The 230,686-nt window shown below is 71.4% G+C and carries 207 protein-coding genes, 5 tRNA genes and 2 riboswitches (1 of these 214 cut by a window edge); of the genes, 146 read left to right on the forward strand and 66 right to left on the reverse strand.

Features of this window, described 5'->3' with window-relative positions:
* Positions 1–32 precede the first annotated feature (32 nt).
* The 7 genes from E3O41_RS05390 (at position 33) to E3O41_RS05420 (ending at position 3,660) form a co-directional block, all read left to right on the forward strand.
* Positions 33–218 carry a hypothetical protein gene (locus tag E3O41_RS05390; RefSeq protein ID WP_067022593.1) on the forward strand — a complete coding sequence of 62 codons (186 nt, stop codon included), beginning with the start codon at positions 33–35 and terminating at the stop codon, positions 216–218.
* 62 nt (positions 219–280) lie between these two features.
* Positions 281–622 (forward strand): DUF6357 family protein, encoded by a 342-nt coding sequence (locus E3O41_RS05395; RefSeq protein WP_135012132.1) that lies wholly within the window; start codon positions 281–283, stop codon positions 620–622.
* A gap of 52 nt (positions 623–674) precedes the next feature.
* Positions 675–947, forward strand: coding sequence for a hypothetical protein (locus E3O41_RS05400; protein ID WP_173849881.1), 273 nt, complete (start codon positions 675–677; stop codon positions 945–947).
* 18 nt (positions 948–965) lie between these two features.
* Positions 966–1,667, forward strand: coding sequence for a helix-turn-helix transcriptional regulator (locus E3O41_RS05405; RefSeq protein ID WP_067022599.1), 702 nt, complete (start codon positions 966–968; stop codon positions 1,665–1,667).
* Positions 1,668–1,753: 86 nt separating this feature from the next.
* Entirely contained in the window at positions 1,754–2,125 is a 372-nt protein-coding gene (locus E3O41_RS05410) for a VOC family protein (RefSeq protein WP_067022602.1), read from the forward strand.
* 165 nt (positions 2,126–2,290) lie between these two features.
* Positions 2,291–2,866 (forward strand): hypothetical protein, encoded by a 576-nt coding sequence (locus tag E3O41_RS05415; RefSeq protein WP_083990774.1) that lies wholly within the window; start codon positions 2,291–2,293, stop codon positions 2,864–2,866.
* A 248-nt stretch (positions 2,867–3,114) separates the two neighbouring features.
* Complete coding sequence (locus E3O41_RS05420; protein ID WP_067022608.1) at positions 3,115–3,660, forward strand: GNAT family N-acetyltransferase; 546 nt, start codon at positions 3,115–3,117, stop codon at positions 3,658–3,660.
* A gap of 138 nt (positions 3,661–3,798) precedes the next feature.
* Here E3O41_RS05420 and E3O41_RS05425 read toward each other — a convergent pair whose 3' ends face one another.
* Positions 3,799–4,566, reverse strand: a complete 768-nt coding sequence (locus E3O41_RS05425) for an MBL fold metallo-hydrolase (RefSeq protein ID WP_083990775.1) — start codon at positions 4,564–4,566, stop codon at positions 3,799–3,801.
* 292 nt (positions 4,567–4,858) lie between these two features.
* Here E3O41_RS05425 and E3O41_RS05430 point away from each other — a divergent pair, with 292 nt between their 5' ends.
* The 5 genes from E3O41_RS05430 to E3O41_RS05450 all read left to right on the forward strand — a co-directional run bounded on the left by E3O41_RS05430 (position 4,859) and on the right by E3O41_RS05450 (position 9,194).
* The gene (locus tag E3O41_RS05430; RefSeq protein WP_067022615.1) at positions 4,859–6,055 is read left to right on the forward strand and encodes an amidohydrolase; all 1,197 of its coding nucleotides are present in this window, start codon (positions 4,859–4,861) and stop codon (positions 6,053–6,055) included.
* 99 nt (positions 6,056–6,154) lie between these two features.
* Complete coding sequence (locus tag E3O41_RS05435; protein ID WP_135012134.1) at positions 6,155–7,057, forward strand: dihydrodipicolinate synthase family protein; 903 nt, start codon at positions 6,155–6,157, stop codon at positions 7,055–7,057.
* A gap of 105 nt (positions 7,058–7,162) precedes the next feature.
* Positions 7,163–8,146 carry a G5 domain-containing protein gene (locus E3O41_RS05440; protein ID WP_083990776.1) on the forward strand — a complete coding sequence of 328 codons (984 nt, stop codon included), beginning with the start codon at positions 7,163–7,165 and terminating at the stop codon, positions 8,144–8,146.
* A gap of 42 nt (positions 8,147–8,188) precedes the next feature.
* Positions 8,189–8,632 (forward strand): YdeI/OmpD-associated family protein, encoded by a 444-nt coding sequence (locus tag E3O41_RS05445; protein WP_067022621.1) that lies wholly within the window; start codon positions 8,189–8,191, stop codon positions 8,630–8,632.
* A 10-nt stretch (positions 8,633–8,642) separates the two neighbouring features.
* Positions 8,643–9,194 (forward strand): dihydrofolate reductase family protein, encoded by a 552-nt coding sequence (locus tag E3O41_RS05450; protein WP_067022624.1) that lies wholly within the window; start codon positions 8,643–8,645, stop codon positions 9,192–9,194.
* 55 nt (positions 9,195–9,249) lie between these two features.
* Here E3O41_RS05450 and E3O41_RS05455 read toward each other — a convergent pair whose 3' ends face one another.
* Positions 9,250–9,798 (reverse strand): type 1 glutamine amidotransferase domain-containing protein, encoded by a 549-nt coding sequence (locus E3O41_RS05455; RefSeq protein WP_067022626.1) that lies wholly within the window; start codon positions 9,796–9,798, stop codon positions 9,250–9,252.
* Positions 9,799–9,950: 152 nt separating this feature from the next.
* Between E3O41_RS05455 and E3O41_RS14120 the strand changes: the two genes are divergently transcribed.
* A complete protein-coding gene (locus tag E3O41_RS14120; RefSeq protein WP_158231507.1) occupies positions 9,951–10,097 on the forward strand; it encodes a hypothetical protein in 147 nt (48 codons plus the stop codon).
* Between the two features lie 81 nt (positions 10,098–10,178).
* On the opposite strand, the gene E3O41_RS05460 is transcribed toward E3O41_RS14120, so the two are convergent.
* Positions 10,179–11,678 (reverse strand): DHA2 family efflux MFS transporter permease subunit, encoded by a 1,500-nt coding sequence (locus E3O41_RS05460; protein WP_067022629.1) that lies wholly within the window; start codon positions 11,676–11,678, stop codon positions 10,179–10,181.
* A 197-nt stretch (positions 11,679–11,875) separates the two neighbouring features.
* Here E3O41_RS05460 and E3O41_RS05465 point away from each other — a divergent pair, with 197 nt between their 5' ends.
* Positions 11,876–13,918, forward strand: coding sequence for an ABC transporter ATP-binding protein (locus E3O41_RS05465; RefSeq protein WP_067024155.1), 2,043 nt, complete (start codon positions 11,876–11,878; stop codon positions 13,916–13,918).
* On the forward strand, positions 13,915–14,313 hold the full coding sequence (locus E3O41_RS05470) for a barstar family protein (RefSeq protein WP_067022631.1): 399 nt from the start codon (positions 13,915–13,917) through the stop codon (positions 14,311–14,313). The genes E3O41_RS05465 and E3O41_RS05470 overlap by 4 nt, the downstream gene beginning before the upstream one ends.
* On the opposite strand, the gene E3O41_RS05475 is transcribed toward E3O41_RS05470, so the two are convergent.
* Genes E3O41_RS05475 through E3O41_RS05490 form a run of 4 tightly spaced genes read right to left on the reverse strand, consistent with a single transcriptional unit; the run spans position 14,314 to position 17,826 of the window.
* Complete coding sequence (locus tag E3O41_RS05475) at positions 14,314–15,216, reverse strand: glycosyltransferase family 2 protein (protein WP_240482216.1); 903 nt, start codon at positions 15,214–15,216, stop codon at positions 14,314–14,316.
* 44 nt (positions 15,217–15,260) lie between these two features.
* A complete protein-coding gene (locus E3O41_RS05480) occupies positions 15,261–16,082 on the reverse strand; it encodes a MetQ/NlpA family ABC transporter substrate-binding protein (RefSeq protein ID WP_067022634.1) in 822 nt (273 codons plus the stop codon).
* A 26-nt stretch (positions 16,083–16,108) separates the two neighbouring features.
* The gene (locus tag E3O41_RS05485; RefSeq protein WP_067022636.1) at positions 16,109–16,858 is read right to left on the reverse strand and encodes a methionine ABC transporter permease; all 750 of its coding nucleotides are present in this window, start codon (positions 16,856–16,858) and stop codon (positions 16,109–16,111) included.
* Entirely contained in the window at positions 16,855–17,826 is a 972-nt protein-coding gene (locus E3O41_RS05490; protein WP_067022639.1) for a methionine ABC transporter ATP-binding protein, read from the reverse strand. Before E3O41_RS05490 ends, E3O41_RS05485 begins: the two co-directional genes overlap by 4 nt.
* A gap of 202 nt (positions 17,827–18,028) precedes the next feature.
* Positions 18,029–18,125, forward strand: a riboswitch (glycine riboswitch).
* A 1-nt stretch (position 18,126) separates the two neighbouring features.
* A riboswitch (glycine riboswitch) is annotated at positions 18,127–18,212 on the forward strand.
* A 46-nt stretch (positions 18,213–18,258) separates the two neighbouring features.
* Between E3O41_RS05490 and E3O41_RS05495 the strand changes: the two genes are divergently transcribed.
* The 3 genes from E3O41_RS05495 to gcvP are packed head-to-tail and all read left to right on the forward strand — an operon-like array spanning position 18,259 to position 22,813.
* Positions 18,259–19,530: a glycine cleavage system aminomethyltransferase GcvT gene (locus E3O41_RS05495; RefSeq protein WP_067022642.1), complete on the forward strand. Its 1,272-nt coding sequence runs from the start codon at positions 18,259–18,261 to the stop codon at positions 19,528–19,530.
* The gene (gene gcvH, locus E3O41_RS05500; protein WP_067022644.1) at positions 19,527–19,910 is read left to right on the forward strand and encodes a glycine cleavage system protein GcvH; all 384 of its coding nucleotides are present in this window, start codon (positions 19,527–19,529) and stop codon (positions 19,908–19,910) included. Before E3O41_RS05495 ends, gcvH begins: the two co-directional genes overlap by 4 nt.
* A 50-nt stretch (positions 19,911–19,960) precedes the next feature.
* Complete coding sequence (gcvP, locus tag E3O41_RS05505; RefSeq protein ID WP_067024161.1) at positions 19,961–22,813, forward strand: aminomethyl-transferring glycine dehydrogenase; 2,853 nt, start codon at positions 19,961–19,963, stop codon at positions 22,811–22,813.
* A gap of 22 nt (positions 22,814–22,835) precedes the next feature.
* On the opposite strand, the gene E3O41_RS05510 is transcribed toward gcvP, so the two are convergent.
* Both E3O41_RS05510 and E3O41_RS05515 read right to left on the reverse strand, forming a co-directional pair.
* The gene (locus E3O41_RS05510; protein WP_218939259.1) at positions 22,836–23,270 is read right to left on the reverse strand and encodes an NUDIX hydrolase; all 435 of its coding nucleotides are present in this window, start codon (positions 23,268–23,270) and stop codon (positions 22,836–22,838) included.
* A complete protein-coding gene (locus E3O41_RS05515; RefSeq protein WP_067022651.1) occupies positions 23,267–23,755 on the reverse strand; it encodes an NUDIX hydrolase in 489 nt (162 codons plus the stop codon). Before E3O41_RS05515 ends, E3O41_RS05510 begins: the two co-directional genes overlap by 4 nt.
* A 158-nt stretch (positions 23,756–23,913) precedes the next feature.
* Here E3O41_RS05515 and E3O41_RS05520 point away from each other — a divergent pair, with 158 nt between their 5' ends.
* Positions 23,914–24,510: a GNAT family N-acetyltransferase gene (locus tag E3O41_RS05520; RefSeq protein ID WP_067022653.1), complete on the forward strand. Its 597-nt coding sequence runs from the start codon at positions 23,914–23,916 to the stop codon at positions 24,508–24,510.
* Between the two features lie 88 nt (positions 24,511–24,598).
* Here E3O41_RS05520 and E3O41_RS05525 read toward each other — a convergent pair whose 3' ends face one another.
* Complete coding sequence (locus E3O41_RS05525) at positions 24,599–25,558, reverse strand: hypothetical protein (protein ID WP_067022656.1); 960 nt, start codon at positions 25,556–25,558, stop codon at positions 24,599–24,601.
* A gap of 171 nt (positions 25,559–25,729) precedes the next feature.
* Complete coding sequence (locus E3O41_RS05530) at positions 25,730–26,467, reverse strand: CPBP family intramembrane glutamic endopeptidase (RefSeq protein ID WP_240482218.1); 738 nt, start codon at positions 26,465–26,467, stop codon at positions 25,730–25,732.
* A 178-nt stretch (positions 26,468–26,645) separates the two neighbouring features.
* Here E3O41_RS05530 and E3O41_RS05535 point away from each other — a divergent pair, with 178 nt between their 5' ends.
* The 12 genes from E3O41_RS05535 to E3O41_RS05590 all read left to right on the forward strand — a co-directional run bounded on the left by E3O41_RS05535 (position 26,646) and on the right by E3O41_RS05590 (position 39,375).
* Positions 26,646–28,268, forward strand: a complete 1,623-nt coding sequence (locus E3O41_RS05535; RefSeq protein ID WP_067022662.1) for a peptide ABC transporter substrate-binding protein — start codon at positions 26,646–26,648, stop codon at positions 28,266–28,268.
* A 215-nt stretch (positions 28,269–28,483) separates the two neighbouring features.
* A complete protein-coding gene (locus tag E3O41_RS05540; protein ID WP_067022665.1) occupies positions 28,484–29,413 on the forward strand; it encodes an ABC transporter permease in 930 nt (309 codons plus the stop codon).
* Positions 29,403–30,341, forward strand: a complete 939-nt coding sequence (locus tag E3O41_RS05545) for an ABC transporter permease (RefSeq protein ID WP_135012136.1) — start codon at positions 29,403–29,405, stop codon at positions 30,339–30,341. Before E3O41_RS05540 ends, E3O41_RS05545 begins: the two co-directional genes overlap by 11 nt.
* 14 nt (positions 30,342–30,355) lie before the next feature.
* The gene (locus E3O41_RS05550; RefSeq protein ID WP_067022670.1) at positions 30,356–32,008 is read left to right on the forward strand and encodes an ABC transporter ATP-binding protein; all 1,653 of its coding nucleotides are present in this window, start codon (positions 30,356–30,358) and stop codon (positions 32,006–32,008) included.
* A 2-nt stretch (positions 32,009–32,010) separates the two neighbouring features.
* Positions 32,011–32,574 (forward strand): PH domain-containing protein, encoded by a 564-nt coding sequence (locus E3O41_RS05555; protein WP_067022673.1) that lies wholly within the window; start codon positions 32,011–32,013, stop codon positions 32,572–32,574.
* A 99-nt stretch (positions 32,575–32,673) separates the two neighbouring features.
* Complete coding sequence (gene typA, locus E3O41_RS05560) at positions 32,674–34,587, forward strand: translational GTPase TypA (RefSeq protein ID WP_067022676.1); 1,914 nt, start codon at positions 32,674–32,676, stop codon at positions 34,585–34,587.
* A 452-nt stretch (positions 34,588–35,039) separates the two neighbouring features.
* Positions 35,040–35,747 (forward strand): AzlC family ABC transporter permease, encoded by a 708-nt coding sequence (locus E3O41_RS05565; RefSeq protein ID WP_067022679.1) that lies wholly within the window; start codon positions 35,040–35,042, stop codon positions 35,745–35,747.
* Positions 35,744–36,058 (forward strand): AzlD domain-containing protein, encoded by a 315-nt coding sequence (locus tag E3O41_RS05570; protein ID WP_067022681.1) that lies wholly within the window; start codon positions 35,744–35,746, stop codon positions 36,056–36,058. The genes E3O41_RS05565 and E3O41_RS05570 overlap by 4 nt, the downstream gene beginning before the upstream one ends.
* A 26-nt stretch (positions 36,059–36,084) precedes the next feature.
* Complete coding sequence (locus E3O41_RS05575) at positions 36,085–36,516, forward strand: hypothetical protein (protein ID WP_067022684.1); 432 nt, start codon at positions 36,085–36,087, stop codon at positions 36,514–36,516.
* 9 nt (positions 36,517–36,525) lie between these two features.
* Positions 36,526–36,852, forward strand: coding sequence for a ferredoxin (fdxA, locus tag E3O41_RS05580; RefSeq protein ID WP_067022688.1), 327 nt, complete (start codon positions 36,526–36,528; stop codon positions 36,850–36,852).
* A 7-nt stretch (positions 36,853–36,859) separates the two neighbouring features.
* Positions 36,860–37,972, forward strand: a complete 1,113-nt coding sequence (dapC, locus tag E3O41_RS05585; protein ID WP_135012138.1) for a succinyldiaminopimelate transaminase — start codon at positions 36,860–36,862, stop codon at positions 37,970–37,972.
* 104 nt (positions 37,973–38,076) lie between these two features.
* On the forward strand, positions 38,077–39,375 hold the full coding sequence (locus E3O41_RS05590) for a citrate synthase (RefSeq protein ID WP_135012140.1): 1,299 nt from the start codon (positions 38,077–38,079) through the stop codon (positions 39,373–39,375).
* Positions 39,376–39,441: 66 nt separating this feature from the next.
* Here the strand turns inward: E3O41_RS05590 and dapD are convergent, their stop codons facing one another.
* Entirely contained in the window at positions 39,442–40,365 is a 924-nt protein-coding gene (gene dapD / locus E3O41_RS05595) for a 2,3,4,5-tetrahydropyridine-2,6-dicarboxylate N-succinyltransferase (protein ID WP_135012142.1), read from the reverse strand.
* A 72-nt stretch (positions 40,366–40,437) separates the two neighbouring features.
* On the opposite strand from dapD, the gene dapE reads away from it, so the two are divergent.
* From dapE to E3O41_RS05610, 3 genes are all read left to right on the forward strand, one after another.
* Complete coding sequence (gene dapE / locus E3O41_RS05600; RefSeq protein ID WP_067022697.1) at positions 40,438–41,511, forward strand: succinyl-diaminopimelate desuccinylase; 1,074 nt, start codon at positions 40,438–40,440, stop codon at positions 41,509–41,511.
* Between the two features lie 243 nt (positions 41,512–41,754).
* Positions 41,755–42,711 carry a DUF2079 domain-containing protein gene (locus E3O41_RS05605; protein WP_338060466.1) on the forward strand — a complete coding sequence of 319 codons (957 nt, stop codon included), beginning with the start codon at positions 41,755–41,757 and terminating at the stop codon, positions 42,709–42,711.
* A 112-nt stretch (positions 42,712–42,823) separates the two neighbouring features.
* A complete protein-coding gene (locus E3O41_RS05610; protein ID WP_067024165.1) occupies positions 42,824–42,997 on the forward strand; it encodes a DUF3117 domain-containing protein in 174 nt (57 codons plus the stop codon).
* A 55-nt stretch (positions 42,998–43,052) separates the two neighbouring features.
* Here E3O41_RS05610 and E3O41_RS05615 read toward each other — a convergent pair whose 3' ends face one another.
* On the reverse strand, positions 43,053–43,685 hold the full coding sequence (locus E3O41_RS05615; RefSeq protein WP_067022702.1) for an O-methyltransferase: 633 nt from the start codon (positions 43,683–43,685) through the stop codon (positions 43,053–43,055).
* A 63-nt stretch (positions 43,686–43,748) separates the two neighbouring features.
* Here E3O41_RS05615 and E3O41_RS05620 point away from each other — a divergent pair, with 63 nt between their 5' ends.
* Positions 43,749–44,138: a twin-arginine translocase TatA/TatE family subunit gene (locus tag E3O41_RS05620; protein WP_067022705.1), complete on the forward strand. Its 390-nt coding sequence runs from the start codon at positions 43,749–43,751 to the stop codon at positions 44,136–44,138.
* Between the two features lie 106 nt (positions 44,139–44,244).
* On the opposite strand, the gene E3O41_RS05625 is transcribed toward E3O41_RS05620, so the two are convergent.
* From E3O41_RS05625 to E3O41_RS05635, 3 genes are read right to left on the reverse strand one after another with little or no spacing between them, the layout of a single operon-like run.
* Positions 44,245–45,387 (reverse strand): Mrp/NBP35 family ATP-binding protein, encoded by a 1,143-nt coding sequence (locus E3O41_RS05625; protein WP_067022710.1) that lies wholly within the window; start codon positions 45,385–45,387, stop codon positions 44,245–44,247.
* Entirely contained in the window at positions 45,384–45,935 is a 552-nt protein-coding gene (locus E3O41_RS05630; protein WP_067022713.1) for a DUF1003 domain-containing protein, read from the reverse strand. Before E3O41_RS05630 ends, E3O41_RS05625 begins: the two co-directional genes overlap by 4 nt.
* Positions 45,935–47,236 carry a magnesium transporter MgtE N-terminal domain-containing protein gene (locus E3O41_RS05635; RefSeq protein ID WP_067022716.1) on the reverse strand — a complete coding sequence of 434 codons (1,302 nt, stop codon included), beginning with the start codon at positions 47,234–47,236 and terminating at the stop codon, positions 45,935–45,937. The genes E3O41_RS05630 and E3O41_RS05635 overlap by 1 nt, the downstream gene beginning before the upstream one ends.
* A 98-nt stretch (positions 47,237–47,334) precedes the next feature.
* On the opposite strand from E3O41_RS05635, the gene E3O41_RS14400 reads away from it, so the two are divergent.
* Both E3O41_RS14400 and E3O41_RS05640 read left to right on the forward strand, forming a co-directional pair.
* Complete coding sequence (locus E3O41_RS14400) at positions 47,335–48,057, forward strand: YflT domain-containing protein (RefSeq protein WP_067022719.1); 723 nt, start codon at positions 47,335–47,337, stop codon at positions 48,055–48,057.
* Positions 48,054–48,713, forward strand: a complete 660-nt coding sequence (locus E3O41_RS05640; protein WP_067022722.1) for an alpha/beta hydrolase family protein — start codon at positions 48,054–48,056, stop codon at positions 48,711–48,713. Before E3O41_RS14400 ends, E3O41_RS05640 begins: the two co-directional genes overlap by 4 nt.
* 6 nt (positions 48,714–48,719) lie before the next feature.
* Here the strand turns inward: E3O41_RS05640 and E3O41_RS05645 are convergent, their stop codons facing one another.
* The 3 genes from E3O41_RS05645 to E3O41_RS05655 are packed head-to-tail and all read right to left on the reverse strand — an operon-like array spanning position 48,720 to position 52,130.
* Positions 48,720–50,120 (reverse strand): aminopeptidase P family protein, encoded by a 1,401-nt coding sequence (locus E3O41_RS05645; RefSeq protein ID WP_067022725.1) that lies wholly within the window; start codon positions 50,118–50,120, stop codon positions 48,720–48,722.
* Complete coding sequence (locus E3O41_RS05650; RefSeq protein ID WP_067022728.1) at positions 50,117–51,055, reverse strand: hypothetical protein; 939 nt, start codon at positions 51,053–51,055, stop codon at positions 50,117–50,119. The genes E3O41_RS05645 and E3O41_RS05650 overlap by 4 nt, the downstream gene beginning before the upstream one ends.
* A gap of 46 nt (positions 51,056–51,101) precedes the next feature.
* Complete coding sequence (locus tag E3O41_RS05655; protein WP_067022733.1) at positions 51,102–52,130, reverse strand: endonuclease/exonuclease/phosphatase family protein; 1,029 nt, start codon at positions 52,128–52,130, stop codon at positions 51,102–51,104.
* Positions 52,131–52,257: 127 nt separating this feature from the next.
* Here E3O41_RS05655 and E3O41_RS05660 point away from each other — a divergent pair, with 127 nt between their 5' ends.
* Positions 52,258–53,115 (forward strand): PHP domain-containing protein, encoded by an 858-nt coding sequence (locus E3O41_RS05660; protein ID WP_067022736.1) that lies wholly within the window; start codon positions 52,258–52,260, stop codon positions 53,113–53,115.
* 13 nt (positions 53,116–53,128) lie between these two features.
* Here E3O41_RS05660 and E3O41_RS05665 read toward each other — a convergent pair whose 3' ends face one another.
* Positions 53,129–54,553 carry a DEAD/DEAH box helicase gene (locus tag E3O41_RS05665; protein ID WP_067022739.1) on the reverse strand — a complete coding sequence of 475 codons (1,425 nt, stop codon included), beginning with the start codon at positions 54,551–54,553 and terminating at the stop codon, positions 53,129–53,131.
* A gap of 183 nt (positions 54,554–54,736) precedes the next feature.
* Here E3O41_RS05665 and E3O41_RS05670 point away from each other — a divergent pair, with 183 nt between their 5' ends.
* Positions 54,737–55,450 (forward strand): ferritin-like fold-containing protein, encoded by a 714-nt coding sequence (locus E3O41_RS05670; protein WP_067024168.1) that lies wholly within the window; start codon positions 54,737–54,739, stop codon positions 55,448–55,450.
* Positions 55,451–55,704: 254 nt separating this feature from the next.
* Here the strand turns inward: E3O41_RS05670 and E3O41_RS05675 are convergent, their stop codons facing one another.
* Positions 55,705–55,995, reverse strand: coding sequence for a hypothetical protein (locus tag E3O41_RS05675; protein WP_067022741.1), 291 nt, complete (start codon positions 55,993–55,995; stop codon positions 55,705–55,707).
* Between the two features lies 1 nt (position 55,996).
* On the reverse strand, positions 55,997–56,221 hold the full coding sequence (locus tag E3O41_RS05680; RefSeq protein ID WP_067022744.1) for a DUF3107 domain-containing protein: 225 nt from the start codon (positions 56,219–56,221) through the stop codon (positions 55,997–55,999).
* 169 nt (positions 56,222–56,390) lie between these two features.
* On the opposite strand from E3O41_RS05680, the gene E3O41_RS05685 reads away from it, so the two are divergent.
* A complete protein-coding gene (locus E3O41_RS05685; protein ID WP_244927272.1) occupies positions 56,391–59,633 on the forward strand; it encodes an ATP-dependent helicase in 3,243 nt (1,080 codons plus the stop codon).
* Positions 59,630–63,073 carry an ATP-dependent helicase gene (locus E3O41_RS05690; protein WP_240482221.1) on the forward strand — a complete coding sequence of 1,148 codons (3,444 nt, stop codon included), beginning with the start codon at positions 59,630–59,632 and terminating at the stop codon, positions 63,071–63,073. The genes E3O41_RS05685 and E3O41_RS05690 overlap by 4 nt, the downstream gene beginning before the upstream one ends.
* On the opposite strand, the gene E3O41_RS05695 is transcribed toward E3O41_RS05690, so the two are convergent.
* Complete coding sequence (locus E3O41_RS05695) at positions 62,956–64,200, reverse strand: phosphotransferase (RefSeq protein WP_135012146.1); 1,245 nt, start codon at positions 64,198–64,200, stop codon at positions 62,956–62,958. The genes E3O41_RS05690 and E3O41_RS05695 overlap by 118 nt on opposite strands.
* Positions 64,201–64,296: 96 nt before the next feature.
* Between E3O41_RS05695 and nudC the strand changes: the two genes are divergently transcribed.
* Positions 64,297–65,211 (forward strand): NAD(+) diphosphatase, encoded by a 915-nt coding sequence (gene nudC, locus E3O41_RS05700; protein ID WP_067022750.1) that lies wholly within the window; start codon positions 64,297–64,299, stop codon positions 65,209–65,211.
* Complete coding sequence (locus tag E3O41_RS05705; protein WP_083990783.1) at positions 65,208–66,941, forward strand: ATP-dependent helicase; 1,734 nt, start codon at positions 65,208–65,210, stop codon at positions 66,939–66,941. Before nudC ends, E3O41_RS05705 begins: the two co-directional genes overlap by 4 nt.
* A 965-nt stretch (positions 66,942–67,906) precedes the next feature.
* Here E3O41_RS05705 and E3O41_RS05715 read toward each other — a convergent pair.
* Complete coding sequence (locus tag E3O41_RS05715; protein WP_244927273.1) at positions 67,907–69,376, reverse strand: zinc-dependent metalloprotease; 1,470 nt, start codon at positions 69,374–69,376, stop codon at positions 67,907–67,909.
* 149 nt (positions 69,377–69,525) lie between these two features.
* Between E3O41_RS05715 and E3O41_RS05720 the strand changes: the two genes are divergently transcribed.
* The 5 genes from E3O41_RS05720 (at position 69,526) to E3O41_RS05740 (ending at position 75,279) form a co-directional block, all read left to right on the forward strand.
* A complete protein-coding gene (locus E3O41_RS05720; RefSeq protein WP_342353800.1) occupies positions 69,526–70,662 on the forward strand; it encodes a YlbL family protein in 1,137 nt (378 codons plus the stop codon).
* 84 nt (positions 70,663–70,746) lie between these two features.
* Positions 70,747–73,692, forward strand: a complete 2,946-nt coding sequence (locus tag E3O41_RS05725; protein ID WP_067022756.1) for a UPF0182 family membrane protein — start codon at positions 70,747–70,749, stop codon at positions 73,690–73,692.
* 143 nt (positions 73,693–73,835) lie between these two features.
* Positions 73,836–73,909: transfer RNA gene (locus E3O41_RS05730), tRNA-Met, on the forward strand.
* Positions 73,910–73,987: 78 nt separating this feature from the next.
* Positions 73,988–74,485: a DUF6328 family protein gene (locus E3O41_RS05735; protein ID WP_067022760.1), complete on the forward strand. Its 498-nt coding sequence runs from the start codon at positions 73,988–73,990 to the stop codon at positions 74,483–74,485.
* The gene (locus tag E3O41_RS05740; RefSeq protein ID WP_420845461.1) at positions 74,479–75,279 is read left to right on the forward strand and encodes a carbon-nitrogen hydrolase family protein; all 801 of its coding nucleotides are present in this window, start codon (positions 74,479–74,481) and stop codon (positions 75,277–75,279) included. Before E3O41_RS05735 ends, E3O41_RS05740 begins: the two co-directional genes overlap by 7 nt.
* Before the next feature lie 122 nt (positions 75,280–75,401).
* Here E3O41_RS05740 and E3O41_RS05745 read toward each other — a convergent pair whose 3' ends face one another.
* The gene (locus E3O41_RS05745) at positions 75,402–76,616 is read right to left on the reverse strand and encodes an aminotransferase class I/II-fold pyridoxal phosphate-dependent enzyme (RefSeq protein WP_067022766.1); all 1,215 of its coding nucleotides are present in this window, start codon (positions 76,614–76,616) and stop codon (positions 75,402–75,404) included.
* A gap of 114 nt (positions 76,617–76,730) precedes the next feature.
* Here E3O41_RS05745 and E3O41_RS05750 point away from each other — a divergent pair, with 114 nt between their 5' ends.
* From E3O41_RS05750 to E3O41_RS05760, 3 genes are all read left to right on the forward strand, one after another.
* Positions 76,731–78,170: a S1C family serine protease gene (locus E3O41_RS05750; protein ID WP_067022769.1), complete on the forward strand. Its 1,440-nt coding sequence runs from the start codon at positions 76,731–76,733 to the stop codon at positions 78,168–78,170.
* Positions 78,171–78,266: 96 nt separating this feature from the next.
* Positions 78,267–79,529: a CDP-glycerol glycerophosphotransferase family protein gene (locus E3O41_RS05755; protein WP_067022772.1), complete on the forward strand. Its 1,263-nt coding sequence runs from the start codon at positions 78,267–78,269 to the stop codon at positions 79,527–79,529.
* The gene (locus tag E3O41_RS05760) at positions 79,526–80,956 is read left to right on the forward strand and encodes a CDP-glycerol glycerophosphotransferase family protein (protein ID WP_067022773.1); all 1,431 of its coding nucleotides are present in this window, start codon (positions 79,526–79,528) and stop codon (positions 80,954–80,956) included. Before E3O41_RS05755 ends, E3O41_RS05760 begins: the two co-directional genes overlap by 4 nt.
* Positions 80,957–80,959: 3 nt before the next feature.
* Here E3O41_RS05760 and E3O41_RS05765 read toward each other — a convergent pair whose 3' ends face one another.
* Positions 80,960–82,072, reverse strand: a complete 1,113-nt coding sequence (locus E3O41_RS05765; protein WP_135012150.1) for a glycosyltransferase family 2 protein — start codon at positions 82,070–82,072, stop codon at positions 80,960–80,962.
* Positions 82,073–82,159: 87 nt separating this feature from the next.
* On the opposite strand from E3O41_RS05765, the gene E3O41_RS05770 reads away from it, so the two are divergent.
* On the forward strand, positions 82,160–83,428 hold the full coding sequence (locus E3O41_RS05770) for a CDP-glycerol glycerophosphotransferase family protein (RefSeq protein WP_067022779.1): 1,269 nt from the start codon (positions 82,160–82,162) through the stop codon (positions 83,426–83,428).
* Between the two features lie 3 nt (positions 83,429–83,431).
* Here E3O41_RS05770 and murQ read toward each other — a convergent pair whose 3' ends face one another.
* Positions 83,432–84,316, reverse strand: a complete 885-nt coding sequence (gene murQ / locus E3O41_RS05775; RefSeq protein ID WP_067022782.1) for an N-acetylmuramic acid 6-phosphate etherase — start codon at positions 84,314–84,316, stop codon at positions 83,432–83,434.
* An 82-nt stretch (positions 84,317–84,398) separates the two neighbouring features.
* On the opposite strand from murQ, the gene E3O41_RS05780 reads away from it, so the two are divergent.
* From E3O41_RS05780 to E3O41_RS05800, 5 genes are all read left to right on the forward strand, one after another.
* Positions 84,399–85,316, forward strand: a complete 918-nt coding sequence (locus E3O41_RS05780) for a MurR/RpiR family transcriptional regulator (RefSeq protein ID WP_244927274.1) — start codon at positions 84,399–84,401, stop codon at positions 85,314–85,316.
* A 101-nt stretch (positions 85,317–85,417) separates the two neighbouring features.
* A complete protein-coding gene (locus tag E3O41_RS05785; protein WP_067022787.1) occupies positions 85,418–86,713 on the forward strand; it encodes a sugar ABC transporter substrate-binding protein in 1,296 nt (431 codons plus the stop codon).
* Between the two features lie 4 nt (positions 86,714–86,717).
* The gene (locus tag E3O41_RS05790; protein ID WP_067022792.1) at positions 86,718–87,686 is read left to right on the forward strand and encodes a carbohydrate ABC transporter permease; all 969 of its coding nucleotides are present in this window, start codon (positions 86,718–86,720) and stop codon (positions 87,684–87,686) included.
* Positions 87,683–88,516: a carbohydrate ABC transporter permease gene (locus E3O41_RS05795; RefSeq protein ID WP_067022795.1), complete on the forward strand. Its 834-nt coding sequence runs from the start codon at positions 87,683–87,685 to the stop codon at positions 88,514–88,516. Before E3O41_RS05790 ends, E3O41_RS05795 begins: the two co-directional genes overlap by 4 nt.
* Position 88,517: 1 nt before the next feature.
* Positions 88,518–90,059 carry a glycoside hydrolase family 3 N-terminal domain-containing protein gene (locus tag E3O41_RS05800; protein WP_067022798.1) on the forward strand — a complete coding sequence of 514 codons (1,542 nt, stop codon included), beginning with the start codon at positions 88,518–88,520 and terminating at the stop codon, positions 90,057–90,059.
* Between the two features lie 3 nt (positions 90,060–90,062).
* Here the strand turns inward: E3O41_RS05800 and E3O41_RS05805 are convergent, their stop codons facing one another.
* From E3O41_RS05805 to E3O41_RS05815, 3 genes are all read right to left on the reverse strand, one after another.
* Positions 90,063–90,803: a hypothetical protein gene (locus E3O41_RS05805; RefSeq protein ID WP_135012152.1), complete on the reverse strand. Its 741-nt coding sequence runs from the start codon at positions 90,801–90,803 to the stop codon at positions 90,063–90,065.
* A 131-nt stretch (positions 90,804–90,934) separates the two neighbouring features.
* Positions 90,935–91,465: a hypothetical protein gene (locus E3O41_RS05810; protein ID WP_067022803.1), complete on the reverse strand. Its 531-nt coding sequence runs from the start codon at positions 91,463–91,465 to the stop codon at positions 90,935–90,937.
* Positions 91,466–91,975: 510 nt separating this feature from the next.
* A complete protein-coding gene (locus tag E3O41_RS05815; protein ID WP_240482226.1) occupies positions 91,976–92,236 on the reverse strand; it encodes a hypothetical protein in 261 nt (86 codons plus the stop codon).
* A gap of 133 nt (positions 92,237–92,369) precedes the next feature.
* Here E3O41_RS05815 and E3O41_RS05820 point away from each other — a divergent pair, with 133 nt between their 5' ends.
* The 12 genes from E3O41_RS05820 (at position 92,370) to E3O41_RS05875 (ending at position 106,040) form a co-directional block, all read left to right on the forward strand.
* The gene (locus E3O41_RS05820; RefSeq protein ID WP_067022806.1) at positions 92,370–93,842 is read left to right on the forward strand and encodes an alpha,alpha-trehalose-phosphate synthase (UDP-forming); all 1,473 of its coding nucleotides are present in this window, start codon (positions 92,370–92,372) and stop codon (positions 93,840–93,842) included.
* Positions 93,839–94,630: a trehalose-phosphatase gene (gene otsB / locus E3O41_RS05825; protein ID WP_135012154.1), complete on the forward strand. Its 792-nt coding sequence runs from the start codon at positions 93,839–93,841 to the stop codon at positions 94,628–94,630. The genes E3O41_RS05820 and otsB overlap by 4 nt, the downstream gene beginning before the upstream one ends.
* 76 nt (positions 94,631–94,706) lie before the next feature.
* A complete protein-coding gene (ilvD, locus tag E3O41_RS05830) occupies positions 94,707–96,419 on the forward strand; it encodes a dihydroxy-acid dehydratase (RefSeq protein WP_067022812.1) in 1,713 nt (570 codons plus the stop codon).
* Positions 96,420–96,465: 46 nt separating this feature from the next.
* Positions 96,466–98,262, forward strand: coding sequence for an acetolactate synthase large subunit (locus E3O41_RS05835; protein ID WP_067022814.1), 1,797 nt, complete (start codon positions 96,466–96,468; stop codon positions 98,260–98,262).
* 1 nt (position 98,263) lies between these two features.
* On the forward strand, positions 98,264–98,773 hold the full coding sequence (gene ilvN / locus E3O41_RS05840; protein ID WP_067022816.1) for an acetolactate synthase small subunit: 510 nt from the start codon (positions 98,264–98,266) through the stop codon (positions 98,771–98,773).
* A 127-nt stretch (positions 98,774–98,900) separates the two neighbouring features.
* On the forward strand, positions 98,901–99,926 hold the full coding sequence (gene ilvC, locus E3O41_RS05845) for a ketol-acid reductoisomerase (protein ID WP_135012156.1): 1,026 nt from the start codon (positions 98,901–98,903) through the stop codon (positions 99,924–99,926).
* Positions 99,927–100,139: 213 nt separating this feature from the next.
* Positions 100,140–101,054, forward strand: coding sequence for an ABC transporter substrate-binding protein (locus tag E3O41_RS05850; RefSeq protein WP_067022822.1), 915 nt, complete (start codon positions 100,140–100,142; stop codon positions 101,052–101,054).
* A gap of 590 nt (positions 101,055–101,644) precedes the next feature.
* Positions 101,645–102,397: a hypothetical protein gene (locus E3O41_RS05855; RefSeq protein ID WP_067022825.1), complete on the forward strand. Its 753-nt coding sequence runs from the start codon at positions 101,645–101,647 to the stop codon at positions 102,395–102,397.
* Entirely contained in the window at positions 102,394–103,506 is a 1,113-nt protein-coding gene (gene menC, locus E3O41_RS05860) for an o-succinylbenzoate synthase (protein ID WP_067022828.1), read from the forward strand. The genes E3O41_RS05855 and menC overlap by 4 nt, the downstream gene beginning before the upstream one ends.
* 23 nt (positions 103,507–103,529) lie before the next feature.
* Entirely contained in the window at positions 103,530–104,423 is an 894-nt protein-coding gene (locus E3O41_RS05865) for an ABC transporter substrate-binding protein (protein WP_067022832.1), read from the forward strand.
* 1 nt (position 104,424) lies between these two features.
* Positions 104,425–105,279 (forward strand): amino acid ABC transporter permease, encoded by an 855-nt coding sequence (locus E3O41_RS05870; RefSeq protein WP_067022835.1) that lies wholly within the window; start codon positions 104,425–104,427, stop codon positions 105,277–105,279.
* Positions 105,276–106,040, forward strand: coding sequence for an amino acid ABC transporter ATP-binding protein (locus tag E3O41_RS05875; RefSeq protein ID WP_135012158.1), 765 nt, complete (start codon positions 105,276–105,278; stop codon positions 106,038–106,040). Before E3O41_RS05870 ends, E3O41_RS05875 begins: the two co-directional genes overlap by 4 nt.
* Before the next feature lies 1 nt (position 106,041).
* Here the strand turns inward: E3O41_RS05875 and E3O41_RS05880 are convergent, their stop codons facing one another.
* Both E3O41_RS05880 and E3O41_RS05885 read right to left on the reverse strand, forming a co-directional pair.
* A complete protein-coding gene (locus tag E3O41_RS05880) occupies positions 106,042–106,434 on the reverse strand; it encodes a type II toxin-antitoxin system VapC family toxin (protein ID WP_067022840.1) in 393 nt (130 codons plus the stop codon).
* Between the two features lie 4 nt (positions 106,435–106,438).
* The gene (locus tag E3O41_RS05885) at positions 106,439–106,702 is read right to left on the reverse strand and encodes a type II toxin-antitoxin system Phd/YefM family antitoxin (protein ID WP_067022843.1); all 264 of its coding nucleotides are present in this window, start codon (positions 106,700–106,702) and stop codon (positions 106,439–106,441) included.
* Between the two features lie 126 nt (positions 106,703–106,828).
* On the opposite strand from E3O41_RS05885, the gene E3O41_RS05890 reads away from it, so the two are divergent.
* Both E3O41_RS05890 and E3O41_RS05895 read left to right on the forward strand, forming a co-directional pair.
* Positions 106,829–107,272, forward strand: a complete 444-nt coding sequence (locus tag E3O41_RS05890; protein ID WP_067022846.1) for a hypothetical protein — start codon at positions 106,829–106,831, stop codon at positions 107,270–107,272.
* Between the two features lie 166 nt (positions 107,273–107,438).
* Positions 107,439–108,542, forward strand: coding sequence for an NAD(P)-dependent alcohol dehydrogenase (locus E3O41_RS05895; RefSeq protein ID WP_067022849.1), 1,104 nt, complete (start codon positions 107,439–107,441; stop codon positions 108,540–108,542).
* Between the two features lie 149 nt (positions 108,543–108,691).
* Here the strand turns inward: E3O41_RS05895 and E3O41_RS05900 are convergent, their stop codons facing one another.
* Positions 108,692–109,534, reverse strand: coding sequence for a DUF72 domain-containing protein (locus E3O41_RS05900; protein ID WP_067022852.1), 843 nt, complete (start codon positions 109,532–109,534; stop codon positions 108,692–108,694).
* A 53-nt stretch (positions 109,535–109,587) separates the two neighbouring features.
* Between E3O41_RS05900 and E3O41_RS05905 the strand changes: the two genes are divergently transcribed.
* Positions 109,588–109,923, forward strand: a complete 336-nt coding sequence (locus E3O41_RS05905) for a TraR/DksA family transcriptional regulator (RefSeq protein ID WP_067022855.1) — start codon at positions 109,588–109,590, stop codon at positions 109,921–109,923.
* Here E3O41_RS05905 and E3O41_RS05910 read toward each other — a convergent pair whose 3' ends face one another.
* Positions 109,924–110,310: a DoxX family protein gene (locus tag E3O41_RS05910; protein ID WP_240482228.1), complete on the reverse strand. Its 387-nt coding sequence runs from the start codon at positions 110,308–110,310 to the stop codon at positions 109,924–109,926.
* A gap of 640 nt (positions 110,311–110,950) precedes the next feature.
* Complete coding sequence (locus E3O41_RS05915) at positions 110,951–112,696, reverse strand: nuclease-related domain-containing DEAD/DEAH box helicase (protein WP_158231508.1); 1,746 nt, start codon at positions 112,694–112,696, stop codon at positions 110,951–110,953.
* 164 nt (positions 112,697–112,860) lie between these two features.
* Between E3O41_RS05915 and E3O41_RS05920 the strand changes: the two genes are divergently transcribed.
* From E3O41_RS05920 to rpsA, 6 genes are all read left to right on the forward strand, one after another.
* The gene (locus E3O41_RS05920) at positions 112,861–114,804 is read left to right on the forward strand and encodes a GmrSD restriction endonuclease domain-containing protein (RefSeq protein ID WP_218939260.1); all 1,944 of its coding nucleotides are present in this window, start codon (positions 112,861–112,863) and stop codon (positions 114,802–114,804) included.
* The gene (locus tag E3O41_RS05925; RefSeq protein ID WP_135012160.1) at positions 114,801–118,883 is read left to right on the forward strand and encodes an Eco57I restriction-modification methylase domain-containing protein; all 4,083 of its coding nucleotides are present in this window, start codon (positions 114,801–114,803) and stop codon (positions 118,881–118,883) included. The genes E3O41_RS05920 and E3O41_RS05925 overlap by 4 nt, the downstream gene beginning before the upstream one ends.
* Positions 118,880–122,341, forward strand: a complete 3,462-nt coding sequence (locus E3O41_RS05930; RefSeq protein WP_240482230.1) for an SNF2-related protein — start codon at positions 118,880–118,882, stop codon at positions 122,339–122,341. The genes E3O41_RS05925 and E3O41_RS05930 overlap by 4 nt, the downstream gene beginning before the upstream one ends.
* Positions 122,338–123,540, forward strand: a complete 1,203-nt coding sequence (locus tag E3O41_RS05935; RefSeq protein WP_067022876.1) for a DUF3320 domain-containing protein — start codon at positions 122,338–122,340, stop codon at positions 123,538–123,540. The genes E3O41_RS05930 and E3O41_RS05935 overlap by 4 nt, the downstream gene beginning before the upstream one ends.
* Positions 123,537–124,949: a hypothetical protein gene (locus E3O41_RS05940; RefSeq protein ID WP_135012162.1), complete on the forward strand. Its 1,413-nt coding sequence runs from the start codon at positions 123,537–123,539 to the stop codon at positions 124,947–124,949. Before E3O41_RS05935 ends, E3O41_RS05940 begins: the two co-directional genes overlap by 4 nt.
* 264 nt (positions 124,950–125,213) lie before the next feature.
* Entirely contained in the window at positions 125,214–126,671 is a 1,458-nt protein-coding gene (gene rpsA / locus E3O41_RS05945) for a 30S ribosomal protein S1 (protein WP_067022880.1), read from the forward strand.
* Positions 126,672–126,735: 64 nt separating this feature from the next.
* Here rpsA and E3O41_RS05950 read toward each other — a convergent pair whose 3' ends face one another.
* Positions 126,736–127,092, reverse strand: a complete 357-nt coding sequence (locus tag E3O41_RS05950) for a VOC family protein (RefSeq protein ID WP_067022883.1) — start codon at positions 127,090–127,092, stop codon at positions 126,736–126,738.
* A gap of 216 nt (positions 127,093–127,308) precedes the next feature.
* Between E3O41_RS05950 and E3O41_RS05955 the strand changes: the two genes are divergently transcribed.
* Genes E3O41_RS05955 through uvrB form a run of 10 tightly spaced genes read left to right on the forward strand, consistent with a single transcriptional unit; the run spans position 127,309 to position 138,236 of the window.
* Positions 127,309–128,973 carry a TIGR04028 family ABC transporter substrate-binding protein gene (locus E3O41_RS05955; protein ID WP_083990787.1) on the forward strand — a complete coding sequence of 555 codons (1,665 nt, stop codon included), beginning with the start codon at positions 127,309–127,311 and terminating at the stop codon, positions 128,971–128,973.
* Positions 128,974–129,023: 50 nt separating this feature from the next.
* Positions 129,024–130,052 (forward strand): ABC transporter permease, encoded by a 1,029-nt coding sequence (locus E3O41_RS05960; RefSeq protein ID WP_135012164.1) that lies wholly within the window; start codon positions 129,024–129,026, stop codon positions 130,050–130,052.
* Positions 130,049–130,906 carry an ABC transporter permease gene (locus E3O41_RS05965; RefSeq protein ID WP_067022889.1) on the forward strand — a complete coding sequence of 286 codons (858 nt, stop codon included), beginning with the start codon at positions 130,049–130,051 and terminating at the stop codon, positions 130,904–130,906. Before E3O41_RS05960 ends, E3O41_RS05965 begins: the two co-directional genes overlap by 4 nt.
* A complete protein-coding gene (locus E3O41_RS05970) occupies positions 130,903–132,549 on the forward strand; it encodes a dipeptide ABC transporter ATP-binding protein (protein WP_067022892.1) in 1,647 nt (548 codons plus the stop codon). Before E3O41_RS05965 ends, E3O41_RS05970 begins: the two co-directional genes overlap by 4 nt.
* Complete coding sequence (locus tag E3O41_RS05975) at positions 132,546–133,610, forward strand: putative FMN-dependent luciferase-like monooxygenase (protein WP_067022894.1); 1,065 nt, start codon at positions 132,546–132,548, stop codon at positions 133,608–133,610. The genes E3O41_RS05970 and E3O41_RS05975 overlap by 4 nt, the downstream gene beginning before the upstream one ends.
* On the forward strand, positions 133,607–134,224 hold the full coding sequence (locus tag E3O41_RS05980; RefSeq protein ID WP_067022897.1) for a CMD domain protein: 618 nt from the start codon (positions 133,607–133,609) through the stop codon (positions 134,222–134,224). Before E3O41_RS05975 ends, E3O41_RS05980 begins: the two co-directional genes overlap by 4 nt.
* On the forward strand, positions 134,221–134,853 hold the full coding sequence (locus tag E3O41_RS05985; RefSeq protein ID WP_067022900.1) for an alkylhydroperoxidase domain protein: 633 nt from the start codon (positions 134,221–134,223) through the stop codon (positions 134,851–134,853). The genes E3O41_RS05980 and E3O41_RS05985 overlap by 4 nt, the downstream gene beginning before the upstream one ends.
* A complete protein-coding gene (locus tag E3O41_RS05990; protein ID WP_135012166.1) occupies positions 134,850–135,497 on the forward strand; it encodes a VOC family protein in 648 nt (215 codons plus the stop codon). The genes E3O41_RS05985 and E3O41_RS05990 overlap by 4 nt, the downstream gene beginning before the upstream one ends.
* A 22-nt stretch (positions 135,498–135,519) precedes the next feature.
* A complete protein-coding gene (gene coaE, locus E3O41_RS05995) occupies positions 135,520–136,110 on the forward strand; it encodes a dephospho-CoA kinase (protein ID WP_067022906.1) in 591 nt (196 codons plus the stop codon).
* Between the two features lie 44 nt (positions 136,111–136,154).
* Complete coding sequence (gene uvrB / locus E3O41_RS06000) at positions 136,155–138,236, forward strand: excinuclease ABC subunit UvrB (RefSeq protein ID WP_067022909.1); 2,082 nt, start codon at positions 136,155–136,157, stop codon at positions 138,234–138,236.
* A gap of 562 nt (positions 138,237–138,798) precedes the next feature.
* Here uvrB and E3O41_RS06005 read toward each other — a convergent pair.
* Positions 138,799–140,943, reverse strand: a complete 2,145-nt coding sequence (locus E3O41_RS06005; protein WP_083990788.1) for a catalase — start codon at positions 140,941–140,943, stop codon at positions 138,799–138,801.
* A 135-nt stretch (positions 140,944–141,078) separates the two neighbouring features.
* Positions 141,079–141,270, reverse strand: coding sequence for a hypothetical protein (locus E3O41_RS06010; RefSeq protein WP_083990830.1), 192 nt, complete (start codon positions 141,268–141,270; stop codon positions 141,079–141,081).
* 39 nt (positions 141,271–141,309) lie between these two features.
* On the opposite strand from E3O41_RS06010, the gene E3O41_RS06015 reads away from it, so the two are divergent.
* The 11 genes from E3O41_RS06015 to E3O41_RS06065 all read left to right on the forward strand — a co-directional run bounded on the left by E3O41_RS06015 (position 141,310) and on the right by E3O41_RS06065 (position 153,394).
* Positions 141,310–141,753, forward strand: coding sequence for a MarR family winged helix-turn-helix transcriptional regulator (locus E3O41_RS06015; protein WP_067022917.1), 444 nt, complete (start codon positions 141,310–141,312; stop codon positions 141,751–141,753).
* Positions 141,754–141,819: 66 nt separating this feature from the next.
* Entirely contained in the window at positions 141,820–144,714 is a 2,895-nt protein-coding gene (gene uvrA, locus E3O41_RS06020) for an excinuclease ABC subunit UvrA (RefSeq protein ID WP_067022920.1), read from the forward strand.
* 4 nt (positions 144,715–144,718) lie between these two features.
* Positions 144,719–146,659, forward strand: coding sequence for an excinuclease ABC subunit UvrC (uvrC, locus tag E3O41_RS06025; protein ID WP_067022924.1), 1,941 nt, complete (start codon positions 144,719–144,721; stop codon positions 146,657–146,659).
* Between the two features lie 50 nt (positions 146,660–146,709).
* Positions 146,710–147,540, forward strand: a complete 831-nt coding sequence (gene rapZ / locus E3O41_RS06030; RefSeq protein WP_067024191.1) for an RNase adapter RapZ — start codon at positions 146,710–146,712, stop codon at positions 147,538–147,540.
* A 158-nt stretch (positions 147,541–147,698) separates the two neighbouring features.
* On the forward strand, positions 147,699–148,694 hold the full coding sequence (gene whiA, locus E3O41_RS06035; protein ID WP_135012168.1) for a DNA-binding protein WhiA: 996 nt from the start codon (positions 147,699–147,701) through the stop codon (positions 148,692–148,694).
* 130 nt (positions 148,695–148,824) lie between these two features.
* Entirely contained in the window at positions 148,825–149,451 is a 627-nt protein-coding gene (locus E3O41_RS06040) for a superoxide dismutase (RefSeq protein WP_067022936.1), read from the forward strand.
* 102 nt (positions 149,452–149,553) lie between these two features.
* Complete coding sequence (gap, locus tag E3O41_RS06045) at positions 149,554–150,558, forward strand: type I glyceraldehyde-3-phosphate dehydrogenase (RefSeq protein WP_067022938.1); 1,005 nt, start codon at positions 149,554–149,556, stop codon at positions 150,556–150,558.
* A 134-nt stretch (positions 150,559–150,692) separates the two neighbouring features.
* Positions 150,693–151,907, forward strand: a complete 1,215-nt coding sequence (locus tag E3O41_RS06050; RefSeq protein WP_067022941.1) for a phosphoglycerate kinase — start codon at positions 150,693–150,695, stop codon at positions 151,905–151,907.
* Positions 151,898–152,689 (forward strand): triose-phosphate isomerase, encoded by a 792-nt coding sequence (gene tpiA, locus E3O41_RS06055; protein ID WP_067022945.1) that lies wholly within the window; start codon positions 151,898–151,900, stop codon positions 152,687–152,689. Before E3O41_RS06050 ends, tpiA begins: the two co-directional genes overlap by 10 nt.
* A gap of 101 nt (positions 152,690–152,790) precedes the next feature.
* Positions 152,791–153,039 (forward strand): preprotein translocase subunit SecG, encoded by a 249-nt coding sequence (gene secG, locus E3O41_RS06060; protein ID WP_067022948.1) that lies wholly within the window; start codon positions 152,791–152,793, stop codon positions 153,037–153,039.
* A 1-nt stretch (position 153,040) separates the two neighbouring features.
* Positions 153,041–153,394 carry an RNA polymerase-binding protein RbpA gene (locus E3O41_RS06065; RefSeq protein WP_067022949.1) on the forward strand — a complete coding sequence of 118 codons (354 nt, stop codon included), beginning with the start codon at positions 153,041–153,043 and terminating at the stop codon, positions 153,392–153,394.
* 210 nt (positions 153,395–153,604) lie between these two features.
* On the opposite strand, the gene pgl is transcribed toward E3O41_RS06065, so the two are convergent.
* Genes pgl through tkt form a run of 6 tightly spaced genes read right to left on the reverse strand, consistent with a single transcriptional unit; the run spans position 153,605 to position 161,694 of the window.
* Entirely contained in the window at positions 153,605–154,384 is a 780-nt protein-coding gene (pgl, locus tag E3O41_RS06070) for a 6-phosphogluconolactonase (RefSeq protein WP_067022951.1), read from the reverse strand.
* 28 nt (positions 154,385–154,412) lie between these two features.
* Positions 154,413–155,357 (reverse strand): glucose-6-phosphate dehydrogenase assembly protein OpcA, encoded by a 945-nt coding sequence (locus E3O41_RS06075; RefSeq protein WP_067022954.1) that lies wholly within the window; start codon positions 155,355–155,357, stop codon positions 154,413–154,415.
* Positions 155,354–156,901 (reverse strand): glucose-6-phosphate dehydrogenase, encoded by a 1,548-nt coding sequence (zwf, locus tag E3O41_RS06080; RefSeq protein ID WP_067022956.1) that lies wholly within the window; start codon positions 156,899–156,901, stop codon positions 155,354–155,356. Before zwf ends, E3O41_RS06075 begins: the two co-directional genes overlap by 4 nt.
* A 13-nt stretch (positions 156,902–156,914) precedes the next feature.
* Positions 156,915–158,513: a glucose-6-phosphate isomerase gene (locus E3O41_RS06085; RefSeq protein ID WP_067022957.1), complete on the reverse strand. Its 1,599-nt coding sequence runs from the start codon at positions 158,511–158,513 to the stop codon at positions 156,915–156,917.
* A complete protein-coding gene (tal, locus tag E3O41_RS06090; RefSeq protein ID WP_067022958.1) occupies positions 158,510–159,622 on the reverse strand; it encodes a transaldolase in 1,113 nt (370 codons plus the stop codon). Before tal ends, E3O41_RS06085 begins: the two co-directional genes overlap by 4 nt.
* Positions 159,619–161,694 (reverse strand): transketolase, encoded by a 2,076-nt coding sequence (gene tkt, locus E3O41_RS06095; RefSeq protein ID WP_067022961.1) that lies wholly within the window; start codon positions 161,692–161,694, stop codon positions 159,619–159,621. Before tkt ends, tal begins: the two co-directional genes overlap by 4 nt.
* A gap of 322 nt (positions 161,695–162,016) precedes the next feature.
* On the opposite strand from tkt, the gene E3O41_RS06100 reads away from it, so the two are divergent.
* The 10 genes from E3O41_RS06100 (at position 162,017) to E3O41_RS06145 (ending at position 172,460) form a co-directional block, all read left to right on the forward strand.
* On the forward strand, positions 162,017–162,946 hold the full coding sequence (locus E3O41_RS06100) for a heme o synthase (RefSeq protein WP_067022965.1): 930 nt from the start codon (positions 162,017–162,019) through the stop codon (positions 162,944–162,946).
* Positions 162,943–164,385, forward strand: coding sequence for an MFS transporter (locus E3O41_RS06105; RefSeq protein WP_240482234.1), 1,443 nt, complete (start codon positions 162,943–162,945; stop codon positions 164,383–164,385). The genes E3O41_RS06100 and E3O41_RS06105 overlap by 4 nt, the downstream gene beginning before the upstream one ends.
* Positions 164,386–164,449: 64 nt before the next feature.
* On the forward strand, positions 164,450–166,144 hold the full coding sequence (locus E3O41_RS06110) for a long-chain-fatty-acid--CoA ligase (RefSeq protein WP_067022968.1): 1,695 nt from the start codon (positions 164,450–164,452) through the stop codon (positions 166,142–166,144).
* 53 nt (positions 166,145–166,197) lie between these two features.
* Complete coding sequence (locus tag E3O41_RS06115; RefSeq protein ID WP_135012170.1) at positions 166,198–166,839, forward strand: hypothetical protein; 642 nt, start codon at positions 166,198–166,200, stop codon at positions 166,837–166,839.
* Between the two features lie 9 nt (positions 166,840–166,848).
* Positions 166,849–167,148, forward strand: coding sequence for an Asp-tRNA(Asn)/Glu-tRNA(Gln) amidotransferase subunit GatC (gatC, locus tag E3O41_RS06120; RefSeq protein ID WP_067022973.1), 300 nt, complete (start codon positions 166,849–166,851; stop codon positions 167,146–167,148).
* A complete protein-coding gene (gatA, locus tag E3O41_RS06125; RefSeq protein WP_067022975.1) occupies positions 167,148–168,662 on the forward strand; it encodes an Asp-tRNA(Asn)/Glu-tRNA(Gln) amidotransferase subunit GatA in 1,515 nt (504 codons plus the stop codon). The genes gatC and gatA overlap by 1 nt, the downstream gene beginning before the upstream one ends.
* Positions 168,662–170,176: an Asp-tRNA(Asn)/Glu-tRNA(Gln) amidotransferase subunit GatB gene (gene gatB, locus E3O41_RS06130; protein WP_067022978.1), complete on the forward strand. Its 1,515-nt coding sequence runs from the start codon at positions 168,662–168,664 to the stop codon at positions 170,174–170,176. Before gatA ends, gatB begins: the two co-directional genes overlap by 1 nt.
* A gap of 100 nt (positions 170,177–170,276) precedes the next feature.
* Positions 170,277–171,536 carry a DNA polymerase IV gene (locus tag E3O41_RS06135; protein ID WP_067022981.1) on the forward strand — a complete coding sequence of 420 codons (1,260 nt, stop codon included), beginning with the start codon at positions 170,277–170,279 and terminating at the stop codon, positions 171,534–171,536.
* Between the two features lie 38 nt (positions 171,537–171,574).
* Entirely contained in the window at positions 171,575–171,895 is a 321-nt protein-coding gene (locus E3O41_RS06140; protein WP_067022984.1) for a hypothetical protein, read from the forward strand.
* Positions 171,879–172,460 carry a nucleoside/nucleotide kinase family protein gene (locus E3O41_RS06145; protein WP_067022987.1) on the forward strand — a complete coding sequence of 194 codons (582 nt, stop codon included), beginning with the start codon at positions 171,879–171,881 and terminating at the stop codon, positions 172,458–172,460. The genes E3O41_RS06140 and E3O41_RS06145 overlap by 17 nt, the downstream gene beginning before the upstream one ends.
* Here E3O41_RS06145 and E3O41_RS06150 read toward each other — a convergent pair.
* From E3O41_RS06150 to E3O41_RS06175, 6 genes are all read right to left on the reverse strand, one after another.
* Positions 172,457–172,942 (reverse strand): DUF2017 family protein, encoded by a 486-nt coding sequence (locus E3O41_RS06150; protein ID WP_067022990.1) that lies wholly within the window; start codon positions 172,940–172,942, stop codon positions 172,457–172,459. The genes E3O41_RS06145 and E3O41_RS06150 overlap by 4 nt on opposite strands.
* Positions 172,939–173,232 (reverse strand): ATP-dependent Clp protease adapter ClpS, encoded by a 294-nt coding sequence (clpS, locus tag E3O41_RS06155; RefSeq protein WP_067022993.1) that lies wholly within the window; start codon positions 173,230–173,232, stop codon positions 172,939–172,941. The genes E3O41_RS06150 and clpS overlap by 4 nt, the downstream gene beginning before the upstream one ends.
* Positions 173,229–173,576: a metallopeptidase family protein gene (locus E3O41_RS06160; protein ID WP_067024196.1), complete on the reverse strand. Its 348-nt coding sequence runs from the start codon at positions 173,574–173,576 to the stop codon at positions 173,229–173,231. The genes clpS and E3O41_RS06160 overlap by 4 nt, the downstream gene beginning before the upstream one ends.
* Positions 173,577–173,631: 55 nt before the next feature.
* Positions 173,632–173,704: transfer RNA gene (locus tag E3O41_RS06165), tRNA-His, on the reverse strand.
* A gap of 46 nt (positions 173,705–173,750) precedes the next feature.
* On the reverse strand, positions 173,751–174,377 hold the full coding sequence (orn, locus tag E3O41_RS06170; protein ID WP_067022996.1) for an oligoribonuclease: 627 nt from the start codon (positions 174,375–174,377) through the stop codon (positions 173,751–173,753).
* Positions 174,378–174,427: 50 nt separating this feature from the next.
* Positions 174,428–174,499, reverse strand: a tRNA-Arg gene (locus E3O41_RS06175).
* An 80-nt stretch (positions 174,500–174,579) separates the two neighbouring features.
* Here E3O41_RS06175 and msrA point away from each other — a divergent pair.
* The 4 genes from msrA to ettA all read left to right on the forward strand — a co-directional run bounded on the left by msrA (position 174,580) and on the right by ettA (position 177,982).
* The gene (gene msrA / locus E3O41_RS06180) at positions 174,580–175,122 is read left to right on the forward strand and encodes a peptide-methionine (S)-S-oxide reductase MsrA (RefSeq protein WP_067022999.1); all 543 of its coding nucleotides are present in this window, start codon (positions 174,580–174,582) and stop codon (positions 175,120–175,122) included.
* A 134-nt stretch (positions 175,123–175,256) separates the two neighbouring features.
* The gene (locus E3O41_RS06185) at positions 175,257–175,748 is read left to right on the forward strand and encodes a single-stranded DNA-binding protein (protein WP_067023002.1); all 492 of its coding nucleotides are present in this window, start codon (positions 175,257–175,259) and stop codon (positions 175,746–175,748) included.
* Between the two features lie 17 nt (positions 175,749–175,765).
* Positions 175,766–176,248: a DUF6993 domain-containing protein gene (locus tag E3O41_RS06190; RefSeq protein ID WP_099566252.1), complete on the forward strand. Its 483-nt coding sequence runs from the start codon at positions 175,766–175,768 to the stop codon at positions 176,246–176,248.
* A 51-nt stretch (positions 176,249–176,299) separates the two neighbouring features.
* Positions 176,300–177,982, forward strand: coding sequence for an energy-dependent translational throttle protein EttA (gene ettA, locus E3O41_RS06195; RefSeq protein WP_067023006.1), 1,683 nt, complete (start codon positions 176,300–176,302; stop codon positions 177,980–177,982).
* 91 nt (positions 177,983–178,073) lie between these two features.
* Here the strand turns inward: ettA and E3O41_RS06200 are convergent, their stop codons facing one another.
* The 3 genes from E3O41_RS06200 to E3O41_RS06210 form a co-directional block, all read right to left on the reverse strand.
* Positions 178,074–178,982, reverse strand: a complete 909-nt coding sequence (locus E3O41_RS06200) for a glycine betaine ABC transporter substrate-binding protein (RefSeq protein ID WP_135012172.1) — start codon at positions 178,980–178,982, stop codon at positions 178,074–178,076.
* 116 nt (positions 178,983–179,098) lie between these two features.
* Positions 179,099–180,052, reverse strand: a complete 954-nt coding sequence (locus E3O41_RS06205) for an ABC transporter permease (RefSeq protein WP_067023011.1) — start codon at positions 180,050–180,052, stop codon at positions 179,099–179,101.
* Positions 180,052–181,347, reverse strand: coding sequence for a quaternary amine ABC transporter ATP-binding protein (locus E3O41_RS06210; protein ID WP_083990791.1), 1,296 nt, complete (start codon positions 181,345–181,347; stop codon positions 180,052–180,054). Before E3O41_RS06210 ends, E3O41_RS06205 begins: the two co-directional genes overlap by 1 nt.
* A gap of 382 nt (positions 181,348–181,729) precedes the next feature.
* Between E3O41_RS06210 and E3O41_RS06215 the strand changes: the two genes are divergently transcribed.
* Genes E3O41_RS06215 through sufU form a run of 3 tightly spaced genes read left to right on the forward strand, consistent with a single transcriptional unit; the run spans position 181,730 to position 183,964 of the window.
* Complete coding sequence (locus E3O41_RS06215) at positions 181,730–182,209, forward strand: acyl-CoA thioesterase (protein ID WP_067023014.1); 480 nt, start codon at positions 181,730–181,732, stop codon at positions 182,207–182,209.
* Between the two features lie 49 nt (positions 182,210–182,258).
* The gene (locus E3O41_RS06220; RefSeq protein WP_067023017.1) at positions 182,259–183,527 is read left to right on the forward strand and encodes an aminotransferase class V-fold PLP-dependent enzyme; all 1,269 of its coding nucleotides are present in this window, start codon (positions 182,259–182,261) and stop codon (positions 183,525–183,527) included.
* Positions 183,524–183,964 (forward strand): Fe-S cluster assembly sulfur transfer protein SufU, encoded by a 441-nt coding sequence (sufU, locus tag E3O41_RS06225; protein ID WP_067023020.1) that lies wholly within the window; start codon positions 183,524–183,526, stop codon positions 183,962–183,964. The genes E3O41_RS06220 and sufU overlap by 4 nt, the downstream gene beginning before the upstream one ends.
* Before the next feature lie 14 nt (positions 183,965–183,978).
* Here sufU and E3O41_RS06230 read toward each other — a convergent pair whose 3' ends face one another.
* Positions 183,979–184,851, reverse strand: coding sequence for an acyl-CoA thioesterase (locus tag E3O41_RS06230; RefSeq protein ID WP_067023024.1), 873 nt, complete (start codon positions 184,849–184,851; stop codon positions 183,979–183,981).
* 20 nt (positions 184,852–184,871) lie between these two features.
* Here E3O41_RS06230 and E3O41_RS06235 point away from each other — a divergent pair, with 20 nt between their 5' ends.
* Positions 184,872–185,531: a DUF8185 domain-containing protein gene (locus E3O41_RS06235; RefSeq protein ID WP_067023028.1), complete on the forward strand. Its 660-nt coding sequence runs from the start codon at positions 184,872–184,874 to the stop codon at positions 185,529–185,531.
* Positions 185,532–185,539: 8 nt separating this feature from the next.
* On the opposite strand, the gene E3O41_RS06240 is transcribed toward E3O41_RS06235, so the two are convergent.
* From E3O41_RS06240 to pepN, 3 genes are read right to left on the reverse strand one after another with little or no spacing between them, the layout of a single operon-like run.
* A complete protein-coding gene (locus tag E3O41_RS06240) occupies positions 185,540–185,938 on the reverse strand; it encodes a globin (RefSeq protein WP_067023031.1) in 399 nt (132 codons plus the stop codon).
* Positions 185,935–187,008 carry a mechanosensitive ion channel family protein gene (locus tag E3O41_RS06245; protein ID WP_083990833.1) on the reverse strand — a complete coding sequence of 358 codons (1,074 nt, stop codon included), beginning with the start codon at positions 187,006–187,008 and terminating at the stop codon, positions 185,935–185,937. Before E3O41_RS06245 ends, E3O41_RS06240 begins: the two co-directional genes overlap by 4 nt.
* Before the next feature lie 31 nt (positions 187,009–187,039).
* Positions 187,040–189,589, reverse strand: coding sequence for an aminopeptidase N (gene pepN, locus E3O41_RS06250; protein ID WP_067023038.1), 2,550 nt, complete (start codon positions 189,587–189,589; stop codon positions 187,040–187,042).
* Between the two features lie 171 nt (positions 189,590–189,760).
* Here pepN and E3O41_RS06255 point away from each other — a divergent pair, with 171 nt between their 5' ends.
* The 4 genes from E3O41_RS06255 to E3O41_RS06270 are packed head-to-tail and all read left to right on the forward strand — an operon-like array spanning position 189,761 to position 193,994.
* Entirely contained in the window at positions 189,761–190,954 is a 1,194-nt protein-coding gene (locus tag E3O41_RS06255) for a ferrochelatase (RefSeq protein WP_067023042.1), read from the forward strand.
* 28 nt (positions 190,955–190,982) lie between these two features.
* Positions 190,983–191,468: a ribose-5-phosphate isomerase gene (locus E3O41_RS06260; RefSeq protein ID WP_067023045.1), complete on the forward strand. Its 486-nt coding sequence runs from the start codon at positions 190,983–190,985 to the stop codon at positions 191,466–191,468.
* On the forward strand, positions 191,461–192,477 hold the full coding sequence (locus tag E3O41_RS06265; RefSeq protein ID WP_067023048.1) for an Fpg/Nei family DNA glycosylase: 1,017 nt from the start codon (positions 191,461–191,463) through the stop codon (positions 192,475–192,477). The genes E3O41_RS06260 and E3O41_RS06265 overlap by 8 nt, the downstream gene beginning before the upstream one ends.
* Positions 192,478–192,485: 8 nt before the next feature.
* Positions 192,486–193,994 carry an amidohydrolase gene (locus tag E3O41_RS06270; RefSeq protein ID WP_099566253.1) on the forward strand — a complete coding sequence of 503 codons (1,509 nt, stop codon included), beginning with the start codon at positions 192,486–192,488 and terminating at the stop codon, positions 193,992–193,994.
* A 50-nt stretch (positions 193,995–194,044) separates the two neighbouring features.
* Here E3O41_RS06270 and E3O41_RS06275 read toward each other — a convergent pair whose 3' ends face one another.
* A complete protein-coding gene (locus E3O41_RS06275) occupies positions 194,045–194,527 on the reverse strand; it encodes a Dps family protein (RefSeq protein ID WP_067023054.1) in 483 nt (160 codons plus the stop codon).
* A gap of 163 nt (positions 194,528–194,690) precedes the next feature.
* Here E3O41_RS06275 and E3O41_RS06280 point away from each other — a divergent pair, with 163 nt between their 5' ends.
* The 4 genes from E3O41_RS06280 to tig all read left to right on the forward strand — a co-directional run bounded on the left by E3O41_RS06280 (position 194,691) and on the right by tig (position 196,959).
* A complete protein-coding gene (locus E3O41_RS06280; RefSeq protein ID WP_067023058.1) occupies positions 194,691–195,230 on the forward strand; it encodes a gamma carbonic anhydrase family protein in 540 nt (179 codons plus the stop codon).
* Positions 195,231–195,298: 68 nt separating this feature from the next.
* A tRNA-Gly gene (locus E3O41_RS06285) sits at positions 195,299–195,372 on the forward strand.
* Between the two features lie 102 nt (positions 195,373–195,474).
* Positions 195,475–195,548: transfer RNA gene (locus E3O41_RS06290), tRNA-Pro, on the forward strand.
* Positions 195,549–195,621: 73 nt separating this feature from the next.
* Positions 195,622–196,959: a trigger factor gene (tig, locus tag E3O41_RS06295; RefSeq protein ID WP_067023061.1), complete on the forward strand. Its 1,338-nt coding sequence runs from the start codon at positions 195,622–195,624 to the stop codon at positions 196,957–196,959.
* A 57-nt stretch (positions 196,960–197,016) separates the two neighbouring features.
* Here tig and E3O41_RS06300 read toward each other — a convergent pair whose 3' ends face one another.
* Positions 197,017–197,988, reverse strand: a complete 972-nt coding sequence (locus tag E3O41_RS06300) for a TIGR03557 family F420-dependent LLM class oxidoreductase (protein WP_067023065.1) — start codon at positions 197,986–197,988, stop codon at positions 197,017–197,019.
* Positions 197,989–198,202: 214 nt separating this feature from the next.
* Between E3O41_RS06300 and E3O41_RS06305 the strand changes: the two genes are divergently transcribed.
* The 3 genes from E3O41_RS06305 (at position 198,203) to clpX (ending at position 200,890) form a co-directional block, all read left to right on the forward strand.
* Positions 198,203–198,796: an ATP-dependent Clp protease proteolytic subunit gene (locus E3O41_RS06305; RefSeq protein WP_083990792.1), complete on the forward strand. Its 594-nt coding sequence runs from the start codon at positions 198,203–198,205 to the stop codon at positions 198,794–198,796.
* A gap of 28 nt (positions 198,797–198,824) precedes the next feature.
* Complete coding sequence (locus E3O41_RS06310; protein WP_067023071.1) at positions 198,825–199,484, forward strand: ATP-dependent Clp protease proteolytic subunit; 660 nt, start codon at positions 198,825–198,827, stop codon at positions 199,482–199,484.
* 134 nt (positions 199,485–199,618) lie between these two features.
* Complete coding sequence (gene clpX / locus E3O41_RS06315) at positions 199,619–200,890, forward strand: ATP-dependent Clp protease ATP-binding subunit ClpX (protein ID WP_067023074.1); 1,272 nt, start codon at positions 199,619–199,621, stop codon at positions 200,888–200,890.
* 529 nt (positions 200,891–201,419) lie between these two features.
* Here the strand turns inward: clpX and E3O41_RS06320 are convergent.
* The 4 genes from E3O41_RS06320 to E3O41_RS06335 all read right to left on the reverse strand — a co-directional run bounded on the left by E3O41_RS06320 (position 201,420) and on the right by E3O41_RS06335 (position 207,051).
* Positions 201,420–203,462 (reverse strand): M3 family metallopeptidase, encoded by a 2,043-nt coding sequence (locus tag E3O41_RS06320; RefSeq protein WP_067023077.1) that lies wholly within the window; start codon positions 203,460–203,462, stop codon positions 201,420–201,422.
* A 38-nt stretch (positions 203,463–203,500) separates the two neighbouring features.
* Positions 203,501–203,737, reverse strand: a complete 237-nt coding sequence (locus E3O41_RS06325) for a hypothetical protein (RefSeq protein WP_338060469.1) — start codon at positions 203,735–203,737, stop codon at positions 203,501–203,503.
* Positions 203,734–206,301 carry a valine--tRNA ligase gene (gene valS, locus E3O41_RS06330; protein WP_067023082.1) on the reverse strand — a complete coding sequence of 856 codons (2,568 nt, stop codon included), beginning with the start codon at positions 206,299–206,301 and terminating at the stop codon, positions 203,734–203,736. Before valS ends, E3O41_RS06325 begins: the two co-directional genes overlap by 4 nt.
* A 93-nt stretch (positions 206,302–206,394) precedes the next feature.
* Positions 206,395–207,051 (reverse strand): pentapeptide repeat-containing protein, encoded by a 657-nt coding sequence (locus E3O41_RS06335; RefSeq protein ID WP_067023085.1) that lies wholly within the window; start codon positions 207,049–207,051, stop codon positions 206,395–206,397.
* Positions 207,052–207,346: 295 nt separating this feature from the next.
* Between E3O41_RS06335 and ileS the strand changes: the two genes are divergently transcribed.
* From ileS to E3O41_RS06390, 11 genes are all read left to right on the forward strand, one after another.
* Positions 207,347–210,673: an isoleucine--tRNA ligase gene (gene ileS, locus E3O41_RS06340; RefSeq protein WP_135012174.1), complete on the forward strand. Its 3,327-nt coding sequence runs from the start codon at positions 207,347–207,349 to the stop codon at positions 210,671–210,673.
* Complete coding sequence (locus E3O41_RS06345) at positions 210,670–212,022, forward strand: bifunctional folylpolyglutamate synthase/dihydrofolate synthase (RefSeq protein WP_067023091.1); 1,353 nt, start codon at positions 210,670–210,672, stop codon at positions 212,020–212,022. Before ileS ends, E3O41_RS06345 begins: the two co-directional genes overlap by 4 nt.
* The gene (locus tag E3O41_RS06350) at positions 212,019–212,405 is read left to right on the forward strand and encodes a DUF4233 domain-containing protein (RefSeq protein ID WP_099566254.1); all 387 of its coding nucleotides are present in this window, start codon (positions 212,019–212,021) and stop codon (positions 212,403–212,405) included. Before E3O41_RS06345 ends, E3O41_RS06350 begins: the two co-directional genes overlap by 4 nt.
* Before the next feature lie 33 nt (positions 212,406–212,438).
* Positions 212,439–212,855 (forward strand): nucleoside-diphosphate kinase, encoded by a 417-nt coding sequence (gene ndk, locus E3O41_RS06355; protein ID WP_067023094.1) that lies wholly within the window; start codon positions 212,439–212,441, stop codon positions 212,853–212,855.
* A gap of 92 nt (positions 212,856–212,947) precedes the next feature.
* Positions 212,948–213,505, forward strand: coding sequence for a crossover junction endodeoxyribonuclease RuvC (ruvC, locus tag E3O41_RS06360; protein WP_067023099.1), 558 nt, complete (start codon positions 212,948–212,950; stop codon positions 213,503–213,505).
* A 204-nt stretch (positions 213,506–213,709) separates the two neighbouring features.
* Positions 213,710–214,330, forward strand: a complete 621-nt coding sequence (gene ruvA / locus E3O41_RS06365) for a Holliday junction branch migration protein RuvA (RefSeq protein WP_067023102.1) — start codon at positions 213,710–213,712, stop codon at positions 214,328–214,330.
* Positions 214,323–215,363 carry a Holliday junction branch migration DNA helicase RuvB gene (gene ruvB, locus E3O41_RS06370; RefSeq protein ID WP_169817953.1) on the forward strand — a complete coding sequence of 347 codons (1,041 nt, stop codon included), beginning with the start codon at positions 214,323–214,325 and terminating at the stop codon, positions 215,361–215,363. The genes ruvA and ruvB overlap by 8 nt, the downstream gene beginning before the upstream one ends.
* Before the next feature lie 96 nt (positions 215,364–215,459).
* Positions 215,460–215,849: a preprotein translocase subunit YajC gene (locus tag E3O41_RS06375; RefSeq protein ID WP_158231509.1), complete on the forward strand. Its 390-nt coding sequence runs from the start codon at positions 215,460–215,462 to the stop codon at positions 215,847–215,849.
* Between the two features lie 32 nt (positions 215,850–215,881).
* A complete protein-coding gene (gene secD / locus E3O41_RS06380; protein WP_067023108.1) occupies positions 215,882–217,597 on the forward strand; it encodes a protein translocase subunit SecD in 1,716 nt (571 codons plus the stop codon).
* A complete protein-coding gene (secF, locus tag E3O41_RS06385) occupies positions 217,597–218,586 on the forward strand; it encodes a protein translocase subunit SecF (protein ID WP_067023111.1) in 990 nt (329 codons plus the stop codon). Before secD ends, secF begins: the two co-directional genes overlap by 1 nt.
* 55 nt (positions 218,587–218,641) lie before the next feature.
* Positions 218,642–220,885, forward strand: a complete 2,244-nt coding sequence (locus E3O41_RS06390; protein ID WP_067023113.1) for a RelA/SpoT family protein — start codon at positions 218,642–218,644, stop codon at positions 220,883–220,885.
* Here E3O41_RS06390 and E3O41_RS06395 read toward each other — a convergent pair.
* The 3 genes from E3O41_RS06395 to E3O41_RS06405 form a co-directional block, all read right to left on the reverse strand.
* On the reverse strand, positions 220,855–221,430 hold the full coding sequence (locus tag E3O41_RS06395) for a hypothetical protein (protein ID WP_067023115.1): 576 nt from the start codon (positions 221,428–221,430) through the stop codon (positions 220,855–220,857). The genes E3O41_RS06390 and E3O41_RS06395 overlap by 31 nt on opposite strands.
* Positions 221,431–221,527: 97 nt before the next feature.
* Positions 221,528–223,153, reverse strand: coding sequence for a DUF349 domain-containing protein (locus tag E3O41_RS06400; protein ID WP_083990793.1), 1,626 nt, complete (start codon positions 223,151–223,153; stop codon positions 221,528–221,530).
* An 89-nt stretch (positions 223,154–223,242) separates the two neighbouring features.
* Complete coding sequence (locus E3O41_RS06405) at positions 223,243–223,524, reverse strand: hypothetical protein (protein ID WP_067023118.1); 282 nt, start codon at positions 223,522–223,524, stop codon at positions 223,243–223,245.
* Positions 223,525–223,660: 136 nt separating this feature from the next.
* On the opposite strand from E3O41_RS06405, the gene E3O41_RS06410 reads away from it, so the two are divergent.
* The 7 genes from E3O41_RS06410 to alaS form a co-directional block, all read left to right on the forward strand.
* Complete coding sequence (locus tag E3O41_RS06410; protein ID WP_067024213.1) at positions 223,661–224,941, forward strand: replication-associated recombination protein A; 1,281 nt, start codon at positions 223,661–223,663, stop codon at positions 224,939–224,941.
* Positions 224,942–225,062: 121 nt separating this feature from the next.
* Positions 225,063–226,013, forward strand: a complete 951-nt coding sequence (locus E3O41_RS06415; protein ID WP_067023122.1) for an HlyD family efflux transporter periplasmic adaptor subunit — start codon at positions 225,063–225,065, stop codon at positions 226,011–226,013.
* A 3-nt stretch (positions 226,014–226,016) separates the two neighbouring features.
* Positions 226,017–226,721 carry an ABC transporter ATP-binding protein gene (locus tag E3O41_RS06420; RefSeq protein WP_067023125.1) on the forward strand — a complete coding sequence of 235 codons (705 nt, stop codon included), beginning with the start codon at positions 226,017–226,019 and terminating at the stop codon, positions 226,719–226,721.
* Entirely contained in the window at positions 226,718–227,974 is a 1,257-nt protein-coding gene (locus tag E3O41_RS06425) for an ABC transporter permease (protein WP_135012176.1), read from the forward strand. The genes E3O41_RS06420 and E3O41_RS06425 overlap by 4 nt, the downstream gene beginning before the upstream one ends.
* Before the next feature lie 174 nt (positions 227,975–228,148).
* Positions 228,149–228,778 (forward strand): 30S ribosomal protein S4, encoded by a 630-nt coding sequence (gene rpsD / locus E3O41_RS06430; RefSeq protein ID WP_067023131.1) that lies wholly within the window; start codon positions 228,149–228,151, stop codon positions 228,776–228,778.
* 103 nt (positions 228,779–228,881) lie between these two features.
* Complete coding sequence (locus E3O41_RS06435; protein ID WP_067023134.1) at positions 228,882–229,070, forward strand: hypothetical protein; 189 nt, start codon at positions 228,882–228,884, stop codon at positions 229,068–229,070.
* A gap of 85 nt (positions 229,071–229,155) precedes the next feature.
* On the forward strand, positions 229,156–230,686 hold the 5' portion of the coding sequence (gene alaS, locus E3O41_RS06440) for an alanine--tRNA ligase (RefSeq protein WP_067023137.1). 1,130 nt of this gene lie beyond the right edge of the window; the window shows 1,531 of its 2,661 coding nt (coding positions 1–1,531); its start codon is at positions 229,156–229,158; its stop codon lies off the right edge, out of view.

Here is a 230,686-nt window from a genome sequence, read left to right on the forward strand (position 1 = left end):
GCGCAGGGCGGATCGGCCGCGAGAATCGATCGGTGACCTCGATCCAGACCCTCAGCGACCCGGACCGCCGCGTGATCGCTCGCTGGGCCGCCGCGTGCGCCGAGCGCGTGTTGCCGTTGTTCAACGGCGGCGCCGAGTGGCGGGAACTTCTCGCGGACGCGCTCGCTCGCCGGTCCCGACCCACCGGTCCCGACCGCCCGCAGGGAAGGTTGATGTGAGCGAGCGAGTGCTGTCCCGTCCCGGCGGGTGGGCGGAGGTCTTGCGCGAGGGCGATGCGCTCGTGCTGCGGATCGGCGCGGGTGCTGATCGTGATCATCTGCCGTTCACGTTTCGGTTCGTGATCACGCCGCAGCATCTCGATGTGCTCCGCGACGACGTCGGGCGGTACCTGTTGGCGGACTACGTGGTGAGGCGGCTGTGCGAGAGGACCCACGGCGAGCGAACGCCCAACAAGAAGAAGGTCCGGCGGCTCCTCGATCGCGTCCTGCTCGGCCCCGAGCCCGAGGTCGACGCGTGGTTCCGGTCGGATGAGACGGGCATGCGCGACCTCGCCGCGGCGGGTGCGGATCCCGCTCTGCTGCAGGAGGGACGAGTGCTCGCGGCGCTGCGGCACCAAGCGTGATCGGCGCTCGCGGATCGCCGGGGAGCCCGGGCGGTGTGATTCACTGGCCGACGTGGACGTCAACGCCCTGGCCCTGAACGTGGACATTCCGCCCGAGCTGCGGTGGCAGGACGAGCGCCGCGGCGAGGTGTTCGAGCTGCAGTCGATCACCGTGCGGTTGCTGCCGGACGGCTCGCTCGCCGCGAAGGCCTACGGGCGCCCCGTCGCGGGCGGGCGCGGCACGTATGTGTCGTTTCCCGTGCGCCGCAGCGCCGAGATCGATGCGCTCATCGCCGAGGCCGCCTCGGAGGCGTCGCGTCGCTGGGCGGCGCATCGCGGTCTCTGATCGGGGCATGATCGACGGGTGAACAGGACCGATCGGCTCTATGCGCTCGTCGAGGAGCTGCGCGCGGTGTCGCCGCGGCGCCGGAGCGCGCGATGGCTCGCGGAGCGCTTCGAGGTGTCGGTGCGCACGGTCGAGCGCGACCTGTCGGCGCTGCAGCAGTCCGGTGTGCCGATCTGGGCCGAGCCGGGGCGGGCGGGCGGATACGCGCTCGATGCGTCCGCGACCCTCGGCCCCATGGGGTTCACCGTCGACGAGGCGCTCGCGATCCTGATCGGGCTCGGCACGCTTCGGCGCGGGCCGTTCCGCCATGCGGCGGGCACGGCGCTGCGCAAGCTGCTGGCCGTCATGCCGGATGAGGACGCGCGCCGCGCCACGGCGCTTGCCTCGCGCGTGCACCTGCTCGAGCCCGACGACGAGGCCCCCATCCCCGCGGAGTTCGCGGCGGCGCTGCGCGCGAACCGGGTGGTGCGGCTGGAGTACCGGCGTCAGGACGGCACGGTGACCCGCCGGGAGGTCGAGCCGCTCGGCTCCATCGGCCGGGACGGCGCCTGGTATCTCATCGCGTGGTGCCGGCTGCGCGACGGCGTGCGGGCGTTCCGTGGCGACCGCATGATCTCCGTCGAGCTCACCGACGAGCGTCCGCCGCCCCGGGCGCTGCGCAGGGAGGATCTCCACATCCCGTTCGGGACGCTGCGATCGGTCGTGGACGACCTGCGCTGACCGCATCTGCCAAAACACCGACAGCACGGTGTCGCGGCTGCGGACGAGGCTGGTGTCAACGTACTCGATCAGCTCAGGAGACACCCATGACGTTCGCATCCGTCCGCATCATCACCGACGACGTCGATCGGCTCGCCGCGTTCTACGAGCGCGTGACCGGCCAGACCGCTGTGCGACCGGCCCCGGTGTTCGCGCAGTTCTCCGGCCCGGGCGCGACCCTCGCGATCGCCAGCCCGGCCACCGTGGCGATGCTGGGCGACGCCCTCGCCCCGGCCGCGAACCGGTCGGTGATCGTCGAGTTCGAGGTGGACGACGTCGAGGCCGAGTTTGCGCGGCTGGAGCCGGAGCTCACCGACATCGTGCTGCCGCCGTCGACGATGCCGTGGGGCAACCGGTCGGCGCTGTTCCGCGACCCCGACGGCAACCTCGTCAACCTGTTCAGCCGGCCCGCGGGCTGATCGTCACCGTCCCCGGCATGCTCGGTCGTGTCGGGGACGGGCGCTCTCGGTGGGGTGGCGTTCGGCGCGTCGGTGCGCGAATGTGGTGGGGTGACGAGGCGATAAGATCCCGCGCCGAGGCTGTTCCTCTTCGGGGACGGAGCGGGCGCGGAGCGGCGATGTTCGGTGGCGGACCCCCAGCAGGCGTATGACGCGTTCGCGCAGTTCCGCGGCGAACTCCGGGGTGATCCCGTCATGCTCTCGATCGAGGATCCGGTCGCCGAGGAGGCGCTCGCGATGATCGTCGGCAGCGGGACCGCCGTGCGCATCCGGGGCGGGCAGCGTCCGCGGCGCGAGTATCGGCGGATCGAGCACGCGAACTGGGTCGGGTCGTACGCGATGCGGTTCTTCGCGGACGGCTACGACGGGCTCGCGGGCGGCCCCTGGTACCCGGACGCGGCCGATCTGGACCTCCCGCCCGAGGAACGCGGGGCGCGGTGGGCGGCGGGGATCGCGGACGAGCCCGAGGCGGTGGATGAGGTGCTCCGCATCTGGGCGGACAACGGGATCGTCGACGCGGATCACTATGTCTTCTTCCACACCGACACCCTCGCCGAGTCCCGCGAGGATCGCGCCGCCCTGTCGGTGCTCATCGAGACCCTCGGCCTGCAGCGCCTCCCGTTGCCCGACGGGGCGGCGGAGGGTGAGGTGTGGGTGCGCACGGATCCGCGGATCGAGGCCGAGATCGAGAGCTGGGCGTGAGGGGAGCACTATGAGCGGGGAGAGCGCGACCGAGGTCGTCTTCGAGCGGGGCGGGTGGTGGCCGCGGGTCGTCCGGCACGGGAAGCGGCTGCGCCTGGAAGTCGTCGGCGGGGCGGACGCGCTTCACCAACCGCGGATAAGCGCTCGCCGTCGCGGACGCCGGCTGATGCGGCCGGGGGCCCGGGCCCTCGCCGCGGCGGGAGAGGCACGCGGCGATATCGTGGGGCGATGACGAGGTCGACTCGGGCATGACGACGGATGAGGGCGTGTGGCTGCGGCCGTTGCGCCGCGACGACGCCGGGGGAGTGCTGGCCGCGTTCCGCTCGAACGCCGACATGGCGCGGCAGGGAGACGTGACGACGCCCGCCGATGCCGAGCGGTACGTGGAGAATCTCCTGGCGCCCGCGTCCGCGCATCGCCCGTGGGCCGTCGCGACGGGCGACGGGCTCGCCGGACTCGTGTGCGTGAGCGTGGATGCGAAGAACCGCAATGGCTGGTTCTCGTACTGGATGGCGACCGCGGCGCGTGGGCACGGCTGGATGCGCCGGGCCGCGGCGACCGTCGCCGACTGGGCGCTGACCGATGGCGGACTCGAGCGTCTCGAGCTCGGGCACCGCGTCAACAATCCGGCGTCCGGGGCGGTGGCCCGCGCGGCGGGCTTTGTGAAGGAGGGAACCGAGCGCGCCAAATTCCTCGTGGATGGGCGACGGATCGACGTCGACACGTACGGTCGGCTCCGCACCGATCCGCCGCCGCGATACGAGCCGCTGCCCATGCGCGGTGGGGCCCGGTGAGCGGCGAGCGGCCGCGCCTGGTGCTGCGTTCCCCGCGCCCCGAAGACGAGCTGGAGGAGGTCTTCGCTCTCCCCGATGGGGCGCTGAAGCGCCGCTATGGGATCGAATCCGATCGCTGATCCGCCGCGCTCGCGCGGTTCACGCCGCGCGGACCGCCGCCGCGATGTCGGCGGGCGTGCCGCGCCAGGGCGCGCCGTGGCCGGGCAGCACCCACGACGCCGAGATCCCCGCGAGCCGGTCGAGGGAGTCGAGCGCCTGCTCGGGCTCGTCGGTGAACGGCGCCGGCTGCGGGCCCGTGCGGCCGGTGAGCACGTGGCGCGTGGTGAGGGCGTCACCCACGAACACCGCGTCCGCCGCCGGCACGTGCACCGCAACGCTGCCCGGCGAGTGCCCCGGCAGTCCGATGATGCGGGGGTTGCCGGGCAGATCCAGCACATCGCCGTCCGCGACCTCCACGACCTCCTGCACGTAGCGCGTGCGCAGCCCGTTCTTGCGCAGGGAGTACGCGAGGAACCCCAGCATCGGGCCGGGACGGGCCGGTCCCATCGGTGTCTTCGGCTTCTCACCGGTGCGGACGCGATGGGCGTCGGCGGTGTGGACATGCACGGGGACGCCCGCCTCGCGCCGCAGCTGCTCGGCGAAGCCGATGTGATCGCTGTCGCCGTGGGTGAGGACGACCCCGCGGATGTCGGAGAGCGGTCGCCCGATCGTCTCCAGCTCGGCCCGCAGGTCGGGTGAGCGCGACCGTGAACGCCTCCAGCGCCTCCGCGTAGCGTCCGGCGACGAAGTACGCCTTGCCGAGATGCTGGTGCATCGTGGCCTCGTGCCGCATCCCCGCGGCCTCGCGCACGAGCTCCAGATAGGCGCGGATCGAGGCGCCGTGGCGCCCCTGGTCGCGCCAGGCATCCGCGATCAGGGCTCGGATGCGCGCCGAGCCCGGCTGAGCCATCGCCCGCAGGAGCGCCTCGGCCTCGGCGGGACGGCCGCCCCACAAGGCCTCCAGTGCGTCACTCGCGTCGTCGTCACGGTGGGCTTGGCGGAACGCCTCGATGTCGTCGATGACGGGAAGGAGCGACTCGGGGTCGATGTGCCAGCCCGCGTCGATCACGCATGAATCCTAGGGGGAAGGGCCGAGTCGGGTGGCCCGTGGCCGGGTGACAGGATGGGAGGACACCCACCCACCGACGGAGGTTCCCCGATGACGCTCGCCCTGACCAACGCACACGTGATCCCGGTGGTGGGTGACGCCTTCGACGGCACGATCGTCGTCGGCGACGACGGACGGATCGCCGCCGCCGGCGCGGATGTGGTGGTCCCGGAAGGCGCGGAGACGATCGACCTGCAGGGCGCGACCGTCACCCCGGGCCTCATCGACGCGCACGTGCACCTCGGCGTGAACCCGGAGGGCGACGGTGCGGCGGCCAGCGACACCAACGAGATGACCGGCCCGAACCAGGCCGCCGTCCGCACCATCGACGCGATCGATCCGTTCGACGAGGGCTTCGACGTCGCGCTCGCCGGCGGCGTGACCACCGTGGGTGTGAACCCCGGATCGGGGAACCCGATCGGCGGTCAGGCCACCGTGCTGCGCACCCACGGCCGGATCGTCGACCGCATGGTGCTGCGCGCCCCCGCTGGCGTGAAGTCCGCGCTCGGCGAGAACCCCAAGCGCGTCTACGGCGAGAAGAAGCAGACGCCGTCGACGCGCCTGGGCAACGCGAAGATCATTCGCGAGGCGTTCGTCGCCGCGCGCAACTACATGCGCAGGCACGAGGCCGCCGAGCCGGGCAAGCCCGTCGACGTCGACCTCACGCACGAGGCGCTCGCCGCCGTGCTGCGCGGCGAGATCCCGTGGCGCCAGCACGCCCACCGCGCCGACGACATCGTCACCGCCGTGCGCCTGGCCGAGGAGTTCGGCTACCGGCTCGTCATCGACCACGGCACCGAGGCGCACGTCGTGGCCGACTACCTCGCCGAGCGCGGCGTGCCCGTGCTGATCGGCCCGCTGTTCACCACGAAGTCGAAGATGGAGCTGCGCGGCCGCTCCATCGCCAACCCGGGCAAGCTCGCCGCGGCGGGCGTGGAGATCTCGATCATCACCGATCACCCCGTCATCCCGATCAACTTCCTCGTGCACCAGGCCTCCCTCGCCGTGCGCGAGGGGCTGGACGAGCGCACGGCGCTCGAGGCGATCACGATCAACCCCGCCCGCGTGCTCGGCATCGACGGCGAGCTCGGATCCATCGAGGTCGGCAAGCGCGCCGACCTCGTCGTGTGGAATGGCGAGCCGCTCGACGTCATGGCGCGCCCGGCGCGCGTGCTGATCGACGGCCGCACGGTGTACGAGTACGACCGCGACGCGCGCACCGAGCGGGTCGCCCCGCGCGAGGGCTGAGCCGCGGCCGCGGGGCTCCCGAGTGCGTTCGTGCCGCCTGACGGGCCCCAGACGACCGGACGGCACGCGGGAGCGGGTGGGCATGCCAGGATCGATCGGGTGAGCAGTCCCTTCCGCGGCCTCAGCGCCTTTCCCCTGACCCCGCTGCGCGACGATCGTGTCGACGAGGCCGCGTTCGCGGGGCTCGTCGAGCGCGCGGCGGCGGCCGGCGTGGACTCGATCACGGCGCTGGGATCGACGGGCTCGTACGCCTACCTCGACGCGGACGAGCGGGCGCGCGTCGCGCGCATCGCGGTGGCGCACGCGGGGGAGACCCCGGTGCTCGTCGGCGTCGCCGCGCTGCGCACCTCACACGTGCTGCGCCACGTGGCCGCGGCCGAGGACGCCGGGGCGGCCGGCGTGCTGCTCGCGCCGATGACCTACCAGCCGCTGACCGACGACGACGTGTTCGAGCTGTTCCGGACGGTCGCCGAGCGCACCGAGCTGCCGATCATCGTGTACGACAACCCGGGCACGACGCGATTCCCGTTCACGCCCGAGCTGTACGCCAGGATCGCCGCGCTGCCGGGGATCGCATCGATCAAGATCCCGGGCGTCCCCACCGAGCCGTTCGCGGCGCGCGCGCACGTCGCGGCGATCCGGGGCGTGATCCCGCCGCACGTGACGATCGGCGTCTCGGGCGACGCGTTCGCGGCCGAGGGACTGCTCGCCGGCTGCGACGCCTGGTACTCGGTGATCGCGGGCACGCTGCCCGATCCGGCGCTGCGCATCACCCGCGCGGCCCAATCGGACGATGCCGATGCGGCGCGCGCCGAGTCCGTCCGCCTCGAGCCGCTGTGGTGCCTGTTCGCCGCGCATGGCGGCAGCATCCGCGTCGTCGCCGCGATCGCCGAGCAGCTCGGCCTCGTCCCGCCGAACTGTCTCCCGCTCCCGATCCGCGGCCTCACCGCCGAGGCCCGCGCCGAGGTCGCCCGCGTGGTGCAGGAGCTCGACCTGCGCTGACGCTGGTGCCGCGGAAGGCTGGCGGCCACGTGCTCGGGCGTATACCCTTTGTGCCCGGGGAGAAATGTGTAGGCGCGGTCGCGCGCCTCGACGTGGAAGTGGACGATGATGGCCGCGCAGCCCGGTTGGTATCCCGACCCCGACGATCCGTCGCAGATGCGGTGGTGGGACGGCGCCGCATGGGGCGCCTCCGCACCGCCTCCGGTCCCGGCCACCGACACCGCCGCGACGCCGTCGCCCCTGCGGCGCATTCCCCTGTGGGGCTGGGCGGTGATGGCCGCGGTGGCGATCGCGCTGACGATCCTCGTGCCGGGGCTGATCGCCGTCGTCGCGCTGGTCGTCCTCGTCGTCGCGATCGTCGCCCTCTGGCGGGGCACGCCCACATGGCTCCGCCTGCGGACTCGGAAGGCCGCGGCGGGAGTCGCGGCGGTCGCGGCCGTCGTGTGCTTCACCACGACGGGCATCGCCTCCGCGCAATCGGCCCCTCCGACGTCCTCGCTCACGGCGCCCGCGGTGCAGACCGAGCACGAGCCGTCGGACACGCGCGCGCCGTCGGACACGCGCGCGCCGGCGGAGTCGTCCACGCCGCGGCCCTTCGCGCCGGCCGCCGAGAAGCCGACCCCCACTCCGACGACGTCGGTGCGGGAAGAGGTGGTGAGCGAGGCGCTCCCATTCGCCGAAACCACCGTCGATGACCCCACCATGACGCGCGGGCAGACGGCGGTGCGCACCGAGGGCGCCAACGGGGAGCGCACCCTCACGTATCGCGTGACGCTGGTGGACGGCAAGGAGATCAGCCGCGAGCTCGTTTCGGATGTCGTCACCGTGCCGCCGACCGATCGGGTGGTCGCGGTCGGCACCTATGACCCGCCCCCGCCGCCGCCGGCTCCGGAACCGGCGCCCATCGCACAGGCCGGCGCGGGGTGCGACTCGAACTATGCCGACGCGTGCGTGCCCGTGTCGTCGGATGTCGACTGCGCCGGTGGCAGCGGCAACGGGCCGGCGTACTTCGATGGCGTGGCCCGCATCGTGGGCAGCGATGTCTACGATCTCGACCGCGACGGCGACGGATACGCCTGCGAGCCCTGACGCCCCTCCCGCGACGGGGCGCGGAGCGGTAGCGTCGTCGGCATGAGCGCGCTCACTTTCTCGACCGTCCTCGAGCCCTACGGTCCGGCGGCCGCGATCCTGCTCACCGAGGAGCAGGTCGGGCAGCTCGGCGGCGCCAAGAACGCGCCCGTGGTGGTCGCGATCGGCGGCCGCACGGCGCGGCTGCGGATTGCGCGCATGGGCGTTGACACGATGATCGGCCTCAGCAAGGCGGCGCGGGCCGAGCTCGGGGTCGAGAACGGCGACGCGGTGGAGGTGACGATCGAGCTCGACACCGCGGAGCGCACGGTCGAGGTGCCCGCCGCGCTGCAGGAAGCGCTCGGCGCCGACCCGGAGCTGCAGCGGCGCTTCGACGCGCTGGCGTACTCGCGGCGCAAGGAGATCGCGCGCTCAATCGCCGAGGCCAAGCAGGACGCCACCCGCGAGCGTCGGCTGCAGAAGGCGCTCGACGAGCTGCGCGGCTGAGGGAGGGAACATGCTGCTCGTCTCCATGGGGGTCTCGGTCGACGGGTTCATTGCCGATCGCACCGGCTCGTTCGACTGGGGCGCTCCCGACGACGAGCTCTTCGGATTCCATCTGGCGCGTGTGCGCGAGCTGGGAGCCGTCATCCTGGGGCGGCGCCTGTACGAGACGATGCGCGTGTGGGAGACCGACCCCGCGATGCGCGGGAACGCCGCCGAGTCGGAGTTCGCCGACGTCTGGACGGCGCTGCCGAAGGTCGTGTTCAGCCGCACCCTCGATCGGGTGGAGGGCAACGCGCGCCTGGCGACCGGATCGGTTTCCGACGAGGTCGCACGCACCCTCGCCGAGACCGACCGGGAGGTGGAGATCGGGGGAGCGATGCTCGCGGGGCAGGCGATCGAGGCGGGTCTCGTGGACGAGTTCCGGATCTTCCGCTACCCGGTGATCGTCGGCGGCGGCGCCCCACTGCTGCCGCACATCGCCGATCCGATCGCGCTCGATCTGATCGAGAGCCGCGTCTTCTCCGGGCGCGTGGTGTACGAGCGCTACCGCCGCGCGGCCTGACGGCCGCGCGCACGACGAGGCCGCCGACCTCGTGGCCGGCGGCCTCGTGCCCGAATCAGCCGTGCTGCTCGGTGTGCTTGCCCTCGGCGATCTCCTCGACCGTCTTGGCACAGAACGCGGGCAGGTCGTCGGGGGTGCGGCTCGAGACGAGTCCGGCGTCGACGACGACCTCCTCGTCCACCCAGTTGGCGCCCGCGTTGCGCAGGTCGGTCCGCAGGCTCGGGTAGCTCGTGATCGTGCGATCCCGCACCACGTCGGCCTCGATGAGGATCCAGGCGCCGTGGCAGATCACCGAGACGGGCTTGTGCTCGGCGAAGAACGCGCGCGCGAACTCGACCGACGGCACGTCCATGCGCAGGTGATCGGCGTTGACCACACCGCCCGGCAGCACGAGCGCGTCGTACGCGTCGCTGGTCGCCTCGGCGATCGGCACGTCCACCCGCTGGCGGTGGCCGTTCTTGCCGGTGATCTCGCCCTCTGCGGGAGAGACGAGCACCGCCTCCGCGCCGTGCTCGGTGACGGCCTGCCAGGGGCTCGTCAGCTCGCTGTCCTCGTATCCGTCCGTGAGCAGGAACGCCACGCGCTTGCCGGTGAGGTGAGTCATCGTGCCTCCTCGAATCGTCCTTCAGGGGTCGCGATCGACGCTACGGAGGGCGCGCCGTACTGTCACGGGGGTTGCGGGTGCCCGCGGGCATCGCTAACGGCGCGCGACCGTGGCGGCCCCCGGTGCCCCGTGGCGGGCGTAGCATGGCGCGAGTGAACGCTCACGATGACCACACCCCGCGCCGCGAGGACGCGGCCGTGCCGCTCGCCGAACTGCCGCTGCTGCCGTTGGACGCGGCGATGCCGGCCGGCATCTGCGTCGACGGCGTGTGCGAGTTCCCCGCGCCCCGCACGCACTGACCCGCGCCTGCAGGCGCCCCGCGCACGCAACAGGGCGCCGCCCCGGCAGAACCGGTGCGGCGCCCCTGTTGTTGCGTCGGATCAGTGGCCGCCGTGGAAGCCGGGCTCCTGGTCGGCGGGCTTGCGCACGAAGAGCGCCAGCACCACCGTCGCCGTCGCGATGATCGCGGCGATGAGGAACGCCGAGCGCGCGCCCGGCAGGCCCGCGACCGCGGCCGAGAGGCCCTGCTGCTCGCCGGCGTGCAGCGCCGAGGAGTAGATCGCGATGAGCAGCGCCGTGCCGGTGGCGCCGGCCACCTGCTGCAGCGTGTTCAGCGCCGCCGAGCCGTGCGAGTAGAAGCGGCGCTCGAGCGAGCCGAGCGACGCCGAGAACAGCGGCGTGAACGAGGCGGCCAGGCCCAGCGACATGCCCGTCTGCACGACGATCAGCAGCGGCAGCGGGGTGTGCTCGCCGAGCGAGGCGTACACGAACATCGCCACGGCGATGAGGATCGTGCCCGGCAGCAGTAGCGTCCGGGGCCCGCGCGCGTCGTAGATGCGACCCATCACGGGACCGAGGATGCCCATCAGCAGCGAGCCGGGCAGGAGCACGAGGCCGGCCTGCAGCGAATCGAGGCCGACGACATCCTGCAGGTACAGCGGCAGGAGCGAGAACGTGCCGAACATCGAGAACGCCACGACGGCCATGATCACGACCGAGATCACGAAGTTGCCCGAGCGGAACACGCGCATGTCCAGCAGTGCGTCGTCCTTCTTCTGCAGCACGAGCTGACGCCACACGAACAGCGCAAGCCCCACGACGCCGACGGCCATGATCGTCCAGCCCATCGCCGCCGAGCCGGCCGCGCCCTCGCCGTGACCGCCGAACTGGCTCAGGCCGAAGACGATGCCGCCGAAGGCCAGGGCCGACAGCACGATCGAGAGCACGTCGATGGGGGCGTGGGTGGTCTCGCCGAGGTTCAGCATCCACTTGGCGCCCACGGCCAGCGCGATGATCGCGATCGGCAGCACGATGCCGAACAGCCACCGCCAGCTGAGGGTCTCGAGCACGGCGCCCGAGAGCGTCGGGCCGATCGCCGGCGCGAGCGAGATGACCAGGCCGACGCGGCCCATCATGCGCCCGCGCGAGCGCGCCGGCACCACGTTCATGATCGTGGTCATCAGCAGCGGCATCATCACGCCGGTGCCGGCCGCCTGCACCACGCGGCCCACGAGCAGCATGGTGAAGCCGGGCGCCACGAGGCAGATGAGCGTGCCCAGGGTGAACGAGATCATCGCGGCCAGGAACACCTGGCGCGTGGTGAAGCGCACGAGCATGAAGCCGGTGGTCGGGATGACCACCGCCATGGTGAGCATGAAGGCGCTCGTCATCCACTGGCCGAGCTCCGGCGGCAGGCCGAGGTCGGTGTTGAGGTGCGGGATCGCGATGCCCATCGTCGTCTCGTTGAGGATCGCGACGAACGCGGCGACGAGCAGGAGCCAGATCACCCGCATCCCGCGCGGATCGATGCCGTCCGCCCGCTGCGGGGCCGCGTTCTCGGCAGCCACGGCGGGGATGGATCCGGTTTCGGTGGTCGACATATGACTCCTCGGAGCAGAAGGGGAGAGGGAGACCGCGTTATGCGGTGGCGGACGAGAGCCGTCCGCGGCACGCCGATGCGCGCGACGGTTCAGACTAACCGCGGCCTCCGACGACGCATTCCCGGATCCGCGATATTCAACCTGCTGTTCACCCGGCCGATCATGTCGGGCCCCGGCAATAGTCTGGCCTCATGAGCATGGGACGGGGAATGGGCGGTCGCCCGGGCGGCCTGCGCGGGGTGGACGAGGACGCCCTGCGTCGGCAGAACGCCGAGGCCCCCGCGGTGCCCGATCTCGGGCGGCGCGTCGCGGCGCTGTTCCGCCCGTACGTGGGAAAGATCGCCGTCACGGCGCTGTTGGTCGTCATCGGCGCCGCCCTCGGCGTCGTGCCCCCGCTCGTGATCGAGCGCGTCTTCGACGAGGCGCTGTTCCCGCCCGAGGGCGGCGTGCAGATGCGTCTGCTGGGCACGCTCGTAGCCGTCATCATCGGCCTGTACGTGCTGAGCGCGATCGTCGGGGTGATCCAGACGTGGTTCACCTCGAACGTCGGCAACCGCGTCACGGGCGACCTGCGCGTGAAGATGTTCGAGCACCTCCAGGCGATGGAGCTGGGCTTCTTCACCCGCACCAAGACGGGCGTCATCCAGTCGCGGCTGCAGAACGACGTCGGCGGCGTTTCCGGCGTGCTCACGAGCACCGTGACGAGCATCCTCGGCAACACGGTGACGGTGATCGCCTCGCTCGTGGCGATGATCCTCATCGACTGGCGCCTCACGCTCATCGCGATCGTGATCATGCCGCCCCTCGTCATCGTGCAGCGGCGCGTGGGGCAGGTGCGCGCGCGGATCGCGTCGGAGACGCAGCAGTCGCTGTCGGAGCTGACGGCGATCACGCAGGAGACGCTGAGCGTGTCGGGCATCCTGCTGTCGAAGTCGTTCAACCGGCAGCGGGCCGAGTCGCGCCGCTACGCCGACGAGAACGCCAACCAGATCCGGCTGCAGGTGCGCCAGGCCATGAGCGGCCAGGGCTTCTTCGCCGTCGTCCACGTGCTGATGGCGTCGGTGCCCGCCGTCATCTACCTCGTGGCCGGGTTCATCATGGTCGGCGACCCGGGCGCGATCACGGCCGGCGCGATCGTCGCGTTCACCACGGTGCAGGCGCGGTTGCTGCAGCCCCTGACGAGCCTCATGCGGGTGGCGCTGGAGGTGCAGACCTCGGCCGCGCTGTTCGCCCGCATCTTCGAGTACCTCGACCTCACGCCCGCGATCACCGACGCGCCCGACGCGATCGACGTCGAGGACGGCCCGGGGCCGCTCGGGCGGATCGAGTTCCGCGACGTCACCTTCCGCTACCCCGATGCCTCGCCCGACTCGCGCCCCACGCTGGACGGGGTCACGTTCGTGGCCGAACCCGGGCAGCAGGTCGCCTTCGTCGGCCCGAGCGGGGCCGGAAAGACCACCGTGCTGTACCTGACCCCGCGCCTGTACGAGGCCTCCTCCGGGCAGGTGCTGTTCGCCGGCGCCGACGTGCGCGCGCTGCGGCACGAGTCGATCATCGACCACGTGGGCATCGTGTCGCAGGAGACGTATCTGTTCCACGCGACCATCCGCGAGAACCTCCGCTACGCCAAGCCCGACGCGACGGACGCCGAGATCGAGGAGGCGTGCCGGCAGGCCAACATCCACCACATCATCGCGGGGTTCGAGCAGGGCTACGACACCGTCGTGGGCGAGCGCGGCTACCGGCTCTCCGGCGGCGAGAAGCAGCGCATCGCCATCGCGCGCGTGCTGCTCAAGGACCCGCCGGTGCTGCTGCTGGACGAGGCCACGAGCGCGCTCGACACCGTCTCGGAGCGCATCGTGCAGGAGGCGCTCGAGGCCGCGGCCCGAGGCCGCACCACGCTCTCGATCGCGCATCGACTCTCGACGGTGATCGACGCCGACGTGATCCACGTGGTCGAGGCGGGGCGGATCGTCGAGTCCGGCACCCACTCCGAGCTGATCGCGCGCGGCGGCCTGTACGCCGAGCTCGCCGCCGAGCAGCTCGCCTCGACGCGCGTGCTCGAGACCGAGGAGGCCGTCGCCGGGGAGCTGCCGCCGCCCGACCTCGCGCGGCGCCGCGCGGATCGCGCGCCGGAGGAGGAGCGCGCGGCCGCGACGGCCGACGTCGTGCCGCCGGCCACCGGCGCGCTCGCGCTGCCGGTCGCCGACCCGGTCACCGGCGAGGTGCCGGAGCCGTGACGCCGGCGCGGGTGATCGAGATCGACGGATCGGCGGTGCGCGACATCGCCTCGCTGTACGCCGAGCTCGACCGGGCCCTCATGCCGGGCGTGGACTGGCGGCTGGGGGAGAGCCTCGACGCGCTGAACGACGCGCTCTCCGGCGGCTACGGCGCCATCGAGGGCCGCGAGCCGGTGACGCTGCGATGGCGCGACTTCGCGGCGAGCGAGGCCGCCCTCGGCGTGGCGGCGACGCGCGACTGGCTCCGGGCGAAGCTCGCCCGGCCCGAGCTGTTCGACGCGGCGCGGTTCTCGGCCGAGCTGGCGGAGCTGGAGGCGGGGCGCGGGCGCACCTACCTCGACCGGGTGCTCGAGGTCATCGCCGAGCACCCCAACATCACCCTCGTGCGCGCCTGATCATCCGGCCAGGGCGGCGATCTCCGCGCGGAAGGCTTCGAGCTGGCGGGGGTACTCCGGCGTGGACGCCTGCGCGTGCAGGCGCGGCACGTCCATCGCGAGGATCGTCCGGGCCCGGGCGAGCACGGCGGCCTCGGGCGCGGAGCGGCGCAGCACCTCGAGCCCGGCGCGCATGGCGGCCAGCACGGCCCGCAGCACCTCGATGCGCCCCTCGCCCTGTGTGATCGACGAGCCGTCGGCGCGCACGCGCCACTGCACCACGGGCTCCGCGATGGTGTCGATGCGGCGCGCCCGCGTGTACAGCTCCTGCGCGATGAGCTGGTCCTCGTAGAGCCCCGCGGGGAAGCGCAGCTCGCGCCACAGCTCCGCGCGGCTCACCTTCGACCAGGCGACGATGTTGTTGACGACCTCGGGGTGCTCGGCGAGCGTCACGCCGATGCGCGAGGGCGCCGTGGACGCCGCCACCCAGGGCTGCACGTCGGACGGTGCGTAGCCCGATCCGGACGGCCGCAGGCGGCGGTACGCGCCGACGGCGATGTCGCTGCCGCTGCGCTCCAGCGCGCCGACGAGCCGCGCGAGCGCGTCGGGCTCCATCACGTCGTCGGCGTCGAGGAACCCGACGTAGGGCGTGCCGGCGAGCTCCAGGCCGCTGTTGCGCGCCGCACCCAGCCCGAGGCGATCCGGGTGATGGATCACGGTGAAGCGCGGGTCCATCGAGGCGAAGCCGTCGAAGACGGCACCCGTGGCGTCATCCGATCCGTCGTCGACGAGGATCGCCCGCCAGTCCGTGCGCGTCTGCCCGCGCAGCGACTCCAGGGCCTCGGTCGCATAGCCGGCGATGTTCCAGCCGGCCACGATCACCGTGACGACGGGAACGGCGGCGCGGATCCCGTCCTCACTCACAGGAGCGAGCGTATCCGCACCGCCGTCGCCCTCGGGCGTCGAGGTCACTCCGCGGGGATCACGAGGCCGTCGTAGGTCTCCTCGATCCACGCCTTCGTCTCGTCCGAGGTGAGCAGCTCGTAGAGCTTCTCGATCCGCGGGTCGTCGGCCAGCTCGGCGCGGGTGGCGAGGATGTTGAAGTACTCGCTGTCCTGGCCCTCGCTCAGCAGCTGCAGGTCGCTGGAGATGCCGGCGGCCGAGGCGAAGTTGAAGTTCACGATCGCGGCGTCCATCTGCTGCAGCGCGGCGGGCAGCGTGGCGGCGTCGATCTCGCTGAACTCGAAGTCGTGCGGGTTCGCCGTGATGTCGCTGACGGTGGTCGGCGCGTCCGTCGTCTCGATCAGCCCGGCGCTGGCGAGCAGCAGGAGCGCGCGGCCCTCGTTGGAGGCGTCGTTCGGCAGCGCGATCGTGGCGCCGTCGGGGAGGTCCTCGAGCGACTCGTAGGTCTCCGAGTACAGTGCCAGCGGCGGCAGGTACACCGGGCCGACCTCGACGAGGTCCTCGCCCGAGTCCTGCAGGTACAGGTCGAGGAACGGCCCGTGCTGGAACAGGTTGGCGTCGTTGGCGCCCTGCGCCAGCGCCGGGTTGGGCGTGTTGTAGTCGCTGTACTCCTGGATCTCGATCGTGAGGCCCTCGGCGGGTGCGAGCTCGTCGGCGACGAACTGCAGCAGCTCGCCGGCGGGGACGGCGGTCGCACCGACCGAGATCGTGCCGAGGCCCTCGCCCTCGGAGGACGTGTCGCCTGCCGAGGCGCCGCAGGCCGTGAGGCCGAGTGCGAGGGCGGCGGCGCCGGCGAGGGCGGCGGTGGTGCGGGTGAAACGAGACATGTGCTGTGCCTTTCGGTGGAGGGGGATCAGGAGCCGGTGGCGGCGGTCGCGGTGGCGGCGGCGCGCCCGGCGGAGCGCTCGTGGTCGAGGCGCTTGGCGAGCCACTCGCCGAACGTCTGCAGGCCCTGCACGAGCACGACGAGCACGACGACGACGCAGAGGATGTACTCGGTGCTGTAGCGCTGGTGGCCGTAGCGGACGGCGAGGTCGCCGAGCCCGCCGGCGCCGATCGTGCCGGCGATGGCCGAGAAGTTGATGATCGAGACGACCGTGGTCGCGAAGCCGCGGATCATGGCCGGCAGCGACTCCGGCACGAGCACCTTGGTGAGGATCTGCCAGCGCGTCGAGCCGAGCGCCTCCGCGGCCTCGATCCGGCCGTCGGGCACCTCGCGCAGCGCGATCTCCGCCAGGCGGGCGAAGAACGGGATCGCCGAGATCGACAGCGGCACGATGGCGGCGCTCGATCCGAACGACGTGCCCAGCAGCAGGTACGTGAACGGGATCAGCGCGATCATGAGGATGAGGAACGGCACCGAGCGGGTGATGTTCACGACGATCGACAGCACCACGTTGATCGTCCGTCCGAGCGCGCGGCTGCCGAAGGGCTTCTCGAGCACGCCGCCGCGGTCGGTGGACACGAGCAGCACGCCGAGGACGAGACCGACCACGAAGGTGATCACCATGGTCGCCCCGACCATGTAGAGCGTCTCGAGCGTGGCCTTCCACAGGTTGGCCAGCAGCGTGGGCCAGAAGTCCGGCGAGGTCACATCGATCACGCGGCCACCTCCTCGACGACGATGCCCTGTTCCCGCAGCGACGCGATCGCGCGCGTGACGTCGGCGCCGGCGGGCAGCTCCAGGCGCGTGCGGCCCGACTGCACGCCGTCGATCGTCTCGATCGCCGCGCCCAGCAGGCCGATGTCGAGGCCCTGCTCGCGCGCCAGCCGGGCGATGACCGGGTCGTGGGCGGTGAGCTCGGTGAACGTGAGGTCGAGCACCGTGGCGCCCGGGGTGACGGGCGCCTCGCCGAGCGGGAAGAGCTGGCGCGCGATGACCGATCCCGGGGTGAGCAGCAGCTCGCGCAGGCGGCCCGCCTCGACGATCCGGCCGCGCTGCATGAGCGCCGCGGAGGTGCAGATCTGCTTGACGACGTCCATCTCGTGCGTGATGAGCAGGATCGTCAGCCCCAGCTCGCGGTTCAGGCGCGCCAGCAGCTGCAGGATGCTCGCGGTCGTCTCGGGGTCGAGCGCGCTCGTGGCCTCGTCGCTCAGCAGCACCGACGGGTTCGTCGCCAGCGCACGGGCGATCCCCACCCGCTGCTTCTGCCCGCCCGACAGCTGCGCGGGGTAGTGGCCGGCGCGGTCGGCGAGGCCCACGAGGTCGAGGATCTCGGCCACGCGCGCCTTGCGGGCGGCGCGGGGCAGGCCCTGTGCCTCCAGCGCGAGCGAGACGTTGCCGGCGACCGTGCGGCGCGAGAGCAGGTTGAAGTGCTGGAAGATCATGCCGATCCGGTGGCGGGCCGCGCGCAGCGCGCCGCCGGTGAGCCCCGTGATCACCGTGCCGTCGACCTCGACGGTGCCGGAGTCGGGCGTCTCCAGTCCGTTGACCGTGCGGATGAGCGTGGACTTGCCGGCGCCCGACGTGCCGACCACGCCGTAGATCTCGCCGCGTTCCACGGTCAGCGACACATCGTCGAGCGCGCGGGTGTCGCCGTAGCTCTTGATGAGATGGGAGATGGTGATCATGTGCCTGCTTCTGGATCGGGGCACATCCCGCCGGGGGAGTGCCGCTCCTCCGGTGGTATCGACCCATCGATCATCTCCGCCGCACCGCCGAACCGACGAATCGTGTGACCGCGTGTGACGGCGCGCCGCTGACACATGGCGGAAACAGCCGCCGGGTATCCTGTGAGGGCCGGCTCGCCGGAGACAATCGAATACGGGCCCCACGACCTGTGCGGGAGAGCCTCGATCGGCACGCGATCGGGCACCGAAGGAGCAAGCCTCCCCGCCAATCTCTCAGGTACGCGTACCGCGCAGGCCGGGCCACTCTGAAAAGCGGAGCCGACGCTCCCGCCGACGGTGAAAGACGGGCTGCCCGTCGAAACTCTCAGGCCGATGACAGAGGGGGAGTTCGCACGGCGCCACTCGGCGCGTGCCGGACTCAGGGAGCCCTGTATGGAGTCACCGCCCGTCGCCCCGCGCGACACCCCGCTGCGCGCCGAGCACGAGGCGCTCGGCGCGAGCTTCACGGATTTCGGCGGCTGGATGATGCCGGTCCGCTACGGATCCGACCTCGCCGAGCATCACGCCGTCCGTCAGGCCGCCGGCTTGTTCGACATCTCCCACATGGGCGAGATCCTCGTCACGGGTGACCGGGCCGGGGCCTTCCTCGACCACGCGCTCGCGGGCCGACTGTCGGCGCTCGCCGTGGGCAAGGCCAAGTACACGATGATCCTCGCCGAGGACGGCGGCATCATCGACGACCTCATCGTCTACCGCCTCGCCGACGATCGCTTCCTCGTCGTCGCCAACGCCGGCAACCGCGAGGTCGTGGCGGCGGCGCTCGAGGAGCGCGCCGCGGCGCTCCGCTCGAGCCCCGGCGGAGCCTTCCCGTCGCTCGACGGCGGCGACCCGGGCTCGTCGACCGGTGCGGCGCAGCCGCGGAGCGGAGACGGGTCGAGCGAGCGCAGCGAGTCGAGGCCTGCAGACGCAGCCCCATTCGGTTTCATCGCCGGCATGCCGCAGGCCGTCACCGTCGAGGACGTCTCGGACGCCCATGCCCTCATCGCCGTGCAGGGCCCCGCGGCCCAGGCGATCCTTGAGGCGACGCCCGGCATCACCGAGCTCGACACGCCCTGGGCCGAGCAGGGGTACTACGCCTGGGCGAGCGCGCGCTTCGACGACGCACCGCTGCTGATCGCCCGCACGGGCTACACCGGCGAGGACGGCTTCGAGCTGATGATCCCCGTCGACCGCGCCGCCGCCCTCTGGCGCGCGCTCCTGGCCGCCGGCGAGCCGCACGGCCTCGTGCCCGCCGGCCTCGCCGCGCGCGACACGCTGCGCCTGGAGGCGGGCATGCCGCTGTACGGCCACGAGCTGTCCCGATCGATCCTGCCGGCGCAGGCCGGGCTCGGCCGCGTGATCCCCGCCGACAAGACGGGCTTCGTCGGCGAGGCCGCGAAGGAGCCCCGCCCCGACGCGCCCGTCCTCGTCGGCCTCACCCTCGAGGGGCGCCGCGCGGGCCGCGAGGGCTACGCCGTCCACCTCGGCGACGAGAAGGTCGGCGAGGTCACGAGCGGCGCGCTCAGCCCGACGCTCGCCCACCCCATCGCCCTCGCGTACGTCCGCCCGGACGTTGCCGCCTCACCCGACCTGACCATCGACGTCCGCGGCACGCGCATCCCCGCTGCCGTCACCGCCCTGCCCTTCTACCGGAGGAAGAAATGACCGACCTCAACGCCCTCAAGTACACCGCCGAGCACGAGTGGGTCGCCCTCGACGGCGACGTCGCGACGATCGGCATCACCGACTACGCCGCCGAGCAGCTGGGCGACGTCGTCTACGTCGACCTGCCCGCCGACAACGCCACCGTCACCGCCGGCCAGGTGATGGGCGAGATCGAGTCGACCAAGTCGGTCTCCGAGCTGTACTCGCCGGTCGACGGCGAGGTCATCGCCCTCAACGGCGAGGTCGACGCCGACCCGTCGCTCGTGAACCAGGACCCGTTCGGCCAGGGCTGGCTCGTGCGCGTCCAGCTGTCGGGCCAGCCCCTGACCGGCCTCATGGATCGCGCCGCCTACGTTGCGCTGACGGGTGGCGAGGCGTGAGCGACTACGCCCGCCGCCACATCGGGGCGTCCCAGGCCGACCGCCGCGCGATGGTGGAGGCCCTCGGGCTGAGCGTCCGCGAGGAGATCGCCGAGACCCGCGAGCTCACCGATCCGCTCGTCGCCCAGGCGATCCCGGCCGCCATCCGCGCCGACGGCGCGACCTCCGGCGCGATCCCCGTCCGCGGGGTGAGCGAGGCGGAGGCGCTGGCCGAGCTGCGCGCCCTCGCCGCGAAGAACCGCGTGCTCTCGCCCATGATCGGCCTCGGCTACAGCGACACGATCACGCCCAGCGTGATCCAGCGCAACGTGTTCGAGAACCCGTCCTGGTACACCGCCTACACGCCGTACCAGCCGGAGATCTCGCAGGGACGTCTCGAGGCGCTGCTGAATTTCCAGACCATGGTGGGCGAGCTCGCCGGCCTCCCCGTGGCGAACGCGTCGATGCTCGACGAGTCCACGGCGGTCGCCGAGGGCATGCTGCTCGCGCGTCGCGCGGTGCGCGGCGGATCGAACGTGTTCGCCGTCGACGCGGATGCGCTGCCTCAGACCAAGGCCGTGCTGGCCGTCCGGGCCGAGGCGGTGGGCATCGAGCTCGTCGAGGTCGACCTCGCCGGCGGCGAGACCCTGCCGGCCGAGCTGTTCGGCGCGCTGATCCAGTACCCGGGCGCCTCGGGTCGGGTGTGGGATCCGTCCGCCGTCATCGACGCCGTGCACGTGGCGGGCGGCCAGGCCGTCGTCGCCGCGGACATCATGGCGCTCGTGGTCCTCGCCTCGCCCGGATCGATGGGCGCCGACATCGTCGTGGGCTCGACGCAGCGCTTCGGCGTGCCGCTCGGGTTCGGCGGCCCGCACGCCGGCTACATGGCCGTGCGCCAGGGCCTCGAGCGCCAGTTGCCCGGCCGACTCGTCGGCGTCTCGGTCGACGCCGACGGCGCCCCGGCCTACCGCCTCGCGCTGCAGACCCGCGAGCAGCACATCCGCCGCGAGAAGGCGACGAGCAACATCTGCACCGCGCAGGTGCTCCTGGCCGTGATGGCGGCGATGTACGCCGTCTACCACGGTCCGGACGGGCTGCGCTCGATCGCGTCGGGCATCGCGATGCGCACCAGTGTGCTGAAGCAGCAGCTCGCCTCGGGCGGCGTCGAGATCCTGCACGAGCAGTTCTTCGACACGATCCGCGCCCGCGTGCCCGGTCGTGCGGCGGAGATCGTCGCGAACGCGCGCGAGCGCGGCGTGCTGCTGCACCTCGTCGACGACGACACCGTGGGAATCTCGGTCGGCGAGGCCACGACGGATGCCGACGTTGCCGCCGTTCGGGAGGCGTTCGGCGTCGCCGCGGACGCGCCGTTCGGGCGCCCGCTCGGCGCGGCGAAGGACGGCTCGCGCGTCGCGATCGTCGGCATGCGCGACTCCGGCATCCCGCGCGAGCTGTTCCGCCGGGACGAGATCCTCACGCACCCGGTCTTTCGCACGCACCACTCCGAGACGGCGATGATGCGGTACCTCAAGCGCCTCGCCGACAGCGACTACGCCCTCGACCGCGGCATGATCCCGCTCGGCTCCTGCACGATGAAGCTCAACGCCGCGACGGCGATGATGGCCGTGTCGTGGCCGGAGTTCTCGCGGGTGCACCCGTTCGCGCCGCGCGAGGACGTCGCCGGCTCCCTCGAGCTCATCCATCAGCTCGAGGGGTGGCTGGCCGACCTCACGGGCTACGACGCCGTCTCGCTGCAGCCGAATGCGGGATCGCAGGGCGAGCTCGCGGGCCTGCTCGCGATCCGCGGCTACCACCGCTCGCGCGGCGACGAGCACCGCGACGTGTGCCTCATCCCGTCCTCCGCGCACGGCACGAACGCCGCCTCGGCGGTACTGGCCGGCATGCGCGTGGTCGTCGTCGCCTGCGACGAGCTCGGCAACGTCGACCTCGCCGACCTGCGCGCGAAGATCGCCGAGCACGCCGACACCCTCGCCGCGCTGATGATCACCTACCCGTCCACGCACGGCGTGTACGAGGCCGACGTGCTCGACATCACCGCCGCGGTGCACGAGGCCGGCGGCCAGGTGTACATCGACGGCGCCAACCTCAACGCGCTCCTCGGCCACGCGCGCTTCGGCGACCTGGGCGGCGACGTCTCGCACCTCAACCTGCACAAGACCTTCGCCATCCCGCACGGCGGCGGTGGCCCGGGCGTCGGGCCGGTCGCGGCGAAGGCGCACCTCGCGCCGTTCCTGCCCAGCCACCCGCTCGCGCAGGATCCGACCGAGGGCATCGGCCCGGTGTCGGCCGCTCCGTACGGATCGGCGAGCATCCTGCCGATCTCGTGGGCGTACATCCGCATGATGGGCCTCGAGGGGCTCACCGAGGCGACCGATGCCGCGGTGCTCGGGGCGAACTACATCGCCGCGCGCCTGGCCGATCACTATCCGGTGCTGTACACCGGCGCGGAGGGCCGGGTCGCGCACGAGTGCATCCTCGATCTGCGTCCCCTGAAGGCCGCGACCGGCATCTCCAACGACGACGTCGCCAAGCGCCTGATCGACTACGGCTTCCATGCCCCGACCATGTCGTTCCCCGTGGCGGGCACGCTCATGGTCGAGCCGACGGAGTCGGAGGACCGCGCCGAGCTGGACCGCTTCATCGACGCGATGATCCAGATCAAGGCCGAGGCCGAGCGCGTCGCGGCGGGGGAGTGGCCGGCCGACGACAACCCGCTCGTGAACGCGCCGCACACCGCGGCGACGCTCGTGGGCGATTGGGCGCACGCCTACACGCGCGAGGAGGCGGTGTTCCCGGCCGGCATCACGACCGCGAAGTACTGGCCGCCGGTGCGCCGCATCGACGGCGCGTACGGCGACCGCAACCTCGTGTGCGCGTGCCCGCCCATGGAGGCCTTCGCCTGATCGGCGGCAGCGGGGCGGGGGCTTACAGCCCCGCCTCGCGCAGGGCCGGCAGGATCCTCGTCATCATCAGCGGAGCGAGGTCTCCTGCCGGCTCGGCCGTCTCGGGCACCCAGCGGATCTCCTCGATCTCGGCGGCCGGCCGGATCTCCGCGATCGGCGGATGCACGAACACCGTGCCCCGCACCGTCCACCCCGACTCGTTCGCCGCCGGCGCCTCGAACGTGCCGAGCAGCGTCATCCGCTCGGGATCGAGCTCCACCTGCAGCTCCTCGCGAAGCTCCCGGACCGCGGCATCGAGCGCCGACTCGCCCGGCTCCGGCTTGCCGCCCGGCTGCATGAACGTCGTCGTGCCGCGCTTGCGCACCGCGAGGATGTCGCCGGTGTCGGGGTGCCGCAGCACGACGGCGCTCACCGTCACCACCCGGGCGGCGTGATCGAGGGCGTGGTGCGCGCTCACGCGGGCACCGATCCCGTCTCGAAGCGGGCGCTGCCGGTGTGCTCCAGGGCGACGCGGATCCGCTCGCGCATGTCGGCGCCGATCCGCTCGTCGTCCAGGCGATCGATCGGGCACCACCAGGCGCGGACGTTCTCGCCGTCGGCGGGATGCGGCTCGCCCGACACCCAGCGGCAGCGGAACACGAGGTCGAGGTACTGCGAGCGATCCCCGTTCGGGTAGCGCATGGGCGGCAGGACGTGCGCCCACACGAGCGCCTCGGCTTCCGCCTCGACGCCGGTCTCCTCGAGCGTCTCGCGGACGGCCGCGACGGCGGGCTCCTCGCCGGGATCGATGATCCCCGTGACGGGCGTGACCCATCCGTTGTCGGCCCGCTCCACGAGCAGCACCGCGTCGTCCTTGACGACCACGGCCGTCACGCCCGTGAGCCACAGCAGCTCGTGCCCGATCTTCTCGCGCAGTCGCAGGATGAAGTCGGGGGTCGCCATTCCTCCAGCCTAGGAGCCATGCGGTCGCGGCCGGGACGCCTCGCGCCGCTCGCGTCGGGGCTCGGCTCGCTGGAGCGATCCGTCCGGCGTCCGGGATGTGCCCGCCACGGGCTCCCCGAGGACCGACGCGCGAACCGCCCGGGTCGTAGGCTCGAGCGGTGAGCTTCGTCGACACTCCCGTCCTGCAGAACGAGCGCGTGCGGCTGGAGCCGCTACGCACCGATCACGCCGCCGACCTGGCCGACGCGGTCGCGTTCGAGGATCTCTGGCGGCGGGCCTGGTACACCCGCATCCCCGCGCCCGACGAGGTGCCGGCCGAGATCGAGCGCCGGCTGGCGCGCCAGGCGATGGGCGAGATGGCTCCCTGGGCGATCGTCGACCCCGCCACCGGCCGCGCCGTCGGGATGACCTCGATCTGCAGCATCGCCCCCGACGACCTGCGCGTCGAGATCGGCTACACGTGGCTGCGCCGCGACGCGCAGGGCGCCGGCATCAACCCCGCGGCGAAGCTGCTGCTGCTCACGCGCGCGTTCGAGGCCCTCGGGTGCGTGCGCGTGGAGATCCGCACGAACTGGCACAACCACCAGTCGCGCGCGGCGATCGAGCGGCTCGGCGCCAAGCTCGACGGCGTGCTGCGCAGCCACACCCGCATGCCCGACGGCCAGTGGCGCGACACCGTGGTGTACTCGATCCTCGCCACCGAGTGGCCCCAGGTGAAGCGCGGCCTCGAGTCCCGCCTCGCCTACCGCGGCTGAGCGCCCGGGCGCGCGGCGGGTTCCAATTCCGCAAGTCTGTGCTAGGTCCGCATGACCGTCGGCGCGGACTTGGCACAGAATTGCGGACTTAGTGGTTCAGCAGTAGCGAGAGAGCGTGTAGCTGCGCAGTGCGGCGAGGTCGGGGTGCCGTCAGACCCGCGGCTTCGAGCATGAGCCGCAGGCGGTCGGGTGTCCGCAGGTCGTTCCATCCCCATCGTGCGAATCCCCGCATCACCCGGCGCAGTGCGTCCTCCCGCTTCTTCTCGCGCATCACGGCGTCTGCCGCGTCGCCGATCGCGTACTTCATGTCGCCGTCGGCTTCGCCGATGACTTGTTGGTCGGGCCAGCTGAAGTCCGTGCGGTATTCGGCGCCATCGATCACGAAGCGCGATTGCAGCTGAGGCGCTGGAAATCCCAACCACTCGATCGCGGCGCGGCTCACAGACTCGAGGACGGACTCGGCGTCCGCTGTGGCGCGCTCGAGCGGCCAGGCTGCTGTGGCCCGCCCCCGGCCGCTTTGACGCGACTCGTTCGCGATGAGCAAGTGTTCCCGCGAGGCCGCACCCGAGTGGAGAAGCGCATCAGCCGCCGCGAGCGCATAAGCGGGATGACGATTGCGAGCGAGGTCGACAACGGTGGCAAGTGCCGTTGTTGCGCAGACTCCGAGGCTGGTGATGAGCGGAGGTTCCTCGAGCGCGTAATGGCCTTGGACGTCGCCGACTCGACGGGCGTCCCCCTTACGGGCAACCAGGACGTGGAGGGTGCGGAGGTCGCCGAGCACGGGGAGACCAAGCAGCGCTGCCGCCGATTCATGAGTGAAGATCGCACTCGGCCGCTTCAGCGCAAGCGCGTGAATGCGGGCGAGGTACTTGTGCCAGGGCGGAAGACGCGCCCAGTCCTCAGCAGGCGCATACACGCCGGCGCGCACTCGGTGAAGCGCTCGCGCCTCGATCTCGCGCCGCAGTGAACGATCATCGGCCCGTCTCAGGAGCGGTACGGGACTCGGACAGAGCGCGGCGCCGGGAGAGTGGATCGTCGAAGCCAGCATGAATCGACGGTCGCACGCACCCCGACGAACTCCTCGCCCGCCGGCCGAACTGTGGATCGATCCCTTCCCTCATGGGCGTGTGGACGAGCCGTGATGCCGCAAGTCCGCAAGTCTCTGCCAGTTCCGCATGGGCGGACAGCCGGACTCTGCACAGACTTGCGGCCCAACCCCCTACGGCAGGTACGGGGCCGCGAGGGGGTAGCCGACGAACGCGATCGTGTCGAGCAGGGTGTGGGCGATCACGAGGGGCATGACGCGGCGCCACCGCAGGTAGCACCAGGCGAAGGCGGCGCCCATCACCGCGTTGCCGAGCGCCATCGCCGGGCCCTGGTACGCGTGGTACGCGCCGCGGAGCAGGGCGATCGCGAGGATCGTGGTCCACGGCCGCCATCCCAGCTCGCGCAGGCGCTCGCCGAGGTAGCCGTTGAGGATCACCTCCTCGAGCAGGCCGGCGCGCGCGGCCGAGAGCAGCAGCAGCGGGATCGTCCACCACGCGGCGTCGAGCTCGGACGCCTGCACCTGCACCGTGAGCCCCAGCAGCCGCGACGCCGCGTACAGGGCCAGGCCCGGGATGCCGATCGCCGCCACGAGCCCGAGCGCGAGGCCTGCGTCGCGCCCGACGCGCGAGAGGTCCAGACCGATCCGCCGCAGCGCGTTGCGGCCCGGCTCCCACAGCAGGTACACCGCGAGCGCCACGAGCGCGAGGTCGAACGCCACGTCGAGCACCCGGTAGATCGCGTCCCACACGGCATCGTCGGCGCGCGCCGGGTTGAGCGCGGTCGACTGGTCCGACAGGGGTGCGGGGCGGGTCAGTGCGCGGATCAGCGAGAGCACCGAGTACACGGCGGACTGGCCGAGCGAGAGCGCCAGAACGATGCCGATCTCCCACCACAGCCGCGCGCGCACCACCCCGCCAGCGTGCCACACGCGAGGGCCGTGAGCAGATTGCCCATGGCCGAAGGGACCGCGTTACGGCGATGTAACAGTTCGCGATGCGAGTTGGTGCAATCGTCGCACCGTGCTTATCGTCGTCGCTATCGCCTGCACCCGAGTGGGCAGGCATAGTCCCTTCCCTGGAGGAAACCCAATGAAGCGCAACAAGGTCGCCCTTTCGGGCGTCGCGCTGCTCGGCCTCGGCGGCATCCTGCTCGCCGGTTGCGCGAGCGGCGACGGTGGCAGCAGCGACGGCGGCAACGGCGCCGGCGACGCGATCGTCACCACCAACGGCACGGAGCCGCAGAACCCGCTGATCCCGACCAACACCAACGAGGTCGGCGGCGGCAAGATCCTGGACAGCATCTTCTCGGGTCTGATCTCGTACAACGCCGACGGCTCGGTCGAGAACGAGGTGGCCGAGTCGATCACGGTCGACTCGCCCACGCAGCTCACCGTCAAGATCAAGGAGGGCCTGACCTTCACCGACGGTGAAGAGGTCACGGCCGACAACTTCATCAAGGCGTGGAACTACGGTGCCGCGCTCGACAACCAGCAGCTCTCGAGCTACTTCTTCGAGGACATCGAGGGCTTCAGCTGGGACGAGAACGTCGAGGAACTCTCGGGCCTGCAGCAGGTCGACGACTACACGTTCACGATCACGCTGAACAAGCCGGCCACCGACTTCGCGCAGCGCCTCGGCTACTCGGCCTTCTACCCGCTCCCGGACGTCGCGTTCGAGGACATGGAGGCCTTCGGCGAGTCGCCGATCGGCAACGGCCCGTACAAGCTGGCCAGCGAGGACGCCTGGGTCCACGACGAGGGCATCTCGCTCGTCGTGAACGAGGACTACGAGGGCCCGCGCGAGCCGCAGAACGACGGCCTCGACATCCGCTTCTACGCCTCGCAGGATGCCGCGTACGCCGACCTGCTCTCGGGTGAGCTCGACGTGCTCGACCAGATCCCCGAGGCCGCGCTCGAGACGTACCAGGACGAGCTCGGCGACAACTGGGTCAACCAGCCCGCCGCGATCTTCCAGTCGTTCACGATCCCCGAGTACCTCCCGCACTTCGAGGGAGAGGAGGGCGTCCTGCGCCGTCAGGCGATCTCGATGGCGATCAACCGCAAGGAGATCACCGAGGTGATCTTCCAGGGCACCCGCACCCCGGCCAGCGACTTCACGTCGCCCGTGATCGACGGCTGGAGCGAGGAGCTCGAGGGCGCCGAGGTCCTGGAGTACAACCCGGAGCGCGCGCAGGAGCTGTGGGCCGAGGCCGACGCCATCAGCCCGTGGGAGGGCTCGTTCCAGATCGCGTACAACTCCGACGGCGGCCACCAGGGCTGGGTCGACGCGGTGACCAACTCGATCGCCGGCACGCTCGGCATCGACGCCTCGGGCGCCCCGTACCCGGACTTCGCCGGTCTGCGTGAGCAGGTCACGAACCGCACCATCACGACCGCGTTCCGCACCGGCTGGCAGGCCGACTACCCGGGTCTGTACAACTTCCTCGGCCCGCTCTACGCGACCAACGCCGGCTCGAACGACGGTGACTACTCGAACCCCGAGTTCGACGACCTGCTGTCGCAGGGCATCAGCTCGGCCGACCCCGCCGAGGCCAACGAGCTGTTCCAGCAGGCGCAGGAGATCCTGCTCCAGGATCTGCCCGCCACCCCGCTGTGGTACTCGAACGTCACGGGCGGCTGGGCCGACACCGTCGACAACGTCGAGTTCGGCTGGAACTCGGTGCCGCTGCACTACAACATCACCAAGGGCTGATCGAGCCTGAGATGATCCGCTGCGAGGCGGTGGCGTACACGCCACCGCCTCGCACCATGTCGCCCGGCACACCGTTCTCCCAGTTTCGGGAGCGGAGGATGGCCGAGCGGGTCCCCCGAAGGACCCGCTTTCTGCTGTGCTCCTCGCCCCGCCCGCGGGCCAGGGTTTTCTTCCGTGTCGTGTGACCTCGTCATCCCCAGAAGGGAGGCACGAGGGTGGCCACTTACATCCTCAGACGCATCCTGCAGGTGATCCCCGTCTTTCTCGGGGCCACGCTGCTGATCTACTTCATGGTCTTCGCCATGCCCGGCGACCCGATCGCCGCGCTGTTCGGCGACAAGCAGCCGCCGCCGCAGCTGCTGGAGCAGATCCGCGCGCGCTACCTGCTCGACCAGCCGTTCATCGTCCAGTACCTCAACTACCTCGGCGGCATCCTGCGCCTCGACTTCGGCGTGGGCTTCAACGGCCAGCCGGTGATCGAGACGCTCGCCCGCACGTTCCCCGTCACCCTGCGCCTGGCGATCATGGCCGTGGCGCTCGCGTTCGTCCTCGCGATCGTGATCGGCGTGACCTCGGCGCTGCTCAAGGGCACGATCTACGACCACCTCATGCTCATCGTCGCGCTGCTGTTCGTGGCGGTGCCGGTGTTCGTGGTCGCGTTCGCCGCGCAGTTCTTCCTCGGCGTGCAGCTCGGCTGGTTCAAGCCGACGGTCGGCGCCGACAACGACTGGGGTGGCCTGTGGCTGCCCGCGATCGTGCTGGCCTTCAGCATCTACGCCACGATGATGCGCCTCACGCGCGCGTCGACGATCGAGACGCTGCAGCAGGACTGGGTGCGCACCGCGTACGGCAAGGGGCTGTCGCGTTCGCGCATCATCCCCGTGCACGTGCTGCGCAACTCGATGATCCCGATGGTCACCGACACGGCCTCGCAGTTCGGCGTCCTCATGGTCGGCGCGACCGTGACGGAGGGCATCTTCAACGTGCCCGGCGTCGGCAACCAGCTGTACACGGCGATCATCAAGCACGAGACACCCACCGTGGTGTCGTTCGTGACGATCTTCGTCGTCGTGTACGTGCTCATCAACCTGCTCGTCGACCTGCTCTATGGTCTGCTCGACCCGAGGATCCGCTATGTCAAGTAGTACGCATTTCGTGGCGCCCGTGAAGGAGGCGCAGGTCCAGGTCGATCAGGTCCAGCTGAGCAACCGCAAGAGCAACCTGTGGCTCGACGCGTGGCGCGACGTCCGCCGCCGCCCGCTGTTCTGGATCTCGATGGTGTTCGCGCTGATCGTGATCATCATGGCGATCGCCCCCGGCCTGTTCACCCAGGTGCTGCCCTCGGGCGGCGCGTGCCAGCTCGCCGTCAGCAACGCCGGCCCCGAGGCGGGTCACCCGCTCGGCTTCAACCGCCAGGGCTGCGACATCTGGTCGCGCCTGGTGTGGGGCACCCGCACGTCGATGGTCGTCGGCCTGCTGGCGACGCTCATCGGCACCGTGATCGGCGTGATCATGGGCGCCCTGGCCGGCTTCTACGGCGGCTGGCTCGACTCGCTGCTCTCGCGCATCGGCGACATCTTCTTCACGATCCCCTACATCGTCGCGGCGATCGTGGTGATGACGGTGCTCTCCAGCTCTCGGACGGAGCTGACGCTCGCGTTCGCGATCGGCGGGTTCTCGTGGGCGTCGACCGCGCGCATCGTGCGCGCCGAGGTGCTGCGCGTGAAGCAGTCCGACTACGTGATGGCCTCGATCGCCCTGGGGCTCTCGCGCTTCAAGACGATGCTCGTGCACGTGCTGCCCAACGCGATGGCCCCGGTCATCGTCGTGGCGACGATCAGCCTGGGCCACGCGATCGTGGCGGAGTCCACGCTGTCGTTCCTGGGCGTGGGCCTGGGCGGCAACACCGTCTCGTGGGGCGCCGACATCAGCCAGGCGCAGGCGACGCTTCGCACCGCACCGATGGCGCTGTTCTGGCCGTCGCTGGCGCTGACGATCGCGGTGCTCGCGTTCATCACGCTCGGCGAGATGCTGCGCGACGCGCTCGACCCGAAGGCGAGGGCACAGCGATGAGTGAAGGAATCCCCATGACGGATGCACTGCTGCGGATCCGCGGCCTGAAGGTCGCCTTCGGCACCGGCAAGAAGCAGCGCGAGGTGCTGCACGGCGTCGACCTCGACGTCTACACGGGCGAGACGGTCGCGATCGTCGGCGAGTCCGGCTCGGGCAAGTCGACCACCGCCTCGGCGATCATCGACCTGCTCCCGGGCACGGGCGCCATCACCGGCGGCACCATCACGCTCGAGGGGCGCGATCTCACCAAGGCCAGCCGCCGCGACATGGAGCGCCTGCGCGGCCGCGAGATCGGCTACGTGCCGCAGGACCCGATGTCGAACCTCAACCCGGTGTGGTCGATCGGCTTCCAGGTGAAGGAGGCGATCCGTGCGAACGGGCTCGCCACCGGCCGCAAGGAGGTCGAGCGCCGCGCGATCGAGGTGCTGCAGCAGGCGGGGCTGGCCGACGCCGAGCGGCGTCTGCACCAGTTCCCGCACCAGTTCTCGGGCGGCATGCGCCAGCGCGCGCTGATCGGCATCGGTCTCGCGGCCGACCCGAAGCTGCTCATCGCGGATGAGCCGACCAGCGCGCTCGACGTGACGGTGCAGCGCGTGATCCTCGATCACCTCGCCTCGCTCACGCGCGAGAAGGGCACCTCGGTGCTCCTCATCACGCACGACCTGGGGCTGGCCGCCGAGCGCGCCGACCGCATCATCGTGATGAACCAGGGCGAGATCGTCGAGTCGGGGCCCAGCCGCGAGATCCTGGAGTTCCCCCAGCACCCGTACACCCAGCGCCTCGTCGCCGCCGCGCCGAGCCTGGCCTCGCAGCGCATCCAGGCGAGCGTGGAGCACGTGACGACCGAGACCGAGCTGCTCGCGCAGGCGGCGCCGGTCGTCGAGGTGCGCGACCTCGTCAAGGAGTACCGGATCCGCAAGGGCGGCTTCTCGAGCGAGGCGTTCCGCGCCGTCGACGGGGTGTCGTTCCAGATCCCGCGCGGCAAGACGCTCGCGCTGGTAGGGGAGTCGGGCTCGGGCAAGTCGACCGTGGCGAAGATGGTGCTGCAGCTCGAGGAGCCCACGAGCGGTGACGTGCTGATCGACGGCGTGAGCACGTCGACGCTGCGCCGTCGCGACGTGCTCGGCCTGCGCCGGCGCATGCAGCCGGTGTTCCAGGATCCGTACGGCTCGCTCGATCCGCTGCGCTCGATCGGCACGCTCATCGCGGAGCCGCTCAAGGTGCACGGCGTCGGCGACTCCGCGTCGCAGCGTGCCCGCGTGCTCGAGCTGCTCGACCAGGTGGCGCTGCCGCGCGAGCTGGCGTTCCGCTACCCGAACGAGCTCTCGGGCGGCCAGCGCCAGCGCGTGGCGATCGCCCGCGCGCTCGCGCTCAAGCCCGACATCGTCGTGCTCGACGAGGCGGTCTCGGCCCTCGACGTGCTCGTGCAGGATCAGATCCTCACGCTGCTCGCCGACCTCCAGGCCGAGCTGGGGCTGACTTACCTGTTCATCACGCACGACCTGGCCGTGGTGCGCGTCGCCGCCGACATGGTGTGCGTCATGGAGCGCGGCAAGGTCGTGGAGCAGGGGACCGTGGACGAGATCTTCGCGAACCCGCAGCAGGACTACACCCGCCGCCTGCTCGAGGCCATCCCCGGCGCGTCGCTGTCGGTCGGAGGTCGCTGATCGTGTCGGGAGCAGGCGCAGACTACGAGCCCGGCGACGAGCTGACGCGTCGGATCCGGCCCGCCTCGGGCCGGGTCTGGCTGTCGCTCACCGCCGTGCTCGTGGTCGGCCTGCTCATCGACGCGATCGTCCGGGGCGGGTGGCTGCAGGCGGTGCTCATCGCCCCGTGGCCGCTCGCCCTGGTGTGGTTCGTCTACGTGTTCGTCTACGCGCCGCACGTGCTGGCCGACGAGCGCGGCGTGACGATCCACAACATCCTGCGCATCACGCGCGTGCCGTGGGGCGCAATCGACGACATCGTCATGCGCTGGCAGCTCGAGGTGCGCCTCACCGCCGCGGCCGGCGGCAAGAGCATCCAGGCGTGGGGCGTGCCCGCCCGCCGCCCCCGCGGCCGCACGCGCGATCAGCCGGCCGACGTCGAGGCCGAGATCCTGCGCGAGATGAAGCTCAACGCCGACGCCGACCCGTCCGACGACCGCGTCACCCGCTCGTGGGATCTCCTCGGCGTGGTGGGCCTCGTCGTGATCGCGGCGTGGGCCGCGATCGCCGTCGCCGTCACGTCCTGAGCCGGCTCGGCGGGGGGTGCGGGACCCGCTCAGGCGGACCGCGATAGGATGGACTGCCCCGACTCCGGGGTCCATCCCGTACATAGCAAGGATCCCTTCATGGCGCGCGCCCTCCGTCCGGACCTCCGCAACGTCGCGATCGTCGCGCACGTCGACCACGGCAAGACGACGCTCGTCGATGCCATGCTGCGTCAGACCGGCTCGTTCGGCTCCCACGAGCACCTCGAAGAGCGCGCGATGGACTCGAACGACCTCGAGCGTGAGAAGGGCATCACGATCCTCGCCAAGAACACGGCGATCACGTACAACGGCAAGCACACCGACACCCCGATCACGATCAACGTGATCGACACCCCCGGTCACGCCGACTTCGGCGGCGAGGTCGAGCGCGGCCTGTCGATGGTCGACGGCGTCGTGCTGCTCGTCGACGCCTCCGAAGGCCCGCTGCCGCAGACCCGCTTCGTGCTCCGCAAGGCGCTCGAGGCGAAGCTGCCCGTCATCCTGCTCGTGAACAAGACCGACCGCCCCGACGCGCGCATCGCCGAGGTCGAGGGCGAGGCCCAGGACCTGCTGCTCGGTCTCGCCAGCGACCTCGTGGACACGGTGCCCGACCTGGACGTCGACGCGCTGCTCGAGGTGCCGGTCGTCTACGCGTCCGGCCGTGCCGGAGCCGCCTCGCGCAACCGCCCCGCCGACGGGTCGCTCCCCGACAACGACGACCTCGAGCCGCTGTTCGAGGCGATCCTCGAGCACGTCCCGGCCCCCGAGTACGACGACGAGGCCCCGCTGCAGGCGTGGGTGACCAACCTCGACTCGAGCGCGTTCCTCGGCCGCCTCGCGCTGCTGCGCATCTTCAACGGCGAGCTGAAGAAGGGCCAGACCGTGGCCTGGGTGCGCCAGGACGGCACCACGCAGAGTGCGCGCATCACCGAGCTGCTCATGACGAAGGCGCTCGACCGCTACCCGGCCGAGAAGGCCGGCCCCGGCGACATCGCCGTGATCGCGGGCTTCGAGGACATCATGATCGGCGAGACGATCGCCGACCCCGAGGACATCCGTCCGCTGCCGCAGATCACCGTCGACGAGCCGTCGATCTCGATGACGATCGGCACGAACACCTCGCCGCTGGTCGGCAAGGTCAAGGGGCACAAGCTCACCGCCCGCATGGTCAAGGACCGCCTCGACCGCGAGCTCATCGGAAACGTGTCCATCCGCGTGAAGGACATCGGCCGCCCCGACGCGTGGGAGGTGCAGGGCCGTGGCGAGCTGCAGCTCGCGATCCTCGTCGAGAACATGCGCCGCGAGGGCTTCGAGCTCACCGTCGGCAAGCCCCAGGTCGTCACCCGCAAGGGCCCGGACGGCAAGGTCCAGGAGCCGTACGAGCACCTCACGATCGACGTGCCCGAGGAGCACCTCGGCGCCGTCACGCAGCTCATGGCGGCGCGCAAGGGCCGCATGGACAACATGATCAACAACGGCACCGGCTGGATCCGCATGGAGTTCATCGTGCCGTCGCGCGGCCTCATCGGCTTCCGCACGCAGTTCCTCTCGATCACGCGCGGCACCGGCATCGCCAACGCGATCTCGCACGGCTACGACGACTGGGCCGGTCAGATCGTGTCGCGCCAGAACGGATCGATCGTCGCCGACCGCGCGGGTGTCGCCACCCCGTTCGCGATGATCGCGCTGCAGGAGCGCATGTCGTTCTTCGTGAACCCGACCGACGAGGTCTACGAGGGCATGGTCGTGGGCGAGAACTCGCGCGCCGACGACATGGACGTGAACATCACCAAGGAGAAGAAGCTCACCAACATGCGCTCCTCCACGGCCGACACGTTCGAGTCGATGACCCCGCCGCGCATCCTCTCGCTCGAGGAGTCGCTGGAGTTCGCCGCCGAGGACGAGTGCGTCGAGGTGACGCCGGAGGCCGTGCGCATCCGCAAGGTGATCCTCGACGCCACGATCCGCGGCCGCGAGGCCTCGCGCCGCAAGCGCCAGGACGCCAACGCCTGACCCGGGGGTCGACGAGCCCGGGGGGTTGCGCCCCACGGGCTCGTCGACCGGAGCGCGAAGCGCGGAGCGGAGACGGGTCGAGCGGAGCGGCGCAGCCGCGGAGTCGAGACCGAGGGTTGAAGCCCGGTGCTCTCGACTCCGCTTCGCTCCGCTCGAGCCGTCTCGGCTCCCTTCGGTCGCTCGACGAGCCCGGGTGGTGACGGCTCGTGATCCGCTGAGCCCCACGGGCTCGTCGACCGGAGGCGCGGAGCGCCGGAGCGGAGACCGGGCCCCTGGAGCCGGAGGCTCCGCGCGTCGCGAATGCGACGTGTGGAGGGACGACGGGGCCGAGCGGAGCGGCGCAGCCGCGGAGTCGAGACCGAGGGGTTGAAGCCCGGTGCTCTCGAGTCCGCTGCGCTCGCTCGAGCCGTCGTGAGCGCAGCGCCGGGTCGGGCTCCAGTAGGCTCGATCCGGTGAGCACCGCCCCGTCCGACGAGCGCCGCAGCGCGTTCCGCGACGGGCTGGCCGTGGCGCTGCCGACGAGCGCCTACGGCATCTCGTTCGGCGCCCTGGCGACCGCCTCCGGGCTCGACATCTGGCAGACGTGCGTGCTCAGCCTGCTGATGTTCTCGGGCGGCTCACAGTTCGCGTTCGTCGGCGTGATCGCCTCGGGTGGCGGCGGACCGGCGGCCATCGCCTCGGCCGCGCTGCTCGGCGTGCGCAACGCGGCCTACGCGGCCCGCATGAACGCCGTCGTCGGCGGCACCTGGCCCCGCCGGCTCGGCGCCGCCCAGTTCACGATCGACGAGTCCACGGCCGTCGCACTCGCGCAACGCGAGCCCGGGGCGCGCCGCGTCGGGTTCTGGGTGACGGGCGTGGCGATCTTCGTGGGGTGGAATGCCACCACCCTCGCCGGCGCCCTGTTGGGCGACGTGCTCGGCGATGTGCGGGCCTATGGGCTGGACGCGGCGGCGGCCGCGGCCTTCCTCGCGCTGCTGTGGCCGCGCCTGCGCTCCCGCCAGGCCGTCGCGGTCGGCGCGGCCGCCGCCGTGATCGCCGCCGCGACGACGCCCGTCCTGATGCCGGGGCTTCCTGTCCTGCTCGCGGCGGTCGTCGCGATCGTCGTCGGCTGGACGAACTGGCTCGGGCGCCGCGCCGCGTCGGGCGGGGGCCCCGCATGAACCTGTGGACCGCGATCCTGCTGGCCGGCATCGCCGTGGCCGCGCTCAAGCTCGCCGGCTACCTGGTGCCCGAGGAATGGCTCGAGCGCCCGCGCCCCGCGCGCATCACCGATCTGCTCACCGTCGCGCTGCTCGCCGCGCTTGTGGCGGTGCAGACGCTGGGCGACGGCATGGCGGTGCGCGTCGACGCGCGGTTGCCGGCGGTGGCCGTCGCGGCGCTGCTGCTGTGGCGGGGCGCCTCGTTCCTCGTCGTGGTCGTGGCCGCCGCCCTCACCGCCGCCGCGCTGCGGGCGCTGGGCTGGGCGGCCTGACAGCGGCCGCCGCGTACCCTGAGACCATGCGTTCCGACTGGCCGATCCGTGTCGCCACCTGGCTGGGCGCGCTCCTCGCCGGCGCCGTGTTCGGCATTGCCGGCACCGTCATGCACTCGGCCGCGGTGATCCCGCTCGGCGTCGGGGGCGTCGTCCTGCCGGTCGGGATGCTGATCGCCGCCGTCGGCAGCCTCGCGCTGCTCGTCGCCGTCCGGATCCTCGGCGACGACCGCGCGACCGTGCTGGCCACGGGCCTGGGCATGCTCGCCGCGCTGCTCGCGTTCTCCGGCCAGGGGCCGGGCGGATCGGTCGTCGTCCCGGCCGCGGCGGAGGGGCAGCCGCCGCTGGGGATCATCTGGTCGTGGACCGTCGCGATCGTGGTGCTGCTCGTCGTGGCGTGGCCCGACCTGCGCGGCGTGCGGTCGACATCGGGGGAGCGCACGGCTCCCGACGCGTAGAATCGTCGGGTGACTTACGTGATCGCCCTTCCCTGCGTGGACGTCAAGGACCGCGCCTGCATCGATGAGTGTCCGGTCGACTGCATCTACGAGGGCGAGCGCAGCCTCTACATCCACCCGGACGAGTGCGTCGACTGCGGCGCCTGCGAGCCGGTGTGCCCCGTCGAGGCGATCTACTACGAGGACGACCTGCCCGACGAGTGGCAGGACTACTACAAGGCCAACGTCGAGTTCTTCGACGAGATCGGCTCGCCGGGCGGCGCCGCCAAGGTGGGCGTGATCCCCAAGGACCACCCGATCATCGCCGCGCTGCCGCCGCAGTCCGCCGGCCACTGAGCCGGCCATGGGCATTCGCGAGCTCGACGACTACCCCTGGGACGCCGTCGCCCCGCTGAAGGAGCGCGCCGCGGCTCACCCGGGTGGCCTCTGCGACCTGTCGATCGGGTCGCCGGTCGACCCCACGCCGCAGATCGTGCGCGATGCGCTGGTCGCGGCCACCGATGCGCACGCGTACCCCGCCACCGTCGGCAGCCCCGAGCTGCGCGAGGCGATCGTCGGCTGGTACGCCCGGCGCCGCGGCGTGCCCGATCTGGAGCCGCGCAACGTGCTGCCGACGATCGGGTCCAAGGAACTCGTCGCCCTGCTGCCGACGCTGCTGGGCCTCGGCGCGGGCGACGTCGTGGTGCACCCGCGCGCCGCGTACCCCACGTACGAGGTCGGTGCGGTCGTCGCCGGCGCCACTCCCGTGGCCGCCGACGACCCGGACGAGTGGCCCGAGGGCACGCGGCTGGTCTGGATCAACACCCCGGGCAACCCCGACGGCCGGGTGTGGGGCGTCGACGAGCTGCGCCGCGCGGTGACGCGGGCGCGCGAGCTCGGCGCCGTGCTCGCCAGCGACGAGTGCTACGCGGAACTCGGCTGGGAGGGTGAGTGGGCCGACGGTCCCGTGCCCAGCGTGCTCGACCCGCGCGTGACCGGCGGGCGCCGGTCCAACCTGCTGAGCGTGTACTCGCTGAGCAAGCAGTCGAACCTCGCCGGCTACCGCGCGGCGTTCGTCGCCGGCTGCGCCACCGTGGTGGGCGAGCTGCTCAAGAACCGCAAGCACCTCGGGCTCATGCTGCCGGCCCCGGTGCAGCACGCGATGGCGGTGGCCCTGGCCGACGACGCGCACGTCGCCGAGCAGCGCGAGCGCTACCGCGCGCGCCGCGAGGTGCTCAAGCCCGCGCTCGAGGCCGCCGGCTTCCGCATCGACCGCAGCGAGGCCGGCCTGTACCTGTGGGCCACCGAGGGCCGCGACGCGTGGGAGTCGATGGACCGCCTGGCCGACCTCGGCATCCTTGCCGGGCCCGGTGTGTTCTACGGGCCCCACTTCCCGCAGCACGTGCGCTTCTCGCTCACGGCGACCGACGACCGCATCGCCGAGGCCGCGGGCCGGCTGCGGTCATCGGGGGCCTGAAACTGCGGATAGGCTTGACGACGGCCGCGTGCGGACCAGCTTCGTTCGGCCTGCCCGATGACACGTCGGGCGAGAATCACCATCCCGATTCGCAAGGAGGCGCCGTGAGCGACGCAGGAAGCCTGCCCGAGAAGGCCGTTCTGACCGTCGGCGACAAGACCGCCGAGTTCCCCGTACTTCAGGCCACCGACGGCAAGTCCGCGATCGACGTCTCGACCTTCACGAAGCAGACCGGCTTCACCGCCCTGGACTACGGGTTCGTGAACACCGCGTCGACGATGTCGGACATCACCTACATCGACGGCGACCAGGGCATCCTGCGCTACCGCGGCTACCCGATCGAGCAGCTCGTCAAGGGCAACGCCAGCTTCCTTGAGATCGCCTGGCTGCTCATCTACGGCGAGCTGCCCACCGCCGATCAGCTCGGCGAGTTCGACGACAAGATCCGCCACCACACCCTCCTGCACGAGGACCTGAAGAACTTCTTCACCGCGATGCCGGCCGGTGCGCACCCGATGGCCGTGCTGTCGTCGGCCGTGGCCGCGCTGTCGACGTACTACGAGAACGACTCCGACCCGGACAACCCCGAGCACGTGGACCTCACGAACATCCGCCTGCTCGCCAAGCTCCCGGTGATCGCCGCCTACGCGCACAAGAAGTCGATCGGCCAGGCGTTCCTGTACCCCGACAACAAGCTCAGCTACGTCGAGAACTTCCTCCGGCTCAACTTCGGCAACATGGCCGAGCCGTACGAGATCGACCCCGTCATGGCGAAGGCGCTCGAGCGCCTGCTCATCCTGCACGAGGACCACGAGCAGAACGCCTCGACCTCGACCGTGCGCCTGGTCGGCTCGACCGGCGCCGACCAGTTCGCCTCGATCGCGGCCGGCATCCAGGCGCTCTCGGGCCCGCTGCACGGCGGCGCGAACGAGGCCGTGCTCAACATGCTCGCGCAGATCCGCGACTCGGGTCAGGGCGTGAAGCGCTTCGTCGAGAAGGTCAAGAACAAGGAAGACGGCGTGAAGCTCATGGGCTTCGGGCACCGCGTCTACAAGAACTACGACCCGCGCGCCAAGCTCGTCAAGGAGTCGGCCGACGAGGTGCTCGCCGCCCTCGGCGTGCACGACCCGCTGCTCGATCTCGCCAAGGAGCTCGAGGAGATCGCGCTGGAGGACGACTACTTCAAGGAGCGTCGCCTCTACCCGAACGTCGACTTCTACACGGGCGTGATCTACAAGGCGATGGGATTCCCCACGCGGGTGTTCACAGTGCTGTTCGCCATCGGCCGCCTGCCCGGCTGGCTGGCGCACTGGCGCGAGCAGAACCTCGACCCGCGCAACAAGATCGGCCGCCCGCAGCAGCTGTACACGGGCTCGCCGGCCCGCGAGTACCGCGGCGCCTGAGCCCGCACGGCGAAACGGCCGCCCTCCCTCGGGAGTGGCGGCCGTTTTCGCGTGGCGGGCGGTGGATCAGCCGTGCAGCGACGCGTTGAGGACGACGCCGACGCCCTCGCGGCGGACCGCCTCGACCGCGCCGGTGAGGGAGTTTCGACGGAACAGCAGGCCGCTCGAGCCGGACAGCTCCGCGCCCTTGACGACCAGGCCGTCCTCGAGTGTGATCTTGGTGCCGGCCGTCACGTACAGGCCCGACTCGACGACGCAGTCGTCGCCGAGCGAGATGCCGATGCCCGCGTTGGCACCCAGGAGCGTGCGCCGGCCGATCGAGACGCGGTGCGTGCCGCCGCCGGAGAGCGTGCCCATGATGGACGCGCCGCCGCCGATGTCGGAGCCGTCGCCCACGACCACGCCCTGCGAGATGCGCCCCTCGACCATGGAGGTGCCCAGCGTGCCGGCGTTGAAGTTGACGAAGCCCTCGTGCATCACGACGGTGCCGGGGGAGAGGTACGCGCCCAGGCGCACGCGGGAGGCATCGGCGATGCGCACGCCCTCCGGGAACACGTAGTCGGTCAGGCGCGGGAACTTGTCGAGCGAGGCCACCTGCACGCCGTCGCGCATCAGGTACGGGCGCAGGCGCGCGGCCTCGGCCGGCAGCATCGGGCCCGCGTTGGTCCAGGCGACGTTCGGCAGGTGGGCGAAGATGCCGTCGAGGTTGAGCTCGTTGGGGCGCACGAGGCGGTGCGAGAGCGCGTGCAGGCGCAGGTACACGTCCGAGGTGGAGGCCGCGGGCGCGTCGAGATCGATCTCAAGGGTGACGACCTCGACGGTGACGTTGCGCTTCTCGTCGGGGGCGGCGAGCCGGTCGAGCGACTCCACCTCATCACTCACGTCGCCGGCGCGGCCGGTGCGGGGTGCGGGGTACCAGGTGTCCAGGACGGTGCCGTCGGCCGCGATCGTCGCGAGCCCGACACCGGAGATCCAGCGCTCGTCGGTCATGCCTCCATCCTACGGAGGCGCCGTGCGCATCCGCCGGGCGGGGGCGCACGGGCGGCGGAATAGGCTGGAGCCATGCCGACGCTCGACCTCACCGCCTCCGCCGCCGACCTCACCCGCGCGATCTGCGACATCCCGAGCGTCTCCGACGACGAGACCCCGCTGGCTGACGCGATCTTCGCGGCCGTCTCGGCGCTGCCGCACCTCGAGGTCCACCGCCTCGGCGACACGATCGTGGCCCGCACCACCCTGGGACGGGCCCAGCGGGTGGCGATCGCCGGCCACATCGACACCGTGCCGATCAACGACAACGTGCCCACGCGCGACATCGAGGAGAACGGCGAGCCGGTCATCTGGGGGCGCGGCACCGTCGACATGAAGGCCGGCGTGGCCGTGCAGCTCAAGCTCGCCGCCGAGCTGACGGCGCCCGCCGTGGACATCACGTGGATCTGGTACGACCACGAGGAGGTCGAGGCCTCGCGCAACGGCCTCGGCCGCGTCGAGCGCGAGCGGCCCGACCTGCTCGCCGCGGACTTCGCCGTGCTGGGCGAGCCGACCGCCGGCGAGGTGGAGGGCGGCTGCAACGGCACGCTGCGGGCCGTCGTGCGCACCCACGGGCAGCGCTCGCACAGCGCCCGGTGGTGGATGGGCGAGAACGCGATCCACGCCGCCGCCTCGCTGCTGAACCGGCTGAACGAGTACCGGCCCGAGACGATCGAGGTCGACGGGCTGCACTACCGCGAGGGCATGAACGCCGTGCGCATCAGCGGCGGTGTCGCCGGCAACGTCATCCCCGACCTGTGCGAGGTCGAGGTGAACTACCGCTTCGCCCCGAGCCGCTCGGTGGAGCAGGCGATCGCCGAGGTCCGCACGCTGTTCGAGGGCTGCGACGTGGAGATCACCGACAGCTCGCCGGGCGCCCGCCCGGGCCTCGACGCGCCGCTCGCGCAGCAGTTCGTCCGCGCGGTGGGCGGGGTGGCCAAGCCCAAGTACGGCTGGACCGACGTCGCGCGGTTCTCGGCGCTCGGAGTGCCCGCGGTGAACTACGGCCCCGGCGACCCGATGCTCGCCCATCACGACGAGGAGCGGGTGCCGGTCGCGCAGATCGAGCGCGTCGAGGCGGGCCTGCGGGCCTGGCTCGAGGGGTAGGCGGCCATTCGCGTCGCGTGGGCCGCGCTGCCGGCGGCCGTCCGCATCGCGGCCGTCTATGCCGCCGCCCGGCTCGTCACGGTCGGGTTCATCCTGCTCGCCGCGCAGCTGGCGCCGGCGCACACGCAGCTCGGGTCGGGGGCGCCGCTGGTCGACTTCGCGCTGGCCTGGGACGCGCAGTGGTACTGGCTCGTCGCCTACCAGGGCTACCCGAGCGAGCTGCCGCTGACCGACGCCGGCCACGTGGCCGAGAACGCCTGGGCGTTCATGCCCGTGTACGCCTACCTGTCGCAGGCGGTCGCGACGGCGCTGGGCGCGACGTGGGGCGTCGGCGGCTTCATCGTCTCGATCGTCTCGGGCTACCTCGCCTGCCTCGCGCTGCACGCCCTGCTGCGGGAGCGGCAGAGCGATCGCGAGGCGATGTGGGCGGTGACGTTCTTCGCCGCCGGCCCGCTCGCGGGCCTGTTCCACGCCGGCTACGCCGAGACGCTGTTCCTGCTCCTGCTGTTCCTCGCGCTGCGCGGCGTGCTGCGCCGCCGCTGGGGACGGCTGTACCTGCTCATCCCGCTCATGGGCTTCACGCGCCCCGGCATCCTCGCCTTCGCGCTGCTGCTGGGCCTGTACGGCATCCGGCGATGGCTGCGCCGGCGCGAGGACCCGCTGCCCGCGCGCGAGATCGTGCACATCGTCGCGCTGGGTGCGCTGGCCACCGCGGTCGGCTTCGCGTGGCAGGCGATCGCCGCCGCGGTCACGGGCGATCCCGGCGCGTACCTCGACACCGAGCTGGCGTGGCGGCGCTCCTGGGTCGGCACCGAGCACTTCCTGCCGACGCAGGGGTGGTTCCAGGGCGCGGAGGTCTGGTTCGGGGTGTGGGGCCTGCCCACCTGGCTCGCTCCCGTCGCCGTGGTGCTGCTCGTCGTGGCCGGTGCCGCGCTGCTCATCGTCCCCCGGGCGGTGCGGCGGATCGGACCGGAGCTGCGCCTGTGGTCGGCGAGCTACCTCGTGTACCTGCTGCTGGTGTTCTTCCCGCAGTCGAGCATCTTCCGCCTCCTCGTGCCGCTCTCGCCCCTGTGGGGCGCGGTCGCGGCCGTGCGCGTGCGCGGCGTGCGGATCGCGGTGCTCGGGCTGTGCCTGCTCGGCCAGTGGTGGTGGATCTGGAACATGTACGGCCAGGGGAGTGCCTTCTGGCAGATCCCCTGAGGCCGCCGCGCGATATGCCGGATCCGGCGCACATCTGAACCGTTCGCGAATGGACTGCGGGGTGCCGAGCGATAAACTGGACCCGCTGATTCTTACCGAAAGGGAGCCCGCCATGGCAGCCATGAAGCCCAGAACCGGTGACGGACCGATGGAGGCCGTGAAGGAGGGGCGCCTCATCATCGTGCGCGTTCCGCTGGAAGGCGGCGGCCGTCTGGTCGTCTCCGTGAACGATGACGAGGCCAAGGAGCTCTACGGCGTCCTCGGCGAGGTTGTCGGCGCCGCCTGATACACACTGCGAAAAGCCCCGAGCCGTGACGCTCGGGGCTTTTTCGTGCCGGCGGTCAGTCCGCGACGGTCGTCAGCTGCAGCAGTCCCTCGCCGACGGGAGCCAGTGCGGCGACCACCGCCGCCGATTCCTGCGTCTCGCGCAGCAGGGTGCGGTAGGCGGTGGTCAGATCGTCGCGCTGCACGGGGTCGGCGACCTTGCCGCCCGCGAGCACGCGCGGCACGAGCACGGTGCCGCCCGGGCGCGCGAGCCGCAGGCCGTGCGCCACGTCGTCCATGACCCGTGCGGGATCGGCGTCGATGAGCACGAGGTCGTATGCGCCCTCGTTCATGCGCGGCAGCACCTCGGCGGCGCGGCCGGTGATCCACCGCACGCGGGTGGTGGGAACGCGCGCGGCGAGGAACGCCTCCCGCGCGGCGGCGAGGTGCTCGGGCTCGCTGTCGATCGTGGTGAGGGTCGCGTCGGGCGCGCCGTGCAGCATCCACAGTCCGGAGACGCCGGCGCCCGTGCCGACCTCGATGATCGATCGGGCGGCCGTGGCAGCGGCGACGAAGGCGAGCTGCGCGCCCAGGGCGGCGCTCACCGGCGCCGCACCGAGCTCGCGCGCGTGCTGGCGGGCCCTCATGATGTGATCCGGCTCGATCACGTTCTCGCGGACGAACCGCGCGATGGCATCCTGCTCGCTCATGGCCTCCAGCCTAGGGCTCGCGCGGCGAAAGCCCGATCTCATCCCGGCGGGTACGATCGATCCGTGGAGTTCGGCCTGTCCTTCGACAAGATCATTCTGATCGGCGTGGTCGCGGCCCTCCTCATCGGACCCGAGAAGCTGCCGCGCTACGCCGAGATGCTCGGCGCTTTCGTGCGGCGAGCCCGCGAGTTCCTCCAGGGCGCGCAGGAGCGCGTCAAGGAGGAGATGGGCGAGGACTTCCAGGACGTGGACTGGCGCAAGCTGGACCCGCGCCAGTATGACCCGCGGCGCATCATCCGCGAGGCGCTCATCGAGGAGCCCACGCCGGTGGTCGCCGGGGCCACCGCCTCGCGGGCCGCCACGACGCGCACGGCGGTCGCGCCGGTGCGCCCGGCCGCGCGGCGGACGTTCTCGGCGGCCGAGCCGCCGCCGTTCGACGCCGAGGCCACCTGAGTCTGGTTGCGCTGGTCGCTTCATCTGCGGCGCTTCGCGCCTCCGTTCCGCAACCGGTGAGTGGACCCGATCGGTTGCTGAATGGACCGCGGCACCCCGGTTGGTCTCAGCCGAGGGCGACGGGGAGCTTGCGGCCGGCGAGCCCACGCGGCAGGCCCGCGATCCGCTCCGCCAGGCCCGCGATCGCTCGCGCGGCCGGGTCGTCGGGCTGCGACGCCACGACGGGGTCGCCCGCGTCGCCCGCGCGGCGCAGGGCGGGACTGAGGGGGATGGAGGCCAGCACCGGGACGGTCTCGCCGCCCTCCGAGAGCGCGGCGGCGACCTCGTCGCCCCCGCCGGCGCCGAACAGGTCGAGCGCGGTGCCGTCGGGCAGCGTCATGGCGGCCATGTTCTCGACGACGCCCAGCACCCGCTGACCGGTCTGCCGCGCGACGAGCCCGCTGCGCACCGCCACGTCGGACGCGGCGGCCTGCGGGGTCGTCACGACGAGCACGTCGGCGTGGGGGAGCAGCTGCCCGACCGAGATGGCGACGTCGCCCGTGCCGGGCGGCATGTCGAGGAGCAGCACATCGAGGTCGCCGAAGTACACGTCGGTGAGGAACTGCTGCACGGTGCGGTGCAGCATCGGCCCGCGCCACGCCACGGCGCCCAGCCGGCCGTCCTGGCCCCGCTGCAGAAACATCCCGATCGAGATGGCCTTCACCCCGTGCGCCACGGGCGGCAGCATGAGGTCGTCGAGCTGCGTGGGCTGCGCGATCTCGCCGTCGCGGGACAGGCCCAACAGTGCCGGGATCGAGAAGCCATGCACGTCGGCGTCGACGATCCCGACCTTCAGGCCCCGCTGCGCGAGCGCGACCGCGAGGTTCGCCGTCACGCTCGACTTGCCCACGCCGCCCTTGCCGCTCGTGACGGCGATGACGCGGGTGAGCGAGTCGGGGCCGAACGGCATGACCCGCGCGGGACCGCCGCGCAGCCTCTCCGTGAGCGCCTGGCGCTCGGCCGGGGTCATCACGCCGACCTCGAGGTCGACGGACGCCACGCCGGGCACGGCGGTGGCCGCGGCCCGCACGTCGGACTCGATCCGGTCGGCGGCGGGGCAGCCCACGATCGTCAGCGCGATCTCCACGCGCACGTCGGCGCCGTCCGCCGTGACGCCGCGCACCATGTCGAGCTCGGCGAGCGGGCGGCGCAGCTCCGGATCGGAGACGCGGCCGACGGCCTCGAGCACGCGGGCGGCGAGGTCGGTCACGGGCGCTCCCGCTGCCGGTCGCGGCGGCGCTCCTCGGCCGCGCGCTCGTCGGCGGTCGACGGGTCCTCGAGCTCGGCCAGCAGCGCGCGCAGCTCGTCGCGCAGGAACTCGCGCGTGATCTGCCGCTCGCTGAGGTCGTCGATCGTCATGCGCAGCGCCACGATCTCGCGGGCCATGTACTCGGTGTCGGCGAGGTTGCGCTCGGCGCGCTGGCGATCCTGCTCCATCGCCACGCGGTCGCGGTCGTCCTGGCGGTTCTGCGCGAGGAGGATGAGCGGCGCGGCGTACGACGCCTGCAGCGACAGCATGAGCGTGAGGGCCGTGAACCCGAGCGCGGCGGAGTCGAAGCGCCACGCCGGCGGCGCGAGCGTGTTCCACACCATCCACACGACGCAGAACATCGTGAGCAGGAGCAGGAACCACGGCGTGCCCATCGCGCGCGCCACCCACTCGGTCGCGCGGCCGAAGCGATCGCTGCTGCGCGGCGCCGACTCGACGAAGCGCGGCGAGCGGCCGCGGGGCGAGTCGAAGTCCTGTGCCCGCGCCATCACCGCACGCTCCCGGGCGGCAGGGTGATCGTGCCGGTGGACTGCGGCGCGGTCACGCGCGCGTCATCGGCCTCCTGCGAGCGCCAGTCGTCGGGCAGCAGGTGGTCGAGGACGTCGTCGACCGTCACGACGCCGACGAGCCGGTGGGCGCGGTCGACCACGGGCATCGACACGAGGTCGTAGCTGGCCAGGCGCCGTGCCACCTCGGCGGTGGGGGCCGTGGTGAGCAGCGGCTCGAGGGTGTCGTCGAGGATCGCGCCGATGCGCTCGTGCGGGGGATAGCGCAGCATGCGCTGGAAGTGCACGGCGCCGAGGAACCGACCGGTCGGCGTCTCGTAGGGCGGCAGCGTGACGAACACGCTCGCGGCGAGGGCGGGGTGCAGCTCGTGCCGCCGGATCAGCGCGAGGGCCTCGGCGATCGTGGCGTCGGCGGGCATGATGATCGGCTCGGTCGTCATCAGGCCGCCGGCGGTGTCGGCACCGTACTTGAGCAGCTCGCGCACGTCGTCGGCCTCGTCGGGCTCCATGAGCTCGAGCAGCTCCTCCAGGCGCTCCTTCGGCAGCTCCGCGAGCACGTCGGCGGCGTCGTCGGGGTCCATCGAGTCGAGGATGTTCGCCGCGCGCTCGTCGCCCAGGCGCTCCAGGATGCGCACCTGGTCCTCCTCGGGCATCTCCTCGAGCGCGTCGGCGAGGCGGTCGTCCGAGAGCTCCTCGGCGACCTCGATGAGACGCGCCTCCGGCAGATCGAGCAGCGTGTTGGCGAGGTCGGCGGGCTTGAGGTCGGCGAAGCTCTGCGCCAGGTGCTCGGCCGACTGGGCCTCGCCCGGCTTGACCTGCTCGCGCACCTCGTTCCACATGGCGAACGTGGTGGCGCCCTTCGCGAACGGCGACGCGCTCGTCTTGGGCTTGCGCAGGAACAGCTGCCCGACCGACCACTCGCCGAGCCGGTTGGGCTCGACGGCGATGTCCTCGATCACCGCGGTGCCGCTGCCGTCGACGAAGCGCACGCGGCGGCCGATCATCTCGGCCATCACCCGCACCTCGCCCGCGCGGGGCTGGAACCGGCGCACGTTGATGAGGCCGGTCGTGATGACCTGGCCGTGGGAGATCGACGTGACCCGACCGATCGACAGGAACACGTGCCGGCGCCCGGGGATCTCGATGACGAGCCCGATGACGCGGGGCGAGCCGGAACTTCGGTACACGACGACGACGTCGCGGACGCGGCCGAGACGATCGCCGGAGGGGTCGAAGACCGGGCATCCTGCCAGTCGCGCGACGAAGACCCTCTGCGTGCTCACGGTTCCAGCGTAGCCCGGGCACCCGCGGGTCCGGCCGACACAGCGAGCTCATAGGCGGATCAAAGGACGCCCGGGAGGGGGCATGGGATGATCGAGCCATGAGCATGATGGGTGGAGCCGGCCGCACGCCCCAGAACGTGGGCGAGACGATCGCGCGTTACGGGGACTACGAGGGTGCGCAGAAGGCGGTGTCCAAGCTCATCGAAGCCGACATCCCGGCGCGCGAGATCAGCATCGTCTGGGCGGGCCTGAAGGCCGTCGAGATGGTCACGGGGCGCATGGGGTGGGCGCGCGCGGCGTGGTCCGGCGCCCTCAATGGCGCCTTCCTGGGCCTGATGTTCGGCGCGGTGTTCACGCTGCTGTCGCCGAGCCTGGAGATCACGGTCCTGATGGGCTGCCTGCTCGTCGGCGTCGCGATCGGCATGATCATGCAGCTGCTCGGCTACGCGCTCACGCGTCGCCGCCGCGACTACACGAGCATTACGGCGCCGATCGCCGACCACTACGAGATCGCCGTCTCGGGCACGCACGTCTCGAGCGCACGCCGCATCCTCGGCGGCGGTGACGGATCGGGCCCGGCGGCGCCGACCGCGCCCGCCGCGCCGACCGTCGCGCCCGCCGACCTCGAGCCGCCGCGCTACGGCATCCGCATTCAGGATCAGCGCCCGGCGGCCCCCGAGCCGCAATGGGCGCCGGTCGCCGAGGACCCCGCTCCCTCGGCACCCGCCGCCGACGCCGAGATCCCGCCCGTTACGCGGCCGGACGAGGACCGCGACGACCGCGACGACGACCAGCCGCCGGCACCCACCGGAAGCGCGTGACCGAGCGGATCCACGTGCCCGTCGCCCTGCCGGGCGGCGAGACGCTGATCACGGCCGCGTGGCACGGCCCCGCCGGCGACGCGCCGACCGTCGCGATCGCTCACGGTGCGGGCGCCGGCATGGACCATCCGTTCCTCGTCGGTCTCGCCGAGGCGCTGGGCGAGCTGGGCGTGCGCACGCTCCGGTTCAACTTCCCCTACGTCGAGGCGGGCCGGCGCCTGCCGGGCGCCGCGGCGCACGCGATTCTCGCCTGGCGCGCCGTGCTCGCCGAGGCCCATCGCCGCGCGCCGCGCGTGTGGGCCTGCGGCAAGTCCTACGGCGGGCGCATGGCGTCGATGGCGGCCGCTGAGGGCGACTTCCGCGTCGAGGGGCTGATCTACCTCGGCTATCCGCTGCACCAGCCGGGGCGGCCCGAGAAGCCGCGAGCCGAGCATCTGCCGCGCGTGACGGTGCCGCAGCTGTTCGTCGAGGGCGAGAACGACCCCTTCATCCAGCCGCGCGAGCAGCTCGAGGAGGTCGTGGCGACGTGCCGCGACGCGCGGATCGCGTGGATCGCGGGCGCCAATCACTCCTTCGAGGTGAAGGGCGCCCGCCGCCCGGCCGACGAGATCGGGCGCGGGCTCGCGCCGCTCGTGGCGGACGCGACCCACGCCTGACGCGACTCAGGCCGACAGCCGCGCGATCCAGGCCTCGACCTCGTCCGCGGTGCGCGGGATGCCGGCCGAGAGGTTCACGGGGCCATCGGCGGTCATGAGGATGTCGTCCTCGATGCGCACGCCGATGCCGCGGTACTCCTCGGGCACGGTGAGGTCGTCGATCTGGAAGTACAGGCCCGGCTCGATCGTGAAGACCATGCCCGGCTGCAGGATCCCGTCGTAGTACATCTCGCGGCGGGCGGCCGCGCAGTCGTGCACGTCGATGCCCAGGTGGTGGCTCGTGCCGTGCACCATGTAGCGGCGGTGCTGGCCGCCCTTGTCGGCGTCGAGCGCCTCCTCGGCCGTGACGGGCAGCAGGCCCCATTCGGCCGTCCTGGCGGCGATGACCTTCATGGCCGTCTCGTGCACGGTGCGGAAGGTGACGCCCGGCCGAGCCGCGGCGAAGGCCGCGTCGGCCGCCTCGCGCACGGCCTCGTAGACCTTGCGCTGGATCGGGCTGAACGTGCCGTTCACGGGCAGGGTGCGCGTGATGTCGGCGGTGTAGAGGCTGTCGACCTCCACGCCGGCGTCGATGAGCACGAGGTCGCCGGGGACGACCCGGCCGTCGTTGCGGGTCCAGTGCAGGTAGCAGGCGTGCGGACCGGCGGCGGCGATCGTGTCGTAGCCCTCCCAGTTGCCGTCGCTGCGGGCGCGCTGGTGGAAGACGCCTTCGATGACCCGCTCCCCGCGCGGGTGCTCGATGATGCGCGGCAGCTCGCGGACGATGTCGTCGAAGCCCTTCGCAGTCACGTCGACGGCCAGGCGCATCTGCGCGATCTCGTACTCGTCCTTGGTCAGGCGCAGCTCGGAGACGAAGCGGGTCAGCTCCTCGTCCTCGTCGACGACGAGGTCGCCCTCGCGGGACTCGAACTCGTCGATGTGCGCGGCGGCGAGGCCGAGGTCGGCCGCGACGCCGGCGAGGGCCGGGCGGGGGCCAATCCAGAACTCGCCGATCGTGGCGTCGGAGTAGAACTCCGCGGTGGTGCGGTCGGCACGCTCGCGGAAGTAGAGGGTGACCTCGTGGCCGGCGGCGGTCGGCTCGAAGACGAGCATCGAGTCGGGCTCGGCGTCCGCGGCCCAGCCGGTCAGGTGCGCGAAGGCCGAGTGCGCGCGGAACGGGTAGTCGGTGTCGTTGCTGCGCTGCTTGAGCGACCCGGCGGGGATCACGAGCCGCTTGCCGGGGAACGCCGCCGACACGGCGTCGCGGCGACGGGCGGCGTACGGCGCCTGCTCGCGCGCGGGGCTCGGCACCTCCACGCGCTCGGCCCAGCCCTCGCTGATCGTGTCGAGGAAGCCCTGGGGGAAGGGCTGCTTCCGGTTGGACACCGGCTCTGCCTGCTGCTGCTCCGTCGCGGTCGAGTCGCTCATGCCTCCAGTGTCTCACCTGCGGCCGGCGCGTCGCTGCGGCCGCGGGCGCCCCGCGCGAACGCCAGCGCGACGGCGCCGAGGAGCCCGATCGCCGCGGCGACGAGCACCGGCCAGAGCCCGCCGACGAGCTGGCCCTGCAGGGTGATGAGCGCCGTCTCGAGCATCGCGCCCCACGACCCGAGGTTGACGCGGGACGCCACGGCACCCAGCAGCGCCCAGAGGAGCGCCGGCGCCAGCCACAGGATCGCCAGCGCCCCGACCCAGGCGCCCACGCGTCGGCCGCTCCACGCGAGGATCGCGCCCACGAGGAGCGCGGGCAGCCACTGCCAGGCCCACACGAGGACGGCGGGCGGGTCGAGCGAGAACGGCCCGGTGATGTCGGTCCAGGCGCGGATCCAGAACCCGGCCGCCACGGCACCCGCGGCAAGCCCCGCCGCGGCGCCGGGGACCGCGGTGCCGGCCGCGAGGTGCAGCGCGACGACGCCGATCACCGCCGCGACGGCGCAGAACACGACGATCGCGGTGACGTAGAGCGCGGCGGCCGTGGAGATCGAGCGCACGTCGGCGGCGAAGGTGGGCGAGCCGGTCTGGCGCATGCCGCCGGCCGTGACGATCGCCGTCTGGACGATCGCGACCGCCTGCACGAGCACGATGCCCCCGGCCGCCGCCCACCGGGTGCGGGGAGCGGACCGCCCGCGCAGCGCGAGGCCGACCGCGGCGCCCGGCAGCGCCAGCAGGCCGAACAGCGACGGCAGGGCGTACTGGCTGAACGGCAGCAGCGCGAACGGCATGTCTTCGGGCAGGGTCGGCGCGGCCCAGAGGTTCTGCAGCGGGAGCTGCAGGCCCGCGGCGACCCACGGGAGCAGCCCCGCGAGTGCCGCGATCACGCCGATGAGTGCCGCGGACGCCAGCGGCAGGTGCTTCGGGGAGGTCACCTCGAGATCGTGGCAGCGACGCGTGACAAGCGCCTGTGAGCCGGCGTCAGCCGACGGGCTCGAGCTGGACCACGAGCGGGCGGTGGTCGCTGCCGGCCCCGTCGAGGTTGGTGAGCACGATCGATCCGGTCGCCCGCCAGGCGCTGGAGTGCATGACGTGATCGATCTGCGCGCCGAGGAGCGACGGCATGCTCGTGGGCCAGGTGCCCACGGCGCCGTTGCCCGTCTCGGCCGCCGCGTCGTCGCAGTAGCCGAGGTCGTGGCCGTCCATGCCGAAGCGCGCGAGGTGGTCGAGCGTGGCGTTGAAGTCGCCGGCCAGGATCACGCTGTTGCCCGCGGCGCACTGATCCGCGATCCACCGCAGATCGTCGGGCCAGCTGTCCATGTAGCCGGCGGTGGGGGAGACCGCGTGCACGGCCACGATGATCGGTCCCTCGCCGTCGACGGGCATGGCCACGGTGCTGGGCAGCGTGGTGGTGTTGCTCGAGCCGTCGGCCGACGACTCGATCACGGAGTAGTCGCCGAGGTCGGGCGAGATGAGCAGCGTCGTCTCCCAGGCCTGCGGGGTGGGCGCGTCCTGCTGGTTGTAGCCGACGGTGTGCACCCACATGGGCCGCCCGAGCTCGCGCATCTCCACGGCGATCTGCTCGCCCACGTCCTGCGACGTCTCGGGCAGGGCGATGATGTCGGCGTCCATGGCGATGGCGGTCTGGGCGACGCGGTAGGCGCCCGCGGCGTTGCCGAGGGTGTTCCACGTCATCACCCGCACGCTCGTGTCGGTGGCGGCGGGAAGCGAGTCGTGTCCGTAGCCGCGCAGGCCGAGGGTGACGCCGCCGGCGATCGCGCCGATGACCGCGACCATCGCCATCGACAGGGCGAAGCCGCGGATCCGACGCGCCGCCGCGAGCAGCACGAACAGCAGCGCGATCGCGGCGAAGGCCACGACGAGCAGTCCGCGCATCGCGACCATCTGCGCGATCGGGTACACGTGCTCGACGCGGAAGAACGCCGGGAAGGACAGCACCGCGGTCGCGCACGCGAACAGCAGCGTGATGAGGACCCCGAGCAGACGCACGAGTGCGAGCCTACGATCGGATGCTGGACGATTGGCGGATGCCGGCCGTGCGCCGGATGCGCGTCCGCCGAGCATCCAGGCGGGCCCCGGGCGGCCGTCCCGCGGCGCCGCCAGTACCCTCGGAGGAATGGGCGATCCTCGCGTTTCCGGTCCCGCCGACCTGCACCTGCACTCCGCGTGCTCCGACGGCACCGAGGCGCCCTCGCAGGTGATGGTCGCGGCCCACGAGGCCGGCATGCGCACGGTCGCGCTGACGGATCACGACACGACGATCGGCTGGGACGAGGCCTCCGACGCCGCCGCGGCGCTCGGCATGACCCTGCTGCCGGGCGCGGAGGTCTCGGCCAAGCATCACGGCCGCAGCGTGCACGTGCTCGCGTACCTCTTCGACCCCGCGGCCCCGGCGCTCGGCGAGATCATGCAGCGCGTCCGCGACGACCGGATCGGTCGGGCCGAGCGCCTCGTCGGCAACCTCGCGCGCGACTACGACATCGCGTGGGAGGACGTGCTGGCGCAGCGCACCGGCGACGCGACCGTGGGCCGGCCGCACATCGCCGACGCGCTCATCGCCAAGGGCATCGTCGTCAGCCGCGAGGAGGCGTTCGCCGACATGCTCCACCCGGCCAGCCCCTACTACGTCGCGCACTACGCGCCGTCGCCGCTGGCGGCCGTCCGCGCGATCGCCGAGGCGGGCGGGGTCTCGGTGATCGCCCATCCCGCCGGCCGCGGCATGCTGCCGCGGGGAGTGCTCGAGGAGCTGATCGCCGCCGGCCTGGGCGGGCTCGAGATCGCGCACCGCGAGAACACCGCCGCCGGCGTGCGCGTGCTGCGCGAGATCGCGGCGGCGCACGACCTCATCGTGACGGGGTCGAGCGATTACCACGGCGTGGGCAAGCCCAACCGGATCGGCGAGAACACCACCTCGGTCGAGATGGTGGAGCGGATCATCGCAGCCGGCACCGGCAGCGCGCCGGTGCGGCCGTGACGCCGGTGTCGGCTCAGGCGCCCTGCGCGGTCTGACCCGAGGAGCGGCGGCGACGACGGCGGCGACGGGCCGCGGCGGGCTTGCCGTCGTGGTGCTCCTTGCCCGCACCGTCGTGCGTGCCGGCGCCCTCGGACTTCGCCTCGGCGGGGGCGCCCTCGGCGGTGCCCGATCCGCTCGGGCGGCGACGACGGCGAGCGGTGCCCTCGCCGTCGCGCGGGGCCGACTCGCGGCGCGGGCGCTCGGCCTTGGGCGCCGACGCGATGCGGCCCTTGGTGCCCTCGGGGATGTTCAGGTCGGTGTACAGGTGCGGGCTCGACGAGTAGGTCTCGGTGGGCTCGGGCTGGCCGAACTCGAGCGCGCGGTTGATGAGGGCCCACTTGTGCAGGTCGTCCCAGTCCACGAACGTCACCGCGATGCCCGTCTTGCCGGCGCGGCCGGTGCGGCCCGCGCGGTGCAGGTACGTCTTGTCGTCGTCGGGGATCGTGTGGTTGATCACGTGCGTGATGTCGTCCACGTCGATGCCGCGCGCGGCGACGTCCGTGGCCACGAGCACGTCGACCTTGCCGGCCTTGAAGGCGGCCATCGAGCGCTCGCGCTGCTCCTGGCCCATGTCGCCGTGCACGCCGCCGACGTTGAAGCCGCGGTCGTTCAGCTCGTCGACGAGGCGCTGGGCGGCGCGCTTGGTGCGCGTGAAGATGACGACCTTGCCCACGCCCTCGGCCTGCAGGATGCGGCCGATGATCTCGTCCTTGTCGAGCGAGTGGGCGCGGTAGACGATGTGCTTGATGTTCGCCTGCGTCAGGCCCTCGTCCGGATCCGTGGCGCGGATGTGGATGGGGTTCGACATGAAGCGGCGCGCCAGCGTGAGGATCGGGCCCGGCATGGTGGCGCTGAACAGCTGCGTGTGACGCTTGGGCGGCAGCTTCGTGAAGATCTTCTCGATGTCGGGCAGGAAGCCCAGGTCGAGCATCTTGTCGGCCTCGTCGAGCACGACCTCGGTCGCGTTCGAGAGGTCGAGCAGGCGCTGGTTCGCGAGATCGATGAGGCGGCCCGGCGTGCCGACGACGATCTGCGCGCCGGCCTTGAGCTGATCGATCTGCCCCTCGTAGGCCTTGCCGCCGTAGATGGCGACGACGCTCGTGGAGCGGTTGGAGGTGAGCAGGTCCATGTCCTCGTACACCTGCACCGCGAGCTCGCGGGTGGGCACGACGACGAGCGCCTTCACGCCCGGCTCCGGGTCGAGCCCGAGGCGCTGCACGACGGGGATGCCGAAGCCGAAGGTCTTGCCGGTTCCGGTCTTGGCCTGGCCGATGACGTCCTGACCGGGCAGCGACAGCGGGATCGTCTGCTCCTGGATCGGGAAGGCGTCGGCGATGCCCTTGGCGGTGAGTGCGTCGATGATGTCCTGATCGACACCGAGGTCGGCGAATGCGGTCACTGTGAATCAAGCCTGTCCGGCGGCGCGCGCCGCCCGTACGAAGAGTCCACGCCCTTCTCGATTCCCAGGCGCGGCGCCCCGCGTCCACCGGCGGGGCCTCCACCAGCCTACGGGATGGTGGTCGGGAACCCGGTGTGCGGCCGCGCCGCGGGATTCGCGATGCCGCCGCGTACGATCGTCTGCGTGGTGAACTGGTTCTGGCGACGGCGCCCGCCCGCGCGCATCCTGAAGCTGCGTGCCCGCGGCGATCTGGGCGACGCCATGCGGGTGGACTTCGCCGAGCTCGCGCCCGATGTCGCCACGTTCCTGGGCCAGGCGGCCTACCTGCAGCTGGGGTACTTCGAGACGCTGAGCCGGCTCATCCGGGCCACGCCGGACCTCGCGGAGAAGGAGGCGCTCTCGCTGGCCGCGGGGCGGGCGCTGCGCAAGCACCGCCAGATCGTCGCGCTCATCGCCGAGCGCGTGGGCGATCCGACCGAGGTGATGCTGCCGTTCCGCGAGCAGCTCGACGCGTTCCGGCGGGCGACGATCGGTGCCCGCCCGCGCGAGACGATGCTGTCGGTGCACATCACGGCCGGCATGCTCGACGATTTCTATCTCGCGCTGGCCTCCAGCTACGGCTCCACCGGGCGGCGGGTGTCGGAGATCCTCGGTCAGGCCGCCGACCGCGAGCAGATCGAGCGCCTGCTGCGGGCGACGATCGACTCCGACGACGAGATGCGCTCGCTCCTGTCGATGTGGGCGCGCCGCCTCGTGGGCGACACTCTGCTCGTCGCCCGCGCCGCGCTGACCCCCGCGCGCCTCGGCCTGGACGACGAGAAGAAGGTCGAGCCGGTGTTCACCGCGCTCATGGCCGCCCATGCCCGCCGCATGGACGCCCTCGGCCTCGCCGCCTGAGGGTCGGGCGGCGTGCCGCCCGTCAGCCCGGGTGGTTGCACTCCTGACGTGCCGTACGCATCACGGCTCGTCGACCGGAGGCGCGCAGCGCCGGAGCGGAGACGGGCCGAGCGGAGCGCCGCAGGCGCGAAGTCGAGGCCGCAGGCGTCAGTCCCAGCTCTCGACTCGCTTCGCTCGCTCGAGCCGTCTCCGCTCGCTTCGCTCGGTCGACGAGCCCGGGCGGTTGCGGCGCGTAGGCCGGGGCGCGGCGGGCGTCAGGCGAGGCGGAAGCGGCGCTCGAACTCGCGGTCGCGGCGGGCGCGGGTGAGGCCGAGGAGCACGGTGACGGCCGTCGCGACGACGATCGCCGCGGCGAGCGTGACCAGCCACAGCCACAGGTTGCCCTCGCCCCAGCCGGCCCACGTGAGCGCGGCGTAGACGGCGGCGGCCGTGAGCGCCGCGACGCCGGGCGTCAGCACCACGCCGCGTGTGGCCCGATGCGGCAGCGCGTAGTGCAGCGCGATGCCGAGGGCGATCGCCGCGACGAGGGCCAGCAGGATGTACATGTCAGGCGACGAAGCCGACGTGACGCTTCTCTTCGGAGCCGATCTCGACGTACGCGAGGTTCGCGATCGGCACGAGGTAGGTGGTGCCCTTCGCGTCGGCGAGCTCGATGTGCATGGTGCCCTTCTCGAGCGCCGCCGCGATGGTCTGCTTGACCTCTTCGGCCGGCGCGGACGACTCGAAGCTGAGCTCGCGGCCGGTGTTCGTGATGCCGATGCGGATCTCCACGGATGACTGCCTTTCGTCGCGCGCCACGGCCGATGCCGGGCAGATGTCAGCCTATGCGATCGCGTGCGGCGGGCGGCTCGCGCACGCTGACGGCGAACAGCGCGGCGGCGCCCGCCACGCGCCGTCGCGCGCCGCCGTGAATGTCGGCGGGCGTGGTTACGTTGGAGGGGTGCTCCCCGCTCCTCCCGACGCCGCCCAGCGCGCGGTGATCGACCTGCCCGTCGACGCCTCGGCGACGGTGATCGGCGCGCCCGGCACGGGCAAGACCGCGACGCTCGTCGCGCGCGTGCAGGCGCTGCTGGGATCGGGCGTGCGCGGCCCGGACGAGCTCGTGGTGCTCACCCCGACGCGCCCATCGGCGACGCGGCTGCGCGACGAGCTGGGCGTGCGCGTCTCGGTGGCGACGCCCGGCCCGCTGGCCCGGTCGGTCGGCTCCCTGGCGTTCCAGATCGTGCGGGCCGACACCGTGCGCCGCGGCGACGACCCGCCGCAGCTGCTGACGGGGGCCGATCAGGATCGGATCATCGCCGAGCTGCTCGACGGCGACGAGGCGGACGAGCGCAACGGCTTCGTGCGGTGGCCGGCGCACCTGGGCCCCTCCGTCCGCCGCTCGGCGGGCTTCCGCTCCGAGCTGCGCGCGTTCTTCTCCGAGCTCGTCGAACTGGGCGTCACCCCCGCCGAGCTCGAGACGCTGGGGTCGGACACCTGGGCGGCGGTGGCGGGCTTCGCCCGCGACTACCGCAACGTCATCGCGGGCATGCGCGCCGCCCACCGCGACAGCGCCGAGCTGTACGCGGAGGCCGCGGCGATCCTGCGCAGCGGGGCCCCGCTGGGCGAGCTGGATCGGCTGCGCACGGTGCTCATCGACGACGCGCAGGAGCTCACCCGCGGCGGCGTGGACCTCGTCGCGGCGCTGCGCGAGCGCGGCGTCGCGGTGCTGGCGTTCGGTGACCCCGACATCGGATCGGGGGCGTTCCGCGGCGTCACCCCCGAGCTGTTCGCCCGGCTGGCGGCGCTGCTCGGCCCCGTGCACGTGCTCGATGCGCCGCACCGCGGGCACCCCGCGATCACGCGGCTCGCGCGCGTGGTGACGCAGCAGATCGGGGCGGGCGGCCGCGTCGAGCACCGGCGCGCGCCCGGGCCGGAGGTCGACGAGCCCGACGCGGTGGCGGCGCGGGTGCTGTCGTCGCCGTACGAGGAGGTCGACCGGATCGCCTGGACCCTGCGCTCGTGGCACCTCGATCACGGCGTGGCGTGGGAGCGCATGGCGGTGATCGCCCACGACACCCTGCAGATTACCGCGCTGGAGACCGAGCTGGCGGCCCGCGAGGTGCCCACGCGCGCCGCGGGCGTGCAGCGGCCGCTCGGCAGCGAGCTCGCGGTGCGCGCGCTGCTGGAGCTCGTGCGGCTCGGGCTCACCCCGCCCGACGAGCGCGACGCCGACGCGCTGCTCGAGGCGCTGCGATCGCCGTTCGGCGGGCTCGACGGCGTGGGCGTGCGGCGCCTGCGCGCGCAGCTGCGGCACCGCGAGCTCGCGGCCGGCGGCGTCCGCTCGGCGCGTGAGCTGCTGCGCGAGGCGCTGTGCGATCCCGTGCTGCTGACCTTCATCGACACCGCCGAGGGCCGCGCGGCCCACCGGCTGGCCGAGACGCTGCGCCTCCTGCACGAGCGGGGCGCCGCGGGCGCCACCATCCACGAGCTGCTGTGGGAGGCGTGGGACCGCGCCCGCACGCCGGACGGGCGCCGGCTGGCCACCGCGTGGCACGAGATCGCCGTCTCGGCTCAGCCGCTCGCGGCCGAGACGGGGCGGGCGCTCGACGGGCTCGTCGCGCTGTTCGACGCCGCCAAGCGCTTCACGGAGCGCGCCCCCGGCGAGGGCCCGGCGCCGTTCATCCACGACGTCCTCGACAGCGACGTGCCGGAGGACGCGCTCACGGCGCCGGAGCGGCCGGGGACGGTGGCACTGCTGACGCCGGCGATGGCGCTGGGCACCGAGTTCGACGCGGTCGTGATCGCGGGCGTGCAGGACGGCGTCTGGCCGAACGTGCGGCTGCGCGGCGGCCTGCTGGAGTCGTGGCGGCTGCCCGATGCGGTCGCGGCGGCGCGGGCGCGCACGGCGGCCCCCGAGCCCGAGAGCGTGCTCGATCGCCGCCGCTCGGCGCTGCACGACGAGCTGCGGCTGTTCGTGCGGGCGATCTCCCGCGCCCGCCGCCGGCTGCTCGTGACCGCCGTGGACGACGACGATCAGACACCGAGCCCGCTGCTGTCGCTGCTGCCGGAGGCGCCGCCGGGCGAGCACGACGACGCCGAGCACCCGCTCACCCTGCGCGGGCTCGTCGCACGGCACCGCCGCACGCTCACGGGCGCCGCCCCGGAGCCCGCGCGCCGCCACGCCGCCGAGCAGCTCGCGCTGCTGGCGGCCGAGGGCGTGCCGGGCGCCGACCCGGCGCAGTGGTACGGCGTGCGCGGCCCGTCGACCGACGCGCCGCTGATCGACCCCGCGGAGCGCGCGGTGCGGGTCTCGCCCTCGCGCCTGGAGACCTTCGAGGCGTGCGGCCTGGACTGGGCGATCCGCGCGCTGGGCGGCGACACCGCCACGGCGCCGTCGGCGGGCATCGGCACGATCCTGCACGCCGCGCTCGAGGCCGCCCCCGACGGCGACCTCGAGCGGATGCGGGCGGTGCTCGATGCCCGCTGGGGCGAGCTGGAGTTCGAGGCGGGGTGGATCGAGCGCAAGGAGCGCCGCCGCGCGGAGGAGTACGTCGCGCGCCTGCACCGCTATCTGCGGCAGGTGCGCGCGGAGGGCGGGCGGCCGGTCGTCGCGGAGGCGGTGTTCCGGCTCGCGGTCACCCTCGACGACGAGCCGCGGGTGCTCGGGATCGCCGAGGGCGCGGATCGCGCCGAGATCGGACCGCACGCGCTCATCAGCGGCATCATCGACCGCGTCGAGGCGTATCCGGCCGGCGCGGGGGAGCACGCCGACGCGCGGGGCCGCGGCTGGTCGGCCATGGAGCCGGCCGATCCCGGCGCGCCCGAGCGCATCGTCGTGGCCGACCTCAAGACCGGCAAGTACGAGGACCGTACCTCGGACGGCAAGGTGGCCGAGGACGCCCAGCTCGCGGCCTATCAGCTCGCGGTGGAGGAGGGGCTCGTGCCCGGGGCGGATCCGGCGGGGCTGGCGGGGGCGCGCCTCGTGGTCGTGTCGCAGACCACCGCCAAGTCGGCCTACCGCGTGGCCCACCAGCCGGTGCTCGGCGCCGAGGGGCGCGCGGCGTTCCTGCGCCGCGTGGCGGACGCCGCGCGCGGCATGTCGGCGGCGGCGTTCACCGCCCACGTCGACGTGCACTGCCAGGGCTCCCACCGCCCGACCCTGTGCCGGCCCCACACCGTGAAGGCGGTGAGCGCCTCGTGACGCTCCTCGATCCGACCATCGCCCCGGCCTGGCCGGGCGCGCTCGACCTCTCGGCGAACGACATCGCCGCCGCCCTCGGTCAGCCGCGCCCCACCGACGCCCAGCGCGAGGTCATCGAGGCGCCCGCGGGGCCCGCGCTCGTCGTGGCCGGCGCCGGCAGCGGCAAGACCGAGACCATGGCCGGGCGCGTTGTGTGGCTCGTCGCGAACGGCCACGTCGACGCCTCGCAGATCCTCGGTCTCACCTTCACGCGCAAGGCCGCCGGCGAGCTGGCCGAGCGCATCGGCGCGCGCCTGCAGCGCATCGGCGAGTTCGAGGAGCGTGGCCTGCTGCCGCACCTGCCGCGGATCGTCGCCTCGGGCGCCCTCGACCGCATCGCCGCCGCGAGCCCCGAGGCGCAGCGGGCGGTGCGCCGGGCCGTGCTCGACGAGCTGGCCCGGGAGTACGGCACCGGCTGGGACCCGGCCCGCGCCTCGGGCGTGGCCGGGCTGCTCGAGCGCCCGCGGGTGGCGACGTACAACGCCTTCGCCGACGCCATCGTCCGCGAGCACGCCGCCCGCATCGGCCGCGACCCCGAGGCGGCGCTGCTGTCGCAGTCGGCGTCGTGGCTGCTGAGCCGCGCCGTCGCGATGCGCGCCGACGAGGCCGGCCTCGACGAGATCGACCCCGCCCTGTCGACGATCATCGACGCGGTGCAGCGGCTGGCCGGCGACGCGCTCGATCACCGCGCCGATCTCGACGAGGTGGCCCGCTTCGCGGCGGAACTCGCCGCGCAGATCGAGCCGTTCGCCAACCGCGCCGCCGCGACCAAGAACGACATCACCAAGGCCGCCGACAACCTGCGGGCGCTGCCGCGCCTGCTCGAGCTCGTGCGCGACTACGCCGCCGAGAAGGATCGCCGCGGCGTGCTGGACTTCGCCGACCAGGTCACCGGCGCCCTGGAGATCATCGAGGGATCGCCGCAGGTCGGCGACGACCTGCGGGCGCAGTACCGGGTCGTGCTGCTCGACGAGTACCAGGACACCTCCGTGATCCAGACCCGGCTGCTCGCGACGATCTTCCGCGACGCGGCCGTCATGGCGGTCGGCGACCCGAACCAGTCGATCTACGGCTGGCGCGGCGCGAGTGCCGACAACCTGCACGCGTTCGCGGCGGCGTTCTCGCGCGACGTGCCCGCGGCCCGCTACGACCTGATGATCAGCTGGCGCAACGACAGCGCGGTGCTCCGCGCCGCCAACCGCCTGCTCGAGCCGCTGCGCAAGCCGGGCACGCTGCCCGTGGAGCCGCTGCAGGATCGCCCGGGCGTGGGCGAGGGGCGCGTGGAGCATCGCTTCACCGCGACGGTCGACGAGGAGGCCGACGCCGTCGCCGCCTGGTTCGACGAGGTGCGGGCCGCGCACACCGGCGAGAAGCCGCACACCGGGGCGATCCTGTTCCGCGCGAAGAAGCACATGCAGACCTTCGCCGGCGCCCTCGATCGCCGCGGCATCCCGCACCGCATCCTCGGCCTGGGCGGTCTGCTGTCCACGCCCGAGGTCACCGACGTCGTGGCCGCCCTGCGGGTGATCCACGATCCGACGCAGGGCTCGTCGCTCATCCGCCTGCTCGTGGGGCCCCGGTTCGGCGTCGGCGTGGCCGACATGGGGGCGCTGTACGACCTCGCCACCACGCTGTCGCGGCGCGACGGCGCCCTCGCACCGCTGCCCGACGAGCTGCTCGAGCGGATCCGCGCCTCGTCCGGCCCCGACGAGCAGGTGTCGATCATCGACGCGCTCGAGTTCGTGCGGGCGATGCCCGACGACTACCGGCTGCTGGCCGGGATCACCCCCGAGGGTCGGGCGCGGATGCGCGAGGCCGCCGCCGTGTTCGACCGGCTCCGCCGCGCGGCGGGCCAGCCGATCCCGGAGCTCATCCGGCTCATCGAGCTCGAGCTGCGCCTCGACCTCGAGCTCGCCTCGAACGAGTCGCGCGGCTCGGCGCGCGTGGCCGCCACGCAGCTGCGGGCGTTCGTCGACGAGGTGCGCGCGTTCCTCGACGCCGACGAGCGCGGGACGATCGGCAGCCTGCTGGCGTGGCTCGCGCACGCCGAGGAGACCGATGAACTCATGCCGCGCTTCGAGCCCCCGGAGCCCGGGGTGGTGCAGTTGCTCACGATCCACGGCTCGAAGGGCCTCGAGTGGGACGCCGTCGCCGTGGTGCGCATGGTGAAGGACGAGCTGCCCAAGAGCCCGCCGAGCACGTTCGGCTGGCTCGGCTTCGGGCAGCTCCCGTTCGCCTTCCGCGGCGATCGCGACGCCCTGCCGCGCCTGGACTGGCGACTCACGTCGGAGTCGACGGCGAAGGAGCTGGCCGGCGCGATCTCCGCGTTCAAGGAGGCCAACCGCGCGCATCAGCTCGAGGAGGAGCGCCGGCTGGCGTACGTGGCCGTCACGCGCGCGCGGTCGCGGCTGCTGCTGTCGGGGTCGTTCTGGGCGGGGCAGTCGAAGCCCCGCGACCCGAGCACGTATCTCACCGAGGTCATCGACGAGCTGGGGCTGCCCGCGATCGAGCCGCTGGGCGACGACGCCAATCCCTACGAGAGCGAGGGCGGCACGCTGCAGTGGCCGCTCGATCCGCTCGGCCTGCGCCGCACCCCGGTGCAGCGCGCCGCGCAGCTCGTGCGCGAGGCCGCCGCGTCGGCGCCCGCCGAGCCCACCCCGCAGCTCGCGCGCCTGCTCGCCGAGCGGCGCCGCCGCGAGAGCGCCCCGGCGCTGCGCCCGCCCACGCGCGTGCCCGCGTCGCGGTTCAAGGACTACGTCACCGACTTCGCCGGCACGGTGGAGCAGCTCGCGCGCCCCATGCCCGAGCGCCCGTACCGCCAGACGCGACTGGGGACGCTGTTCCACCAGTGGGTCGAGCAGCGCAGCGGTCTCGTGGGGCGCGGCCCGTCGCTCGACGACGCGCTGTGGGAGAGCGACGAGGAGCTGTTCGGCCCCGCCGAGCCGGCGCTCGACGCGGCGACGGCGGCCGATGAGGCCGAGCTCGCCCGGCTGCGCGAGATCTTCGAGCGCAGCGAGTGGGCCGATCTGCGCCCGCTCGAGGTCGAGACCGAGATCGACTTCGTCTTGCCCGGACGCGACGGCTCCGCACCGCACATCGTCATCTGCAAGCTCGACGCGGTCTACCAGCGGGGCGATCGGATCGAGATCGTCGACTGGAAGACCGGCAAGGCGCCCCGCACGGCGGCCGAGAAGCGCGACCGCATGCTGCAGCTGGCGCTGTACCGCCTGGCCTACCACCGGCGGCACGGGGTGCCGCTCGAGCGGATCGACGTGGCGCTGTTCTACGTGTCGGACGAGCTCGTGCTGCGATCCGACGACGTGTGGTCGGAGGAGGAGCTCATCTCGCGCTGGACCGCGGCGACGTCGATCGGCTCCGTGGCGCCCGGCGCCGACGACTGATCGCCGTCGGGGCCGGGGGCGGAGTCCTGGTCCCACGCGATCTCGGCCGTGAGCGAGAGCTCGGCGGGGTCGTAGGCGTCGGTCTCCATCGCCGTGCCCGCCGCGGAGGCCGCCGCCCGCTCGGCGCTCTCGGGCACGCGGCCGAGCACGGCGAGCGCGTCGTCGACGTCGGTCGAGCCGTCGCGGCGCAGGCCCGCGAGCAGGTTGTTGTCGCGCACGCCCTCGGCCAGCGACTCGAGCAGCGCGGCCGCGTCGTCGACGACGTCGGGCCGGTGCGTCTCGATGCCGTGCACGAGCCAGCGGGCGAACTCGAGCTCCGCGTGCAGCCGGGCCCGCACCTCGAGCGCCTCGTCCGGCGCGCGGTGCGAGGCGGCCGCGTAGGCGGCGAACAGGGCGGGCGCCGCGTCGGGCGCGGCGGCCACCCATTGCAGATCCACGGCCGGGTCGTCGATCGACAGGCCCTGCCAGCCGAGCACGCCCGTGACCACGGGCGCGCCGCGGCTGTCGTCGCCGAACACGAACGAGGTCGCCTGCGTGCCCCCCAGGCCCACGGCCGACTCGAAGGACCAGAGCCGATCGTCCTCGACCGCGTTGCGCCAGCGGACGGTGAGCCGCACGGGCACCCGCCCGGTCGCGGCGACGTCGTCGACGAGCTGGCGGATGTCGGCGCGCGAGTCCTCGGGGGAGTGCTCCGGCAGCCCGGCCGAGCGGACCACCGACGGCGGCAGCGCGTGGATCGCCGCGAGCGTGCGCCCGATCGACGCGGCGGCGCCCTCGCCGGGCGGGATCTCCGCGGCGTCGATCTGGTAGCCCGGCAGCATCGTGGTGACGGTCACGCGTCCGTCGCGCAGCGTGGCGGCGCCGAGGTACTCCGGCACGTCCACGGGCAGCAGCTCGCGCACGCCGGGGGTGAGTGCCCGCAGCGCGATCACCTCCGCGGAGAGGTCGTGCTCGGCCGACTCGTCGGTCGCCTCGCGGACCACGACCTCACGGCCGTCGGCGAGCGTGGCGACGGCGGAGTCGAAGCGTCCGGCCCCTCCCGCGGTCAGCGGCCGGGTCCCCGAGACCACGGCCTCCGGCACGGCCGCCGAGACGGCCGCCGCTAGAGTGAAGGGAGAGCGTGCCATGCGTTTCAGGGTAGGTCGGGCCGCGCGCCCGCACCCCGCGCCACGCCCGCGAGCAGGCCACACGCGAACCGCCACCATCCGCGAAAGAGGCACCGAATGTCCCGTCCCGCCCCCGTCGGAGCGATCGATCGGAGCGCGGCGGAGCGGACCGAGCCGGGGCTCCTCGATCGCCTGCGCGGCGACGCCGACGCGCGCGTCCTCGTCGTCAAGGGCGACGCGGCGCCGCGACTCGCCCCGGACGAGCCGGCGCTCGCCTGGGCCGCGCCGGAGGAGGTCGCCGAGGGGGCGACGTGGGCCTTCCTCGGCCGCGACGAGCACCACGCGCCGGTGCTGCTGGCCGCCTGGCACGGCGACGACGACCCGATCGAGGCGCCCGCCGGCTGGGCGGCGCTGCGCGTGGTGGGCGGCGATCTGCCGGCCGCGCACGCCGATGCGCTCGTCGTCGCGGTGAGCCTGGGGCGGTTCCTCGGCGAGCGGTTCTGCCCCGCATGCGGCTCGGCGACCGAGGTGACCCTCGCCGGATGGGCGCAGCGGTGCACCGGCTGCGGCCGCGAGCTGTTCCCCCGCACCGACCCGGCGGTGATCGTGGCCGTGACGAGCGAGGACGGCGAGCGGCTGCTGCTCGGCGCCAACGCGGCGTGGGGCGGCCGGATGCACTCGGCATTCGCGGGCTTCGTCGAGGCGGGCGAGTCGCTGGAGTCGGCGATCCACCGCGAGATCCGCGAGGAGGCCGGCGTGCGGGTCACCGACGTGCGCTACGCCGGGTCGCAGGGCTGGCCGTACCCGCGCTCGCTCATGCTGGGCTTCCACGCCCGCGCGGTGGCCGACGGCGAGGCCGAGGCCGACGGCACCGAGATCGTGAACGTGCGCTGGTTCAGCCGCGACGAGATCCGTGAGGGCCTCGCCGGGCAGGGGATCGGGCTGCCGGGGCGGGTCTCGATCGCGCACCGGCTGATCCGCGAGTGGGCGTATCCGGACGAGGCGACCGACGCCGGCGCGGGGGAGCGGTGAGCGCGCTCGACGCCCTCGACGAGCACCAGCGGGAGGCGGCGGAGATGCTGCGCGGCCCCGTCGCGGTGCTCGCGGGAGCGGGCGCGGGCAAGACGCGCGTGATCACGCACCGCATCGCGTACGGCGTCGACACGGGCGCGTACTCGCCGCAGCGCGTCATGGCGCTGACCTTCACGACCAAGGCGGCGGGGGAGCTGCGCGGGCGGCTGCGCGCGCTCGGCGTCGACGGCGTGGCGGCGCGCACGTTCCACTCCGCCGCGCTCGCGCAGCTGAACTTCTTCTGGCCGACCGTGGCGGGCGATGTCGCGCCGAAGATCATCGACAACAAGGTGCGGATGCTCGCGCATGCCGCCGACGGGATCGGCCTGAAGCCCGACACGGCGACGCTGCGCGACGTCGCCTCGCAGATCGAGTGGCGCAAGATCACGATGCGTTCCATCGAGCAGTACGGGCAGCTCGGCCGCACCGTCGGCTCGCTCGGCACCGACGCGCTTGTGGCGCTCATGAGGGCGTACGAGGCGCTCAAGGACGAGCGACGCCAGATCGATTTCGAGGACGTGCTGCTCGCGTGCGCCGGCCTGCTGGAGGCCGAGCCGCGCGTCGCCGCCTCGGTGCGCGAGCAGTACCGGCACTTCACCGTGGACGAGTACCAGGACGTCTCCCCGCTGCAGAACCACCTGCTGGAGCTGTGGGTCGGCGAGCGCCGCGACCTGTGCGTGGTCGGCGACGCCAGCCAGACGATCTACTCCTTCGCCGGCGCCGACTCGCGCTTCCTGCTGGACTTCGGCCGCCGCTACCCGGACGCGACCGTCGTGCGCCTGGAGCGCAACTACCGCTCGGATCCGGCCGTGCTCGAGGTCGCCAACGCGCTCATGCGCGGCCGGCCGGGGGCGCTCACGCTCGTCGCCGCGCGGGGCGAGGCGCTCTCGCCCACCCCGACGGTGGCCGACTACGACGACGAGACCGCCGAGGCCGCCGGCGTGGCCGCGGCGATCGAGCGCCAGCTCACGCAGGCCCGCCCCGACGAGATCGCCGTGCTGTACCGATCGCACGCGCAGTCGGCGGTGCTGCAGCAGGCGCTGTCGGCGCGCGGCATCCCGACCACCGTGCTGGGGGGCACCCGGTTCTTCGATCTGCCCGAGGTGCGTCAGGCGGTGCTCGCGCTGCGCGGGGCGGCGGTGGCGCCGCAGCAGCACACCGAGTTCGTCGACATCGTGCGCGAGGTGCTGCGCAGCCTGGGCCACACCGCCGAGCCGCCGGCCGCGGGCGGGGCCCTGCGCGACGCGTGGGAGTCGCGCCAGGCGCTGCTCCGGCTCGCCGAGGAGGCGCGGCCCGGCACCACGCTGCGCACCTTCGCCGACGATCTGGTGGCCCGCGCCAAGGACCAGCACGAGCCGTCGCTGCGCACCGTGACCCTCGCCACGATCCACGCCGCCAAGGGCCTGGAATGGCCGCACGTGCATCTCGTGGGCCTGTCGGAGGGGCTGCTGCCGATCTCGTACGCGACGACCCTCGAGCAGGTCGACGAGGAGCGGCGGCTGGCGTACGTGGGCATCACGCGGGCCGCGCGAACGCTGTCGCTGTCGTGGGCGCGCGGGTCGGGGCGGACGCCGCGTCAGCCGTCGCGCTTCCTCGCCGAGATCGCGGGACCGCGGGGACCAGGCGGCACAGGCATTCTGCGTGCGGTCGATGGGAGCGCCACCGCCGCCGCGAGCGCTCGCCGACGCTGACGGAACGCGAACGCCCGTCGTGGCCGGCCCATCCGGCCGCCGCGGCCTCGTCGAGCAACCGCGCCGCGAGCGAGGCCGCCTCGGTGGCGATCGCGAGCGGGACGCTCGGCGCGCGGCGGCTCAGCAGCTGCACCTGGAAGGCCGGCCAGGCCTCATCGCGATCGCGCTCGTGGGCCGCGAGGCAGCTGAGGCACGCGGTGCGGCCGGGCAGCACCAGCGGGCCGACCTCCGCCCCCGACGCGGAGAACACGATCGGCAGATGCGGGGCATCCTCGCGCTGCAGCGCGGCGCCGATGTGGGGCGGGATCGCGTGCGCCGCGACGACCGCCACGGGCAGGCGCTCGGTGCGGCCGTCGCGTACCTCGACCGGCGCCTCGCCCGGCGCGATCCACCGCGCGCGCCAACCGCTGCCGGCGAAGCCCTCGAGTACGTCCGACACGAGCCGATCGGGCACGCCCGCCGCGGCGAGCACGGCGAGCGGGCGCGGCGCGTCCACCCGCTCGAGGGCGCCCGAGACGCGGTCGAGGAAGGCATCGAGTTCGGCGCGATCCACGCGGGCGCCGCGCGCGAGGGCGGCGAGGTCTGCGCCGTCGACGCCCCGCTCCAGCGCGTCGATCACGCGCTCCTGCCAGGGCGCCGGCTCGCGCAGCACGACAGCGGCCGTCCGCCCGAGCTGCAGCGTCGCGTCGTCGCGCCACAGCGGGACGCAGTGCGGGGCCAGTCGCAGCAGGGTCATGCCGCGATTCTGCTCCGCCGAACCACCCCGATTGCGGTTATCCACAGGGCCGACCGGGTCGCGCGGCCTGGGAGCGAGCGTTCACCTCTGCCACCGCCCGTTCGGGGCCCCGCGCCACGCCGGGCGCCACAGGCCACGGCGCCGGATCAGCCCGCGGGCCCCGACCGCCCCTGCGGGCCCACACATCGCGCGCCGCCAGGCCCGCGCCGCCGAAACAGCCCGCGGGCGCTCAGACGGCGCGCGGCCCCTCGGGCCCCTCGTCGGGCCCGTCCGACCACTCGTCCGCCGCGGTCCCCTCGGCATCGGAGCCGTCGCCGCCGGGCCCCTCCGACCCGAATGCGTCGGGATCGGCGAGCAGCTGCGCGAGCGCCTCGTCCATCTCGTCGGGCTCCGGCTCGTCGCCGCGGGCCTTCGCCTCGAGCCGCGCGATGAGCGCCGACGGGTCGTCGATGTCGCTCGCCTCGGGCATGAGGTCGGGGTAGTCCCACAGGGCGTCGCGGGCGGACACGCCCACGGCCTCGGTCACGGCGCGCCACATCGCCGCGGCCTCGCGCAGGCGCCGGGGGCGCAGCTGCAGGCCGACGAGCGCGGCGAGCGCGTCCTCGGCCGGGCCGCCCGCCGCGCGTCGCCGGCGGATCGTCTCGGCGATGCGCTCGAGGTCGGGCATGCGGCTCGTGGCGTCGGCCGTGACGACGTCGACCCAGCCCTCGATGAGCGCGAGCAGGTTCTCCAGCCGGGTCAGGGCGCGCTTCTGCGCCTCCGACTGCTGCGGCAGCAGGGCCCCGCTCTCGATCGCCTCGCGCAGCTCCGACGGGTTCTGCGGGTCGAACCGCGAGGCCATCTCCTCGAGGCGCTCGACGTCGACGTCCACGCCGCGGGCGTACTCGGTGACCTGCGCGATCACCTGCAGGCGCAGCCACTTGGCGTGGCGGAACAGGCGCGCGTGGGCGAGCTCGCGGGCCGCGACGTAGATCGCGAGCTGGTCGTCGGGGATCTCGAGCCCGCGGCCGAGATCGGCGAAGTTCTGCGGCAGGATCGCCGCGGTACCGGCCGGCATGACGGGCACGCCCACGTCGCCGCCCGAGACGACCTCGAGCGAGAGCTTGCCGATCACCTGGCCGAACTGCGCCGCGAACAGCTGCCCGCCGATGCCGCGGATGAGCCGGCCGGCGCCCTCGAGCATCGGCTGCATCTCCTCCGGGGCCTGGCCGCGCAGCGCCTCGATGAGCGCGTCGGCGATGCTCGTCGCCACCGGCTCGGCGAGCTCCTGCCACACGGGAAGGGTGAGCTCGACCCAGTCGCCGCGGGTGATCACGCGCGGCGTCTCGGCCAGCTCCGAAATCGCCGTCGCCTCGGTCAGCCACAGGTTCGCGAGCGCGAACGCCTGATCGAGATCGGCCTTCTGACCGGTGGTCACGCCGAGGCCGTCCTGGTTGGCGATGTGCAGCGCGCCGCGCTTGGTGGCATCCCACGCGATCCCGTCGCCCGAGGCCGCGAACGCCCGCTGCATCTGCTGCATCATCTGCTGCAGCATGGCCGGGTCGATCTGGAGCCCGCCGAGTCCCGCCTCGTCCGATCCCATCGCCTCCGAGAGCCGCCTCAGCTGCTCCGGATCGATCGATGCGCCGGGCATCCCCTCGAACATCCGCCGCAGGAACTCGGGGAGGTCGTCATCCGGTCGGGGGTCATCCTGGGACACGTCATCCGCCTCTCGCGTGCGCCGTGGTCAGCGCTCCAGAAGGTATGCGTTCTACGCTAGTCGCGCCGTCCGCTGCCGGAGGCGTGCTGCGGACCATCCGCCTTACGCCCCGCGCGAACGGCACCGATCCACAGGGAGATGGCACGCGCGTGACGCTGTTCGACGAGCCGGGGGAGCGCCCCCGCACCAATCCGCTGTCGGCCATCCGCCGCCTGCCGCGCCGCACGCTCGTGGGCGTCGTCGCCCTCGCGGTGGCGCTGGTGGCGCTGTTCACGCTGACGCTGCTGCCGTCGACCTACGTGATCCAGCAGCCGGGCCCCGTCTACAACACGATCGGCACGGCGCAGAACGCCGACGGCGTGGACGTGCCGCTCATCGCCGTCGAGGGCGCCGACACCTACGAGACCGGGGGCAGCCTCGACCTGACCACCGTGCAGGTGGTGGGCAACCGCGAGCAGACGCCGCGCTGGATCGAGATCGCCGCCGCCTGGCTCGACCCGTCGAAGGCCGTCGTGCCGCTGGAGTCCGTGTTCCCCGCGGGCACGACCAGCGAGCAGCGCGAGGAGCAGAACGCGGTGATGATGGTGGACTCGCAGGCCGACGCCACCGCCGCCGCCCTGCGCGAGCTCGGCTTCGAGATCGATGCCCGCATCACCGTCGCCTCGCTCGTGGAGGACTCGCCGGCCGAGGGGCTGCTGCGCGAGGGCGATGTCGTCGTCTCGGCCAACGGCACGCACATCTCCGACGTCACGCAGCTGCGCGAGCTCATCCAGCAGGCGGGCGGCGCGCCGGTCCAGATCGGCTACCAGCGCGACGGCGCCGACGCGACCACGACGATCACCCCCACGCGCGCGGTGATCGACGGCGCGGAGTCGTGGGCGATCGGCGTGAGCCTGATGACCGACTACGACGAGTTCCCCGTCGACGTGCACATCCAGCTCGACAACGTCGGCGGCCCGAGCGCGGGCATGATGTTCGCCCTCGGCATCATCGATGTGCTCACCCCGGGCGAGGCCACGGGCGGCGAGGACATCGCCGGCACCGGCACGATCGACGGCGTGGGCACGGTGGGCCCGATCGGCGGGATCCGCCAGAAGCTCTACGGCGCGCGCGACGCGGGGGCCGAGTGGTTCCTCGCCCCCGAGAGCAACTGCGACCAGGTGGTGGGGCACATCCCCGACGGGCTCTCGGTCGTCTCGGTCGGCACGCTCGACGAGGCCCGCGACGCGGTCGAGGCGATCGCCGAGGGCGGCGCGGCCGACCTGCCTACCTGCACCGCTGGCTGACGCGCACGGGGGGAATCCCCCATATCGCCGACGGCGCCGCCGCGCCCGGGCCCCACGCCGAGCGGGCCCGCCTAGGATGACAGGGTGACATCGACCTCAGCGCCGACGCCCGCCACGCCAGCCAGCCCGTTCCGGCGGATCATGACGATATCGCTCGTCGTGATCGCCGCCCTCGTGGGCGCGTTCTTCGTCTTCGCGACGCTGTACGCCGACTTCCTCTGGTACGACCAGCTGGAGTTCGAGTCCGTGCTGCTCACGCAGTGGTCGGCGCGCAGCGCGATGTTCGTCATCGGGTTCGTCGGCATGGCCGTGCCGATCTGGGTGTCGATCTTCCTCGCCTACCGCCTGCGCCCCGTCTACGCGCGCCTCAGCTCGCAGCTGGACCGCTACCAGGAGGTCGTCGAGCCGCTGCGCCGCCTGGCGATGTGGGGCATCCCGGTGTTCTTCGGCTTCTTCGCCGGCTTCGCCGCCTCGGCGCAGTGGGAGTCGGCCGCGCTGTGGCTCAACGGCGTCTCGACCGGCGAGGTCGACCCCGAGTTCGGCATGGACACGGGCTTCTACCTCTTCGCGATGCCGTTCTACGCCGGCGTGGTGGCCTTCGCCTCCGCCGCCGTGCTCATCAGCCTCGTGATGACGGCGGTCGTGTCGTACCTCTACGGCTCGGTGCGCGTCGGCCAGGGGGAGCTGCGCATCTCGAAGCCCGCGCGCATCCAGCTGGCGGTCACCGCCGCGGTCTACATCCTCATCCAGGCCGTGAGCCTGTGGCTCGACCGCTACCTCACGCTCGTCGCCCCCGGCGACCGGATCACGGGTCCCGGCTACACCGGCGTGAACGCGCAGATCCCGGGACTGACGATCCTGGCCATCGCGGCGATCGTCGTGGCGGCGCTGTTCATCGTCACGGCCGTCATCGGCCGCTGGCGCCTGCCGATCGCCGGAACGGCGCTGCTCATCGTCACCTCGCTCGTCGTGGGCGTGGGCTACCCGTGGGTGATCAACACGATCCAGGTGCAGCCGAACCAGCTCGCCATGGAGGCGGACTACTACCAGCGCAACGTCGACATGACGCGCGAGGCCTACGGCATCAGCGACATCTCGACGACCGAGTACCGCGCCGAGACCAGCACCGAGGCCGGTCAGCTGCGCGACGACGCCGAGACGACCGCGTCGCTGCGCCTCATGGACCCGGCCGTCATCAGCCCCACCGTGCGCCAGCTGCAGCAGCACTTCGCGTACTACTCGTTCGAGCGCAACCTCGACGTGGACCGCTACGAGATCGATGGACAGTCGCAGGACACCGTCGTGGCGGTGCGCGAGCTGAACCAGGCGCAGCTCGAGAGCCCCACGTGGGAGAACACCGCCATGGTGTACACCCACGGCTACGGGCTCGTGGCGATGAAGGGCAACGAGCGCACGCCCGACGGCGGCCCCGTGTTCCTCGAGAGCGGCATCCCCTCCAACGGCGTGTTCACCGAGATGAACTACGAGCCGCGCATCTACTTCGGCGAGAACTCGCCCGAGTACTCGATCGTGGGCGCGCCCGAGGGCGCCGCGCCGCGCGAGCTCGACTACGCCCGCGGCGACGAGTCCAACCAGACCCGCACGACCTTCGAGGGCGATGGCGGCCCCAGCGTCGGCAACCTGCTGAACCGGATCGTCTACGCGCTCAAGTTCCAGTCGGAGGAGATCTTCCTCTCGCAGTACGTGAACGAGGAGTCGCAGATCCTCTACGACCGCGACCCCAAGGAGCGCGTGCAGAAGGTCGCGCCGTACCTCACGATCGACAACGACCCGTACCCGAGCGTCGTGGATGGCCGCGTGGTGTGGATCGTCGACGGCTACACGACGAGCTCGACGTTCCCGTACTCCTCGACGGTGAGCCTGTCGGACGCGATCAGCGACTCGAACGTGCCGCAGCCGCAGCTGCGCATCGACGAGATCAACTACATCCGCAACTCCGTCAAGGCCACGGTCGACGCGTACGACGGATCGGTCACGCTGTACGCGTGGGACGAGGAGGACCCCGTCCTCCAGGCCTGGCAGAAGGTGTACCCGAACACGATCAAGCCGCTGAGCGAGATGAGCGGCGAGCTCATGAGCCACGTGCGCTACCCGACCGACCTGTTCAAGGTGCAGCGCGCCATGCTCGGCACGTACCACGTCGAGGACGCGGCGAGCTTCTACAACCGCGACAACGTGTGGGCCACGCCCGCCGACCCGCAGAACGACGACGTCAAGCAGCCGCCGTACTACCTGACGATGAAGATGCCGGATCAGGAGGAGTCGTCGTACTCGCTGTTCACGTCGTTCATCCCGCCGGGGACGGGCGAGAACAGCCGCAACGTGCTGCTGGGCTACCTCTCCGTCGACTCCGACGCGGGAAGCGAACCGGGGCAGAAACGCGAGGGCTATGGCGAGCTGCGCCTGCTGGAGGTCTCCAGCGACACCACGGTGGCGGCGCCCGGCCAGATGCAGAACGACTTCAACGCCGATCCGGCCAGCGCGGACGAACGCAACCAGCTGCAGATCGGTGACTCGGAGCTCGTGCTGGGCAACCTGCTGACCGTGCCGGTCGGCGGTGGCTTCCTCTACGTCGAGCCCGTGTACGTGCAGTCGAAGACCGGCACCTCGTTCCCGCGCCTGCAGAAGGTGTTCGTGGCCTTCGGCGATCAGATCGCCTTCGAGGACACCCTCGCCGAGGCGCTGGACGCGATCTTCGGCGGCGACTCCGGCTCCGAGACCGGTGACGAGGACGTTGTCCCCGTCGATCCGGAGGAGGGCGGCACCACCGATCCCGAGGAGGGCGGCACGACCGACCCCGAGGCGACCGACGAGTACGCCCAGGCCCTGGCCGACGCCCAGGCCGCGATCGCCGACAAGAACGCGGCCCTCGCCGACGGCGACATGGTCGCCTACGCCGAGGCCGACGAGCGCCTGATGGGCGCCGTGCAGCGCCTGCTGGAGCTCGAGGGCGCCACGGGCGACGCCCCGGCACCGGAGGAGACCACCGCTCCCGACGACGGTCAGTAAGCGCCCCTTCGCACGAACGCCGGCGCCCCCGCGAAAGGGGCGCCGGCGTTCGGCGTCCCGGGCTCGCTCCGACACCCGACACGCCCGCGCCGCGGCCTCGATTGGCCACCTCTCCGAGCCGGTGGTAGAGTTATCTCTTGTGACGCGGGGTGGAGCAGTTCGGTAGCTCGCCGGGCTCATAACCCGGAGGCCGCAGGTTCAAATCCTGCCCCCGCAACGAAAAGAAGGCCCGGATCCGCCAGGATCCGGGCCTTCTGCTTTGCCCGGAGGGCGTTCCGGCTGGGAGGATGGGCGCATGCCCACCCCGGTCGACGACACCTCGCTGCAGCGCGACGAGACCCCGGCCGAGCGCTACGACCGCAACTGGATCGAGGTCCTCCAGGAGCTGCGCGTGCTGCAGACCGGCACGCAGATCCTCACCGGCTTCCTGCTCGCGCTGGCGTTCCAGCCGGCCTTCGCGGACCTCACCGACGGGCAGCGGGTGTTCTATCTCGTGCTCATCGTGCTGTCGGGCATCAGCGCCGTCATCGCGCTCGCGCCCGTGGCGCTGCACCGCATCGTGTTCCGCGAGGGCATGAAGGGCGCGATCGTGGGATACGGGCACGTCGCGCTCATCGTGGCCCTCGTGATCGTGTCGGCGCTGCTGATCGGCGTGGTCGGCTTCGTGTTCGACGTGGTGCTCGGTGACGCGGCCTCATGGATCGCGTCGTCGCTGCTGGCCCTGGCGGTCGTGGTGCTGTGGGTCGTCATCCCGCTCGTGATGCGCGCGCGGCGGAAGGGGAACGGATCGTGACCGGCATCGGGATCGCGGTGGGCCAGTTCGCGCCCACCGCCGACAAGCGCGCCAACCTCGCCGAGATCGAGCGGCTCGCGCGCGCGGCGAAGGACCGGGGCGCGCGGCTGGCGCTGTTCCCCGAGTACTCGAGCTTCTTCGTCAATCCGATGGACGAGACCCTCGTGGCGAACGCGGAGCCCGTCAATGGGCCGTTCGTGGCGCGGCTGATCGAGCTCGCGGGGGCGCTCGACATGCACCTCGTGGCCGGGCTGATCGAGACGGGCGACGCCGGGCGCGTACGCAACACGGCCGTCGCCGTCGACGGGGGCGGCGTGGTGGCGCTGTACCGCAAGCAGCACCTGTACGACGCCTTCGGCCAGCGGGAGTCGGACTGGGTGGAGCCGGGCGGCCTCGAGCCGCCGCAGACGTTCGCGGTGGACGGCCTCACCGTGGGCCTCATGACCTGCTACGACCTGCGCTTCCCGGAGCTGTCGCGCACGATCGTCGACGCGGGCGCCGAGCTGCTGCTCGTGCCCGCGGAGTGGGTGCGGGGGCCGCTCAAGGAGCACCACTGGAGCACGCTGCTGGAGGCGCGGGCGATCGAGAACACCGTCTTCGTCGCCGCCGCCGACCACCCCGCGCCGATCGGCGTCGGACGCTCCGCCGTGATCGATCCGCAGGGCGTCGCGCTGGCCGCGCTCGGCGCGGATCCCGGGCTGGCCGTGGCGTGGGTGGACCGGGAGGCGATCGAGCGCACCCGGGCCGTCAACCCCGCCCTGCGGCTGCGCCGCTACCGCGTGACGACCGGCTGAAGCCCCGCCAGGCGCGTCGCGGCCTCCCGGGCCTTCGATCGTCCGCAAAGGTATGACGAAAGGCGGCTGTGAGCCCGGCGCAACCGCCATTTCGCATACCTTTACGGCAGCGTGCGAGGGGGTTATCGCGTGACGGCCGACTGAAGCCCGGCCAGGCGGGTCGCGGCCTCCTCGAGCACCTCGACGCGCTTGCACGCGGCGAAGCGCACGAGCGTGGCATAGGGCGCGCGGTGCTCGGCGGTGACGAACGCGGTCAGCGGCACCCCGACGACCCCGGCGCGCTCGGGCAGCGATCGGCAGAACTCCGCGGCGTCGGCGGCGCCCAGCGGTGCGGCGTCGGCCACGGTGAAGTACGAGCCCTGCGGGTCGAACACCTCGAAGCCCGCGGCCCGGAGCCCGGCGCCGAGCACGTCCTTCTTGCCGCGCATGTCGTCAGCGATGCCGCGGAAGAAGGCGTCCGGCAGCCCCAGGCCCACGGCGATCGCGGGCTGGAACGGCGAGCCGTTCACGTAGGTGAGGTACTGCTTCACGGTGAGCACGGCGGTGATGAGGTCGGCGGGCCCGGTGATCCAGCCGATCTTCCAGCCCGTGGTGCGGAAGGTCTTGCCGCCCGACGAGATTGTCAGGGTCCGGTCGCGCGCCTCGGGAAGCGTCGCGATCGGCACGTGCGGCTCGTCGAACACGAGGTGCTCGTAGACCTCGTCGGTGAGGATGATCGCGTCGTGGCGCTCCGCGAGGCGGGCGATCTCGGCGCGCACCTCGGCCGAGAACACCGCGCCGGTGGGGTTGTGCGGGTCGTTGACGAGGATCACGCGGGTGCGGTCGGTGACCGCCGCGGCGAGCTCGTCGAGGTCGGGCTGGAACGACGGCGCGCGCAGCGGCACGGTCCGCAGCGTCGCGCCCGCGAGCGCCACGCACGCCGCGTACGAGTCGTAGTACGGCTCGAACACGACGACCTCGTCGTCCGGGCCCTCCACGAGTGCCAGCAGCGACGCGGCGAGCGCCTCGGTCGCGCCCGCGGTGACGATCACCTGGGTGGCGGGGTCGAGGGTGAGGCCGTAGAAGCGCTGCTGGTGCGCGGCGATCGCCTCGAGCAGCACCGGCATGCCGCGCCCGGGCGGGTACTGGTTCAGGCCGTCGGCGATGGCGCGCCGGGCGGCCTCGAGCACCTCGGCGGGGCCGTCCTCGTCGGGGAACCCCTGGCCCAGGTTGATCGCCCCCGTGCGGGCCGCCAGTGCCGACATCTCTGCGAAGATTGTGGCGGCGATCGATCCGTCGCTTCCGAGGAGGCCTGCTCCGGCGGCCGTACGCCGCCAGGCACCGGGTACGGGCTGCATCCGTCCAGGGTACCTTTCCGCCCCGGTCGTCTCACGGAGACGTCAGAAGCGGGACATAGGGTTCACAAAGGTTCGCGGATCACCCTGAAAGGGACTCACCAGAAGGAGCATCCGATGGACAACCAGGTTCCCGCCGCCGACAGCGGCACCGCATCCGGCGCGAACGGCGCCTACGGCTCCGGCGTGGTCCCGCCCCGCCCGGTGATGTCCGCCGCCGATGCGGCCGCGCAGCACTCCGCGCACGGCACGTGGTCGCCGCAGGCGGGCGCCGAGCAGCCCGCGTACCCCACGCGACCGACCGAGCCCCTGCCGCCCTACATCGCCCCGAGCGAGGCGCCCAAGACCGAGAAGAAGAAGGGGCGCGGCGGCGCGATCGCCGGCCTCCTCGTGGCCGCGGCGCTCGTGGGCGGCGCCGCCGGCCTCGGCGGCACCTACGCGGGCATGCAGCTGTGGGCGCCGGCCGCCTCGAGCGGATCGTCCAGCCCCGAGTCGATCACCGTGAACAACCCCGGCTCCGTCAACGAGGCCACCGCCGTGGCCGCCGAGGCGCTGCCCAGCACGGTGACGATCTCGGTCACCGGCTCGTCCGAGGCCGGCAGCGGCACGGGCGTGGTGCTCACCGAGGACGGCTACGTCGTCACCAACACCCACGTCGCCACGCTCGGCGGCGCGGTGCAGGACGGCACGATCAAGGTCACCGACTCCGACGGCCGCATCTACGACGCCACGATCGTCGGCACCGACCCGATCTACGACCTCGCGGTGATCAAGCTCGAGGGCGCCTCGGGAATGAAGCCGATCGAGTTCGCCGACTCGTCGGAGCTGAACGTGGGCGACACCACGGTCGCGATCGGCGCCCCGCTGGGCCTGCCCAACACCGTCACCACCGGCATCGTGAGCGCGCTGAACCGCAGCATCCAGATCGCCTCGTCCGCCGCGCCGGAGGGCGCCGACGAGAACGCCACCCCCGACGAGGACGGCGGCAGCGGCGAGGACTCGCCGTGGTACTTCGACATCCCCGGCCAGGACACCCAGCAGTCGGCGAACGAGACCATCTCGATCGCGGTGATCCAGACCGACGCGGCCATCAACCCCGGCAACTCGGGCGGCGCGCTCGTGAACTCCGAGGGGCAGCTGATCGGCATCAACGTGGCGATCGCGACCGCCTCGGGCAGCACGACCGAGGAGTCCGGATCGGTGGGCATCGGCTTCTCGATCCCGTCGAACGTGGTCGAGCGCGTGGCCGACGAGATCATGGAGAACGGCAGCGCCACCCACGGCCTCCTCGGCGCGAGCGTGACCAGCTCGGCGGCGCACGAGGGTGCCACCATCGAGGGCGCCATGATCGCCGAGGTCTCGGACGGCGGCGCCGCCGAGGAGGCGGGCCTGCGCGAGGGCGACATCGTCACCGAGTTCAACGGCGTGCCGATCACGAGCTCTACCGACCTCACCGCGCAGGTGCGCGCGGCCGCGGGCGGCAGCGACGCGACGCTGACCTACGTGCGCGACGGCGAGGCGCACACCGTCGACGTGACCCTGGGCACGCTGGAGTAATCCGCAGCGCCCCCGCGGGCCGGTCGTTCCGACATCGGAGCGGCCGGCCCGCGCGCGTGCGGCGGGGTGCCGGGCGGCGGGCGATAGTCTCGCCGGGTGGCGTCTTTCTCGTTCGGCAGCGGCAACGCGGCCAAGCTGATGCGGGCGCCCCTGTACGCGATCGGCCGGCTGGCGACCCTGGTGATCCCGCGCGGGCGCCGCTGGGTGTTCGGGTGCGGTGCCGGCATCGGCGACGGCCCGCTGGCGCTGTGGCGCGTCGCCGCGGCCGACGGCGTCGACGCCGTCTGGCTGGTGCGCGACGACGCCGAGGAGCGTGCGGCCGCCGCCCAGGGGATCCCGACGCTGCGCCGCGACTCGCTGCGGGGCTTCTGGGCCACCGCACGGGCACGCGTGCTCGTGGTGGCCTACGGACTGGGCGATGTGAACCCCTACGCCGTCTCCGGCGCGTTCGTCGTGCAGCTGTGGCACGGCATCCCGCTCAAGCGCATCGGGCTGGACTCGCCCGAGACGCTGCGCAGCCCGATCCGGCTGGGCGCGCCGCTGATCCGCCGGCTGCTGGGCGTGCTCTACCGGGCCGCGCAGCGGCGGATCGACGTGCTGCCCGCCGCCTCGCACCTCGTGCGCGGCCGCCTCGAGTCGGCGTTCGGCCTGCCGCACGACCGCGTCGTGGTCACGGGCGAGCCGCGGGTCGACGCGCTCTCGGCCGGCTCGCCCGAGGAGCGCAGGGCCCGCGCGACCCGGACGATCGAGGCCGCGGTCGGAGAGGTGCCCGGCGGGCGCCGCCGGCTGCTCTACGCGCCCACCTGGCGCGACGGCGCGCCGGACCCCGCCGTGCCGACCCCGGCGGACTGGGTGCGCATCGTCGAGGCGCTGGAGCGCCACGACGCCGTGCTGTTCGTGCGCTCTCACCGGCTCGGCGCCGGCGACTACGTGCCGCCGGTCGCGACGGATCGGGTGCGCGCGCTCGGTGCCGACGCCTTGCCCGACATCACAGCGGCCCTGCCGGGCTTCGACGTGCTCGTGACCGACTACTCCTCGCTCGCCTTCGACGCCGCGCTCGTGCCGCTGCCGGTGCTGTACCTCGCGCCCGACGAGGAGGAGTACGCCGCGCGGCGGGGCTTCTACGGCACCTACGCCGACGTCGCCGGCGACGACCCCGCCCGGTCCTGGCCCGAGCTGCTCGACCAGCTCGGGCCCGTGTTGGCCGATCCCGAGAGCCGGGCCGCGCGCATCGCCCGGTCGGAGGCGCTGAGCGCGCGGGTGCACGCGTATCGTGACGGACGGAACACCCGGCGCCTGTACGACATCGTGCGGGCGCGACTCGATCGGCGCGACGTGCCGGTGGAAGGCAGCGAATGACCACGGCCCGGTTCATCACCGACCCGCCCGAGCTCGTCGTCGAGGGCGACGGCGCGCGCCCCGACGCCGCCCGACTCGTCGGCGCCCGCGCCGCCGTTGCCGGGCGGCTGACCGGCCGCGGCAAGACGTGGAAGGCGCGGTTCCCGCTCACCGCCGCGCGGTGGGGCGGCCCGTCGCTGCCGCTGCCGTCGGGCCGGTATCGCGTCGAGATCGCCGACCGGTCGGTGCGGCTGGACCTGCCGCTCACCCTGCTCGCGGGGCTGCGGGCCGAGGCGGCGGGCGACGAGGTCGTGATCGGCGCGCCGATCGATCCCGCCTACGACTCCGCCGAGGGGCAGCGCGCGCTCGAGCTGCGCTACGCCACGCACGGGGGAGCGCTCGAGAACGCCGTGTTCTTCGAGAGCTTCTACGGGCGCAACGCCAGCTGCAACCCGCTCGCGATCGACCGCGAGCTCGCCCGCGTGGCGCCCGGCGTGGTGCGGTACTGGAGCGTCGCCGACCGCTCGGTGACGGTGCCCGAGGGCGCGATCGCGGTGGTCGAGGGCACGCCGGAGTGGTGGCGCGCCCGCGGCGCCGCGCGGCTGCTCGTCGTCAACGACTGGCTGCGCCGCCGCTACGTGCGCCGGCCCGGGCAGCGGGTGCTGCAGACGTGGCACGGCACGCCGCTCAAGCGGCTGGCGCTGCACCGCCCGGGGTTCCAGCCCCGCCGCTGGGGCGCCGTGATCAAGGAGTCCCGGCGCTGGGACGTGCTGCTGGCGCAGAACCCGTACGCGGCCCGCATCCTGCGCAAGGCGTACGCGTTCTTCGGCCGCCCCGTGTGGGTGGAGGGCTACCCGCGCAACGACGTGCTCGTGCACGGGTCGCGCGAGGCCGCCCGCGCGGCGCTCGGCATCGACCCGGACGCGCGCGTGCTGTTCTACGCCCCGACGTGGCGCGACGACCGCGAGGTGATGGTCGACTTCCTCGACCCCGTGGCGCTGTCGGAGGCGACCGGATCCGTCGTGCTCGTGCGCGGCCACTCGCGCACGCTGGTGCCCGGCCAGGACGTGACCGGACCCGGGGTGATCGACGTGACGGCGTACCCCGACACCGCGAACCTCCTGCTCGCCTCCGACGCGCTCATCACCGACTACTCCTCGGTGATGTTCGACTACTCGGTGACCGGCAAGCCGATGTACTTCCTCGTGCCCGACCTCGAGCACTACCGGGGCGAGCTGCGCGGGTTCTACTTCGACCTCGCCGAGCGCGCCCCGGGCCCGCTCGTGCGCACGGTCGAGGAGCTGCTCGAGGCGCTGGAGGGCGACCCGGCCGCGTACGCCGACCGCTACGACGCCTGGCGGCGTATGTTCAACGCGCGCGACGACGGCCGGGCGGCCGAGCGCGTGGTGGCGCGCCTGCTCGATCAGGGCTTCGTCGACCGCGCTTGAGCGTCAGGGCAGCGGCGTGTTGCGGCCGGACAGCCGCGACGTGTCGACGGTCTCCTGGGCGCCCGTGAGCACGCCGCGCAGGAAGCCGAGCCCCCACGACAGGTGCATCGTGGGCAGCACGGCGAGGGTCCAGAGCTTGTCGCGCCAGCCCTTTCCGCCACCCGGCCCGGCGGCGACGACGAGCACGAGCGCGACGTATGCCGCGATCGGCACGTAGACGAGCGACGCCACGAGCGACCCCGCGCCCGCGAGGACGCCGGTGAGCTGCAGCACGAGCACGACGACCGCGGCGACGAGCGCGAGCACGAGCGCCGGCGGCGCGAAGAAGCGCAGCGAGTTCTTCAGGCCGTAGCGGCGCACCAGCTCGCCGCGCCACGTGCCGGTGGCGTGGAACTGCCGCGCCAGGCGATGCCAGCTGTCGCGGGGCCAGTACGTCACCGACAGCTCGGGATCGAACCAGACGCGGTAGCCGGCGGAGCGGATCCGCAGGTTCAGCTCCCAGTCCTCGCCGCGGCGGATCGACTCGTCGAACGCGCCGACCTCCTCGAGCACGGCGCGCCGCATGACGCCGAGGTAAGCCGACTCGGCCTCCTCCTCGCGGCGGCCGCCGTGGTACGCGCCGCCGCCCAGGCCGATGGGGGAGTTGTAGGCGCGCGCGACCGCGCGCTGGAACGGGGTGCGGCCGTCGGCACGCATGACGCCGCCGACGTTGGCGGCGCCGGTGCGGGCGAGGGTGTCGAGCGCGTGCGCGGCGTAGCCGGGGGCAAGCTCCGAGTGCGCGTCGACGCGCACGATCGTGGGGTACCGGCTCGCGCGGATCGCGAGATTGAGCCCCACGGGGATGTCGGCGCGCGGGTTGTCGACGAGCACGATGCGATCGTCGGCCGCGGCGAGCTCCCGGGCCAGCTCCGTCGTGCCGTCGCTGGACGGGCCGAGCGCGAGCACGAGCTCGATGGGGCCGTCGATCCGCTGCTCGAGCGTCGACTCCACGGCCCGGCGCAGGTAGGCGCGCTCGTTGAGCACCGGCATCACGAACGAGACCCCGCTGCCGCGCGGCGGCGTCGGGGCGTCGCGCCGAGTCGTCCGCACGCGGCCGGGCTCGGGAACGCTGTGCATTCGTCGATCATCCCATGCGCACCCGTGCGCGCCACGATCGCCCCCGCGCCCAGGCGCGATCCAGATCGCGATCGATAGCGTTGAGGCGTGGCGATCGTGAACGACGTGAAGAAGGCCGTGGCCCTGGTGCGCAAGGCCGTGCGCGCGCGCAACGCGCACCGCGAGGTCCGCCAGGCGCTCCGGGAGCGGGGTCCGCTGGAGCGCGGCGCGTTCGAGATCGCGGTGTACTTCGCCGACAGCGACGTGAACATGTACCAGATGCGGCAGTGGTACCGCCCGCTGCAGGAGCTCGCGCGGACGTGGCCGGTGCTCGTGATCGCGCGCAACGCGTCGGGCGCCAAGGCGCTGCTCGACGACGGCGCGCTGCCCGTGGCGTTCGCGCCCGAGATCAAGCACATCGAGAAGTTGCTGCGCCGCCAGCCGCTGCGCATCGTGCTGTACGTGAACCAGAACACGCGCAACTTCCAGATGTTCCGCTACGGGCGCCGCTGGCACGTGTTCATCAACCACGGCGAGTCCGACAAGATGTACATGACCACCAACCAGTACAAGGCGTACGACTACGCGCTGGTGGCCGGTCAGGCGGCGCGCGATCGGCTCACGCGCACCCTGTGGAACTACGACCTCGACGCCCGCACGATCGAGATCGGTCGTCCGCAGGCCGATCACTACACGGGATCGGTGCCCTACACGCCCGACGAGCGCACCGTGGTGCTCTACGCGCCCACGTGGGAGGGCGATCGCCCCGCGGCCCACTACGGCTCGGTCCGCACGCACGGCGAGGCGCTCGTCTCGGCACTGCTGGCCGACCCGCGCTACCGCGTGATCTACCGTCCGCACCCGCGCAGCGGCGTCGTCGATCCGGCGTTCGGCGAGGCGAACCGGCGCATCATTCGCGCGATCCGCGAGGCGAACCAGGCCGATCCGGCCGCGCACCACGTGTACGACGACAAGCCCGAGCTGGGGTGGCAGCTGTCGGCGGCCGATGTCGCGATCGTCGACATCTCGGCGATGGTCTACGACCGCCTCGCCGCCGGCAAGCCGCTGCTCGTGACGCGCCCGGCCGACGAGCGGGCCTCCGTCGATGAGGGCGGCTACCTGGGCGCGTGCGAGTGGCTGCGCGCGGAGGACGCGGCCGACGTCATCGCGCAGATCGAGCGCGTCCGCAGCGATCCCGAGGTCACCCAGCGGCTGCAGCACTGGGTGCGCCACTACTTCGGCGACACCACCCCGGGCGCGCCCACCGCGCGCTTCCACGCGGCGATCGAGCGCCTCATGGGGGAGTGGAACGCCTGGCACGCCCGCTCGGGCGACGAGGTCGTCGACGAGGACGAGGACGACGACGAGTCGGAGTGATCCTCAGCGGATCGCGTCGCGGACGGATCCGCCGGTCTCCTCGAGGCGCTCGGCGGCCGCATCGGCCGTCACGCCGAGCAGGTGCGCCACGAGCGCGACCTTGACGTCGCCGCCGGCCGCCGCGAGGGCGTCGCGCGCGGCGTCGGGCCCGAGGCCGGTGGCGTCGCAGAGGATGCGCACGGAGCGATCGCGCAGCTTGTCGTTGGTCGCCACCACCGACACCATGAGGTTCGACCAGGTGCGCCCGAGCGCCACCATGAGCGCCGTCGAGAACCCGTTCAGCACGAGCTTCTGCGCCGTGCCGGCCTTGAGCCGCGTGGACCCGGTGATCACCTCGGCGCCCGTGTCGAGCGGCAGATCGATGTCGACCTCGCGCCCGATGGGGCTGGCCGGGTTGCTGGAGACCAGCGCGGTGAACGCGCCCTTCGCGCGGGCCGCCTCCAGGGCCGCGGCGACGTAGGGGGTGGTGCCGCTGGCGGTCAGGCCGATCGCGACGTCGTCGGGTCCGACCTCCGCTGCCGCGGCGGCGCCCTCGGCGCGCGAGTCCTCGGCGTTCTCGACCGCGTTGACGATCGCCGCGTCGCCGCCGGCGATGTGCGGCACGACCCGCCCGGGCGGGATGTTGTAGGTCGGCAGCAGCTCGGCAGCGTCGAGCACGCCCAGGCGCCCGCTCGTTCCCGCGCCGAAGTAATGCACGCGGCCGCCGCGGCGCATCCGGTCGGCGGCCTCGTCGACCAGCGCCGCGATCCGCGGCAGCAGCGGCTCGAGCGCCTGAACCGCGACGGTATCCTGCTCGTGCAGCAGGCGGAGCACCCCCAGGGTGTCGGTGCTATCGAGCTCCATCGACTCGGGGAGTCGGCGCTCGGTGGGCGGCAGTTCGGAACGCATCGTCTGAAATTATCGCACTTCGTGAACCGGGCGTGTATTTTTTTCATCACGCGGCGCCACGCCGTGCGCGGAGGGGAGCAACGTGACGGGGACGGAAGAGGGCGACGTGTTCGTCCGGCTGCGCAGGGTGATCCCTGCGCTGAGCAAGGCGGAGCGGCGCATCGCCGAGACGACGATCGCCGATCCCCGCATCGTCGTGGACTCCACGATCACGCGGCTGGCCGACGTGTGCAGCACGTCGCCGGCCACCGTCGCGCGCTTCTGCCGCTCGGCCGGCTTCGGGGGATACACCGAGTTCCGCCTCGCCGTCGCCTCGGCCGCGAGCCGCGCGGCGGCGGTGCGCGATCGCTTCCGCATCGACGACGCCGAGATCGGCCCCGACGACTCGGCCGCCGACGTCGTGACGAAGGTGGCGTTCCAGGAGTCGAAGGCGATCGAGGAGACCGCGCGGCACCTCGACCTGCGCGCGCTCGACGCCGTGGTGGGTGCGCTGCGCGGGGCCAGCCGCATCCAGGTGTACGGCGCGGGCGCGAGCGCCCTGGCGGCCGAGGACATGCAGCAGAAGCTCATGCGGATCGGCCTGCCCGTGTGGTCGTCGGTCGACCCGCACGTCGCCCTCGTCGGGGTCGCGCAGTCCGCGCCCGACGACGTCGTGATCGCGATCTCGCACTCGGGCCGCACGCGCGAGGCCAGCGAGCTGCTCGCGGTGGCGCGCGAGCGGGGCGCCACGACGGTGGCGATCACGAGCGTGCCCGACTCTCCCGTGGGGGAGCAGGCCGACCACGTGCTCGCGACGAGCGCGCACGAGTCGCGCTTCCGCCCGGGCGCGATGTCGAGCCGCAGCGCGCAGCTCGCGGTGGTCGACTTCGTGATGGTCCGGCTGCTACAGGGCACGTACGACGCCGCGAGCGACCGGCTGCAGCTCACGCGCGACGCGGTGGCCGCGCATCGCCTGTCGAACGGACGTCACGCCGCGCGATCGAATGGGTCGCCCACGTAACGGTTCTGAAAAACTATTACGAACTGTTGCGAACTTGCGGTTACGATTTCCGGAGCACACAGACAGCGCGGCCTGCGGGCCGCATGAACGATGGAGTCGCTATGCGCTCACGCATCATTTCCGTCGCGGCGCTCGGCACGGTCGCCGCGCTCGGCCTCGCCGGCTGCTCGTCCGGCGGCGGTGACACGGACGACGGGACCAACGCGGAGGGCGAGACCCTCGACGTCTGGATCATGGAGAGCGGCAACCCCGATGCCGCGACGGCGTTCTTCGACGAGGTTGGCGCCGCCTTCAAGGAGCAGACGGGTGCCGATCTGAACGTCGAGTACATCGCCTGGTCCGGCGGCCAGGAGTACTTCACGACGGCGATCGCCGGCGGCGAGACCCCGGACGTGGCCGAGGTCGGCACGACCTGGGCGCTGCCGTTCGCCGAGGCCGGCGCCCTCATGCCGCTGCAGGACCGCATCGACGAGGCCGGCCTGGGCGATGGCCTCGTCGAGGGCCTGGCCGAGACGGCCCGCGTCGACGGCGAGCTGTACGGCATGCCGTGGTACGCCGGCATCCGCTCGCTCGTCTACCGCGCCGACATCTTCCAGGAGCTCGGCCTCGAGGCGCCCACCGACTGGGACTCGTTCCTCGCCACGGCGCAGGCCATCAAGGCCGCGCACCCCGAGATGGCCGCCTTCGCGGTCCCCGGCGCCGCCGAGTTTCCGTTCTACCCGTGGATCTGGGGCAACGACGCCGAGATCGCCACGCAGGACGGCGACGAGTGGGTGTCGGAGCTCGACAGCCCCGAGGCGATCGAGGCGGTCGAGTTCTACACCGGCCTGCAGACCGAGCACGGCCTGTCCACGGCCGGCGCGGCCGATTGGACCGAGGTCGACGTGCGCGACGCGTTCACGAACGGCGAGCTGGCGATGGCGATCATGCCGAACCAGTACCCGGGCCTGATCCTCCAGGACAACCCCGACATGGAGGGCAAGATCGACGCGGCCCCGATCCCCGCCAAGGACGGCGGCGTCGCCGGCAGCTTCATGGGCGGCTCGCACCTGAGCATGTTCAACACCGCCGAGAACCAGGACCTCGCGTGGGAGTTCATCGAGCTGATGACCACGGGCGAGTTCGCCCAGCAGTGGGCCGAGGAGTCGGGCTTCTTCCCGGGTGAGCAGGGCGCGCTGGACGCGTTCCTGAACAGCGAGGACCCGATCGTCTCGGCCTACGCCACCCAGCTGCAGGAGGGCGCCCGCGTCGTGCCGAACACCCCGCAGTGGGGTGCCGTGCAGGCCGAGGCCGTGGTGACCACCGCGCTCCGGTCGATCCTGGTCGGCGAGGCCACGGTCGAGGACGCGATGACGAAGGCGGCCGAGGAGATGACCGCCACGCTCAACGCCGGCTGATCGCGTGTCGTCAGTCGTTCAGGCACCGCCGGCCGTTCCGGGCACCGCGCCCGGAGCGGCCGGCGGCCGTCGCCCGGGCGCGGGTCTGATCTCGCGCTTCCGTCCGGCGCTCCTCCTCGCCCCCGCCCTCATCGTGATGGGCGTGCTGCTGCTGTGGCCGCTCATCCGCGTCGTGATCATCTCGTTCCAGGACTACGGCCTGAAGGAGATGAATCAGGGCACCACCAACTTCAACGGCGTCGACAACTACGTCGAGCTGTTCACGAGCGAGCAGCTGTGGAGCACGGTGCTGCCGAACACGGTCGTGTTCGCGATCCTCGCCGTGGCCTCCACCGTCGCGTTCGGCACCGGCGTGGCCGTGCTCATGTCGAACCTCGGCGTGCTGTGGCGCACGATCGTGGGCGCCGCGATCATGGTCGCGTGGGCGATGCCCGCCGTGACCGGCACCTACGTGTGGATGTGGTTCTTCGACACCGACAAGGGCCTGCTGAACACGTGGCTGCAGGGCATCGGCCTGCAGGACGAGCCGTTCAACTGGTTCACGAACCGCTACACGTTCTACGCGGTGGTGCTGCTGAACATCGTCCACCACGGCTTCCCGTTCGTGGCCGTGACGGTGCTGGCCGGCCTGCTCGGCGTGCCGAAGGAGATGCTCGAGGCGGCCGAGATGGACGGCGCCGGCCCGTGGCGCCGCTTCTGGCAGATCATCGTGCCGAACCTGCGCCAGGTGTTCACGGTCGTGATCATCCTGTCGACCATCTGGGACATGAAGATCTTCACGCAGGTGTTCCTCATGCCCGCCGGCGACGGCCGCAATCGCGACGTGATCAACCTGGGCACGTGGACCTTCATCCAGTCGTTCGGGCAGGGCCGCTACGGATTCGGATCGGCGATCGCCGTCGTGCTGACGCTGCTGCTGCTGGCCGTGACCGTCGTGTACGTGCGCACGCTCATGAAGGAGGAGGAGCTGTGAGCGCCTCGACCCGCCGCCGTCGCGGCGCCCTGGGCCGCGGCGTGCTCGTCGCGCTGCTGCTGGCCTTCACGCTGCTGCCGGCGTGGCTCATGGTCGCGACCGGCTTCGACGCCGAGGCGAACCGCGGCGCCGCGCTGATCCCGCGCGAGTTCACCCTCGCCCACTTCCAGACGATCTTCGAGCGCGGGCAGTTCGGGCAGTTCCTGCTGAACTCGGCCTTCGTCGCGCTCATCGTGGTGCTGGCCAGCGCCGTGCTCGCCCTGCTGGCGAGCGTCGCGGTCGCGCGCTTCCGCTTCCGCGGCCGCTCGGCCGTGCTGATGCTCGTGCTCATCGTGCAGATGGTGCCGCTGGAGGCGCTGCTGATCCCGCTGTTCCTGCAGATCCGCGACCTGCAGCTGCTGGGCACGCTGCTGGGCCTGATGGTCGTGTACGTGGCGCTGTCGCTGCCGTTCGGCATCTGGATGCTGCGCGGCTTCGTGGCGGCCGTGCCGGTGGAGCTCGAGGAGGCCGCGTACCTCGACGGCGCCTCGTGGGGCCGCATGTTCCGATCGGTCATGCTGCCGCTCGTGATGCCCGGGGTGGTGGCGACGAGCATCTTCTCGTTCATCACCGCCTGGAACGAGTTCATCTTCGCGCTCGTGCTGCTGCGCACGAACACCGAGCAGTACACGGTGGCGATCGGTCTGCGTCAGTTCTTCACGCAGAACGGCAACGACTGGGGCGCGATCATGGCCGCCTCGACGATCATTACGATTCCCGTCATGGTGTTCTTCGTGATCGTGCAGGGCCGGCTCTCGAGCGGCCTGGTCGCCGGCGCGGTGAAGGGCTGACGTGGCCGACGCGCTCGAGCGCCTCGCGAACGCGGTGCTCATGCCCGGCTACCTCGCGCCCCGCCCGCCCACATGGGTGGAGCGGGAGCGCGAGGCCGGGCTGGCCGGCGTCGTGCTGTTTGCCCAGAACGTGGGATCGGGCGTCGTCGACGCGTCGGGCGGGTTCCTCGTCGCGATCGACGAGGAGGGCGGCACCGTCACCCGCATCGACTCGGCCGGCGGATCGCCGCTGCCCGGCGCCGCGCAGCTCGGGGCCGTGGACGATGTGGAGGCCACGCGGCGCGTGGGCCGGATGCTGGGGGAGCGCGCGGCGCTCGTCGGCGCGAACATGGTGATCGCGCCGGTGGCCGACGTGAACGCCAACGCCGCCAATCCCGTGATCGGCACGCGCGCGTACGGCGCGGACGCCGAGCTGGTCTCGCGGCACGTCGCCGCGACCGTCCGCGGCCTGGCGGATGCCGGTGCCGTCGCGGTGCCCAAGCACTTCCCGGGCCACGGCGATACCGCCGTCGACTCGCATCACGGGCTGCCCGTGTCGGACGCGTCGGCGGCCGATCAGGAGGCGCTGCACCTGGAGCCGTTCCGGGCGGCGATCGAGGCCGGGGCGCGGGTGATCATGACCGCGCACCTCGTGGTGCCCGAGTGGGGCCCGGAGCCGGCCACGCTCAACGCGCAGGCGCTGGGCCGGCTGCGGGCGCTGGGCTTCGACGGCGCCATCATGTCGGACGCGCTCGACATGGGCGCCGTCAAGGACCGCTACGGCACCCCGGGGGGTGCCGTGCGGGCCCTGGCCGCCGGCTGCGACCTGCTGTGCATCAGCAATCCGGCCAACCCCGGGTCGTCGGGCGACGATGAGGCCGACTTCCTCGCCGTCCGCGATGCGATCGTCGCCGCGGTCCGCGACGGCTCGCTCGCGCGCGCCCGCCTCGAGGACGCGGCCGCGCGCGTCGCCGCCCTGCGCGCGTCCCTGGCCGCCCGCCCGGTTGCTCCGGAGGCCGCCCGCCCGGTTGCTCCGGAGGCCGCCCGCCCGGTTGCCGAACGGAGCGCCGCAGGCGCGGAGCTGAAGCGATCACCGCACCCCCTCACGCCGGCCGACTTACCGCACCCTCTCCCGCCCGCCGACGCGGCGTTCGCCGCCGACATCGCCGATCGCGCCCTGCTGCGCGCCGGATCGTGCGCGCCCTTCGCCGGCCCGCGCCGCGTGCTCGACGCGCGCGCGGCCGCCACCTGGGCGGTGGCCGCCAACGGCGGCGCCATCGCCTCGGCGATCGCCGCCGGCGGGAGCGTGGAGCGCTGGAGCGACGCGGCGGCGGTGGCCGAGGGCGAGCGCGTGGTGCTGCTCACCGATCGCCTGGCCTCCGCCGAGCAGCGCGACGCCGTGACCGCGTTCGCGGCGCGCGCGTCGGCGGGCGTCGTGGTGAACCTCGGCGTGGACCCCCTGCCGGGTGCCGTGCCGGCGTCGGTGGCCATCATCACGACGCGCGCGGCGAGCCGCCTGGGCGCCGAGGCCGCCGATCGCGCGCTGACGGCCGGCTGGGCCTAGCCCTCAGCAGCCGGGACCAGTGGGATTCTCGGCGCAGGTGTACTGCACCAGGCCGGTGTCGGCCGTGACCGCCTGCACCCGCGCGGTCGACGGGGGAGAGGCCACGAGCCCGTCGACCGGCCGCGTGCCCCACACGCCGAAGTCGGCGACGGCCGTCGATCGCAGGGTCGCGGAGAGCGTGTAGACGCCGCGGTCGCGGTAGGCGTGGCTCGTCGCGGTCGGCGTGAACTCGGGCTGCCCGAGCTGCTCCCACGTGCCCCCGCCGATCGGCACCGTCTGCGTCGTGCCGTCGCCGTAGTCGAGGACCGCCTCGACGGGCGTGAACGTGACGCTCACCGGAAGCCCGAACAGCTGCCCCGACATCGTCTGCGTCGACGCTGTGACGACGACGTTCATCGGCATGCCGACGATCGCCACCCCGCCGGGCTCGGTCCCCACCGCGGGCGTCGCGGGCGCGAACCTGACGACGTCCGCGACCGTCACGGCCGGGATCACCGGCGCCTCGGGTTCCTCGGGCTCGGTCTCCTCCGTCGCCCAGTCCTGCCAGCACAGCCCGTCGGCGCGCGGCGACTGCTGGTCATCCCGGCACGGCCCCCACCGCGGATCCGTCAACGGCTCGGGCTCGGGCTCCGCCTCCACCACCGGCGCCGTCCCGCCCCCGCCATTCCCGCCGCCACCATTCCCGGTTTCGGGCGCGGCCTGTTGCCCGCCACCGGGCTGGGTGAACGAGCCGCCGATGCTCACGCTGTCGCCGTCGTTCGAGATGTGGCATCCGAGCCAGCTCGTCGCTTCACACGAACCGGTGTCAGCCTCCGCAGCCGGCGCCAGCAGCCACGACGACGCGGTCAGGAGTAGGACGCTCCCAAGGAGACCGGTTAGGCGTCCGGACATTCTGGGCCGTCACTTCTGGCTACCGCGGCCGCGATGAGCGGACGCGGCGCGCTGACGTCGAAAGTAACCACCATCGGTTGCACGTCCGGGCGATCCGGGCTCACGACTGAACTTCCGTCGGGGCCAAGGACATCAACCTCTGAGTTGTCGATACAAACGTCAAGAACGACGACGCCTGAGTCGATGTTCGCCTCTCGCGGCTCAACGAGGGTCACACGCGACTCGCCCACTCGGACGTAGCCCTCCGCATGCATCATGGAGAACTCCTCCTTCGCGGCCGCAAGCGCGTCACCCGTCGCCAGCTCAAATAGTGGTTCGAAGGTCGCAGGGTCACCGAGATCGGTTGAATTCGCCCGGGTGACATACTCCCGGTACGTCTCCTCAGCCGCGGTGAACGCTTCCTCCTCGCTCGCGAAACCGGTGGGCGTCGGCGTCGGCGCGGGCTCGGCGTCGCCCGCGCAGCCCGCGAGTGCGAGCACCAGGAGGGCGGGCACGAGCAGGGCAGGCGATCGCATGCGACCAACGTAGATCAGCCGCCGAGCGCGCCGCGGAAGTTATCCACACCCTGGAGCGCTCGGTTGCCGCAGCGCGCACCGGGCTCACTGAGGCCTCGACTCGCTTCGCTCGCTCGACCCGTCTCCGCTGCGCGGCTGCGCCGCTTCGGTCGACGAGCCCGGGTGGTTATGGCGCGTCAATCGATTACGGCGAAGCCGCGCCGCCGGAGAGGTCAGACGGGCGCCAAGAGGTCTCGACTCGCTGCGCTCGCTCGACCCGTCTCCGCTGCGCGGCTGCGCCGCTCCGGTCGACGAGCCCGGGTGGTTGAGGCGTCAATCGATCACGGCAGAGGCGGGGTGGCGCAGCGATTCGATATTGCGAAGCTTCGGGCTGGGGTTCTTCGCGAAGTGTGGCACCCTCGTGGTGCCGTGCTTCGCGAAGGTTCTCTGGGCGCCCGCTTTCGCGAGCAATATCGAGATCGCGAAGCCGCCCCGCCGGACGGGCTCACCGAGGTTTCGGGAGCGGGCCGGTCAGCGCTTCACGGCACCGGGCTTGAAGTAGCGGGACTCCTTGCCGTGGATGGGGGAGTCGGGGGCGACGCGGCGGCCGCGGGAGGCGGCGCGGATGTCGAGCATCGTGCCGATCGCGAGGGCAAAGGTGATGCCCCAGCTCACCCACTGCAGCGCGACACGCCAGGTGAAGGGCTGGTCGTTCGCGCCGCGCAGCAGCGAGATGCCGCTCACCGCGGCTCCGACGATTCCGGTTCCTGCCACGTATTTCCGCATGCCCATGCGCTCCACGGTAGCGCGCCGGCGTCCGCGCCGCGCAGGGGTTGACGGGGCCGACGGGCGTGCGCCAGGGTCGCGGAAACCGGCCCGTCATACCGCGCTGATAGCCTGGCGAGGCCGACACGAAGGGGAGTCAATGGACCGTGCCGATCTTGTCGTCGTAGCCAACCGCCTGCCGGTCGACCGTGTGGTCGACACCGACGGCACCGAGACCTGGCGGCGTTCGCCGGGGGGTCTCGTGACCGCGCTCGAGCAGGTGATGGCGAAGACCGACGGCGCGTGGGTCGGATGGGGCGGCAAGGCCGATCTCGACATCGAGCCGTTCGACTTCGAGGGCACGCTGCTCGTGCCGGTGCCGCTGAGCGCCGAGGACCTGAAGTACTACTACGAGGGCTTCTCGAACGGCACGATCTGGCCGCTGTACCACGACGTCATCGCGGCGCCGGTGTATCGCCGGTCGTGGTGGGACGCCTACGTGCGCGTGAACCGGAGGTTCGCCGAGGCGGCGGCCGAGGTGGCCGATCAAGAGGGCTTCGTGTGGGTGCAGGACTACCAACTGCAGCTCGTCCCGCAGATGCTGCGCGAGCTGCGGCCGGATCTGACGATCGGCTACTTCCACCACATTCCGTTCCCGGCATACGGCCTGTACTCGCAGCTGCCGTGGCGGCGCCAGGTGCTCGAGGGGCTGCTCGGTGCCGACGTGCTCGGCTTCCAGCGGGTGGCCGACGCGGGCAACTTCCAGCGGTCGGTGCGGCGCATCTTCAAGTACCCCACCCGCGCGAACGAGATCGAGGTGCCCGCGGGCGACGGCGGATCGCGCAGCGTGATCGCGGCGCCCTTCCCGATCTCGATCGACGCGCAGGCGTTCATCGAGCTGTCGCAGCGCCCCGACATCCGGGCGCGCGCCGTCGAGATCCGCGAGCAGTTGGGCAACCCGAAGAAGATCCTGCTGGGCGTCGACCGCCTCGACTACACCAAGGGCATCCGGCACCGGCTCAAGGCGTTCGGGGAGCTCCTCGATGACGGCGCGGTGACCGTCGGCGAGGTGGCGCTCGTGCAGATCGCCAGCCCGAGCCGCCCCGGCGTCGAGGCGTATCAGGACCTCCGCGACGAGATCGAGCTCACCGTCGGCCGCATCAACGGCGACTACGACACGATGCACCACACGGCGATCCGCTACCTGCATCAGGGCTTCCCGCGCGAGGAGATGGTCGCGCTGTACCTGGCCGCCGACGTGATGCTGATCACGGCGCTGCGCGACGGCATGAACCTCGTCGCCAAGGAGTACGTGGCGGTGCGCACCGACAATCGCGGCGTGCTCGTGCTGAGCGAGTTCGCCGGCGCCGCCGACGAGCTGACTACGGCGCTGCTCGTGAACCCCCACGACATCGACGGCATGAAGGACCTGATCCTCCGCGCGATCAACATGCCCGAGGCCGAGCAGTCGCGTCGCATGCGCGCGATGCGCCGCAAGGTGCTCGAGAACGACGTCGAGGCGTGGGGCCGCAGCTTCATGAAGGCCGTCGACGCCGTGCGGAACAAGCGCGCCACGGGCGCCCCGATTCCGCGAGAGGTCAAGCCCACCCCGAGGAAGAAGCCGCGCGAATGACCGAGCCCACCACCGACTGGCGCACCGCCCTGGAGCAGATCGCCCGCACCGACACGCTGCTCGTCGCCCTCGACTTCGACGGCACGCTCGCGCCGCTGCAGGACGATCCGATGCAGTCCCGTGCCCTGCCGGAGTCGGCGGCGGCGATCGCGCGGCTGGCGGACCTCCCGGCGACGATCGTGGCGTACGTGTCGGGGCGGAGCCTGCCGGATCTGCGGATCATCGGCGAGCACGACGACGCGTCGAAGGTGTGGCTGGCGGGCTCGCACGGGGTGGAGTACTGGCGGCCCGCCGACGCCGTGGTCACCGAGCTCGACGAGCCCGACGAGACGCACGAGCGCGAGCTGCTGGAGCGGCTCAACGCCGAGGCTAAGCAGCTCGTCGACGGCTTCGAGGGCGCGTGGATCGAGGACAAGAGCGTGGGGTTCGCGCTGCACACGCGGCTCACCCCGCCCGACATCGCCCCGGGGATCCAGGGCGTCATCGACGCGCTCGTCGCCCGCGAGGCGCCCGGCTGGCGGCGCCGCCCGGGCCACAACCTCATCGAGTACTCGTGGCGCCACGAGGGCAAGGACGCGGCGGTGGCGCGGCTGCGGGAGCAGACCGGCGCGAGCGCGGTGCTGTTCGCGGGCGACGACGTCACCGACGAGGACGCCCTCGGCAGCCTGCAGGAGCACGACCTCGGCGTGCGCGTGGGGCCGGGGGAGACCTCGGCGCGCGTGCGCGTGGCCGACGCCCACGAGTTCGCGGAGCTGCTCAGCGCGCTGGCCGATCTGCGGGCATCCTGACCGTCCCGCGCGGCACGGAAAAAGCGGAACGCGCAGCCGTCCGGCGGCGTCGGAGCGCAGGCCTAGACTCGGTCCCATGGCCGAAGCAGTCCCCAGTGCAGCAATCGATATCAAGCCCCGCAGCCGAGTCGTCACCGACGGCATCGAGGCGACCACCTCGCGCGGAATGCTCCGCGCGGTCGGCATGGGCGACGACGACTGGGAGAAGCCGCAGATCGGCATCGCCTCGAGCTGGAACGAGATCACGCCCTGCAACCTGAGCCTCGACCGCCTTGCGCAGGCGTCGAAGGAGGGCGTGCACGCCGGCGGCGGCTACCCGCTGCAGTTCGGCACGATCAGCGTCTCGGACGGCATCTCGATGGGCCACGAGGGCATGCACTTCTCGCTCGTGAGTCGCGAGGTCATCGCCGACAGCGTCGAGACCGTGGTGATGGGCGAGCGCCTCGACGGCACCGTGCTCCTCGCGGGCTGCGACAAGTCGCTGCCCGGCATGCTCATGGCCGCCGCGCGGCTCGAGCTGGCCAGCGTCTTCCTCTACGCCGGATCGATCGCCCCCGGCTGGGTCAAGCTCGAGGACGGCACCGAGAAGACGATCACGATCATCGACTCGTTCGAGGCCGTCGGCGCCTGCAAGGCGGGCCAGATGAGCGAGGCCGACCTCAAGAAGATCGAGTGCGGCTTCGCGCCCGGCGAGGGTGCCTGCGGCGGCATGTACACGGCCAACACGATGGCGTGCATCGCCGAGGCGCTCGGCATGAGCCTGCCCGGATCGTCTACGCCGCTGAGCGCCGACCGCCGCCGCGACATGTACGCGCACCGCTCGGGCGAGGCCGTCGTCGAGATGCTGCGCAAGGGCATCACGACCAAGGACATCCTGACGAGGAAGGCGTTCGAGAACGCCGTCACGGTGGCGATGGTGCTGGGCGGATCGACCAATGCCGTGCTGCACCTGCTCGCAATCGCGAAGGAGGCGGGCGTCGAGCTCACGCTGGACGACTTCACCCGCATCGGCCAGCGCTCGCCCCACCTCGCCGACGTGAAGCCGTTCGGCCGCTTCGTGGCCCAGGACTTCGATCGCGTGGGCGGCATGCCCGTCGTGATGAAGGCGCTGCTCGACGCCGGGCTGCTGCACGGCGACGCGCTCACCGTCACCGGCAAGACCGTCGCCGAGAACCTCGCGGCCCTCGACATCGCCCCGCTCGACGGCGAGGTCGTCCGCACGCTCGACAACCCGATCCACGCCACCGGCGGCCTGACGATCCTCAGCGGCTCGCTGGCCCCCGAGGGCGCCGTCGTGAAGACCGCCGGCTTCGACGCCGAGGTGTTCGAGGGCCCCGCCCGCGTGTTCGAGCGCGAGCGCGCCGCGATGGACGCGCTCACCAACGGCGAGATCAACAAGGGCGACGTCGTCATCATCCGCTACGAGGGTCCGAAGGGCGGGCCGGGCATGCGCGAGATGCTCGCGATCACCGCCGCCATCAAGGGCGCTGGGCTCGGCAAGGATGTACTACTCTTGACGGACGGTCGATTCTCCGGCGGCACAACCGGCCTGTGCATCGGCCATATTGCACCCGAGGCGGTGGACGCTGGTCCCATCGCCTTCGTGCGCGATGGTGATCTGATCAGGGTCGATATCGCGGCCCGCACTCTCGACCTACTCGTCGACGACGCGGAGCTCGAATCCCGCCGTTCCGGCTGGGAGCCCCTGCCCCCGCGCTACACCCGCGGCGTTCTGGCGAAGTACTCGAAGCTCGTCCGCTCTGCAGCGGAGGGCGCTGTCACGGGCTGACCCGCGTCCGCGCGAAGCCACGTTCTCAGATCTCAGGAAGCAGCACATGTCTACCGACGCTCCGGCCGTGCCCCGGCCCCCCGCTCGCACCACCGCGCAAGCGCCCGTGCTCACGGGCGCCGAGGCGGTCGTCCGCTCCCTCGAGCTGCTCGGCATCACCGACGTGTTCGGTCTGCCCGGCGGCGCGATCCTGCCCGTCTACGACCCGCTGATGTCGGCGGCCAAGCTCCGCCACATCCTTGTGCGCCACGAGCAGGGCGCCGGCCACGCCGCCGAGGGGTACGCCTCGGCGAGCGGGCGCATCGGCGTCGCGATCGCGACCTCCGGGCCGGGCGCCACCAACCTCGTCACGGCGATCTCCGACGCCTACATGGACTCGGTGCCGATGCTCGCGATCACCGGCCAGGTGTTCTCGACGCTGATGGGAACCGACGCGTTCCAGGAGGCCGACATCGTGGGCATCACGATGCCGATCACCAAGCACTCGTTCCTCGTCAAGACCGCCGAGGACATCCCGGGTGCGCTGGCGGCGGCGTACGAGATCGCCACGACCGGCCGCCCCGGCCCCGTCCTCGTCGACATCACGAAGGACGCGCAGCAGGCCGAGGCGCCGTTCAGCTGGCCGCCCAAGTACGAGCTGCCCGGCTACCGGCCGGTCACCAAGGCGCACGGCAAGCAGATCCAGGCGGCCGCCGCGCTCATGGCGCAGGCGAAGAGGCCGGTCCTGTACGTGGGCGGCGGCGTGATCCGCGCCCGCGCCGCGGCCGAGCTGAAGGTGCTCGCCGAGACGAGCGGCGCGCCGCTGGTGACCACGCTCATGGCGCGCGGGGCGTTCCCCGACTCGCACCCGCAGCACCTGGGCATGCCCGGCATGCACGGCTCGGTCCCGGCCGTCCTGGCGCTGCAGGAGGCCGACCTCATCGTCGCCCTCGGCGCGCGCTTCGACGACCGCGTCACGGGCAAGGCCGCGCTGTTCGCCCCGAACGCGAAGGTCGTGCACGTCGACATCGACCCGGCCGAGATCGGCAAGATCAAGCACGCCGACGTCCCGATCGTGGGCGACCTCAAGGACGTGCTCGTCGACCTCGACGCGGCCCTCCGCGTCGCGGAGCGCACCGACCTGGACGAGTGGTGGGCGTACCTGCGCGGGCTGCAGGATCAGTACCCGCTCGGCTTCGCGCCCACGAGCGACGGGCTGCTCTCGCCGCAGCACGTGATCCAGCGCATCGGCGAGCTCACCGGGCCCGAGGCGATCTACGCCGCGGGCGTGGGGCAGCACCAGATGTGGGCCGCGCAGTTCATCAAGTACGAGCGCCCCAACGCGTGGCTCAACTCCGGCGGCGCCGGGACGATGGGCTACTCGGTGCCCGCCGCGATGGGCGCCAAGGTCGCCGAGCCCGACCGCGTGGTGTGGGCGATCGACGGCGACGGCTGCTTCCAGATGACCAATCAGGAGCTGGCCACCTGCGCGATCAACAACATCCCGATCAAGGTCGCGGTGATCAACAACTCCTCGCTCGGCATGGTGAAGCAGTGGCAGACGCTGTTCTACGACGGCCGCTACTCCAACACCGAGCTGAACACGGGCCACGGCTCCGTCCGCATCCCCGATTTCGTCAAGCTCGCCGAGGCCTACGGCTGCCATGCGATCCGCGTGGAGCGCGAGGACGAGGTGGACGCGGCGATCCAGGAGGCGCTGTCGATCAACGACAAGCCGGTCGTCATCGACTTCGTCGTGTCGAAGGACGCCATGGTGTGGCCGATGGTGCCGCAAGGCGTGAGCAACAGCTACATCCAGTACGCGCGCGATCACTCGCCGGCGTTCGCGGTGGAGGGGGACTGAGATGTCGACGCATGTGCTGAGCCTCCTCGTCGAGGACCGTCCCGGTCTGCTCACCCGCGTCGCGGGCCTGTTCGCCCGCCGCGGCTTCAACATCAACTCGCTCGCCGTGGGCGTGACCGAGGTCCCGGGCCTGTCGCGCATCACGGTGGTCGTGGACGTCGACGATCTGCCGCTGGAGCAGGTGACGAAGCAGCTGAACAAGCTCATCAACGTCATCAAGATCGTCGAGCTCGACCCCGCCACGTCGGTGCAGCGCGAGCACATGCTCGTGAAGGTGAAGGCCGACAACGCCTCGCGCTCCAACGTGATCGAGGTCGTCAACCTGTTCCGTGCGCGCGTGGTCGACTACGCCACCGACGCGCTGATCATCGAGGTGACCGGCGACCAGGGCAAGGTGCAGGCCTTCCTCAAGGCCGTCGAGCCGTTCGGCATCAAGGAGCTCGCCCAGTCGGGCCTGCTCGCCCTGGGCCGCGGCGGCAAGTCGATCACCGAGCGCGTGATGCGCGGCTAGCCCGCAGGGCTCGTCGACCGGAGGCGCGAAGCGCCGCAGCGGAGACGGGTCGAGCGAGCGAAGCGAGTCGAGACCGCGCCCGCAAGCCACAGCCACATACAGACCCCGCAACAACAAGGAGAACCCAGTGACCGAGATCCTCTACGACGCCGACGCCGACCTGTCGATCATCCAGAGCAAGAAGGTCGCGATCGTCGGGTACGGCTCGCAGGGCCACGCCCACGCGCAGAACCTTCGCGACTCGGGCGTCGAGGTCGTCATCGCGCTCAAGGAGGGCTCGAAGTCGACCCAGAAGGCGCAGGAGGACGGCTTCGAGGTCAAGTCGGTGGCCCACGCGACCGAGTGGGCCGACCTCATCATGATCCTCGCGCCCGACCAGCACCAGCGCACGATCTACGCCGAGGGCATCGCCCCGAAGCTCGCCGCGGGCAAGACCCTCGCCTTCGCGCACGGCTTCAACATCCGCTTCGGCTACATCCAGGCGCCCAGCGACGTCGACGTGATCCTCATCGCCCCCAAGGCCCCGGGCCACACGGTGCGCCGCGAGTTCGTCGCCGGCCGCGGCATCCCCGACATCATCGCCGTCGAGAACGACGCGTCGGGCCAGGCCTGGGACGTCGCCCTCTCGTACGCGAAGGCGATCGGCGGCACCCGCGCCGGCGTCATCAAGACGACCTTCACCGAGGAGACCGAGACCGACCTCTTCGGCGAGCAGGCCGTGCTGTGCGGTGGCATGAGCCACCTCGTGCAGGCGGGCTTCGAGGTGCTGACCGAGGCCGGCTACCAGCCGCAGATCGCCTACTTCGAGGTGCTGCACGAGCTCAAGCTCATCGTCGACCTCATGTGGGAGGGCGGCATCGCCAAGCAGCGCTGGTCGATCAGCGACACGGCCGAGTTCGGCGACTACGTCTCGGGCCCCCGCGTCATCGACGCGGACACGAAGCAGCGCATGAAGGACGTCCTCGCCGACATCCAGTCGGGCGCGTTCGCGAAGCGCTTCATCGACGACCAGGACGCCGGCGCGCCGGAGTTCCAGGCCCTCCGCGCCAAGGAGGAGTCGCACCCGATCGAGGCCACCGGCAAGGAGCTGCGCGCCCTGTTCTCGTGGAAGAACAGCGACGACGACTACGTCGAGGGCACCGCCGCGCGCTGAGCCCGCACCGGTTCACCTCGACGCCGGGCCGCAACCCTTCACGGCTCGTCGACCGGAGCGCCCGCAGGGCGCGCAGCGGAGACGGGTTGAGCGAAGCGGCGCAGCCGCGGAGTCGAAACCAGGCCACCCCAGACTCGGCCCCCGCGCTCACAAGGCGCGGGGGTCGTCTGCGTGTGCGGTCAGAGTCCGGTCAGGCGGGGTTTCCTAGGATCGATGTCCGTGAATGCACCGCTGCTCCGTACCCCGATCATCCGTCGCGCGCTCGTCGCCACCGCTGCCGCGGCCGCCGCGACCCTCGCCCTCGCGGGCTGCTCCTCGAGCGCTCCCGAGGAGGCCGCCGTCGACACCGAGGCGCCGCTGTACGACGCGCTGCCGCAGGACATCAAGGACGCCGGCGCGATCGTCGTGGGCGCCGACATCGGATACGCGCCGATGGAGTACTACGACGTCGACGGCGAGACCGTGCTCGGCCTCGACAAGGAGCTCACCGACCTGCTGCAGACCCAGCTCGGCGTGCCGTTCGAGTGGACCCAGGTGACGTTCGACGGGCTGATCACGCAGCTGAAGTCGGAGCGCATCGACATCATCGTGTCGGGCTTCACCGACACCGCCGAGCGTCAGGCCGAGATCGACCTGATCGACTACTACCAGTCGGGCCTCGTGCTGCTCACGAAGAAGGGCAACCCCGAGGGCCTCACCGGCGTGGAGGAGCTCTGCGGTCAGACGATCGCGCTGCAGCGCGGCACCGCCCAGGAGAGCTACGCGCAGGAGCAGTCGGCCGCGTGCGAGGCCGCCGGCGACGAGCCGATCGAGATCCTCTCGTTCGATCGCGAGACCGAGGCGATGCTGCAGATCAAGAACGGCCGCGCGGTCGCCGGCATCCAGGACTACCCGGTCGCGGCGTACAACGCACAGACCTCGGGCGGCGGCGAGGACTTCGAGGTCGTCGGCGATCAGGTGCAGGCCGGCCCGATGGGCATCGGTGTGAGCAAGGACGACACCGAGCTGCGCGACGCGCTGCAGCAGGCCGTGCAGGCGATCATCGACAACGGCGAGTACGCCGAGCTCCTCGAGAAGTACGACACGCCCCTCGGCGCGGTCGAGGAAGCCACGATCAACGCCGGCTGAGTCGGCTTTCGGCCTGCGGTCTCGACTCCGCCGCTTCGCGGCTCCGCTCGACCCGTCTCCGCTCGCTTCGCTCGGTCGACGAGCCGTAACCCACCACGGCTCGTCGAGCGGAGCGCGCAGCGCGGAGCCGAGACGGGTCGAGCGGAGCGCCGCAGGCGCGGAGTCGAGACCGCGGGCCGCAAACCGCCCGCGTATGGGCCCCGGTCTCGACTCGCTTCGCTCGCTCGGCCCTGTCGTCCCTCCACACGTCGCATTCGCGACGCGCGGAGCCTCCGACTCCAGGGGCCCTCGTCTCCGCTCGCTTCGCTCGGTCGACGAGCCCGTGCCACTCACGCCCTTTCATCCGCTCGACGCCCGCAACCCACCACGGCTCGTCGAGCGGAGCGCGAAGCGCGGAGCCGAGACGGGTCGAGCGGAGCGCCGCAGGCGCGGAGTCGAGGCCGCGGGCCGCAAACCCGCCGCGGCGCGGAGTCGAGGCCCAGGCCGCAAACCCGCCGCAAGCGCGAGTCGAGGGAGCGCGAGCAAACACGCCCGGGCGCGCCGTTCACGCGGCGTTCAGCGCGGCGTCACCGGCGACCTAGGATGATCCTGTGAACGCGCCCTCCGCCGACCTCGTGCTCGAGGAGGCGCGCGCGATCGAGCCGCTGCGCGAGGTCTCGGCGCTCCTGGAGTCGGTGTGGGGCCGCACCCCCGAGGGCGCGCCCATGCACAGCGACACGATGCGCAGCCTCGTGCACGCCGGCGGCCTCGTCACCGCTGTCCGCGACGAGCGCGGCGTGCTGCTCGGCGCCGGCGTGCTCGTGCGCGATGTGCCGGGCGTCGCCTACGGCCTCATCGCCGCCGCGGCCCCCGGCCACACCGATCGCGGCATCGGCTACACCATCAAGCAGCACCAGCGCACCTGGTGCCTGGATCGCGACATCCGCGAGATCCGCTGGACGTTCGATCCGCTCATGTCGCGCAACGCCCGGTTCAACCTCGTCAAGCTCGGCGCCGTGGCGGTGGCATACACGCCGTCGTTCTACGGCGAGATGATCGACGCGATCAACCGCGGCGACGACAGCGACCGGCTCGTCGCCTCCTGGATCCTCGACGCCGCTCCGCGCGACCCGATCGAGCCGGACCTCGACGCACCCGCCCTCGGCGACGTGCCGATCGACGACGCACACGGCACGTGGATCGGCGTGCCCCGCGACATCGACGCGCTCCGCGAGCGTGATCGCGACGCCGCCGTCGCCTGGCGCCGCCAGGTGCGCGCGCAGATGCTGCCGCTGTTCGAGGCCGGCGCCCGGGCCACGCACTTCTCCCGATCCGGCCACTACCTGCTGAAGGCGAGCGCATGAAGATCCGCGACCTCACCGTCCATCACCTGCGCATCCCGCTCGTGGTGCCGTTCCGCACGTCGTTCGGCACGTCGCACGTCAAGGAGACGTTCGTGCTGCGGCTCGAGACCGACGACGCCGTCGGCTGGGCCGAGTGCGGCGCCGAGGAGGACCCGCTCTACAGCTCGGAGTACCTCGAGGGCGCCGAATGGGTGCTGCGCACGCAGCTCGTGCCGCGTCTGCTCGCGCTCGGCGAGGGCCTGAGCGCGGGCGTCGTGCGCGACGCGCTCGAGCCCGTGAAGGGCCACCGCATGGCCAAGCACGTGATCGAGACCGCCCTGCTCGACGCCGAGCTGCGCACCGCCGACATGTCGTTCGGCCGCTACCTCGGTGCGACGAAGACGCGCGTGCCCGCCGGCGTTTCGGTCGGGATCTTCGATTCGATCCCCGAGCTCCTCGACAACGTGCGTACGTACATCGATCAGGGCTACCAGCGGATCAAGCTGAAGATCGAGCCAGGCTGGGACATCGAGCCGGTGCGGGTGGTGCGCGAGACGTTCGGCGACGATCTCCTGCTGCAGGTCGACGCCAACACGGCCTACACGCTGCGCGACGCGCGGCACCTGGCCAAGCTCGACGCATTCGACCTGCTGCTCATGGAGCAGCCGCTGCCCGAGGACGACCTGCTCGGCCACGCCGAGCTGCAGAAGCGGATCTCGACGCCGGTGTGCCTGGACGAGTCGATCGAGTCGGCGCGCGACGCCGCCGCGGCGATCGCGCTGGGCGCGTGCGAGGTCATCAACATCAAGCCGTCGCGCGTGGGTGGCTACCTCGAGGCGCGGCGGATCCACGACATCGCCGAGGCGAATGGCATCCCGGTCTGGTGCGGTGGCATGCTGGAGTGCGGTCTCGGTCGCGCGGCGAACGTCGCGCTGGCCGCGCTCCCGGGGTTCGTGCTCCCCGGCGACACGTCGGCCTCGAACCGATACTTCGCCGAAGACATCACCGCCCCGTTCGTGCTCGAGGACGGGCACCTCACCGTCCCGACGGGCCCCGGAATCGGCGTCGACCCGATCCCGGAGGCGCTGGCGGCCTTCACCGTCTCGACCACCACGATCCCCGTGTCCTGACCCACCCGACAGAAAGCACTCACATGCGAAACTCCTCCCTCCGCCGCGTGATCGCGGTGACGGCCACGGGTGCGATCGCCGCGCTCGGCCTGGCCGGCTGCGCGTCCACCGGCTCCGACGACGCCGGGCCCGACACCGAGGCGCCGCTGTACGACGCGCTCCCGCAGGACATCAAGGACGCCGGCAAGATCGTCGTGGGCGGCGACATCGCCTACGCGCCGATGGAGTACTACGACGAGGACGGCGAGACGGTGCTGGGCTTCGACAAGGAGCTCACCGACCTCATGAGCGAGCAGCTCGGCGTGACGTTCGAGTGGCACAACATCGTCTTCGACAGCCTCATCACGCAGCTGAAGTCGGACCGCATCGACATGATCATGTCGGGTATGAGCGACACCCCGGAGCGCCAGCAGGAGATCGACTTCGTCGACTACTACATCGCCGGCGCCATGCTGCTCGTGCAGAAGGGCAACCCGGAGGGGCTGCAGAGCTTCGCCGACCTGTGCGGCCTGACGATCGCCGTGCAGCGCGGTACCACGCAGGAGGGCTACGCCCAGGACCAGTCGGCCACGTGCGAGGCCGAGGGTCAGGAGCCGATCGAGATCCTCTCGTTCGATCGCGAGACCGAGGCGATGCTGCAGGTGAAGAACGGCCGCGCCGTGGCCGGCATGCAGGACTACCCGGTGGCCACGTACAACGCCCGCACCTCGGGCGGCGGCGAGGACTTCGAGGTCGTCGGCGACCAGGTGCAGGCCGGCCCGCTCGGCATCGGCGTGAGCAAGGACGACACCGAGCTGCGCGACGCGCTGCAGCAGGCGATCCAGGCCGTGATCGACTCGGGCGACTACGACAAGCTGATCGAGGAGTACCAGACCCCGCTCGGCGCCGTCGACGAAGCCACGATCAACGGCGGCTGACATGGCGCAGCGGACGATCACCACGGTGCCGGTCCGGCACTACGGTCGCTGGATCACCGGCGCCGTGGTGCTCGCCCTGCTCGGCGCCGTCATCTACGCCTTCTCGCAGGCCGACATCCAGTACGGCCAGACGCTGCGCTTCCTCACCGTCGACACGATCCTCGAGGGCATGGTCGGCACCCTGGTGATCAGCGTGGCCGCGCAGGCGCTGGGCATCGTTCTCGGCGTGGTCGCGGCGGTGATGCGGCTCTCGGCGAATCCCGTCGCCCGCTGGGTGGCCGGCGGCTACGTGTGGCTGTTCCGCGGCACGCCCGTGCTCGTGCAGCTGCTGCTCTGGTACAACCTCTCGCTCGTGTTCCCCGAGGTGTTCGGCATGGACACGAACACGCTCATGACGCCGTTCCTCGCCGCCCTGCTCGGTCTCGGCATCAACGAGGGCGCGTACATGGCCGAGATCGTCCGAGCCGGCATCGGGTCGATCGACCAGGGTCAGATCGAGGCGGCCAAGGCGATCGGCATGCGTCCGGGCCGCACCATGCGCCGGATCGTGCTGCCGCAGGCGATGCGGGTGATCGTGCCGCCCACCGGCAACGAGTTCATCAACATGCTGAAGACCTCGTCGCTGGCGTACTCGATCCAGTACGGCGAGCTGCTGCTGTCGGCCGTGAAGATCTACTCCAACAACCTGCTCGTCGTCGAGCTGCTGCTGACGGTCTCGATCTGGTACCTGATCCTGACCACCGTGTTCAGCATCGGCCAGTACTTCCTCGAGCAGCGGTTCCACTACAGCTCGGTGAGCGACGCCTCCAGCGTCGGCGACATCCTGAAGCGCATCCTGCCGGGGAGGACCCGATGAACGCTCCGCTCGTCGAGGCCGTCGACGTCCGCAAGCAGTTCGGCGACAACGAGGTGCTCAAGGGCATCACGCTGGCCGTCGCCCCGGGCGAGGTCGTGTGCCTGATCGGGCCGTCGGGCTCCGGCAAGTCCACGTTCCTGCGCTGCATCAACCACCTCGAGCGCATCGACGGGGGAGAGCTGCGCGTGGCCGGCGATCTCGTGGGCTACCGCGAGCACAACGGCAAGCTCTACGAGCTGCGCGAGAAGGAGGTCGCCGCCCGCCGCGAGAAGATCGGCATGGTCTTCCAGCGCTTCAACCTGTTCGGCCACATGACGGCCACCGAGAACGTGATGGAGGGCCCCGTCGGCGTGCTCGGCGTGCCGAAGGCCCAGGCGCAGGCGGAGGCCCGCCAGCTGCTCACGCGCGTGGGCCTGGCGCACCGCCTCGACGCCTACCCGCACGAGCTGTCGGGCGGCCAGCAGCAGCGCGTGGCGATCGCCCGCGCGCTCGCGATGAAGCCGCAGCTGATGCTCTTCGACGAGGCGACCTCGGCGCTCGACCCCGAGCTGGTGGGCGAGGTGCTCGACGTGATGCGCGAGCTGGCCGACGAGGGCATGACGATGATCGTCGTCACCCATGAGATGGGCTTCGCCCGCGACGTGGCCGACCGCGTGGTGTTCATGGACGGCGGCGTGGTTGTCGAGGAGGGCGCCGCGCGCGACGTGATCGAGCGTCCACAGCACCCGCGCACGCAAGAGTTCCTGGGCAAGGTGCGCTGAGTCACTCCGGCGCGAGCACGTGCACGCCGTGCGATCGTGCCGCCTCGGCGAGCCGCTCGTCGTACGTGACGATCGCGTCGAGATCATCCCCCAGGGCCAGCGCGGCTGCGAGATGAACCGCGTCCAGACTGCGCAGCCCCCGCGGTTCGATACGCCCCGCTGATTCGAGGATCTCCGGCGTCAGTGCGAGCAGCGTCACGCTGTCGAGCACATCGCGCGCCCGCTCTGCCTGCTCCGGGTTGCTGCGGCGCACGGCCCTCACCAGCTCGGTGCGCGCGAGGTCCGCGCTCACAGCCTGCGCGGCCTCGGTGGCAGCCCACGCGACGAGTGCATCGGACTCGGGCTCGCGGACAACGAGCTTCACCAGGGCCGAGGTGTCGACGTACACGGCCACGCGATCAGTACCTCTCGTCGTCGCGCATGGCACGAAGCGGTGAGGTGAGGTCGCCGCCGACGGTGGGTACTCCGAGCTCCCCGAGGGGACGCTTCGCCGGCCGAGCCTGACCGGATGCAACCAGCTGGGAGAGACGACCTCCACCCAGAGGAATGAGCTGCGCGACGGGGCGGCGCCGATCGGTGACCGTCAACGTCTCACCCTCCGCTACCCGAGCGACCACCGCCGACGCATTCTGCTTCAGCTCTCGGATGCCCACTTCGTTCATGTGCTTCATTGTAGAACATACGCCCGATCTCCTCAGTGGTCGCTCACAACCTCGTACCGCGACGAAACTGTCCACAGATCCGGAGAACATCGCGCACCAGGCTGCCGACGCCAACAGCGTGGAGGGATGACAGCGTCCACGCAGATCACCGATCCCCGTTCTTTCGAAGCCCGTACCGACGAGGCCCTCGAGCTGCTCATCACGCGGCTGCTAGGTGATGCCTCCGCCGAGTGTGCCTGGTTCCTGTTCCTCGATCACCGCAGCCGAGTGATCGATCCGCTCATGCCCATCGACTTCCTCCCCGCCGATCCCGACGAGTTAAGCGACGCCCCCGATCTCGGCGCGGTCCCGATATCCGAACTGATCGTGGAGCGCATGGGTTCCCTGCTCTCGATGATCGGCGCCACAGAGCTCGTCGTGGTGTGGGAGCGGTCCGGTGGGTCGATGCTCGATGCGGACACGCGCCGCTGGATCACAGCCATCGCGGACGCGGCGAGCAACCTCGGCCTTCCGCTCCGTGCGCAGTTTCACCTCTCCCGCAGTGGTGCGCGCCTTGTCTCGGCCGAGTAGCAGGAACTCTTCAGTCCGCTGCCGGTCCGCTCGGCTGTCTCGACGTGCGCTGAGCCGCGCAGGTTGTGTCGGCTTCGGCGCAGAGTTCGACGAAATCTGATCTCGTCCTCTCGGGCAGGCGTAGCGTGGATGGTGCATCCACCTGTATGCACTGAAAGGATTTGAGATGACCACCTCCGTTCGTGCTGCCGTGCTCCACGGTGTTGACGAGCCGTTCCGCTTCGAAGACCTCACCCTCGCCGACCTCAAGCCCGATGAGGTGCTGGTGAAGATCGTCGCGACCGGCCTGTGTCACACCGACCTCGCCGTGCAGCACGGCCACATCCCGGGCGCCTTCCCGTTCGTGCTCGGCCACGAGGGCGCGGGCATCGTGGAGCAGGTCGGCTCGGCGGTGCAGGGCTTCGAGGTCGGCGACGCGGTCGGCCTGTCGTACGCCGCCTGCGGTCACTGCCGCAACTGCCTCGCCGGGCGCGAGGCGTACTGCCTCGAGTTCATGCCGCTGAACTTCGGCGGCGTGCGCGAGGACGGCACCACCACCCTCGCCGCCGCGGACGGCACCGCCGTGCACGGCAACTTCTTCGGCCAGTCGTCGTTCGCCACCCACGCGATCGCCGCCGCCAAGAACGTCGTCAAGCTGCCCGAGGGCATCCCGGTCGAACTGGCCGGCCCGCTCGGCTGCGGCATCCAGACCGGCGCCGGCACCGTGCTGAACTCGCTCGACGTGCCCGCCGGCTCGACGATCGTCGTGGCCGGCACCGGTGCCGTGGGCCTGTCGGCGATCATGGGCGCCAAGGTTGCCGGCGCGACGACGATCATCGCCGTCGACGTGATCCCCGAGCGCCTCGAGTTCGCAAAGCGCCTCGGAGCCACGCACCTCATCAACGGCAAGGACGAGGACACCACCGCCCGCATTCTCGAGATCACCGGCGGCGGCGCCCCGTACGCCGTCGACACCACCGGTGTGGCTCCGGTGATCGCCCAGCTGATCAACGCCACCGCCTTCGGCGCGAAGATCGCGCTCGTGGGCGTGCCGAAGCCGGGCTCGACGATCGACCTCGGCCTCGTGGCCGCCTCGGGCAAGACGCTCGTCGGCGCGATCGAGGGCGACGCGATCCCGCAGAACTTCATCCCCGAGCTGATCGCGCTGCACCAGGCCGGTCGGTTCCCGTTCGACGAGCTGATCACCACCTACCCGTTCGAGCAGATGGAGCAGGCGATCGCCGACACCCAGTCGGGCGCGACGGTCAAGGCCGTCCTCGTGATGCCCTGACCGCTGCCACGCCGAACCGGCTCCCGCGCCTTTCCAGGCCGGGGGCCGTTTCGCGTTTCGGAGTGAGTACGTGCCGGTGCGGCGCCTGGCGAGTGCCGTCGTGCCGTCCGAGCGGCCGGGCGCGGCACGATCACACTCGGGAGCGCCGATCACGCGCGCGTGAGGCGGCCGGCCAGCGCGACGGCGTCGTGCGGGGCGTGGCCCTGGCCGTCGTTGTCGAAGTAGACATACACGTCGCGCGGGCGGCCGTCGAACGTGCCCGATCCATCGGCCCAGGCCACAATGCGCGCGGCCCACGCCTCGAGCTCGTCGGGCGTGTAGCCGCTCATGTACAGCGCCGTGGCGCCGTGCAGGCGCATGTACACGAAGTCGGCGGTGACCTCGCCGAACGCCGGCCACAGCCCGGCGGTGTCGGCCACGGTGAGCGCGACGCCGTGCCGGCGCAGCAGCTCGGGCAGCGCCGGGTCCTCGAAGCTGCGCGAGCGCGGCTCGAGGGCGTGACGGATCGGCACGTCCTCCTCGATCTCCAGCCACGCCCGGCCCTCGAGGCGCTCATCGTGCTGCCGCGCCCGCTCGAGCGCCTCGCCGGTGGTGCGGGGGAGTAGGCGCAGGAACGCGTCGAGCGCCTCGGGATCGAACGCCTGTCGCTCGGGCAGCTGCCACAGGATCGGCCCGAGCTTCGGCCCCAGCGCGAGCACGCCCGAGGCGAGGAAGTTGGCCAGCGCGGTGTCGACGTCGCGCAGCCGCAGCATGTGGGTGATGTAGCGCGATCCCTTCACCGCGAACACGAAGTCGTCGGGCACGGCGTCGCGCCAGCGCCGGTAGCTCTCCGGCCGCTGCAGGGAGTAGAACGATCCGTTCAGCTCGACCGAGTTCATCCGCTCGGCCGCGTACGCGAGCTCGAGCCGCTGGGGGAGCCCGGTGGGGTAGAAGTCGCCGCGCCAGTTGGCGTATCGCCAACCCGAGATCCCCACGCGCACGTCACCCGTCATGCCTGGCACGCAACCAGCGGCCGCGACCTGGATCAACCCCCTACCGTTGGGGAATGGAGTCGCTACGGGAGCTGCTGACGCAGGCACGATCGCGCGCCGCGCAGGCGCTGGCCGCCCGCGAGGCCGACCTGGCCCGCCTGAGCGAAGCCCGCGGCGACTCGACCGCCGACGACGAGCACGACCCCGAGGGCGCCACGCTCGCCGACGAGTGGTCGCGCCTCACGGGCCTGGCCGCCGCGGCCCGCGCGGAGCTCGCGGAGATCGACGTGGCCCTGGCCCGCGTGGACGCGGGCTGGGACGGGCGCTGTGAGGTGTGCGGGCGGGTGATCCCCGTCGAGCGGCTCGCGGTGCGCCCGACCGCGGTGCGGTGCGTGGACTGCGCGGCGTGATCAGCGCTTGCCGCCGCGCGTGGACCACAGCGCCCACGCGACGAGCACCGGCTGGAAGAACAGCCGCACGAACCGCTTCTCGTCGGTGTCGAGCCCGAACCCGTCGCGCTGATGCACCCACTGCGCGATGTTGCCGGGGAAGATCACCACGAAGAACAGCGCCGCCAGCCACCCGACCAGCCCGCGCCGCTTCCGCGCGAATACCAGGAGCGTGCCCAGCAGGACCTCCTTCACGCCGGAGATCACGACGGTGGTGTCGGGATCGAGCGGCACGAACTCCGGCACCTGCGCCCGGAACTCCTCGCGCGCGACCGTGAGGTGCGACACCCCGGCCCCGATCAGCGCCGTCCCGAGCGCGACGCGGGCGATGTGGCGGAGGGCGGTCATGGGGTTGAGGGTACGCGCGATCGCCGGCAAGCTCGAGCGCAAGGGCATGGGAGAGCTCGCCGACGCTGCGAAAGCGGCGCAGGCCACCGTGCAGGAGTGGCTCGTGGTGATCGCGCGGTGCTTCCAGCTGCACGACGCGATCGCGGTCCTTGAGCTGGATCGTGTGCTCGAGGCGTCGCCTGCCGAGCTGGACAAGCACCGTGTCGGGCTGAGGGTCGCGCGTCAGAACCGCCTGGAGCTCATCGCGCGCAGCACCGCGCAGCTGCTCGCGCGGATGGATGCCGCGGCCCAGACGGCGAACGCGAAGGTCCTGTTTCACCCGAGGCCCGCCCGCGAAGTCGTGAACGCGAGCAATCAGGTCGCGGCGGGAGTCTCCGATTTCCACGAGCGGCTCGGTATCGGCGCGAGCGCGACCTCGTGGCAGGCGAGGCGCTGGACCGAGGCAGCCGCGGAGACGAAAGACAAGGCGTTCGCGCAGGTGTCGGGGGGACTTGGTGTCGTGAAGGGCTTCGGAGAAGAGACGCTCGACCGAGCGGGTGAACTCGGTTCGCAGGTGCGCTCCAGCCTGTCGGCGCGCATCAACCGGCGCCGAGAGGGCGACGCGGAACAGAGACGGCCAGCGTCACTGGCCGGACGGTCGTCAGTTCGGCAGCACCACGCACCGGTACTTCGCGCGCGTGAGGCCGACGTAGAGCAGGTCGAACCAGGGCAGGCCGGTCTCCTTCGCGAAGGCCAGGCCGTCGTCGCCGATGTCGGTGAGGATGACGGCCTCGGCGTCGAGCCCCTTGAACTTGCCGATGGATCCCCAGCGCACCGCGCCCTTCGGGCGCGCGTCATCCGGGGTGTCGCCGACGTGGCGCAACTGTGCGCGCAGCCACTTCTCGTCCTTCGTGAAGTGCGGGCTCGCGAGCATCCGGCCGACGAGCGACCGGCGCTCGCCGAAAGGGCTGAGCACCACGATGTCATGGGCCGGGTGCTGCTGCAGCAGGTCGCGCAGGGCGCCGGCCAGCGCCGAGGTGGGGGAGTCGCCGACGCGATCCACGCGCATGCCGCCCACGTCGTTCGAGACGAGCCGGTGCCCCGTGTAGCCGAAGCGCCGCCCGAGCAGCTCCTCGGCCGCCGACGAGAGAGCACGCACCTGCCGCACGCTCTGCCGCATCGCGACGTGCACCATGCCAGGGAACGACTCCGAGGCGACCGCCCACGGATCCGCATGCGTCTCCGCGGGGCGCAGGATCTGCTGGCGCGGATCGGCGGCGACCGCGACGCGAGCAGGCGCGGAGGCGGCGGACGGCTCGGCGAGCTCCCGCAGCAGAGCGACGACGTCGGGGAAGCCCGCGACGTCCTGGAACTCGTCGATGCAGATGGCGTCGTAGCCGCCGAGCGAGGGGTCGGCCCGGAGCCGCTCGAGCGCGAGCCGCGGCAGCTCCTGCTCGTACCAGCCGCGCGGGGCGTCGTCCGGGTTCTTCTCGACGCCGGCGATCCGGAGCAAGAGCGCGTTGAGGCTCATCGCCTCGAGCGTCGGCCGGTGGCGCCCGGCCGCGACGAGCTCGTCGGCCATGAGCAGGTTCCAGCACGTGAGCAGCGTGCGCGCGCCCTCGGCGGCCCAGGTCTTCGCGAGCGAGGTGAGCAGGTAGCTCTTGCCGGTGCCGGCAGGGCCTTCGAAGCAGAGGCGGCTGTTGCGCGCGACGGCGTCGAGGAGCACCCGCTGCGACTTCAGCAGCTTCTCCTCGTCGTCGCGCCGCTCGAGCTTCCGATCGGCGGCGGTGCGCCCGCCGGCGAAGTCGCCGACCAGCGCGCGAGCGATCGCGTCCGAGTGCTCAGGAGTCATGACGCTCGGATCGTGATCCACGCCCTCCACGGCCGCATACCAGGCGTCGTGCTCGGCAAGCACGTGCTCGACCAGCGCGACGGGATCGCGCAGGTCGTCGCGGAACGCCAGCTCCCACTCGAAGAACTGCATGTCGCCGGGGGATCGGTTCTCGAACAGGTGGCGCCCGAGCGACGTGAACCACACGAGCCGCGCGATCGGCTCGGATCCCGCGAGCAGCTCGCGCGACTTCAGGAAGCCGCGCAGGCTCCGCACGGCGCCGTCGACCTGGTCGAACGGGCTCTTGCCCGGGTTCGGCACGCGGTCGAGGGTCCACTCCCCGTCGCGGTACTCCACGTACTCGGGGCTCTTCGCCTCGATCACCACCATGCCGTGCCCGGGGACGATGACGATGAAGTCGGCCTCGCCCTGGAACTGCCCTACGTGCCGCCGGATCTGCAGCCCGTGGATGACGACCCAGTCGTCGATCCCGCGTGCGCCCGCGAACGCGTCGAACACGCGACGCTCGGACCCGTTCGCCCCGGATCGCGGACGAGCGGGGATCATGCGAGCCATGCGAGAGCCTCCCGAGAAGTGGTCGGAGTACTTCGGAGCGTATCGCCTCATTGCCCATGTGTGCCCGGACTCGGTAGGTCACGCATCCTCGGCGTCCGTTCGATCAATCGCAGCGACGCGTGGCCGAGGCACTTCGCCAAGAGTTGTAGTACCTAAAGGCGCAGATGTCCGATCCCTGTGCCAGTATCCATATGCACCCGGGTAGACGAGCGCTCACGCGTTCGACCTTCCCTGTCGCGCCCCCGCTGCAACGAAGAGGATCCGAAGTGGCTTTCGACACACCGCAGTACAACCTCGCCGACTACCTGAAGTGGACTCAGAACGGCGACCTGCAGCTCCCGGACTTCCAGCGTGAGTACAAGTGGGACGACGAGCGGATCCGTCAGCTCCTCGTCACTGTGCTGCGGGGCCACCCGATGGGTGCGGTGATGCTGCTGGAGACCGGGAACGACCAGGTGCGGTTCAAGCCGAAGGTCATCACCGGGTCGGGCGCACCGCAGGATTCGAGCCCCCGCTGGCTGCTGCTCGACGGGCAGCAGCGGTTGACCTCGCTGACGCAGGCGCTCACGGGGGACGGCGTGGTCGGAACGCGCGACTCCCGCGGCAAGCTCATCGAACGGCGCTACTTCGTGGACATCCGCATGGCGCTGGAGGGGGAGGATCGCATTGAGGAAGCCGTCGTATCTGTTCCCGCCGACGGCATTGAGCGCACAGACTTCGGCCGCAAGATCACGTTGGACGTCTCGACGCGAGAGCGTCAGACGGCGCAGGGCTTCTTCCCTGTGAACCTGATCTTCGGCGAGTTCGAGGTGATGCGCTGGCTCTACGAGCTCGAGGATCAGTCGCTCGGCCAGCGGTTCATGAACGAGATCCTCGCGCCGGCGTCGCGCTACCAGATCCCGGCGATCGAGCTCGACAAGACGACGAGCAAGGCAGCAGTCGCGACCGTGTTCGAAAAGGTGAACACGGGCGGCATGCCCCTCGACGTCTTCGAACTCCTCACCTCGACGTTCGCCGGCGACGCCAACTACTTCAACAGCACGGGCAAGGACTTCCGTCTCAAGGACGACTGGGACGAGGTCGAGCAGGAGTTCAGGAACCACCCCGTGCTGGCGGCCTCCAAGAGCACGGACTTCCTCCAGGCGATCACGTTGCTCGCCACGCGCAAGCGGAATCGCGAGAGCACGTCATCTCGTCCGCCCGCGGTGTCGGCGAAGCGCGAGGATGTCCTGAAGCTGGAGCTGTCGGACTACCTTGAGTGGCGTGACAAGGTGAAGGAGGGCTTCCTCTGGGCCGGCCGGTTCTTGACCGACCTCTGCATTTTCGACACCCGCTTCCTGCCGTACTCGACGCAGATCGTCCCGCTCGCGGTCATCCGCGTTCTTCTCGGATCGCAGGCCGACGCGCTCGGCGTGACGGCCAAGCTCCAGCAGTGGTACTGGTCTGGGGTGCTCGGCGAGCTGTACGGGTCGACGACCGAGACACGCTTCGTCCGCGACATCGAGCAGGTTCCCGTCTGGGCGCTGGGCGAGACCGACGTGGCGCCCGGCACGGTGACCGAAGCCGGGTTCAGCGAAGTGCGGCTCTACTCTCTGCGCACGCGCAATGCCGCTGCCTACAAGGGCATCTACGCGTTGCAGATCGCACAGGGCGCGAAGGACTGGATCAAGAACCACCGCTTCGATCTGCAGACGCACAAGGACCTCGCCACGGACGTTCACCACATCTTCCCGAAGGCATGGGCGCGGGCGAACGAGATCGACGCCGCCCTGTACGACAGCATCATCAACAAGACGCCACTGGCGGCCGAGACCAACCGTGCGATCGGCGGCTCGGCGCCGTCGTCCTACTTGGCGCGCGTGGAGAAGAACTCCCACCTGTCCGCCGCCGAGGTCGATGACGTCCTTCGGACGCACGGCATCGACCCGGTCGCGCTTCGGGCGGACGACTTCGACGCGCATGTGGAGCACCGTCGCAAGTTCCTCATCGGGCTCATCGAGGGCGCAATGGGGAAGCGTGTGCAGCGCGACGCTGAGGGACGCGACGCGGCGGATGTCGCGGCTGAGTTCGATTTGTCCGGCGACACGGACGATATCGACGACGATTGAATCTGCGCGACAACGCACCAGTGACCGTTGCCGGTCGCGAGACGTATCGAGCTGACATACAAGCAGTGGAGATGAATTTGCACGAAGAAGGTATGCCAGTCCTGACGCTTCAGGGGGCCGCGACTGTCGCCTGGAGCGAAGCGCCGCCGATCGCAGCAGATGCCAAGGTGTTGCTCGGGCACGACGAGGTGGGCGCAGGAGCGATGCAGGTTGGAGTTGCTCGGCTTGCGGCCCGTCCTACCAAGAGTCTCCTCGACGACCTCTGGAAGTCACGAGGAACGCGGGCGCCGATGGGCTTCATCGTCGCGGCGGTGACGCCAGAAGGCGTGTGGATTCACTATCCCTCTGCGGATGCCCCGCCAATCGGCCCCGTTACGGTGGGTCAGGCCGAGCGCCAGCTCCAGTCGGTGCTGAACGAGAGGAACGGGCTCGCCGCCCACGCACGTATCCGCGCACTCCAGGAATCGATGTCGTCCTCGGGCGCCGAGGGTTTCTCGAACCACTTCCTGTTCTCGACCTACCACCTCCTGCGCGACGTTCCCCAACGAGCCGACTGGGAGTCCGCGACTCAGAGGGCAATGCCGATCCTTCCCAAAAGGGGAGCGTCGTTGGTGGCCGAGCTTGGGTTCGATACCGAACCTGCCGGATCCGAAAGGGTGCTCGTCCTCCGCACCGCGAATGGCCCGCGTCGAGCGGTCGCGGTGCTGCTCCGCGAGGACGAACACTTCGACCATCGATCTGCGACCTACCAGCTGACGCCTGTCGCGAAGGCGCTCGAAGTCGCGGGCCGAGAGGACGTCCCGTGGGTGATCGCGTTGCGCAATTCGACCCTGCGGCTTTACCCAGGGCGCGACGGCGTCGGCGTTGGTCAGCGGGGTCAGTCCGAGACGTACTTTGAACTGGATCTGGATATCCTCGCGCCGGAACGCGCGGGGCTGCTGACGCTCATCTTCTCGGCCGAAGCGCTCGATGCAGGCGGTACCGCGCAGCAGATCCTCGAAGGATCGGGAAAGTACGCCGCGGAGCTCGGCACGCGCCTCCGGGATCGCGTCTACGAGGGAGTTGTCCCCCGCATCGCGCTCGCGATTGCAGATCAACTGCCGGCAATGGGACTGTCCGTCGATGCGGACGGCCTGAGTATGGCCTACCGACTGACGATGCGCGTGCTCTTCCGGCTTCTGTTCCAGGCGTACGGTGAAGCGACGGAGCTCCTGCCTGCAGGGCGCAACGAGCACTACGACGCCAACTCGCTTCAAGCGTTCATCAGGCGGGAACTGAACACCGGGCAGGACCAGTTCTCGACTGAGTCCTCCGCGATCTGGGCAGACCTGATGCAGGTGTGGGAGGTGATCTTCCACGGCAACAGCCGATGGGAGGTCCCGGCGTACGGTGGTAGCATTTTCGACCCGCGCACGCAGGAAGGCGCCCTCCTTCGAAAGCTGGAGTTGCCGGACAGCGTGATTGGGCCGGCGCTGCAGGAACTTCTCAGCGAGGAGACCGTTGACCACACCAGAGGGTCGGTGGATTTCCGCAGCCTCCAGGTACGCGAGTTCGGCACCATCTACGAGGGCCTGCTTGAATCAAGCCTCTCGCTGGCGGAGCAGGATCTGACGGTGGATCGGAACGGGGCCTACGTCCCGGCCAAAGAGGGTGACAAGATCCTCGTGGCCGCAGGTCGTCCGTACTTTCACTCCGCATCGGGCGAGCGCAAGGCGACCGGCTCCTACTACACGCCGAAGATTGTCGTCGACCACCTCATCGAGCGTTCGGTGGAGCCTGCCCTGAAGGCCCACCTAGACCGGATCAAGGCGCTCATAGACGACGGCAAGGAACGCCAGGCCGCCGATGCGTTCTTCGACTTCCGCGTCGCTGACCTGGCGATGGGCTCCGCACATTTCCTTGTCGCCGCCGTGGACAAGATCGAGCGGGGGATGCGCGACTTCCTCACTGCTAACGAAGTGCCCGGCGTCCGCGCCGAACTCGCCCGGCTCGCGGAGAAGGCGCGGGAGGCGCTCGGGCATGACACCGATGGTGCGAAGGCGATCACCGACGGCCAGCTGCTTCGCCGTCAGGTGGCCCGCCGGTGCATATACGGCCTCGACATCAACCCACTCGCCGTCGAGCTGTCACAACTCGCGCTCTGGATTCACACCTTCGTGCCAGGCCTACCGATGTCGAGCCTCGACCACGGACTCGTCCTCGCCAACTCCCTCACCGGCATCGGCACCATCGACGAGGCGCTCGACGCGCTGAACGCCGACGGACTGTTTGAGCAGATCATCCGGGAGCCGCTGGAGGCCGCACGTGACCTCCTCGTCGACTACGCAAGCGCTTACGAGGCCGACAAGTCGGAAGTGGACGAGGGCGCCGAGATGCTGGCGAAGGCACGAGCCGCGGCGGCCCCGGCCAAGGCGATCTTCGATGTCGCGGTCGCCAAGCGCCTAGGCGTGATGATCGACGAGGCCTGGAACGCCGAGCAGTTCGTCGCCCTCGCGGCGATTCGTGAGGTGCGTGACGCAGTGGATCCGCTCCAGCCCGCTCACATGCCGTACCTATTCCCCGAGGTGTTCCTTCGTGGGCGACCGGGCTTCGATGTACTGGTCGGTAACCCGCCGTGGGAAGAGGTGATGGTGGAGGAGCCGAAGTTCTGGCTACGCGTGCGGCCGGGTCTGCTCGGGCTGAAGCCTGCCGCACTCAAGGCAGAGATCGCGCGGCTCCGCTCTGAGCGATCGGACCTGTTGCGCGAGCTGCAGCGCGATATCGACGTGGTCGATGCGCTTCGGAAGGTGCTGCTGGCCGGTCCGTATCCGGGGCTTGGCACTGGGGACGTCGATCTCTACTCGGCCTTCGCCTGGCGATTCTGGCATCTCCTGCGAGACTCGGGGCGGTGCGGAATCGTCGTGCCTCGTTCGCAGTTCAACGCTGCTGGCGGTAGGGAGTGGCGTGAGCAGGTGCTCCCGGCGGCGAGCGCCGAGATCGTCACCCTGCTGAACAACCGCCAGTGGGTGTTCCCGATTCACCCTCAGTATTCGATTGCCCTTGCAGTTCTAGAAAAGACGGCGAGCGGGAGGATTACGCTTGCGGGGCCGTTCCCCTCCGAGACCGAGTTCTCCGCTGGGCGCGACTCAGTTGGAGTGCTCGACTTTGCAACTCTCTCCGCGGCGAGTGCCACCGCAGCACTCCCTAACTTGCCTGATCCGATGAGCGTCGACGTCTTCGCCCAACTCCGCAAAGCGCCTCGACTCGACGCGAGGCGGCGCGGGTGGGACTTCCGTCCAGTTGCTGAGTTTCACGCCACGAATGACCGGCAGACTTTTGATGACGGCCCGCAGGCCCCGGGCAAGCTCCCAGTGCGCGGCGGTGCGGGCTTCGATCTGTGGACGCCGGAGACGGCGGAGGTGTACGCCTGGGCGGACCCGCGGAAGGCCGAGACCGCACTACAAGCGAAGCGTCAGCGGCAGATCAGGCTGAAGTCGTCGGCGTTCTACGGAAAATCGGTGGCCTGGGCCAGCGACCAAGCAACGCTTCCGCTACATCATCCGCGTATTGCCTTCCGTGATGTCACCAATGCGACGAACACGCGAACCTCGATAGCGGCGCTGGTGCCCCCCGAGACAGTGCTTGTCAATAGCGCTCCGTACGCATTTCGCGCGGACGGCGACGCGAAAGCGGAGGCCTATCTCCTGGGTGTGCTGTCGTCGATCCCGCTGGATTGGTACGCCCGGAAGTACGTGGAGCTGCACATGAACCTGCACATCTTCAACGGGCTCCCTATTCCGGAGTACGTCCCGGGAAGGCCGCTGGTCGACCGCGCGGTGAACATCGCCGGCCGGCTAGGTGCCGTGGATGCGCGTTACCACGCGTGGGCTGCGGAAGTCGGTGTCAAGGTTGGCACCGCCAACACCGAACCGACGAAATCGGAACTCATCGCGGAACTCGACGCAGTCGTCTCGCTTCTCTACGGGTTGACGCAGCAACAGGTGGAGCATGTTTTTGAGACGTTCCATCGCGGCTGGGACTACACCGGGCGGCTTGAACGCGTCCTCGCGTACTACGTGCAGTGGAAGGACGAGGCGTGAACGAGCAGCTTCCCGTCTTTGCGACAAACCGCATCGCGCCGCCCATGACGGTGCGTGAGGAGCTGCGTCGCCTGTTCAGGGTGAACCGCGAAGCACTCACCGTACCGCCGAGCGCCGCGATCGCTACTGCGTACATCAACCCGGCCGGTTTCCTGCTGCTTGCTGACGAGCTGGAGAAGCTGCCGCATATCCGCATTCTGCTCGGCGCGGATCCCGTACCTGATCCGCTCTTGCCGATCGATGCGGATGCGGCGCTCCAGAAGCGCCTGGATGCGGCGCTGTCCGATCATGAGCGGTGGCTGAAAGCCGAGCGCGACGCGCTCGGGTTCGAGCCGAAGGCGACCCAATCGGCGAAGCGCCTCGTGGCCTGGTTGCGCGCCGCTGACGAGCGAGGCGAGCCGATTGTGGAGATCCGCCGCTACACCGGCGGGTTCCTGCACGGCAAGGCCTTCATCAGTCATCACCCCACGCATCCCGCCTACCTTGCTGGGTCTTCCAACCTGACCTATGCCGGTCTCACGCGAAACGCCGAGTTGAACGTGGGTGCATCGGGGCAGTATGGTTCGACGCCGCAGGTCATCGACTGGTTCGAGGAATGCTGGGCCGACGCCGAGCCATTTGATCTTGCGGCGCTGTACGAGCCGCTGTGGGCCGAGCACACGCCGTGGAGCGTCTTCCTCCGAATGCTGCTTGCCCGCTACGGCGATCACCTCGAGGACGAGGAAACGGGGCCCACCCGATTCGAGCTGACGAGATTCCAGGCCGACGGTGTGAAGCGCATGCGTCGCCTCCTCGACGAGATTGGCGGAGTGCTCGTGGCCGACGAGGTTGGCCTGGGAAAGACGTTCCTCGCGCTTGAGGTCATCGCTGCGGCCACCGAGGAGCAGCGGCAACGCGTGCTCGTCGCAGCGCCGGCCGCGCTTAAGGCATCGGTGTGGGATCCCGTGCTGGAACGATACGACATCTCCCGTCGTGTGTCGGTGCACTCCTATGAGGAGATCCGCAGCCGGATGGACCCCAACCACCCAGAGCACAACGCCTTCTACGACCGTGCTGAGGACGCGGCGCTGATCATTGTGGATGAGGCGCATAACCTGCGGAATGCGGGAGCGGCGCGCTCCGAGGCGCTGGACAGGATCATTCTCGCCGGAAGGCACCCCAAGAAGGTCGTGCTGCTGACGGCAACGCCCGTAAACAACTCCCTCGTCGACCTCGAGACGTTGGTGAAGTACTTCATTCGCGATGACGCGCGGTTCGCTTCGATCGGTATTCCGTCGATCCGCAAGTACATCCGCGATGCGCAGGCTCTCGACCCCGAGGCGCTCACGCCTGCACATCTCTTCGACCTGATGGATCAGGTGGCTGTGCGCCGCACCAGGAAGTTCGTCAAGGACAACTACCGCGGTGAGATGATCGCAGGCCCAGGCGGCAAGAAGATCCCCGTGGAGTTCCCCGACGCGGATGTGCGCCGCGTTGATTACCAGCTTGACGAGCCCGGCGAAGCGCTCGTCGACGCCGTCACGTACGCGCTTGACATCCCGGAGGATGAGGCGCATGTCGCGTCGTTCAACGTTCGCCGAAGCGATGCTGGCCGCCTCCTGCTGGCGCGGTATGTTCCCAGCCGGTACCTGAAGTCGGACGATCTCAACAACACCGAGGTCTCAAACATGGGGCTACTCCGCTCCGCTCTGCTGAAACGACTCGAGTCCTCGCCGACCGCGCTGGCAGGAACGCTTGGCGTGCTCGTCCAGACCCATGAGGCTTTCCTCTCGGCACTCGACAAAGGCACGGTCCTTGTCGGCGGAGCGCTACGTGACTACGTCAACTCCGAGTCTGAAGACCTTGATGAGATCGTCGCCGGACTTGACGAGGACACCGAGCGCCAGGCGACACCAGCTGCTCTCTACGACGCGACGCTGTTGGCATCCGACGTCGAACGCGACCTGGAACTGATCCGTCACCTCCAGTCGCTCGCGGAGGCGGCGGCGCACGATGGTGAGCCGAAAGTCGGCGCCCTCCTTGCCGAGCTCGAACGAATCGCGGCCGAGGCAGACAAGCCCGCTGTGACGAACGCACCGGCCGGCGATCGGCGGAAGGTCATCGTCTTCTCGACGTACGCCGACACGATCCGCGACCTACACGAGCGGGTGACCGACGCTCTGGAAACGGTGCCAGAGTCGTCACCGCTCGCGGCTTACCGTGGCCGGGTCGCGCCCGCGGTCATCGGCGAGTTCGCATCCGGGAAGCGTGGCGGCATCGACCAGCCGACCCGTGCGAAGGCGGTCGCGAACTTCGCGCCTCGGACCGCGGGACAGCTCCGGGCGGACGGCACACCGGTCGAGGACGACCTTTACGACATCCTGCTCACGACCGACGTCCTCGCGGAGGGCGTAAACCTCCAGCAAGCGGCGCACATCGTCAACTATGACCTGCCATGGAACCCCATGCGCATCGTTCAGCGTCATGGTCGCGTGGACCGGATCGGCAGCCAGCACAAGGCGATTGAACTGAACGTCTTCTTCCCCGCCGAGCATCTCGACGAGTTCCTCGGGCTGGAGCAGACGCTGATCCGCAAGCTCCGGCAGGCCGACGCTGCCATCGGTGCAGGAAAGGTGCTGCCCGGTGTATCGCACTATCCGCCGCAGGAGCACTACGATCCAGATGCCATCGTCGATGAGATCGAGGAACTCATCGAACAAGGCGGCGGTTCGGCGGCTGGATCCGGCGAGGAGTACCGGCGACGCCTCGCCAATGCACTGGACGCCGATCCGGGCTTGCGTGGTCGTCTCGAGGAGCTGCCGTACGGGATTGGAAGCGGCTTCGTGAACCCAACGACCTCGGGGCGTTGCTTCGTGTTCTGCATGAGCATGGGCGACACCGGCCACGTCTGGTTCCGCACGGTTAACGCGGACGACTCCTGGGAGCCAGTCGCTGATGAGGAAGGTCGTCTCGTTGTCGACGACACCCTCATGGCTCTTGTCGCGGCTGACCCCGGCAGTGCTGGGCGCGAGCGGTCGCTGCCGCAGCAGGCGTTCCAGGCCGCCTATGGTGCGTGGGAGTTGGCACGCGAGCATGCGTACGAGGAGTGGACGCGCTCCACGGACCCGAACGCCCTCGCTGCGGAAGTCCCCGCATCGTTTCGCGATGCGCGTCGGGAGGTGATGGATCACGGCGGCCATCTCGGATCTGCGCAGATCGAGACAATCAAGCGGCTGAACACGGTTCCCTCCGCAAAGGCGCGTAAGGCCATGCGAGCCGCGCTACGTGACGGCGACGGCCCGCATGACGTTGTGGCGAACATCGTTCGTGTCCTCGACGACTTCGGTATTCAGCCGGCGGGGAAGGTCGAGCCTTTGCCTCCTATCTCGAAGCAGGACATTCGCCTCATTACGTGGATGGCTGTCGAGGGCGCGAAACCGCCGACGTTCTCGAAGGCAGACACGGAGGCACGGTCGTGACCTTTGATGCGCGGCAGTCCATTGACCAGGGATTTCAGCTCCTGGCGCTTCGCCTGGAACCGATCATTGCGGACAGGCTCGCTTCCGTGCTGGGCGGCCTTCCGTGGACGACGGTGCTCAGCGAACTCGATCGCGCGGCTGGTCGCCGCGCATATGAGTACGCAACAGGAGACCCCCAAGCGCAGCTGAAGGTCTTGACGCAACGATTGGGAGCTCTCGGGTTCCCCTTCGATGACCACACTCGGGCCACGAGCATCCTGGGCGGGGAGCTTCGCATCATGCGCAATCGGCTTGCGCATAACGGCCAACTCGATGTGCTCGACGCCTGGCGCGCTCATGACTTCATCGTTCGTCTCCTCGAGCGTTTTGACGACGAGCTCGGCGTCGTCGAGGCCGTCTCCTTGCGCGACGCGGCATTCGCCACGCTCGTGGAGCAGCACGGCATCGCGGTACACGCGCGCCCAGTCGAGCCAGACGGCGTTCCGACGCGTGTATCCGGGCCGGACTTCACGATCGCGCGGCGCACTGGTGAGCCAGACCCTGACGAGGAGCCCGCCTTCTCCCTTCGTTCGCCGCTTGCCCCGGGGCCGACACTGGACTTCACGGGCGACGGGACGTCCACACCGGTCCACGGCGCGGCAGGCCGTTCCGAGGCCGCCTTTGAACCCTGGACGGTTGTGCCAATTGGTGAGCCCGCGGAGCTCGACGAACTCCCGAAGAAGGCAGTGAAGGAGAAAGTGCGCGCAGTGGCGCGCGAGGTGGTGGAGTTCGAAGGACCCGTGCATCTGGACAGGGTCGCCGCTCTCGTCGCGGCTTCGTTTGGTCTGAAGCGACTTCACGCGGGACGCGCCAAGAAGCTGAGCTACCAGATCCGCCAAGCGGTCCTCGTTGATGGTGATCGTTTCGCGTGGCCCGACGGAGTTGACCGTGAGAGCTGGCGCGACTACCGGCCGAGCCAGGACCCGTCCCGGCGGTTCACCGACATCAGCCCGGTCGAGATCGCTAATGCGATGCGTTCCTTGCAGCAGGAGAGTCCGGAGCTAACGATCGCCGAGATCGAGGTGGCCGTGCTCGAGTTGTTTGGTCGCAAGCGCCGCACATCGGCACACGTGGCCCATCTCGCGAAGGCGAGGTCCCTGCTCAAGGAGTCGGACGATGACCTGAGCACCACTGGGCAGGGGACGGGGGACGCTTCATGAACTGGGCGGATCTCGCTGGCTCGGTTGCCCTCGGCCTTGCTGGGGCGCTCGTGCTCTGGGGGTGTTACCGTGCCGTCGAGACCAAGTGGCCCGACCGTTACGCGGGCATGACACAGACATTCGCCCTTCGTGCGCGGCAGACGCTGGGGCGATTCGTCACTTTTCGTTGTCTCCCGACCGCCCTCGTTGTTGTCATCGTGTCCTTGACTTGTGAGCGACTCGTGGGGGCTCCGGGAGCGGCCGTCATCGGAGGCGCCGTTGCCGCTTTGCCTTCCGTTCTTGTCCATGGATACGTATTTGCGAGGTCAATGGTCAGGGGAGGCGACCACACCGTCAACTACGGGATCTTCCAGCTGGCGATGGCGCTGATGATCGCAATTACGGCGCTTGCAGCGTTGCCTGCGCGTGTCCTCCTGGCGCCGTTGGTGCCGCAGCCCGAGGTTCTGCTGGACTCGATCTGGGCGGCCCTCATCGCCGTCGGGATCGGCGGTGCGGCGGTTGCCGTCCTACGACCAAGGCCACCGGATGCACCGGAGTTCGGGCCGCGGTACTGGATCGACCGCGCAAAGCGCGACGCGGGTGTCGCAATATTCGACAGGGCATTCGAAGTCAGTCGGGACCGCGGTGCCGACCCTCTCCTGGTATGGGCACGCCTCGTAGGCGAAGTTATGCAGCGTCCGCGCTGGATGCGTTGGCTTGAGTTTCAGCTAGCCCGTTGGAGGCCTGCCACCTCCGTCGGGGTGCTGCAGGTCCCCGGCTCAGAGGCAAAGACGGACATCGACTCCGTTGACGTCGGCGTGAGTCAGATGGCGGGGAGATGGGCTCTGGTCGCAACCGAGTACGGATACGCGACCGATTACAACTCGATCTGGACAACCGCCACGGAGTGGAACGCTGAGGCCGACTATGTGGATCGCGTGTACTCGATACATGCGGAACTTTTGAGCGGTTGCTCCGAACCGTCGGGATGGCCAGGGGTTCTGATCGAGACGCGGCGATACCCGCGGCGGATCGCGCTTCGGGGGATTACATCAGCCGACCGCGTCGCATGTGCCGACCCAAGTAGGCCCGACCGACAGACCGAAGTGAGTCCCTCAAGGCGCTCTGACGACGGCTTATGGGCATTCGAGATCGATGTCCCGCTGGGGGTGTCCACCCTGGAGCTAACCGCGCACACAGAGGCGGGAGTTTTGGCGACGCAAGTGGTACTCAGCCGCGGGGAACTCTCGTGGGCAGGGCCCGCCGAGATTCGGCCGACGACGCAGCCGCGGAGCGACTCGTGGACTATGACGAATGCTGACGCGGCGGCTCTTCCTGGTGCGAGTGACCGCTTGCGGCTCGCTACGGATTCGGGGTCCGACGGCGATGAAACGGACCCTTTGGGGGAACTCGAGCCGTCGCAGTCGTGACGGTGGCGCAAGGGCGGACGCGTTTTGTCGCCGCGGTAGCCCGCCAGGCATTGCCTGCCCGGGAATACCCGCCCACGCGCCCCCGTTCCCTCTGGTAACCTGAAGTGTCACGCGTGTGCGTGGGGTCCGGCGTGCTCGCCGGAGCGTCCCGCCGCGTGACGGAAGACAACCAAACCAACCGCCTCGGTTCATCCGCGGTCCCGCACGTCCGTGGGGGATCCGAGCCGCAGGCCCGACCATCAACCCCATAAGGCAAACCACTACATGACTAACGCAACGACCGCCCCGGCCACCAAGCAGGTCGCGATCAACGACATCGGCTCTGCTGAGGACTTCCTGGCCGCGGTCGAGAAGACCCTGAAGTTCTTCAACGACGGCGACATCATCGACGGCACGATCGTCAAGATCGACCGCGACGAGGTTCTGCTCGACGTCGGCTACAAGACCGAGGGTGTCATTCCCTCGCGCGAGCTCTCCATTAAGCACGACGTCGACCCCAACGAGGTCGTCAGCGTCGGCGACCACGTCGAGGCCCTCGTTCTCCAGAAGGAGGACAAGGAAGGCCGTCTGATCCTGTCGAAGAAGCGTGCGCAGTACGAGCGCGCCTGGGGCGACGTGGAGAAGATCAAGGAGAACGACGGCGTCGTCACCGGCACCGTCATCGAGGTCGTCAAGGGTGGCCTCATCGTCGACATCGGCCTCCGCGGCTTCCTGCCGGCGTCGCTCATCGAGCTGCGCCGCGTCCGCGACCTCACGCCGTACCTCGGCCAGGAGATCGAGGCCAAGATCCTCGAGCTCGACAAGAACCGCAACAACGTCGTGCTCTCGCGCCGCGCCCTCCTCGAGGAGACGCAGTCGGCCACGCGCACGCAGTTCCTGAACAACCTGCACAAGGGTCAGGTCCGCAAGGGCGTCGTCTCGTCGATCGTCAACTTCGGTGCGTTCGTCGACCTCGGCGGCGTGGACGGCCTCGTGCACGTCTCGGAGCTGTCGTGGAAGCACATCGAGCACGCTTCGGAGGTCGTCGAGGTGGGCCAGGAGGTCACCGTCGAGATCCTCGAGGTCGACCTCGACCGCGAGCGCGTCTCGCTGTCGCTCAAGGCGACGCAGGAGGACCCGTGGCAGGTCTTCGCCCGCACCCACGCGATCGGTCAGATCACGCCGGGCAAGGTCACCAAGCTCGTTCCGTTCGGTGCGTTCGTTCGCGTCGCCGACGGCATCGAGGGCCTCGTGCACATCTCGGAGCTGTCGAACAAGCACGTCGAGCTCGCTGAGCAGGTCGTCTCGGTCGGCGAGGACGTCTTTGTCCGCGTCATCGACATCGACCTCGACCGCCGCCGCATCTCGCTGTCGCTCAAGCAGGCCAACGAGATGGTCGACCCCAACGGCACCGAGTTCGACCCGGCGCTGTACGGCATGGCGACCGAGTACGACGAGAACGGCGAGTACAAGTACCCCGAGGGCTTCGACCCCGAGACCAACCAGTGGCTCGAGGGCTTCGACGAGGCTCGCCAGAAGTGGGAGAACGAGTACGCCGCCGCCCAGGCTCGCTGGGAGCAGCACAAGGAGCTCGTCGCCAAGGCCCTCGAGGCCGAGGCCGCCGCGGGCGACGACTTCGGTGGCGCCGCCGGCCAGAGCTTCAGCTCGGAGTCGACCGGCACCGGCACCCTTGCCGACGACGAGGCTCTCGCCGCTCTGCGCGAGAAGCTCGCCGGCGCGTAAGTCACGCTGCAACACGGAAGGCCGGATCCCCTCGGGGGTCCGGCCTTCCGGCGTTTGCGGGCCGCTACATGGTCCCCTCGTACAGGCCGATGACGTTGCCGTTGGGGTCGGCGAAGACCGCCCACCAGGCCGTCTCGGTGATCGGGGAGCGCTCCATGAGGACCGTGCCGCCGCCGGCGACGACCTTCTCGAGGGTCTCGTCGATGGAGTCGACCTCGACGGTGGATCGCGGCTGCGTGAAGTCGCCCTCGCGCACGGTGAGCGCGCCGCCGCTGATCTGGTTGGGCGCGCGCCACATCGGATAGTCGTCGTAGCCCGGGGTGTCTTCGATCCTCCAGCCGAACAGGTCGCCGTAGAAGGCCTTCGCGCGGTCGAAATCCGCGACCGGGATCTCGAGGTGGGTGACGTCGCCGTGTGCCATGATCGTCCTCTTTCCGTGGGCAGAGCCGTGCGGGAGTCGTGCTCGACGCGCCCACCGTATGCCCGCGGTCACGGCGCGGCAAGGGGTCCCGCGAGCGCTATGTGACGTCATATTTCTCGCTGTGTGACGGTGTGTGACCGCGCGGCGAGCGGGGCGGTCGGGCGGCGTGGTGAACTGTCCGCCACACCCGTTCCGTCCCTGCCCCAGGAGGCCGAGATGACCCGTCCCTTCCGCTCCCTCGCTGGCCGTGCCCTGCGCGCGACCGCCGCGATCGCCATTGTCGCGGGGCTGATCACGGGCTGCGCGGGTGGCACCTCGGGCGGCGGTAGTGACGGGGGAGAGGGCGCGGGCGGCACGCTCACGTACCTCGAGCCGCAGACGTGGACCACGCTGTACCCGCCGGCCGCGGGCTTCTACCCGAACGGCGGCATCGTCAACAACATCACCGACCGGCTGCTGTACCAGAACCCCGAGACGCTCGAGCTCGAGCCGTGGATCGCCACGGAGCTGCCCGAGGTCAACGCCGACGCCACCGAGTACACGTTCACGCTCCGTGAGGGCGTGACCTACTCGGACGGCACGCCGCTGGACGCCGAGAACGTCGTGAAGAACTTCGACCTGTTCGGCAAGGGCGACCCCGACCGCGCCCTGACGGCGTCGGAGGCGATCAACAACTACGACCACGGCGAGGTGATCGACGATCACACCGTCCGCTTCCACTTCTCCGCCCCCGCCCCGGGCTTCGCGCAGGCCGTGTCGACGATCAACTCGGGCCTGCTGTCGAACGCGACGCTCGACAAGACGAACGAGGAGTTCGGTCCCGGCAACGCGACGACGATCATCGGATCGGGTCCGTTCGTGATCGCCGACGAGCAGATCGGCACCCAGGTGAGCCTCAAGGCGCGCGAGGACTACGACTGGGCGCCGCCGTCGCTCGAGCACCAGGGTCGCGCCCTGCTCGACGGCATCGACATCGTGCTCGCGAGCGAGAGCAGCGTCCGCGTCGGCACCGTCGTGGCCGACCAGGCCGACATCGCGCGGCAGATCGACGCGCCCGACGAAGCGCAGTTCGCCGCCGACGGCCTCACCCTCCACGCCGCCACGACGAACGGCGTGAACAACGGCTTCAGCTTCCGCTTCCGCAACGAGCTCCTCTCCGACATCCGGGTGCGTCAGGCGATCATCGCCGGCGTCGACCGCGAGGCGATCGTCGACACCCTGTTCACCGACAGCTACCCGCTCGCGACCGGCGCGCTGGCGAAGACCGCGCTGGGCTACCTCGACACGTCGGAGTACTACGCCTACGACCCCGGGCGGGCGGCGCAGCTGCTCGACGAGGCCGGCTGGACGGTCGGATCGGACGGCATCCGCGAGAAGGACGGCCAGAAGCTGTCGCTCACCTTCAACGAGGCGCTGCCGCAGCCGCGATCGAAGGACGTCGTCACGCTCGTGCAGGAGCAGCTCGCCCAGCTCGGCATCGAGGTGAACCTGTTCCCCGGCGACCAGGCCGCGCAGACCGAGGCGGCCCTCTCGGCCGACACGATCCAGGTGTACCACTCGATGGTCGGCCGCGCGGACTTCGATGTGCTGAAGTCGCAGTTCTCGTCGGACAACCGCAACACGCTCCTCAACCGCGACAACACCGACGACAGCGTCGGCGACCCGGAGCTCGACGCGCTGCTGGCGGCGGTCGCGTCCGCCCCGACGGTCGAGGAGCGCCAGGCGGCGTCGGAGGCGGCCCAGCTGCACATCGCCGAGAACGCGTACTTCCTGCCGCTGTTCGAGGAGCCGCAGGTGTTCGGCCTGCGCGCCGATGTGCAGGGCTTCGCCACCGAGTCGGTGGGCCGCCCGTCGTTCTACGCGACCTCGCTCGACCGCTGACCGACCGATCCCGGGGCGGGCGCGCTGCCCGCCCCGGGCCGAAAGGCGACATGGTGTACCTCCTCCGGCGCGTGGGCCAGGCGATCCTCGTCCTCGCCCTCACCTACACGCTCGCGTACCTGCTGCTCGCGGCGCTGCCCGGCGACGCGGTGCTGGCCCGCTACGGATCGCCCGAGCTCGGCCTGTCCGCCGAGCAGCTGGCCGAGATCCGCGCGGCCTACGGCGCCGACCGCAGCCTGCTCGAGCGCTACCTCGACTCCACCCTCGGCTTCCTCGGCGGCGAGCTCGGCTACTCCGTGCAGAGCGGCGCCGCGGTGGGCGATCTCATCGCCGCCGCCCTGCCGTCCACGCTCGTGCTGGCCGGCGCCGGCCTCGTGGTCGCGATCTTCCTGGCGGTGACGATCGCGTTCACCGCCACCTACGGCGGCTTCGCGTGGCTGCGGCGCCTGTTCCGCGGCATCCCGCCGCTGCTCGTGTCGCTGCCGGTGTTCTGGATCGGGATCGTGTTCGTCCAGGTCTTCTCGTTCCAGCTCGGCCTGGTCCCTGTGATCGGCGCCGATCCGATCGAGGCGCTGATCCTGCCCGTCGCGACCCTCGCGATCCCGATCGCCGCGCCGCTGGCGCAGGTGCTCATGCGCAGCATCGACGAGGTGCGCGAGCAGCCGTTCGTCACGGTCGTACGCGCCCGCGGCGCGAGCACCTCGTGGCTGCTGTGGCGCAACGTCGCCCGCAACGCCCTGCTGCCCACGCTCACGATGGCGGGCCTGCTGTTCGGCGAACTCGTCGGCGGCGCGGTCGTCACCGAGGCCGTGTTCGGGCGGGCGGGCATCGGCCAGCTCACGGCGCAGGCGGTCGCCAACCGCGACACCCCCGTGCTGCTCGTGATCGTCGTGCTCTCCACGGTGGTGTTCGTGGTGATCAACCTCATCGTCGATCTGCTCTACCCGGTGCTCGACGCGCGGCTGCGCACCCCGCGTGGCGGCGCCCGTCGCGCGCGCACCGCCGCGCCGGAGCCCGCACCGGAGCCGGCGGCCGCCGCGATCGCCGAGCCGGAGCCCGAGAAGGAGGCCGTCCGATGACGCTCGCTCTCGCCGCCCCGCGCAGCACCGGCACCCTCGCCTGGCGGCGGCTGCTGCGCCCCGGCACCGTCGTGCCCATCCTCGTGATCCTCATCGCCCTGGCCTGGGCCCTGTTCCCCGGGCTCTTCGCCGCCGGCAGCCCCACCGAGCAGGCCGGCGCCGCGCTGCAGGCGCCCAGCGCCGCGCACCTGTTCGGCACCGACGCGACGGGCCGCGACCTCTTCACGCGCGTGGTGCACGGCGCGTCGCACTCGATCACGGGCGCGGTCGTCGCGGTCGTGGTCGGGCTCGTCGTCGGAACCGCGCTCGGCGTGACCGCCGGGGCCGTCGGGGGCGCGGTCGAGGAGATCCTCATGCGCCTCGTCGACGTGCTCCTCGCGATCCCCGCCCTGCTACTCTCGCTCAGCGTCGTGATCCTGCTGGGCTTCGGCACCACCAACGCCGCGATCGCGGTGGGCGTCACCTCGATCGCCGTGTTCGCCCGCCTCGCCCGCTCGCAGGTGGTGAGCGTGCGGTCGGCCGAGTTCGTCGAGGCGGCCTACGGATCCGGCGGCACGTTCCTCGGGGTGCTGTGGCGGCACATCCTGCCCAACTCGCTCACCCCGGTGATCGCCCTGGCGGCGCTGCAGCTGGGATCGGCGATCCTGCAGATCTCCACCCTCGGCTTCCTCGGCTACGGCGCCCCGCCGCCCACGCCCGAGTGGGGACTGCTCATCGCCGAGGGGCGCAGCTACGTGGCAACCGCCTGGTGGCTCACGGTGCTGCCCGGCGCCGTGGTGGCGGTCGTCGTGCTCGCGACGAACCGGCTGAGCCAGGCGATCGGCGGCGCGGGCCGACGGGAGGAGACGGCATGACCACACCACTGCTGCGGATCGACGACCTCGCGGTGAGCTACCGCACCGGGCGCGGGGACTTCACCGCCGTCGACGGGGTGTCGCTCGAGGTGCAGGCGGGCCGGACCACGGCGCTCGTCGGGGAGTCCGGATCGGGCAAGTCCACGGTCGCGCAGTCCGCGATCGGCCTGCTCGCGGGCAACGGCCGCATCACGCGCGGCAGCATGGTGCTCAACGAGCGCACGGGCGGCCCCACCCAGCTCGTCGGCCTGCCCGAGCGCCGCTGGCGCGGGCTGCGCGGCCGCTGCGTCGCGCTCATCCCGCAGGACCCCGGCACCTCGCTCAACCCCGTGGCCACGGTGGGCGCGAGCGTCGCCGAGGCGCTGCGCATCCATGGCTGGAAGGACCGCCGCAAGATCGAGGCGCGCGTGCTCGAGCTGCTCGAGCGCGTCGACATCGACGACCCCGAGCGCCGCGCGCGCCAGTACCCGCACGAGCTGTCGGGCGGCATGCGGCAGCGCGTGCTCATCGCCGCGGCGCTGGGCCTGGAGCCGGAGCTGATCATCGCCGACGAGCCGACCAGCGCGCTCGACGTGACCGTGCAGCGCCGCGTGCTCGACCTCATCGACCGGCTCCGCGAGGAGTCCGGCAGCGGCGTGCTGTTCATCACGCACGACCTCGCCGTGGCGGCCGATCACTCCGACGAGATCGTCGTGATGCGCGGCGGCCGCGTGGAGGAGACGGGTCGCTCGGCCGAGGTGCTCACCGCGCCGACCGCCGACTACACGCGCGCGCTGATCGACGACGCGCCCTCGCTCGCGCGGATCGTCGAGCGCCGGCCGCACCCCGCCGGGGCCGGCGAGCGTCCGCTCGTGGAGGTGCGCGGGCTGCGCCAGGAGTACCGCGCGCGCGGCCGCGACGCCTTCGTGGCCGTCGACGACGTGTCGTTCACCGTCGCGCGCGGCAGCACGCACGCCCTCGTCGGCGAGTCCGGGTCGGGAAAGACCACGACGGGCCGCAGCATCGCCGGGCTGAACCGTCCGACGGCCGGGTCGATCCGCGTGGGCGACACCGAGGTGACCGACCTGCGATCGCCGCGCGCCTTCCGCCGCGTGGCCCAGCTCGTGTACCAGAACCCCTACGCGTCGCTCGATCCCCGGCAGACGATCGGGCGCACCCTCGCCGAGCCGCTCGACAACTTCGGGATCGGCACCCGGCAGGAGCGGGCCCGGCGGGTGGCGGAGCACCTGGAGCTCGTGGCGCTCGCGCCCGAGATTGCCCACCGGCGCCCCGCGGAGCTGTCCGGCGGCCAGCGCCAGCGCGTCGCGATCGCCCGCGCGCTGATCCTCGAGCCCGAGCTCGTCGTCTTCGACGAGGCGGTCTCGGCGCTCGACGTGACCGTCCAGGCCCAGATCCTGCGCCTGCTCGCGCGGCTGCAGGACGAGCTCGGCCTCACCTACGTGTTCATCTCGCACGACCTCGCCGTGGTGCGCCAGATCGCCGACACCGTGTCGGTGCTGCAGCGCGGCCGGCAGGTCGAGCACGGGCCCACCGATCAGGTGTTCGACGCGCCCGCCCACCCGTACACGCGTCGGCTGCTCGACGCCATCCCCGGCGCCGCGTTCCGGCCGGCGCTGTCCGCACACACCCAGGAGGATGCATGACCTCGCCCCGGCTCGGATTCTTCACGCGCCTGCTCGAGCAGGCCTCGGCCGCCGATCGCTACCGCTTCGCGCTCGAGCAGATCGAGCAGGCCGAGCGCCACGGCTTCGCCTCGGCGTGGGTCGCACAGCATCACTTCGGCGAGCACGAGGGCGGGCTGCCCTCGCCGTTCGTGCTGCTCGCGGCGGCGGCCCAGCGCACCTCGCGCATCGCCCTGGCCACGGCGGTCGTGACCCTGCCGATCGACGACCCGCTGCGGGCGGCCGAGGACGCCGCGGTGCTCGACGCGCTCAGCGGCGGCCGCGTGCAGCTCGGCGTCGCCTCGGGCGGCACCCCGTCGTCGTTCCGCCCGTTCGGGCGCGACCCCGAGCAGCGCCGCGAGATCTTCGCCGATCACTTCGCCGTGTTCCGCGACGCCCTCGCCGGCCGCGGCATCCGCGGCACCGAGGCGCGGATCTACCCGTCGGGCGGCGACCTGGACCGCCGCATCTGGCAGGCGACGTTCTCGGTCGACGGCGGCGTGCGGGCCGGCCGCGACGGCGACGGCCTGCTCCTCTCGCGCACGCAGCCCCGCCCCGGCGGCGCTCACGAGATCCCGCTGCACGACCTGCAGCTGCCGATCATCGACGCCTACCGCGCCCAGCTGCCCGAGGGCGCCGCGCCGCGCGTGCTCGCCTCGCGCACGGCCGTGGTCGTCGACGAGGAGAACCGTACGCGCGTGCTCGAGCTCGCCGAGCGCGGGCTGCGCGAGCTCGCGCAGACCATGCACGGCATCGACACCGACGGGATCGGCATCGACGAGCTCGCGCGGCTGACCGACACGCACGTCGGCACCCCCGACGAGGTCGCGGCCTCGCTCGGCGCCGACCTCACGATCGACGCCGCCACGGACGTGTCGTTCCAGGTGCACTCAATCGACGCGCCGCACGAGCTCACCCTGCGCTCGCTCGAGCTGCTCGCCACCGAGGTCGCGCCGCGCCTCGGCTACGCCGTGGGGCCGGCCGCCGCCGCCGCGCTCCACAGCGCCCACCTCGCCGCCGTCCCGGGACAGGAGACCGCATGACCCACGCCGCCGACATCGTCGACCTGCTCGCCGGGATCGAGCCCGGCAGCCCCCTCGACGCGCTGCGGGACCAGCGCCCGCAGGCCCGCGAGAACGCCCAGCGCAGCTTCGAGGCCCTGCTGGAGCCGGCCGATCCCGGCACGTTCCCCCTCGCCGAGCGCTACGCCGTCGCCGCGTTCGTCGCGCGGCTGCACGGGTTCGATCGCGCCGCCGCGTTCTACGCCGACCTGCTGGGCGACGAGGCGCCCGAGCTCGTGGCGCCGATCGCCGCGGCGGCCGCCGACGGCGCGACCCGCGGCCCGTACGGCGTCTACCGCGAGCCCGGCCTCGCCGCCGAGAGCACGACGGGGCCCGCCTGGCGCCCGGCGGCCGGCGCGTTCACCGATCGCCTCGCCGCCGCCCTCGCGCACACGCACCTGCTCGTGTTCCGCCCGCGCGAGTCCAGCGCGGCCGCGATCCGCGCGCTCGTCGAGGCCGGCTGGGGCGCCGACGACATCGTGAGGCTCTCGCAGCTGGTCGCCTTCCTCAGCTTCCAGCTGCGCCTGGCCTGGGGCCTGCGCGTGCTGGCCGAGACCCCCGTCCCCGCGGCGCAGACCGAAGGAGCAGCCCGATGAGCGACCTCGTGACCGAGTACCCCGACCTCGCCCGGCCCGAGCGGTTCACCCAGGAGGGCCTCGGCTGGGTGCCGTGGCTGGCGCCCGTGCCCGAGGGCGAACTGACGCCCGAGCAGCTCGACGCGCTCATCGAGCCCGCGCGAGCGAAGATGCCGTACTTCCGGCTGCTCGCCCGCGACCCCGGGGCGCTGAAGGCCCGCACGCTCACCGACCTCGACATCTTCTTCAACACCGACGGTGGCGCCGCCCGCGCCGAGCGCGAGCTGGCCGCCGCGGCGACCTCGCGCCACAACGGCTGCGTGTTCTGCGCCTCGGTGCACGCCGCGGCCGCCACGCGCGAGTCCGGTCGGCGCGACGACGTGCAGCGCCTGCTCGACGACGGCGTGGGAGCCGAGCTGGGCGACGAGCGCTGGAATGCCGTCGTCGCCGCCTCGGTGGCGCTCGCCGACACCCCGCTGGGCTTCGGCGCCGACGACATCGCCACGCTGCGCGCGGCGGGCCTGGACGACGCCGAGATCCTCGACGTGCTCGGCGGCGCGGCGTTCTTCAACTGGGCCAACCGCCTCATGCTCTCGCTCGGCGAGCCGGAGGTCCCCGCGCGCCGCGCCGCGAAGGACGCGGAGGCGTGAGCGTCCCCTCGCTGCTCGATCACGTCGTCATCGCCGGCCCCGATCTGGCCGCGCTCGTCGCGTGGTTCGCCAAGCGCACCGGGGTGACGGCGGCGCCCGGCGGCGTGCACCCCACGGGCACCGCCAACGCGCTCGTGGCGCTGACGGTCGACGGCCGGCGCGCCCCGCACTACGTCGAGCTGATCGGTCCCGATCCCGATCGCGCCGAGGCGGCGCTGCCGACCACCTTCGGGATCCACGAGCTGGACGCGCCGCTGATCGTCACCTACGCGATCCACCCGGCCGACATCGACGGCGTGGTCGCGGGCGCCCGGGCGCGCGGATACGACCCCGGTGACGTGTGGGATCTGTCGCGGCGTCGGCCGGACGGGGTGCTGCTCGAGTGGCGGCTCACGCGCGGCGACACCGGGTTCGAGGCGCCGTTCCTCATCGACTGGGGCACCACGACGCAGCCGGGCCTCGACGATCTGCCCGCGCTGGAGCTGCTTGGGTTCGAGCGGATCGAGCCCGACCCCGGCCCGCTGCGGGCGATCCACGACGCGCTGGGGCTGCCCGACGGCTCGCTCGCGGAGGTGGTGCCCGGCGCACCCGCCGGGTTCCGGCTCACCGTCCGCACCGCCGCCGGGGCGACCGTCACGCTCTGAGACCGATGCCAGACTGGGCGGCATGACTCTTGTCGCGCTGACGGGCGGGATCGCCTCCGGGAAGTCCACGATCGCCCGCCGCCTCGCCGAGCACGGCGCGGTCGTGATCGACGCCGACGCGCTGGTCCGCGAGCTGCAGCAGCCGGGCACCGCGGTGACGCGCGCGATCGGCGACGCGTTTCCCGGCGTGGTGGGAGAGGACGGATCGCTCGATCGCGCCGCACTCGGCGCCGTCGTGTTCGCCGACCCGGCCGCCCTCACCACGCTGAACCGCATCGTGCATCCCGCCGTGAAGGCGGAGTCGCAGCGGCGGTTCGCCGAGGCCGTGGGGGCCGATCCCGATGCCGTCGTCGTGTACGACGTGCCGCTGCTGGCCGAGGCGCGAGGGACGGGGGAGTGGGATCTCGTGGTCGTCGCCCACGCGCCGGCCGAGGTGCGCGAGGAGCGCCTCGTGACGCAGCGCGGCATGACCCGCGAGGACGCCCGCGCCCGCATCGCCAACCAGGCCGGCGACGCCGAGCGGCTGGCCCTGGCCGACGTCGTCATCGACACCTCGGGCTCGATCGACGACACCCTCCGCCAGGCCGACGACCTGTGGGCGCGCCTGCGCTGAGCCCCGCCGGTGCCGATGTCGGAGGCCCCGCCTAGGCTGGAATCATGCAGACGACGCGCAGCGTGCGGCCCTTCGAGGTCGTCAGCGAGTACGAGCCGAGCGGCGACCAGCCCAAGGCGATCGCCGAGCTCGCCGCGCGGATCAACGCGGGCGAGACCGACGTCGTGCTGCTCGGCGCCACCGGTACCGGAAAGTCGGCCACCACCGCGTGGCTCATCGAGCAGGTGCAGCGGCCCACGCTGGTGCTCGCGCACAACAAGACGCTCGCCGCGCAGCTGGCCAACGAGTTCCGCGAGCTCATGCCGCACAACGCGGTGGAGTACTTCGTCTCGTACTACGACTACTACCAGCCCGAGGCGTACGTGCCGCAGACGGACACCTTCATCGAGAAGGACTCGTCGATCAACGCCGAGGTCGAGCGCCTGCGCCACTCCACGACCAACTCGCTGCTGAGCCGCCGCGACGTCGTCGTGGTCAGCACCGTCTCGTGCATCTACGGCCTCGGCTCGCCCGAGGAGTACCTGCGCGCGCTCGTCGCGCTGCAGGTGGGCGAGCGCTACGACCGCGACGCGATCATCCGCCAGTTCATCGCGATGCAGTACAACCGCAACGACGTGGACTTCTCGCGCGGCAACTTCCGCGTGCGCGGCGACACGATCGAGATCATCCCCGTGTACGAGGAGTTCGCGATCCGGATCGAGATGTTCGGCGACGAGATCGAGGCGCTCTACAAGCTGCACCCGCTCACGGGAGATGTGATCGAGCGGCTCGACGCCGTGGCGATCTTCCCGGCCACGCACTACGCCGCGGGCACCGACACCGTGCAGCGGGCGATCAAGACGATCGAGATCGAGCTCAAGGAGCGCCTGGACGAGCTGAACCGGCAGGGCAAGCTGCTCGAGGCGCAGCGCCTGCAGATGCGCACGTCGTTCGACCTCGAGATGCTGCAGCAGCTCGGGTTCTGCTCGGGCATCGAGAACTACTCGCGTCACCTCGACGGGCGCGCGCCGGGCGAGCCGCCGCACACGCTGCTCGACTTCTTCCCCGACGACTTCCTCATGGTCATCGACGAGTCGCACGTGACGGTGCCGCAGATCGGCGCCATGTACGAGGGCGACGCCTCGCGCAAGCGCACGCTCGTGGAGCACGGCTTCCGCCTGCCGAGCGCGATGGACAACCGGCCGCTGCGCTGGGACGAGTTCAAGAACCGCATCGGCCAGACCGTGTACCTCTCGGCCACGCCCGGCAAATACGAGATGGGCATCGCCGACGGCGTAGTCGAGCAGATCATCCGCCCGACGGGACTCGTCGACCCGGAGATCGTCGTCAAGCCGTCCAAGGGACAGATCGACGACCTCCTCGAGGAGATCCGGGTGCGCGTCGATCGCGACGAGCGCGTGCTCGTCACGACCCTCACGAAGAAGATGGCCGAGGAGCTCACCGACTTCCTCGGCGAGCACGGCGTGCGCGTGCGCTACCTCCACTCCGACGTCGACACGCTGCGCCGCGTCGAGCTGCTCACCGAGCTGCGCCAGGGCGTGTACGACGTGCTCGTCGGCATCAACCTCCTCCGCGAGGGCCTCGACCTGCCCGAGGTGTCGCTCGTGGCGATCCTCGATGCCGACAAGGAGGGCTTCCTGCGGTCCGGCACCTCGCTGATCCAGACGATCGGCCGCGCGGCGCGAAACGTCTCGGGCCAGGTGCACATGTACGCCGACAAGATCACCGACTCCATGCGCGGGGCGATCGAGGAGACCGAGCGTCGCCGCGAGATCCAGATCGCCTACAACAAGGAGCACGGGATCGATCCGACCCCGCTGCGCAAGAAGATCGCCGACATCACCGACGCGCTCGCGCGCGAGGGCGCCGATACGGCCGAGATGCTCTCCAAGCGCGACGCCGCGCGCACGAAGTCGGGCAAGGGCAAGGCGCCCACGCCGATCCGCAAGCGCGAGGGCATCGCCGCCGAGGGTGCCGAGCAGCTCGAGGGCACGATCGCCGACCTCACGGCGCAGATGCTGCAGGCGGCCGACGAGCTCAAGTTCGAGCTCGCCGCCCGCCTCCGCGACGAGGTCCAGGACCTCAAGAAGGAGCTGCGCGCCATGGAGCGCGCGGGCCACGCCTGACGCAAGGCTTGCGGCTCAGCTCTCGACTCGTCGCTTCGCTCCTCGCTCGAGCCGTCTCGGCTCCCTTCGGTCGCTCGACGAGCCCGGGTGGTTGTACCCCTCGGGCTCGTCGACCGGAGGCGCGGAGCGCCGGAGCGGAGACGGGTCGAGCGCAGCGGCGCAGCCGCGGAGTCGAGACCGAGGGTTCAGGCCCTGCTCTCGACTCCGCTGCGCTCCGCTCGAGCCGTCTCCGCTCGCTTCGCTCGGTCGACGAGCCCGGGTGGTTGTACCCCACGGGCTCGTCGACCGGAGGCGCGGAGCGCCGGAGGGGAGACGGGTCGAGCGCAGCGGCGCAGCCGCGGAGTCGAGACCGAGGGTTCAGGCCCTGCTCTCGACTCCGCTGCGCTCCGCTCGAGCCGTCTCGGCTCCCTTCGGTCGCTCGACGAGCCCGGGTGGTTGTACGCCACGGGCTCGTCGACCGGAGGCGCGGAGCGCCGGAGCGGAGACGGGTCGAGCGCAGCGGCGCAGCCGCGGAGTCGAGACCGGGGGCCTCGAGCTCGGCTCCGCCGCAGCGCCGCAGGCCCTACGCCCGCAGGGCCTCCAGCCGTTCCCACACGCGGTGGGTCGAGAGGAGCGTGAGCAGTTCGTCGACCGCGGCCGCCGGCTCCACCGTCACCACGCCGGGCGCGTCGCCGATGTGCACCGCCTCGAGCGTGTCGGCCGCGGCGGGCGACGCCGCGATCGCCTTGCCGTGGCGGAACACCTCGCCGAGCATCCGCAGCGCGCGCGGATCGGTCGAGGGCGCGAGGAGCACGACGGCGTCGACCTCGATGCTCGCGGCCGTCTGCACCGATCGCTGCACCGGGATGCCGTGGAGCATCCCGCCGTGCGGGGCGATCACGAGCGGGACGATGCCGGCGGCGTGCAGCCCCTCGCGCACGGTGGCGAGCGCGCTGGCCTCCGTGGACTCGTCGGCGACGATGCCCACCACGCGGCCCTCGGCCGGCCACTGCTCGCCCACCTGGCGCAGGGCCGGGCTGGGCTCGACGTCGGCGACCTCGACCGTCGGGGCGGGCGCCGGCAGGCCGAGCGCCGCGGCGACGGTCGCGCACAGATCGGCGTCGATGTTGGCGAGCGCCTGCAGCTGGCGCTCCTTCACCGCCTGCTCGTAGCACTTGCCGAGCTCGAAGGCATACGCCTCGGCCACGTGCTGCTGCTCGATCGGCGTGAGCGAGCGGTAGAACAGCGTGACCTGCGAGAAGTGATCGTCGAAGCTGCGCGAGTCCGCGCGCTCCTTGACCGACTCCGACACGGTCACCGGGATGTCGATGAACGCGCCCTCGTCGGCGCCCGCGAAGAACGGGCAGCCGCCGTCGAGCGAGTTCGGCTTGTACGGTGCGACCCCCGCGTGCACCGCCGTCTGGTGCATGCCGTCGCGGAGCATGTCGTTGATCGGCGCGTGCGGCCGGTTGATCGGCAGCTGGGCGAAGTTGGGCCCGCCCAGGCGTGTGATCTGCGTGTCGATGTACGAGAACAGCCGGCCCTGCAGCAGCGCGTCGTTGGTGACGTCGATGCCCGGCACGAGGTGACCCGGGTGGAACGCCACCTGCTCGGTCTCGGCGAAGAAGTTGGTCGGATTCGCGTTGAGGGTCATGGTGCCGATCACCTGCAGCGGTGCCAGCTCCTCGGGCACGATCTTGGTGGGATCGAGCAGGTCGATGCCCTCGAACGTCTCCTCGGGGGTGTCCGGCATCACCTGCAGCGCGAGGTCCCATTGCGGGAACGCCCCGGCCTCGATCGCGTCGGCGAGGTCGCGGCGGTGGAAGTCGGGGTCCTTGCCGGACGCCAGCTGCGCCTCCTCCCACGTGAGCGAGTGCGTGCCGAGCTTGGGTCGCCAGTGGAACTTGACGAGCACCGTCTCGCCGGCGTCGTTCACGAGCCGGAAGGTGTGCACGCCGAAGCCCTGCATCATCCGGTAGGAGCGGGGGATCCCGCGGTCCGACATGTTCCACATGGCGTGCGCCTGCGCCTCGGTGTGGAGCGAGACGAAGTCCCAGAACGTGTCGTGCGCGGACTGCGCCTGCGGGATCTCGCGATCCGGGTGCGGCTTGCCGGCGTGGATGATGTCGGGGAACTTGATCGCGTCCTGGATGAAGAACACGGGGATGTTGTTGCCGACCAGGTCGTAGACGCCCTCGTCGGTATAGAACTTCGTCGCGAAGCCGCGGGTGTCGCGGACGGTGTCGGCCGATCCGCGCGATCCGAGCACGGTCGAGAACCGCACGAACACCGGGGTGGTCACGCCGCGCTTCAGGAAGCCGGCCTTCGTGACCGACTCGGCCGCGCCGTTGGCGACGAAGACGCCGTGCGCCGCGGCGCCGCGGGCGTGCACCACCCGCTCGGGGATGCGCTCGTGGTCGAAGTGCGTGATCTTCTCGCGCAGGTGGTGGTCCTGCAGCAGCACCGGTCCGCGCGGGCCGGCCTTGAGCGAGTGATCGGTGTCCGTCAGGCGCGCGCCCTGCGCGGTGGTGAGATACGCGCCCTGCTGGCCGACCGTCTCCGGCGGGTAGTCGGTCGGAACGCCGGTGGGGGTGCGAGTCTCGGGTGCGCCCTGATCGGGCTTCGGGGGGAGCGGCTTGTGCGGCTCGGTCGGCTCCTCGAGCGACGGCGGGACGGGTGCGGGAGCACCCGGGATCGTGATCGGGTCGGGCTCGCGAGCGGCATCCATGACGTGGTCTCTCCTCCGTGTCGGCGGCATCCGTACGCGGCGACCGTACGCACGCCGATGGGCATCGATCGAGAGGGTTGACCTCGCCCCGACGCGCGCGTACACAGGGCTGACGACATCAGGGCCGGCGGCGGCTCACACGGGGCAGTGCAGCAGCCCGTCGCGCTCGACGTGGTCGGCCTTGTACTCGCCGCAGCGCGAGCACGGGGTGCCCTTGCCCTCGCCGAGCTGCGGCGGACCCGCGAGGCGGATGAGGGTGGCGTTGAACCAGTTGTAGAACCCGCCCGCGTCGCGGATCTGTTCTCGGAGGGGGATCTTTCTGGGCATGATCATTAGTGTACTAACTAAAGGCCATAGGATGGGCGCGTGAACGATACCCGCGACGATCTGCTCACGCTCGAGAACCAGCTGTGCTTCGCCCTCGTGACGGCGGCGCGCAACGTGGTGTCGGTCTACCGGCCGATCCTCGAACCGCTCGGCCTCACGCACCCGCAGTACCTCGTGATGCTCGCGCTGTGGGAGCGATCGCCGCGCTCGCTGCGGGAGCTGGCCGACGCCCTCGCGCTCGAGCCGGCCACGGCCTCTCCGCTCGTCAAGCGCCTCGAGGTGCAGGGCCTGGTGCGCCGCGAGCGCCGCGCGGCCGACGAGCGCCGCCTCGACATCGGGCTCACCGAGGCCGGCGCCGCGCTGCGGGAGCGTGCGCTCGAGGTGCCGGGCCAGGTGATGGCCGCCACGGGCCTGAGCGTGGATCAGATCGCGTCGCTGCGCGATGCGCTGCGGCAGTTCGCGGGTGGTCGCCCCGCGGACTGAGCGACGTCGGGCGCATCCCCAGGCGGCTCCGGATCCGATGTCGGAGGCCCCGCCTAGACTTGAACGGTGCCTATCGTCCCCGTGAAAAACGCCGGAAAGATCAGTGTGCGCGGCGCCCGCGTGCACAATCTGAAGAACGTCGACCTCGAGATCCCTCGTGACTCCATGGTCGTGTTCACGGGGCTGTCCGGCTCCGGCAAGTCGAGCCTCGCGTTCGACACGATCTTCGCCGAGGGGCAGCGCCGATACGTCGAGTCGCTGAGCGCGTACGCGCGCCAGTTCCTCGGCCAGGTCGATCGCCCCGACGTCGACGTGATCGAGGGCCTGAGCCCGGCGGTGTCGATCGACCAGAAGTCGACGAACCGCAACCCGCGCTCGACGGTGGGCACGATCACCGAGATCTACGACTACATGCGCCTGCTGTGGGCGCGCATCGGCGTGCCGCACTGTCCCGAGTGCGGCGAGAAGATCCAGCGCCAGACGGTGCAGCAGATCGCCGATCAGCTCGTCGCGCTGCCCGAGGGCACGCGCTACCAGATCGTCGCCCCGGTGGTCACGCAGAAGAAGGGCGAGTTCGTCGACCTCTTCAAGGAGCTCGCGGCGAAGGGCTACGCCCGCGCCGTGGTCGACGGCGAGCTCGTGCAGCTGGCCGAGCCGCCCGCGCTCAAGAAGTCCTACAAGCACGACATCGCGGTGGTCGTCGACCGCCTCGTGGCGCGCGGTGACATCCTCCAACGCGTGACCGACTCGGTCGAGACGGCGCTGGGCCTCGCCGGCGGCGTGCTCCAGGTCAACTTCGTCGACGAGGAGGGCGAGGCCGCCTGGCAGTCGTACTCGGAGAAGCTCGCCTGCCCCAACGGGCACACGCTGCAGCTCACCGAGATCGAGCCGCGCACCTTCTCGTTCAACGCACCGTTCGGCGCCTGCCCGTCCTGCTCCGGCCTCGGCACGCGCATGTCGGTCGACGTCGACCTCATGCTCGGCGACGAGGAGCTCTCCATCCGCGAGGGCGTCATCGTGCCGTGGACCACCCAGGGCAAGGGCCTCTTCCAGTACTACGAGCGCCTGCTCGAGGGCCTCTCGCGCGATCTGTCGTTCTCGCTCGACACCCCGTGGCGCGCGCTTCCCGACGTGGTGCGCGAGGCGGTGCTGTACGGCGAGGACTACAAGGTCGACGTCAAGTTCAAGAACCGCTGGGGCCGCGAGGTCCGCTACGCGAGCGGCTTCGAGGGCGTCGTGCCGTACATCGAGCGCCAGTACAACCAGGCCGAGAGCGACAATCAGCGCGCGCGCTGGGGCGAGTACCTCCGCGAGGTGCCGTGCCCGGTGTGCAACGGCGCTCGCCTCAAGCCCGAGGTGCTCGCGGTGAAGGTCGACGGGCGATCGATCGCCGAGGCCGCCGATCTCAGCCTCGAGGACACCCTCGACGTCGTGAACCAGATCACCCTCACCGAGCGCGAGGCGATGATCGCCGCGCAGGTGCTGCGCGAGATCCGGGTGCGCCTGGAGTTCCTCATCCGCGTCGGCCTGAACTACCTCACGCTCAGCCGCGCCGCCGGCTCGCTCTCGGGCGGCGAGGCGCAGCGCATCCGCCTGGCCACGCAGATCGGCACCGGCCTCACGGGCGTGCTCTACGTGCTCGACGAGCCGTCGATCGGCCTGCACCAGCGCGACAACCGCCGGCTCATCGAGACCCTCGAGACGCTGCGCGACCTCGGCAACACGCTCGTCGTCGTCGAGCACGACGAGGAGACGATCGAGGCGGCCGACTGGGTGGTCGACATCGGACCGCGCGCCGGCGAGGGCGGGGGAGAGGTCATCCACTCCGGGCCCTACGACGAGCTGCTCCGCGAGACGAGGTCGCTCACCTCCGACTACCTCTCGGGCCGTCGCGAGATCGAGACGCCGAAGAAGCGCCGCAAGATCGACAAGAAGCGGATGCTCTCCGTGGTCGGCGCCCGCGAGAACAACCTCCGCGGCGTGACCGCCGACTTCCCGCTGGGCGTGTTCACGGCGGTCACCGGCGTGAGCGGATCGGGCAAGTCCACCCTCGTGAACGACATCCTGTACCAGGTGCTCGCCTCCCGCCTCAATGGCGCCCGCACGGTCCCCGGCAAGCACACCCGGGTGACGGGGCTCGAGCACCTCGACAAGGTCGTGCACGTGGACCAGGCACCGATCGGCCGCACCCCGCGCTCCAACCCGGCCACCTACACGGGCGTGTTCGACAAGATCCGCAACCTGTTCGCCGAGACGCCCGAGGCGAAGGTCCGCGGCTATCAGGCCGGCCGGTTCAGCTTCAACGTCAAGGGCGGCCGCTGCGAGGCGTGCTCCGGTGACGGCACGCTGAAGATCGAGATGAACTTCCTGCCGGACGTGTACGTCGACTGCGAGGTGTGCCACGGCAAGCGGTACAACCGCGACACCCTGCAGGTGCACTACAAGGGCAAGAACATCGCCGAGGTCCTCGAGATGTCGATCTCGGAGGCCGCGGAGTTCTTCGAGCCGATCCAGTCGATCCACCGCTACATGAAGACGCTTGTCGACGTGGGCCTCGGCTACGTGCGCCTCGGCCAGGCGGCCACGACCCTCTCGGGCGGCGAGGCGCAGCGCGTCAAGCTCGCCACCGAGCTGCAGAAGCGCTCCAACGGTCGCAGCATCTACGTGCTCGACGAGCCGACCACGGGCCTGCACTTCGAGGACGTCCGCAAGCTCCTCGAGGTGCTGAACGGGCTCGTCGAGAAGGGCAACACCGTCATCGTCATCGAGCACAACCTCGACGTGATCAAGTCGGCCGACTGGATCATCGACCTCGGTCCCGAAGGCGGCTCGGGCGGCGGCCAGATCGTCGCGACGGGCACCCCGGAGCAGGTCGCCCGCGTCGAGGGCAGCCACACGGGCGCGTTCCTGGCCGAGACGCTCGGCATCACCCCGCGCGCCCGGAGCCAGAAGGTCGCGTAGCGGCATGGCGGATCAGCTTCCGTACAAGCCGAAGCAGGGGGAGATTCCGACCGATCCGGGGGTGTACCGCTTCCGCGACGCCCACGGCCGGGTGCTCTACGTGGGCAAGGCCAAGAACCTCCGCCAGCGCCTGTCGAACTACTTCGCGCCGCTGCACACGCTGCACGAGCGCACCCGCCGCATGGTGACGACCGCCGCGTCGGTGGAGTGGACGGTCGTGCCCACCGACGTGGACTCGCTGCAGCTCGAGTACCAGTGGATCAAGGAGTTCGATCCGCCCTTCAACGTGCGCTACAAGGACGACAAGTCCTACCCGTTCATGGCGATCACCCTCGCCGACGAGGCGCCGCGCGTGATGGTCACCCGCAACCACCGCATCCGCGGGGCGAAGTACTTCGGGCCGTACCCCAAGGTGTGGGCGGTGCACGACACGATCGACCTCATGATCCGCGTCTTCCCGATCCGCACCTGCAGCGACTCCTCGTACAAGCGGGCGATGCAGACCGGTCGGCCGTGCTTTCCGGGGCAGATCGGTAAGTGCGGCGGTCCGTGCTCGATGCGGGTGTCGATCGAGGAGCACCGCGCGATCGTCGACGACTTCATCGCGTTCATGCAGGGCGGCGACGAGCGCTTCACGCGCGAACTCACCGCCAAGATGAAGGCCGCCGCCGCGGCGATGGACTACGAGGCCGCCGCGGTCTACCGCGACAAGCTCGCCTCCATCGAGGCCGTGCTCAACAAGAGCGCGCTGGTGCTGCCCGAGAAGGCCGACGCCGACCTCTTCGGCATCGCCGAGGACGAGCTCAGCGCCGCGGTGCAGCACTTCGTGATCCGCGGCGGGCGCGTGCGGGGCGTGAGCTCGGCGACGATCGACAAGGAGCTCGACATCTCGGGCGGCGACCTCGTCGGCCAGATCCTCGAGCGCCAGTACGGCGACGCCGCGCCGATCGACATCCCGCGCCGCGTGCTCGTGCCCGCCCTCCCCGGAGACGCGGAGGAGCTCGAGCAGTGGCTGCGCGACAAGCGCGGCAAGGCCGTCGAGCTGGCCGTCGCCCACCGCGGCCAGCGGGCGGAGCTGATGCGCACGGCCACCCTGAACGCGCAGCAGGCGCTGATGCGCCACAAGACCCGCCGCACGAGCGACTACGTCGCCCGCACCCAGGCGCTGACCGACCTGCAGGAGGCGCTCGGCCTCGAGGAGGCGCCGCTGCGGATCGAGTGCTTCGACATCTCGCATCTGCAGGGCACCAATGTGGTCGGCTCGATGGTCGTGTTCGAGGACGGCCTGCCGCGCAAGGACCAGTACCGCTCGTTCTCGATCGCCGAGACGACCGACGACACCGATTCGATCCACCAGGTGCTCAGCCGCCGGCTCGCGCACCTCGATCGGGTCGAGGACGAGCCGGAGGCCGTCGTCGTCGATCCCACCGCGGACGGCATCGTGCAGACGGAGCCCACCAAGCGGCGCCGCTTCGCGTACCCGCCGCAGCTGCTCATCGTCGACGGCGGCAAGCCGCAGGTCGATGCCGCCGCCCGCGCGCTGCGCGAGACCGGGCACGACGACATCCCGCTCGTGGGCATCGCCAAGCGCCTCGAGGAGATCTGGCTGCCCGACGACGACTTCCCGGTGATCCTGCCGCGCACGAGCGAGGCGCTGTACCTCGTCCAGCGCCTGCGCGACGAGGCCCACCGGTTCGCGATCACCCATCAGCGCAAGCGGCGCAAGCGCGACATCCGCACCGTCCTCAGCGAGATCCCCGGGCTCGGCGAGGCGCGGATCAAGGCGCTGCTGCGGCACTTCGGATCGGTGACCGCCCTGCGGGGCGCCACGGCCGAGCAGATCCAGGAGCTGCCGGGCATCGGTCCCAAGCTCGCCGACACCATCCGCGCCACGCTCGCGGCGGGTGAGGACGCGCGGGCGGAACCCCATAGGCTGGAGGCGTGACTGAGGGCGTCGAGGAGACCGGCACCGGCGAGGTGCTGATCGTCACCGGCATGTCCGGCGCCGGCCGCTCGACCGTGGCGAACGCGCTCGAGGACCTCGACTGGTACGTCGTCGACAACCTCCCGCCCCAGATGCTCCGGCCGCTGCTGGACCTCAGCGGGCGCCTGGGCAGCGAGCTGCCGCGCGTGGCCGCGGTGGTCGACGTGCGCGGCCGAGACCTGTTCCGCGAGCTTCCCGACCGCATGCGCGAGCTGCGCGACCGCAGCGACCTGCGCGTGGTGTTCCTCGACGCGAGCGACGAGGTGCTCGTGCGGCGCTTCGAGCAGGTGCGCCGGCCGCACCCGCTGCAGGGCAACGGCACGCTCCTGGACGGCATCCGGCGCGAGCGCCAGGCGCTGTCGCCGATGCGCGAGAACGCCGACATCGTCATCGACACCTCGTCGAGCAACATCCACCAGCTCGCCACCCGCGTGGCCGACCTGTTCTCCGCGGCGGGCGCGGCCCGTCACACGGTCACGGTGATGAGCTTCGGCTTCAAGTACGGCCTGCCGCCCGACGTCGATCTCGTCGCCGACATGCGCTTCCTGCCCAACCCGTACTGGGACGACGCGCTGCGCGGCCTCACGGGCGAGGACGACGCCGTGCGCGACTACGTCATGGCGCAGGAGGGGGCGGCCGAGTTCCTCGACGCCTACGCCGCCGCGCTGCGGCCGGTGCTGCAGGGCTACCAGCGCGAGAACAAGCGTCATTCCACCGTCGGGGTGGGCTGCACGGGCGGTCGGCACCGCTCCGTGGCCATGGCGCGCGCCCTGGCCGAGCGGCTCTCGAACGAGCCCGGCGTGGCGGTACAGGTGCGCCATCGCGACCTCGGCCGCGAGTGATCGCCCGCACCCCCATGCCTAGCGCACGAGGCTGAACAACTCCCTCGGTCGCGGCGCCCCTCGGCGGGTAGGCTGGGGGATCCCGTGGCGCTGGTTCGCGCGTCCGGAGGCCGGCGCAGGATGTCTTCCGCGCGGCTCGTAGTTGTCGAAGGAGTCCCGTGTCACTGACCGCCGATGTCAAAGCAGAGCTGATCGCCGTTCGCGACCCCCGCCCCTCCGTGCGGATCGCCGAGTCGACGGCCCTGCTGCGCTTCGCCGGCGGCCTGCACTCGATCGCGGGCCGCGTGGCCGTCGAGGCCGAGGTGGATTCCCCGATCGCCGCCAAGCGCATCGCCCGCGACATCGCCGAGATCTACGGCGTGCGCCCGGAGATCGCCCACGTGCAGGCCTCGGGCAGCCGCGACGGCGACTTCTTCGCCGTGCGCGTGATCGACGGCGGCGAGACCCTCGCCCGCCAGACCGGTCTGCTCGACGCCCGCCGCCGCCCCGTGCGCGGCCTGCCCAACAAGCTCACCACCGGCACCCGCCACGACCTCGCCGCCGTGTGGCGCGGGGCGTTCATCGCGACCGGCACGCTGTCGGAGCCGGGCCGCTCGGCCGCGCTCGAGATCACGTGCCCGTCGGGCGAGGCCGCGATGGCGCTCGTGGGCGCCGCCCACCGCATCGGCATCGCCTCGAAGGCGCGCGAGGTGCGCGGGGTGCCGCGCGTGGTGGTCCGCGAGCCCGACGCCATCAAGGGCATGCTCGTGGCGATGGGCGCGGTCGGCACCGCCTCGGAGTGGGACCAGCTGCGCCAGCGCCGCGAGGTGCGCGCCGGCGTGAACCGGCTCGTGAACTTCGACGACGCCAACCTGCGCCGCTCGGCCCAGGCGGCCGTGGCCGCGTGCGCCCGCGTGGAGCGCGCGCTCGAGATCCTCGGCGACGACGTGCCCGAGCACCTGCGCGAGGCCGGCAACCTGCGCCTCACGCACCGCGACGCGAGCCTCGACGAGCTGGGCCAGCACGCCGACCCGCCGCTGACCAAGGACGCCGTCGCCGGCCGCATCCGCCGCCTCCTGGCGATGGCCGACAAGCGCGCCGAGCAGGACGGCATCCCCGGCACCGAGGCCGCCGTCGCGGCCGCCGAGGCCGCCGAGGCCGCGCGCACGGCGTAGCACGCCGACGCGTCCGTCGACACCCCGCGCCGGGCCCCTCCGCCGCCGCTAGGCTGAGAGACATCCGCCCGGTTCCAGGGCGGAGGATCGACGAGCGCCGCCCGCGCGGCGCGGATGGGAAGAATCGACGATGGCTGTTTACACCCTCCCCGAACTGACCTACGACTACGGTGCGCTCGACCCGCACATCAGCGGCCAGATCATGGAGCTGCACCACTCGAAGCACCACGCGACCTACGTCGCCGGCGCCAACACCGCGCTCGAGCAGCTCGCCGAGGCCCGCGAGACCGGCAACTTCGCGAACATCAACAAGCTCGAGAAGGACCTCGCCTTCAACCTCGGCGGCCACACCAACCACTCGATCTTCTGGACCAACCTCACCCCCGAGGGCCAGGAGCGTCCGGAGGGCGACATCGCCGCCGCGATCGACGAGTACTTCGGCTCGTTCGAGGGCTTCCAGGGTCAGTTCGCCGCCGCGGCCCTCGGCATTCAGGGCTCCGGCTGGGCCGGCGTGTTCTGGGACTCGATCGGGCAGCGCCTGATCATCCAGCAGTTCTTCGACCAGCAGTCGCAGTTCGCCGCCGGCACCGTGCCGGTGCTGCTCCTGGACATGTGGGAGCACGCGTTCTACCTCGACTACAAGAACGTCAAGGCCGACTACGTCAAGGCGTTCTGGAACATCGTGAACTGGCAGAACGTGCAGGAGCGCTTCCTCACCGCTCGCGAGAAGACTTCGGGGCTGCTGGTAGCCTCCTGAAGTAGCGGGGGTGGTCCGCCGGTGTGCGTGATCGGCGGGCCACCACACCTCCCGTCCATACCGCGCCGAGAGGCGCAGAGAACAAACAATCAGGAGACGTCAGTGTCCGCCAGGATCGGAATCAACGGATTCGGCCGTATCGGCCGCAACTACCTTCGCGCGGCTCTCGCGCAGGGCAGCGACCTCGAAATCGTCGCGGTGAACGACCTCACCGACAACAAGACCCTTGCCCACCTTCTCAAGTACGACTCGATCCTCGGCGTGCTGAACGAGGAGGTCACCTACGACGAGACCTCGATCACGGTCGGCGGCCGCAAGATCGTCGCGCTCGAGGAGCGCGACCCCGCCGCGCTGCCGTGGGGCGACCTCGGCGTCGACATCGTCATCGAGTCGACCGGCCGCTTCACCAACGCGGACGACGCGCGCAAGCACATCGAGGGCGGCGCCAAGAAGGTGCTCATCTCGGCCCCCGCCAAGGGCGAGGACGCCACGTTCGTGATCGGTGTGAACGAGGACACCTACGACCCCGAGAACCACCACATCATCTCGAACGCGTCGTGCACCACGAACTGCCTCGCGCCGCTGGCGAAGGTCTTCAACGACACGTTCGGCATCGAGCGCGGTCTGATGACCACGGTCCACGCCTACACGGCCGACCAGAACCTGCAGGACGGCCCGCACAAGGACCTGCGTCGCGCCCGCGCCGCGGCCCTGAACATCGTGCCGACCTCGACCGGTGCCGCCAAGGCCATCGGCCTGGTGCTGCCGGAGCTGAAGGGCAAGCTCGACGGCTTCGCGCTGCGCGTGCCCGTGCCGACCGGCTCGATCACCGACCTCACGGTCGAGACCACGCGCGAGCTGAGCCTCGACGAGATCAAGGCCGCGTACAAGGCCGCCGCCGAGGGTCCGCTCAAGGGCATCCTCAAGTACACCGAGGACGAGATCGTCTCGAGCGACATCGTCACCGACCCGCACTCGTCGATCTTCGACTCGGGCCTGCTGCGCGTCATGGGCAACCAGGTCAAGCTGTCGGCCTGGTACGACAACGAGTGGGGCTACTCGAACCGCCTCGTCGACCTCACCAAGATCGTCGCCGACAAGCTCTGAGCCCTCGCGACTCGCACCGCCGGTCGTCTCCCTCGGGAGGCGGCCGGCGGTTCGTTTCTGTGGGTCCGCTTCGAGCGGCGGGCGCCCCGCACGGCGTGGTATCCACGGGGCTCGCGCGGCGGTAGCGTTTCCCTGTGGCTCTTCGAACACTCGAATCACTCGGAAATCTGTCCGGCAAGCGGGTCATCGTCCGCTGCGACCTCAACGTCCCGCTGAAGGACGGCGTGATCGGCGACGACGGTCGCATCCGCGCCTCGCTGCCGACGCTGCGGGCGCTCATCGACCAGGGCGCGCGCGTCATCGTCGTGTCGCACCTCGGCCGCCCCAAGGGCGAGCCCGACCCGCAGTACAGCCTGGCCCCCGTTGCGGAGCGCCTGGCGGAGCTGCTGGGGCGTCCCGTGATGTTCGCGCACGACACCGTCGGCGCCTCGGCCCAGGACACCGTCGCGGGCCTGCACAACGGCGACGTGGCGCTGCTGGAGAACCTGCGCTTCAACGCGGGCGAGACCGCGAAGGACGACGCCGAGCGGCTCGCGTTCGCGCGCGACCTGGCCGTGCTGGCCGACGCGGTCGTCTCCGACGGCTTCGGCGCCGTGCACCGCAAGCACGCCAGCGTCTACGACCTCGAGGGCCTGCTGCCCAGCGCCGCCGGCCTGCTCATCGCCGCCGAGCTCGACGTGCTGGACCGCCTCACCGAGAAGCCGGAGCGCCCGTATACGGTCGTCCTGGGCGGCTCGAAGGTGTCCGACAAGCTCGGCGTGATCGATCACCTCCTGCCGCGCGTGGACCGCCTGCTCATCGGCGGCGGCATGCTCTTCACGTTCCTCGCCGCGCAGGGCCACAAGGTGGGCGCATCGCTGCTCGAGGCCGATCAGATCGACACCGTCAAGGGCTACATCGCCACGGCCGCCGAGAAGGGCGTCGAGCTGGTGCTGCCGACCGACGTGGTCGTCGCAGCCTCGTTCGCCGCCGACGCCGACCACGAGGTCGCCGCGGCCGACGCGATCGAGGGCACCGAGTTCGGTCCCTCGGGCGTGGGCCTCGACATCGGCCCCGACACCGCCGCGGCCTTCGCCGAGGCGATCGCGGGCTCGAAGACGGTGTTCTGGAACGGCCCGATGGGCGTGTTCGAGTTCCCGGCCTTCGCCGCGGGCACCCGCGCGGTGGCGCAGGCGCTCACGAAGGTCGACGGCCTCAGCGTGGTCGGCGGCGGCGACTCGGCCGCGGCCGTGCGCACGCTCGGTTTCGCCGACGATCAGTTCGGTCACATCTCGACGGGCGGAGGCGCCAGCCTCGAGTTCCTCGAAGGCAAGAAGCTCCCCGGTCTGGAGGCACTCGGATGGTCGTGAAGGGTCGCACGGCGCTGATCGCCGGCAACTGGAAGATGAACCTCGACCACCTGCAGGCGGTCGCGTTCGTGCAGAAGCTCCACTGGGCGCTGAAGGACGTCAAGCACGACTTCGACTCGGTCGACGTGACGGTGTTCCCGCCGTTCACCGACCTGCGCAGCGTGCAGACGCTGCTCGACGCCGACAAGATCCCGTTCGGGCTCGGCGCGCAGGACCTCTCGGTGCACGACTCGGGCGCCTACACGGGCGAGGTCTCGGGGGCGTTCCTCAAGAAGCTCGACGTGAGCTCGGTGATCATCGGGCACTCCGAGCGCCGCGAGTACCACGCGGAGGGCGACGATGTCGTGGCCGCGAAGGTGCAGGCGGCCCTGCGCAACGGCCTCGTGCCGGTGATCTGCGTGGGCGAGACGAGCGAGGACCTCGAGAAGTTCGGCGCCTCCGCCGTGCCCGTCGGGCAGCTGGAGAAGGCGCTCGAGGGCGTGCCGGCGGGCGCGGAGATCGTCGTGGCCTATGAGCCGGTCTGGGCGATCGGCTCGGGCCAGGCCGCGACCCCCGAGCAGGCCCAGGAGGTCTGCCAGAAGCTGCGCGGCGTCGTCATCGACAAGCTGGGCGAGGCCGTCGGCGCCACCACCCGGGTGCTCTACGGCGGCTCGGTGAAGTCCTCGAACATCGCGAGCTTCCTGCGCGAACCCGACGTCGACGGCGCCCTCGTGGGCGGCGCGAGCCTCAAGGTCGACGAGTTCGCGTCGATCATCCGCTACCAGAAGCACGTCGGCGTCTGAATCCCGCGCCGCGGCGTCCGGCGGCAGCACCGCCGCCGGACGCCGCGGTATGCTGGGTCCTCGTGCGGAGACTTCTCCCGCGCCACACGAAAGGCCTTCACGTGGTTGTCATCGAGTTCATCCTGCAGGTCCTGCTGGGCCTGACGAGCCTCATTCTGACGTTCTTCATCCTGCTGCACCGCGGACGGGGCGGCGGGCTGTCCGACATGTTCGGCGGGGGAATGTCGCAGGCGGTCGGGTCGTCAGGCGTGGCGGAGCGGAACCTCAACATCATCACCGTCATCGTCGCGCTGGTGTGGTTCCTGTCGATCGTCGGCCTCGGGCTGATCACGAAGTTCCAGGTGATCTGACGTGGCGGTCGGAGGAAACGCGATCCGCGGCACCCGCGTCGGATCGGGTCCGATGGGCGAGCAGGACCACGGCTACCACGCCGACCGCATCGCGGTGAGCTACTGGGACGCCCTCGGCAACGAGACCGTCCGCTACTTCGCGGCCGGCCTGCCCGAGGACGAGATCCCCGAGATCATCGATCACCCGCACTCGGGCCTGCCGGCCGGGCGCGACAAGGACAACCCGCCGCAGCTCGCCAAGAACGAGCCGTACAAGACGCACCTGGCCTACGTGAAGGAGCGTCGCACCGACGCCGAGGCCGAGGAGCTCCTCGACGAGGCGCTCCAGAAGCTCCGCGAGCGCCGCGGCCTCTGAGCCAGGGTTTTCGGCGGCGGTCTCGACTCGCTGCGCTCGCTCGACCCGTCTCCGCTCGCTTCGCTCGGTCGACGAGCCCGCGGGGGCAGGGCGCGTGGTCCGCTGCAAGCCTCACGGCTCGTCGACCGGAGGCGCGAAGCGCCGCAGTGGAGACGGGTTGAGCGGAGCGCCGCAGGCGCGGAGTCGAAACCTCTGGGGCCGCGCCCGACCTCAGTAATCGGGGTCGATGAGGTCCTCGGGGACCTCGGCCGCGGCGTCGTCGTCGACGAAGATCACCGTGCGGGCGGTGCCGTGGGCGCCGGCCGCGGGCACGCTGAGGTAGCTCGCTCCGGCCAGCACAAGGCCGAGCGCCGGGGCCTTGTCGCCGCCGGCGACGACCATCCACACGCGCACCGACGAGTTGATCACCGGGCGCGTGAACGTGATCCGCTCGGGCGGCGGCTTGGGGGAGTCGCGCACCGCGAGCACGGCGCGATCCGAGATCCGCACCTCGCCGCGATCGGGGAACAGCGACGCGATGTGCCCGTCCGGCCCGACGCCCAGGAAGCAGATGTCGAACTGCGGCCACGGGCGCTGGTCGGTGCCGTAGCGCGCCAGCTCGGCGGCGTACGCGTCGGCCGCCTCATCGAGCGTGACGCCCTCGCCGGCGGCGGCGGGCTCGTGGATGTTTTCGGCGGGGATCTCCAGCCGGTCGAGCATCGCCTGCCGCGCCTGGAGCGCGTTGCGCTCGGCGTCGTCGCGCGGCACGAAGCGCTCGTCGCTCCACCAGAAGTGCGTGCGGCTCCAGTCGACCATGCCGACCCCGGGGTGCGCGGCGGCGCGCTCCAGCACCGCGGCGCCCATCGATCCGCCGGTCAGCGAGATGTGCACGGCCTGCTGCGACTGCGTCAGCTGCACGAGCTTCCCGACGAAGCGCGTCGCGACCGCGTCGGCGAGCGACGGCTTGTCCGGCTCGACGACGCACCGGGTGGCGGCAGGATCGATGCTCACGCGGACTCCCTCCGATCGTTGGCCGCCGTCACGCGGCCTCCGATGACACCGGGGGAGCGAGGCGCTCCCAGCCATCGGTGAGAACACGACCATACAGGCGATCGGCATCGAGGCGCCGCAGCTCCTCGGCGAGGCACTCGCGCAGCGAGCGGCGCGGCAGCAGCAGCTCGTGGTCCGGCTGACCCGGCTGCGTGAGCCGGGCCACCGAGGCGTCCAGCCGCTCGAGCAGGATGTCGCCGCTGGGCCGGCTCAGCCGCACGGAGTGGATGCCGTGATCCCACACCGCCGGGTCCTCGTAGCGCCAGGTCACGGGCAGCTCGAGCGCCATGCCCAGCCACGCCGCCAGCAGCGCGGTGGAGGGCGACGTCGACGCGCCCCGGACCTCGACGGCCGTGACCGGCTCGTACGGGGGCTGGTCGAGCACGGCCGCGAGCTGCTCGCGCCACCGCGTCAGGCGGGTCCAGGCGAGGTCGGTGTCGCCGGGCATGTACGTGCGCTCGAGCGCCGTGAGGCGATCGCGCGTGTACGGCGCGGTCGAGGTGTCGGTGATGCGGCGCTGCGCGATCCGGCCCAGCGGGTCGGTGCCGGGCTGCACGGGCGGATCCTCGGGCCACCAGGCGACGACCGGGGCGTCGGGCAGCAGCAGGCCGGTGATGAGCCCGTCCGTCCCGCGCGCGGTCTCGCCCGAGGCGTGCAGCACGACGACCTCGCTCGCGCCGGCGTCGCCCCCGACGCGGATCTGCGCGTCCAGGCGTGTGGGGCCATCGGGGGTCGTCACCAGCACGATCACGCGCATCGGGTGCTCGCGCGAGGCGTCGTTGGCGGCGTCGATCGCCTCCTCGCGCGGGGTGCTGTCGCACGCGATCACGAGGGTGAGCACGCGGCCGAGGGCCACGGCGCCGCCCTCCTCGCGCACGGTGACGAGCTTCTTGGCCACCTGGCTCACGGTAGTGTCGGGCAGGTCGTAGATCACGGACGCCTCCAAACGCGGCCGTCGCGGGCCATCATCTCGTCGGCCGACGCGGGACCCCACGTGCCCGGCTGGTACTGCTCGAGCGGCTCGTCGAGCGCGGCCCAGTAGCGCTCCACGGGGTCGAGGATCCGCCAGGACAGCTCGACCTCCTCGTGGCGCGGGAACAGCGGCGGGTCGCCGAGCAGCACATCGAGGATGAGCCGCTCGTACGCCTCCGGGCTCGCCTCGGTGAAGGCGTGGCCGTAGCCGAAGTCCATCGTGACGTCGCGCACGTGCGAGCCGGTGCCGGGCACCTTGGACCCGAAGCGGATCGTCACGCCCTCGTCCGGCTGGACGCGGATGACGAGCGCGTTCTGCCCGAGCTCGTCGGCCTGCGCGCGGGCGAACAGGTGCTCGGGCGCGCGCTTGAACACGACCGCGATCTCGGTCACGCGGCGACCGAGCCGCTTGCCGGTGCGCAGGTAGAACGGCACGTCGGCCCAGCGCCGGGTGCCGATCTCGAGCTTGATCGCCGCATAGGTCTCGGAGCGGGACTGCGGGTTCATGCCGTCCTCTTCGAGGAAGCCGCACACGTGCTCGCCGCCCTGCCAGCCGCCGGCGTACTGGCCGCGCGCCGTGGCGAGGGAGAGGTCCTCGGGCAGGCGCACCGCCGCGAGCACCTTCTCCTTCTCGGCGCGCAGGTGCTCGGCCGAGAGGCTGATCGGCTCCTCCATCGCCGTGAGCGCGAGCAGCTGCAGCAGGTGGTTCTGGATGACGTCGCGCGCCGCGCCGACGCCGTCGTAGTACCCGGCACGCCCGCCCACGCCGATGTCCTCGGCCATGGTGATCTGCACGTGATCGATGTGGTTGCGGTTCCAGATCGGCTCGAACAGCTCGTTGGCGAAGCGCAGGGCCAGGATGTTCTGGACCGTCTCCTTGCCGAGGTAGTGGTCGATCCGGAAGATCGAGTCGGCCGGGAACGCCGACTCGAGCGCGTCATTGAGCGCGCGGGCCGACGCGAGGTCGTGCCCGAACGGCTTCTCGATGACGACGCGCTGCCAGCGGTTCGGATCGGACTTCTCGTCGACGAGCCCCGAGCGCAGCAGCTGCTGCGCGACGGTGGGGAACGACTTCGGCGGGATCGACAGGTAGAACGCGTGGTTGCCCATCGTGCCGCGCTCCGCGTCGAGCTGCTCGACGGTGGCGCGCAGGCGCTCGAACGCCGCGTCGTCGTCGAACTCGCCCTGCACGAAGCGGATGCCGGCCGCCAGCTGCTGCCACGTCTCCTCGCGGAAGTCGGTGCGCGAGTACTGCTTGACGGCGTCGTGCACGACCTCGGCGAAGTCCTCGTCGGCCCAGTCGCGGCGGGCGAAGCCCACCAGCGCGAAGCCGGGGGGCAGCAGGCCGCGGTTGGCGAGGTCGTAGACCGCGGGCATGAGCTTCTTGCGCGACAGGTCGCCCGTCACGCCGAAGATCACGAGCGCGCTCGGGAGCGCGATGCGGTTCAGGCGGAGATCATCCGGGTCGCGCAGCGGGTTCGCGCCGCGCGAGATGTTCACGGTCATCGTCCTCCGGGCCTTACTGCGCGGCCTGGTAGAGAGCGAGCACGTCGGCCTGCGGATCGACTAGCGTCAGGGTGACGACCGGGCGGCCGTGCTCCGCGAGCACCGCCGCGTCGCCGGCTGCCTGCGCCTCGATGAGCTGTCCGAAGGTGAACGGACGCTCGGGGATCTCGACGTCGGTCTCGGTGCGCTCGGTGATCTGCAGGAACACGCCCTGCTCGGGTCCCCCCTTGTGGTACTGGCCGGTCGAGTGCAGGAAGCGCGGGCCCCAGCCGAACGTGGTGGGGCGGCCGGAGTCGGCGGCGACCATCTCGCGCAGGCCCTGCAGCTGCGGCAGCTCCAGGCGGTTCACGTAGGCCTGGATCGACACGTAGCCGTCGTCGGCCAGGCGCGCCCACAGCGCGTCGAGCACACCGGCGATCGTGCCGGACGCGGCGAGAGCCGGAGCGGTCACCCGGACCTCGATGCCCTGCTCCGTGAACGCCGGCGCGGCCGGCTCCGGGCGGGCGTCCAGCAGGCCGCGCGCGGCGACCTTGGCCGACTCGACGTCGGGCTGGTCGAACGGGTTGATGCCGAGCAGGCGGCCGGCGATCGCCGTGGCGTACTCCCACACGACGAACTGTGCGCCGAGCGTGCCGCTGACGAGGATCTCGTCGGGGTAGCGATGGGCCGACTCGCGCGCGTCGTCGACGATCCGCACGACCTGCAGGTCGGCGGGGCGCGACTCCAGCTCGGGCGAGACGGGCAGCAGCACGACGGGCAGGATGCCGGTGCCGAGCTTGCCGGTCGACTCCGCGACGAGCTGCTCGATCCAGTCGGGCAGGCCCACGATGTGGGTGCCGTCGGTCACGAGCGCCAGCTTGTCGCGGCGCGGATCGGTGGCCGCGATCGCGGCGCCGAGGACGAGCGCCGGGTTGTCGGGGGCATCGATCGCCACCTGCAGCGCGATGGCCTCCGCCTCGTCGAGCAGCTCGCCGATGTCGGCGCCGGCCAGGCCGGAGGGCACGAGGCCGAACGCGGTGAGGGCCGAGTAGCGGCCGCCGACGGTGGGGTCGGCGTTGAAGACGCGGTAGCCCGCGGCGCGCGCCGACTCGTCCAGCGGCGAGCCCGGGTCGGTCACGACGATGATGCGCTCGGCCGGGTCGATGCCGAGGTCGCGGTACGCCGCCTCGAAGGCGCGGCGCTGCGAGTCGGTCTCGACGGTCGAGCCCGACTTCGACGACACGACGAGCGCGGTGCGCTCCAGGCCGCCGTCGAGGGCCGCGAGCACCTGGCCGGGCGCGGTGGAGTCGAGGATCGTCAGCTCGACGCCTGCGGTCTGCGTGATCACCTCGGGGGCGAGCGAGGAGCCGCCCATGCCGGCGAGCACGAAGCGGTCGACGCCACGCGCCGCGAGCTCCTCGCGCAGGGCGACGATCTCGGGGACGAGCGGGCGCGACACCGAGACGGCGTTCACCCAGCCGAGGCGCTTCGACGACTCGGACTCGGCCTCCGGGCCCCACAGGGTGGGGTCGCCGTTGGTGATGCCGCTGGCGACGAGATCCGCGACGAGGGTCGGCAGCGTCCGCTCGACGGCGGCCTCGGCCGCGCCGGAGACGTGGATGGAGAAGGTCATGCCCGGGCCTCCTTCAGTGCCGCCTCGACGGTGGCCTGCAGTTCCTTCCACGAGGCGATGAACTTGTCCACGCCCTCGTCCTCGAGCACCTGCGTGACGTCGGCGAAGTCGACGCCGACGGCGGCGAGGCCGTCGAGCACGGCGTGCGCGTCGGAGTACGCGCCCGTGACGGTGTCGCCGGCGATGACCGCGTGGTCGTACGTCGCCTCGAGCGTCTTCTCGGGCATCGTGTTGACGGTGCCGGGCGCGACGAGCTCGGTGACGTAGAGCGTGTCGGGCAGGGCCGGGTCCTTGACGCCGGTCGAGGCCCACAGCGGCCGCTGCACGTTGGCGCCCGCGTCGAGCAGCTCGGTGGCGCGCGGCTCGGCGAAGCGCTGTTCGTACAGCTCGTAGGCGAGGCGGGCGTTCGCGACGCCGGCCTTCGACTTCAGCGCGAGCGCGTCGGCGGAGCCGATCGCGGTCAGGCGCTTGTCCACCTCGGTGTCGACCCGCGAGACGAAGAACGAGGCCACCGACTGGATCGTCGACAGGTCGATGCCGTCCGCCTTCGCGGTCTCGAGGCCCGTGAGGTACGCGTCGATCACCTCGCCGTAGCGCTCGAGCGAGAAGATCAGCGTCACGTTGACGCTGATGCCGGCGCCGATCACCTGGGCGATGGCGGGCAGGCCGGCCTTCGTCGCGGGGATCTTGATGAGCGCGTTGGGGCGGCCGACGAGCTCGGCGAGCTGCTTGGCCTGCGCCACGGTGGCAGCGGTGTCGTGCGCGAGCTCGGGGGAGACCTCGATCGACACGCGGCCGTCCACGCCGCCGGTCGCCTCGAACACGGGGGCGAACACATCGCACGCGTTGCGCACGTCGTCGGTGGTGATGGTGGTGATGGCGTCGTCGACGCTGGCGCCGGAGGCGGCGAGCTGCGCCACCTGCGCCGCGTACGCCTCGCCCTTGGCGAGCGCGCCGGCGAAGATCGTCGGGTTGGTGGTGACACCGCTGATGTCGCGGGTCTCGATGAGCTCCTGCAGGTTGCCGGAGGTGATGCGCTGGCGCGACAGGTCGTCGAGCCAGATGCTCACGCCCGCGGCGGCGAGCTGGGCGGTGGGGGTGGTGCTCATGATGCGTTCTCCTGGAGGGTCTCGCGGGCCGCGGCCACCACGGCCTCGGCGGTGATGCCGAACTTCTCGAACAGGGTCTTGTAGTCGGCCGATGCGCCGTAGTGCTCGATCGACACCGAACGGCCGGTGTCGCCGACGATGCCGCGCCACGTCAGCGCGATGCCGGCCTCGACCGACACCCGCGCCTTGATGGACGACGGCAGCACGCTCTCGCGGTAGGCCTCGTCCTGCTCGGCGAACCACTCGAGGCACGGCGCCGACACGACGCGCGCCTGGACGCCCTCGGCGGCGAGCTGCTCGCGCGCCGCGACGGCGAGCTGCACCTCGGAGCCGGTGGCGATGAGGATGACGTCGGGCTCGCCCTCGCTGTCGGCCAGGACGTAGGCGCCCTTCCCGACGAGCTCGGCCGAGGCGAACTGCGTGCGGTCGAAGGTCGGCACGCCCTGACGGGTCAGGGCGATGCCGGCGGGGCCGCCGCGGCGCTTGAGGATCTCGAGCCAGGCGTACGCCGTCTCGTTGGCGTCGGCCGGGCGGACCACCGCGAGGTTCGGGATGGCGCGGAGCGCCGCCAGGTGCTCGATCGGCTGGTGCGTCGGGCCGTCCTCGCCGAGCGCGACCGAGTCGTGCGTCCACACGTAGATGCTCGGGATGTTCATGAGCGAGGCCAGGCGCACGGCGGGGCGCATGTAGTCGGCGAACTGCAGGAACGTGCCGCCGAAGGCGCGCGTGCGGCCGTGCAGCACGATGCCGTTGACGATCGCGGCCATCGCGTGCTCGCGGATGCCGAAGTGCAGCACGCGGCCGTAGGGGTTGCCGCTCCACTCGTGCGTCGACCACTCCTCGGGGATGAACGACGCGGCGTCCTTGATGGTCGTGAGGTTGGACTCGGCCAGGTCGGCCGATCCGCCCCACAGCTCGGGCAGCTTCGCGGCGAGGGCGTTGATGACCAGGCCCGACGCCGCGCGGGTGGCGACGTCCTTGCCCGCCTCGAACGTGGGAAGGGCCTCGGCGAGGTCGGCGGGCAGCTCACCGGCCTGCAGCCGGTCCCACAGCGCCTTGCGCTCGGGGTTCGCGGCGGCCCAGGCGTCGAACTTCTCCTGCCAGGCGGCGTGCTCGGTCGCCGCGCGCTCGGCGAGCGCCCGCGTGTGGGCCAGGACATCGTCGGCCACGACGAAGTGCTGCTCGGGGTCGAAGCCGAGCACCTTCTTGGTGGCCGCCAGCTCGTCGGCGCCGAGCGCCGAGCCGTGGATCTTGCCGGTGTTCTGCTTGCCGGGGGCCGGCCAGCCGATGATCGTCTTCAGCACGATGAGCGAGGGCTTGCCGGTCTCGGCCTTCGCGGCCTCGATCGCCTCGTACAGCGCCGCGACGTCCTCGACGTACTCGCCGGTCTTCTTCCAGTCGACCGTCTGCACGTGCCAGCCCAGCGCCTCGTAGCGCGCCGCCACGTCCTCGGTGAAGGCGACGTTGGTGTCGTCCTCGATCGAGATCTGGTTGGCGTCGTAGAGCACGACGAGGTTGCCCAGCTTCTGGTGACCGGCGAGCGAGGAGGCCTCGTTCGTCACGCCCTCCTGCATGTCGCCGTCGGAGGCGATGACGTACACGTGGTGGTCGAACGGGCTCTCGCCGGCGGGCGCCTCGGGGTCGAACAGGCCGCGCTCGTAGCGGGCGGCGTAGGCGAAGCCGACCGAGGAGGCCAGGCCCTGGCCGAGCGGGCCGGTCGTGATCTCGACGCCGTCGGTGTGCCCGACCTCCGGGTGGCCCGGGGTCTTCGAGCCCCACGTGCGCAGCGCCTTGAGGTCATCGAGCTCGAGCCCGAAGCCGCCCAGGTACAGCTGCACGTACTGGGTGAGCGAGGAGTGGCCGGCCGAGAGGATGAACCGGTCGCGGCCCGGCCAGTGGGTGTCGGCGGGGTCGTGCCGCATCACGTGCTGGTACAGCAGATACGCCGCCGGCGCCAGGCTCATCGCGGTGCCGGGGTGGCCGTTGCCGACCTTCTCCACGGCATCCGCAGCGAGCACGCGTGCCGTGTCCACGGCCCGCCGGTCGATCTCTTCCCAACGCAGTTCCGACACCGGGCCGCCTTTCGATAGGGGGGTGGTGCGCCCGCGCCTGGTGGCGTCCGCGGCTCCGCACGGGGCGGGACTCGCGAGCGAGCGCTTGGGCGCGCGTTCTCGCCCCAGCATAGCGAGCGGCGAGGGCACGGGATCGGCCCCGGGTCGCCGCATTACCGGCGAGTACGCGGCCCGGGCGTGTCGCGCTCGTGTCGGGTCGCTCACGCCCGTCGCGCACCCGCGGTGAGGGCACCGCCGGGCGCGCTCATGGAGCAGGCTCACAGGAACCCGATGGCCTAGACTGAGGAGGTCTGTGCCGGTGAGATCTCGAGGGGGACGCGTGATGACGACGACCGTCTCGGCTCCGCGTACGGAACGGTCGATCGGCCGCAGGATCCGCGCCTATGTGGCGCTCACCAAGCCGCGCGTGCTCGAGCTCCTGCTCGTCTCCACCGTGCCGGTGATGTTCCTCGCCGCCGGCGGCGTGCCGGATCTCTGGCTCGTCTTCGCCACGGTGATCGGTGGATCGGCCAGCGCCGGATCGGCGGCGGCGTTCAACATGTACCTCGACCGCGACATCGACGCGCACATGCAGCGCACGAAGAACCGTCCGATCGTGACGGGCGAGGTCACCCCCCGCGCCGCCCTGATCTTCGCCTGGTCGCTCGCCATCGGCTCCACCGTCTGGTTCCTCGTGTTCACGAACGTCCTCGCGGCGGCGCTGTCGGCGATCGCGATCTTCTTCTACGTGGTCATCTACACGATGATCCTCAAGCGCCGCACCGAGCAGAACATCGTGTGGGGCGGCATCGCCGGCTGCTTCCCGGTGCTCATCGGCTGGGCGGCCGTGACCGGCTCGCTCGACTGGCCGCCGCTCGTGCTGTTCGCCCTCGTGTTCCTGTGGACGCCGCCGCACTACTGGCCGCTGTCGATCAAGTACGCGGCCGACTACGACGAGACCTCGGTGCCGATGCTGGGCGCCACGCGGTCGGGTCGCCAGGTGGGCCTGCAGATCGTGCTGTACGCGTGGGCGACCCTGGCCTGCTCGCTGCTGCTCATCCCGGTCGCCGGCATGGGGATCGTGTACACGGTGTCGGCGATCGTGTTCGGCGGCTGGTTCGTCTACGAATCGCACCGCCTCTACAACCGCACCGTGCTGGCCGCCTCCGGCCAGGGCGAGCCCGTCGGGCCGATGCGCGTGTTCCACGCCTCGATCACCTACCTCTCGCTCGTGTTCATCGCCGTCGCCGTCGATCCGCTGCTCCCGTGGTGAGCGACGCGGTCGCTCCGTACCCGCACCGCTGGCGCACGTTCTGGATCTGCGCCGCGGTCGCGGCGATGACGATCCTCGACCTGTCCAAGGTCAACGTCGCGCTGCCCTCCATCCGCGAGGTGCTCGGCGGTGGCTCCACCGAGATCCAGCTGATCGTGTCGGGCTTCGTGCTCGCCTTCGGCCTGCTGCTCGTGCCGATGGGGCGCCTGGGCGACCAGGTCTCGCCGAAGCGCCTGTTCCTCATCGGCCTCGTGCTCTACGCGGCCACGAGCGCGCTGTGCGCCCTCGCGCCGACGCCCGAGGCGCTCATCGTCGGGCGCATCGCGCAGGGCGTGGCCGCCGGCATCCAGATGCCGCAGGTGATGGGCACCCTGCAGCGCGTGTTCACCGGTCGCGAGCGCGGCATGGCGTTCGGCCTGCTCGGCGCCACGATCGGCCTGGGCACCGCGCTCGGGCCGGTGATCGGCGGCCTGTTCGTGCAGCTCGGCGATGGCCACGACGGCTGGCGCGGCATCTTCTGGATGAACGTGCCCCTGGCCCTCGTCATCGCGGCGATCGTCGTGTGGGCACTGCCGGATCTGCGCCCGCAGCAGCGCGGCCGGATCTCGCTCGACCCGGTCGGCGTGGCGCTGTTCGCGATCGCGGTGCTGGCGCTCATGGTGCCGTTCCTGTTCACCACGGGCGAGCCGACCGACGACCCGCGCCGCTGGTGGTCGCTCGCGGTGTTCGTGCCGGCGCTGGCCGGCTTCGTCGCGTGGGAGGCGCGCTACCAGGCCCGCGGCAACGCGCCGCTCGTGCCCCCGGGGCTGCTGCGCATCCCGTCGTTCCGCAACGGCTCGCTCCTCATGACGGCGTACTTCGCCGGCATGCCCGCGATCTTCCTCACGACGACCCTGTATCTGCAGACGGGCCTGGGCATCGGCGCCCTCGCCGCCGGCGCGACGACCATGGGCTTCGCCCTGGCGAGCGCCGCATCGTCGGTGATCGGCGGGCGCCTGGTGGGGCGCATCGGCCGGCCGCTGGTCGTCACCGGGCTCGTCCTCGTGATGGCGAGCGTCGCGGGTCTCGGGCTCGTCGCCGCCTTCGCTCCGGCCGGCGCGGTGACCTGGCTCATGGCCGGCGTGATGACGCTGGGCGGTCTCGGCGGCGGCATCGTCATCTCGCCCAACCAGACGCTCACGCTGGCCGACATCCCGCCGCACGAGGGCGGCCTTGCAGGCTCTGTGGGTCAGCTCGTGCAGCGCATCGGCACCGCGGTGGGCACCGCCGTGACGCTGTCGCTGTTCTACGCCACGGTGTTCGGCGAATCCGGCGGCGAGGCGCAGCCGGTGGTGTACCGCGACGCCTACCTCCACGGCCTGCTCGCGGTGGGAGCCTGCCTCGCGCTGGCGCTCGTGTTCGCGCTCATGGACCTGCGCTCGCGCCGCCGCGCCCGCTGATCCGCGCCGTCGCGATCGACCGATCCTGCCCGGCGGACGGGCCACCGGCGCGTACGATTGCCGGGTGAGCACCGTGTTCGATCCGCCTCGCCCCTGGACCGCTTCGTACGCCCCGGGCGTGCCCGAGGATCTCGCACCGGTCTCCGGCTCGCTGATGGACCTCGTCGCCGACTCCGCGCGCGACTTCCCCGATGCGCCGGCGCTGCAGTTCTTCGGCCGCGAGACGACGTACGTCCAGTTGAGCGCCGCGATCGAGCGCGCCGCCGCCGGGCTCCGCGCCCGTGGCGTGAAGAAGGGCGATCCGGTCGCGATCATCCTGCCCAACTGCTCGCAGCACATCATCGCGTTCTATGCGGTGCTGCGGCTGGGCGCGATCGTCGTCGAGCACAACCCGCTCTACACGCCGCGCGAGCTGCGCAAGCAGTTCGAGGATCACGGCGCCAAGCACGCGATCGTGTGGAGCAAGGTCGCGAAGACCGTGCAGGAGTTCCCCGAGGATCTCGCGGTCGAGACGCTCATCTCCGTCGACGTCACCAAGGGCATGCCGGGCTACATGCAGCTCGCGCTGCGCCTGCCGATCCCCAGCCTCCGCGAGAACCGCCGCCAGCTCACCGAGCGGGTGCACGGCGCCACGACGTGGGAGGAGATCGTGCGCCACGCGCCCCTCGACGCCGATGTGCCGGGCCCCGCCACCGACGACGTCGCGATCATCCAGTACACGAGTGGCACCACCGGCGACCCGAAGGGCGCCACCCTGACGCACCGCAACCTGCTCGCGAACGCGGCGCAGGCGCGGGCCTGGATCCCGCAGGTCACGCGCGGCGTCGGCACCGTCGTCTACGCGGTGCTGCCGATGTTCCACGCCTACGGCCTCACGCTGTGCCTGACCTTCGCGATGTCGCAGGCCGCGCGCCTGGTGCTGTTCCCCAAGTTCGACCCCGACATGGTGCTCGCCGTCACGAAGAAGCACCCCGCCACGGTGCTGCCCGCCGTGCCGCCGATCGCCCAGCGGCTGCTGAACCGCGCGAAGGAGAAGGGCGTCTCGCTCGCCGGCACGCAGATCGGCGTCTCCGGTGCCATGGCCCTCGACTCCGCCCTCGTCGAGCCGTGGGAGGCCGAGACCGGCGGCTACCTCGTCGAGGGCTACGGCCTGTCGGAGTGCTCGCCCGTGCTGATCGTCAACCCGGTCGCCCCGAACCGCAAGGCGGGTGCCATCGGCCTGCCGCTGCCCGGGACGGAGTGCCGCGTGGTCGACCCCGACACCGGCGAGGACGTGCCCCAGGGCGAGGCCGGGGAGCTGCTCGTGCGCGGGCCGCAGGTGTTCGGCGGCTACTACGGCAAGCCCGAGGAGACCGAGCGGGTGTTCCTCGACGGCTGGTTCCGCACCGGCGACGTCGTCGAGATGGACGAGGACGGCTTCTTCCGCGTGGTCGATCGCATCAAGGAGCTCATCATCACGGGCGGCTTCAACGTCGCGCCCACCGAGGTCGAGATCGCCCTGCGCCAGCACCCGGCCATCGAGGACGCCGCCGTGGTCGGCATCCCCGGCGCCAACGGCGAAGAGGTCGTCGCGGCGGTCGTGCTCGACGGCACCCCCGAGTTCGACCCCGAGGAGGTGCGCGCGTTCGTGAAGAAGGTGCTCACCCCGTACAAGGCGCCCCGTCGCCTCATCGTCGTGGACGAGCTGCCCAAGTCGATGATCGGCAAGGTCATGCGTCGCCAGGTGAAGCAGCAGATCCTCGAGAAGCTGAACGGCTGACGCGGCTTGGGGAGTTTCGGCGAGGCAGCAGGGGCTCTGCTGCCGGAGGAGCGATGAAGCCCGACTTCCCGGAGCAGCGCCTGGCGTGGGCACGCGAGCACGGCTGGAGCGGCGTCGCGGAGCGCACGATCGAGCCCGACCTGTTCAGCCGCTTGTCGTGGCGCGCCGCGGGGGAGCGGGACACGCCCGTGCGGGTGCTCGGCGAGATCCGCGGGACCTACGGGAACCGCGCCGCCTTCGCGCACGACCGTCCGCTCCCGCTGCTGCAGTCCCAGGCGCGCGCGCACGAGCGCTTCGGGCGCATCTCGGGCGTCTCGGTCGAGGCCTCTCTGCCGGCGGGCTACGTGCTCCTGGCGCGGAAGCCGTCCTTCGCGCGGATGTATCCCATGCCGTGGGCGGAGGGGCTGGCGGTGACGCGCAGGCCGCTCGGGACGCCGACGGCGGTGTGGGCGCAGCCCGGCGCGGAGGATCTGGTGATCGGCGCCCTCGCGCCGATCCTGCAGAGCGCGGCGCCGATCGTCACCGGCGGCGAGGGCGGCGAGTACCTCGTCGCGATCGGCGAGGGGTCGGTCATCGTCGGCGAGACGTACCAGAGCGGGCCGGAGGCCGCGCTTTACCGCATGGGCCTCGCCGATGATGTCGCGACCCGGCTCGAGCACGCCGTGCGCGCGGGAGCGGCCCCCGCGGCGAACTAGACTCGAGGGGTGTCTGAAATCACCCCCGATCTCGTGCGCCATCTCGGTGTGCTCGCCCGGATCCAGCTGAGCGACGAGGAGGTGACGCGCCTCACCGGCGAGCTCGACGCCATCGTCGAGAACATCGCCAAGGTGAGCGAGGTCGCGTCCGCCGACGTCCCCGCGACGAGCCACCCGATCCCGATGCAGAACGTGTACCGCCCGGACGAGGTCGGCTACATGCTCACCGTCGACGAGGCGCTGAGCAACGCGCCCGACGCGGACGGCGATCGCTTCCGCGTGACCGCGATCCTGGGCGAGGAGCAGTGATGAGCGACCTGATCCGCATGTCGGCCGCCGAGCTGGCGTCCCACCTCGTCTCGGGCGAGGTCTCGAGCGTCGAGGTCACGCAGGCCCACCTCGACCGGATCGCCGCCGTCGACGGCGACGTCCATGCCTTCCTGCACGTCAACGAGCACGCCCTCGACGTGGCCCGCTCGATCGACGAGCGCCGCGCCTCGGGCGAGGAGCTCGCGCCGCTGGCGGGCGTCCCGCTGGCGATCAAGGACGTGCTCGTCACCACCGACATGCCGTCGACCTCGGGCTCGAAGATCCTCGAGGGCTACATGTCGCCCTACGACGCCACGGTCGTCGCGCGGGCCCGCGCCGCCGGCCTGGTGCCGCTGGGCAAGACGAACATGGACGAGTTCGCCATGGGCTCGTCCACCGAGCACTCGGCGTACGGCCCCACCCGCAACCCGTGGGACCTCGACCGCATCCCCGGCGGCTCGGGCGGTGGCTCGGCCGCCGCCGTGGCCGCCTTCGAGGCGCCGCTCGCGCTCGGGTCGGACACCGGCGGCTCGATCCGCCAGCCCGCCCACGTCACGGGCACGGTGGGCGTCAAGCCGACCTACGGCGCCGTGAGCCGCTACGGCGCGATCGCTCTCGCCTCGAGCCTCGACCAGGTCGGCCCCGTCACGCGCACCGTCGCCGACGCCGGCCTGCTGCAGGACATCATCGCCGGGCACGACCCCAACGACTCGACCTCGATCCCGGAGGCGTGGCCGTCGATGGCCCTCGCCGCGGCCGAGGGTGCGTCGGGCGAGGTGCTCAAGGGGCTGCGCATCGGCGTGGTGAAGGAGCTGCCCGACGCCGGGTTCCAGGCGGGCGTGGCGGCCTCGTTCCGGGAGGCGCTGGCGAAGCTCGAGGCGCAGGGCGCCGAGATCGTCGAGATCAGCGCGCCGCACTTCGAGTACGCCGTTGCGGCGTACTACCTCATCCTGCCGGCGGAGGCCTCGAGCAACCTCGCGAAGTTCGACTCGGTGCGCTTCGGCATGCGCCTGGACGTGCCGGGCGGCACGGTCGAGGACGTCATGTCGGCCACGCGCGACGCGGGCTTCGGCCCCGAGGTGAAGCGACGCATCATCCTCGGCACCTACGCGCTCTCGGCGGGCTACTACGACGCCTACTACGGCAGCGCGCAGAAGGTGCGCACGCTGATCCAGCGCGACTTCGCCGAGGCGTTCGCGCAGGTCGACGTCATCGCGACGCCGTCCGCACCCACGACCGCGTTCAAGATCGGCGAGAAGATCGACGACCCGCTCGCGATGTACCTCAACGACCTCACCACGATCCCCGCGAACCTCGCGGGCGTGCCGGGCATCTCGGTGCCCTCGGGCCTGGCGGCCGAGGACGGGCTCCCCGTGGGCATCCAGTTCCTCGCGCCGGCACGCGAGGACGCCCGCCTGTACCGGGTGGGCGCCGCCCTCGAGGCGTTGCTGCTCGACGAATGGGGCGCGCCGCTGCTCGACCGCGCCCCGGCGCTGAACGGAGAGGCGCTCTGATGGCTGCCGACAAGCTGATGGACTTCGACAAGGCGCTCGAGCTGTTCGAGCCGGTGATCGGCCTCGAGGTGCACGTCGAGCTGAACACGAAGACCAAGATGTTCTCGGCCGCGGGCAATCCCGCGAACACCGAGAACCACGACGCCGCGCCGAACACGCTCGTCGCGCCGGTCGACATGGGTCTGCCCGGATCGCTCCCCGTCGTCAACGGCGAGGCCGTGCGCAAGTCGATCAGCCTGGGCCTGGCCCTGGGCTGCTCGATCGCGCCGTCGAGCCGCTTCGCGCGGAAGAACTACTTCTACCCGGACCTCGGCAAGAACTACCAGATCAGCCAGTACGACGAGCCGATCGCCTTCGAGGGATCCGTCGAGGTGGAGCTGTCCGACGGCACCACCTTCACGATCCCGATCGAGCGGGCGCACATGGAGGAGGACGCGGGCAAGCTCACGCACGTCGGCGGCTCCACCGGCCGCATCCAGGGCGCCGAGTACTCGCTGGTCGACTACAACCGCGCCGGCGTGCCGCTCGTCGAGATCGTCACGAAGCCGATCTTCGGGGCGGAGCACCGGGCGCCCGAGCTGGCCAAGGCGTACCTCGCCACCATCCGCGACATCGCGATCGCGCTCGGCATCAGCGAGGCCCGCATGGAGCGCGGCAACATCCGCTGCGACGCGAACGTCTCGCTTCGCCCGCGCGGGGCCGACAAGCTCGGCACGCGCACCGAGACGAAGAACGTCAACTCGATGCGCTCGGTGGAGCGCGCGGTCCGCTACGAGATCCGGCGGCAGGCCGCGATCCTCGCCGACGGCGGCACGATCATCCAGGAGACGCGTCACTGGCACGAGGACACGGGGGAGACCTCTCCGGGCCGCCCCAAGTCGGACGCCGATGACTACCGCTACTTCCCGGAGCCCGATCTGCTGCCCGTGGAGCCGTCGATCGAGCTGATCGAGGAGCTGCGCGCCGCGCTGCCCGAGCCGCCCGCGGCCCGTCGCCGCCGCCTCAAGGGCGACTGGGGCTTCACCGACCTGGAGTTCCAGGACGTCGTCAACGGCGGCCTGCTCGCCGAGGTCGAGGCCACCGTCGCCGCCGGCGCCTCGCCGCAGGCGGCGCGCAAGTGGTGGACGGGCGAGATCACGCGCATCGCCAACGCGCAGGGCACCGAGGCGTCCGCGCTCGTGTCGCCGGCCGACGTCGCCGCGCTGCAGCAGCTGATCGACGCGGGCACGCTCACCGACAAGCTGGCGCGTCAGGTGCTCGAGGGCGTCATCGCCGGCGAGGGCACCCCGCAGGAGGTCGTGGACGCCCGCGGCCTGGCGGTCGTCTCGGACGACGGGGCGCTCATCGCCGCCATCGACGAGGCCCTCGCCGCGCAGCCGGACGTCATGGACAAGATCAAGGACGGCAAGGTCCAGGCCGCCGGCGCCATCATCGGCGCCGTGATGAAGGCCATGAAGGGCCAGGCCGACGCCGCCCGCGTGCGCGAGCTCATCCTGGAGCGCGCGGCCGGCTGATCGCGCGGCCCGGGGCGTCGCGCTCCGGGCATCGCCGGGCGCGGGCGGGGCGAGACCCCGCCCGCGCCCGAATGTCGGCACCCCGCGGGAGAATGGACGCATGGGTCGAGCGGATGGATCGGGGCGACTCGTCTCGCCCCCGGACGCCGACGACTCCGGCACCGGCATCCTGCACGTCGACATGGACGCGTTCTACGCGGCGGTCGAGGTGCTCGACGACCCCTCGCTCGCCGGCAAGCCGATCATCATCGGTGCGCCCGAGAGCCGTTCGGTCGTCTCCAGCGCCTCGTACGAGGCCCGGCGCTACGGCGTGCGCTCGGCCATGCCGGTGTCGCAGGCCCTGCGGCTGTGCCCGCACGCGATCATCGTGCTGCCGCACTTCGATCGCTACCGCGCCGTCTCCGCGCAGGTGATGGAGATCTTCCGCAGCATCACGCCGCTGGTCGAGCCGCTGTCGATCGACGAGGCCTTCCTCGACGTCCGCGGGGCGCGGCGGCTGTGGGGGCCGCCCGCGGCGATCGCGCGCATGATCCGGCAGCGGGTGCGTGACGAGGTGGGCATCACGTGCAGCGTGGGCGTGGCGGCGACCAAGCACGTGGCCAAGATGGCCTCGACGCTGTCCAAGCCCGATGGGCTGCTGGTCGTCGCCGCCGCCGACACCCTCGACTTCCTCGAGCCGCGCTCCGTGCGCGCGATGTGGGGCATCGGTCCCAAGGCGGCCGACGCCCTGGAGGCACGCGGCATCCACACGATCGGCGACATCCGCCGCACGCCCGTCCCGGTGCTCGCGCGCGCGGTCGGGCAGGCCGGGGCGCAGCGGATCTCCGAGCTCTCGCGCGGCGTCGACCCGCGCGAGGTCCACACCGAGCGCGTGGAGAAGAGCGTCGGTCACGAGGAGACCTTCGCGGAGGACGTCGCGGATGCGGAGTTCCTGCGCGGCGAGCTGCTGCGACTGGCCGATCGCGTGGCGGTGCGGCTGCGGCGCGCGGGCTGGGAGGCCGGCGGCGTGGCGATCAAGGTGCGGTTCTCGGACTTCTCCACGATCAGCCGTTCGCAGACGCTCGCGGAGCCCACCGACGTGGGGCAGCGGCTCGGCGAGGCGGCGCGCGAGCTGTTCGCCGGCGTGGACCGCCGGCTGCCGGTGCGCCTCATCGGCGTCCGCGCCGAGCGCCTGCAGCCCGCCGGCGGCTCGCCGCTGGCGCTCTGGGACGACGACGAGGACTGGCGGCGCGTGGAGGGGACCCTCGACGAGGCGATCGCGCGCTTCGGATCGGGCGCCGTCACGCGCGCCGCGTTCCTCGGCCGCGAGCGCAGCACGCGGCTGCCGTCCCATCCGCGCCCGCCGGAGGATTCGGACTGAGTCTCGTGCGACCGCCGGTTCGCGGGTAGCGTGGCCTCATGGCCAACATCGCACTCGAACTCGGCAAGATCTCGTCTCAGCTCGGCGTCAACGCGTCGTACGGCGAGCAGCAGGACGTCGATGGCGAGAAGATCATCCCCGTCGCCGCGACCTGGTCCGGCTTCGGCGGCGGCTCGGACGAGACGGGCAACGGCGGCGGGGGCGGCGGCGGCTTCACGGCTCCCGTCGGGGCGTACGTGCGTCGTGACGGCCAGCTGCGCTTCGAGCCGAACGTCATCGCGCTGCTCGCGGTGGGCATCCCGTTCGTGTGGGTCGCGGGCGGAGCGCTGCGCAAGATCATCCGTGCCCTCAAGAAGTGACGACCCGTTCGGGGCGGCGCTGCAGCGGGCGGTCGACGATGTGGTCGCCGCCGTCGCGGACCTGACCGCACCGCTGCCGCGCGTGCTCATCGACGGGCGCAGCGGATCGGGCAAGACCACGATCGCGGCGCGCCTGCGCGAGCGCTGGCCGCTGCCCGCGGTGCCGAGGGTCATCGCGCTGGAGGACTTCTACCCGGGCTGGGACGGCCTCGCGGAGGCGTCGCGGATGGCGGTCCGGGGCGTGCTCGAACCGCACGCCGCCGGCCGCCTCGGCATGTACCGCCGGTGGGACTGGGCGCGCGATGCACCGGGCGAGAGCCAGTTCGTGCAGCCGACGTGGCCGCTCCTCGTGGAGGGCTGCGGGCTGCTCACCCCCGAATCGCACCCGTACGCCGACCTGTCGATCTGGGTCGACGCCCCCGAGGCCTCGCGCAAGCGGCGCGCGCTGGAGCGCGACGGCGAGGGCTACGCGCCCCACTGGGACCGCTGGGCGGCGCAGGAGGTCGCGCACATCGCCCGGAACCGGCCGCAGCGGCTGGCCGACCTCGTGTTCGAGTTGCCCTAGTCGCCCAGCGAGTCGGCCGCCTGCACGAGGCCGTCGAGGCGATACCCGAGCCAGTCGTACACGCCGAAACGCGGATCCGACGGGTCGTGGTCGTCCTCCGACGCGATCCCCAGGCGATTGGCGATCACCAGGCGCACGGCCGTGAGGGTGCGCAGCCACGCGTCGACCTGATCGCCCGGGATGGCGATGTCGGCCGGCGCGAAGTCGTCGTCGCTGCCGTCGAGCGGCTCGATCCCCTCGAGCGCCCGCTTGACCACCGCCGCGTCGTGCGCGCGCCGGTGCAGCAGGTCGCCGCGCGTGAGGCTGCGGAACTCGCGCGAGGCGTCCGGGTCCTCGGGGTAGGCGTCGGGGGTGAGGCGATCGAGCGCGGGGTCGGGATCGGTCGGCGTGGCGTTCACGAGCTCCGTGAACTGGCCGACCAGGTCGGCGAGGTGCCCGGCCTCGATGCGCGTGAGGGTCAGCATGATCATCCGGTCGCTCATGAGCGTCCTCCTTCGCGCACGGTGGCCCACAGGCCGTAGTCGTGCATCGCCTGCGCGTGCATCTCCATCTGCTCCCTCGCGCCCTCGGCGACGACCGCGTGCCCGTCGTGGTGCACCTGCAGCATCAGCTGCGTGGCCCGCTCCTCGCTGTACCCGAAGTACTCGCGGAAGACGCGCACGACGTAGCTCATGAGGTTGACCGGATCGTTCCACACGACGGTCTGCCACGGTCCGCTCGTGCGCGAGGCGAGGTCGGTCAGCTCGTCGAGTTCGGGTAGCGCGGTGCTCATGCCCAGCCCAGTTCGTGGAGTCGTTCGTCGTCGATGCCGTAGAAGTGCGCGATCTCGTGGACGAGCGTGGTGTGGATCTCGTCCCTCAGCTGTTCCATCGTCTCGCACTGGGCGAGGTGGGGCTCGCGGTAGACGATGATCCGATCGGGCAGCTCGCCCATCCCGTAGCGATCGCGCTCGGTCAGCGCGAGTCCGTCGTAGAGCCCGAGCAGATCGAGGCTGCCGTCCTCGGGGCGATCCTCGACGACGAACACGACATTGTCGAGGCCGTCGATCATCTCGTCGGGGAGGAGGTCGAGCTCGTCGACCACGACGGCCTCGAACTCCTCGGGGGAGAGCTGCATCGTCATGGGGAGTCTGCCCGCTCCGCGAGAGGGGTGACCCTCGATCGCTTGATCGGGTGGCTAACCGGGCTTGAACCGGCGACCTCCTGGACCACAACCAGGCGCTCTACCAACTGAGCTATAGCCACCGTGGCCCCCAGCCGCGAACGGCGCGGGGACAACCGCTCCATTCTGTCACACTTCTGAGCCGAACGACGACACGACCGACGATGCGATCGCGCGCGCGCCGTCGCTCGTGGGCCCCGGCTCCGGCACGAACACCGCGCGGCGGTAGTACTCCAGCTCGCGGATCGACTCGAGGATGTCGGCGAGCGCGCGGTGCCCGCCGTCCTTCGCCGGCGCGTGGATGTAGGCGCGGGGGTACCAGCGCCGCGACAGCTCCTTCACGCTCGACACGTCGACGCTGCGGTAGTGCAGGTACTGGTCGATCTCCGGCATGTACTTCGCCAGGAACATGCGGTCGGTGCCGATCGTGTTGCCGGCCAGCGGGGCCTTGCGCTCCTGCGGCGCGAACCGCTTGATGTACTCGAGCGAGAGGCGCTGCGCCTCCTCGAGCGAGACGCCGCGCTCCAGCTCCTCGTAGAGGCCGCTCGAGCGGTGCATGCGCGTGACGAAGTCGTTCATGTTCGCGAACGCCGCCGCGCTCGGCTTGATCACGACCTGGAACCCGGGATCGAGGATCCGCAGATTGAAGTCGGTGACGACGATCGCGATCTCCACCAGCTCATCGACCGCGAGGTCGAGTCCCGTCATCTCGCAGTCGATCCAGACGAGCCGGTCGTTCTCGGAAGCTCCCACCATGCCACCCACCCTATCGGCGGCCGCCGACGCGCCGGCTGAGCGGGAGAAGGTCCCCCAGGCACGATTCGAACGTGCGACCAACGGATTAGAAAGCCGATGCTCTTCCACTGAGCTACTGGGGGTCACCTTCCAGATTAGCCGGGGGAGCGGGGCGAACGCTGGTGGCGGAGCCGGGGCGTGCGCGCTCGCCTAGGCTGGAGGCATGCAGACCTTCGTGCTCGCCGGTGGATGTTTCTGGTGCCTCGACGCGGCCTACCGCGCGCTGGACGGCGTGGAGAGCGTCGTCTCGGGGTACACGGGCGGCACCGTCGCTCAGCCGTCGTACGAGCTCGTGTGCACCGGCGCGACCGGCCACGCCGAGGCCGTGAAGGTCACGTTCGACGAGACGAAGATCCCGGCCGAGGTGATCCTCGACGCGTTCTTCACCATGCACGACCCGCGGCAGCTGAACCACCAGGGCGCCGACCAGGGCACCCAGTACCGCTCGGCCATGTTCTACGCCGACGACGCGCAGCGCGCGCTGTTCGAGACCGCGCGCGAGCGCGCCACGCAGCTGTGGGACGCCCCGCTGGGAACCGAGGAGGGCACGGTCGTGACGACGATCGAGCCGCTCGCCGAGTTCTACGACGCCGAGGACTACCACCAGGACTTCTTCGCCAAGAACCCGACGCAGGGCTACTGCCTCGCCGTCGCCGTGCCGAAGGTCAACAAGGTCCGCGCCTCGTTCTCGCAGTACATCCGCTGACCGGACGCCCGCTCACAGGCGGGCCCCGCACGCAGTCTGTCCACAGATCGCCGTCACGGCACCCGCGGGCCGTGGTCGCGTCGCCACGCTGGAAGCCGGACCCGCCCGGGTCCGTTCCAGCGAGAGGACAGATCATGAGCGACACCATCACCGTGACCGGCAACATCGCCACTGCGCCGAGCCAGATCACCACTCCCAGCGGCGCGGTGATCACCAAGTTCCGCATCGCGAGCACCCAGCGTCGCCGCGACGCCGCCACGGGGGAGTGGATCGACGGGCACGTCAACTGGTTCACCGTGTGCGCGTATCGCCACCTCGGCGCGAACGCCTTCGCCTCGTTCCGCAAGGGCGAGCGGGTGATCGTGACGGGCCGGCTGCGCATCCGCAAGTGGGAGAACGAGGACCGGCACGGCACCGAGGCCGAGATCGACGCCGACGCCCTCGGCCACGACCTCATGTTCGGCACGAGCGCGTTCGCCCGCGTGGTGCGCGGCGCCGCCGACACGGCCACCGGCGCCGGATCGACCGGGGACGGCGACGCATGGGCGCCGTCGGACCTCCCGGCCGAGGCCACCTCCGAGGCCGACGCGAGCTCCGAGGCCGAGAGCGTGGCCGTGCCGTTCTGAACCCTAGACTCGGCAGGGTGACGATTCGGCGATGGGAACGGCGCGCGGCTGGGGCGCTGGCGATCGTGTCGACGCTCGCGGCACTCGCGGCCTGCGCCCCCGAGCCCGTGGCGCCGACGACGGGACCCACGGCGCCCTCCGCCTCCGCGGCGCCCACGGCGGCGCCCGAGCCCACGCTGGTGCCCGACGGCTCGGCCGCCGACAACCTGCCGCTGTTCACGCGCGTGGTGGCCGACGTGTGGGGCTCGGAGCAGCGCGGAGCGGGCCGGGCATATGTCGACGCGCTCGTGGCCGCCGGCTTCGACAAGGCGGCCATGCAGGTCACCCGCGACGTGTCGACGGTCGGCAACGCGGCGGAGTCGATCCAGTTCTCCGTGCGATGGGGCGAGGAGTGCCTCATCGGCCAGGTCGGTCCCGAGACGGGCGATCCGGTGACGTCGGTCGAGGCGGCGATCGACGGCGTCTGCCTGATCGGCAATACGCGCCCGATCGACTGGTAGGGCCCGATCGGGCCCGCGCGGCGGGGAGCGGCGCCCTAGACTGGAGGGGATATGGCTGAATACATCTACCAGATGGTCCGGGCTCGCAAGCAGGTCGGCGACAAGCTGATCCTCGACGACGTGACCATGTCCTTCCTTCCCGGCGCGAAGATCGGCATGGTCGGCCCGAACGGCGCCGGCAAGTCGACGATCCTGAAGATCATGGCGGGGCTCGACACCCCGTCCAACGGCGACGCGACGCTAAGCCCCGGCTTCTCGGTCGGCATCCTCATGCAGGAGCCCGAGCTCGACGAGTCGAAGACCGTGCTCGAGAACGTGCAGGACGGCGTTCGCGAGATCAAGGACAAGGTCGACCGGTTCAACGAGATCTCGGGCCTCATGGCCGACCCCGATGCCGACTTCGATGCGCTGCTGGCCGAGATGGGCCAGCTGCAGGAGGCGATCGACGCCGCCGACGCGTGGGACCTCGACGCCCAGCTCGAGCAGGCGATGGACGCGCTGCGCACCCCGCCGGGCGACGCGGAGATCAAGAACCTCTCGGGTGGCGAGAAGCGCCGCGTGGCGCTGTGCAAGCTGCTGCTCGAGAAGCCCGACCTGCTGCTGCTCGACGAGCCCACCAACCACCTCGACGCCGAGAGCGTGCTGTGGCTCGAGCAGCACCTGCAGAAGTACGCGGGCGCCGTGATCGCCGTCACCCACGACCGGTACTTCCTCGACCACGTTGCCCAGTGGATCGCCGAGGTCGACCGCGGCCGCCTCTACCCGTACGAGGGCAACTACTCGACCTACCTCGAGAAGAAGGCCGAGCGCCTGGACGTCCAGGGCAAGAAGGACGCGAAGCTCCAGAAGCGCCTCAAGGACGAGCTCGAGTGGGTCCGCTCCAACACGAAGGGCCGCCAGGCCAAGTCGAAGGCGCGTCTGGCCCGCTACGAGGAAATGGCCGCCGAGGCCGAGCGCACGCGCAAGCTCGACTTCGAGGAGATCCAGATCCCCGCGGGTCCGCGCCTCGGCTCGATCGTGATCGAGGCGAAGAACCTCCAGAAGGGCTTCGGCGACCGCACCCTCATCGACGGCCTCAGCTTCAGCCTGCCGCCGAACGGCATCGTCGGCGTGATCGGCCCCAACGGCGTCGGCAAGACCACGCTGTTCAAGACGATCGTGGGTCTCGAGCCGCTCGACGGCGGCGACCTGAAGATCGGCGAGACGGTCAAGATCAGCTACGTCGACCAGACGCGCTCGAACATCGACCCCGAGAAGACCCTCTGGGAGGTCGTCTCGGACGGGCTCGACATCATCACGGTCGGCAAGACCGAGATCCCGTCGCGCGCGTACGTGTCGAAGTTCGGCTTCAAGGGCCCCGACCAGCAGAAGAAGGCCGGCGTGCTCTCCGGTGGTGAGCGCAACCGCCTCAACCTGGCGCTGACGCTCAAGGAGGGCGGCAACCTGCTGCTCCTCGACGAGCCGACCAACGACCTCGACGTGGAGACCCTGCAGTCGCTCGAGAACGCGCTGCTGGAGTTCCCCGGCTGTGCCGTGGTGATCACCCACGACCGGTGGTTCCTCGACCGCGTCGCCACGCACATCCTCGCCTACGAGGGCACCGAGGAGAACCCCGCCAACTGGCACTGGTTCGAGGGCAACTTCGAGGCGTACGAGGAGAACAAGATCGCCCGCCTCGGCCCCGACGCCGCCCGCCCGCACCGCACGACCTACCGCAAGCTCACGCGCGACTGAGCCGACCGGCAGCCGCGGGCTCGAGCCGCAATGGAAGGCGCCCCCTGGATCGGATCCAGGGGGCGCCTTCCGTTGCTCGGGCGTCAGCCGATCACTCGGCGATCAGCGTCTCGAACGCGTCGGGGTTCTCCTCGATCCAGGCGTCCACGGCCTCGGCCTCGGCGCCCTCGCCGTACTCGTTGACGACGAGGTCCTCGAGCGAGGCGTACTGGGCGTCGTCGAGCTGGATGCCCGCGATGAGCTCGGCGGCCTCGGGGAACTCCTCGGCGAAGCCGGAGGTGCCGAGGAAGTGCAGCGCCTCGTTGCCTCCCATGGCGCCCTTGGGGTCCTCGAGGTCCTTCACGTCGTACGAGCCGTAGGCCCAGAAGGGGCGCCACAGCGTGACGGCGATGTCCTCCTCGTTGTCGATCGCGTTGCCGAGCTCGGTGAGCATGGCGGCGGTCGACGAGGTGACGAGCTCGTAGTCGTCGGTCAGCTCGTACTCCGGCATCATGACGTCCTGGGTCTGGGCCGTCAGGCCCGCGCCCGGCTCGATGCCGTAGATCTTGCCGTCGAAGCGGTCGGCGTTGCCCTGCAGGTCCTCGATCGAATTGACGTCGTCCATGTACGACGGCACGGCGATCGTCAGCTGCGCGCCCTCGTAGTAGGCGCCGAGATCCTCGATGTCCTCGCCGTACTCCTCCATGTAGGAGGCGTGGGTGAGCTCGGGCCAGGCCGACGGGTAGATGTCGACGTCGCCCTGCGCGAGCGCGGTGTAGAGCGGTCCCGCCTCGGTGAGCGTCTGCATCTCGACCGTGTAGCCGAGCTTGGTGAGCTGGTCCTCGAGCAGGTAGGCGGTGCTGAGCCCGTCGGTCCACGAGGGGATGTACCCGAGCGTGATCGTGCCGAGGTCGCCCTCGGCGTCGCCGCCGTCGCCGGCGCCGCCGCTGGCGCACGAGGTGAGGGCGAGGGCGCCCACCGCGCCCATCGCGAGGATGCCGGTCAGGTGTCGCTTCTTCATGATGTCCTTTCGTGCCGCGCCGGTCGGCGCGGACTGGGGAGGGGATGAGCAGGTCTGGGGGCCGCACGCGCGGTGCGGCGCGGGGACGGGTGCCGGTCGCACCCGCGGGCGCTCGGTCAGGCGCCGGTCGGAACCGGGGTGCGGCGCGGCGAGGCCTTCTCCCGCGCGATCTCGTCGGCGGTCGTGGTCGCGCGCTGCGTGGCTCGACGCCGGCGCAGCATGCCGAGAAGCGAGCTGCGGTAGTCGGCGGGGTTGCCGAGCGCGGCGGTGACGCGATCGAGGAACACGGCGAGGAAGACCACGCCCAGGCCGTTCTCGACGCCCTTGGCGATGTTGATCGTGGAGATCGCCTCGACGACGTTCTTCCCGAGCCCGTCCGCACCGGCGATGCCCGCGATGACGGCCATCGACAGCGCGAGCATGATCACCTGGTTGACGCCCGCCATGATGGTGGGCACCGCCAGCGGCAGCTGCACGCCGCGCAGGATCTGGCCGGGCGTCGCGCCGAACGCGTGGGCCGCCTCGACCGTCTCGGCGTCCACGCCGCGGATGCCCAGCTCGGTCATGCGCACGCCCGGGGGCAGCGCGAAGATCATGGTGGCGATGACGCCGGGGACGACGCCGATGCTGAAGAACACGATCGCCGGGATGAGGTAGACGTACGCCGGCATCGTCTGCATGAAGTCGAGGACCGGCTTGACGACGGCGCGGACGGTGGCGTTCCGGGCCGACCAGATGCCCACGGGGATCGAGATCACCACGGCCACGAGGGCCGCGATGAGCACGAGCGCGAGCGTCTGCATCGCGGGTTCCCACACGTCCATCGCGGCGATGAGCGTGAAGGTCACGAGCGTTCCCACGCCCATCTGCCACGAGCGCACGAGCCAGCTGAGCAGGGCCGCGACGAGCACGGTGAGGACGAAGGGCGTGGCGACGAGCGCGTCGGTCAGGGTGTCGACCAGCCAGCGCACGACGAGCGAGATCAGATCGAGCAGCCACTCGAGGTTGTCGGTGATCCAGTCGACGCCGGACTCGATCCAATCGCCCAGGGGGATGCGGAAGCCCTCCATCAGCGCACCTCCTTCAGGTCGGCGGCCGCGACTTCGGCCTCGGCGAGCACCTGGTCGATGACCGTGGTGGGCACGGGCTGCTGCGGCAGCGTGATCTCCTCGGTGGCGCCCGGGCCGGGCCCGAGCGCGGCGAGCAGGGTGACGCGGGGGATGACACCGAGCAGGCGCCCCGCCTCGTTCGTGACGGCGATCGGCAGCTTCGACTCGACGGCGGGCACGAACAGGTCCATGAGCACGGCGTTCTCGTCGACGGTCACGGCGTCGCGCTTCACGATGCCGGCGATCGACGTCTCGCCGCGGCGGACGAGCTTGATGGCATCGCGGTCCTCGATCGTGCCGAGCAGACGGCGATCGCGGTCCACCACGTAGGCGGCGGCCGAGTACGCGTCGCGCATCGTGCGCAGCGCGGTGCGGGGGCCGGCCGACTCGGCGACGACCGGGCGCGGACGCTCCATCACGGCCGAGGCCGTGAGCACGCGGGCGCGGTCGACGTCCTGCACGAACTGCTCCACGTAGTCGTTGGCGGGGTCCGTGAGGATGTCCTCGGGCGTGCCGATCTGGACGATCCGGCCATCGCGCATGACCGCGATGCGGTCGCCCAGGTACATCGCCTCGTTGAGGTCGTGGGTGATGAACACGATCGTCTTGCCGAGCGTGGCCTGCAGCTCGAGCAGCTGATCCTGCATCTCGCGGCGGATGAGCGGATCGAGGGCGCTGAAGGCCTCGTCCATGAGCAGGATCTCGGTGTCGGCGGCGAGGGCGCGGGCGATGCCGACGCGCTGCTGCATGCCGCCCGACAGCTGGGAGGGCAGCTTGTCGCCCCAGCCGGACAGGCCGACGAGCTCGAGGATCTCCGTGGCCTTCGCCACGCGCTCGGCACGCGAGACGCCGCGCAGTTCGAGGGGGTAGGCGACGTTGTCGATGACCGTGCGGTGGGGCAGCAGCGCAAAGTGCTGGAACACCATCGACACGCGGTCGCGGCGCAGCTCGCGCAGCCGTGCCGGTGCCACGCCGGTGAGCTCGTCGTCGCCGAGCGTGATCCGCCCGGCCGTGGCATCGTGAAGCCCGTTGAGCATGCGGATCAGCGTGGACTTGCCGGAGCCGGACAGGCCCATCACCACGAAGATCTCGCCGCGGCGCACCTCGAACGACGCGTCGATCACGGCGGCGGTGGTGCCGGGGCCGAGCCGGTCGCGGGCGGTCCCGGAGCGCAGGCGCTCGACGGCTTCCTGGGGTCGGCGGCCGAAGACCTTGAACAGTCCTTCGGCGCGCAGGGCGATATCGCTGTCGGTCAACGTTCTCCTCTGCCGGCTGCGCAGGGGCCGGTGATCGGTAACGGTCCGGGCAGACGAAGGCCGAAGCAAGCTCCGGCGCGCCACGGTCGTCTCGGGTGTGACGGTGGTGGATCGTCGGCCATACGCCCGTCGCGACGGCGACGTTCGCGGGCCTGGATGGGCAGGGAGCCATGAGGGTTCCCAGTGGTCGAGCAGGCTGTACGCACAGCCCGACCGGCGCCTCGACAGCTTACCGATCTGACAGGGAATGTCCACTCAGCCCCGACGCGCCGAGGTACCTAGGGCACCTGTGCGCCGCACGGAATCTGCGTGATCCCGCGGTTCTCAGGCGCATTCGCGGCGTTATGCAACCGTTACCCGCGTGCTGCGAGAGGATGGACGCATGACCCGCCTGCACGTACCCGTCCACCTCCGCTGGGGCGACATGGACGCGTTCAACCACGTCAACAACGCCACCCTCGTGAAGATCCTCGAGGAGGCGCGCATCCGCGCCTTCTGGAAGCACGAGGATCCCGCGCAGCGCGTGGACACCGCCGTGTTCGATCAGGACATGCGCGTGGGCGAGGAGGGGCCGTACTTCACGCTCATCGCGAAGCAGGGGATCGAGTACCTCGCTCCGATCCCGTACCAGCAGGCGCCGCTCGACATCCGGCTGTGGTTCACCCGCTTCGGCGGCTCGTCCGCCGAGATCGCGTACGAGGTCTGGGGCGGGCCGGACGACGCGACGCTGTTCGGCCGCGCCACCACCGTGATCGTGCTCGTCTCGCAGGAGTCGGGCGGGCCGGTGCGCATGCCCGAGGCGCTGCGCGCGGCGTGGGGCCCGTACCTGGAGGAGCCCGTGGACCAGGCGGTGGCGCGCTGAGGATCGTCACACGGCGCCGCCCCTCCCGGATCTGCGAGAGACTGGAGGGGTGACTTCCCCGAGCTCCGCCACGCGCATCGGCGCCGCCGTGCGCGAGGACTTCCCGTACTTCGCCGCGCACCCCGACGCCGTCTACCTCGACTCCGGGGCGACCTCGCAGCGCCCGGCCGAGGTGATCGACGGCGAGGCGGAGTTCGCCCGCCGCGACTACGCGGCCGTGCACCGCGGCTCGAGTATGGCCACGGGTGAGGCGACCGCCGCGTTCGAGGACGCCCGCGAACGCGTGGCGGGCTTCGTCGGCGCGGGCGAGCGGGAGCTCGTCTGGACCGCGGGCGCCACCGACGCCCTCAACATGATCGCCCTCGGCATGTCGGACGCCTCGGCCGGGCTCGGCGACGACCGGTTCGCGCTCGGCGAGGGCGACGAGATCCTCGTCACCGAGGCCGAGCACCACGCCAACCTCATCCCGTGGCAGCGGCTCGCCCGCCGCACGGGCGCGTCGCTGCGCTACGTGCCCGTCGACGACGCCGGCCTGTGGACGATCGACGATCTCCGCGCGGCGCTGACCCCCCGTACCCGCGTCGTGGCATTCCCGCACATCTCCAACGTCACCGGCCAGATCGCGCCCGTGGCGGACGTGGCCGAGGCCGCGCGCGCGGTCGGCGCGCTGACCGTGCTCGACGCGTGCCAGTCCGTGCCGCACCTGCCGATCGACCTGACCGGCCTCGGCGTGGACTTCGCCGCGTTCTCGGCGCACAAGATGCTCGGTCCCACGGGCATCGGCGCGCTGTACGGCCGCGCCGAGCTGCTCGACGCGCTCCCGCCGGCGCGCACCGGCGGGTCGATGATCACGACCGTCACCATGGACGGCGCCGAGTTCCTGCCCGCCCCGCATCGGTTCGAGGCCGGCACGCAGCCCGTGTCCCAGGCCGTGGGGTTCGGCCTCGCGGCGGAGTACCTGTCGCGGCTGGGCATGGAGCACGTCGCGGCGCACGAGGCCGAGATGGCCGGGCTGCTCGTCGACGCCGTGCAGTCCGTGCCGGGCGTGCGGCTCGTCGGCCCCGCCGCGGGTCGGCCGCGCGGGGCGCTCGTGAGCGTGATCGTCGACGGCGTGCACGCGCACGACGTGGGGCAGTTCCTCGACGACCGGGGCATCACCGTGCGCACCGGTCACCACTGCGCGCAGCCGCTGCACCGGCGGCTCGGCGTCTCGGCAACCACCCGCGCGAGCGCCTCGGTGTACACGACGCCCGATGACGTGGCGCGTTTCCAGGACGCACTCGGCGAAGTGCGCGGATTCTTCGGAGCGGACCGATGAGCGATCTCGAAGGCCTGTACCGCGAGCTGATCATGGATCACTCGCGCGACCCCTACGGCAAGGGCGACCCCACGGGGCTCGCGCACACCCACCACGAGCTGAACCCCTCGTGCGGCGACGAGATCACGCTCGGCGTCACGCTCGATGACGCGGGCGCGATCGACACCCTCGCGTGGGACGGCCAGGGCTGCAGCATCTCGATGGCCTCCGCGTCGGTGATGTCGGAGCTCCTCGAGCACGCGGACCGCGAGACCGCCTTCGCCCGGATCGGCGAGTTCCGCGAGATGCTGCGCTCGCGCGGCGCCGTGGAGCCCACGGAGGCCCTCGGCGACGCCGCGGCCTTCCAGGGGGTGGCGAAGTACGTCATGCGCATCAAGTGCGCGATGCTCGGCTGGGTCGCGCTCGAGGCCTGCCTCAAGGAGTCCCAGGCGGCCTGAGCGCCGTCAGCGCCTCACGAGGCGCCCGGCACGCGCGCCATGAACTCCTGGGCGACGCTCGCCACGAGCGCGCCGTCGCGGCGGTACAGGCGCCCGAGCGCCAGCCCGCGGCCGCCCTGCGCGCTCGGCGACTCCTGCACATACAGCAGCCACTCGTCGGCCCGCGCGGGCCGGTGCCACCAGATCGCGTGATCGAGGCTCGCCGTCTTCATGCCGGGCGTGCTCCACGGCACGCCGGCCGCGCGCAGCACCGTGTCCTGGATCGTGAAATCGCTGAGGTACGCGAGCGCCGCGCGGTGCCGCATCGGGTCGTCGCCGAGCGGGCCGCGGACGCGCGTCCACACGGCCTGCCGCGGCGACGGCTCGTCCACCGCGAGCCAGATGTCGCTCGTCGTGTGGCGCACCTCGATCGGGTTCAGGCGCAGCAGCCGGCGCGACAGCGGGTCTGCGGGGGTCTCGGCCGGGTCGGGGAGATCCTCGGGTGACGGCACGTCGGGCATGGGCAGCTGGTGTTCGAACCCCGGGTCGTCGTCCTGGAACGACGCGATGGCCGAGAAGATCGGCACGCCGTCCTGATACGCCTGGATCCCGCGGCGGGCGAACGAGCGGCCGTCGTGGATCCGCGAGACGGCGAACGTGATCGGCTTGGTCACGTCGCCGGGACGCAGGAAGTAGCCGTGCAGCGAATGCGGGTGACGGTCCTCGCCGAGGGTGCGCGCCGCGGCCACCACGGACTGCCCGAGCACCTGCCCGCCGAAGACCCGGCCGCCCGGCATGGGGTGCGAGGCGCCGACGAAGATGTCGGCCGAGGTGCGCGCACCGGATTCCTGCAGATCGAGGACGCCGAGGAGCAACGAGAGGGGATCGGAGGGCAGCTCGCTGGTCACGAGAAAGTAGTCTAGGTCGGATGCCCGCCCTGCTTCGTCTCGCCGACGCCGACTCCGCCCACGACGCCCTGACGTTCGCCGGCCGCGCGGCGCAGGCGGGCTCCGACGGGGTGCGGCTGCAGGGCGCGGGCGGGGTGCTCGCGATGACCGCCGCCGCGCTGGCGCCGCAGGGGCTGCTGGACCGCACGCCCACCGTGCTGGCGATGCGCGTGCTCGCCGCCGACCCGGAGCTGCAGTGCGACCTCGTGGTCGCCGAGCTCACGGCGACCGACGAGCCGGTGGCCCTCGCGCTGCCCGACACGGCGATCGCGCCGGCCTGGGCCGGGGTCGCGCCGCCCCGCGGGGGCTGGGAGCGGCGCGGCGAGATCGCCGCCGCCACGCTCGCGAGCCGCGCTCAGTGGGGGATCGCGGCGGTCGCCGAGCGCCTGCCCCAGAACCCGGGCGAGGACGCCGTGCGCGCCGTGCGCGGCGCGGTGTGGGGCACGCCGGACGAGGAGCTGCACGGGCTGCCGCTGGGCGTGGCGTTCGCGGCCTTCGCGTTCGGCTTCATCGGCGGCGAGGAGGACGCGCGCGTCATGACGTCGGGCCGCTGGACGCGGGTCACGCTGCGCCGCGGCCACGTGCTCGCGCGCGGGCCCGTCGTCAGCGGCCTCACCGCGGTGCGGACGACCGGGCGCTGACGGCCGGCTCAGGCGCCGGGCGTCGGCTCGAACGTGTTGACCATGGCGTGCGCGGCGCGCTCGAGGTAGTCCCACAGCGCCGCCTCGTGCAGCGGCGCCAGGCCGAGCTCGTCGACGGCGGCACGCATGTGGGCCAGCCAGCGGTCGCGCGCGTCGGGGTTGACGTGGAACGGCGCGTGCCGCATGCGCAGCCGCGGGTGCCCGCGCCGCTCGCTGTAGGTCGTGGGTCCGCCCCAGTACTGCTCGAGGAAGAGCAGCAGCCGCTCGCGCGCGGGGCCGAGATCCTCCTCGGGATACATGGGCTTGAGCACGGGGTCGGACGCGACGCCGCGGTAGAAGGCGTCGACCAGGCGGGCGAACGTCTCGCGCCCGCCGACCTGCTCGTAGAAGCTCGGCTCCTCGGTCACTTCTCGTCCTCGCCCTCGGCGGCCTCGGCGTCCTCCGGCGCGGGCGCCGTGTGGGCACCGCGGCGCGGGTGCCACGTGGGGCGCTCCGGCAGCTGCTGCGGGCGGGTGGGCGGGTTCACGCCCCGCACGCGCAGCGCGCCCTCGATGCCGCCCAGCTCGACGCTCGCCAGGCCGGGGAGGGCGATGTCGCGCGCCAGCATCTCGTCGCGCAGGCGGCGTCGCAGCTCGGCCGCAACGTCCTCCTTGGTGCTCGGCTTGGCCTTGAGCACGAGCCGGAACACGAGGGTGTCGCCCTCGATCGACTCCAGGCCCCAGATCTCGGGGTCGCCGACGATGCGCGAGCGCCACGACGGGTCGTGCGTCAGCTCCGAGGCGACACCGGCGGCGACGTGCTCGACCTCGTCGATGTCGACGTCGACCGGCAGGCTGAGATCGAGCACCACCCGCGACCAGCCCTGCGACATGTTGCCGATCCGCAGCACCTCGCCGTTTCGCACGTACCAGAGCGTGCCGTTCACGTCGCGCACGTGGGTGATGCGCACGCTGACGTACTCCACGACGCCCGAGGCGAGACCGAGGTCGACGACGTCGCCGATGCCGACCTGATCCTCGGCCACGAGGAAGATGCCGTTGAGCACGTCCTTGACGATGTTCTGCGCCCCGAAGCCGAGACCGGCGCCCACCGCGGCGCTGAGCAGGGCGAGCGAGCCGAGCAAATCCGGGTTGATGATCTGCACGCTCAGCAGGATCGCGATGATCACCATCGTGACGTTCACGATGTTGCTGAGGATCGACCCCAGCGTGCGCGAGCGCTGCACGATGCGCACCGACGCCAGCGGTGACCGGTCGATCGCGCGCGTGTCGGCGACGTCGGCCTTCTTCTTGGCGCCCTGCACGATCCGCTGCACGACCCGGCGGATGATGAGCCGGAGGACCCACGCGATGACGAAGCAGATCGCCACCGCGATCGCCACGCCGAGCGCCTTCAGGCCGGCCTCGGTGAGGCCGTCCAGCACGCGCGCCCAGAACCCCGGGTCGGTCGGATCGTCGCTCGTCTCGAAGGGTCGCATCACTCGCGCTCCTCGGTCGATGTCGGTCGGGTCACTCCGCGTCGCGCGCCTGGGCGGTGAGGGCCCGCTCGACCCCCGCCAGGCACTCGTGCACGATGCGGCGCAGGGCCGCCGGGGCCTCCGCGTGCGCCGCGAGCCAGGCTCGCGTGGCGTCGCGCAGCTCCACGTTGGCCAGCGGCGCGGGATAGAGCAGCTCGATGAGGTACGACGCGATCTGGTAGGTGCGGCCCTCCCAGATCGGGATCAGCATGTCGAAGTACTTCGGGATGAACGCCGTGAGCTGATCGCGCGTTGCGGGGTGCACGAAGCCGGCGGCCGCCGAGCGGACCACCGTGTTGGGCAGTGTGTCCTCGTCGATGAGCGCGGACCATGCGGCCTGCTTGGCCTCCGCGGTCGGCATCGCCGCGCGCGCCTGGGCGGCGAACTCGCCGCCCTTGGCCGTGTTGTCCTCGGCGAGCGCCGCGTCGATCGCCGCGCCGTCGGCCACGCCGCCCGCCGCGAGCGAGATGAGCAGCTGCCAGCTGAGGTCGGTGTCGATCGTGAGCCCCTCGAGCACGAGCTCGCCCTCGCGCAGGCGCCGCACGTGCTCCCAGTGCGTGGGCGTGGACGCCGCCGACGCGAACGAGGTGGCCAGCTGCAGCTGCAGGTCGCTGCCCGGGGTGGCCTCCTGCAGCAGCCCCCACAGGGCATCGGCGACCTTCGCGCGCGTGGCCTCGCGGTTCTCGGGCGCCACGTAGGAGTTCGCCGCGAGCAGCAGCTGCGACAGCGTGGTGCGGATGGTGGTCGACTCGGTCTCGTCGCCGATGTTGCGCAGCACGAGGTCGACGTAGTCGCTCGCGGCGGTCTCGGCGTCGCGCGTCTGGTCCCACGCCGCGCCCCACACGAGCGAGCGGGCCAGCGGATCGGCGATCGCCGACAGGTGGTCGATGGCCGTGGCGAGGCTCTTGTCGTCGAGGCGGATCTTCGCGTACGCGAGGTCCTCGTCGTTGAGCAGCACGAGGGCGGGGCGCTGGCGGCCCTTGAGCTCGGCGACCTCGGTGACGTCGCCGTCCACGTCGATCTCGACCCGGTGCGTGCGCACGAGGGCGCCGTCCTGCAGGTCGTAGAACCCGATGCCGAGGCGGTGCGGGCGGATCGTGGCGTAGTCGGCGGGCGCGGTCTGGATGACGCGGAAGCGGGTGATGCGGCCGTCCACGTCCTCGTCGATCACGGGCGAGAGGGTGTTGACGCCGGCCGTCTCGAGCCACTTCTTCGACCAGCTCGACAGCTCGCGGCCGCTGGTGCGCTCCAGCTCGACGAGCAGATCGCTCAGCTCGGTGTTCGAGAACGCGTGCTTGTGGAAGTAGGCGCCGACGCCCGAGAAGAACGCGTCGATGCCCACCCACGCGGCGAGCTGCTTGAGGACGGATCCGCCCTTGGCGTAGGTGATGCCGTCGAAGTTCACCTGGACGTCCTCGAGATCGTTGATCTCGGCGACGACGGGGTGGGTGGAGGGCAGCTGGTCCTGGCGGTACGCCCAGGTCTTCTCCATGGCGTTGAAGGTGGTCCACGCCTCGGTCCACTCGGTGGCCTCGGCGGTGGCGATGGTCGACGCCCACTCCGCGAACGACTCGTTGAGCCACAGGTCGTTCCACCACTTCATGGTGACGAGATCGCCGAACCACATGTGGGCCAGCTCATGCAGGATCGTGACGACCCGGCGCTCCTTGACGGCGTCGGTCACCTTGCTGCGGAAGACGTAGGTCTCGGTGAACGTCACGGCACCGGCGTTCTCCATGGCGCCCGCGTTGAACTCGGGCACGAACAGCTGGTCATACTTCGCGAACGGGTACGGGTAGCCGAACTTCTCCTCGTAGTACGCGAAGCCCTGACGGGTCTTCTCGAAGATGTAGTCGGCGTCGACGTGCTCCCACAGGCTCTTGCGGGCGAACACGCCGAGGGGGATCACGCGGCCCTCGGCGTTGGTCAGCTCCGAGCGGACCACCTCGTAGGGGCCGGCGATGAGCGCCGTGATGTACGACGAGATGCGCGGGGTCGGCTCGAAGCCCCACGTGGCGGTGTGGCCGTCGTCGTGGGGGATCGGCTCGGGCGTGGGCTGGTTGGAGACGACCTGCCACGCGGCCGGCGCCGTGACCGTGAACTGGAACGTGGCCTTGAGGTCGGGCTGCTCGAAGACGGCGAACACGCGGCGCGAGTCGGGCACCTCGAACTGGGTGTAGAGGTAGACCTCGCCGTCGACGGGGTCGACGAAGCGGTGCAGGCCCTCGCCCGTGTTGGTGTACTCGCAGTCGGCGTCGACGACGAGCTCGTTCTCGGCGGCGAGGCCCTCGAGGCGGATGCGCGAGTCGGCGTAGACCACCTCGGGCTCGAGCTGCACGCCGTTGAGGGTCACCTCGCGCACGTCGCGGGCGATGAGGTCGATGAACGTGGAGGCGCCGGGGGTCGCGGTGAAGCGGACGACGCTGCGCGAGCCGAACACCTCGTCACCCTTGGTGAGGTCGAGCGTGACCGCGTAGGACTGCGTGTCGACGACGGCGCGACGCTCCTGCGCCTCGATCCGGGTGAGGTTCTCTCCAGGCACTGCACAACTCCCTGATGTTCGGGGGCTCGGGGGAGGCCGGGCGGGACCGGCAACTGCACCAGCCTACGTCGTCGTGCCCCGATCGGCGTGGCACCCGCGAGCGCCGCGAGGCCGCCGGATTCTGCGTGCCGCCTGGGAGGTCGACTTCTACAGCGGTGAGAAAATGGGGGAGTGAGCACCGAGACCGAGGTCACCGTCCCGTTCGCGTCCGCCGCCGCCGCGAGCGGCGCCCCGCACGTGGAGGTGCCGGTCGCCTACGACGCGGTGATCCTCGCGAGCTTCGGCGGTCCCGAGGGGCAGGACGACGTGATCCCGTTCCTGCGCAACGTCACGCGAGGCCGCGGCATCCCGGAGGAGCGTCTCGAGGAGGTCGGCACGCACTATCGCGCGTTCGGCGGCGTGAGCCCGATCAACCAGCAGAACCGCGAGCTGAAGGCGGCCCTCGAGGCCGAGATCGCCCGCCGCGGGCTCGGCCTGCCGGTGTACTGGGGCAACCGCAACTGGGCGCCGTATCTCGAGGACGCCGTCTCGCAGGCGGCGGCGGACGGTCACCGCACGCTGCTCGCCCTCGCCACGAGCGCCTACAGCTCCTACTCCAGTGACCGCCAGTACCGCGAGGATCTCGCCCGCGTGCTCATCGACACCGGGCTCGGCGAGGGCGATGACCCCGTCACGATCGACAAGGTCCGCCTCTTCTTCGACCACCCGGGCTTCGTCGAGCCGTTCTTCGAGGGCGTCCGCGAGGCCGTCGAGGGCTGGATCGCCGACGGCGTGGAGCCGTCGACCATCCACGTCCTTTTCTCCACCCACTCGATTCCCACCGGCGACGCCGACCGGTCGGGCCCGCGCGACGTGGAATGGCCCGAGGGGGGCGCGTACGCCGCGCAGCACCGCGCCGTGGCGGCCTACATCATGGGCCGCCTGGCCGAGGAGATCCCCGCGGTCGGCACGATCGGCTGGGACCTCGTGTTCCAGTCGCGCTCGGGCCCGCCGTCGCAGCCGTGGCTCGAGCCCGACGTGAACGACCGCATCGCGCAGCTGCCCGGCGAGGGCAAGGCGGCGGTGGCGATCGTGCCGCTCGGCTTCGTGAGCGATCACATGGAGGTGATGTGGGACCTCGACAACGAGGCGCTCGCCTCCGCCGCCGACGCCGGACTGCGCGCCGTGCGCACGCGGACGCCGGGCACGCACCCCGCCTTCGTGGCCGGGCTGGTCGACCTCATCGAGGAGCGCCTGAACGGCACGCCGGCCGCCGAGCGCCCGCACGTGACCGATCTCGGGCCCTGGTACGACGTCTCGCGCCCCGGCGACTGCGAGAACGCGCGCCTCGGCTTCCTGCCGGCCGCCGCGGGCCTCATCCCCTGAGCCGCGCCCGATAGGGGAGAATCGAGACATGCGGATCCACATCGCGACCGACCACGCGGGACTCGAGTTCTCCACGCAGCTGCAGCACCACCTGGCCGGGCAGGGCCACGAGGTGATCGATCACGGGCCGGTCACGTACGACCCCCTCGACGACTACCCGGCGTTCTGCATCCGGGCCGCCCAGGCGGTCGTCGCCGATCAGGAGGCCGGGGTCGACGCGCTCGGCGTCGTGTTCGGCGGATCCGGCAACGGCGAGCAGATCGCCGCGAACAAGGTCAGGGGCGTCCGCGCCGCGCTGGTGTGGAGCATCGCCACCGCGGAGCTCGCCCGCGAGCACAACGACGCCAACGTGATCGCGATCGGCGCCCGACAGCACACGTTCGACGACGTCGTCGAGTTCATCGAGCGCTTCATCGCCACGCCGTTCACGGGCGAGGAGCGCCACGTGCGCCGCATCGGCCAGATCGCCGACTTCGAGAACGACGGCACGCTCCTCCCGGATCCCCGTGCCTGAGGGCCACTCCGTCCACCGCATCGCCCGGCAGTTCTCGCGCAACTTCGTCGGGCGGCGCGTGCGCGCCTCGAGCCCGCAGGGGCGCTTCGCCGAGGGCGCGGCGCTGCTCGACGGGCGCGAGCCGACGCGGGCGCGGGCGGTCGGCAAGCAGATGTTCCTCGCGTTCGAGGGCGACCTGTGGTTGCGCGTGCACCTCGGCCTGTACGGCGCGTGGGACTTCGCCGGCGAGATCCTCGTCGACCCGACGATCGCGTCGGCCAACGGCCGGATGGGGCAGACCAACCAGCGCGGCACCGTGCTCGACGAGCCGATCTACGACGACGCGGGCGAGAACTCGCTCACGTCGATCGGTGCCCCGCGCAAGACGCGCGTGCATGTGCGCATGTCGGAGCAGACCAAGGGCCTCGACGAGGCCGACGGCCTCGCGGCGCCCGACGCCGAGTGGCCGCCGCCGGTGGTGGGGCAGGTGCGGCTGCGGCTGCTGACCGATGCCACGTGCGCCGATCTGCGCGGACCGACCGCGTGCGTCGTCGAGACGGGGGAGCAGGTGCAGGCGGTCATCGATCGCCTGGGCCCTGATCCGCTCGTGGGCGACCCCGCCGAGAACGAGGAGCGCTTCGTCCGCGCCGTGCGGCGCCGCAACGTGGCGATCGGCCAGCTCCTGATGGATCAGGCCGTGGTCAGCGGCATCGGCAATGTCTACCGCGCGGAGCTGCTGTTCCGTGCCGGACTGGACCCGCACACGCCGGGCAAGGTCATCCCGGAGGAGACGCTGCGCGGGCTCTGGCGCGACTGGGACGCGCTGCTGCGCATCGGCGTCGAGACCGGGCAGATGATGACGATGGACGGCCTGGAGGGCGAGGCCTGGCGCAGGGCCATGGCCAGCCGCGACGACCGTCACTGGGTCTACCACCGCGCCGGCCTGCCGTGCCGCGTGTGCGGCACCGAGATCGCGCTCGAGGAGATGCAGGCCCGCAAGCTGTACTGGTGCCCCGGCTGCCAGAGATGAGGAGCGAGATGGAACGCGGATCCGTCGTCGATGTCATCGCCAACGTGCGGATCGCGGGGGAGGGGCGCGAGCTCATGCCGCTCGCGCTGGTGGAGCCGGCGGCCCTTTACGACGTGTTCCTGCGCGAGGGGCGGATCCTCGACATCGCCCCGGCGGGCAATGCGGTGCGCCGCGGCGCCGTGCTCGACGCGGAGGGGGCCTGGCTCGTGCCGGGCCTGTGGGACCACCACGTGCACCTGCTGCAGTGGGCGCTCGCGCAGTCGCGCGCCTCGGTGGAGCACGCGGCCTCTCCGACCGAGGCCGCGGCCCTCGCCGCCGCCCAGCCCGCGTCCGACGACGGGCGCCGCGTGCTGCAGCGGTGGCGTGACGGGCTGTGGAGCGAGGCCGCGTCGCGCGCCGCCCTCGACGCGGCCACGGGCGATGTGCCGACGTACCTGCTGGCGGCCGACTCGCACGCCGTGTGGATGAACGCCGCCGCGTTCCGCCGCGAGGGCCTCGAGCCGACGGCATCGGGCATTCTGCGCGAGGACGACGCGTTCCGCATGATCAGCGTCGTCAACCAGGTCTCCGATGCCACCGCCGATCGGGCGGTGCGGGCGGCGGCTGACGCGGCGGCGGCCCGCGGGGTCGTGGGCGTGTGGGATCTCGAGTTCGGCTGGGAGCTTCCGGCCTGGCGCCGCCGCGCCGCGGCGGGCTGGGATGCCCTGCGCGTCTACACCGACGTCTACCCCGATCGTCTCGAGACCGCGATCGGCGAGGGTCTCGAGACGGGCGCCCCGCTCGCCGGCTCGGACCTCATCCGGGTCGGCATGCTCAAGGTGCTCGCCGACGGCTCGCTCGGCACGCGCACGGCGTGGACGACCGATCCGTACGACGGCCACCCGCATCACCACGGCGGGCACAACGTCGCGCCCGAGCGCATGGTGGAGCTCGTCGTCCGGGCCGCCGCGGCCGGCATCGCCACGACCATCCACGCGATCGGGGACCGCACCAACGCGGCCGCGCTCGACGCCTTCGCGCGCGCCGGGGTGCCGGGGCGTATCGAGCACGCGCAGCTGGTCGCAGCCGCCGACGTGCAGCGGTTCGCGCACCTCGGCGTCTCCGCCAGCGTGCAGCCGCAGCACGCCCTCGACGACCGCGAGCTGACGGATCGGTACTGGGGCGCCCACCGCGCCACGCCGTACCCGCTGCGGTCGTTCCGCGACGCCGGGGTCGACATCCTGCTCGGCTCCGACGCGCCGGTGGCGCCGCTGGACCCCTGGGGCGCGATGGCGGCGGCGGTGTTCCGCACCGACGACGACCGCGCGCCGTGGCACCCGGAGCAGGCGCTCGACGCGCGCACGGCCCTCGCGGCCTCGACCGCAGGCGGCTCCGGCGACCCGCAGACGATCGAACCGGGGGCGCCGGCCGACCTGGCCGTCGTGGCGCACGACCCGCTCGCCGCCGATCGCGAGGCGCTGCGCGCCATGCCCGTGCACGCGACGCTGCTCGGCGGGCGCCTGACGCACCTGGCCTGAACGCGACGATGCCCCGAGCCGAGACGGCCCGGGGCATCGCGCGAGGAGGCTTACTCGGCGACGTGCGCCACGAGGAACCAGCGGTCCTTCTCGAGGCCGGCCTTGATGCCGATCGCGACGTCCTGGCTGGTCAGGTCGATCTCGTCGAGGCCGTCGATCGCGGCCTGCAGGTCGGCGAGGATCGCGTCGATGTCGGCGACGACCTTCGCGATGACGTCGGCGGACTGCTCGAAGCCGGCGCCCACGGCGGTGGCGGGCGTCTTGTCGGCGATCGTCTGCAGGCGCGCGTCGATGGGCAGGCCCAGCGCGATGATGCGCTCGGCGGCCTCGTCGGCCCAACCGCCGGCGTGCGCGACGAGCGTGTCGAGGAACTCGTGGACGCCGATGAAGTTGGCGCCGCGGACGTGCCAGTGCGCCTGCTTGCCGTTGACGGTGAGGGCCTGCAGACCCAGCACGATCGGCGCGAGGAACTGCGACGCGGCGGCGGCGACGGTCGGGTCGGCGGCGGTGGCCTGGATGGTGAGCTTGCTCATGGTGCCTCCCGGTGGTGTGCGAGCGGAATCCGTCGTCCGAATCCCTCTGATGTCTTCAACCGTGCCGCAGCGCGGGGCATTCCGCAAGCAAGCGAAGGCTGGGCTTATCTGCCCGTGATCAGGGCAAAGCAAGCCTGTCCTTATCCCGTGACACCATGAACGCATGACCATCGCGAACGGAGCCTCCGTGCTCGCCCTGCCCGGTGCGACACCCTCGATCGACCCGAGTGCCCTTCTCGTCGACGGCGCGCGCGTGATCGGCGACGTCGCCGTGGGCGAGCGGGCGAGCATCTGGTACAACGCCGTCGTGCGCGGGGACGTCAACGCGATCCGGATCGGGGCGCGCAGCAACGTGCAGGACAACGTGTCGATCCACGTCGACGGCGGTCACCCCGCGGTGATCGGCGAGGACGTGTCGATCGGGCACAACGCCGTCGTGCACGGCTGCGCGATCGGCGACGGATCGCTCATCGGCATGGGCGCCGTCGTGCTCTCGGGCGCGGCGATCGGCGAGAGCAGCCTCGTGGCGGCCGGCGCGGTCGTGCTGGAGGGCACCGTCGTGCCGCCGCGTTCGCTCGTGGCGGGCGTGCCGGGCAAGGTACGGCGGGAGCTCACCGACGACGAGATCGCCGGGCTGCATGACAACGCCCGCCGGTATCTCGATCACGCGGCGCGACACGCGCGGGCGGAGGAGCGGGGCTGATCCGGGAGGCGCCCGGTTCGGTGCCGGCGTGCGCGTCGGCTAGACTCGAACGCGCTGCCCGGCAGTCCGGGGATGTAGCTCAATGGTAGAGCCCCAGTCTTCCAAACTGGTCACGCGGGTTCGATTCCCGTCATCCCCTCCACAGTCCTCTCCGCGCCTCGGGCCGACTCGCCGTCCCGCGGCTCTCGGCCGCGTCGGCTAGACTCGATGGGGCCGTTTCGCACTCCCGCTCCGCGGGACCACCCGGGGCGTAGCTCAGCTTGGTAGAGCGCCCGCTTTGGGAGCGGGAAGTCGCAGGTTCAAATCCTGTCGCCCCGACGAAAACGGCCCAACAGACCTGAAGCCCCCGTGCGGTCCGCGCGTGGGTCCGTCACGAGGAGAAGCAACCAGCATGGTCAACAGCACCGTCGAGAAGCTCAGCCCGACGCGGGTGAAGCTGCACATCACGGTCAGCCCCGAGGAGCTCAAGCCGAGCATCCAGCACGCCTACGAGCACATCGCACAGGACGTGCAGATCCCCGGCTTCCGCAAGGGCAAGGTGCCGGCGCCGATCATCGACCAGCGCATCGGCCGCCCCGCGGTCATGGAGCACGCGGTCAACGAGGGGCTCGACACCTTCTACCGCCAGGCGGTCGCCGAGAACGACCTCAAGGTGCTCGGCCGCCCCTCGGCCGAGATCATCGAGTGGCCCAGCGAGAAGGACTACTCGGGCGACCTCGTCGTCGAGATCGAGACCGACGTGCGCCCCGAGTTCGAGGTCCCCTCGCTCGAGGGCCTCAAGGTCGAGGTCGAGGCCATCGAGGTCGACGAGGCCAAGGTCGACGAGGAGCTCGAGCGCCTGCGCTCGCGCTTCGGCACGCTCGTGACGGTCGACCGTCCCGCCGCCAAGGGCGACTTCGTGGAGCTCGACCTCGTCGCCACGATCGACGGCGCCGAGATCGACCGCGCCGAGGGCGTCTCGTACGAGCTCGGCTCGGGCGAGCTGCTCGAGGGCACCGACGAGGCGATCGAGTCGCTCACCGCCGGTGAGGCGACCACGTTCAAGTCCACCCTGGTGGGCGGCGAGCACGCCGGCGAGGAGGCCGAGGTCTCGGTCACCGTCAAGGCCGTCAAGGAACGCGAGCTGCCCGAGGCCGACGACGACTTCGCCCAGATGGCGAGCGAGTTCGACACGATCGCCGAGCTGCGCGAGAGCCTGGCCGAGCAGACGAAGACCCGCGGCGCGTTCACGCAGGCGTCGGCCGCGCGCGACAAGCTCGTCGAGGACCTCCTCGCCGCCGTCGAGATCCCGGTTCCCGCCTCGCTCGTCGAGGACGAGGTGCACCGTCACCTCGAGCAGGAGAACCGCCTCGACGACGACCAGCACCGCGCCGAGGTGACCGAGGCCAGCGAGAAGCAGTTCCGCACGCAGATCCTGCTCGACGCGATCGCGGAGAAGCTCGACGTCAAGGTCTCGCAGGACGAGTTCACGCAGTACCTGCTGCAGTCGGCCGGCCAGTACGGCATGGCCCCGCAGGACTTCATCCAGGCCATCCAGCAGGGCGGCCAGCTGCCCGCGCTGATGGGTGACGTCGCCCGCAACAAGGCCCTGTCGATCGTGCTCGGCAAGGCCGAGGTCGTCGACACCAATGGCGCGCCGGTCGACGTGTCGGACTTCGCCCTCACCGAGGACGAGGCGGCCGTGGACGAGGACGAGACCGAGGAGAACGAGGCCGAGAAGGCCGAGTAAGCACTCCGATACAAGGGGCGGGCGCCGTGAGCGCCCGCCCCTTCGTCGTGCTCGGCGTCAGCCGAGCGCGCGCAGCCGCTCGAGCAGCGGCTCGGCGACCTCGTCGAGGAAGCGCTGCTGATGGCGATCGCCGACCTGCACGATCGCGATGTCGGTGAAGCCCGCGTCCACGAACGGCCGCACGCTCTCGGCCAGCGCGTCGAGGTCGGGGCCGCACGCGATCGAGCCGGCGACGTCCTCCGGGCGCACGTACTGCGTCGCCTGGGTGAACCCGGCCGGCGTGGGCAGGTCGGAGTTGACGTGCCACGCGCCGCCGAACCAGCGGAACTCCTCGTGCGCGAGCGCGACCGCCTCGTCCGCGTCGGGCGCCCAGCAGATCGGCACCTGGCCGATCGATCGCGGCTCGGGCTGCGAGGTGCGCTCCCGCCAGCCGTCGACGAGCGCCGCCTCGGGGCTGGTCGTGATGAGGTGATCGCCGAGCGGGGCGAACCGCTCGAGCGACTTCGGTCCCGACACGGCGATGCCGATCGGCACGCCGCCCTCCGGCGCGTCCCACACGCGCGCCGAGTCGGCGCGGAAGTGATCGCCCTGCCACGTGATGAGGTCGCCGGTGAGGAGCTCCCGGATGAGCAGGACCGCCTCCTCGAGCATGTCGTGCCGCTCGTCGACCGCCGGCCACCGCTCGCCGACGACGTGCTCGTTGAGGTTCTCCCCGGCGCCGAGCCCGAGCGTGAAGCGGCCCTCGGAGAGCAGCTGCACGGTCGCGGCCTTCTGCGCGACGACGACGGGGTGGTACCGCATGGTGGGGCAGGTCACGTAGGTGGCCAGATCCACGCGCTCGGTGGCGTGGGCGACCGCGCCCAGCACCGCCCACGCATAGGGCGAGTGCCCCTGAGAGGCCAGCCAGGGGGAGTAGTGATCGCTCATCACCTCGAAGTCGAACCCGGCCCGCTCCGCGTCGACCGCGTAGCCCACCAGCTGCCGGGGTCCGCTCTGCTCGGTCATCAGGGTGTATCCGAATCGCGTCATGGTCACCTCTCTCGTTGCGGATGAGCGGCCGCGGCGCGACGGCCGTCGGCAGCCACGCTAGGCCGCCCGGCCTTCGCGCGCGAGGGGTTGGAAGCCGCCGCGCACCGTGCTACGCGGCGGCGCCGGACACGCGCCTATGCCCACGGCGAACACGGCCGGGGGTGCGGAACGCCGCCGGTAGTGTCGTATCGACGCACCATCGAATGGAGTGAGAATGCCCGAACCGCTGATGGCACAGAGTGTCTTCGACCGGCTGCTGAAGGACCGCATCATCTGGCTTGGCTCGGAGGTGCGCGACGACAACGCGAACGAGATCTGCGCCAAGATCCTGCTGCTCGCCGCCGAAGACCCGAACAGGGACATCTACCTCTACATCAACTCGCCCGGCGGATCGATCACCGCCGGCATGGCGATCTACGACACGATGCAGTTCGTGCCGAACGACATCGTCACCGTCGGCATCGGCATGGCCGCGTCGATGGGTCAGCTGCTGCTCACCAGCGGCACGAAGGGCAAGCGCTACATCACGCCGAACGCCCGCGTGCTCCTGCACCAGCCGCACGGCGGCTTCGGCGGCACGGCGAGCGACATCCAGACGCAGGCCGAGCTGATCGTGTCGATGAAGAACCGCCTCGCGCAGATCACCGCGGCGCAGACCGGCAAGACGGTCGAGCAGATCAACGCCGACGGTGACCGCGACCGCTGGTTCACGGCCGAGGAGGCCCTCGAGTACGGCTTCGTCGACCACATCCGCGAGCACGCTCAGGACGTCATCGGCGCCGGCGGCACCGACCGCGACGCGGACTGAGGCGAGAGAGACAAGGACAACAGGAGAGATGCACACCCCCTACACCTCCACGCCGCAGGGCTTCCAGGTGCCCTCGAGCCGCTACATCCTGCCCCAGTTCGAGGAGCGCACGGCCTACGGCTACAAGCGCCAGGACCCGTACAACAAGCTCTTCGAGGACCGCGTGATCTTCCTCGGCGTGCAGGTCGACGACGCATCGGCCGATGACGTCATGGCCCAGCTCCTCGTGCTCGAGAGCCAGGACCCCGACCGCGACATCATCATGTACATCAACTCGCCCGGCGGCTCGTTCACGGCCATGACGGCGATCTACGACACGATGCAGTACATCTCGCCGCAGATCCAGACCGTCGTGCTCGGCCAGGCGGCCTCGGCCGCCGCCGTGCTGCTCGCGGCGGGTGCGCCCGGGAAGCGCCTGGCGCTGCCCAACGCGCGCATCCTCATCCACCAGCCCGCCGTGGGGGAGGCCGGCCACGGTCAGGCCTCGGACATCGAGATCCAGGCGGCCGAGATCCTGCGCATGCGCACGTGGCTCGAGGAGACGCTCTCGAGGCACTCCAACCGCTCGGTCGAGCAGGTGAACAAGGACATCGATCGCGACAAGATCCTCGGGGCGACCGAGGCCGTCGAGTACGGCCTCGTCGACCAGGTGCTCACCACTCGCAAGCGGACCCCGCTGACGAAGTGACTCAGGGCGAAGGCCCCGGCGATCCGCCGGGGCCTTCGTTATCGACCGGATATCGAAGAGGCGTGTGGCGCCGAGACGGTGTCGGTGGCAACGATTAGGCTCGGGACTATCCCGCTGGATCATCAGGAGGACTCATGGCTCGCATCGGTGAGAGCGCCGACCTGTTCAAGTGCTCCTTCTGTGGCAAGAGCCAGAAGCAGGTGCAGCAGCTGATCGCCGGCCCCGGCGTGTACATCTGCGACGAGTGCGTCGAGCTGTGCAACGAGATCATCGAGGAGCGGATGGCCGAGGCCTCGCCCAGCGGTGAGACGGCCGACTTCGATCTGCCCAAGCCGCGCGAGATCTTCCACTTCCTCGAGGAGTACGTGATCGGCCAGGAGGACGCCAAGCGCGCCCTGTCCGTCGCGGTCTACAACCACTACAAGCGGGTGCGCGCCCGCGGCGAGCTCAAGCCGGCCGAGCAGAAGGCCGATGACGTCGAGGTCGCCAAGTCGAACATCCTCATGCTCGGCCCCACCGGCTGCGGCAAGACATACCTGGCGCAGACGCTCGCCAAGCGCCTGAACGTGCCGTTCGCCGTGGCCGACGCGACCGCCCTCACCGAGGCCGGCTACGTCGGCGAGGACGTCGAGAACATCCTGCTGAAGCTCCTGCAGGCGGCCGACTACGACGTCAAGCGCGCCGAGACGGGCATCATCTACATCGACGAGGTCGACAAGATCGCCCGCAAGGCCGAGAATCCGTCGATCACCCGCGACGTCTCCGGCGAGGGCGTGCAGCAGGCGCTCCTGAAGATCCTCGAGGGCACCGTCGCCTCGGTGCCGCCGCAGGGCGGGCGCAAGCACCCGCATCAGGAGTTCATCCAGATCGACACGACGAACGTGCTGTTCATCGTCGCCGGCGCGTTCGCCGGGCTCGAGGACATCATCTCGGCGCGCGTGGGCAAGCACGGTGTCGGCTTCGGCGCCCCGCTGCACGACAAGACGCAGGACAACACGCTCTTCAGCGAGGTGCTGCCGGAAGACCTGCACAAGTTCGGCCTCATCCCGGAGTTCATCGGCCGCCTGCCCGTGGTGGCCTCGGTGAACCCGCTGGATCAGGACGCCCTCATGGAGATCCTCACCAAGCCGCGCAACGCGCTGGTCAAGCAGTACCAGCACATGTTCGCCCTCGACGGCGTCGAGCTCGAGTTCGAGGACGACGCGCTGCGCGCCATCGCCGACCTCGCCGTCGAGCGCAAGACCGGTGCCCGCGGCCTGCGCGCGATCCTCGAGGACGTGCTCGGCCCGATCATGTTCGAGATCCCCTCGGACGACGAGGTCGAGACCGTGATCGTCACGCGCGCCGCCGTCGAGGAGGGCGCCGAGCCCACCCGCCTGCTGCGCCAGCGCAAGAAGACCGCCTGACCGCAGGGGCCCCACCCGGCGCTGCTCTCGACTTCGCTGCGCTCCGCTCGAGCCGTCTCGGCTCCCTGCGGTCGCTCGACGAGCGGTGGGTGGTTGCGGCTCGTCGACCGGAGGCGCGAAGCGCCGGAGCGGAGACGGGTCGAGCGGATCGCCGAAGGCGCGGAGTCGAGACCCTGGGGTTCAACCCCGTGCTCTCGACTCGCTTTGCTCGCTCGAGCCGTCTCGGCTCCCTTCGGTCGCTCGACGAGCCGTGGGTGGTGACGGCTCGTCGACCGGAGCGGCGGAGCCGCGGAGCGGAGACGGGTCGAGCGCAGCGCCGAAGGCGCGGAGTCGAGGCCTCGGGGCTGAAGCCTGTGCTCTCGACTCGCTTCGCGCGCTCGAGCCGTCTCGGCTCCCTTCGGTCGCTCGACGAGCCGTGGGTGGTGACGGCTCGTCGACCGGAGCGGCGTAGCCGCGGAGCGGAGACGGGTCGAGCGCAGCGCCGAAGGCGCGGAGTCGAGACCTCGGGGTTGAACCCCCGACCGGCGGGTCAGCCGGTGAGGCCGCGGCGCTTCAGGAGCGGCTCGATGTCGGCGTCGCGGCCGCGGAAGTCGCGGTAGGCCTCGAGCGGGTCCTTCGATCCGCCCACGCCGAGCAGGCGCCGGCGGAAGCGGTCGCCGTTCGCGCGGGTCAGCCCGCCGTTCTCGCGGAACCACTCGACGGTGTCGGCGTCGAGCACCTCGCTCCAGATGTACGAGTAGTAGCCGGCGCTGTACCCGCCCGCGAAGATGTGCTGGAAGTAGCAGGACGAGTAGCGGGTCGGCACGGCAGGGTCGTTCAGGCCGATGTCGGCGAGGGCCGCGGCCTCGAATGCCGCGACGTCGTCGACCGCGGCGGCCTCCTCGACCGTGAGGGTGTGCCACGCCTGGTCCAGCCACGCCGCGGCGAGGTACTCGCTCGTGGCGAAGCCCTCGTTGAACGCGGCGGAGGCCTGCAGGCGCTCGATCACCTCGGCCGGCAGCGGCTCGCCCGTCTCGACGTGCACGGCGTAGTTCGTGACGATCTCGGGCCAGAGGATCCACATCTCGTTGACCTGGCTCGGGAACTCCACGAAGTCGCGGTACACCTGCGTGCCGCCGAAGTGCGGGTACGTCACGCGCGCGAACAGGCCGTGCAGGGCGTGTCCGAACTCGTGGAAGAGCGTGTTGACCTCGTCGAGGGTCAGCAGCGTGGGCTCGCCCTCCGCCGGCTGCGGCACGTTGAGGTTGTTGACGACGACGGGCTTCGGGTCGCCCAGCAGCTCCGACTGCACGACGATGGAGTTCATCCAGGCGCCGCCGCGCTTGGTGTCGCGCGTGTACAGGTCGAGCAGGTACAGCCCCAGGGCGGTGCCGTCCTCGTTGAACACCTCGAAGGTGCGCACGCCCGGGTGGTACGACGGCAGATCGGCCCGCTCGCGGAAGGTGAGGCCGTAGACCAGGTGGGCGGCGTGGAACACGCCGTCCTGCAGCACGCGCTCGGCCTCGAACCAGGGGCGCAGCGCCGTGGTGTCGAGGTCGTACTCCGCCTGACGCACCTTCTCGGTGTAGAACGCCCAGTCGTGCGCCTCGATCGGCGCCCCGGCGATCTTCTCCAGCGCCGCCTTCTCGAGGCGGGCGTTGCGGGCGGCCGGGGCGGCGAGGCGGCGCAGACGCTCCTCGACCGCGGCGGGCGAGCCGGCGGTCTGATCCGAGGTCACGTACTCGGCGTGGCTGGCGTAGCCCAGCAGGCGCGCTCGCTCGGCGCGCAGCCGCACGATCTCGAGCAGCACCTCGGAGTTGTCGTTCGCGTTACCGCGCGCGGCGCGCGAGCGCGAGGCCTCGAGCAGGCGCGCGCGGACGTCGCGGCGGGTGAGCGAGGCGAGGTACGGGTGGCCCGTGTAGAGGGTGAGCGAGATGAGGTAGCCCTCGATGCCGCGGTCCTGGGCGGCCTGCGCCGCGGCGGAGATCTCGCCCTCGGTGAGGCCGTCGAGCTCGGCGGGATCCGTCACGACGAGCGCGAGCTCGTTGGTGTCGGCGAGCAGGTTCTTCTCGAACTGCGTGGTCAGCGTCGACAGGCGGGTGTTCAGCTCGGTGAGGCGCTGCTTGGCCGCGTCGTCCAGGCCGGCGCCCGCGTGCTGCATCTCGCAGTAGCGGCGCTCGACGAGGTAGCGCTGCTCGGCGTCGAGGCCGAGCTCGTCGATCCGCTCGTGCAGCGACGCGATGCGCGCGAACAGCTTGGCGTTGAGCTGGATCGCGTCCTCGTGCGCGGCGCGCAGCGGGGCGAGGGTCTCGCCGATCTCCTGGATCTCCGGCGTCGCGTGGGCGGAGTTGACCGTGTAGAACGCGCGGCTCACGCGGTCGAGCAGCTGGCCCGAGCGCTCGAGCGCGAGCATCGTGTTCTCGAAGGTGGGCTCGTCGGCCTGCGCGGTGATCGCCGCGATCTCGTCGAGGTGCTCCGCGAACGCGCGCTCGAAGGCGGGCAGGTAGTGCCCCGGCTCGATGGCGGCGTAGTCGGGCAGCCCGTAGGGGAGCGGCGACGGGGCGAGCAGGGGATTGAACTCGAGATCAGTCACCTCGTCAGCCTACGTGCCCGCTCGCGCGCCCCCGCGCATCACTCCATCGGGTCGAACCGCGTCGCGAAGGCGCGCCCCTCGGCATCGAGCGTGATCTCGATGCCGCTGTCGAGCTCGGCGATCGGCCGGCCCTCCAGCCACGTGAGCGTCCACGACGGCGCCGGCTGTCCGGGCGGGAGCGTCGCCTCCACGCGAGCGATCTCCGCCCGCAGCGCCTCCGGGACCGAGCGGGGCGGCTCCCCGCCCGCCGACCAGCGCGTGCCGAGCTGCATCATGCCTCCTCAGGGGCGAGCTCGATGCGCGTGACGGCGAACTGCTCGCCCTCGACGATCTCGAGCTGCGCGATCCGGCCCACGGCCCGCAGGTCGACCTCCGCGGCGCGCAGCGGCGCCGTGCGGTCGGCGGGTGCGGCGATCGTCGCGGTGGCGACGGGGGTCTTCTGCGAGGCCTTGGCCTCGGTCTTCGCCCGGCGGATGCCGATGAGCGCCTCGCTCGCGGCGGCGAGCACGGCGGGGTCGCCGCCCAGGCCGGACGGCTCGGGCCACGCGGCGGTGTGCACGGATCCCTCCTGGAACCACGACCACACCTCCTCGGTCGCGAACGAGATCACGGGCGCGAGCAGGCGCAGCAGGGTCGACAGCGCCGTGCGCAGGGCGACGGCGGCCGAGGCGCCGGCCGCGCCGCCGCCGTACGCGCGCTCCTTGACGAGCTCGAGGTAGTCGTCGCAGAAGGTCCAGAAGAACGCCTCGGTGACCTCGAGCGCACGCGCGTGGTCGTAGCCCTCCAGCGCCCGGGTGGCCTGCGCGATCACGTCGTCGAGCGCCGCGAGCATCGAGAGGTCGAGCGGCTCGGTCACCGCGGCGTCCGCCGGGGCCTCGAAGCCGAGCACGAACTTCGCCGCGTTGAGCACCTTGATCGCCAGGCGGCGGCCGATCTTGATCTGCGTCGGGTTCTGCGGGTCGAACGCCGCGTCCGCGCCGAGGCGACTCGAGGCCGCCCAGTAGCGCACCGCGTCGGAGCCGTGCTGCTCGAGGATGTCGGCCGGGGTGACGACGTTGCCCTTCGACTTCGACATCTTCTTGCGGTCGGGGTCGACGATGAAGCCCGAGATCGAGGCGTGGCGCCACGCGACCCGGTCGTCCTCGAGCGCGCTGCGCAGCAGCGTGGAGAACAGCCACGTGCGGATGATGTCCTGGCCCTGCGGGCGCACGTCGAACGGCGCCACGAGCGACCACAGCTCCTCGTCGCGCTCCCAGCCGCCGGCGAGCTGCGGGGTCAGCGACGACGTCGCCCACGTGTCGAACACGTCGGTCTCAGCCTCGAAGCCGCCGGGCACGCCGCGCTGGTCCTCGGTGTAGCCGGGCGGCACGTCGGTGGACGGGTCCACCGGCAGCGACTCCGCGGTCGGCACGAGCACGCGACCGTAGTCGCGGTCGCCGTTCTCGTCGAGCGCGTACCAGACGGGGATCGGCACGCCGAAGAAGCGCTGGCGCGAGACGAGCCAGTCGCCCGTCAGGCCGTTCACCCAGTTCTCGTACCGCACCCGCATGAACTCCGGGTGCCACTCGATCTGCTGGCCGAGCTCGATGAGGCGGGCGCGCAGCTGGTCGGAACGGGCGCCGTTGCGGATGTACCACTGGCGGGTCGAGACGATCTCGAGCGGGCGATCGCCCTTCTCGAAGAACTTCACGGGGTGCTGGAAGGTCTTGCCGACCTCGATCAGCTCGCCCGACTCCTCGAGCAGCTCCACCATGCGCTTCTTGGCGCTGAAGACGGTCTTGCCGGCCAGTTCGGCGAAGGCGGCGCGTCCGGTCTCCGAGGTGATCGCCTCGGGGGCGTCCGCAACCACGCGGCCGTCGCGGCCGATGATCGTGCGGTTGGGGAGGTCCAGCTCGCGCCACCACACGATGTCGGTCATGTCGCCGAACGTGCAGATCATCGCGATGCCGGAGCCCTTGTCGGGCTGGGCGAGCGGGTGGGGCAGCACGGGCACCTCGACGCCGAAGACCGGCGTGGTCACCGTCGTGCCGAAGTGGGCCTGATACCGCTCGTCGTCGGGGTGGGCGACGAGGGCCACGCACGCCGCGAGGAGCTCGGGGCGGGTCGTCTCGATGTGGATGTCGCCCGAGCCGTCGGTCTTGTGGAACGCGAGGCGGTGGTAGTTGGCCGGCTGATCGCGATCCTCGAGCTCGGCCTGCGCGATCGCCGAGCGGAAGTCGACGTCCCACAGCGTGGGGGCGAGGTCCTGGTAGGCCTCGCCGCGCTCGTAGTTGCGCAGGAACGCGAGCTGGCTGGTGCGGATCGTGTCGTCCGAGATCGTCCGGTAGGTCTGCGTCCAGTCCACCGACAGGCCGAGCTGACGCCACAGCGTCTCGAACGTCTTCTCGTCCTCGACGGTGAGCCTCTCGCACAGCTCGATGAAGTTGCGGCGGCTGATCGGCACCTGGTCGGCCGGCTTCAGGCTCTTGGCATTGCCCTCGAACGGCGGCGTGAAGTCGGGGTCGTACGGCAGCGACGGGTCGCAGCGCACGCCGTAGTAGTTCTGCACGCGGCGCTCGGTCGGCAGGCCGTTGTCGTCCCAGCCGATCGGATAGAACACGGTCTTGCCGCGCATGCGCTCGAAGCGCGTCTTCACGTCGGTGTGGGTGTACGAGAACACGTGGCCGATGTGCAGCGAGCCCGACGCCGTCGGCGGGGGCGTGTCGACCGAGTAGACACCGGCGCGGCCCGAGGCGCGGGCGGCGTCGCGATCGAAGAGGAACGTGCCGTCCTGCTCCCAGCGCTCACCCCACTTCGCTTCGAGTCCCTCGAGAGCGGGCTTGTCGGGGATGGCGGCCATGCGGTGCTCCTCGTATGTGCGGCACGGTGTGTGCGTGCCTGAGTGTGGGGTACGCGCCGAGTCTACCGGGACGGGCCCCGCCCGCGTCGGGCGTCAGCCGCGGATGTCGATGCCCGCCGCCTGTGCGAAGGCCGGCGCGAGCAGGCGCACCTGATCCTCCGTGAGCGTCGCGCCCCGCAGCGACAGCACGTCGAGGCAGCCGAGCATCTCGAGCCCGCGCAGATCGAGGTCCGCGGCGCGCATGCCGCGGGGGTCGAGCTCGTCGGTGCGCGAGCGCACGACGGCCACGCGCGTCAGCTGGGCGCGCGGTATGTCGAGCGAGCCGATCTCGCACCCCTCGATCCGCAGATCCTCCACCCGGGCGCCGGCGAGCGAGAGGTAGTCGATCCGCAGATCCCGCAGCTCCAGCTCGGCGGCGCGCGCCTCGGCGAGATCGAGTGTGCCGATGCGGCCGCCCACGATCCGCACGCGCCGGATCGTGGCGTCGCGCGCCGACACCGAGATCGCGCGCACATCGCTGAGCTCGACGTCCACGAGCGTCGCACCGCGCAGCGCGAGGGCGTCGACCGCGGGGGAGGGCACGACGCACTCCTCGAGCGAGGCGTACGACAGGTCGACGTCGCCGCTCAGCCCCGCGAGCCGGGCATGGCGCAGATCGGCGCGCGGGCGGGGCGCGGCATCGTCGAACTCCCGCGGCAGATCCGGTGCGCCGATGCGGGGAGGGATCGGGCGATCCTGCGTGCGGGCCATGCCCCGACCCTACGTCGTGCGAGCGCGGGGCAGGAATGTGGCGGGAACGTCGCGTGGGGCGGCCCGGGAGCACGTAGAATCGTGGAAACGCACTGATCCGGCCATCACCGGGGAGCTCGCGGAAGAACAGGCTTCGGCCCCAGTAGAACCGCGCGGGGCAGGCCCGTCACAGCCGCAGTGAGAGTGGCGTGGCTGTGAACCGGCAGGTTTCCAGCCACGCAACGCGGGGTGGTACCGCGGCCGGGCTTCACAGCACGGGTCGTCCTCGCAGTCCCCTTGGAACTGCTGGAGTGAGATGACCTACCCGAAGTCCCCGTTCGGCCCCGCCGCCGATGCCGCAGCCCTCGTCGCGAGCCCGCGCTTTCCCGACGTCGAGCGCGAGATCCTCGACTTCTGGGCCGAGGACGACACCTTCCGCGCCTCGGTCGCGCAGCGCGAGGGCGCCGACGAGTGGGTGTTCTACGACGGCCCGCCGTTCGCGAACGGGCTGCCGCACTACGGACACCTCCTCACCGGCTACGCCAAGGACCTCTTCCCGCGGTTCCAGACGATGCGCGGCAAGAAGGTCGACCGCGTCTTCGGCTGGGACACCCACGGGCTCCCCGCGGAGCTCGAGGCGATGAAACAGCTCGGCATCACCGAGAAGAGCGAGATCGAGGAGATGGGCATCGCCGCGTTCAACGGCAAGGCCCGCGAGTCGGTGCTGCGCTACATGGACGAGTGGGAGGCCTACGTCACGCGCCAGGCCCGCTGGGTGGACTTCGAGAACGGCTACAAGACGCTCAACCCCACGTTCATGGAGAGCGTGCTGTGGGCGTTCAAGACCCTGCACGACAAGGGCCTCGCCTACGAGGGCTACCGCGTGCTGCCGTACTGCTGGCGCGACCAGACCCCGCTGTCCAACCACGAGCTGCGCATGGACGACGACGTCTACCAGATGCGCCAGGACCCGTCGGTGACGGTGTCGTTCCCGCTCACGGGCGAGAAGGCGGAGGCCCTCGGGCTGGCCGGCGTGCGCGCCCTGGCCTGGACGACGACGCCCTGGACGCTGCCGACGAACATGTCGCTGGCGGTCGGCCCGCAGATCACCTACGCGGTCGTACCCGTCGGCCCGGCCGGCGCGAAGGAGGGCGCCGAGGGCGACGAGTTCCTGCTGGCCGAGGACCTGCTCGGCGGCTACGCGAAGGACCTCGGCTACGAGTCGGCCGACGAGGCGCGCGCGGCGGTGCGCGCCCGCGTGGCCGGCGCCGACCTCGCCGACGTGACGTTCGAGCGGCTCTTCGACTATTTCGCCGACACCGAGAAGTGGGGCACGCAGAACGCGTGGCGGATCCTCGTCGACGACTACGTCACCACCGCCGACGGCACGGGCATCGTGCACCAGGCGCCCGCCTACGGTGAGGACGACAAGCGCCTCAACGACGCCGCCGGCATCCCGACGATCGTGTCGCTCGGCGACGACGGCCGCTTCCTCGACATGGTCACCGACGTCGCGGGCGAGCTGTGGATGGAGGCGAACACGCCGCTCGTGCGCCTGCTGCGCCAGAAGGGGCGCCTGCTGCGCCTGCAGTCCTACGAGCACAGCTACCCGCACTGCTGGCGCTGCCGGAACCCCCTCATCTACAAGGCGGTCTCGAGCTGGTTCGTGCGCGTGACCGACATCAAGGATCGCCTGCTCGAGAACAACGAGCAGATCACCTGGGCGCCCGAGAACGTCAAGCACGGCCAGTTCGGCAAGTGGCTCGAGGGAGCCCGCGACTGGTCGATCAGCCGCAACCGGTTCTGGGGCTCGCCGATCCCGGTGTGGAAGTCGGACGACCCCAACCACCCGCGCGTCGACGTGTACGGCTCGCTCGAGGAGCTCGAGCGCGACTTCGGCACGCTGCCGCGCAACGAGCAGGGCGAGGTCGACCTGCACCGGCCGTACATCGACGAGCTGACGCGCCCGAACCCCGACGACCCGACGGGCCGGAGCACGATGCGCCGCATCGAGGACGTCTTCGACGTGTGGTTCGACTCGGGCTCGATGCCGTTCGCGCAGGTGCACTACCCGTTCGAGAACAAGGACTGGTTCGACTCGCACGCGCCGGCCGACTTCATCGTGGAGTACATCGGCCAGACGCGCGGCTGGTTCTACGTCATGCACGTGCTCTCGACGGCGCTGTTCGATCGCCCCGCCTTCACGGGCGTGTCGTGCCACGGCATCGTGCTCGGCAACGACGGGCAGAAGATGTCGAAGTCGCTGCGCAACTACCCCGACGTCTCGGAGGTGTTCGACCGCGACGGCTCCGACGCCATGCGCTGGTTCCTCATGTCGTCGAGCGTGCTGCGCGGCGGCAACCTCATCGTGACCGAGGAAGGCATCCGCGCGGGCGTGCGCGAGTTCCTGCTGCCGCTGTGGAACTCGTGGTACTTCTTCGCCACGTACGCCAACGCGGCCGGATACGAGGCGACGCGCCGCACCGACTCCACCGACGTGCTCGATCGGCACATCCTCGCGCTGCTGGGTGACCTCGTGCGCGAGGTCGCCGACGACCTCGAGCGCCTCGACTCGACCACCGCGGCCGCGCGTCTGCGCGACTTCGCCGAGGTGCTGACGAACTGGTACATCCGCCGATCGCGCGATCGGTTCTGGACGGGCGTGACCGACGACCCGAAGAGCACCGAGGCGTTCGACACGCTCTACACGGTGCTCGAGACGCTGTGCCGCGTGGCGGCTCCGCTCATCCCGCTCGTGTCCGAGCGCGTGTGGCAGGGCCTCACCGGCGGCCGCAGCGTGCACCTGACGGAGTGGCCCGACGCCGACGAGTTCGCCCCCGCCGCGGACATCCGCCGCGCCATGGACGCCGTCCGCGAGGCCTCGAGCGTCGCCAACGCGCTGCGCAAGAAGGAGGGGCTGCGGGTGCGCCTGCCGCTGTCGCGCCTCACGGTCGTGACCGAGGGTGCCGACGCGCTCGCGCAGTTCGAGGACATCCTGCGCGACGAGCTCAACGTCAAGTCGGTCGCGCTCGTCGAGCTCGCCGACACTACCGCCGCCGAGTACGGCATCACGCACCGCCTCACCGTCAACGCCCGCGCGGCGGGCCCGCGCATCGGCAAGCAGGTGCAGCAGGCGATCGCCGCCGCGAAGTCGGGCGACTGGGCCGAGTCAGGCGGCGGCGTGACGGCCGGCGGCATCGCGCTGGTCGAGGGCGAGTACGAGCTCGTGCTCGAGACCACGGGACGGCCCGAGGGCGAGGCGCTCGCGCTGCTGCCGTCCGGCGGCTTCGTGCTGCTCGACACCGTGGTCACCCCCGAGCTCGCGGCCGAGGGGCTCGCGCGCGACGTGATCCGCGCCGTGCAGGACACCCGCAAGGGCGCCGGCTTCGACGTGAGCGACCGGATCCGCCTGGAGCTGGCCTTCGCCTCCGCCGAGGACGCCGCGGCCGTGCGGCAGGCGTTCGACATCGCCGATGTCGCCGGCGAGACGCTCGCCGTCTCCGCCGAGGTCGTCGACGGAACGATCGACGGCGGGGCCGAGCACATCGCGACGATCCCGGCCGGGACGTACGCCAACGCCGGCGACTTCCAGGTCGCCGTGACCCGCGTGGTCATCGCAGCCGTCGAGGTGGAGGAACGATGAACGACCGCGAACGCGCCGACGCCGTCTACGAGGCGCTCCTGGCCCGCGCCGGGGAGCGCTGGGTGCAGCCGCGCAAGGAGCGCACCGCGCGCGTGCTCGAGCTGCTCGACGACCCGCAGCGCACCTACCGCGTCGTGCACATCACGGGCACGAACGGCAAGACGTCCACGGCCCGCATCATCGAGAGCCTGATCCGCGCCCGCGGCCTGCGCACGGGCCTGTTCACGAGCCCGCACCTGGAGCGGTTCACGGAGCGGATCCAGATCGACGGGCAGCCGATCGCCGATGCCGCGGTCGCCGACGCGTGGGACGAGATCGAGCCGTTCGTCGGCATCGTCGACGCCGAGCTGGAGGCGCGGGGGGAGGAGCCGCTGACGTTCTTCGAGCTGCTCACGGTGCTCGCGTTCGTGGCGTTCGCCGACGCGCCCGTCGACGTGCTCGTGCTCGAGGTGGGCATGGGCGGCGCCTGGGACTCCACCAACACCGCGGACGGCGACGTGGCGGTGTTCTCGCCGATCGATCTGGACCACGCGGATCGGCTCGGCGACACGATCGAGAAGATCGCCGAGGTCAAGGCCGGCATCATCAAGCCCGGCGCCCGGGTCGTCTCGGCGCGCCAGGCGCCGGAGGCCGAGGCCGTGCTGCGGCGCGTGTCGGCCGAGCAGGATGCCACGATCGCCTTCGAGGGGGCCGAGTTCGCCCTCGACGACCAGAAGCTCGCGGTCGGCGGCCAGCTCATCACGGTGCGCGGGCTCGCGGGCGAGTACGCGGAGCACTACCTGCCGCTGTACGGGCGCCACCAGGGAGAGAACGCCGCGCTGGCGATCGCCGCGGTCGAGTCGCTCATCGGCGACGCCGGCCAGGCCCTCGCCGACGACGTGCTGTCGGAGGGCCTGCAGGAGGCGACCTCGCCCGGCCGGCTGCAGCTGGTCGGGATCGACCCGACCGTCGTCGTCGACGCGGCCCACAACCCGCACGGCGCGGCGTCGCTCGCGCGCGCGCTGCGCGAGGCGTTCGACTTCGAGGAGTGGGGCCTCGTGCTCGGCGTGCTCGGCGACAAGGACGCGATCGGCATCGTCGCCCAGCTGGCGCCGATCGCGACGCACGTGTTCGCCACGGTGCCCGACTCGGATCGCGCCGGCTCGCCCGATGACCTCGCCGATCTCGTCGAGTCGGCGGGCCTGCGCGTCACCGTGCACCCGCACCTCGGCGACGCCGCCGACGCCGCCCGCGAATGGGCCGCGTCCGGGCAGAAGCGCGGCGTCGTGATCACCGGATCCGTCGTGCTCGCCGGCGAGGCGCTCGCGCTCGCCGAGACCGAGGACTGGAAGTCGGGCTGGAGCGCATGAGCACGCCCCGGCCCCGCCGCTACCGTCCGCTGCAGGAGAAGCTCGGGCAGGTCGTGCTCGTCTTCGAGGCGATCGTCGTCTTCCTCGGCGGCCTGACGATCCACGGGCTCGGCGCCCTTCCCGACGGCGTGCCGTCGTGGTGGGGGATCGTCGCCGGCTCGGTCGTCGCCGTCCTCATGTTCGCCACGTCCGGCCTGCTGCGCTGGCCGTGGGGATACGCGGTCGGCTGGGCGCTGCAGGCCGTCGTCGCGCTCGGCGCGTTCCTCGTTCCCGCGATCCTGCTCATCGCCCTGATCTTCGGCGGCATGTGGGCATATGCGACGATCGGTGGTGCCCGCATCGAGCGCCGCGTCGCCGCCCAGCGAGCCGGCACCTCCGACTGACCTCCCCGACACGCCACACACGAAGGGACCACCATGGCCACCGAAGAGACCCTCGTCCTCGTCAAGCCCGACGGCGTCGCCCGCGGCCTGACCGGCGCGATCCTCGCCCGCATCGAGGCGAAGGGCTACGCGCTCGTCGACATCAAGCTCGTCGAGCCCAGCCGCGAGCTGCTCGCGCAGCACTACGCCGAGCACGAGGGCAAGCCGTTCTACGAGCCGCTGCTGGAGTTCATGATGTCCGGCCCCGTCGTCGCGATCCGCGTCGCCGGCAACCGCGTCATCGAGGGCTTCCGCTCGCTCGCCGGCACGACCGACCCGACCACCGCCGCCCCCGGCACGATCCGCGGCGACTTCGGCCGCGACTGGGGCGTCGCCGTGCAGCAGAACCTCGTGCACGGATCGGACTCGCCCGAGTCGGCCGCGCGCGAGCTCGGCATCTGGTTCGCCTGACGCCGGAACCCGCTCGCTGCGCCCCCGTCCGCGCGCCTCATCGGCTCGTAGGCGGGGGCGCTTAGCGTTGCAGGGTGAGCACGCGACGCGTCATGGGCATCGACCCCGGCCTGACCCGCTGCGGCGTCGGGATCGTCGACGTCGCGCCGGACCGATCGGCGCGCCTCGTGCACGTGGGAGTGATCCGCTCGGCCGTGGATGCCCCGGTCGCCGAGCGGCTGGCGACGATCGCGCGCGGCATTCGCGAGGCCCTGGCCGAGCACCGGCCCGAGGTGCTCGCGGTGGAGCGCGTGTTCGCGCAGCACAACCTGCAGACCGTGATGGGCACCGCCCAGGCGTCCGGCGTCGCGCTCATGCTCGCGGCCGAGCACGGCATCCCCGCCGCCATGCACACGCCGAGCGAGGTGAAGGCGGCGATCACGGGGTACGGATCGGCCGACAAGGCCCAGGTCCAGCACATGGTGGCGCGCGTGCTGCGGCTCGACGAGCTGCCGCAGCCGGCCGATGCCGCCGACGCCCTCGCCCTCGCCCTCTGTCACGCGTGGCGAGGCGCCCCCGCCGCCGCGGCCGCCGCGGGCTCGCTCACGCCGGCGCAGCGCGCCTGGGCCGAGGCCGAGAAGCGCTCCCGCCGCGCGCCGGCCCGCCGCTGAGCCGGCCGTGCTCGCGAGCCCCCGCATCGTTCCGCCGCGCCCGCATCTTTGCGCCGAGCCAGCTTCTGTGCGCCGAGACTGGGACGCAGGCACTCGGTTTCGGCGCGAAGATGCCGTGTCGCGGAAGGGGGCCGGGTCCGGAGCGATGAGCTCGCGGCGCGCGTGTCTCGAACGGATGTGCGAACGTCGGCCTAGGCTGGCCTCATGATCTCGTTCCTCCGCGGCGCCGTGCTGCACGCCGGCCTCGACTCGGTCGTGCTCGATGTCGGCGGCGTCGGCTTCAGCGTCGCCGTCACGCCCGAGGTGGCGCGCCGCGCCCGCGCGGGGGAGGAACTGGCCCTGCACACGCACCTCATCGTGCGCGAGGACGCCCTGTCGCTGTTCGGCTTCGCCACCCGCGCCGAGCTCGACGTGTTCGGCATCCTGCTGGGCGTGAGCGGCGTGGGCCCCAAGTCGGCGCTCGGCGTGCTCGGCGCCATGAGCATCGACCAGATCGCGGAGGCCGTGCAGCTCGAGGATGACAAGCCGTTCCGCAAGGTCAGCGGCATCGGCCCCAAGACCGCCAAGCTCATCGCCGTGCAGCTGCAGGGCAAGCTCGCGCCGCCGCAGGCCGCGCCCGCCGCGTCGCCGGCCGGCATCGCCGCCGACGTGCTGGCGCAGGTGACCCAGGCGGTCGCCGGGCTCGGCTGGCCGGAGCGCGTGGCGAGCGAGGCCGTCGCGGCGGCGGCGGAGTCGGCGAGCGAGGCCGATCGCGCATCGATGCAGGCGCTGCTGCGCCTCACCCTCGCGGCCCTCGGCCCGGCGAACGGGGGCGCGCGTGTCTGAGCGCGACATCGCCTCGCCGCAGCCGCACGACGACACCGAGCTCGCCATCGAGGGCGCGCTGCGTCCCGGGAGCCTCGCCGACTTCGTCGGCCAGCACAAGGTTCGCGGCCAGCTGCAGCTGCTGCTCGACGCGGCGCGCATCCAGGAGCGGCCCGCCGACCACATCCTGCTGGCGGGGCCCCCGGGCCTCGGCAAGACGACGCTGGCGATGATCGTCGCGCACGAGAGCAACCGGCCGCTGCGGATGTCGAGCGGGCCGGCCATCCAGCACGCCGGCGATCTGGCGGCGCTGCTGTCGAGCCTCATGCCGGGCGAGGTGCTGTTCATCGACGAGATCCACCGCATGGCCCGCTCGGCCGAGGAGATGCTCTATCTCGCGATGGAGGACTTCCGCATCGACATCATGGTCGGCAAGGGCGCCGGCGCCACGAGCATCCCGCTCGACCTGGCGCCGTTCACGCTCGTGGGCGCGACCACCCGGTCGGGCCTGCTGCCCAATCCGCTGCGCGACCGCTTCGGCTTCACCGCGCACCTGGAGTACTACGAGCCCGAGGAACTGGAGCGCGTGATCGAGCGCTCCGCCGGCTTCCTCGGGGTCGGCCTGGGCGGGCGCGAGCGGGCCGAGATCGCCCGGCGCTCGCGCGGCACGCCCCGCATCGCGAACCGGCTGCTGCGCCGCGTGCGCGACTACGCGCTCGTGCACGCCCACGGCGCGGCGCCCGAGCTCGGCGACGTGCGGGCGGCCCTGGAGCTCTACGACGTCGACGCCATCGGCCTGGACCGCCTCGACCGCGCCGTCCTCGACGCGCTCGTGCGGCGCTTCCGCGGCGGGCCGGTCGGCCTCAGCACGCTCGCGGTCGCGGTGGGCGAGGAGCCCGACACGGTCGAGAGCGTCGTGGAGCCGTATCTCGTGCGCATCGGCTTCATGGGGCGCACGCCGCGCGGGCGCGTGGCGACGCCCGAGGCCTACGCGCACCTCGGTGTGGCGCACCCGCTCGGTGCGCCGGGGTCGCTCCCGATCGATGACCTATAATCGCTGAAGGCTTGCGCCGGCCCGACCGGTGTCTTCTCTCGCTCAGCCGAAGCCGGCGGGCGCTCCCTCCCGAAAGGTCGCTGTATCCCCATGGACATGAATCTGATCCTCCTTGTCGTCCTCGCGGCGATGCTCGTCTTCATGTTCATCAACGGCCGCCGCAACGCGAAGAAGCGCCAGGAGCTCGAGCAGGAGCGCCGCACCAAGATGGTGCCCGGCGCGCGCGTGATGACCCGCTCCGGCCTGTTCGGCACCCTCGTGGAGTTCGACGCCGAGGACCTCACGCAGCCGGCCAAGGTCGAGATCGCCCCGGGCGTCGTGGCCGAGATGCACGCCCAGGCCGTGGACCTCGCACCGGAGGCCACGCCGGCCGCCGCCGACGAGACCGTGCAGGACGACGAGACGACCGAGACGGCCGACGAGGGGTACTCGCTCAACGGTGAGCGCGTCGAGAAGCTCCCGAGCGACGACGACACCAAGAACTGACCCACCCCTCCCTTCCGGCCGAAAGCTGAGACGTGGCGACACCGACCCCTGTGCGCCGTGCGTGGCGCGCCCTCACCGGACTTCTCGTCCTGATCGCCGTGCTCGCGGGCGCCAACGCGCTGGGCGTGTACGTGTTCCAGCAGTCCTCGTGGGTTCCCGAGCTGGCGCTCGACCTGCAGGGCGGCACGCAGATCGTGCTCGAGGCGCAGACGGAGGGTGCCGACCCCTCCGGCGAGCAGATGCAGCAGGCGGTCTCGATCATCCGCCAGCGCGTCGACGCCTCGGGCGTCTCGGAGGCCGAGGTCACCACGCAGGGCACGCGCAACATCGTCGTGCAGATGCCCGGCACGGTCGATGACGAGACGCGTGAGCGCATCGAGGCCAGCGCGCAGCTCGAGCTGCGATCGGTGATCTACGCCGCGGCCGCCGCCAACACGTTCGTGGGCGAGGACGGCGAGGAGACGCCGTACCCGAGCGCCGACACCGCGCTGCCGGCCACGCCGAGCGTGGCGCCGACCGACGGCTCCGACCCCAACTGGGTCTCCGACTACCTGTGGGCACGATTCCTGGCGTACGACTGCGCCAACCCCGATGTCGACCCGGCCTCGGCCCCCGCCGACGACCCGGTCATCGCCTGCGACGACCAGGGATCGAAGTACATCCTCGGCCCCGTCGAGATCACGGGCGACGCGATCGACGACGCCTTCTCGACGCTGCAGCAGAACAACGGCCAGTGGGCCGTGCAGCTCGACCTCGACGACGCCGGCACCGAGGTCTTCGGCCAGGTGAGCCAGCGCCTGTACAGCATCGGCCAGGCCGGCGCGAACGATCCGCGCAGCCAGTTCGCGTTCATCCTCGACGGCGCCGTCATCTCGGCACCGCAGATGAACGCCGTCATCCTCGACGGTCGCCCCAGCATCTCGGGCACCTTCACGCAGGAGACGGCCACCGCCCTCGCCGAGCAGCTCAAGTTCGGTGCGCTGCCGCTGAGCTTCACGGTCGTCAGCTCCGACACGATCTCGGCCACGCTCGGTGAGCAGCAGCTGCAGATCGGCCTGCTCGCGGGTCTCATCGGCCTCGTGCTCGTGGCGCTGTACTCGCTGCTGTCGTACCGCGCGCTGGGCACCGTGATCATCGCGTCGCTCGTCGTGATGGGCGTGCTCACCTACGTGCTGCTCACGCTGCTGTCGTGGCGCCTGGGCTACCGCCTGTCGCTGGCGGGCGTCGCGGGCCTGATCGTGACGATCGGCTTCACCGCCGACTCCTTCATCGTGTACTTCGAGCGCATCCGCGACGAGATGCGCGACGGCAAGTCGATCACCGCCGCCGTCGAGGACGGTTGGGATCGCGCCAAGCGCACGATCTACATCTCCAAGTCGATCAACGTGCTCGCCGCGATCGTGCTGTACATCCTGGCCGACGCCACGGTGAAGGGCTTCGCCTTCACCCTCGGCATCACCACCGCGATCGACGTGCTGATCTTCGTGATCTTCACGCACCCGGTCATGCAGCTGCTGGCCCGCACGCGGTTCTTCGGCGGCGGCCACCCGCTGTCGGGTCTTGACCCCGCGGGCCTGGGCGCCGTGTACCGCGGCCGCGCCGAGTTCAAGCGGACCGTCGCGCCCGTCGCCCGGGCCAAGCGGTCGCAGGGCGAGGCCGAGCGCCGCCAGACGATCGCCGAGCGCAAGCGTGCCGCCGAGCTGGCCGCGCGCGAGAGTACCGGCACGCCGGGGGAGGGAGACGCCTGATGCGTTCCATGAACGAGCTCGGCAATGACCTCTACAGCGGCAAGACCTCGTTCCCGTTCGTCGGGAAGCGCAACCTCTGGTTCCTCGTGGCGATCGCGCTCGTGGCGGCCTCGGTGCTCGTGCTGCTGGTGCGCGGCATCTCGCCGTCGATCGAGTTCACCGGCGGATCGCAGTTCACGATCTCGTCGCCGTCGACCACCGATCAGCTCCTCGCCTCCGACGTCGTGGACGAGATCGTCCCCGGCTCCGAGGCGAAGGTCACCACGATCGGCGGATCGGACATCCGCGTCCAGACCTCGCAGCTCGACAACGCGCAGACGGTGGAGCTCACCGACGCGCTGGCCGAGGCCTACGGCGTGGAGGCCGACGAGATCACCTCGTCGTTCATCGGCCCGACCTGGGGCGCCGACGTCACCCGGCAGTCGCTGTGGGGCCTCGGGATCTTCCTCGCACTGACCTTCCTCATCCTCGCGATCTACTTCCGCACCTGGAAGATGTCGGTCGCGGCGATCATCGGCGTCGTCGACGTGCTCGTCGTCACCATCGGGATCTACGCGCTCGTCGGCTTCGAGGTCTCGCCCGCGGCCGTGATCGGATTCCTCACGATCCTCGCGTACTCGCTCTACGACACCACCGTCGTGTTCGACAAGATCCGCGAGAACACGCGCGACGACGGGCAGATCTCGCACCGCACGTTCGGGGAGTCGGTCAACCTCGCGGTCAACCAGACGCTGGTCCGCTCGATCAACACCTCGATCGTGGCCGCCCTGCCCGTGGCGGCGATCCTCTTCATCGGCGCGCTGTGGCTGGGAGCCGACACGCTCTCGGACATCTCGCTGTCGATCTTCGTCGGCATCATCGTCGCGACGTACTCGACGCTGTTCGTGGCGGCGCCGCTCTACTCGCTCCTGCGCGAGAACGAGCCGGCGATCCGCCAGCGTGACGCGCGGGTGCGCGACGCCCGCGAGCGTGGCGTTCGGGCGGCCTGAGCCCTCCGGGCGCGGGCGTAGGATGATCGAGTCCGCACGGGGAGGGAGGCGTCCGATGGCTGACACGCTGCAGTCCACGTCCTCGCTGCGGCGGCTCGTGCCCCGCATCTTCTCGCGGGCGCCCCGCCACGCCGACCTGACGAAGCTCATCAACACGGTCAAGGCGAACCACCCCCGCGGAGACCTGGCGGTCATCGAGCACGCGTATCGCGTGGCCGACGAGAAGCACCGCGGCCAGAAGCGCCAGAGCGGCGAGCCGTACATCACGCACCCGCTCGCGGTGGCGCAGATCCTCGCGGATCTCGGCCTCGGTCCGCGCGCGATCGCGGCCGCCCTGCTCCACGACACGGTCGAGGACACCGGCTACGCGCTCGACGAGCTCCAGGCCGAGTTCGGCGACGAGGTGGGCCTGCTCGTCGACGGCGTCACCAAGCTCGACAAGGTCAAGTACGGCGAGAGCGCGCAGGCCGAGACGGTCCGCAAGATGATCGTGGCGATGTCCAAGGACATCCGCGTGCTCGTCATCAAGCTCGCCGACCGGCTGCACAACGCCCGCACGTGGGGCTTCGTGCCCCCGGAGAAGGCCAAGCGCAAGGCGACCGAGACCCTCGAGATCTACGCGCCGCTCGCGCACCGGCTGGGCATCCAGGCGATCAAGTCGGAGCTCGAGGACCTCTCCTTCGCGGTGCTGCATCCGAAGATCTACAACGAGATCGACGCCCTCGTGAAGCAGCGCACCCCGCAGCGCGAGCAGTACGTGCAGCGCGTGATCGACGACGTGGGCAGCGACCTGCAGCAGCTGCGCGTCAAGGGCGCGGTGTCGGGGCGGCCCAAGCAGCTCTACTCGGTGTACCAGAAGATGGTCGTGCGCGGCCGCGACTTCGACGACATCTACGACCTCATCGGCATCCGCGTCATCGTGCCCACGGTGCGCGACTGCTACGCCGTGCTCGGCGCGATCCACGCGCGCTGGACGCCGCTGCCGGGCCGGTTCAAGGACTACATCGCCACCCCGAAGTTCAACCTCTACCGCTCGCTGCACACCACGGTGATCGGTCCCGGCGGGCGCACGGTCGAGATCCAGATCCGCACCCAGGAGATGCATCAGCAGGCCGAGTTCGGCGTGGCGGCGCACTGGAAGTACAAGGAGCGCATGGTCGCCACGAGCGGCAAGCTCGACGAGCGCGCCTCCGGCCAGGACATGGCCTGGCTCGCGCGGATCTCCGACTGGCAGGCCGAGACGAAGGACCCGGGGGAGTTCCTCGACTCGCTCCGCTTCGAGATCGGCGCCAAGGAGGTCTACGTCTTCACGCCCAAGGGGCGCGTGATCGGCCTGCCCTCGGGCGCGACCCCCGTCGACTTCGCGTACGCGGTGCACACCGAGATCGGCCACCGCACCATGGGCGCCAAGGTGAACGGGCGCCTCGTGACGCTCGACACCGAGCTGCGCTCGGGCGACGTGGTCGAGGTGCTCACGTCGAAGAACCCCGATGCCGGGCCCAGCCAGGACTGGATGGCGTTCGTGCGCAGCACCCGCGCGCGCAACAAGATCCGCGGCTGGTTCACCAAGGAGCGGCGCGAGGAGGCGATCGAGCAGGGCAAGGAGTCGATCCTGCGCGCGATGCGTCGGCACCACCTGCCGATCCAGCGGCTCAAGGACTCCCTGGGGGATGCGGCGCACGAGCTGCACTACGACGACGTCTCGGCCCTGTACGCCGCCGTGGGCGAGGGTCACGTGTCGAGCCAGTCGGTGCTCGAGAAGGTGCAGTCGCTGCTCGAGGTCGACGAGCCGGCCAGCGGCCCGCTGGAGCTGCCGACCGCGCCGTCGCAGCGCCGCTCCCGCGGCAGCGAGTCCGGCGTGCTCGTGCGCGGTGCCGACGACATCCTCGTCAAGCTGGCCAAGTGCTGCACGCCCGTGCCGGGGGACGAGATCGTCGGCTTCGTCACGCGGGGCTCCGGCGTCTCGGTGCACCGCGCCGACTGCACCAACGTGAAGTCGCTCAAGGACGACCCGGCGCGTCTCATCGACGTGTCGTGGGGCACCACGACCAAGAGCGTGTACCTCGTGCAGATCCAGGTCGAGGCGCTCGATCGGTCGGGCCTGCTCTCCGACATCACGCGGGCGCTCAGCGAGCACCACGTCAACATCCTGTCGGCGAACGTGTCGACGACGAAGGAGCGCCTGGCGATCAGCCGGTACGTCTTCGAGATGGGCGACTCGGTGCATCTGGACCGCGTGCTGAGCGCCGTGCGCCGGATCGACGGCGTCTACGACGTGTACCGCGTCACCTCCTCCTGAAGCCGTCGCACGAGCTCGGCGCGGTGCGGGATGCGCGGCCGGGTGGCGGCGAGCCGCAGCGCGGCCGCTCCGACGTCGGCCTCGCGCGCGAGCGCGCCGACCGCGCGGCGGATCGTGCCCGGCGCGGAGGGTGAGGGTCGGTCGGGGCGCGCGATCGTCTCGGCCACGAGATCGACGAGCGTGCGGGCGGCCGTGCTCACCCGCACGCCGCCGCGGAGCTCCTGATCGGGCGCGGGCAGCAGCGCGTCGCGCACGTGCATCGCGTGCGTGGAGGGGCGGCGCCCGCCGAACGGCGTCGCGCGCTGGGCGTGCAGCCGGGCGGGCGGATCGTCGAGGGCGCCGTGCACCCATGCGGCGGTGAGGCAGACGGCCGCCAGCGCGTCGCCGAGGGCCGGCCGCAGCGCGGCAGCGCGCACGGCGGGCGTCTCGACCGCGTCGGCCGGCGCCCACCCGAGCCCGATGGGCACGAGGTCGCCGTCGAGCGCCGCGGCATGCAGCTCGGCGGCCGAGAGCACCCCGCCCGGTTCGTCGAAGTAGATCCGCACCCCTCGAGTGTCGCCCGGCGGAAGCGGCGGCGGGAGGGCTGTGGAAAGCCGACGGCCGGCCCCCGCGGAGGGGACCGGCCGTCGAGGGCGCGGCGGATCAGCCGATCGCGTTGAGCCAGGCGCGGCGCACGTCGAGCGCCTCCTTGGCGTCGGCGATCGCGCGCTTGTCGCCCGACGCCTCGGCCGCAGCCAGCTCGGCCTCGAGCTTGGCGATCGCGTCCTGCAGCTGCTGCGACAGGTCGTTGGCGCGTGCCTTGACCTCGGGGTTGTTCTTCTTCCAGTCGACGTCCTCGCGCGCCTTGAGCTCCTGCTCGATCTTGCGCAGGCGGTCGTCGAGGGCGCGCTCGGTCTCGCGCGGGAAGATGCGGCCGACCTCGTCCCAGCGGCGCTGGATGCTCGTGAGCAGCTTGCGGGCGGCGACCAGGTCCTTCTCGGCGGTGACGGCCTGCGCCTCGACGAGCAGCTGCTCGCGGGCCTCGATCCGCGGCTGCGACTCGGCCTGCTCGGCCTGGTCGCGCTCCTGGCGGGCGCCGTAGAGCACATCGCCGGCGGCCTTGAAACGGGTCCACAGCGCGTCGTCGACCTTGCGGCCGGCGCGTCCGGCGGCCTTCCACTCGTCGAGCAGGGCGCGGTAGGCGGGAATGCCCTCCTCGCCGCGCGCGGCGAGCGCTTCGGCGCGCTCCACGATGCGGGTCTTGCGGTCCTTGGCCTCCTTGTGCGCCTCGTCCAGCTCGGCGAAGAACGCGCGGCGGTGACGCTCGAACGTCGCGCGCGCGTCGCGGAACCGCTTCCACAGGCCCTGGGCGGTGGCCTTCGGCAGGCGAGGGCCCGTCTTCTGGTGCTCCTGCCACGCGGCGAAGAGCTCGTCCAGCTCGGCCGAGGCCTGCTTCCACTGCACCGACTTCGGGTCGCGAGCCGCGAGGGCCTCGACCTTCTCGACGATCGCGGTGCGCTCGGCGATCGCGGCCTCGGTGGCGGCCTTGTTCGCGGCGGCCTCCTCGGCGCTCGCCTCGGCGAGGGCCTCGGTCAGCGTGTCGAGGCGCGCGGCGAGGCCGACGAGGTCGCCCACCGCCGCGGCGCCGACGACCTCGGTCTTCAGCGCCGCGGCCTGCTTGCGCAGCTCGGACGCCGAGGCGCCGCCGCGGGCGTGGCGCTGCTCGAGCGTGACGACGCGGACCTCGAGGTCGTCGAACTTGCGGCCGAAGTAGGCCAGCGCCTCCTCGGGCGTGCCGTCGGGGTACTCGCCGACCACGCGCCACTCGTCGCCCTCGCGGACCGAGACGGTGCCGTCCTCCTCGATGCGGCCCCACTCGCTGTAGTCCTTCGCGGCGATCACCGGGGCCGGAGCCGCGGGAGCCTTCGGGCGCGCCAGCGCGGCGGGCGACGGCACGGGGCGCGGGACGGCCTTCGGCGTCGGCGCGGCGGCCGGCGCCTGCGCGGGGGCCTCGGGTTCTGCGGGCGCCTCGGGCGCGGCCTCGGGCTCTGCCTCAGCGGTCGGCGTGGCCTCGGGCGCTGCCGGGGCGGCCTCGGCCACCGGCTCGGCGGCCTCCGTCACCGGCTCGGCGGCCTCGGGCTCGGACGGGGCCTCGGGCTCCGGGTTCGTCGCGGCCGCGTCGTCCGCGGTGGGCTCGTCGGCGGCGACGGCGGCGGACGCGGTGGGGGTGTCGGCGAGCTCGGCGACGTCGCTCGGAACGGACTCGGGGGTGTGATCAGACGTGGTCACGGGGAACTCCTTGGCGGCTGGCCGCTACGGATCGGGAGGGACGTCGCCCAGCCTACGGGATCGCGGCCACGCCGAGGAGGGGTGCCGGGTCAGGGGACCGGGGTGACCGTGGGCGGCGTCGGCACGACGCTGGGAGCCTCGCTCGGCGTGACGGTGCTGCTCGGCTCGGGGGTCGCGACGCCGGGGCCCGATGTGTAGAAGAGCGCCTGCGCGCCGACCGCAGCGAGGATCACGACGCCCGCCGCGATCGAGACGATGACGTTGTCGCGCCGCCGACGGGCGATCTGCGTGTCGTGCAGCGCCTTGCGCGCCGCGTAGGCCCTGGCGCGCTCCCGCGCCGCACGGTCGTCGTTCTTCGTCCTGCCTGCCACGGGCACGAGCCTACGCGAGCGCGCCCGCGGCGCCGGCGCCGCGCGCTCGCGGGGCCGCCGTGTCGGGGCTCGCGCGTAGGCTGAAGGGGTGAATCGTGCCGCGCTGTTCCAGGGCCAGACGCCGCTGGCCGTGCGGATGCGGCCGACCTCGCTCGACGAGGTGGCCGGGCAGGCGCACCTGCTGGGGCGCGGCTCGCCCCTGGTGGCGCTGGCGGATCCGGACGCGAAGAAGCCGGGAACGGTGTCGGTGATCCTGTGGGGCCCGCCCGGCACCGGCAAGACCACCCTCGCCCAGGCGATCGCCCGCTCGTCGGGCCGGCGGTTCGTCGAGCTCTCGGCGATCACCGCCGGCGTCAAGGACGTGCGCGAGGTCATGCAGGAGGCCCTGAACCAGCGCGACCTCTACGGCCAGTCCACGATCCTCTTCCTCGACGAGATCCACCGCTTCACCAAGGCGCAGCAGGACGCTCTGCTGCCGGGCGTGGAGAACGGCTGGGTGATCCTCATCGCGGCGACGACCGAGAATCCGTCGTTCTCGGTGATCTCGCCCCTGCTGAGCCGATCGCTGCTGCTCACCCTGCAGCCGCTGACCGACGAGGACCTCGGCACGCTCATCGACCGCGCGGTGGCCGACGCGCGCGGGCTGGACGGCGCCGTCACGCTCGACGCCGAGGCGCGTCGCGCACTCATCCAGCTGGCATCGGGCGACGCGCGCCGCGCCCTGACCGCGCTCGAGGCGGCGGCCGGCGTGGCGGCGTCGGAGGCCGAGAGCGACGAGGCGCCGGCGCAGGTGACCGCCGATCACGTCGCGCAGGCCGTGGACCGCGCGCTGCTGCGTTACGACCGGCAGGGCGACGAGCACTACGACGTCATCAGCGCCTTCATCAAGTCGATCCGCGGCTCCGACCCCGACGCCGCCGTGCACTACCTCGCGCGCATGATCGAGGCGGGGGAGGACCCGCGCTTCATCGCCCGGCGCCTCGTGGTGCACGCGGCCGAGGACATCGGGCTCGCCGATCCGCGCGCGCTGCAGATCGCCGTCGCCGCCGCGGACGCCGTGGCGTTCATCGGCATGCCGGAGGGGCGGATCCCGCTGGCCGAGGCGACGCTGTACCTTGCGACCGCGCCGAAGTCGCCCGCGACGATCAACGCCATCGACGCCGCCCTCGCCGACGTGCGTGCGGGGCGCATGGGCCCGGTGCCCAAGCACCTGCGCGACGCGCACTACGCGGGCGCCAAGCGCCTTGGCCACGGCAAGGGCTACCGCTACCCGCACGACAGCGAGATCGGCGTCGTGGCGCAGCAGTACCTGCCCGACGCGCTCGCGGGGCGGCGTTATTACGAGCCGCGCCCGCTCGGCGGCGAGCGCGAGATCGGCGAGCGCCTCGAGAAGCTGCGCCGCATCATCGACGGCTGACCGGATCAGGGCACTCCGGGTCTTCCCGGATATTTCTGGGTTCTGTCCCTGAATCGATTGCCGCCGGGCGGCGCGGTCGGCCAGGATGAGAATCCCCCCACCCCCTGAAGGGACGACGCCGATGCTGGTGTTCCGACGCGTGATCCTGCCCATCGCCTGGCTGCTCGTCTTCGCTGTGATCGGCGTCGCGCTCATCAAGCTGGCGTTCTTCCCCGCAAGCGAGGAGACGGCCGAGCTCGGCAGCGGCGAGGTGCCGACCGGCGAGATCACCGACCCGCAGATCTCCGCCTGGCGCGACACGATCCGCAACGACCTCGAGCTCGCCGCGACGGTGCAGAACGACCCTGCCGTCGACGTGACCGTGAACAAGCCCGGCAACGTCATCGACGTGTTCTCCGCCGTCGGCGACACCGTGGCGGCCGGCGACGTGATCGCGAGCGTGCGCGAGGACATCCCCACCGACGACGGCGGCACGTACCCGGTGTGGAGCGAGGTGGTCGCGCCCGCGAGCGGCACGATCTCCGCGTCCACGCTCGTCAGCGGCGCCGCCGTGGCGCCCGGCGACAAGGTCGGCGCGATCGCGCCCTCCACGTTCCGCGTGCAGGGCACGATCGCCCCGGCCGATCGCTACCGGCTCACGACCGAGCCCACCGAGGCGTCGATCCAGATCACCAACGGCCCGGCGCCCTTCACCTGCACGGGCCTCGTGCTCGAGACGCCGCTGCCCGGCAGCGACGACGGCGAGACGGGCGCGACCGGCGAGGTCACGACGACCGTGCGCTGCCCCGTCCCGCCCGACGTGCGGGTCTTCCCGGGCCTGGCGGCGACCATGACGATCGCGGGCGGCCTCGCGGAGGACGTGCTCGTGCTGCCCATCACCGCGGTGCTGGGATCGTCCGGCGAGGGCACGGTCTTCGTCCCCGGGCCCGACGGGCTTCCCGAGGAGCGGGCCGTGACGCTCGGCCTGGCCGACGCCGAGAAGATCGAGATCGTCGACGGGCTCGAAGAGGGCGAGATGGTCTACGAGTACGTGCCCACGTCGGTGGTGGCCGGCGGCGAGACGGGTCTCTGAGCGGTGGTCTTCCTGCACGCGCGGGGCATCACCCGCACGGTGGAGCTGCCCGACGCCGAGCCGCTGCACATCCTCCGAGGTGTGGACCTCGACGTCGAGGTCGGCGACCACGTGAGCATCATGGGGCGCTCGGGCTCGGGCAAGTCGACGCTGCTGAACATCCTCGGGCTGCTCGATGCCCCGACCTCGGGCACGCTCGAGTTCGACGGGGTGCCGCTGGACCGCATGACCGCCGGGCGCCGCGACCGCACGCGGGGGCGCAACGTCGGCTTCGTGTTCCAGCAGTTCAACCTGCTGCCCCGGCGCACGGCGCTGGAGAACGTCGAGATGCCGTTGCTCTACGACGGCGGCAGGGGGTTCTGGCGGCGGCGCCGACTGGCGGCCGAGATGCTCGAGCGCGTCGGGCTCGGCGAGCGCATGGCGCAGATGCCGGAGCGGCTCTCGGGCGGTGAGCAGCAGCGCGTGGCCATCGCGCGCGCCCTCGTGCGATCGCCGCGCCTCATCCTGGCCGACGAACCGACCGGCGCGCTCGACGTGGAGACCGGCGCGACGATCATGACGCTGCTGGATCAGATCGCCACGCAGGCCGGAGCGGCCCTCATCACGATCACCCACGACCCGCATGTGGCCGCACGCGCCCAGCGGGTGTTCCGCCTCAGCGACGGCGTGCTGCACGCCGAGGAGCCGATCCTGGAGCCGGCCGCATGAGCTGGCTCACGAGCGCGGTCTCGTCGTTCGCGGAGGCGTGGCAGGAGCTGCGCGTGCACCGCATGCGCATCATCCTCAGCCTCTTCGTCGTGGCGATCTCGGTGGCGGCGTTCACCGCGGTGGTCGCGCTGGGGCAGATGCTCAACCAGGGCTTCCAGGAGTCGATGGAGCGCGGCTCCGGGCGCCCGGCGCTCGTCAGCTTCAGCGCCTACAACGCGGAGTCGGGGGAGAACCCCTCGCCCGACACGATGCAGCGCGCGTTCGCGGCCACGCTCGAGCGGCACGCCGTCGACTGGTCGGCGCGCGTGTCGTGGCTCGACGTCGCGCCCCCGCCCGACGGGTGGTCGGACGTGCGGGCCGTCGACGCCGACTACGGCGTGATCCACCGCGTGCCGATGCTCGAGGGCACCTGGTTCTCGCCGCTGGACGAGGAGCGCCTCACGCCCGTGGCGATCGTCAACGAGAGCTGGTGGCAGAGCCTGGGCGCGCCGGCGCTGACCACGGCGCCGACGGTGTCGATGGCGCTGAACTCCTGGGACCCGAACACGGGTGAGCCGATCCCGGGGGCCACGCTCGACGCCGTGATCATCGGCGTCACCCCGGATCAGGGCGGGACCGGCGGGGTGCCGACACAGACGGGATACGTCCTCTACAAGGACGCCCTGGCCGTGATGCCCGACACCGTGGGCCCCAGCACGCAGTACGAGGCGTGGATCCCGCCCGAGACGGCCGAGGAGCTCATGGAGTCGATGCGGCTCTCGTTCGCCGCGAACCTCGGCGACGGGTTCCAGGTCGACGCGTACCGCATGGACTACGAGGCCATGATGGAGGGCTCGTTCAACCCGTTCGACCCCATGCTCATCGTGCTCGGCGGCATCTCGATGCTCGTGCTCGCCCTCGGCGCCCTGAGCCTGCTCAACATCACGCTCGTGACCACCAGGTTCCGCATCCGCGAGATCGGCGTGCGCCGCTCCTTCGGCGCGACGGGCGTGAGGGTGTTCTTCTCGGTGATGCTGGAGAGCGTCGTCGGGACCGTCTTCGCCGGTGTCGCGGGCATCGTCATCGCGATCCTGGCGCTGCGGATTCCGGCGCTGCAGGACAGCCTCTTCCAGGGCATCCAGGACGTGCCGCCCTTCCCGATGAGCGCGGCCCTCACGGGCCTGCTGGTGTCGGCCGCGGTGGGCGCACTCGCCGGACTCCTGCCCGCGCTCATCGCGATGCGCGTCAAGCCGATCGACGCCATCCGGTTCTGAGCGCGAGACCCGAAGCGGACCGCGGTCCGGACCTGGTAGACTGGATCGGCTCGAAATCCGAGCACAACCCTCTTCGCAAGTCCTCGGCGGCAGTTCGGCGTACGCCGCCATTGCGGGAGAAGAGGGCTGTACGCCCGTCGGTCCGCGAGAGTCGCGGCCACGTGAAAGGGAGTCATGACCACCAAGTCCCAGGACCGCCGCAAGGTCCGCCTGTCGCGCGCGCTCGGCATCGCGCTCACGCCGAAGGCCGCTCGCTACCTCGAGAAGCGTCCCTACGGCCCCGGCCCGCACGGCCGCACCAAGCGCAAGGCCGACAGCGACTACGCCGTCCGTCTGCGTGAGAAGCAGCGTCTGCGCGAGCAGTACGGCATCCGCGAGAAGCAGCTGCGCATCGCGTTCAACGAGGCCCGTCGCACCGACGGCCTGACGGGTGAGAACCTCGTCGAGCTGCTCGAGATGCGTCTCGACGCCCTCGTGCTGCGCTCGGGCTTCGCCCGCACGACCGCGCAGGCCCGCCAGTTCGTGGTGCACCGTCACATCATGGTCGACGGCAAGATCGTCGACCGCCCGTCGTTCCGCGTGAAGCCCGGCCAGACGATCCACGTCAAGGAGCGCTCGGAGGGCACCGAGCCCTTCCAGGTCGCCGCCGCCGGTGGCCACGCCGAGGTCCTGCCCCCGGTTCCGGGCTACCTCGAGGTGGAGCTCGACAAGCTGCAGGCCAAGCTCGTGCGTCGCCCCAAGCGCGCCGAGGTGCCCGTCACCTGTGACGTGCAGCTCGTCGTCGAGTACTACGCGGCTCGCTAAGAGGCGCGGCTCGCTGATTCAGCGTCTGCATCGAAGGGCGCCGGAGAGATCCGGCGCCCTTCGTGTCTATACGATGGATGACACAACCAGGAGGATGGGTGACATGAAGAACGTGCTGTGGTTCCTGCTCGGCATCATCGGCGGCTTCGTCGCCGCCCACCTCATGAACAAGGACCCGCGCGGGCACGAGCTGCTCGGCGAGATCGACGCGCGTATCTCCGAGTTCACCGACCGCCTCGCCGACGCGTACCGCGAGGAAGAGGCACGGCTCGGCACCGACAAGGCCGAGTAACCCCCTCCCGCACCCCCGGCCGCCGTGCTCCGGCGGCGGGACCCGTACGCCTCCGCACGCACCAGCAAGGACGAAGCACCCCCACATGAAGACCGCGGACATCGCGAAGCGCTACCTCGACTACTTCGAGAAGAACGGCCACACCATCGTCCCGTCCGCATCGCTCGTGAGCGATGACCCGTCGATCATGTTCACGATCGCGGGCATGGTGCCGTTCATCCCGTACCTCACGGGAGTGGTGCCCGCGCCGTATCCGTCGGCCGCCGATCTTCAGAAGTGCATCCGGACGAACGACATCGAGGAGGTCGGCAAGACCGCCCGCCACGGCACGTTCTTCCAGATGATGGGCAACTGGTCGTTCGGCGACTACTTCAAGGAAGGCGCGATCGGCTACGCGTGGGAGCTGCTGACCACGAGCGAGGCCGACGGTGGCCTCGGCTTCGACGAGAAGGATCTCTGGGTCACCGTCTACGAGGACGACGACGAAGCCGAGCACCTGTGGCAGAAGGTCGCGGGCCTGCCCAAGAGCCGCATCCAGCGCCTCGGTCGCGAGGACAACTACTGGACCACCGGCCAGCCCGGCCCGGCCGGCCCTTGCTCGGAGATCTACGTCGACCGCGGCCCCCGCTACGGCCGGGACGGCGGCCCCGCCGCCGACGACAACCGGTTCCTCGAGATCTGGAATCTCGTGTTCATGCAGTACGCGATCGACAACGTGCGCTCGAAGACCGAGTTCGACGTGGTCGGCGACCTGCCCAAGAAGAACATCGACACCGGCATGGGCCTCGAGCGCGTCGCGTTCATCAAGCAGGGCGTCGAGAACATGTACGAGACCGACCAGGTGCGTCCCGTGCTCGACCGCGCCAGCGAGATCAGCGGCAAGAAGTACGGCGCCGACGCCGGCGACGACGTGCGCTTCCGCGTGATCGCCGACCACGTGCGCTCGTCCCTCATGCTGCTCAGCGACGGCGTGACGCCGTCGAACGAGGGCCGCGGCTACATCCTGCGCCGCCTCATGCGCCGCACCGTCCGGTCGATGCGCCTGCTCGGCGTCGAGGAGGCCACGTTCCCCGAGCTGTTCGCCACGTCGCGCGACGCGATGAAGGCCGGCTACCCCGAGCTCGAGACCGACTGGGACCGCATCTCGGCGTACGCGATCGCCGAGGAGGAGACCTTCCTGCGCACGCTCTCGAGCGGCTCGACGATCCTCGACACTGCCGTGAGCAAGGCGAAGGACGCCCGCAAGACAACGCTGGCGGGCGACCAGGCGTTCCTGCTGCACGACACCTACGGCTTCCCGATCGACCTCACCATGGAGATCGCCGAGGAGGCCGGCCTCGGCGTGGACCGCGAGGCGTTCGACGGCCTCATGCGCGAGCAGAAGCAGCGCGCCAAGGAGGACGCCAAGGCGCGAAAGCGCGCGATCGCCGACGTGGGCGTCTACCGCGAGTTCCGCGCGAAGGGCGAGACGCTCTTCACCGGCTACAGCGATCTCGAGACCGAGTCGAGCGTGCTCGGCGTCATCGTGAACGGCGCCCCCGTGCAGAAGGCCGTGCAGGGCGAGATCGCCGAGGTGATCCTCGCCGAGACCGCGCTCTACGCGGAGTCGGGTGGTC

This window comes from Microbacterium sediminis (assembly GCF_004564075.1).
Taxonomy (GTDB): Bacteria; Actinomycetota; Actinomycetes; order Actinomycetales; family Microbacteriaceae; genus Microbacterium; species Microbacterium sediminis.

Excerpts from the sequence above, each read along its gene's own strand:
- E3O41_RS05410 (WP_067022602.1), top strand. The coding sequence starts at position 1,754 with ATGACGTTCGCATCCGTCCGCATCATCACCGACGACGTCGATCGGCTC.
- E3O41_RS05420 (WP_067022608.1), top strand. The coding sequence starts at position 3,115 with ATGACGACGGATGAGGGCGTGTGGCTGCGGCCGTTGCGCCGCGACGAC.
- E3O41_RS05425 (WP_083990775.1), bottom strand. The coding sequence starts at position 4,566 with ATGCCTGGCGCGACCAGGGGCGCCACGGCGCCTCGATCCGCGCCTATC.
- E3O41_RS05430 (WP_067022615.1), top strand. The coding sequence starts at position 4,859 with ATGACGCTCGCCCTGACCAACGCACACGTGATCCCGGTGGTGGGTGAC.
- E3O41_RS05440 (WP_083990776.1), top strand. The coding sequence starts at position 7,163 with ATGATGGCCGCGCAGCCCGGTTGGTATCCCGACCCCGACGATCCGTCG.
- E3O41_RS05445 (WP_067022621.1), top strand. The coding sequence starts at position 8,189 with ATGAGCGCGCTCACTTTCTCGACCGTCCTCGAGCCCTACGGTCCGGCG.
- E3O41_RS05450 (WP_067022624.1), top strand. The coding sequence starts at position 8,643 with ATGCTGCTCGTCTCCATGGGGGTCTCGGTCGACGGGTTCATTGCCGAT.
- E3O41_RS05455 (WP_067022626.1), bottom strand. The coding sequence starts at position 9,798 with ATGACTCACCTCACCGGCAAGCGCGTGGCGTTCCTGCTCACGGACGGA.
- E3O41_RS05460 (WP_067022629.1), bottom strand. The coding sequence starts at position 11,678 with ATGTCGACCACCGAAACCGGATCCATCCCCGCCGTGGCTGCCGAGAAC.
- E3O41_RS05465 (WP_067024155.1), top strand. The coding sequence starts at position 11,876 with ATGGGACGGGGAATGGGCGGTCGCCCGGGCGGCCTGCGCGGGGTGGAC.
- E3O41_RS05480 (WP_067022634.1), bottom strand. The coding sequence starts at position 16,082 with ATGTCTCGTTTCACCCGCACCACCGCCGCCCTCGCCGGCGCCGCCGCC.
- E3O41_RS05490 (WP_067022639.1), bottom strand. The coding sequence starts at position 17,826 with ATGATCACCATCTCCCATCTCATCAAGAGCTACGGCGACACCCGCGCG.
- E3O41_RS05495 (WP_067022642.1), top strand. The coding sequence starts at position 18,259 with ATGGAGTCACCGCCCGTCGCCCCGCGCGACACCCCGCTGCGCGCCGAG.
- gcvH (WP_067022644.1), top strand. The coding sequence starts at position 19,527 with ATGACCGACCTCAACGCCCTCAAGTACACCGCCGAGCACGAGTGGGTC.
- gcvP (WP_067024161.1), top strand. The coding sequence starts at position 19,961 with ATGGTGGAGGCCCTCGGGCTGAGCGTCCGCGAGGAGATCGCCGAGACC.
- E3O41_RS05515 (WP_067022651.1), bottom strand. The coding sequence starts at position 23,755 with ATGGCGACCCCCGACTTCATCCTGCGACTGCGCGAGAAGATCGGGCAC.
- E3O41_RS05525 (WP_067022656.1), bottom strand. The coding sequence starts at position 25,558 with ATGCTGGCTTCGACGATCCACTCTCCCGGCGCCGCGCTCTGTCCGAGT.
- E3O41_RS05535 (WP_067022662.1), top strand. The coding sequence starts at position 26,646 with ATGAAGCGCAACAAGGTCGCCCTTTCGGGCGTCGCGCTGCTCGGCCTC.
- E3O41_RS05545 (WP_135012136.1), top strand. The coding sequence starts at position 29,403 with ATGTCAAGTAGTACGCATTTCGTGGCGCCCGTGAAGGAGGCGCAGGTC.
- E3O41_RS05550 (WP_067022670.1), top strand. The coding sequence starts at position 30,356 with ATGACGGATGCACTGCTGCGGATCCGCGGCCTGAAGGTCGCCTTCGGC.
- typA (WP_067022676.1), top strand. The coding sequence starts at position 32,674 with ATGGCGCGCGCCCTCCGTCCGGACCTCCGCAACGTCGCGATCGTCGCG.
- E3O41_RS05570 (WP_067022681.1), top strand. The coding sequence starts at position 35,744 with ATGAACCTGTGGACCGCGATCCTGCTGGCCGGCATCGCCGTGGCCGCG.
- E3O41_RS05575 (WP_067022684.1), top strand. The coding sequence starts at position 36,085 with ATGCGTTCCGACTGGCCGATCCGTGTCGCCACCTGGCTGGGCGCGCTC.
- dapC (WP_135012138.1), top strand. The coding sequence starts at position 36,860 with ATGGGCATTCGCGAGCTCGACGACTACCCCTGGGACGCCGTCGCCCCG.
- dapD (WP_135012142.1), bottom strand. The coding sequence starts at position 40,365 with ATGACCGACGAGCGCTGGATCTCCGGTGTCGGGCTCGCGACGATCGCG.
- dapE (WP_067022697.1), top strand. The coding sequence starts at position 40,438 with ATGCCGACGCTCGACCTCACCGCCTCCGCCGCCGACCTCACCCGCGCG.
- E3O41_RS05610 (WP_067024165.1), top strand. The coding sequence starts at position 42,824 with ATGGCAGCCATGAAGCCCAGAACCGGTGACGGACCGATGGAGGCCGTG.
- E3O41_RS05615 (WP_067022702.1), bottom strand. The coding sequence starts at position 43,685 with ATGAGCGAGCAGGATGCCATCGCGCGGTTCGTCCGCGAGAACGTGATC.
- E3O41_RS05630 (WP_067022713.1), bottom strand. The coding sequence starts at position 45,935 with ATGGCGCGGGCACAGGACTTCGACTCGCCCCGCGGCCGCTCGCCGCGC.
- E3O41_RS14400 (WP_067022719.1), top strand. The coding sequence starts at position 47,335 with ATGAGCATGATGGGTGGAGCCGGCCGCACGCCCCAGAACGTGGGCGAG.
- E3O41_RS05645 (WP_067022725.1), bottom strand. The coding sequence starts at position 50,120 with ATGAGCGACTCGACCGCGACGGAGCAGCAGCAGGCAGAGCCGGTGTCC.
- E3O41_RS05660 (WP_067022736.1), top strand. The coding sequence starts at position 52,258 with ATGGGCGATCCTCGCGTTTCCGGTCCCGCCGACCTGCACCTGCACTCC.
- E3O41_RS05675 (WP_067022741.1), bottom strand. The coding sequence starts at position 55,995 with ATGTACATCCTGCTGGCCCTCGTCGCGGCGATCGCCCTCGGCATCGCG.
- E3O41_RS05695 (WP_135012146.1), bottom strand. The coding sequence starts at position 64,200 with ATGGCACGCTCTCCCTTCACTCTAGCGGCGGCCGTCTCGGCGGCCGTG.
- nudC (WP_067022750.1), top strand. The coding sequence starts at position 64,297 with ATGTCCCGTCCCGCCCCCGTCGGAGCGATCGATCGGAGCGCGGCGGAG.
- E3O41_RS05735 (WP_067022760.1), top strand. The coding sequence starts at position 73,988 with ATGCCCACCCCGGTCGACGACACCTCGCTGCAGCGCGACGAGACCCCG.
- E3O41_RS05745 (WP_067022766.1), bottom strand. The coding sequence starts at position 76,616 with ATGCAGCCCGTACCCGGTGCCTGGCGGCGTACGGCCGCCGGAGCAGGC.
- E3O41_RS05750 (WP_067022769.1), top strand. The coding sequence starts at position 76,731 with ATGGACAACCAGGTTCCCGCCGCCGACAGCGGCACCGCATCCGGCGCG.
- E3O41_RS05760 (WP_067022773.1), top strand. The coding sequence starts at position 79,526 with ATGACCACGGCCCGGTTCATCACCGACCCGCCCGAGCTCGTCGTCGAG.
- E3O41_RS05765 (WP_135012150.1), bottom strand. The coding sequence starts at position 82,072 with ATGCACAGCGTTCCCGAGCCCGGCCGCGTGCGGACGACTCGGCGCGAC.
- murQ (WP_067022782.1), bottom strand. The coding sequence starts at position 84,316 with ATGCGTTCCGAACTGCCGCCCACCGAGCGCCGACTCCCCGAGTCGATG.
- E3O41_RS05785 (WP_067022787.1), top strand. The coding sequence starts at position 85,418 with ATGCGCTCACGCATCATTTCCGTCGCGGCGCTCGGCACGGTCGCCGCG.
- E3O41_RS05810 (WP_067022803.1), bottom strand. The coding sequence starts at position 91,465 with ATGCGATCGCCTGCCCTGCTCGTGCCCGCCCTCCTGGTGCTCGCACTC.
- E3O41_RS05815 (WP_240482226.1), bottom strand. The coding sequence starts at position 92,236 with ATGGGCATGCGGAAATACGTGGCAGGAACCGGAATCGTCGGAGCCGCG.
- E3O41_RS05820 (WP_067022806.1), top strand. The coding sequence starts at position 92,370 with ATGGACCGTGCCGATCTTGTCGTCGTAGCCAACCGCCTGCCGGTCGAC.
- otsB (WP_135012154.1), top strand. The coding sequence starts at position 93,839 with ATGACCGAGCCCACCACCGACTGGCGCACCGCCCTGGAGCAGATCGCC.
- ilvD (WP_067022812.1), top strand. The coding sequence starts at position 94,707 with ATGGCCGAAGCAGTCCCCAGTGCAGCAATCGATATCAAGCCCCGCAGC.
- E3O41_RS05835 (WP_067022814.1), top strand. The coding sequence starts at position 96,466 with ATGTCTACCGACGCTCCGGCCGTGCCCCGGCCCCCCGCTCGCACCACC.
- ilvN (WP_067022816.1), top strand. The coding sequence starts at position 98,264 with ATGTCGACGCATGTGCTGAGCCTCCTCGTCGAGGACCGTCCCGGTCTG.
- E3O41_RS05850 (WP_067022822.1), top strand. The coding sequence starts at position 100,140 with ATGTCCGTGAATGCACCGCTGCTCCGTACCCCGATCATCCGTCGCGCG.
- menC (WP_067022828.1), top strand. The coding sequence starts at position 102,394 with ATGAAGATCCGCGACCTCACCGTCCATCACCTGCGCATCCCGCTCGTG.
- E3O41_RS05865 (WP_067022832.1), top strand. The coding sequence starts at position 103,530 with ATGCGAAACTCCTCCCTCCGCCGCGTGATCGCGGTGACGGCCACGGGT.
- E3O41_RS05870 (WP_067022835.1), top strand. The coding sequence starts at position 104,425 with ATGGCGCAGCGGACGATCACCACGGTGCCGGTCCGGCACTACGGTCGC.
- E3O41_RS05875 (WP_135012158.1), top strand. The coding sequence starts at position 105,276 with ATGAACGCTCCGCTCGTCGAGGCCGTCGACGTCCGCAAGCAGTTCGGC.
- E3O41_RS05885 (WP_067022843.1), bottom strand. The coding sequence starts at position 106,702 with ATGAACGAAGTGGGCATCCGAGAGCTGAAGCAGAATGCGTCGGCGGTG.
- E3O41_RS05890 (WP_067022846.1), top strand. The coding sequence starts at position 106,829 with ATGACAGCGTCCACGCAGATCACCGATCCCCGTTCTTTCGAAGCCCGT.
- E3O41_RS05895 (WP_067022849.1), top strand. The coding sequence starts at position 107,439 with ATGACCACCTCCGTTCGTGCTGCCGTGCTCCACGGTGTTGACGAGCCG.
- E3O41_RS05900 (WP_067022852.1), bottom strand. The coding sequence starts at position 109,534 with ATGACGGGTGACGTGCGCGTGGGGATCTCGGGTTGGCGATACGCCAAC.
- E3O41_RS05905 (WP_067022855.1), top strand. The coding sequence starts at position 109,588 with ATGGAGTCGCTACGGGAGCTGCTGACGCAGGCACGATCGCGCGCCGCG.
- E3O41_RS05910 (WP_240482228.1), bottom strand. The coding sequence starts at position 110,310 with ATGACCGCCCTCCGCCACATCGCCCGCGTCGCGCTCGGGACGGCGCTG.
- E3O41_RS05915 (WP_158231508.1), bottom strand. The coding sequence starts at position 112,696 with ATGGCTCGCATGATCCCCGCTCGTCCGCGATCCGGGGCGAACGGGTCC.
- E3O41_RS05920 (WP_218939260.1), top strand. The coding sequence starts at position 112,861 with ATGTCCGATCCCTGTGCCAGTATCCATATGCACCCGGGTAGACGAGCG.
- E3O41_RS05940 (WP_135012162.1), top strand. The coding sequence starts at position 123,537 with ATGAACTGGGCGGATCTCGCTGGCTCGGTTGCCCTCGGCCTTGCTGGG.
- rpsA (WP_067022880.1), top strand. The coding sequence starts at position 125,214 with ATGACTAACGCAACGACCGCCCCGGCCACCAAGCAGGTCGCGATCAAC.
- E3O41_RS05950 (WP_067022883.1), bottom strand. The coding sequence starts at position 127,092 with ATGGCACACGGCGACGTCACCCACCTCGAGATCCCGGTCGCGGATTTC.
- E3O41_RS05955 (WP_083990787.1), top strand. The coding sequence starts at position 127,309 with ATGACCCGTCCCTTCCGCTCCCTCGCTGGCCGTGCCCTGCGCGCGACC.
- E3O41_RS05960 (WP_135012164.1), top strand. The coding sequence starts at position 129,024 with ATGGTGTACCTCCTCCGGCGCGTGGGCCAGGCGATCCTCGTCCTCGCC.
- E3O41_RS05965 (WP_067022889.1), top strand. The coding sequence starts at position 130,049 with ATGACGCTCGCTCTCGCCGCCCCGCGCAGCACCGGCACCCTCGCCTGG.
- E3O41_RS05970 (WP_067022892.1), top strand. The coding sequence starts at position 130,903 with ATGACCACACCACTGCTGCGGATCGACGACCTCGCGGTGAGCTACCGC.
- E3O41_RS05975 (WP_067022894.1), top strand. The coding sequence starts at position 132,546 with ATGACCTCGCCCCGGCTCGGATTCTTCACGCGCCTGCTCGAGCAGGCC.
- E3O41_RS05980 (WP_067022897.1), top strand. The coding sequence starts at position 133,607 with ATGACCCACGCCGCCGACATCGTCGACCTGCTCGCCGGGATCGAGCCC.
- E3O41_RS05985 (WP_067022900.1), top strand. The coding sequence starts at position 134,221 with ATGAGCGACCTCGTGACCGAGTACCCCGACCTCGCCCGGCCCGAGCGG.
- coaE (WP_067022906.1), top strand. The coding sequence starts at position 135,520 with ATGACTCTTGTCGCGCTGACGGGCGGGATCGCCTCCGGGAAGTCCACG.
- uvrB (WP_067022909.1), top strand. The coding sequence starts at position 136,155 with ATGCAGACGACGCGCAGCGTGCGGCCCTTCGAGGTCGTCAGCGAGTAC.
- E3O41_RS06005 (WP_083990788.1), bottom strand. The coding sequence starts at position 140,943 with ATGGATGCCGCTCGCGAGCCCGACCCGATCACGATCCCGGGTGCTCCC.
- E3O41_RS06010 (WP_083990830.1), bottom strand. The coding sequence starts at position 141,270 with ATGCCCAGAAAGATCCCCCTCCGAGAACAGATCCGCGACGCGGGCGGG.
- uvrC (WP_067022924.1), top strand. The coding sequence starts at position 144,719 with ATGGCGGATCAGCTTCCGTACAAGCCGAAGCAGGGGGAGATTCCGACC.
- rapZ (WP_067024191.1), top strand. The coding sequence starts at position 146,710 with ATGTCCGGCGCCGGCCGCTCGACCGTGGCGAACGCGCTCGAGGACCTC.
- E3O41_RS06040 (WP_067022936.1), top strand. The coding sequence starts at position 148,825 with ATGGCTGTTTACACCCTCCCCGAACTGACCTACGACTACGGTGCGCTC.
- tpiA (WP_067022945.1), top strand. The coding sequence starts at position 151,898 with ATGGTCGTGAAGGGTCGCACGGCGCTGATCGCCGGCAACTGGAAGATG.
- zwf (WP_067022956.1), bottom strand. The coding sequence starts at position 156,901 with ATGACCGTGAACATCTCGCGCGGCGCGAACCCGCTGCGCGACCCGGAT.
- E3O41_RS06085 (WP_067022957.1), bottom strand. The coding sequence starts at position 158,513 with ATGACCTTCTCCATCCACGTCTCCGGCGCGGCCGAGGCCGCCGTCGAG.
- tal (WP_067022958.1), bottom strand. The coding sequence starts at position 159,622 with ATGAGCACCACCCCCACCGCCCAGCTCGCCGCCGCGGGCGTGAGCATC.
- E3O41_RS06100 (WP_067022965.1), top strand. The coding sequence starts at position 162,017 with ATGACGACGACCGTCTCGGCTCCGCGTACGGAACGGTCGATCGGCCGC.
- E3O41_RS06115 (WP_135012170.1), top strand. The coding sequence starts at position 166,198 with ATGAAGCCCGACTTCCCGGAGCAGCGCCTGGCGTGGGCACGCGAGCAC.
- gatA (WP_067022975.1), top strand. The coding sequence starts at position 167,148 with ATGAGCGACCTGATCCGCATGTCGGCCGCCGAGCTGGCGTCCCACCTC.
- gatB (WP_067022978.1), top strand. The coding sequence starts at position 168,662 with ATGGCTGCCGACAAGCTGATGGACTTCGACAAGGCGCTCGAGCTGTTC.
- E3O41_RS06135 (WP_067022981.1), top strand. The coding sequence starts at position 170,277 with ATGGGTCGAGCGGATGGATCGGGGCGACTCGTCTCGCCCCCGGACGCC.
- E3O41_RS06140 (WP_067022984.1), top strand. The coding sequence starts at position 171,575 with ATGGCCAACATCGCACTCGAACTCGGCAAGATCTCGTCTCAGCTCGGC.
- E3O41_RS06150 (WP_067022990.1), bottom strand. The coding sequence starts at position 172,942 with ATGAGCGACCGGATGATCATGCTGACCCTCACGCGCATCGAGGCCGGG.
- clpS (WP_067022993.1), bottom strand. The coding sequence starts at position 173,232 with ATGAGCACCGCGCTACCCGAACTCGACGAGCTGACCGACCTCGCCTCG.
- E3O41_RS06160 (WP_067024196.1), bottom strand. The coding sequence starts at position 173,576 with ATGCAGCTCTCCCCCGAGGAGTTCGAGGCCGTCGTGGTCGACGAGCTC.
- orn (WP_067022996.1), bottom strand. The coding sequence starts at position 174,377 with ATGGTGGGAGCTTCCGAGAACGACCGGCTCGTCTGGATCGACTGCGAG.
- msrA (WP_067022999.1), top strand. The coding sequence starts at position 174,580 with ATGCAGACCTTCGTGCTCGCCGGTGGATGTTTCTGGTGCCTCGACGCG.
- E3O41_RS06185 (WP_067023002.1), top strand. The coding sequence starts at position 175,257 with ATGAGCGACACCATCACCGTGACCGGCAACATCGCCACTGCGCCGAGC.
- ettA (WP_067023006.1), top strand. The coding sequence starts at position 176,300 with ATGGCTGAATACATCTACCAGATGGTCCGGGCTCGCAAGCAGGTCGGC.
- E3O41_RS06200 (WP_135012172.1), bottom strand. The coding sequence starts at position 178,982 with ATGAAGAAGCGACACCTGACCGGCATCCTCGCGATGGGCGCGGTGGGC.
- E3O41_RS06205 (WP_067023011.1), bottom strand. The coding sequence starts at position 180,052 with ATGGAGGGCTTCCGCATCCCCCTGGGCGATTGGATCGAGTCCGGCGTC.
- E3O41_RS06215 (WP_067023014.1), top strand. The coding sequence starts at position 181,730 with ATGACCCGCCTGCACGTACCCGTCCACCTCCGCTGGGGCGACATGGAC.
- sufU (WP_067023020.1), top strand. The coding sequence starts at position 183,524 with ATGAGCGATCTCGAAGGCCTGTACCGCGAGCTGATCATGGATCACTCG.
- E3O41_RS06235 (WP_067023028.1), top strand. The coding sequence starts at position 184,872 with ATGCCCGCCCTGCTTCGTCTCGCCGACGCCGACTCCGCCCACGACGCC.
- E3O41_RS06245 (WP_083990833.1), bottom strand. The coding sequence starts at position 187,008 with ATGCGACCCTTCGAGACGAGCGACGATCCGACCGACCCGGGGTTCTGG.
- E3O41_RS06260 (WP_067023045.1), top strand. The coding sequence starts at position 190,983 with ATGCGGATCCACATCGCGACCGACCACGCGGGACTCGAGTTCTCCACG.
- E3O41_RS06270 (WP_099566253.1), top strand. The coding sequence starts at position 192,486 with ATGGAACGCGGATCCGTCGTCGATGTCATCGCCAACGTGCGGATCGCG.
- E3O41_RS06275 (WP_067023054.1), bottom strand. The coding sequence starts at position 194,527 with ATGAGCAAGCTCACCATCCAGGCCACCGCCGCCGACCCGACCGTCGCC.
- E3O41_RS06280 (WP_067023058.1), top strand. The coding sequence starts at position 194,691 with ATGACCATCGCGAACGGAGCCTCCGTGCTCGCCCTGCCCGGTGCGACA.
- tig (WP_067023061.1), top strand. The coding sequence starts at position 195,622 with ATGGTCAACAGCACCGTCGAGAAGCTCAGCCCGACGCGGGTGAAGCTG.
- E3O41_RS06300 (WP_067023065.1), bottom strand. The coding sequence starts at position 197,988 with ATGACGCGATTCGGATACACCCTGATGACCGAGCAGAGCGGACCCCGG.
- E3O41_RS06305 (WP_083990792.1), top strand. The coding sequence starts at position 198,203 with ATGCCCGAACCGCTGATGGCACAGAGTGTCTTCGACCGGCTGCTGAAG.
- E3O41_RS06310 (WP_067023071.1), top strand. The coding sequence starts at position 198,825 with ATGCACACCCCCTACACCTCCACGCCGCAGGGCTTCCAGGTGCCCTCG.
- clpX (WP_067023074.1), top strand. The coding sequence starts at position 199,619 with ATGGCTCGCATCGGTGAGAGCGCCGACCTGTTCAAGTGCTCCTTCTGT.
- E3O41_RS06325 (WP_338060469.1), bottom strand. The coding sequence starts at position 203,737 with ATGATGCAGCTCGGCACGCGCTGGTCGGCGGGCGGGGAGCCGCCCCGC.
- valS (WP_067023082.1), bottom strand. The coding sequence starts at position 206,301 with ATGGCCGCCATCCCCGACAAGCCCGCTCTCGAGGGACTCGAAGCGAAG.
- E3O41_RS06335 (WP_067023085.1), bottom strand. The coding sequence starts at position 207,051 with ATGGCCCGCACGCAGGATCGCCCGATCCCTCCCCGCATCGGCGCACCG.
- ileS (WP_135012174.1), top strand. The coding sequence starts at position 207,347 with ATGACCTACCCGAAGTCCCCGTTCGGCCCCGCCGCCGATGCCGCAGCC.
- E3O41_RS06345 (WP_067023091.1), top strand. The coding sequence starts at position 210,670 with ATGAACGACCGCGAACGCGCCGACGCCGTCTACGAGGCGCTCCTGGCC.
- E3O41_RS06350 (WP_099566254.1), top strand. The coding sequence starts at position 212,019 with ATGAGCACGCCCCGGCCCCGCCGCTACCGTCCGCTGCAGGAGAAGCTC.
- ndk (WP_067023094.1), top strand. The coding sequence starts at position 212,439 with ATGGCCACCGAAGAGACCCTCGTCCTCGTCAAGCCCGACGGCGTCGCC.
- ruvC (WP_067023099.1), top strand. The coding sequence starts at position 212,948 with ATGGGCATCGACCCCGGCCTGACCCGCTGCGGCGTCGGGATCGTCGAC.
- ruvA (WP_067023102.1), top strand. The coding sequence starts at position 213,710 with ATGATCTCGTTCCTCCGCGGCGCCGTGCTGCACGCCGGCCTCGACTCG.
- E3O41_RS06375 (WP_158231509.1), top strand. The coding sequence starts at position 215,460 with ATGAATCTGATCCTCCTTGTCGTCCTCGCGGCGATGCTCGTCTTCATG.
- secF (WP_067023111.1), top strand. The coding sequence starts at position 217,597 with ATGCGTTCCATGAACGAGCTCGGCAATGACCTCTACAGCGGCAAGACC.
- E3O41_RS06390 (WP_067023113.1), top strand. The coding sequence starts at position 218,642 with ATGGCTGACACGCTGCAGTCCACGTCCTCGCTGCGGCGGCTCGTGCCC.
- E3O41_RS06410 (WP_067024213.1), top strand. The coding sequence starts at position 223,661 with ATGCGGCCGACCTCGCTCGACGAGGTGGCCGGGCAGGCGCACCTGCTG.
- E3O41_RS06415 (WP_067023122.1), top strand. The coding sequence starts at position 225,063 with ATGCTGGTGTTCCGACGCGTGATCCTGCCCATCGCCTGGCTGCTCGTC.
- E3O41_RS06425 (WP_135012176.1), top strand. The coding sequence starts at position 226,718 with ATGAGCTGGCTCACGAGCGCGGTCTCGTCGTTCGCGGAGGCGTGGCAG.
- rpsD (WP_067023131.1), top strand. The coding sequence starts at position 228,149 with ATGACCACCAAGTCCCAGGACCGCCGCAAGGTCCGCCTGTCGCGCGCG.
- E3O41_RS06435 (WP_067023134.1), top strand. The coding sequence starts at position 228,882 with ATGAAGAACGTGCTGTGGTTCCTGCTCGGCATCATCGGCGGCTTCGTC.